Below are 230,686 nucleotides of genomic sequence, written 5' to 3'. Positions count from 1 at the left end.
GGTTTCGATGTCACCGTCAGCTTCGGTCAGAGCTTTCTTGCACTCCATCATGCCGAGGCCGGTGCGCTCGCGCAGTTCCTTGACCAGAGATGCGCTGATAGCTGCCATGGTAAATACCTCTGAATGTGGTTCGACGTCTGGTGGAAACGCTGCCTCGTCGCCGGCACGGCTTGAGCGTGACTTGGCGTGACATGCACGCGCGACGTGCGACCAGCATCTCCTTTGAATGAAGAATTCCTTCAGGGTTCACCGCCCTTGCATCCGGACGGTGAAAAGGGGGCTTGTAGCCCCCTTTTGGTCCGTGCTGCGCCGCCTTCACGGGCTGCTTTATGTCTCGTCGCTCGCGTGCGAGCGTCAGCACGGACCCGCCACCATCACTCGGCGGCGGCTTCGTTCGCTTCGCTTGCCTCGTCGGTCACTTCGACGAACTCGCTAGCGCTGTTGCCTTTGGCCTGCACACAGGCGTCGGCGACGGCCTGAGTGTAGATCTGAAGGGCGCGAATGGAGTCGTCGTTGCCCGGGATCACGTAGTCGACACCGTCCGGATTGGAGTTGGTATCGACGACACCGATGACCGGAATGCCCAACTTATTGGCTTCGTTGATCGCGATACGCTCGTGGTCAACGTCGATCACGAACAGCGCGTCGGGGAGGCCGCCCATGTCCTTGATACCGCCGACGCTGCGCTCGAGCTTGTCTTGCTCGCGGGTCGCCATCAGGACTTCTTTCTTGGTCAGCTTCTCGAACGTGCCGTCTTCGTGCATGGCTTCAAGTTCGCGCAGACGCTTGATCGACACGCGAATGGTCTTGAAGTTCGTCAGCATACCGCCCAACCAACGATGGTTGACGAACGGCTGACCGGCACGACGGGCCTCTTCCTTGACGATCTTGCTGGCAGCACGCTTGGTGCCGACGAACAGGACCTTGTTGTTGGAAGCCACCATCTTCTCGACGACGGCGAGCGCGTCGTTCAGCGCCGGCAGCGTGTGCTCGAGGTTGATGATGTGAATCTTGTTGCGTGCACCGAAGATGTACTTGCTCATCTTCGGGTTCCAGTAACGGGTCTGGTGACCGAAGTGAGCGCCTGCCTTGAGCAGGTCACGCATATTGACTTGTGCCATGGATGACTCCTGAATCGGGTTAGGCCTCCATGCACCCCATGGATCCGACCACGACGACATCGAACGTCGCCCCGGCACCCGGGACCATGTGACGGTGCATGTGTGTTTTCAAGGCGTTATCATTTCTCGCCCGCTTGCCGCGCCACGCCAATGCGTCGATCTAACTGAACGCGCTAGGCGGCGATTGCAGTAAGGCGCGCGGCTTTATACCATAGATCGATTCCAAGATGAAGTCGCCCCTGGTCCGCCACGCCTTACGAGACGCCCGTATGGTGCATCTCGCGCGCCCTCGTCGGGCGCCGAGACTATAGGCCAGGAGCCACCCCGACGCCAGACCCGAACCCTCCGAATTCGAGATCGCATGAACATTCCCATTAAAACCGCCGACGAAATCGAAAAAATGCGCGAAGCCGGTCGCCAGGCCGCTTCGGTACTGGAAATGATCACGCCACATGTAGTGGCCGGCATCAGCACCGGCGAGATCGACCGGCTGTGCCACGAATACATCGTGGACGAGCTGGGCTCCACGCCCGCGCCGCTCAACTATCACGGCTTTCCCTACGCCACCTGCACCTCGATCAACCATGTCGTCTGCCACGGCATGCCCGATTTCGCCAAGAAGCTCAAGAACGGCGACATCATGAACCTCGATATCACCGTAAAAACCACCGATGGCTATCACGGCGATTCCAGCATGATGTTCGTGGTCGGCAACAGCATTCAGGGTGGCCGCCTGGCCCGCATTACCCAAGAATGCCTGTACAAGAGTATCGCCCAGGTGCGCCCCGGCGTACACCTCTCCGAGTTGGCGCGCACGATCCAGCAGCACGCCGAGGGCAACGGCTATTCGGTGGTGCGCGATTTCTGCGGCCACGGCATCGGCGCCGGCTTCCACGAAGACCCGCAATTCCTGCATTACGACGGTTACGAGCCCAATGCCGATATCGCGCTGGCTGAAGGCATGTGCTTTACCATAGAGCCCATGATCAATGTCGGCGACTATCGCACCAAGGTGCTGCGCGACGGCTGGACGGCGGTGACCAAGGACAAGAGCTTGTCGGCCCAGTGGGAACACACGCTGCTGGTCACCGCGACCGGCGTCGAGGTGCTCACCGCGCGCAGTGACGAGGACTTCAGCTTCCTCGAGGCGTAAACGCCGCCGCTCAACCGGTTACCCGACGACGTAACGCGCGAACAGGAGTGCCACGCGAATGCTGCTTCATCACTATCGCTTCGTGCCCGACGAGACGCTGTTCGACGCGTCCGCCTTCCGCGAAGCGCTAGCCACCAGTCGCACGCCAATCGCCGTGTTCAAGGACGCGTTACGCGAGTTGCAAGCGCGCCTGGACGCACGCTTTCAAGCCGGCAGCGACATTCGCGACCTGGTCCATGGCCGAGCCTGGTGCCTGGATCAGCTGCTGGGCATCGCCTGGGAACGCTATGAATGGCCCGATGATGGGATCGCACTGCTCGCCGTCGGCGGCTACGGTCGTGGCGAGCTGCACCCGCATTCCGACATCGACCTGTTACTGCTGCTTGAGCACGATGACGACACCCCCTACCGCGAAGGCCTGACCGGCTTCATCACCTTCCTTTGGGATATCGGTCTGGAAATCGGCCATAGCGTACGCTCGCTGGCCGATTGCGAGCGCGAGGCGCACGCGGACCTCACGGTCATCACCAATCTGCTGGAATCGCGCACCCTCGCCGGCCCCGAGCACCTGCGCGAGACGATGCGCAAGTGCCTCTCCAGTGAGTCGATGTGGCCGAGCGATGCCTTCTTCGAGGCCAAGTGGCAGGAACAAATCGCCCGTCACTACCGCTACAACAACTCCGAGTACCACCTCGAGCCCAACATCAAGAGCTCGCCGGGTGGACTACGCGACATCCAGATGATCGGCTGGGTGGCCAAGCGCCACTTCGGTGAGCTGCGCTACGAGGATGTCGTCGCTCAAGGCTTCATGAACGACGCCGAGTTGCGCATTCTCAGCCAGGGCCAATCCTTCTTGTGGCAGGTGCGCTATGCGCTGCACATGCTCAATGGCCGCGCCGAGGACCGACTGCTGTTCGACCATCAGCGCGCCATCGCCGAGCTGTTCGGTTATCGCGACACGCCGGAGCGCCTCGCCATCGAACAATTCATGAAGCGCTACTATCGCCATGTCACCGCACTGGCCGGGCTCAACGACATGCTGCTTCAGCACTTCGACGAGGTCATCCTGCGCGCCCACGAGGCACCGGACATCACGCCTCTCAACGCGCGCTTCGAGATTCTCGGCGGCTATATCCAGGTGCGTCACGCCAACGTGTTTCGCCACCGCCCCGGCGCCCTGCTCGAGCTGTTCCTGTTGATGGCCCAGCACCCCGAGATCGAGGGCGTGCGTGCCGAAACCATTCGTCTGATACGTGACCATCGCCACCTGATCGACGAGAGCTTTCGCGACGACCTGCGCCATCAGAGCCTGTTCATGGAACTGCTGCGCAGCGGAGGCAACATTCCGCGCCAACTGCGGCGCATGAACCGTTACGGGATCCTCGGCAAGTACCTGCCCGAGTTCGGTCAGGCCGTGGGACTGATGCAGCACGACCTGTTCCATCTATATACCGTCGACGCCCACACATTGCGCCTGCTGAAATTCGTGCAACGCTTCCGCGAACCCGAAGGCCACGAGGACTTCCCCGTCGCTGCGACCCTGGTTCACCAGTTGCCCAAGCTCGAACTGCTGTGGATCGCCGGGCTCTATCACGATATCGGCAAGGGGCGCGGCGGCGACCATTCCGAACTCGGTGCCGTCGACGCCACCGCCTTCTGCGAGCGTCATGGCCTCTCGGCGCGCGATACGCGCCTCGTGGCCTGGCTAGTCGAACATCACCTGCTTATGTCCAAGACCGCCCAGAAGCGCGATATCTCCGATCCCGACGTCATCCATGAGTTCGCGCTGGCGATGCGTGACGAGGTCCATCTCAACTACCTATACGTACTCACCGTGGCCGATATTACCGCCACCAACCCCTCGCTGTGGAACGGCTGGCGCGCCGCCTTGTTGCGTCAATTGCATACCGAAACCAAGCGCGCCTTGCGGCGCGGCCTCGACCACGTCATCGACCGCGACGAATGGGCCCGCGAGTCGCGCGAAGAAGCCCGGGGCCTGCTCGGCACGGTGGGCATCGATGCCGCCAGCGCAGACGCCTTGTGGGCGTCATTTGGCGACGATTATTTCCTGCAGTACGCGCCCAGCGAGATCATCTGGCAGACGCAGGGCATTCTCGATCACCAACCCTCGGAGTTGCCGCTGATCCTCGCCAACGCCCCCACCGAGGACATGGCCGAGGGCGGCACCAAGGTGTTCATCCATACCCGCTCGGTCAACGACCTGTTCGCCGCCACCGCAGCCGCCATGGAACAACTGGGACTGTCGATCCACGACGCGCGCATCGCCACCTCCAGCAACGACTGGACGCTCAACACCTTCATCGTACTCGACGACGAGGGCGAGCCGATTCGCGATCCGCAGCGTCTCGAGGAAATCCGCTATCACCTGGTGGAGGAACTCGACGACCCGGCCGACTACCCGCGCATCGTCACTCGCCATACCTCGCGCCAGCTCAAGCACTTCAAGGTGCCGACTCAGGTAATGATCGAGCAGGACGAAGCCAACGCTCGGACCATCGTCGAGCTCATCGCACCCGACCGCCCCGGCCTGCTCGCCCGCGTCGGACGCATTTTCATGGAGCAGGACATCGCCCTCTCGGCGGCCAAGATCGCCACCCTGGGCGAGCGCGTCGAGGACGTCTTCTTCATCACCGACAAGGCCGGGGAACCGCTCACCGACCCCGCCCGCCAGGCGCAACTGCGCGAGCGCTTACGCGAGACACTTGACGTGTGAAACAGCCTCATTTGAGGCCCTTGGCCGGCTTGCCTATAATCGGGCCCTCCCGATGGCGCCGCGCGCCTTCATAACAACGCCATGTCCGCGCCGCCGGACTCGCTGCTGGATTGCCGATGAATCCCGATCTCGACGCCCTCAAGCCCTATCCCTTCGAGAAGCTTGCCGCTCTCAAGGCCGAGGTGGCGCCGCCCGCGCTATCGCCCATCGCGCTGTCCATCGGCGAGCCGCGCCATGCGCCGCCCGCCGCGGTGCTCGACGCGATGCGTCGCTTTGAGGGCGAGGTCGCACGCTACCCAGCCACGGCGGGACTTCCCGAACTACGCGACGCTATCGCCCGGTGGGCGACGCAACGTTACGCGCTGACACCCGGCTCGCTCGACCCCGAGCGCCACGTGTTGCCGGTCAATGGCACCCGCGAGGCGATCTTCGCCTTCGTCCAGGCCGCGCTGGACCGCACGCGACCTGCCAAGGTGGCGATGCCCAATCCGTTCTACCAGATCTACGAAGGTGCGACCCTGCTAGCCGGCGGCGAGCCGTTATATCTCGATTGCTCACCCGCCAACGGCTGCCTGCCCGACCTCGACGCCGTGCCTGCCGCCACCTGGCGCGGCGTGCAACTGGTCTTCGTCTGTTCACCGGGCAATCCCACAGGCGCCGTCACGCCGCTAGCCGAGTATCAAAAACTGATCGCCCTGGCCGACGAGCACGACTTTCTGATCGCCTCGGACGAATGCTATTCAGAACTCTACCTCAACGAGGCCGCACCGCCCCCGGGGTTGCTCGAGGCCTGCCGCTCGTTGGGGCGCGACGACTACCGCCGCTGCCTGGTCTTTCACTCGCTGTCCAAGCGCTCCAATCTGCCGGGGTTGCGCTCGGGCTTCGTGGCTGGCGATGCCGAGCTGATCGCCCCGTTCAAGCGCTACCGCACCTATCACGGCTGCGCCATGCCGCTGACGACCCAGCATGCTTCGATCGTCGCCTGGGACGACGAAGCGCACGTGCGCGCCAACCGCGATGCCTATCGCGAGAAATTCAGCGCGGTGGGAGAGATTCTGGCGCCGGTCATGGACTTCCCCACGCCGCGCGCCAGCTTCTATCTGTGGCCGGCAGTGCCCGGCGGCGATGATGAATCCTTCGCCCGAGATTTGTTTGCCGAGCAGCACATCACCGTGCTGCCCGGGCGCTATATGTCACGCGACGGCGCCCGGGGCAATCCCGGCGCAGGCCGCGTGCGCCTGGCGCTGGTCGCCGAGCTCGACGCCACAATAGAAGCGGCACAGCGCATCCGACGCTTCATCGAGCACCGCGCCTGATCCATCGCGCCATACCGCAATCCATTTACAAGGGGGCCGTCATGGTCACGCTCTACGGCATCAAGACCTGCGACACATGCCGCAAGGCACGCCGCACACTCGACGACCTGGGCGTCGCGTATCGTTATCATGACCTGCGCGAGGACGGCCTCGACGCCGCGCGCCTCGATGCTTTCCTAGCCCGCAGCGACTGGAGCACGCTGCTCAACACGCGCAGCACTACCTGGCGCGGACTGGACGAAGCCGACAAGCGCGATCTCGACGCCGATCGGGCCCGTGCATTGCTGCTGGCGCACCCGACACTGCTCAAGCGCCCTGTGCTGGAAACGCCGGATCATTTCCTGGTGGGCTTCAAGGCCGACGCCTATCGCGCCCTTCAGTCGACCTAGATGCCCACCGGCATAACACGCATCGCTGACCTTTTATCATCTAACCCTTAAGGACTTTCCCATGCTGAGCTTCGCTCTCGGAATCGGCCATCAGAATACCCAAGGTGAATGGCTGGACGTCTACTACCCGACGCCGCTGCTCAACCCCGATGACGCCATGGTCGCAGCGGCGCGCAAGGCGCTGAACGCGCCGGCGGGCAACGCCGTGGTCAGCTTCTTGCCCGAGCACTGCCAGGCACTCGCCGAGGCACTGCGTCAGGCCGGCGGTACCGAACAAGCCGAATTGGCCGACGCCTTCGCCGCTGGCCAGCGGCCGCTCGTCGCCGTCTTCCTCGACGAAGATAATGCACCGGCCAGCGTGCCCGAGGTCTACCTCAAGCTGCACCTACTCTCGCATCGGCTGGTCAAGCCTCACGGCATCAAGCTCGACGGCATGTTCGGCCTGCTCAAGAACATCGCCTGGACCAACGAGGGTCCCATCGATGTCGACGAGCTTGGCGCACGACGCCTCAAGGCGCGTCTCGAAGGCCGCCCGCTCACGGTCGACTGTGTCGACAAGTTCCCCAAGATGGCCGACTACGTGGTGCCCAAAGGCGTGCGCATCGGCGACACCGCCCGCGTGCGCCTGGGCGCTTACCTCGGCGAGGGCACCACGGTCATGCACGAAGGCTTCTGCAACTTCAATGCCGGCACCGAAGGCCCGGGCATGGTCGAAGGGCGTATTTCCGCCGGCGTGGTGATCGGCAAGGGCTCCGACCTGGGCGGCGGCTGCTCGACCATGGGCACCCTCTCCGGCGGCGGCAACATCATCATCTCCATCGGCGAAGGTTGCCTGATCGGCGCCAATGCCGGCATCGGCATCCCGTTGGGCGACCGCTGCACGGTGGAAGCCGGTCTTTACGTCACCGCCGGTGCCAAGATTGCCGTACTCGACGATCAGGGCGAGCTGGTGCAGACCGTCAGCGGTCGCGATCTGGCCAACCAGAGCGATCTGCTGCTGCGTCGCAACTCGCAAAACGGCCGCATCGAGTGCCTGACCAACAAGAGTGCCGTGGCGCTCAACGAGGCACTGCATGCCCACAACTGATCGCACCACGCCAGCGTCACCGACCCTGGCGCTGGCCTTCGAGTTGCTGCGGCGTCGTTCGGTGACCCCGGACGATGCCGGCTGTCAGGCGCTGATGATCGCGCGCCTGGAGCAGTTGGGATTTCATGTCGAACGCTTGCGTATCGGCGAGGTGGACAACTTCTGGGCCACACGCGGTGATAGCGGCCCCATGCTGGTGTTCGCCGGGCATACCGATGTAGTACCCACCGGCCCCGAAAGCGACTGGGAATATCCGCCCTTCGAGCCGTGCATCGACGCCGCAGGCATGCTTTGCGGACGTGGCGCGGCGGACATGAAAGGTAGCCTGGCGGCGATGATCACCGCCGTGGAAGCCTTCCTTGCCGCGCACCCGGCGCATCCCGGTCGCATCGGCTTTCTAATCACCGCCGACGAGGAAGGCCCCGCCGTTCACGGGACCCGAGCGGTGGTCGAGCACTTGCGTGAACGCGGCATCGCCCCGGATTACTGCATCGTCGGCGAGCCCTCATCCAGTGAGCGCCTGGGTGATACCTTAAAGAATGGGCGCCGCGGCTCGCTGGGTGGCGTCTTGCGCGTCAAGGGCATACAGGGTCATGTCGCCTACCCGCACCTGGCGCGCAACCCCGTGCACGAGGCAACCCCGGCATTGGCTGCGCTGGCCGCCGAGCATTGGGATGCCGGCAACGACTTCTTTCCCGCGACCAGCTTCCAGATATCCAACCTCCAGGCCGGCACCGGGGCTACCAACGTGATTCCCGGTCAACTGGAAGTGGTCTTCAATTTCCGCTTTTCCACGGAGGTCACCGCCGAGGCGCTGAAGGCGCGCACCGCCGAGATTCTGGAGGGTTACTCGCTCGACTACACGCTCGACTGGACACTCAACGGTGAACCCTTCCTCACCGCCGGGGGCGCCCTGGTCGATGCCACCGTGGCCAGCGTGGAAGACATGCTGGGCTATCGACCGCAGCTGTCGACCGGCGGCGGCACCTCGGATGGCCGATTCGTCGCTACGCTGGGCGCGCAAGTCATCGAACTGGGCCCGACCAACGCCACGATACACAAGGTCGACGAGCGCATATGCGCCGCCGATCTGGAGACGCTGAGTCGTCTCTATACGACCATCATGCAACGCTTGCTTACCTGAGGTCCGCCGTGGAGCGCTACCCCGACATCGAGATCTATCTGGCCGACGCCGACATCGAGACCGTGCAACGCTGGCTCGCCAGGCACTTCGACGAACTACCCACGCTGGTCAAGCGCGGCAAGGCCAAATGGCAGGCACGGGCACGTCACGCCGACAGCGAGGTGCCGATCCTGTTGGTGACCCAGGCCGCCGATGGCTTCGCCAGTCTGTGGTTCGACAGTCCGCACACCCCCTGGCCGCGCGATGTGGACTGCGCACGTGATGCCGCGCGGGCACTCGGCTGCGAGGTGCGCTGCTCGTTGGGCGGGTGGCAGCCCGGCGACGAGCCGGACCGCTTCTGGCGCGTCTGCGCGGACGGCGAGGAAGGCGCTATCGACTGGCCGGACTCGGGACAATAGACGCCGCCGATTGGCGAGGCAGAGGCGCACACGTAGTCACCCACGTGAAACGCCCCGTCCGATGCAACCGGACGGGGCGTTATCATGCCTGCGTGGCAGGGTCTGCGGTCAGGAAATCACGGTCACATCATCGGCCTGCAGGCCACGTTCGTTTTCGATGACGTGATAGCGGACCTTCTGACCTTCCGCGAGTGTGCGATGTCCCTTGCCACGGATAGCGCGAAAATGCACGAACACGTCCTCGCCGCTATCGCGGGTGATAAAGCCGTACCCTTTGTTGACGTTGAACCACTTCACTTCGCCGATCTCGCGGTCGTCGTTTTCCAACTCGGCGAGATGTGCCAGCTGCCGCGACTGCGGGGCCAAGGCTTGCGTGCTCAGCGTTCCCAGCAACAGCAGCACGAACACGGCCAAGGCCGTGGCACTGTAGGCGATGGCGATGCCATCGGCTTCCAGCAGCAGGGAAAACTCCAGTACGCTACCGGTCAGCGTCACGAACAGCGCGATCAACAGTGGAGAAGGAATGGCCAACAGGACACTGATGAGACTACAACGTAGGAATATCTTACGATTCATGGACCTCGATATCTCTTGTTGTCCGATGGAAATGCTCCTTGGCGCCTGAGCGCGTGCAGAGCCGACATGGGTTGCGCAGTGACTACGCAACGTGATGAACACAACTTTTGAACGCAATGCTCTTGAACGCATTGCATAAGGTGCCAGAAATGAACGGTGACACACCGTCGAAAGATTCTAGCATGACCGAGGACGCCACGCGCGACCGCCTCGACGCGTTGGAGTCTCGGCTCGCCTATCAGGAAGACTGGCTGGACACACTCGACCACGCCCTGGCCGCGCAGGACCGTCGCGTGGCCCAGCTCGAACGCACCAATGACATGCTGCGCGAACGCCTGCGGAACCTGCGTCAAAGCGTCGATCATATGAGTGATGACGATGCCCCGACGCCTAGCGACGAGATTCCTCCACATTACTGAGCGACTGCCGCTTCGTCCATTGGTATATGAATCAAGCGTGCTGGGGCTTTTTCAGTAACAGAATCAACGGCGCCACTAACAGGTACAGCGCGCCCAGCCACAGGAAGATATCGTTGTAGGCCATGACCATGCTCTGCTCGAGCAGGGTCCGCGCCATCATCTCGACCGAGGCCGTCTGTGGGTCGCCGGTCGACGCCAGCAGCTGCTGATACTGCGCCTGGGTCGCGTTGACCACCTCGCGGCCTTGATCGATGGCGGGGATCAACTGATTCCAGTGGTAGTCCTCCCGCCAGTCGCGAATCGTATCCAGCAGCGCCAGGCCCACCGCCCCGCCAAGATTGCGCATCACGTTGAACAGACCGCTGGCATTGCCGACCTCGCTCGGCGGCAAGGTGCCGAAAGCGATGCGCGAGGTCGGGATCAAGCACATCACCAATCCCACGCCGCGCACCACCTGCGGCCAGAAGAACGTGTCGAAGCCCGATTCGGCGGTCAGGTTGGCATTCATTACCGTGCCGATACCGGTCAACAGCATACCCAGCAACAGCAAGGCACGCAGGTCGACCTTGTCCGAGGCCCGCCCCACTAGCGGCGCGGTCAAAAACATCGCCACCCCGGTCACGATCATGACCTCGCCGATCTGTAAGGCCGAATAGCCGCGCACGTTGCCCAGAAACAGCGGCAGCAAATACACCAGGCCGTACAAGCCGATCCCCACCACGAACCCTAGCCACGCCCCCACGGCGAAGTTGAGATTGACGAAGGCACGCAGATCGACGATGGGGTGACGGTGGCGTAGAGCGCGCCAGAAGAACCCCACCGAGGTGAGCGCGCAGACGATGGCGGCGATGAGGATCGTACGACTGGCGAACCAGTCATCGCCAGGGCCTTCTTCCAGCGAAAACTCCAGCGTGCCTAGAAACAGTGCCAAAAGCGCCAGGCCGATGAGATCGAGATGGCGCAGCGCCCGATGGTCGGGGCGATCAATGTCCAGAAGCCGCCACACCGCCAGCGACACCAGGACACCGGGCACGAGATTGGCGAGAAACAGCCAATGCCAGCTCGCGAACTCGGTGATATAACCGCCCACGGTGGGCCCGATCGACGGGGCCAAGGTCGCCACCAGGCCCATCACACCCTGCACCGTTCCCATCATGCGGCGCGGGAAGACGCTAAAGCTGATGGCATAGGCGATGGGGATCATCGCCCCACCCATGAAGCCCTGGATGGCCCGCAGCACGATCAGAGATTCAATGGAATTGGCCATGGCGCAGCCAAGGCTCGCCAGCGTGAAGCCCAAACACGAGGTCACGAGCGCGACTCGGGTGGAAAGAATCCGCGTCAGCATCCCCGACAGCGGGATCATGATGATCTCGGCGATCAGATAAGAGGTCTGAACCCAGGAGATCTCGTCGGCGCTGGCCGAGACCCCGGCCTGAATCTCATTGAGGGAACTGGCGACGATCTGGATGTCCAGAATCGCCATGAACATCCCGAACACCGCCGCCACGAAGGCCAGTTGGGTGCGTCGTGACGGGGCTTCCTGCGGGCCCGACGAGTCGGTTGCGGTCGCCTCGGCCATTTAATCGTCGTTCCCAGGGTCAAGGTCGCGCGTATCCACCGACGGCACCACCGAGAGGCCATCGCGCAAGCGCTCCAGGGCGTCCTCCGGGCCCGTCACACGAATACGCACCGGCACCCGCTGGACGATCTTGTTGAAGTTACCGGTGGCGTTATCCTGCGGCAACAGACTGAAACGCGAGCCCGTGGCAGGCGCCAGGCTATCGACGACGCCCTCGAACTCGGTATCGGGATAGGCATCGACATGCAACGACACCGACTGCCCCGCCCGCATGCGCGCGGTCTGGGTTTCCTTGTAATTGGCGATGACATAGGCCGAGCGAATCGGCACCAATTGCATCAAGGTCAACGACGGCTGGGCCAGCGTTCCGACCTCGACCGTCTTGTTGCCGACCACGCCATCCACCGGCGCCGTCAGACGCGTCTTGTCGAGTTGATGGCGTGCGTTATCGACATCGGCCCGGGCGGATTCTATGTTGGCCTCGGCACTGTCTCGCTCGGCCTCGAGCACCTTGAGCTGCTTGCGCGACGACGCCAGCGTGGCGCGCCGTGCCGCGAGCGTCGCTTCCGCGACCTGCACGGCTGCCTGATCGTCCTGGTACTCTTGTTGAGAGGCGTAGTTCTTTTCGGCCAGACGCTTCGAGCGTTCGAGATGCAAGCGTGCCTGTTCAAGATCCGCCTGCGCCGAGGTCACCTGGGCCTTGGCTTCGTCGATCGACGCGCGCTGCTGCTCGACCTGGCGATCGGCACTGACGGCATTTGCCTGGGCCACGGCCAGCGCAGCCTGGGTCTGCGCCAATTGGGCCTTGGCATCGCTGGGGTCGAGTTTCACCAGAACATCGCCGGCTTCGACTCGCTGGTTGTCGGACACCGCCACCGCGTCGACACGCCCACTGACCTCGGCTCGCACTGCAACACTATCGGCATGCACGTAAGCATTATCCGTCTCTTCGAAGAAACGGCCGGTCTGCCACCAATGTATCCCCCAAGCGAGGGCCGCCAGCACCAACACGACCAATGCCAGCGCCGTATAAAGTCGCTTCTTGATTTTCATATCTCGCGTTCACCGGACGATCTACAGAGGTCGTGCAGGATACACTAATTTGTCCAGAAGACGCTTGGGGCGCCACCCAGGCACTACTCATGTTCTCTCTTCTGTCCCCGCTTCGTCTCAACAACGAGGCATGGCTGATCGATACTTGCCTGGACACGTTCGCACCCTGCCATCTCCCATGGCAGCCTCAGTGCGCTTCGTCCCAGTTGTCGCCAGCGTTGGCTTCGACGGTCAGCGGTACGTCGAGCTTGGCGGCGCTTTCCATGCGCTGGCGGATGGCATCGGTGAAGGCGTCGACCTGGCTTTCCGCGACTTCGAAGACCAGTTCGTCGTGGACCTGCATCACCATCCAGGCGTCGAAGTCGCCCTCGCGTAGCCAGCGGTCGACGTCGATCATCGCCAGTTTGATGACATCGGCGGCGGTACCCTGCATCGGCGCGTTGATGGCGGTGCGCTCGGTGGCCTGACGCCGGGTCCGGTTCTGGGCGTTGATCTCAGGCAGATAGAGGCGACGGCCGAAGACCGTTTCGACATAACCATCGTCGGCGGCCTGAGCACGAATACGCTCCATGAAGCGTGCCACGCCGGGGTAACGGTCGAAGTAGCGGTCGATGTAGGTCTGCGCCTGATTGCGCTCGATATGCAACTGCCGCCCCAGCCCCCAGGCACTCATGCCGTAGATCAGACCGAAGTTGATAGCCTTGGCGCTGCGCCGTTGCTCGCCACTGACGGCGTCGAGCGCCACGCCGAACACCTCCGCCGCGGTGGCGGTGTGGATGTCGCGCCCCTCGGCGAAGGCCTCGAGCAACCCCTTGTCGCCGGAAAGATGCGCCATGATGCGCAACTCGATCTGCGAATAGTCGGCAGCGACGATGCGGTAGCCGGGGCGCGCGACGAAGGCCTGGCGGATCTTGCGGCCTTCTTCGGTACGGATGGGAATGTTCTGCAGGTTGGGATCGGACGAGGACAAACGCCCGGTGGCCGTCACGGCCTGATGATAGCTAGTGTGCAGGCGCCGCGTGGTGGGATTGACCAGTTGCGGCAGCTTATCGGTGTAGGTCGACTTCAACTTGGCGAAGCCGCGATGCTCGATGATCACCTTGGGCAACGGATAATCCAGCGCCAGTTCCTCGAGCACTGCCTCGGCGGTGCTGGGCGCGCCCTTGGGCGTCTTCTTGAGCACCGGAATCTTGAGTTCATCGAAGAGAATCTCGCCGAGTTGCTTGGGCGAGCCAAGGTTGAACTCACGGCCGGCCAGCTCATAGGCGCGGGTTTCCAGTTCGCGCAAGCGTTTATCCAGTGCGCGGCTCTGGGTATGCAGGCGCTCGGCGTCCAGCGCCACGCCGTTGCGTTCCATATGCGAGAGCACCGGTACCAACGGCAGCTCGATCTCGTCCAGCACCGCCGCCAGCTGGCCTTCACCGTCCACGCGTGGGCGCAATTCACGGTGCAGACGCAGGGTGATGTCGACATCTTCGCAGGCGTAGGGCGCAGCTTCTTCGAGTGCGACCTGATCGAAGGTCAACTGCTTGGCGCCCTTGCCGGCGATCTCCTCGAAGGAAATGGTCTTCTCGCCGAGATACTTGAGTGCCAGCGAGTCCATGTCGTGGCGCGTCGCCGTGGCGTTGAGCACATAGGACGCCAGCATGGTGTCCTCGAGCCGACCCGCGACTTCGATGTCATAACGCGCCAGCACGGAAATATCGTACTTGAGGTTCTGGCCGATCTTGGCCTTGGCGGCGTCTTCCCACAGCGGCTTGAGCGCATCCAGCACCGTGGCGCGATCAAGCTGGTCGGGCGCATCGATATAGCTGTGCGCCACCGGGATATAGGCCGCTTCGCCGGGCTCCAGTGACAGGCCGATGCCCACGATATCGGCCTCCATGTAGTTGAGGCTGGTGGTTTCCAGGTCGAAGCAAAAGATATCCGCCTCGCTCAGACGCGCGAGCCAGGCATCGAAGTCCTCGCGGGTGACGATGACGTGATCCGTCCGCACAGTCGCCTCGGTAGTGCTCGCCACAGGGCCCTGCGTGGCATCCACCGCATCGCCCGAGCGGACATCGTCGACGCCCTCATCACGCCCCTCGAGCAGCTCGTTCAGCCAGTTCTTGAACTCCAGCTCGGTGTATAGCGCCTTGAGCGCCTCGCGGTCGGGGTGCGCGATATCCAGATCGTCGAGCCCCACCGGTAGCTCGCAATCGGTCTTGATCGTCGCCAGTTGATAGGACAGGAAGGCCTGATCGCGATTGGCGTCGAGTTTCTTGCCCAGCGTCTTGGCGCCGCGAAAGTCCAGGGTCTTGATACGCTCGAGATCGGCGTAAAGGGTCTCGAGTCCGCCTTGCATGCCTTGCAGCAAGCCGAGTGCGGTCTTCTCGCCGACACCCGGTACGCCGGGGATGTTGTCGACCTTGTCGCCCATCAACGCCAGGTAGTCGATGATCAGCGACGGGGGAATCCCGAACTTATCCTCGACGCCGCCCGTATCGAGCGTCTCGCCCTTCATGGTGTTGACCAGCGTGATGTGGGCATTGACGAGCTGCGCCATGTCCTTGTCGCCGGTGGAAATCACCGCGTCGCGTCCCGCCTCGGTGGCCTGGCGCGCCAAGGTGCCGATCACGTCGTCGGCCTCGACGCCCTCGATGCACAAAAGGGGCAGGCCCAGCGCACGAATGCACTCGTGCAACGGTTCGACCTGAGGCCTCAGATCGTCAGGCATCGGCGGGCGGTGCGCCTTGTACTCGGCATAGATCTCGTCGCGGAAGGTCTTGCCCTTGGCGTCGAAGACCACCGCCATGGGGCTTTGTGGATACTGCTTGAGCAGGCTCTTGAGCATGTTGAGCACGCCCTTCACCGCGCCGGTGGGATTGCCTTTGGACGTGGTCAGCGGCGGCAAGGCGTGAAAAGCCCGATACAAGTACGACGAGCCGTCGACGAGAACGATGGGGGGCGTGTTGGCCATGGCATCAGCATCCATTGGAAATTCGCGATGCTGCCATGATACGCAAGGCATTGCGCAGCGTCAGGCGAAACCCGCTTCGCATGCGCCGAACCCGCATGATGTGGGATAATGGCCTTTCATTACCTCATGGGCTCAAGGCGCAATACCCCCGTGTTTGCCCCGCCAGCCGAGGAGATCGTCATGCAGCGTCTACCTATTGTTCTCTGCCTGGGGCTCGGCCTCATTATCGGCGCCAGCGCGTCGCTTGCCGTCGCTCAGCCGTCCCCGGATATCACCGTGCGCCAGGACGACAACCGCACACTCAAGGAATACCGCGTCAACGGCGAGCTCTATGCCATCGAGGTCGTGCCCCGGCAAGGCGCCAGCTACTTCCTCTACGACGACGACGGCGACGGCAACTTCGAACGCCGCGATGCCACACGCGTCGAGCTGCCCGACTGGGTCTCCGGCGGCGAATGATGTTGCCTGCCGCACATCATCGACCTCACGCATGGCGGTAGGACTGCCCGCGACAAGCCGCTACAATGCGCGCTTGGCAACCCGGGCGAGAGACACATGGCCGTATTCACTCCTTTGACCGAGACCCAGGTCGAACGCTTTCTCGAGCGTTTCGCTATCGGCACGTTGACCACGCTGGAAGGCGTGCCCAGCGGTACGGAGAACTCCACCTTCTTCGTCACCACCGACCAAGGGCGCTTCGTGCTCACCCTGTTCGAGCAGGGTGAAAGCGACGAGCTGCCCTTCTTCGTGGCGTTGCTCGACTATCTCGACGAACACCGGTTGCCTGTCGCAGGGCCCGTTCACGATCGTGATGGCGTCGCCCTGCAAGAGCTCGCCGAGCGTCCGGCGCTGCTGTTCCCGCGCCTTCCAGGGCGTCATCCCGAATCACCGACGCTCGCCCAGTGCCGCGAACTCGGCGATGCCCTGGGACGCATGCACAAGGTCTCGCAGCGCTTCGAGGGCCAGCGCCCCAACCCCCGCGACCTGCACTGGCTGGCCAGCGCGCAACACAAGGTCATGAGCTACCTATCCGAGGCCGATCAGCGCTTGATGGGCGACGAGATCGACGCCTATCAGGGCATTTTCGGCGATGCCTCGCACCTGCCCCAAGGGGCGATTCATGGCGACCTGTTTCGCGACAACACCCTCTTCGACGGCGACCGGCTGGGCGGCATCATCGACTTCTACAACGGCTGCACCGGCGATCTGCTCTTCGACCTGGCCATCGTCGTCAACGACTGGACCAGCACCGCCGACGGCAACTTCGACGATGCTCGCTACACGGCGCTCCTCGGCGCTTACCAAGCGCGCCGTCCGCTGACCGAAACCGAACAGTCGCTGTGGCCGGTGATGCTGCGCATGACGGCATTGCGCTACTGGCTCTCGCGACTGCTGGTCGTCTATGTCGACCCGCCCGCGCACGACCTCACGCCCAAGGACCCCAGCCAGTACCGCCATATGCTCTTAAAGCGCCTCGAGCACGGCGCCCCGCCCCTGCCTTCCGCCAGCCCAAGCCCGTCACACACGCTGTAAGCTTTTTTTAAGAAACGCGGCATAGGCTGGAAGCGTCATTGATGGCGGAGCACGACGCTCCGCCCTGGACGGGAGCACCTCATGCCCACCTTCACGCACGTCGTCACGACCGTACGGCCCTTTCGCATCGTCTCTGCCACCCAGCATCGCTACCTGCGTTACGGCTGCGCATCGCTGGCCCTGGCACTCACAGCCCTGGCCTGGCAATCCCAAGGCACGGTGCCCGCCCTGATGCTCACCTTCGGCCTGGGCAGCGCGCTACTGGGTGATGCCCTGCAGCGCACCGGCCCGCTTTCCGAGCGCCTGGATGCCGCCTTCGGCGAGGCGCTAACGCATCTCGGCATGGCCAGTGCCGCCACTCTCGGAGTGCTGTTTCTTCTGCGCTAAACGCCCCGGCGCCTCTTTGCAGCCCCGCACGCGAGCGGCATAATGCCAGCCCGTTCGTTCACCGGGCCGCACCGGCCCGTCCAGGAGTGCGCCATGACCTCGCCCGCCGATCAGGCCCGCCGCACCTACAACATCGATCAGTGGGGTAGCGGCTACTTCGACGTCGACGACGCCGGCCATGCCGTCGTGTGCCCGCTGGGCGGCAACGCCGACGGCCCTGCCCTGCCGCTCAGTGCCCTGGTCGACGAGTTGCGCCGCGCGGGTTTGCGTCTGCCGGTGCTGGTGCGTTTCACCGACATCCTCCATGATCGCGTCGAGCAACTTTGCGCCGCCTTCGATACCGCCATGCAGGATGAAACCTACACCGGCGGCTACACCGCCGTGTATCCCATCAAGGTCAATCAGCAGCGTCGCGTGGTGGAAGAAATGCTCGCCACCCAGGCACGCGGCCATGGACGGGTAGGTTTGGAGGCAGGCAGCAAGCCGGAGCTTCTCGCGGTGCTGGCGCTCTCGGGGGATGGGCCCTCGCTGATCGTCTGCAATGGCTACAAGGACCGCGAGTACGTGCGTCTGGCGCTGATGGGCGAGAAGCTCGGCCATCGCGTCTACCTGGTGGTCGAGAAACATTCCGAACTCACGCTGATCCTCGAGGAAGCTGCGCGCCTGCAGGTCGCGCCGCGCATCGGCCTACGCGCACGACTAGCCTCGGTGGGCAAGGGCAAGTGGCAGAACTCAGGCGGCGAGAAGTCCAAGTTCGGGCTCACCGCCAGCCAGATCCTCGACGTGGTCGAGCGCCTGCGCAGCGCCGATGCCCTGGCCAGCCTGCAACTGGTGCATTTCCATCTCGGCTCACAGATCGCCAACATCCGCGACATCCAGCGCGGCCTGCGTGAATGCGCCCGCGTCTATCAAAGCCTGCGCGCCCTGGGCGCCCCGGTGGATACCGTCGACGTCGGCGGTGGCCTGGGCATCGACTACGAAGGCACCCGTTCGCGGAGTTTCTGCTCGATCAACTATTCGATGCATGAATATGCCAGCAACGTGGTGTGGGCCTTCCGTCAGGTCTGCGACGCTGAAGGCTTACCGCATCCGCATCTGATTTCCGAATCGGGGCGCGCCCTGACCGCACATCACGCGGTGCTGATTACCAACGTCATCGGCGAGGAACGCTTGAGCGAGGAAGCGCCCACGCAACGCCTCGGCGGCGATGCCGAGCTCGACGAGTTGTGGCGCGTACACGCCAAGCTGGACACCACGCAGGAACCGCGCGGCCTCGCCGAGGCCTACCATGACCTGGCGCAGGCCATTGGCGAACTGCAGGATCGCTTCGTGCTGGGCCTGGCGAGCCTCGACGCGCGCGCCGAGGGCGAGACGGTCTACTTCGCCGCCTGCCGACGCCTGAGCGCACAGCTCGATCCGCGCAACCGCGCCCATCGCGAAATCGCCGATGAGCTCGCCGAGAAGCTCGCCGACAAGTTGTTCGTCAACTTCTCGCTGTTCCAGTCGGTGCCCGACGTCTGGGGCATCAACCAGGTCTTCCCGGTGCTGCCGCTCACTGGCCTGGACCGACCGCCCACACGGCGCGGCGTGATCCAGGACATCACCTGTGACAGCGACGGGCGCATCGACTGCTACGTCGACGGCCAGGGTCTGGAAGCGACGCTACCGCTGCCCGAATGGCAGGATGGCGAGGACAAGCTGCTGGGGCTGTTTCTGGTGGGCGCCTATCAGGAGATCCTCGGCGACCTGCACAACTTGTTCGGCGACACCGACGCCGTGGACGCCACGCTGGACGCTAACGGCCAATGGCAGCTCAGCAATCACCAGCAGGGCGATACCGTCGCCGACGTGCTGCGTTACGTGAACTTCGATGCCGACGAACTCAGCCAGCGTCTATCGCGCCAGCTCAAAAACAGCGCGCTGAGCGATGCCCAGCGCGACGACTTCATGCGCGATCTCGCCGCCGGCCTGGAAGGCTACACCTATCTGGAGTGAGCGTGACGCCGCCCGCAGATCACCGCGTCTGCGTGGACGCCTCCAGCCCGAACGAGCCCCACAGCGACAGCTGAGCATTGCGGGGTAAGGGCCCGACCCCCGCGGGCGTGCCGGTGAGCACCACATCGCCGGGCTGCAGCGTGAAGTGCCGCGACATCTCGGCCAGCAGCTCGGGGATGGCGAACAGCATGTCGCGCGTCTCGCCGGTCTGGCGGCGCTCGCCGTCGATCTCCAGCGTGAAGCGCAACGCCGCCCAGTCGGGCACCTCATCCAACGCCACGAACGGCGACAGCGGGCAGGCACCGTCGAAAGCCTTGGCGACTTCCCAGGGGTGGCCTTTTTCCTTCAATTGCGACTGCACGTCGCGCAGCGTCAAATCCAGCGCCAGCCCGAGGCCCGCGACCGCTTGCTGCGCGACCTCTGCACTCGCCCCGCACAGACGCTTGCCGATCAATAGCGCCAATTCCGTCTCGAAATGCACCTCGCCACGCGTGAATTGCTCGGAGATGTCACGTGCCATGGGCACCGCGCTGGTGGCAGGCTTGATAAACAACAGCGGCGCGCTGGGCACCGGATTGTCGAGTTCGCGGGCATGCTCAGCGTAGTTGCGCCCCACGCAGACGATCTTGCCCAGCATATGGGGGAAAACGCCGCCATCGGCCAGGCGGGTCACGAAGGGTTGGGCGGACATGCAGACTCCTCAAAAACGATAAAGCGCCGCGGCGCGAAGACTCGAGTCTAACGCGACCGCCGACGCGTCACACGGTGCCTCGCTCGGCCGTCGCGCTGGGCCGCTCACCGAAACGTGCCTGGTAGACGCGCGAGAAGTGTGCCAAATGCATGAAGCCGCTGGTCAAGGCGGCCTCGGTCACCCGGCAGCGACTATCGGCGAGCAAGCGCCGCGCATAGTCGAGACGCATGCCTAAATAGCACTGCTTGGGCGTCTCACCGAAATGTGCCATGAACAGGCGCGTCAACTGGCGCTGGGACTGGCCGATCAGGCGACATATCTCGGGAATCGACAAGACCTGATCGAGGTGGGTTTCCATCACCGCCAGCGCGCGCACCACGCTGCGCGGCAAATCTTCCAGGGTACGCGCCGCGCCGGCTTTCCAGGCCTCCTCCTCGGAAACGCGCTGGTGCACGAGCTGACGTCCGACGGCATTGGCCAGCGCCGGTCCGTAATCGTGTTCGATCCATTGCAGCATCATGTCGATGCCCGCCGCGCCGCCGGAGCCGGTCAAGCGCTGCCCGGCGAATTCGAAGCGCGCTTCGCTGACGCGGATATGCGGAAACTCCGCACGGAAGGCCGGCACGCTCTCCCAATGCAGCGCCACGCGATGCTGGTCGAGCAATCCTGCCCGGGCGAGGATGAACGGCCCGGTATCGAGCCCACCGACACGCCCGCCATGTGCCGCGACGTGGCGCAGCACCGCACGCTCGGCGCCGGTCACGCTGACTTCTGCCTCGTACGAGGAAATCACCATCAGCAAATCGCCGAGGGCGTGCTCTGCCAGAGCACCCTCGACTTCGATGCGCACACCGTTGCTAGCCACGACCGCTTCGCCATCCGCCGAGAGCAACCGCCAAGCGAACAGCTCGCGACCAAAGCGGTTGGCCACGCGTAACGGCTCGAGCAGGCAAAAAAGCGTCAACATCGAGAAGTTGGGCACCAGCCAGACGTTCACGGTATGCGCCGCGTCGCCGGGCTTGGGAACCGGGGGTTGCTCGGGACGGGGATAGGGCCAATCGGTTTGGGTATGCTCACTCATGGCTAAAATCGTCTATTAAATGGCGAATTAGTGCAAATCCCGTTCGATCAATCCGCCTAGGGTAGGGAAACGCCTTGGCACATACGCCGGGGCAGTCGACCCCATGCCAGCAGTGGAGAGCATCGTTCATGTCCATTTCCGCCGACGTCGAACTCCAGGACGAAGGGCGCCGTCTCATTCTGCACGCCGCCGGCCAGCGGCATGAATTCGCCGCCCTCTGGTTGCGTGAGCGAGCGCCGGACGCGACCACGCTCGATACCCGCACCGGGCAGCGCTTGATCGAAGCCTCCCAACTGTCGCTGACATTGCACGTCGAATCGGCGAGTTTCGACGCGCAGACCCTGCACGTGTGCTTCAGCGATGGTCACGTTACCGCCTACGCGCTAGATGAGTTGCTCGCCGCCGCAGCGCCCGACAGTGCGGGCGTCGCGCCCGGACTCAGCTTATGGGACGCCGAGCTCGAGACGCTGCCCCAAGCCACCTTCGACGCGGCGCTCGAGGACGACGGCGCCCTACTGGCGATGCTCGAAGACTTGCACCGCTACGGCTTCGTCAAGGTCAGCGGCGTACCCTGCGAGGAGGACGGCATGCAGCCGTTGATCGACCGCATCGGCCCGCTACGCCGCACCAACTGGGGTGGCATCGCCGACGTCAAATCGGTGGCCAACGCATACGATCTGACCATGACGCAACGCGGGCTCGAGCCGCACACCGACAATCCCTATCGTGATCCGATTCCCGGCTACATCTGGCTGCATTGTCTGAGCAACGCCGCCGCCGGGGGCGACAGCACGCTCACCGACGGCTTCATGGCGGCGCAGCGTCTCAAGGCCGAAGCGCCCGAAGATTTCGACTGCCTGGCGCGTCTCTCGACGCAGTTTCGCTATACCGACGCCACCACCGACCTGGAAAGCGAAGGTCCGCTGATCGAACTCGATAGCCAAGGGCGACTGGCGCGCGTGCGCTACTCCAACCGCACCGAACGCATCGCGGCCCACGACGCGGCGCTGCTTGAGCGTTACTACGCCGCGCGTCAACGCTTCTATCGCTTGATCACCGACGAGGCGCTGACCGTGCATCTCAAGCTCGGTCCAGGCGACATGCTGATCATGGACAATTATCGGCTGCTGCATGGCCGCACCGCGTACCAGCTCGAGGGGGGCGTACGTCACCTGCGCCAGGGCTATGTCGACCGCGACAGCACCGCCAGCCGGCGACGCGTTCTCGGCGCCCAGCTCGCCGGCAGTGCCAATGACGCCGCACCGCGATCCGCCCAAGGAGTCACCTCATGAACCAGGCGACCTTCACCCGTTTCGATGAAAGCACCCGCGGCGACTGGGCATTGATCGACGCGCATTTCCAGCACTACCAGAACGATGCCAGCCGACGCGTGCTCGCGCACCTGTTGCGCCTCAAGGGCGATACCCACGGCTACCCGGTCGACCGCTACGAACATTGCCTGCAAACCGCCACCCGCGCACTGGAGGCCGGTGCCGACGAGGAAACCGTGGTCTGCGCCCTGCTCCATGACATCGGCGATGACCTGGCCCCCGCCAATCATGCGGAAATTGCCGCAGCGATTCTCGAACCCTTCATCGATCCGCTCAATGTGTGGATGATTCGTCATCACGAGCTGTTTCAGGGCTATCACTACCGCGCCTTCTACGGCTTGGATCCTCACGCTCGCGAGGCCTATCGCGATCATCCCGCCTACGCGCGCACCGTGCGCTTCTGCGATGAGTGGGACCAGTGCGCCTTCGACCCCAACTACCCCACTCGCCCCCTCGAGGATTTCATGCCCATGGTCGAGCGTGTCATGTCACGTCCGCCGTTTGGCGAAACCACCAGCGTCGAGGACCCGGCATGACCCAGTGCGCCCATCGCCTTCTCGAGCTGCTCGTCGCTCACGGCATCGAGACCGTCTTCGGCATCCCCGGCGTGCATACCGTCGAGCTGTATCGCGGTCTGCCCGACAGCGGTCTGCGCCACGTGACGCCGCGCCACGAGCAAGGGGCCGGCTTCATGGCCGACGGTTACGCCCGCGCGACCGGCAAGCCGGCCGCCTGCTTCATCATCAGCGGCCCGGGCATGACCAACATCGCCACCGCCATGGGCCAGGCACTCGCCGACTCGGTGCCCATGCTGGTGATCTCCAGCGTCAATCGGCGCGACACCCTGGGTCGTGGCCAGGGCCGCCTGCACGAACTGCCCGATCAGCAACACACCCTGTCGGGGGTCAGCGTGTTCAGCCATACCCTGCAGACGCCCGAGGCCCTGCCCGAGGTGCTGGGACGCGCCTTTGCCGTCTTCAAGAGCGCCCGCCCCGGCCCCGTGCACATCGAAATCCCGCTCGACGTGATGGCCTTGCCCGCGCCCGAGACCCGGCCGCGCATCGCCGAGGTCTTTCCGCCGACGGCTCCCGATGCCGCACTGGCCTGGGCCGCCGACTGGCTCGCCGACGCCGAACGTCCTCTGGTGCTGCTGGGGGGCGGCTGCGTCGCTGCCGGCGACGCGGTACGCACCCTGGTCGAACGCCTCGACGCTCCCGCCATGACCACCATCAACGCCAAGGGCGTGCTGGGATGCGATCACCCGCTCGACCTCGGCGCCTGCGCGAGCCTCCCCGCCGGCCGCGAACTCGCCCGCCACGCCGATGTGGTGCTGGCGCTGGGCACCGAACTCGGTGAGACTGACTACGACCTGACCTTCGATGGCGGCTTCCACCTCGACGGCCGGCTGATCCGCGTGGATATCGACGCGCAGCAGCTGGCGCGCAACCAGGCCGCCGATCTCGCCCTGCTGGCCGACGTCGGAGAAGTGGCCCTGGGATTGCTCGAACGCCTGCCCCATCAGGCCACGCGCGAGGGCGCCGCCCGCGTCGCCGACACCCGGGCGGCACTGGCACTGCGTGACGCCGAGGATGTCGCGCCCTACGCCGATTTCCTCGACACCCTGCGCGAGGCGTTGCCCAACGCCACCATCGTCGGCGATTCCACCGGCCCGGTGTATGCCGGTAATTTCATCACCGAGATGCCCGCACCACGCCGTTGGTTCAATTCCGCCACCGGCTACGGCACGCTCGGCTACGGCCTGCCCGCTGCGCTGGGCGCGGCCCTGGGCGTGCCCGAGCGACCGGTGATCGCGCTGGTCGGAGACGGCGGGCTGATGTTCACCCTCGGCGAACTTGCCACCGCGCGCGATAGCGGCGTTCCCCTGGCGATCGTGATCTGGAATAACGCCGGCTATGGCGAGATTCGTCGTTACATGGACGCCCAGGACGTTCCGCGTCTCGGCGTCGACCTGCCCGCACCGGACTTCGTGACACTGGCCAAGTCGCTCGACTGTTACGGCGTGCGGGTCTCGACGCCCGCCGCGCTGCACCAGGCGCTGCAGGCCTCGCGCCAGGCACCGGGCCCCACTCTGATCGACGTCGAGGCCCACCAATGGTCCGCTTGAATTCATCGTATTCACCAGGAGAGATCATGCGACGCACCACCACGCGGCTGATGGCCGCCCTTGCCCTGCTGCCTTTGGTAGCTCACGCCAATGCCGCCACCGACGAGGCCACTCAGGTCTCCTTCGTCGCTCCGCCGTGGCCCGGCGTCACGGTCAAGACCGAAATCATGGCGCAGATCCTGGCCCCGCTAGGCTATACCAACGAGCGCCAGGAGCTCAGCAGCACGGTGGGCTACAAGACCTTGCAAACCGGCGACAGCGACGTTTTTCTCGCCGGCTGGCTCCCCGCCCAGCAGGACAGCTTCGACGCCGCGATGGACGACGGCACTATCGTCGACCTGGGCAACAACGTCACCGGCGCGCGCATGGGCTTCGCGGTCCCCGGCTACGTGTATGATGCCGGCGTGACCAGCGCCGAGCAGCTCGACGACCCCGAGAACCGCGAACGTTTCGACGGGCGCTACTATTCCATCGAATCCGGCTCGACGGTCAGCGACTTCATCAACGACGCCAAACGCAACGACACCTACGGCCTGGGCGACTGGGAAATGCTGGAGTCCTCGACACCAGGAATGCTCAGCGCCGTGCGCAGCGCCTACGACGAAAAGCGCTGGGTCGCCTTCTACGGCTGGACGCCGCACTGGATGGTGCCGGAATTCGACATGCATATCCTCGACGATCCTGAAGGCATCTATGGCGAGAACCAGGGCCGCAGCGACGTGCGCACCATCGTCGCCAAGTCCTTCAGCGAGGCCAACCCCAACCTCATGCGCCTGCTCGACCAATTCGTGCTGACCGCCGAGCAACAAAGCGACTTCATTCGCGAATACGGCCTGGAAGAGCGCGAGCTCGAGACGGTGGCTCACGAGTGGTTGCAAAACCATCCTGACGAGTTGGCCGAGTTCCTCGAAGGCGTCACCACGCGTGACGGCGAACCGGGCCTGGAAGCGGTCAAGGCTAGCCTATAACCGCACCGACGACGCTAACGAGGAAGCTGCATGCACTATTCCCGACTGACCCAGCGCATCGCCGGTGAAGGCGCCGCCGCTTGGGACATCCACTACCGCGCCCTGGCGCGTCAGGCCGCGGGCGAGGACGTGATCATCCTCTCGGTGGGCGATCCGGATTTCACCACGCCGACGCCGATCGTCGACAGCGCGGTCGATAGCCTGCGCGCTGGCGCCACGCACTATGCCGATGTACAGGGCAAGGTGCGGCTTCGCGAGCTGATCGCTCGCCAGCACCGCCAAACCGGCGGCGCGCCGGAGACCCAGGCCGATAATATCGCGGTCATGGCCGGTGCGCAGTGCGGCCTGTATGCGGTGGCGCAATGCGTGCTCGACCCCGGCGACGAAGTGATCGTGCCCGAGCCGATGTACGTGACCTACGAGGCGGCGCTGCAAGCCGCGGGGGCGACCCTGGTGCGCGTGCCGTTGCGTGCGGCGAACGACTTTCAGCCCGACCCCGCGGAGTTTGCCGCCGCGGTCACGCCGCGCACCCGAGCGCTGCTGCTCAACAGCCCGCACAACCCCACCGGCCAGGTGCTGAGTCGCGACCACTGGGCGGCGCTGGCCGCGTTATGCCGCGAGCACGACCTGTGGCTGCTCTCCGACGAGGTCTATGCCGAGTTGATCCACGATGGCGAACATCTCTCGCCGGATAGCCTCCCCGGCATGCGTGAGCGCACCGCCATCGTCAGCAGCCTGTCCAAATCGCATGCCATGACCGGCTGGCGTCTGGGCTGGGTGATCGGGCCAGCGCCCTTGATCCAGCACCTGACTCACCTGGCGCTGTGCATGCTCTATGGCAGCCCCGATTTCATCCAGGATGCCGCCTGCGAGGCCCTGGCCCATCCGCCCGCCGCACTCGACGAGATGCGCCAGGCCTACCGAACGCGCCGTGACACCGTGCTCGAGGTGCTCGCCGACGACGATACCGTCGAGGCGCTGCGCCCCGCGGCCGGCATGTTCATGATGGTCGACATTCGCCGCACCGGGCTGTCGGCACAGGCCTTCGCCGACCGCTTGCTCGACACCCAGGGCGTCTCGGTGCTCGCCGGGGACGCCTTCGGCCCGTCGGCGTCCGGCTTCGTGCGCTTGAGCTTGACGGTGGACGCCGAACGCCTGCGCGAGGCCTGTCGGCGCCTTTCGCGTTGCGCCGCCGAATGCCGCGCGACAGCCGAAGCATGACCGTACGCGCGGTCCGGTGACAGTACCCGGGCCGCCATCTTTCCACTCATTGCAGGAGGGGTATGGCTAATCACAATAACCTGGCCATCGAGGCCCGCCACCTGGTCAAGCGCTACGCCGAGCTAGAGGTCATCAAGGACGTCTCGCTCGACGTGCGCGAAGGCCACGTGGCCTCGATCATCGGCTCCAGTGGCTCCGGCAAGAGCACCTTGCTGCGCTGCATGAACCTTCTCGAAACGCCCGACAGCGGCGACCTGACCATCGCTGGCGAGTCGCTGGCGTTTTCACACGCTCACCACCACCGATCCGACCGGCGCCAACTACAACGCCTGCGCATGCGGGTCAGCATGGTCTTTCAGCAATTCAATCTATGGCCACATTTGAGCGTGCTCGGCAACGTCATCGAGGCCCCCATGCGCGTGCGCGGCTTGAACAAGCGCGACGCCACGTCACTCGGTGAGCATTACCTGGCGCGGGTCGGCATGAGCGACAAGCGCGATCAGTATCCCGCCTACCTCTCCGGCGGACAGCAACAGCGTGTGGCCATCGCCCGGGCCCTGGCCATGGAGCCACGCGTGCTGCTGTTCGACGAGCCCACCTCGGCGCTCGACCCGGAGCTCGTCGGCGATGTGCTCGCGGTCATTCAAAGCCTCGCCGAGGAAGGCCGCACCATGCTGCTGGTCACGCACGAGATGGGCTTCGCGCGCGACGTCTCGCACCAGGTGGCGTTCTTGCACCAAGGCTGCGTCGAGGAAATCGGCACGCCGCATCATGTCTTCGAGAACGCGACCAGCGAGCGCTGCCGTCAGTTCGTCTCGAGCGTGGCCTGAGCCTTTCACGTGGCGCCACCCAAGGCGCCATATCATCCCGGGCCACACCGGCCCGATACAACAACGATGGGGAACCATGATGATCAAGCAACTGAAAGCGACCTTGATGCAGACAGCGGGCATTGTCCTGCTGGCCCTGGGCGCGACCTCGGCGATGGCGGACGAACCGCTCAAGATCGGCATCTCCGCGGAGCCCTACCCGCCGTTCACCTACAAGGATGCCGATGGCAGTTGGACCGGCTTCGAGGTCGAGCTGGGCCAGGCGATCTGCGCGCAGATGGACGCCGCCTGCGAAATAACCCCGACGGGCTGGAGCGGGATCTTCCCGGCCCTCAACAGCGGCAAGATCGACATGATCATGAATTCGCTGTCGATCACCGAGAAGCGCAAGCGGGTCATCGCCTTCAGCGACCCGTACTACTTCACACCCTCGGCGTATGTCACCGCCAAGGCCAACGACATGCAAATTCCCGACGACCTGAACGGCAAGATCCTCGGCGTTCAGGGCTCGACCACCAATGCCACCTTCGCGCGTCGCTCGCTGGCCGACACCGGGGTCGAGCTCAAGGTCTACGATCAGCAGGAACAGGCCAACCGCGACCTGCTCGCCGGACGCGTCGGTGTCATTCTGGCCGACGAGATCGCCATGACGGAATTCGTCGAGCGCGATGCTGCGCAAGACTTCGAGGTCCGCGCCACCGCACCGCGTGACGATGCCTTCGGCGACGGCGTGGGCATCGGCCTGCGACAGGAAGACGACGCCCTACGCGACAATCTCAACGCCGCGATCGCCAGCGTGCTCGACAGCGGTCGCTGCGCCGAGCTCTCCCAGCAGTACTTCGGTACCGACATCTGCGGCGGTTAATCCGCCTCGCGATCCTCCGGCCGGGCATGCCCGGCCGGTCCCGTTCCGATACTGCGAGATTCGACCATGCCAAGCGATCATAGCGATGGCCTGCTGGAATGGCTCGGCCCGATCCTGCAAGGCGCTCTGGTAACCCTGGAAATCGCCTTGCTGGCTTATGCCATCGGGCTCGGCCTCGGGCTCATTGGCGCCACCGCGCGACTCAGCCCCTGGCGCCCTCTGCGCGCCCTGGGCACGGCGTATTCCACGCTGGTCCGCGCCATTCCCGAATTACTGTTGATCATCCTGCTGTATTACGCCGGCAGCCAGGCGCTCAACGCCTTGCTCGCCGAATTCGGCGGCGATACGCACATCGAGATTAGCGGCTTCGTCACCGCCGTGGGTGTGCTCGCCTTCGTGCAGGGCGCCTACATGACCGAAGTATTCCGTGGTGCCATCCAGGCAATCCCCAAAGGGCAGCTGGAAGCCGCCGATGCCTATGGCTTTTCGCGCCTAACACGTTTTTACCGCATCGTGCTCCCTGGCATGCTGCCCAACGCCCTGCCCGGGATGTCCAACCTGTGGCTGATCCTGGTCAAGGACACCGCGTTGATCAGCGTGATCGGCTTCGAAGAATTGTTCTTCACCGCTCAGCAGGCGGCCGCCAGCACACGCGACTATGCCCTGTTCTACGCGCTCGCCGGGGCGCTGTACCTGGTCATGACGCTGGGTTCCAACGCCTTGTTCGCCCGCGCGGAGCGTTACGTCCGCCGCGGCCAACCCAGCACCTAGGAGCACCCAGACATGGACTTTTCCTGGCTGAGCGATCCGTTCTATCAAAAGGCCCTGTGGACCGGCTTCGTCAACACCCTGTGGCTGGTCGCCGTGTCGGCCGTCTGCGGTTTCGCGCTGGCGGTGGTGTTCGCTGTGACCCGCCTGCGCGGCCCCCGCCCGCTGGCGATGCTGGTCACCGGCCTGACCACGGTGGTACGCGGCACGCCCTTGCTCGTGCAATTGTTCTTTTTCTACGACGGGGTCGGGCGCCTGCTGCCGGAAATTCCCGGCGTGCAGGAAAGCCTGATCTGGCCGTTGCTGCGGGACCCGTTCTTCTATGGCGCGCTGACATTTACGCTGAGCGTCGGCGCCTACACGGGCGAAGTTCTGCGCGGCGCGCTATTGAGCGTACCCGAGGGTGAACTGGCCGCAGGGCGCGCCTTCGGCCTGAACCGTTGGCAGATTCTCTACCGGCTGTGGCTGCCGCGCGCCATCCAGATGTGCTTGCCCACGCTGACCGGTGAGCTGGTCCTGCTGCTCAAGTCGGTGCCGCTGGTCTCGACCATCGCGCTGATGGACCTGCTCAAGGCCGCTAACATGGTGCGCGACGAAACCTTTCTGGTCTACGAACCGCTTTTACTCATCGCCGGCATCTACCTGGCCCTGACCCTGGTACTCACCAGCGTGATGCGCCTCATAGAGCATCGCTTCCCCGGCGCTCGCCCCGCCGCTCCCAAACGCCGACGCCTGCTGCCCGGCTAGCCGCCGCGCGGAACAGCGCTCAGTGCGAGCTCGATCGCATCATGGCGCCAGTATTCGTCGTCGCAGTCGACCACGCGCCCGTTCTGGTCGCGGTTGATTCGCGTGATCCGCTGGGCCGCCGTGCCCGGCGTCGCATGCAGCGCCTCTCCCGCCGGACCTCCGAAGATCGTGGAGCCCAGTTCGTAATCGACTCGCGCAATGCGAATCGCGTATTCGTGACGATAGAGTGCGGTCAGTGAGTGCTGCGCCAGATCGAAATCCAGAATGCCGGGAAAGCAGTCAGGGCGCAGATGATGCTCGACGTAAAGCACCCGGCGACCATCGATGGCCCTCACCCGCACGATGCGCTGCACCGCACTGCCTTCACTCAGCCACAACCGACGTGCGATGTGCAGTGGGGCAGGCACCGTACTCGCCGAGAGCAGCAGCGTGCTGGCCTGGCGCTGCTGCGATTCGACCATGTCGTGAAAGGCCAACCCCGCCAGCAGATCGTAGTGAAGCCGCGATGGTGCGATAAACCAGCCGCGCCGATTTTCGCGATAGATTCGTCCTTCGCCTTCCAATTGAGTCAACGCGTCGCGCAGCGTGATTCGGGTCGTCGAGAACCGCGCAATCATTTCTCGTTCGGCGGGTAACCTGCACGGCCGTTTGCGGTTATTACCCAGTGAGTCGATCAGGGCGAGCAGGGCGTCGCGCAGACGATGCCAGGTCGGCGTCGAGACGCTGCCGGGAGTGCTGTGGTGACATTCGAGGGCGATTGGCTGGGTACGGGGTGCAGACATCGACTATCCATGGCCAGTTGGTCTAGATCAAAAACTGCCTGCAATCTAAGCGCTTCGCGTGTCCATCGTATGACACGCCCCCGCCGGCATCGTCACCGTACTGTTATGACACTGACACGCCTTAGTCACATGCCGCTCTTAATCTGACTTTCCAGCGCTGTTGGACTAGACCAACACGTTGCCCCTGACCTGCTTCCATGCCCCGATCCGTTTTCAATATGAGGAGTGCTGCCTTGAAATCGCCCCGTTTCCCACTCGCTAGCCTGCCGCTGGCCGTGCTTGCCAGTCTTGCGCTGTTTACCGGTACCGCCAACGCAGCACAGCCCAACATGGATGACTTGATCGCGGCCGCCCAGCAGGAAGGTCGCGTCGACAGCCTCGGCATGCCCGATAGCTGGGCCAATTGGAAAGATACCTGGGCCGACCTGAAAGAAGAGTATGGCCTGGAACATTCCGACACCGACATGAGTTCCGCCGAGGAAATCGCCAAGTTCCGTGCTGAAGGCGAGAACGCCAGCGCCGACATCGGCGATGTGGGCATTGCCTTCGGGCCGATTGCCGTCGAGCAGGGTGTGACCCAGCCGTACAAGCCGTCCCACTGGGACCAGATTCCCGACTGGGCGAAAGACGAAGACGGCCACTGGGCGCTCGCCTACACCGGTACCATCGCCATGATCATCAACAAGGATCTAGTGCCCGAAGACGAGCGCCCCCACGCGTTCGCCGACCTGCTCGAGGGTGACTACAGCGTTGCTGTCGGCCCGGTGGGCTCCGGTGCGCAGAACAACGCCGCCGTACTGGCCGCCGCTTACGCACGCGGTGGCGACGAGAGCGATTTGCAACCCGGTCTGGAGCTCTTCGGCGACCTAGCCGAACAGGGCCGACTGTCGCTGACTGATCTGACCATCGCCGCACTGGAGAAAGGCGAGATCGAAGTCGGCCTGCTATGGGACTTCAACGCCCTGAACTATCGCGACCAGATCGACCGCGACCGGTTCGAGGTGTCGATCCCGTCGGATGCCTCGGTCGTCTCCGGCTATACCACGATCATCAACAAGTACGCACCGCATCCGGACGCCGCCAAGCTGGCCCGCGAATACATCTTCTCCGATGCCGGTCAGGCCAATCTGGCCAAGGGCTATGCGCGACCGATCCGGGCCGAACACCTCGACTTTGATGACGCCACCGCCGCCAAGCTGCTGCCCGACAGTGAGTACGCCAATGCGCGCCCCATCGAAGATTTCGAGGCCTGGGAGCAGACGTCGCGCCAACTGCCGCAGCTCTGGCAGTCCGAAGTCCTCACGCGTCAGCACTGATCTCAAGCCCTCGCCTCGGGCGATGCTCCTTCAGCGCTGATTAGGCCGAAACCCGTGCTGCCTCCCTCCCGGAGGCGGCCTGGAGTCGTCACATGTCCCAACGCATCATCTTGGTCGTTCTCGACGGCCTTAACCATGCCGTCGGCCACCACGCCATGGGGTATCTCAATGCGCTGTGCGAAGCCGGCCGCGCCACCTATCACTCGCTAGACTGCGAGCTGCCCGCCATGTCGCGGCCACTCTACGAATGTTTGCTGACCGGACGTCGTCCGGTAGATTCCGGCGTGGTCCATAACGAGGTCGTGCGCCGCTCTCACGAAGTCAGCCTATTCGATCTTGCCGTCGGACAGGGCCGAAGAACCGCAGCGGCAGCCTATCACTGGGTCAGTGAGCTGTATCTCGAGGCGCCGTTCGATCGCACACGTCACCGCTTTCACCAAAACGAGAAGAGTGCCATTCAGGCCGGGCTTTTCTACTGGCGCGATCATTATCCCGACGATCACCTGTTCAGCGATGCCGAGATGATGCGTCAACTGCAGGGCCCGGACTTCCTGCTGGTCCACAGCATGAACATCGACGATTCCGGCCATCGCCACGGTGCGGATTCAGCGCAATATCGCAACGCGGCCCGTCACGCCGACGTGGCACTTGCCGATTACCTGCCACGCTGGCGGGAGGCCGGCTACCAGATCGTGGTCACCGCCGACCACGGCATGAATGCCGACCGCTCGCACTCGGGCACACTGCCCGAAGAGCGCCATGTTCCGCTGTGGACGCTGGGTGAGGGATTTACCAATCAGCGCCTCGACGGCCTGCGCCAGACCGAACTCTGCGGCACGCTCGCCACGCTGATGGGGCTCAAGCATACCAAGGCGTACCATGAGGCATTGCTTGCCCCTGAGATACTCGAACGCCCTGACGTACAGACAGCGCATATCGCACCGCACGATCATGAGGGCATCGAGCAATGACCGCGCGACGGTTCATCTCGCCGGCCATCCTGTGCATGGTGCCGTTTTTCGTCGTGTTCGCCGCGTTTCAGCTGGCGCCGCTGGTGTTCGTGGCGATCAACGCCTTTCGCGTCGGCGACGGCTGGGGCCTGGCGCATTTTCAGGAAATCATCGCCTCGGCGTTCTACCGCCAGGCAATGTGGCGCACGCTTGAAATCGCCATCGTTTCGAGCCTCGCGGGCATCGTGATCGCCGTGCTCACCTGCTACAGCCTGACCCGCCTCGGGGGACGCTGGCGCCGCCTGCTGATCGCGTTTACCAACATGGCCAGCAACTTCGCCGGTGTGCCACTGGCGTTCGCCTTCATCATCCTGCTGGGTGCCAACGGCGCGCTGACGCTGGCATTACAACGTGTCGGGCTGTTCGAGGATTTCTCCCTCTACTCCCGCTCCGGCCTGATGATCATCTACACCTGGTTTCAGGTGCCGCTGGGGGTGTTGCTGTTATTGCCCGCCTTCGGCACGTTGCGTGCGGAGTGGCGCGAGTCGGCCAGCCTTCTAGGTGCCAGGCGCCACGACTACTGGCGTTACATCGGCCTCCCAGTGCTCTGGCCAAGCATCGCGGGCACGCTGACCATTCTGCTGGCCAACGCCGTGGGCACCTACGCTACGGTTTTTGCACTGGTCGGCAACAACTACAACCTGATGACCATTCGCATCGCCAACCTTGTCGCGGGCGACCTCTTCCTGCAGCCGGAGCTTGCCAGTGCTCTTTCGCTGCTGCTGGTCGGGCTGCTAGCAACGATCACACTGATTCAACAGCGCCTGCTACGCCGGAGCCATCATGTCACTGATCACTGAGTCCCTGGCCATGCCAGCCTGGGCCAGACCTACAGCATCGCCAGCACACCGTTTGCGCCTACACACTTGGATCGCCATTCCCGTCTTCACGCTGCTGGCCCTGCCACTACTGGCCACGCTGCTCTACGCCGTTTCCACCCGCTGGGGCGCCACGCTGCTACCGGATGGACTGACGCTGGAGTGACTGGCCCGACTGTGGTCGACGCCGCGCTTTATCGCCGCATTCGGGCGTTCGCTGTTCGTGGTGGCCGGCGCGCTGGTGCTATCGCTGGTGCTGATCTTGCCCGTGGCGTTTCTGGCACATACCCGCTATCCGCGGCTGGATCGCTGGATGAACGTGCTGATACTCGCACCATTCGCCGTACCGCCAGTGGTCTCCTCGGTGGGTCTGCTGCAGCTCTATGCCGGCGGACCACTGCCGCTGGTGGGCACGCCGTGGATCCTGATGCTGACCTATGTCTCGATTGCGCTACCGTTCATGTACCGCTCGTTGATCAACAGTCTGAGAAGCTTCGAGGCAAACGAGTTGATGGAAGCCGCACAGTTGCTGGGGGCCAGCCCACTGACGGCGTTCTTCAACGTCATCCTGCCCAATATGCGTCTAGGCATTCGCATCGCGATCTTCCTGTCGTTCTCATTTCTGATCGGCGAGTTCGTGTTCGCCAACATGCTGGTCGGTACACGCTTCGAAACGCTGCAGATCTATCTGTTCAACGTGCGTCGTGAAAGCGGGCACTTCACCAGCGCGCTGGTCATCACTTTGTTCGTGTTCATCCTGATTCTCACCTGGCTGGGCAACGGCCGGGGAGAAATCACCGCTCCGGAGGCTGGCGACACATGAGTTCCGCTCCTGCTCCCCTTTCCACGCCCGAGGCAACGCCCGCTTCACCTGAAACGGCCGTGGCCGAGCGTTCCGCCGTTGCCGACAGCCTCGTGGCCGAGCCCCCTTCCGCCGATTCGCGCTACCTGCGCCTGCAGGGACTCTCCAAGCGCTTCGGTGCGACATCGGTCTTCGAAGGGATCGAGGCCGACATCGCGCGTGGCGAGTTCGTCACGCTGCTCGGCCCCTCGGGCTGCGGTAAGTCCACATTGCTGCGCGCGATCGCCGGACTGACGGCGGTCGATGCCGGTCACGTCGAAGTAGATGGCGAAACCATCACCCATCTACCGCCGCAGAAACGCGGCATCGGCATGGTATTTCAGCACTATGCCTTGTTCCCCAACATGACGGTCTTCGACAACGTCGCCTTCGGCCTGCGCATGCACAAGGTGCCGAGCGCCGAGCGCCAACAGCGGGTCGATGAAACGCTGTCGCTGGTGGAACTCGAGACGCACGCACACAAGCATCCGCATCAACTGTCGGGTGGACAGCGGCAGCGCGTGGCGCTGGCACGTTCGCTGGTCCTCGAGCCCCGCATTCTGCTGATGGATGAGCCGCTGTCGGCACTGGATGCGCGCATCCGCCAGCACCTGCGCGAGCAGCTTCGCAATATTCAGCAACAGCTGGGACTCACCACGCTGTTCGTGACCCACGATCAGGAAGAGGCGCTGATGATGTCGGACCGCATCTTCCTGATGGGCAAGGGAAACATCCTGCAACAAGGCGACGGAGAAGCACTCTACACACGCCCTGCGAGCCAAGAAGTGGCCGGTTTCATGGGCGCCTACAACTGCCTCGATGCACAGCAAGCGTCGTCACTGCTGGGCTATGAAGCGGACGCCGCCCAGGTCGTCTTTCGACCGGAGGCGCTCTACTTGAAAAGTACGATGGACGAGATCAACGACCCGACGACGCCTTCTCATCTCGGCCCCGGCTGTGGCGGTGTCATCGTTCAGCGTCGATTGCTTGGCAACGTGATTCGCTACCGTGTGGAATGCCAAGGGTTCTCATTGCATGTCGATGCGCTCAATCGCGGCGCACGTTATCTGTTACCGGAAGGCGCCAATGTCATGGTGCATGCCGATCTCGAGGAAGCCCGAATCCTGTAAGAGTGCCATGGCATCAGGTGAACCACGCATCGCATGCGGCATTTTCATGCAATGGCATGACGACTGCTACCTGGCTAGCCGGCAGGTCCATCCCCACATGACACGTCATGCACGATATAGTGGCCCCATGACACGAATGCCTCGAAGCACCGGTCAGTCGTCGTCGACACTCCGGCGCGAGGCAACACGATAATGGGTGAGCGTACTGAGCATGCAACACTTGGATTTGCAGGTCATCGAGCGAGCGCTTGATTGGGCCCGCGACGGTGAAACGGTCTGGCTGTGCACGGTGTTGGCGACGTTCGGCTCGTCGCCCCGTGAGCCGGGCTCGCTATTCGTCGCGCGCGGGGACGGCCGCCATGCAGGTTCCTTGTCGGGCGGCTGCATCGAGGAGGATTTCCTCGAACGCCTGACGCGGGGCGCCTTCGAGATGCCGGTCACCACGCTACGCTACGGCGATGGGCATGCCGACGGGCCGGCAGTGACGCTGCCCTGCGATGGCATTCTCGATGTCCTGATCGAGCGCCTGCCGGCGACACCAGCATCGCTGGCCCATCTAGAGGCCGTGCATGACGTGCTGCGCGGCCAGCATCAGGCCGTCCGCGAGGTCGATCTCGCCACGGGCGCGGCGATGCTCGTCGAGGACGACGACAATGGACCCAGGGTAACGTGCGATGCGCATCATGCCCGGGTGCGTCTCGGTCCGGTGGCGCGCTTGATCGTGGCCGGCATGTCGCCGGTAGCGCTCGCCTGCGCCGAATTCGCACGCTCGATGGGGTTCGAGGTCATCGTCTGCGATCCGCGCGAAGAGGCATGGGAAGACGTGGCGCTTCCCGGGATACGCACGCGACGCGAGCTGCCCAGCGCCTTCATTGCCTCGGGCGCGAGCCACGCAGCCACGGCCATCGTCGCCTTGACCCATGACCCACGCCTGGATGATCTGACAATGATCGAGGCCGTGCGAACGCCGGCGTTCTACATCGGGGTCATGGGCTCGCGACGCACCTCGACGGCCCGTGCCGAACGGCTGGCACGCACCGGCGGACTCAGCGAGGAAGATATCGAACGTCTGCACATGCCCATCGGCCTGGCACTCGGGAGCAAGACACCCGCCGAAATCGCGCTGGCGGTCATGGCCGATATCGTGCGCGTGCGACGCGGCAAGGCACGCGATGCCCTGTAAGCGCGTGGTCGCCGTGATCATGGCCGCCGGAAGCTCGCGGCGTTTCGGAGAGCAGGACAAGCGCCGCGCCCTGCTCGCAGGGGGCGAGACGCTGCTGAACGCTTCCTTCGCGCATGCGGCCGAGGCCTTCACTCACTGTCGCGTGGTGCTGCGCGACACCGAGACGCCAGCGCATTTCGGCCTGGACGAGCACGCGCCCGTGATAGGTGTCGCACACGCCGAGCGCGGGCTGGGCACCAGCCTGGCCGAGGCCTTCGCGACGCTCGCAGGGGATCCGTCACTCGCCGACGTTCAGGCAGCCGCAATACTGCTCGGCGACATGCCCGCCATTCGCGCCGACACGCTGCGCCGCTTGCAGCACGCCGCCGATGTCGCACACATAATTCGCCCCCGGCATGCCGGCCGTCCCGGCCACCCGGTACTGTTCGGACGCGATTTCTGGCCGGCTCTCACGCGCCTGGAAGGGGATAGCGGGGCGCGGCGGCTTATCCACCAGCACCCCGCATGCTACCGGGAAGTAGAGGTCGATGATCCCGGCATCCTGCTGGACATCGATACACCCTCGGACCTGCAACACCTCGCAGCGCCAGCTGACGGCGGCGCGAGGCGCTGAGGCCAGTCGATGCTCCTTAGGCGCTTTGCGCCTGGGGCACGTCGTCCATCAGCTTGTCGAGGGTGATCGGCAGTTCGCGAATGCGCTTGCCGGTGGCATGGTGCACCGCATTGCCGATGGCGGCGGCAAGCCCGGTGATGCCGATTTCGCCGATACCCCGCGCGCCGTACTCATTGAACGCCAGATCAGGATAATCGAGCAGTATGACATCGATCTCCGGCTGGTCGGCGTGCACCGGTACCACGTACTCTGCGTAGTCGTTGTTCACGGGGCGGCCGTTGCGCTCGTCGTACTCGGTGGCTTCGAAGAGGCCCATGCCCACGCCCATGACGACGGCGCCCTCGACCTGGTTACGCGCGGTGGTTTCGTTGATCACCTTGCCTACATCGATGGCACTGACCACGCGCGACACACGCAGGTGCGAGATGCCCGGATCCCAGCGTACCTCGACGAAATGGGCACCGAAGGAGCGGTAGGAGTATTTCGAGTCGGCGGCCTCGGTATGCGCTTCACCATCGGCACTGCCATAACGCGCGGCGTCGAGTACCTCGGCGAAACTCGCCTGCTTGCCGTCATAACGCAAGGCACCATCGGCCACGCTTAGATCGTCCGCGCTGGCCTCGGCGAAAATGCCGTTGCCACCCGTGGCGTAACGCTTGAGCTCGTCAAGCGCATTACGTGCCGCGCCGGCGATGGCCGGGAGCGTCGTCGCCGTGGCCCAGGAGCCGCCGGAGATCGGCCCGTCCGGGTAGGAGGAATCCCCCAGCTTGACGGTAATCCGATCCAGCGGCACTCCGGTCACGTCGCTCACCGCCTGGGCGACGATGGTGTAGGTGCCGGTGCCGATATCCTGGGTCGCGCAGGAAGCGAAGACGGTGCCATCGGCACGCAGCGACACGCGTGCATCGCAGGGCCGCTTCAGGGCTTCCCAGTTGCAGGCCGCCATGCCGTAGCCGACGATCTCACGGCCCTCGCGCATGCTGCCGATCTCGGGGTTGCGATCGTGCCACCCGAAACGCTCGGCGGCCTGCTGCGTCGCTTCGATGATGTGATTGCTGGAGAAGTCGAGATCCTTGCTCTCGTCGCGCTCGGCGTAGTTATCGAGGCGAAACTGCACCGGATCGACACCTGCCGCCAGCGCCATCTCGTCGATGGCGGATTCCAGCGCGAACAGCCCCGGCGCCGCACCCGGCGCACGCATCGAGGTCGGCGTGCCGCGATTCACCTGTGTCGTGGCATGGCTCACCGTCAGATCGGGGCAGCTGTAGAGGCTCTTGGTCACGCTGCCGCAGGTTTCCACGTACTGGTCGGTGAACGAGGTCGTGTTGATCGCCTCGTGACGCAGCGACACCAGCTTGCCGTTGCCGTCGGTCGCCAAACGCATGCGCTGGCGGGTTTCAGGACGGTGCCCGGTGGTGGTGAACATCTGCTGACGCGGCACGACGAGCTGCACCGGACGATCCAGCTCACGCGACACCGCTGCCGTGGCTATCGCATGCGGCCAGGTCCACAACTTGCTACCGAAACCCGAGCCGATGTAGGGCGCATGCACGGTGATACGCTCGGGGGCGATGGCGAAGATCTTGGACAGCGCATTGCGCTCGACCACGACGCCTTGCGAGGCGTCATAGATGGTCAGATCGCCCGGCGCATCCCAGTACGCCACCGAGGCGTGCATTTCCATCGGGTTATGGGTTTCCACCGGCGTATGGTAAGTGACGTCGATGGTCGTTTCGGCGCTGTCGAAGGTCGAGGCGGCATCGCCACGCGAATGACCGCCACCCGACTGGGTGCCGTTGTCATCAAGGCCCTGGGCGAGGTTGGCGATGGCCGATTCGGCGGCGTATTCCACTTTGACGTGTCGCGCGGCGGCACGTGCGTTCTCGAAACTGTCAGCGACCACCAGCGCCACGAACTGGCCCTCGTAGTACACGCGCTCATCCTCAAACGGCAGCCGTGTTTCCTCCACCTTGTTGCCCTGCACGAAGCTCGACGGCGTGCGATACAGCGACGGGAAGTGACCGTGGTGGAAAATATCGATGACGCCCGGCATTTGCTTCGCCGCATCGATATCCAGCCGCGTCACCTTGCCCTTGGCGATGGTGCTGAAGACGCCGTAGCCGTATGCCATGTTGGCCGGCAAGTTGTCAGCGGCGTAGTTGGCACGCCCCGCGAGTTTATCGGGACCGTCGATGCGCGGCACGCCCGCGCCGATAATGGGCTCTTTCGTATCCTTGTCGCTCATGTTCCATTCTCCTCGCGGGCGATTCAGGCGGCGGTCAGATCGGTGAGATTACGCACGATGGCCTGCTGGCCGAGCGGAATCTTGTAGCCGTTGTGGGCGTAGGCGACGGCGTTCTCGAAGGCGCGTTTGGCCGCGTCCGCGAACACCGCCTCACTGGCGGTCTTGCCCTTGAGCGCCGCTTCCACTTCCGGCGCGCGCCACGGCTTGGTGCCGACACCGCCCATGGCCACCCGCGCTTCGCGAATGGTGTTGCCGTCCATGCGCACGATCACCGCGCTAGAGGCGAGCGCGAACTGATACGACTGGCGGTCGCGCAGCTTGAGATAGGCAGAGCGGCTGCCCTCGAGCGGCGCGTCCAGCGTCACATGGGTGATCAACTCGCCCGCTTCCAGCGCATGCTCGCGTGCCGGCGTGTCGCCGGGCAGCAGGTGAAAGTCGGCGAAATCGATTTCGCGCCGGCCTTCCGGCCCCTGTACCTCGACGGTGGCCCCGATGGCGGCCATCGCCACGCACATGTCCGAAGGGTGCGTCGCAATGCAGTTGTCGCTGGTGCCGAGCACCGCGTGAACGCTGCGGTTGACGCCGCCGATGGCCGCGCAGCCGCTGCCGGGCTCGCGCTTGTTGCAGGCGGACACGCCATCGCGGAAATACGGGCAGCGCACGCGCTGCATGACATTGCCACCGGTGGTCGCCTTGTTGCGCAGTTGGGTCGAGGCGCCGGCCAACAATGCCTGGGAAAGTACGGCATAGTCCTCGACTACCCGCTCATCACGCGCCAGCGCGGTGTTGGTCACCATCGCGCCGATACGCAGCCGGCCATCATCGAGGCGTGCGATGGTATCGAGATCGACACCGTTGATATCGACCACTGTCTGCGGCTGCATGACATCGAGCTTGACCAGATCGAGCAGCGTGGTACCACCCGCCAAAAAGGCGGCGTCGCGTTCACTGCCGTGCGCCGCCACCGCCTGCTGCGCGCTCTCAGCGCGGGCGTAATCAAAATGTCTCATGCATTACCCCCTTGCATTGCTCCGCGAGCGGACTGAACCGCCGCGACAATGTTCTTGTAGGCGCCGCAACGACAGATATTGCCGCTCATCGCCTCGCGCACGTCGGCATCACTGGTGCCGATGTCGTCATCCTGCAGGATCGCCAGCGCGCTCATCATCTGCCCCGCCGTGCAGTAACCGCACTGATAGGCATCGTGCTCGAGAAACGCCTGCTGCAACGGATGTTGCTGGCCGTTCTTCTCGAGCCCTTCGACGGTGGTGATCTCGTCGCCGTCGTGGGTCACGGCGAGACTCAAACAGGAGTTGATGGACGTGCCATTGACCAGAATCGTGCAGGCACCGCACTGGCCGTGGTCGCAGCCCTTCTTGGTACCGGTCAATTGCAGGGCATGGCGCAGCGCATCGAGCAGGATCACGTTGGGCGTGACATCGAGCTGTTCGCGCCGGCCATTGACGGTCAGCGTGATGCGACGCTGGCCTTCCGCGGGGGGTGCCTCGGCTTGCGTGTCCGGGTCATCCGGCGAACCGGCATAGCTCACCGACGACAACGCCGGCGCAGCCGCCACCGCGAGCCCGGAGACACCGGCGGATTTTAGAAAGCGTCGCCGCGACGGCGATGCGGGGTGTCGCTGGGGATCAAAATACGAAACCTCAGTCTTGAGGCGCTCACGGTCATCCATGTCTTATCCTCGCCATTCACCAGTCAGGGTTGGCATCGTTCTTGGGCGACGCCCGAGACGCGCAATTCGTCGCTGGCGGGCGCGCGCCATCAGAAAGCACTGTGCGGGGCCGGGCCGTGTCAGGTAGCTCGGCCAACCTTAACGTTAGGAGAGGACAGGCGGTGCCGCAAAGCCTGCGGCGAAAACTCCAGAGGAATCCGGCAGGATGCCAGAGGATCAGGCATGAACATCGATGCATCGGGCAGCCACACCTGAAAAAACGGCGCCGCAGAGAAACGCTTCGCAGGAGGAACATGCAAGGGCCGCAAACGCAAAACCGCCGCCCGGAAGCTCCGTGGCGGCGGTTTTGCGGATGTCTGGCTGGTGCCGGTGAGTGGACTCGAACCACCGACCTACGCATTACGAGTGCGTTGCTCTTCCAACTGAGCTACACCGGCAACGGCGCACGATGATAGTCAGGTTCGCGTGGCCAAACAAGCCTCATGGGCAGAAGGCACTTTCGCGGCATTCAGAGCCCTGACACGATAAGGGCGAGACCCTGAGGCCCCGCCCTTACAACTTGTACAGAATTTGATCTGTACAGAATGCTCAAATTCCTTATGAGCGTTTTTGTCGGCATCCATGCCTGTGAATTAGCGCTTAAAGCGCAGATACTCACGTTGTCTTTCCTGACGCGGTGAGTACCGTCATCCGGCTTCCTGCCGGTTGAGAACAACTTTAATCCCTGACGCCACGTCCTGGTGGCCGTTGCCCTCGACGACCCCTAAAACTTAGACAAGACCTAACGACATGTCAAATCGCTAGCGCGCTTGTGAAACAACAGAGCCTGAATAGGCCTGTCCTGTCGCCCTATTCAGGCAACACCGGCATGGTCAGCAGCAGCCATAGATACACCGCGATCAATGCCGCGACGACCGCCGCGATGGCCCAGGCCATGCGCTCTCGCGTCGCTTGATCCCGGGCGACAAGATGCTTGAGCGCTATTCGTGCGCCCCACCAGACGCCTACCAGCACCAGCAATGGAATGCCTACGCCGATCAGAAATGTCATCTCGCCTCCTCTCTCAGGCAATCCACGACTATCATGACGCCACGCTCGTGAGTCTCGCAACGGCCACCGGGAACGACAAGCGCATGCCTTCTGATGACAAGATTGTCGACAGTGTATATGCGCAACAAACACTGCACTGGTATAATCTGGCACGACCGCTGGGTCGCCGGCACCATGACGGGCCAACCGAATTCACCATCTGCATGATGATCCAAGCGCTTTCGCGGGGACGGCATCATCGCCGCACGAGCGGGGCTGCCCAAGATCGCCGGCAAGCACTTGTATCGCCCCCAGCCAACCCGCACCGCTGAAGATTCGTGCAACCGCTGTGACAAGAGAGGTCAATATCCAAATGTCCAACACGCCGAAGATCATCTACACGCTCACCGATGAAGCCCCCGCGCTGGCGACCCATTCCCTGCTTCCGATCATCGCCGCTTACACGAGCACGGCCGGCGTCAGCGTCGAGACCCGCGATATCTCGCTGGCCGGCCGCATCCTCGCTCAGTTCCCGGATCTTTTGAGCGACGAGCAGCGCATCAGCGACGATCTGGCCGAGCTCGGCGAGCTGGCCAAGACGCCGGAAGCCAACATCATCAAGCTGCCCAACATCAGCGCTTCCGGCCCGCAGCTCAAGGCCGCGATCAAGGAACTGCAGAGCCAGGGCTATCCGCTGCCGGATTATCCGGACGAGCCGAAAAACGACGAAGAGCAGGCGATCAAGGCCGCTTTCGACAAGGCCAAGGGCAGCGCGGTCAACCCGGTGCTACGCGAAGGCAACTCCGACCGCCGCGCACCGCAGTCGGTCAAGAACTACGTACGCCAGTACCCGCACCGCATGGGCGAGTGGAGCGCCGACTCTCAGTCGCATGTCGCGCACATGAGCGAAGGCGACTTCTACGGCAGCGAGCAGTCCGCCACCATCGAAAAAGCCGGCAAGCTCAAGATCGAACTCAAGCAGAAAGACGGCACCACAAGCGTTCTCAAGGAAGGCCTGGCGGTTCAGGAAGGCGAAGTCATCGACGCCTCACGCATGAGCAGCCGTAAACTGCGCAACTTCATCGACAGCGAGATCAAGGATGCCAAGAAGCGCGGCGTGCTATTCTCTCTGCACCTGAAAGCCACCATGATGAAGGTTTCCGACCCGATCATGTTCGGCATGGTGGTCGAGGAGTTCTACAAGGACGTGCTCGAGAAGCACGCCGACGCCCTCGACCTGGCCGGCTTCAATCCCAACAGCGGCATCGGCGACCTCTACAGCGCGATCGGGTCCCTGCCCAGCGAGCAGCAGGACGCGATCAAGAACGACATCGACGCACTCTACAAAGAGCGTCCGCCGATGGCGATGGTCAACTCGCACAAAGGCATCACCAACCTGCACGTGCCGTCTGATGTGATCATCGACGCTTCCATGCCGGCGATGATTCGCGATTCCGGCAAGATGTGGGGCGCCGACGACGCGCTGCACGATGCCAAGGCCGTGATCCCGGATCGCTGCTACGCCGGCATCTATCAGGTCACCATCGACGACTGCAAAAAGAACGGCGCCTTCGATCCGACCACCATGGGCAGCGTGCCCAACGTCGGCCTGATGGCACAGAAGGCTGAGGAATACGGTTCTCACGACAAGACCTTCCAGGCCGCGGCGGACGGCACCATCGTCGTCACCGACGAGAACGGTCATCAGCTGTTCAGCCACGACGTGGAAGCCGGCGACATCTGGCGCATGTGCCAGACCAAGGACGCGCCGATTCAGGACTGGGTCAAGCTCGCCGTGACCCGTGCCCGCGACAGCGCCACTCCCGCCATCTTCTGGCTGGACGCCAACCGCGCGCATGATGCGAAGCTGATCGAGAAGGTCGAAACCTACCTCAAGGATCACGACACCAGCGGCCTGGATATCCGTATCATGTCGCCGGAAGACGCCATGCGCTTCTCGCTGGAACGCACTCGCAAGGGCGAAGACACCATCTCCGTCACCGGCAACGTGCTGCGCGATTACCTGACCGACCTGTTCCCGATCATGGAGCTCGGCACCAGCGCCAAGATGCTCTCCATCGTCCCGCTGATGCAGGGCGGCGGCCTGTTCGAGACCGGCGCCGGCGGCAGCGCACCCAAGCACGTCGAACAGCTTCTCGAGCAGAACCACCTGCGTTGGGACTCGCTGGGTGAATTCCTCGCCCTGGCCGCGTCGCTCGAGCATCTCGCCAAGGCGTACGACAACCCCAAGGCCAAGGTGCTCGCCAAGACGCTGGATCAAGCCACCGGCGAATTCCTCAACAGCAACAAGTCGCCGTCACGCAAGATCGGCGAAATCGACAACCGCGGCAGCCACTTCTACCTCTCGCTCTACTGGGCCCAGGCACTCGCCTCTCAGGACGAAGACGCCGAGTTGAAGGAGCAGTTCAGCGAGCTGGCCAAATCGCTGCAAGCCGACGAAGACAAGGTCGTCAAAGAGCTCACCGAGGTGCAAGGCAAGCCGGTTGAAATCAAAGGCTACTACCACCCCGATTATGACCTGACCAGCAAGGTCATGCGTCCCAGCGCTACGCTGAACGCCGCGCTGGATGCCCTCATGAAGCGTTAAACGCTTTGCGCCGCGCACCTATGGCTCGGCACACATGAAAGGCGTCAGATCAGGCCCATGCCCCGTGCATGGGCCTGTTTCGTTCAGAGGCAGGAAACGCGCTGAAAGCTCGGCTCTCCCAGACGTAAAAAAGCCCTCCACAATGGGAGGGCCAAAACGTCGTACGCAGTGTGAGCCACTACGCGATGGAATCGCGACATCCTTGAAGCATCCTCGCCATCCATGGCTCACGATTACAAAACATAACACATTAGAGACGTTTTGTTTACCTACATTCGATGTCTTTTTAGTAAGCGAATGACGACGTAACGGGTGAGCATGGACGCCATCCCGAGTGAAATTTCAGAGTGGGTGATAACCGAGTAAAATCGTCGGGTATTTAACCCAGATCAATCCAGCCGCCTGCTCACTATGACATTGTGGGCGCCGTCGAGCAGGGATACGACCTTGATGCCCAGGCATCGCGCACAAGGAAGTGTGGAGAGGTCGCAAGGAGCTCGACAGGACAATGCAGTGACGCAACGTCCATGCCCGGCTTCGGCCGGGCTTATTTGTGTCTGGACCCCGCCAACACCTTCCTCTTCCGCAATGGTCTATTTTAGTCGGAGTGCCATCGTGCAAGGAGAAGGTATGACACCACGCAAGACCGACTTCCCCCTCGATCAATGCCGCTGTCATCTGGAAACCGGCCCCATCTTACTGGTGGGTTCGCAGTGGCAGACCGAACGCAACCTGATGGTAATGGGCTGGCACATGATGCTCGGCTTCACGCCGGCACATTTCGAGCGCTATGGACAAAATGTGGACACATACAAAAAAACCGCCCTGAGAGGCGGTTTCTTTCAAGGCTTAAAAAGCCTTTAGAATCAGTCGCTAAGCTATGGTGCCGACACCAGGAGTCGAACCCGGGACCTACTGATTACAAGTCAGTTGCTCTACCAACTGAGCTATGTCGGCATAACACAAAGCCGTTAGCGATGGCTGGGGTAGCAGGACTCGAACCTGCGAATGCCGATACCAAAAACCGGTGCCTTACCACTTGGCTATACCCCAGCAAATTGGTGGCCAGAGACGGAATCGAACCGCCGACACGAGGATTTTCAATCCACTGCTCTACCGACTGAGCTATCTGGCCCTTCCAACGGGGACGCATTAAACCGAATTCTTCGGTTTGGGTCAAGCCTTTTAATTCAAAAAGATGCTGACCACCGGGCCTGCTCTACTGGCTCGGGGGTACGTAGCCTTCGGCCTGGTCGGTATCCCGGTTGTCGAGAAAGCGCTCCATCTGTTCCATCAGATAGGTACGCGCTTCGGGGTCCAGCAGACTGAGATGCTTTTCGTTGATCAGACGGGTCTGTAGCGCCTGCCATTCGTCCCAGGCTTGCTTGGAAACCGTCTGTTGGATCTCCTGCCCCTTGGCACCGGGTAGCGGCGGAAACGGCAGGGCCTCGAGCTCCTGTTGGTATTTACGGCAAAAGACGGTCTGGCTCATGGCGCTTACTCCTAACGTATTGCGGTTCGTCATGACACAAAATCACGAAACATCTCGATTGAGTAGTGTCTTGACCGGCGCCGCCAATCCTACACTAGCGGGCGCCTTGGCGTCGTACCATAGCGCCCCGGTCTCGCCGATCTCTGAAGGCATCTCGTCCAGACGCGCCGGTGAGGGCGTGATCTGCAAACGAAAATGACTGAAGGTATGCGTGAACGCCTCGCCATCCGTCTCACGCTTTGCGTGGGGGAAGCGCTGATCGAGCCAGGCGCGTAACGCTTGCTCGTCATCGAACTGGGGCAGGCTCCACAGGCCGCCCCACAGGCCGCTGGCCGGGCGCTGCTGGAGGAAGATGCGTCCCAGTGGGTCACGCAATACCAGCATCAGTGTGGCGCGCTCAGGCAGGGCCTTGCGCGGCTTGGATTCTGGGAAGCGCGTTTCTTCGCTACGCGCATGCGCCACGCAGACATCCTCGAAGGGGCATAGCAGGCACGCCGGCTTGCTGCGCGTACAAAGCGTCGCCCCCAGATCCATCATCGCCTGGGTATAGTCGGCCAGGCGTTCCTCGGGCGTATAACGCTCCGCCAACGCCCATAGCTCACGCTCCACGGCAGGACGTCCGGGCCAGCCTTCCACGGCGTGCAGGCGGGTCAACACACGCTTGACGTTGCCATCGAGGATCGGTGCGCGCCGGCCGGTGCTGATGCTGATGATCGCGCCGGCCGTGGAACGCCCGATACCAGGCAGCGTGGACAGCGCCTCGACGCTGTCCATCGGAAACTCGCCGCCATGTTCCTCGACCACCACCTGGGCCGCCTTGTGCAGATTACGGGCACGCGCGTAATACCCCAGCCCCGTCCAGAGGTGCAGCACCTCGTCCTGCGGCGCTCGCGCCAGGGCGGCGACATCGGGAAAGCGCTCCATGAAGCGCTGATAGTAGGGAATCACCGTGGCGACCTGCGTCTGCTGCAGCATGATTTCCGAGACCCAGACACGATAGGGCGTCTTGTCGAACTGCCAGGGCAGCGTCTTGCGACCGTGCACGTCGAACCATTCGAAGACCCGCCGACGAAAAGTGTCGGCGGTGAGCGAAATTTCTTGCATGAGCATTATCGTCCAGCCGGCGGCGACGCCGTTAGATCATGGGGATGCGAGATTATGGACAGGCCAAAAAAAGCGCCGACAGGTGTCGGCGCAGGGACTGGCTTTGGGCTTTGCTCACTTGAGTAGACCACGCAACTTGTCCCCGAGTTCCTTGGCGGAGCCTTCTCCCAATGTTTCGTCGATCTTGCGCGCGGTGTCGCTATCGAGCTGATCTTCCAGTTCCTCGTCGAGCTTCTCGCCAGCTTCGCGCTTGGCCTTGTCCTCGGCCAGCTCTCCCAGCGTGTCCTGGAAGGCCTCGCGATCGAAGCGGCACCATTCACCCGGCTCTCCGCCGAGTTGCCCTTCACAACGCACTGGCAGGCGTACCTGCTGCAGACGCGAGGTCACCCGACAGGCATTCTCGTCGGCGGTATCGATGAAGCGCGCCTTGAGATCGTAATCGAAACGTTCGGTGGGAATGTTGAACGACCCCGCGCCAGTCATTTCGATGCCCGGAATACGCACCTCAAGATCGTCGTTGCGTGCCACGCCATCGGTGATATCAAGGCTCGCCGACAGCGTATCGAAGGGCGTGTCGTCGCTCCATTCGCGATCCGACTGGTTGCCGTCCAACACGGCAGCGGCGGTACATAGCTGACGCGAGACATTGACGTCGAGCATCGCGCCATCATCGATGCGTAGCGAGGCCGTGCCGTTGAGATGGCGCTTGAGCGACTCTAGCTGATTGGTCTGCGAGGTGACATCGCTTTCCAGGTTGAGCCGGCCGCGCAAGGGCGATTCCGCATCGTTGATGTCTTTGTAAAGCGGTGCGATCTGCACGTCGGAAAGCGACTGAGTCATGGCCAGGCGCAAAGGTGATTGGCGGAGATCCAAGCTACCTTGGGCATCGAGCGTGCCCTCGTAGAGTTTGGCCGCCAGAGACTCCAGACGTTGACGCCCGTCGTCGCCCGTGAGGCGCAGCGCCACGTCCTGGAGCGTCATGCCCTTGAGGATCACAGTATTCACGTCCAGCTTGCCATCCAACGTCAAGTTGGACAGCCACTCGGCGGGTAGCAAGCCAGCACTTTCGGCGGCGGCATACGCCGAAGACACGCCCAGCGTTTCGACGACGCTCGCCGTACTTTCGTTCTCGCCATTGTCCGCTTCTTCGCCATTCTTCTCGGCGGGCGGCAGATAGGCGTCCAGATCGAGACGTTCGCCCTGGAGATCGAAGCTCAACCACTGGCCATCGAAACCGGCGCCCAGCTCCCCGGTCAGCGTTTCACCATCGAGCAACAGGCTGAGGTTCGAGAAATTGATGCGCTGGAGATCGCCATGCACGGGGCTGGTCATGGCCAGTTCGCTTAGCGCCTTGTCGTCGCCAGTCTCGGGCAAGGCGTCAAAACGCTTGAGCCAGTCTCGCAGTGGCAGCGGCGCCAGTTTGAGCTGCCCAGTATACTTCGGCGCCTCAAGCAGTTCGGTAAAGCTCAGTGTCCCCGTCAGGTCCAGGTTGTCGTCACCGCTCAAGGCGATATCACGCAACTGGGCGGTTTGAGCATCGAGATCGGCTTCGCCATCGAAGCCCAGGCTCAACCCAAGCGGCTTGCTCTTCACGGCGGGATGGTGAAGACGTGTGTCGAGCTTGGCATCATCAAGACGGTAATGCTGCGCTTGCGTCTCGGCCAGTAGGTGGCCGACTTGCAAATTGACGCCCTGCGCCTGTTCGGAAAGCGCCGGCCACTGGGTGCTGGTTTCCAGCGTCACGTTGCTGAGTTCATAGCGCCCGTCGCGCAGTCCCAGGCTTACGCGGCTCTTGAACTTCACCTCACTGGTCAGTTCAGGCGCCTTGCTGTCGAGATCGAACGCCATCTGCAGTGGAAAGGCCGCGTCGGGATTGACGTTGCTGCCATCCAGGCTGAGATTGGAGAGCGTCAGATCCAGATCGCGCTGAGCATCCTGATAATGCACGTGACTGTCGCGCACTTGGACACTCGCGATATCCAGCGCCACGGGCAAGCTATCGGGGTTCTGATTCAGCCCCGGCCCTGCCGATGCCGGCGCCAAGGCTTCCTCGGCCTGGTCACCACCGCGCTCCATGCGATCGAGCAGAACTTCCCAATTGCCGCGACCTTCGGCGTTGCGCTCGAGATTGAGGCGCATGCCATCCAACGTCAGCCCTTCCACGGCCACCTCGCCGGAGAGCAGCGGCGCGAACGCCACACTGACCTCAGCACGGTCGAACGCCGCGAAGGCCGAGTCATCGTGTGACTGCTCGGGCAGCCAAGCCTCGGCCTGCTCGACGCTGAAGCCCAGACGTGGATAGAAGGACCAGGACAAGGGGCCGTCCAAGTTAAGCTCCAGCCCACTTTGATCGCGCACCGCCTCGACAAGCCGGGGCTTGAGGTCGTTGGGATCGAAGAACGTGGTGATGTAAACCACGGCGCCGACCACGATCAAGGCCAACACCCCGACCACCGCCAGCAATGCTCTCAGCAGCGCTCTCATTGGCGCCCTCCCTGTGACGCTAATGGATGAAATTCATAGTACGTTCCGTCGGCGGCGGGATGATAGCCAAGCCGGGCCAACAACAGTTGATCCCCCATCATCAGCACTGTGGTGGGAACGCGCGGCGTACAGCCCTCGCCTTGCGCGCGTTCGGCAATCAGCATCAATAACCGTGAGCCGACTCCGCGGTGCCGGGTTTCGGCACGTACGCAGAAATGTGACAACCACCATACGCGAGTTTCACGACGCACGGCGACCGCTCCCAGTCGACGTGCGTTAAATAACGCGCAGCAGAACACACCGCCCTGAGTGAAGTGATCGTCGATGAAGCGCTCGACGGGCGCGGGAAGACGCTCGGCGGGAGCATCACGGTAGATGCGCGCGAGGTCCTGCGCCACTTGGGCATCCTTTTCCCATTCGGCGCGATCGATTTCCTGCAAGATCACCGGCATGCCTGCTCTCCTTGGACGATCTCCCTGGCCCTCGAGCGTTGGCGGAGGGATGCGGGAATCGCCCCTGAACTCCCGGCATTGTAGCGGATGGCCGGGGCGATTCTCTATAATGACCGTTCCATGGTGCCGCGAGCCTGCGTATTTACGCCTTCATCGCGCGCGCCGCTCACGTCCGAAGTGCTGGAGACCCCCATGGCCGAGCGCGTCGCCACCGTGTCCCGCGACACCCACGAGACCCAGATCCAGGTGCGTATCAACCTCGACGGCGAGGGCCATTTCCAATCCGAGACGGGCGTCGCGTTTCTCGACCACATGCTCGATCAGGTGGCGCGCCACGGCCTGATCGACCTGGACATTCACGCCCAGGGTGACTTGCACATCGACGATCATCATACCGTCGAGGATATGGGCATCACCCTGGGTCAGGCCTTCGCAGAGGCCATCGGCGACAAGCGCGGCATCCGGCGTTACGGTCATGCCTACGTGCCGCTGGACGAAGCGCTCTCCCGCGTCGTGGTAGACTTCTCGGGTCGCCCAGGGCTGAGCATGAATGTCGAATTCACGCGCGCGAACATCGGCCGATTCGACACGCAGCTGTTCTGGGAGTTCTTCCAGGGCTTCGTCAATCACGCCCAGGTAACACTGCATATCGACAACCTCAAAGGCTTCAACGCCCACCATCAGGCGGAAACAATCTTCAAGGCCTTTGGCCGCGCACTGCGCATGGCGGTGGAACCCGACCCCCGCATGACCGGGCGGATGCCCTCCACCAAAGGCAGCCTGTGAGGCTCTCACGACGCGCTAAGGAGCGAGCATGACGATTGCGGTCATCGATTACGGCATGGGTAACCTTCACTCCGTCGCCAAGGCGCTGGAGCACGTCACGCATGAAAACGTGGTCATCACTGACGATTCGCGCAGCATCCGCGGCGCCAGCCGCCTGGTGCTGCCCGGCCAAGGCGCGATTCGTGACTGCATGGGGGAGTTGCAGCGCAACGATCTGCAGGGCCTGGTGCAAGAAATACTACGTGCCCAGGCCAAGCCGTTACTGGGCATCTGTGTGGGCCAACAGATGTTGATGGAAGAAAGCGAGGAAAACGGCGGCGTGGCTTGTCTTGGCCACCTGCCAGGGCGCGTGCGTCACTTCGGGCGTGATCTGCACGACGCCCAGAACCAGCGCTTGAAAGTGCCTCACATGGGCTGGAACCGAGTTACGCAGCACCACACGCATCCGCTCTGGGCGGGCATCGACGACGATGCACGCTTTTATTTCGTGCACAGCTACTACGTCGAGGCACAAGAAGACAGCGACATCTTCGGCACCACCGAATACGGCGGGCATACCGCGCATGTTGCCACCGGCCGCGGCCCGGTCTTCGCAGTGCAGTTTCACCCCGAGAAAAGCGCGCGCGACGGGTTACGCTTGCTCGAGAATTTCGTCACCTGGACGCCCTAAGCATCCAGGTCGGACATGCCGCCCTTCGACGGCGGCGCCACACGTATACCGAGAGGACACGTCATGCTGGTGATTCCCGCCATCGATCTCAAGGACGGCCAGTGCGTCCGCCTCAAGCAGGGGCGTATGGACGACTCGACCACCTACGGTGACGATCCGGTGGCCATGGCTGCGCGCTGGGTTGAGACCGGAGCCCGGCGTTTGCATCTGGTGGATCTCAACGGTGCCTTCGAAGGCCAGCCAGTGAACGCCGACGCGGTGACCGCCATCGCCCGCGCCTACCCCGAGCTGCCAATCCAGATCGGCGGTGGCATTCGTACCGCCGCAACCATCGAGGCCTATCTCGAGGCCGGCGTGTCCTACGTCATCATCGGCACCCAGGCCGTCAAGGAACCCGCCTTTGTTGGCGAGATGTGCCGGCGCTTTCCAGGCAATGTGATTGTCGGACTAGACGCCCGCGACGGCTATGTTGCCACCGATGGCTGGGCCGAAGTCTCGGCGCTCAAGGCCGTGGATCTGGCCAAGCGCTTCGCCGATGATGGCGTCACCTCGATCGTGTATACGGATATCGCCCGCGACGGCATGATGCAGGGCGTCAACATCGCGGCCACCGCCGAACTGGCCCGCGAAGGCGGTCTCCCGGTGATCGCTTCCGGTGGTGTCACCCATCTAGGCGATATCGAAGCCCTGCTCGAGGTAGAACACGAAGGCATCCTCGGCGCCATCACCGGGCGCGCCATTTACGAAGGCAAACTCGACGTCGCCGAGGCCCAGCGCCTGTGCGACGCCGCGCCAGCCACCCGGAGGAGCTGATCATGGCACTCGCCAAGCGCATCATTCCCTGTCTCGACGTCGATGCCGGCCGCGTGGTCAAAGGCGTCAATTTCGTCGGCATCCGCGACGCCGGCGACCCGGTCGAGGTCGCCAAGCGCTACAACCAGCAAGGCGCCGACGAGATCACCTTCCTCGATATCACCGCCAGCCACGAAGATCGCGGCACCACGGTGGAAATGGTCGAACGCATCGCCGGGGAGGTCTTCATTCCGTTGACGGTGGGCGGTGGCATTCGCACCTGTGACGACATTCGCACCATGCTCAACGCCGGCGCCGACAAGGTGTCGATCAACACCGCCGCGGTGACCAACCCCAACTTCGTTCACGAAGCGGCCGAGCGTTTCGGAAGCCAGTGCATCGTCGTCGCCATCGACGCCAAGCGGGTCTCCAACGAGGGCGAGCCGCCGCGTTGGGAGATATTCACTCATGGCGGACGCAAGCCCACCGGGCTCGATGCCGTGGAATGGGCGTGCAAGATGGTCGAGCTCGGTGCGGGAGAATTGCTGCTGACCAGCATGGACCGTGACGGCACCAAGGCCGGTTTCGACCTGGGCGTGACCCGCGCCATCGCCGATGCCGTCAGCGTCCCGATCATCGCCTCCGGCGGCGTCGGCCATCTCGACCATCTGGTCGCGGGCGTCAAGGAAGGCGGCGCAGATGCCGTGCTCGCCGCCAGCATCTTCCACTTCGGCGAGTACACCATCCCCGACGCCAAGCGTTATATGGCTGAGCAGGGAATCGAGATGCGCTTATAGCGTACGCTGCTTATGCCTCGGCACTGAGCCCCAGGTTGCTGACCCCCTCGTTACGCCCCAGGCGTCGCAGCGACTTGAGTGCGTCACGCGTCAGCGGTGCCTCAACATATTCGAGCACCGCTTCCTGGAAGTCGTGCTCGTCGTCCATCAATGGATGCTCACTCACGCGGGCCGCCAGCCGCTCGGCATCATCATCCGCGCCGCCGGTCATCTCGATGTAGGCATGCACGCCGTCACGTGACAGGCGGCTCACGTCACGTGGCGAGTCAGGCGCTTCACTACGCACGGCGTCGAGCAATGCCGCCAAGGCCATGACCACTTCAACCGCTCGCCGCGCGCCGAAGCTGTCGTCGGTTTCCGGCGGCTCCTGCTCGGCAAGTTTCTCGGCCTGCTTGTCGAAGTCGATCGTCGCGTCCTTCACGGCCAGCGCTTCCCACGCCAGGTCGAGCACGTTGCGTAGCACCTTCGCATCGCCGACGCCGCTCATCTCGGCATACAGCGCATAGTTGGGCCACATGCGCTCTATCAAGGCCGCCATGAAGGCCAGCCGGGCACGCGCGGGCAGTTGATCCAAACGGGCATGGAAGCCGTCGGCGGACGCTGTCATATCATTACTCCTCAGAGGATGCGTCAAGGCCAGAGCATATCTTGGGGAACACGGCCGCGGGCATCGAACACGACGCCCTCGGCGCGCAGTTTTTCATGCTGGCGCACGGCGCCGGTATGCTCGGTCACGCGCCGGCTGGCATTGATGACGCGATGCCAGGGCAACCCGTGGCCGCTAGGCAGGTGGCGCATGGCACTCCCCACCATGCGCGCCGTGGCGCCATCGGTCATATTCGCGATGCGCCCGTACGTGGTCACTCTCCCCTCAGGGATCTGGGCCACTATGGTATAAATCTGTTCAAGCACCTCGGCTCGCGGCATGCTAGCTCTCCTCGGCTGCCCCACTTGCGGCGGGGGGACGGCTTTACCATCATAGGCGCATCATGCATATCTACTTTCTTCAGCACGCGGATTACCTCGGCCCGGCGCGCTTCGCCGATTGGCTGACGGGCATGGGCCACAGCCATAATACCTGCCATTTATACGCGGACGAGACACCGCCGCGTTTCGACAACTTCGATGCCTTGATCGTGCTCGACGCGCCGTTCGCCCTCCACGAGGAAGCATCGCCGACATGGCTCAAGCGCGAGCGCAAGTTGATCGCGCGCATGCTCAAGAGCGGCAAGCCGCTGCTGGGCGTCGGTGTCGGTGCGCAATTGATCGCCGAGGCGCTGGGCGCCATCGTCTCTCGGGGTACCTACGCCGAGCGCGGCTGGCAGCCTATCACCCTGGCCGATGAGAGTCCCTTCGACCTGCCCGAGCGCTTCGAGGCATTCACTTGGCATCACGATGTCTTCGGCTTACCGGACGACGCCTTGCCTCTGGGCGGCAGCACGGCCAGTCCGTTGCAAGGCTTCGCTTGGGACGGCGGCCGCGTGGTGGCACTGCAATGTCACCTGGAGGCCACCGCCGCCTCGGTCAGCACCTTGTACGATCACCTTTCAGCATTCGATCAGCGGCTCGCGGCCGCCGACGGCGCTTACCTGCAATCCCGCGAGACGGTCATGGAGGTGCCGCGGCGTTTCGACCGCCTCGCCGCTTTGCTCGACCGTGTCATGCTCGACTGGTTGCGTCACGCCCGCCGTCCTTAGTCCACAAGAGACAAGGGCACAAGACAGGTGAACGATCAGCGCCCCAGCGACGCCGACCAGTCGCGCGCGAACGCCAAGCAACTCTCCCAATCGCCGACATGCAACGCCTCGTGGGGAGACTGCTCGAGCTGATAACGATACATGGGATCGTAGTATTCGAGCATCAGCGGCGCGAGCCAGGCTTCGTGCGCCTGGGTATTGCCCCGCTGGTGTTCGCGAAAGGCCAGCGCCTGCAAGCGTTGCAGGCGCTGGAAACGCGCACTGCCTAAGCGTTTACGTACGCGCTTGAGCGCGCTGGAAAGCTGCTTGCGCATCAATGCCCAGCCCAGCCACTCACCATAGTGGCCACGGTAGGTCTGCCACAGGGTCTCGATATAGTCCTTGCGGATCTGCTCGAGGCGCCAGTCCAGGGGCATTTCCACGCGAATGCGCGGCGCCGCTTCCATGGTCCGCCAGAAGGACAAGGGGATATCCAACCGCCCGATCATGCGTGACTCATCCTCCACCACGCAGCCATGCGGCATACGCGACAGTGCCACGCCCAGCGCATGCTCGAAATCGATCTGCGACGGCCCCTGCAAGGGATGTCGCCCAAACGCCGAGCCCTTGTGTCGGGCATGGCCCTCGAGATCGACTCCAGTATCGAGACGTTGAATCAACTCGGTCTTGGCGCTGCCGGTGAGGCCGGCCACGACTAGCGTCGGCCGCGTTGCCGCCGAGGTAATCTCGGCGCTCAGGCACTGCCGCATGGCTTTCCAACCGCCTTGGATACGCGGCAGGGTGATGCCCGCCTCCTGCAGCCACTGCTGCGCGATTTTCGAACGCAGGCCTCCGCGGAAACAATAAATCAACGCCTGGGGATGACGCTCGGCAAATGCCTGCCACGCCGCCACACGACGCCGTTTGAGGGCGCCATCCACCAATTGCGTGCCCAACTCGATAGCGGCGGCCTGACCGGCTTCTTTATAGCGAATCCCCACCGCCTGGCGCTCGTCATCGTCCATCAACGGCAGGTTGACGGCACCCGGCAAGGCGCCCTGAGCGAATTCCACCGGGGCACGAACATCGATCAGCGGGCGCTCGAGCAACGCCAGACCGGGCGCGATTTGCGGTAGGCTCACCCACGCACCTCGATCACACTGGTGCCACTCGCGGGGCGCATCTCACCGAAGGCTTCCAGCGTGAGGCCGTGTTGACGGCCGATACGCTCGACGTCGTCCGCCCAGGCGGGGTCGACGCTCAGCAGCAGGCCGCCCGAGGTCTGGGGATCGCACAACCACTGCCAATGCGCCGCATCCATGTCGGGCAACGCCTCACCCAAAGCCTGGCGGTTGCGTTGCGTGCCGCCGGGCACCGCCCCGCGCCGCCGGTATGCTTCAGCCTCGGCGAGCCTGGGCAGCTTGGCGAAGTCGATCCGCGCCTTGAGGCCGCTCGCCTGGCAGACCTCGCTGAGGTGCCCCGCCAAGCCAAAACCCGTGACATCGGTCATGGCATGCACGCCCTGAACCTTGGCCATCTCGATCCCGATCCGGTTGGCCTTCAACATCGTTCGGCGCGCCAGCCCCTGGTGTCCGGATTCCAGCCAACCATGCTTTTCGGCCGTGGTCAGAAGCCCCACCCCCAGCGGCTTGGTGAGATACAACAAGTCGCCTGCCTTGGCGTTGCTGTTGAGCTTGAGATGCTCAAGATCCACCAGGCCATTCACCGCCAGGCCGAAGATCGGTTCAGGGGCGTCGATGGAGTGCCCACCGGCCAACGCCAGACCCAACTCACGGCAGATCGACTGTGCGCCGCCTACCACGTCGCCAGCGATTTCGGCAGCCAGCTTGTCGAGCGGCCAGCCGAGAATGCCCAGCGCCATGATCGGCGTACCCCCCATGGCGTAGACATCGCTGATGGCGTTGATGGCGGCGATGCGTCCGAAGTCGAAGGGATCGTCGACGATGGGCATGAAGAAGTCGGTCGTCGAGATAAGACCGCGACCGTCGCCGAGATCATAGACGGCGGCGTCCTCGCGGCCCTGGTTGCCCACGATCAAGCGCTTGTCTGTGGCGCCGGGGCCCGCCTTGGAGAGGATGCTATCCAGCACGTCGGGGGCGATCTTGCAGCCACAGCCAGCGCCGTGGCTGTATTGCGTCAGGCGAATGGCACTCATTGGACACTCCTTGGCAATCGTTCACTCCATTCTACATCACCGGCGCGCCAGCGTTTACAGGGCTTCCAGGGCATCGCCGAGTTTATCGACGGCGATCACTTCCATCCCCTCGGGCGCCTGCCGCGGGGCGTTGGCACGCGGCACGATGGCGCGTGTAAAGCCGTGTTTGGCAGCCTCGACGATACGCTCTTGGCCACTGGGCACGGGGCGAATCTCGCCCGACAGCCCCACTTCGCCGAAGGCCACCAGCTCACGTGGCAAGTTGCGGTTCTGCAGACTGGAGACGACGGCCAGCAATACGGCCAGGTCAGCGCTAGTTTCGAGTACCTTGACGCCGCCGACCACATTGAGGAAAACGTCCTGATCGCCGGTGAACAAGCCGCCATGCTTATGCAGCACGGCCAGCAGCATTGCCAGGCGATTCTGATCGAGACCCACGGCGACACGCCGTGGGTTGCCCAAGGCCGAATCGTCGAGCAATGCCTGGACCTCGACGAGAATCGGGCGCGTGCCTTCCCAGACCACCATTACCAGGCTGCCGGGCGCTTGTTCCTCGGCGCGCGACAGGAAGATGGCGCTGGGGTTCTTGACCTCCTTGAGGCCGTGCTCGAGCATCGCGAACACGCCCAGCTCGTTGACCGCGCCGAAGCGGTTCTTCTGCCCACGCAGGGTGCGGAATCGCGAGTCCGCCCCACCTTCGAGCAGCAACGACGCATCGATCATGTGCTCCAGCACCTTGGGACCGGCCAGCGTGCCGTCCTTGGTGACGTGCCCGACCAGCATCAGCACGGTGTTCGACTGCTTGGCGAAACGCGTCAACGCTGCCGATGATTCGCGCACCTGCGCCACGCCGCCGGGCGCCGAGCTGATATCCTCCAGGTGCATGGTCTGGATCGAGTCGATGATCAGCACGGCAGGCTTTTCACGCTCGGCGACCGCAAGCACCGTTTCGATGCTGGTCTCGGCGAGCATGTTGAGCCCCTTGACCGGCAGCTGCAGCCGATGCGCGCGCATCGCTACCTGGGAGAGCGACTCCTCGCCGGTGACGTATACCACCTTGTGCGACTGGGCCAGCTTGCAGGCAGTCTGCAGTAGCAACGTCGACTTGCCGGCGCCGGGATTGCCCCCTAACAGCACCGCCGAGCCCGGTACGAGACCGCCGCCCAGTACGCGATCGAACTCGCCGAAGGAGGAAGAGAAGCGCGGCACTTCGGTGAGGTCGACCTCGCCCAGGTCGACCACGTCACGCGAGACCAATCCCGCATAGCCGCTCCGCCCCGTCGTCGACGGTGATTGCGCATGTGGCCGAGCGCTGCCCAGGCGCACTTCGCTGAGCGTATTCCACTCGCGGCAGCTCGAACACTGCCCTTGCCATTTATTGTATTCAGCACCGCATTCGGTGCACACGAAGGCGCTTTTCGCCTTGGCCATGTCATCGCTCCTTGCTGATCACCGGCATTCTATCATCGCGCCCGGCATCGCCTCGCTCGGGTATATACCCCACGAAAGGGCCGGACATGCAAAAGGCGGCCCGCGGGCCGCCTTTTCGGTGATACGAGAACGCGATTACTGCTGGCGTTGCAGACGCAGCGTCTCACCGTTCTCGAAGCGACGCAGTTGCGGGTCAATCAGCTCCAGCGTATTGGCGTCGAGCTTTTGGAAGTAATAGATCTGCCCCTCGCCATCGGGCGTCAACTCGTAGACGGTCGCTTCGGGGTCTTCCGCAGCGCCATCGATGACTTCCCACTGGCCGTCGTATTCTTCGGCCGGCGGATTCTCCGGATGGTTGCGATATTCGGCTTGCAACTCGAAGGTGCGCTCATCCGCAGTCGCGTCCTCATCATCACCCATCAGTTGCACTTCAAGATCGATACCGTCGCAGCTGCGGCATGGCAAGGTGCCGGTGTAGACGGTCGGCTGTTCGGCTTGCTCCGACGCACCAGGCTGGCCTTGCTGTGAGGTGCCCGTGGCACAACCGGCAAGTACGGCGAGCATGGCGGAACCGGCGAGCAACGTCCTGATCTGCATGATAGTCCTCCTAACCAATGGGTCCTGGGCCGCTCCCGCGGCCCCGTGGGTGACAGCATAGCGTCATGTGGCGCTATCGGACACCCTTTGGCCTCATGATAATGTCGGATAGTCCGTGTAGCCCTCGGCGCCACCGCCGTAGAACGTCGTCGGATCAGGCTCATTGAGCGTGCTCTCGCGACGGAAGCGTTCGACGAGGTCAGGGTTGGCAATATACGGACGCCCGAAGGCAGCGCCATCACCCAGGCCATCGCGAATCAACGCTTCGGTGCGCTCGGCGGTGTAGTGCCCGCAGTAGATCAGTGTTCCCGGGAAGCGCTTGCGCAACTCGCGGCGGAAGGTGTCGGTCAGCTGCGGCCCTTCGCCGGTCCAATCGGGCTCGTTGACATGCAAGTAGGCAATGCCGCGACGCGTCAATTGCTCGGCCAGATAGAAGGCCATTGCCTCCGATTCGTCGTCGCTCAGGCCGAAGATCTCGATGAACGGCGAGATACGAATCCCGACGCGATCGGCGCCCATGACCTCACTGACGGCATCGACGACTTCCAAGACCAGGCGCGCCCGGTTGACCAGGTTTCCGCCATAGCGGTCAGTACGCTTATTCGAGCCCGTCGCCATGAACTGTTGCAGCAGATACGCATTGGCGGCGTGCACCTCGACCATATCGAAACCCGCGCGCTTGGCACGCTTGGCGGCCTGGCGATAGTCGTCGATCAGCGCAGGAATCTCGTCGGTTTCCAGGGCTCTTGGGGTGCTGGTCGGGTGCTGGCCCGAGCTGCCGTCATCGAACTCGAGGAAGCAGTTGGCGCCTTCTGCTCGTAGTGCACTCGGCGCCACCGGCGGCTGGCCACCCGGCTGGATCTTGTGATGCGAGATCCGGCCCACATGCCACAGCTGCAAGGCGATTCGACCGCCGGCACGATGCACGCTGTCCACGACGCCACGCCAACCGGCTTCCTGCTCATCGGTATAAATACCCGGCGTATAGACATAACCACGCGCGGTGGGAGAAATATTCGTTGCCTCGCTGAATATCAAGCCGGCATCAGCGCGCTGCGCATAATAGGTTTGCTGCAGCGCCTTGGGCACCATATCCGGCGTGCGAGCGCGAGTCAGCGGTGCCATCAGCACTCGATTGGGGAGCGTCAGCTTGCCCATGGTGAGCGGTGAAAGCAGCGAATCGTAAGCCATGTCGCCTCCTGTAGAACTTTTGGTAATCATTACGATGGGCAAGAGATGAGGTCGTTAGTAAACTAATCAAGGGCATGCCGGCATTTTCTGGCGTCGACATACGATACGAGACGCGGCGCAACTTGCGCGCGTCCGGGCGTCGCGTCACCATGGACACCTACCTCATCACTGCCTGTGCGAGCTTTCATGAGCAAGTTCTGGAGCCCCGCCGTGCGTGAGCTCACTCCTTATGTGCCGGGAGAGCAACCGCGCGAGCGTCTTATCAAACTCAATACCAACGAGAACCCCTATCCGCCCGCGCCCGGTGTCGAGCAGACACTACGCGATTTTCCGGCCGATCATCTACGCCTTTACCCGGACCCTAGCGCCACCGCGCTTCGCGAGGCACTGGCCGGGGAATACGGCGTTGCGACCGAGCAGGTATTCGTCGGCAATGGCTCCGACGAGGTGCTAGCGCTAGCTTTCCAGGCGTTCTTTCGCCAGACACAGCCGCTGCTGATGCCGGCGATTTCCTATAGCTTCTATCCGGTCTACTGCAAGCTCTACGATGTGGCCTACCGAAGCGTGGCACTGGACGACCAGTGGCGCGTGCCACTGACGGCCTTCGATACCGACAATGGCGGCATCGTCTTCGCCAATCCCAACGCACCGACCGGCCACGGGCACCCACGCGAGGCGATAGCTGCCTTGCTCGAACGTAATACCGAGAGCGTGGTACTGGTCGATGAAGCCTATGTGGACTTCGGCGGTGAAAGCACGATCCCTCTGGTGTCGCGCTTCCCCAACTTGCTGGTGACGGGAACGTTCTCCAAATCACGAAGCCTGGCAGGATTGCGTCTGGGCTTTGCGATCGGCTCGCGAGAATTGATCGAGGGGCTGGAGCGCGTCAAGGACTCGTTCAATTCTTTCCCTGTCGACAGCATCACCATCGAAGTGGGCATCGCCGCGCTGCAGGATCAGGCATACTTCGATGCCTGCCGCGAACGCGTCATCACAACGCGCGAGTGGACACGGCACCAACTCGAAACGCTTGGCTTCGAAGTATTGCCCTCGCAGACCAATTTCCTGTTCGTACGGCACGATGCCTATCAGGGGCGCATGCTCTTCGACGGCTTGCGTGAGCGGGGCATTCTGGTGCGCCATTTCAACAAGGAAGCGCTGAGCGACTTTTTGCGCATCAGCATCGGCACGGATGATGAAATGACGAGCCTCGTGGAAGCACTCGAGGCCATATGCCGCTAACGAGGCGGGCCACACAGCAAGACGCCCGCACGAGGCGGGCGTCGATCATGACAAGTGCCACAGCGGCGGATCATTACATCGCCGACAGCTGCTGTGTGAGATAGCTGCTCGTCTGATTCATCTCGGACACCATGCTGTCGAGTTCCTGGAACTGGGTCCGATAGCGATCCACTGTGGTTGCAATGCTGTCTTCCATCGAAGAATAGCGTTCCTCGAGACGGTCCATCTGGTTCTCGGCACCGGTCACGGCTCCCTCTACCATGCCGTTCTCACCTAGCATGGTATCCAGCTCTTCCTCGACTCTTCCCGCAATACCCGCCGATTCATCGGTCCCCGAGAACAGTGTTTGAACCGCGCCGGGCTGGGTCGAGAGCGCCTCGTCGAGTTGCTCATCGTCGATTTCCAACTCGCCATCGACGTTCATCGAGATGCCCGCATCTTCCAATGTTTGCAGGCCATCTCCATCGACGCTTTCAGTCATCGTACTCCGCAGGCGGGACTCCGCCATGCGCGTCGTGCTGTCACCGAGCAAGTCGCCGGCTTGCGTTTCACCATCTTCGGAGCTGAAACTGGTGAGATCGGCAGTGGTCGATTTCATATTGTTGTAACTGTCGACGAACCCTGTGATGGCACCACGGATCGACTCCTCGTCACGCGCCACTGTCACCGTGGATTCACCGGTATCGGTCAGGCTCAGCGTCGTGCCCTGAATGGCCTCTTCGACCTGATTGCTGTCACTCGTGATAGCGATCCCGTTGACGTCCAGCTTGGCATCTTGGCCCTGGATTTCCGTCGCGGTATCCAGCGCCAACCCATCGAGACCATTGAAGGCGACGCTATCGATACCGGCTTCCGCTCCCGTGGATTCGGAAGCGATTGCCAGCCGACTCTGCGACCCATCGAACACGACCGAGGCCGAAACCCCTGCATCGCTTGCGTTGATGGCGTCACGCACATCGCTCAGAGTGCTATCCGCCTCGACCTTAATGTTCTGTGCCGTACCATCGTTCAGCGTGACATCGAGGCTCGCCTCGGTATCGGCATTGAGCACCGTTTCTTCATCGACGCCTTGGGTGGCAATGCTCGACGCCGTGGCCAATTGCTGGACGTTCACATCGTAACGCCCCGGCGGCGCATCGGGCGTAGCAGCCGCTTCCGCGCTTTCACCTTCAACGTTGCTGGTCACACTATTGAAGAGCTCGGGATCATTGAGATCACTTGCTGAAGACTGCACTTCCGACAAGGAACTCTGCAACTGGCCATAAGCCGATATTTGCGTTTTTTGCTCGGCCTGCTGTTGCTGAATAGGCACGAGCTTTTCTTGCTCGGCCTCTTGAAGTTGATCAAGCAGCCCGTTGAGATCAAGGCCGGAGCCAACGCCCAATGACGAGATGGAAGCCATACCGCCTCTTCCCCTTTTAGATGCGTTTCATCGCAAGCTTACGTCTGCCGATGTCTGTGACCCACCCTAGCAAACCTTTAGCATATTAGGGAGGGAGAATAGCGGCAAAAACGCTCGCGACTCCCGGCATTCAAAAGGCTAAAGTTTTGGCTCCAGTGGCCGATATTGCAGCGCTTTGTCGGGCTGTATAAACGACAAAACCCCAGCTTCTTTCGAAGCTGGGGTTTTAGAATAAATGCCTGACGATGACCTACTCTCGCATGGGGAAGCCCCACACTACCATCGGCGCTAAGCGGTTTCACTGCTGAGTTCGGCATGGGATCAGGTGGGACACGCTCGCTATGGTCGTCAGGCGAAACAGGTGTCATGGCCCCTCGGGCCACAACGCAATCGGGAATAAGCTGACGCGATCGTCTCTCACGCATCCGGGATCGGCTCGTCACCAGACCCTTTGGGTGTTATATGGTCAAGCCTCACGGGCCATTAGTACACGTTAGCTCAACGCCTTGCAGCGCTTCCACACCGTGCCTATCAACCAGCTGGTCTCGCTGGGCCCTTCAGGAGGCTCGAGGCCTCGGGGAGATCTCATCTTGAAGGGGGCTTCCCGCTTAGATGCTTTCAGCGGTTATCCCGTCCGCACATAGCTACCCGGCAATGCCACTGGCGTGACAACCGGAACACCAGAGGTGCGTCCACTCCGGTCCTCTCGTACTAGGAGCAGCCCTTCTCAAATCTCCAACGCCCACGGCAGATAGGGACCGAACTGTCTCACGACGTTCTAAACCCAGCTCGCGTACCACTTTAAATGGCGAACAGCCATACCCTTGGGACCGACTTCAGCCCCAGGATGTGATGAGCCGACATCGAGGTGCCAAACACCGCCGTCGATGTGAACTCTTGGGCGGTATCAGCCTGTTATCCCCGGAGTACCTTTTATCCGTTGAGCGATGGCCCTTCCATACAGAACCACCGGATCACTAGAACCTGCTTTCGCACCTGCTCGACGTGTCTGTCTCGCAGTCAAGCACCCTTATGCTCTTGCACTCGATGCACGATTTCCAACCGTGCTGAGGGTACCTTCGTGCTCCTCCGTTACGCTTTGGGAGGAGACCGCCCCAGTCAAACTACCCACCACACACTGTCCTCGACCCGGATAACGGGCCCAAGTTAGAACGCCAATGATGCCAGGCTGGTATTTCAAGGGTGGCTCCCCTGGGACTGGCGTCCCAGGTTCCAAGCCTCCCAGCTATCCTACACAAGCAACATCAGCATCCAGTGTGAAGCTATAGTAAAGGTTCACGGGGTCTTTCCGTCTAGCCGCGGGGACACCGCATCTTCACGGCGATTTCAATTTCACTGAGTCTCGGGTGGAGACAGCGTGGCCATCATTACGCCATTCGTGCAGGTCGGAACTTACCCGACAAGGAATTTCGCTACCTTAGGACCGTTATAGTTACGGCCGCCGTTTACCGGGGCTTCGATCAAGCGCTTCGCCGGAGCTAACGCCATCAATTAACCTTCCGGCACCGGGCAGGCGTCACACCCTATACGTCCGCTTACGCGTTAGCAGAGTGCTGTGTTTTTAATAAACAGTTGCAGCCACCTGGTATCTTCGACCGGCTCGAGCTCAGGACGCGAAGTCCGTCACCCTATGCCGGCGCACCTTCTCCCGAAGTTACGGTGCCATTTTGCCTAGTTCCTTCACCCGAGTTCTCTCAAGCGCCTTGGGATTCTCACCCTGACCACCTGTGTCGGTTTGGGGTACGGTCGCATGTGATCTGAAGCTTAGAGGCTTTTCCTGGAAGCGTGGCATCGATGACTTCCAGACCGTAGTCTGTTCGTCTCGCCTCTCGGCCTTGAGGATCCGGATTTCCCTGAACCCTCGGCCTACCGGCTTTCACCAGGACAACCAACGCCTGGCTCACCTAGCCTTCTTCGTCCCCCCATCGCAATCACATCCGGTACGGGAATATTAACCCGTTTCCCATCGACTACGCCTTTCGGCCTCGCCTTAGGGGCCGACTCACTCTGCTCCGATTGACGTCGAACAGAAACCCTTGGTCTTCCGGCGTGCGGGGTTTTCACCCGCATTATCGTTACTCATGTCAGCATTCGCACTCGTGATATCTCCAGCGCGCTTCTCAACGCCCCTTCACAGACTTACACGACGCTCCTCTACCACTCATCCAGAGGATGAGTCCGTAGCTTCGGCACCTGGTTTGAGCCCCGTTACATCTTCCGCGCAGGCCGACTCGACTAGTGAGCTATTACGCTTTCTTTAAAGGATGGCTGCTTCTAAGCCAACCTCCTAGCTGTCTAAGCCTTCCCACATCGTTTCCCACTTAACCAGAATTTGGGGGCCTTAGCTGACGGTCTGGGTTGTTTCCCTTTTCACAACGGACGTTAGCACCCGCTGTGTGTCTCCCACGCTGCACTCATCGGTATTCGGAGTTTGCCTCGGGTTGGTAAGCCGGGATGGCCCCCTAGCCGAAACAGTGCTCTACCCCCGACGGTGATACGTGAGGCGCTACCTAAATAGCTTTCGAGGAGAACCAGCTATCTCCGGGCTTGATTAGCCTTTCACTCCGATCCACAGCTCATCCCAGCATTTTTCAACATACTTGGGTTCGAGCCTCCAGTCAGTGTTACCTGACCTTCACTCTGGCCATGGATAGATCGCCCGGTTTCGGGTCTATATCCAGCGACTCTTCGCCCTGTTAAGACTCGGTTTCCCTACGCCTCCCCTAGTCGGTTAAGCTCGCCACTGAATATAAGTCGCTGACCCATTATACAAAAGGTACGCGGTCACAGAACGCATCTGCTCCCACTGCTTGTACGCATACGGTTTCAGGATCTATTTCACTCCCCTCGCCGGGGTTCTTTTCGCCTTTCCCTCACGGTACTGGTTCACTATCGGTCAGCCAGGAGTATTTAGCCTTGGAGGATGGTCCCCCCGTCTTCAGTCAAGGTTTCACGTGCCCCGACCTACTCGATTTCACCAATGCGGGTTTTCGGTTACGGGGCTATCACCCACTATGGCCGGCCTTTCCAGGCCGTTCACCTAACCGTGCATTGACTTAAGGGCTAGTCCCCGTTCGCTCGCCGCTACTGAGGGAATCTCGGTTGATTTCTTTTCCTCGGGGTACTTAGATGTTTCAGTTCCCCCGGTTCGCCTCCCAACCCCTATGAATTCAGGGTGGGATACCCAGCTGATGCTGGGTGGGTTTCCCCATTCAGAAATGCCCGGGTCGTAGGTTGTTTGCCACCTCACCGAGCCTTATCGCAGGCTACAACGTCTTTCATCGCCTCTGGCTGCCTAGGCATCCACCGTATGCGCTTCATCGCTTGACCATATAACCCCAAAGGGTCTGGCCTGGCGACGAACACGATTTTGCCGGATACGCTTGAGACGTATCGTCTTGCTTTGTCAGCTTATTCCACATTGTTAAAGAGCATTAGAGCAAAAGCTCTAAGCGGTAGGCTTTACGAGAAAGCATACGGCTTAGGGCTTGATTGATATCGACTGTCGGGAGGGTGGAGTGTTGGCACCCATCCTGTAAATGGTGGAGCCTACCGGGATCGAACCGGTGACCTCCTGCGTGCAAGGCAGGCGCTCTCCCAGCTGAGCTAAGGCCCCTCTTCTTGCGTCGACCTTTCCTCTCATTCGGCGTTGTGCGCCTCGTTCACTCAGTCATTTACTCGCGTAAACTCCCTCGCTCACTCGTTGCACGCCTTGGCTGAGAGAAAATCTCTCGCAATAAGACGATAAAGGAATTCATGTGAGACTAGGCGAAAGACAGCGTCGTATAGCCTGCTATACAAGGTGTCTTTCAACGACGTATCACGCAAATTTGGTGGGTCTGGGCAGACTTGAACTGCCGACCTCACCCTTATCAGGGGTGCGCTCTAACCAACTGAGCTACAGACCCGGCTTACCACTGGGTCCAGGACCCAAACAGTCGTTGCTCTGCGCGATCAGGTAATTCATTGTGAGCGCTTACCCAGGGGGGATGCGCGGTCGTTTAAGGAGGTGATCCAGCCGCAGGTTCCCCTACGGCTACCTTGTTACGACTTCACCCCAGTCATGAACCACACCGTGGTGATCGCTCTCCCGAAGGTTAAGCTAACCACTTCTGGTGCAGTCCACTTCCATGGTGTGACGGGCGGTGTGTACAAGGCCCGGGAACGTATTCACCGTGCCATTCTGATGCACGATTACTAGCGATTCCGACTTCGCGGAGTCGAGTTGCAGACTCCGATCCGGACTGAGACCGGCTTTTCGGGATTAGCTTCAGCTCGCGCTTTCGCAACCCTTTGTACCGGCCATTGTAGCACGTGTGTAGCCCTACCCGTAAGGGCCATGATGACTTGACGTCGTCCCCACCTTCCTCCGGTTTGTCACCGGCAGTCTCCCTAGAGTTCCCGACCGAATCGCTGGCAAATAGGGACAAGGGTTGCGCTCGTTACGGGACTTAACCCAACATTTCACAACACGAGCTGACGACAGCCATGCAGCACCTGTCTCTGCGCTCCCGAAGGCACCCCGGAATCTCTTCCGGGTTCGCAGGATGTCAAGGGTAGGTAAGGTTCTTCGCGTTGCATCGAATTAAACCACATGCTCCACCGCTTGTGCGGGCCCCCGTCAATTCATTTGAGTTTTAACCTTGCGGCCGTACTCCCCAGGCGGTCGACTTATCGCGTTAACTGCGCCACTAAGTCCTCAAGGGACCCAACGGCTAGTCGACATCGTTTACGGCGTGGACTACCAGGGTATCTAATCCTGTTTGCTACCCACGCTTTCGCACCTCAGCGTCAGTGTCAGTCCAGAAGGCCGCCTTCGCCACTGGTATTCCTCCCGATCTCTACGCATTTCACCGCTACACCGGGAATTCTACCTTCCTCTCCTGCACTCTAGCCTGCCCGTTCCGGATGCCGTTCCCAGGTTGAGCCCGGGGCTTTCACACCCGGCGTGACACGCCGCCTACGCGCGCTTTACGCCCAGTAATTCCGATTAACGCTTGCACCCTCCGTATTACCGCGGCTGCTGGCACGGAGTTAGCCGGTGCTTCTTCTGCGAGTGATGTCGTCCGTACCGGGTATTGGCCGGCACGCTTTCTTCCTCGCTGAAAGTGCTTTACAACCCGAAAGCCTTCTTCACACACGCGGCATGGCTGGATCAGGCTTTCGCCCATTGTCCAATATTCCCCACTGCTGCCTCCCGTAGGAGTCCGGGCCGTGTCTCAGTCCCGGTGTGGCTGATCATCCTCTCAGACCAGCTACGGATCGTCGCCTTGGTAAGCCGTTACCTTACCAACAAGCTAATCCGACATAGGCTCATCCAATCGCGCGAGGTCCGAAGAGCCCCCGCTTTCTCCCGTAGGACGTATGCGGTATTAGCCTGAGTTTCCTCAGGTTATCCCCCACGACTGGGTAGATTCCTATGCATTACTCACCCGTCCGCCGCTCGACGCCTCCTAGCAAGCTAGGATCGTTTCCGCTCGACTTGCATGTGTTAGGCCTGCCGCCAGCGTTCAATCTGAGCCATGATCAAACTCTTCAGTTGAAAGTCTGATAGTCCGTTGAGCGGACCAAACTTGGTTCAAGACTAAAACGTTCTCAAAAAGATCCGAAGATCCTTGACGAGTCGTTTGCCTTGATAGGTCGTGACTGGCACCCCTACCTGAGCAAACGCCCACATGAATTACCTGATCGTTTGTTAAAGAGCGGCTCCGGGCTCGATATGACAAGAGCGGAGCGGCTTGCGTGTGCCCGATGGGCGCCTCGCAAGGAAGGCGTATTCTACCGAAAGCGCCGTGATTGTCAAGGCGTTAGCCGAGGTGACAATCGCTGACATCGCTTTGAACCGCAGCGTTGTCAGGGGCCTTTCGAGGTGCGGCACATTTTACCGAACCCGGCGTCACTGTCAAGCGAGAAAAACCAACCAGTGATTCGAATTTCTCAAGCAAGTCAGCCACTTGCGCTACCCTTCCACCGCTGGCCACGAGGTCCGTCGCCGGCAGCGGATGCGTACTTTACGATCCACAGAGGAGGAACGCAAGGGGATGATTTAAAAATAGTTGCCGTTCGATTGGCGGCAGCTAAATGTTGACACTTTCACCTTATCCACACCCCCGAGCGGGACAGCACATTAAAGAGGGTGTGGATAATCCAGCGCCACACCGTGGCGGGCACCAAGCATGAAAGACACGAACTCAGCGCATTTTGCGCATGAGTGCGAGCAGAGGCCCTGACACTACATAGCAGCCGAACAGGATCAAGAGCATGAGCGAGGGCTCGAGTGAAATCACCACGAATGCGAGCACAATCGCCAACAGCACGACGAAGGGAACAGGGCCCTTGAAATCGACTTCCTTGAAGCTGTGGTAGCGGATGTTGCTGACCATCAACACCCCTGCTGCCGCCACGACGAACGCGATGAACAATTTAAAGCCCAGGGCATCGGCGTCGAACTTATGCAGCGTCCATACGCAGCCAGCGACGAGTGCGGCTGCGGAAGGACTCGGCAAACCCACGAACCACTTCTTGTCAGTACTGCCGATTTGCACATTGAAGCGAGCCAGACGCAATGCCGCACCGGAGGCAAAGATAAAAGCAGCGATCCAGCCAATCTTGCCGACGTCTTGCAGAATCCAGGAAAACGCCACCAGCGCAGGAGCTACGCCGAACGAAACCATGTCGGCCAGGCTGTCAAACTCGGCGCCGAAGGCACTTTGCGTGTTGGTCATCCGTGCCACGCGTCCATCGAGCCCATCGAGAACCATCGCCACGAAGATCGCGATGGCGGCCCCCGAGAAGTTGCCGTTCATCGCCGCGATAATGGAGAAGAAACCAGAAAACAGCGCCGATAGCGTAAACAGGTTGGGCAACAAATAAATGCCTCGTCGACGCACGCGCTTCCCGTTCTCGATGGTTTCCTCGATGATTTCGTCTTCGTCCTGAAAGGCCGAATTGTCCTCCGAGACATCCTCGGTGTCGGCTTTCTTGGGCGATTCTGGCGTGCCCGATTCTTGCGTCATAAAAGTCATCCGTTGCCATGGAACGGCCCTTGATGGGCCATTCCGACATTCTACACACTGCAATCCTAGTCGACAGTCGGCCTCCTTGACGACCCAAAACGTAAACGGGCGCGGCCAATTGGCCGCGCCCGTTCGCTACCGACTCACAAAAGCGCTTAGTTCTTGCTCTTGTCGACCAGCTGGTTAGCCGCGATCCAGGGCATCATGCCACGCAGCTTCGCCCCCACCTGCTCGACCGGATGCTCGGCATTCAGGCGGCGACGCGCATGCATCGACGGATAATTGCTGTTGCCTTCGTTGATGAACATCTTGGCGTATTCGCCGGTCTGAATGTCCTTCAGGGCATGGCGCATTGCTTCTCGCGACTGCTCGTTGATGATCTTGGGACCAGTGACGTACTCGCCATACTCCGCGTTGTTGGAGATGGAGTAGTTCATGTTGGCGATCCCACCTTCGTACATCAGGTCAACGATCAACTTGAGCTCGTGCAGGCACTCGAAGTAAGCCATCTCGGGAGCGTAACCAGCCTCAGTCAGCGTTTCGAAGCCAGCCTTGACCAGTTCGACCGCGCCGCCGCACAGCACCGCCTGCTCACCGAAGAGGTCGGTCTCGGTTTCATCCTTGAAGGACGTTTCGATGATGCCGCTGCGGCCACCGCCGATACCGGCTGCGTAGGAAAGCGCCAACTCCTTGGCCTGACCGGTGGCATCCTGCTGGATGGCAATCAGGTCGGGAACGCCGGCACCGCGCACGAACTCGGAGCGCACCGTATGGCCCGGCGCCTTGGGCGCGATCATGATCACGTCCAGATCCGCGCGTGGCGTCACCTGGTTGTAGTGGATGTTGAAGCCATGCGCGAAAGCCAGCGTCGCGCCTTCTTTCAAGTTGGGCTCGATATCCTGCTCGTAGATCGCCTTCTGGTTCTCATCGGGCGCCAGCAGCATCACCACATCGGCCGTCTTGCAGGCCTCAGGCACGGAGGCCACCTTGAAGCCCGCCTCTTCGGCCTTGGCCACTGACGAAGAGCCCGGACGCAGCGCCACGGTGACCTCGACGCCGGACTCCTTGAGGTTATGGGCATGGGCATGGCCCTGGGAACCATACCCCACGATGGTGACGTTCTTCGCCTGGATCAGCGAGAGGTCGCAATCTTTGTCGTAGTAAACGCGCATGTCGTACTCCAGATATCGAAGAAGGAACGTATTAAGTGTCAGCGTTGATGGCCTTCCGCCATGAGCGTCGTCTGTCGCGACGCTTTGATATCACTTTACGTCAGCCCCAAGCGTTGCGTAAAACGCTATATTTGCAATACCGTATGCCGAAAACTGAAATGATATTGCCATGGATACGCGTCCCTACCAACAGTTCCTCAGCCTGGCCGACACCCTGCACTTTGGCCGCTCCAGCGAGCTGTGTCACGTCAGTCCCTCGACACTGAGCCGCACGATCCGCCAGCTCGAGACACAACTCGGCGTAACCTTGTTCGAGCGCGACAACCGCAGTGTCCGACTGACTCATGAAGGCCGCCTCTTCCAGCGTTATGCACGCGATGCCCTGGAGCAATGGGATGTATTTCGTCACTCGCTGATGGCGGAAAGCCGCGAACTGTCCGGCGAAATCAGCATCTACTGCTCGGTGACCGCCAGCTACAGCTTTCTCTACGAGCTGCTCAGCGAGTTTCGACAGCGCCACCCGCGCATCGAATTGAAGCTGCATACCGGCGACCCGGCCAGCGCGGTTTCACGCGTCCTCAGCGGCGAAGAAGACATGTCGATCACCGCGCGTCCCGAGACCCTGCCCGCACAGCTAGCATTCAAGCCAATCGCCACGTCGCCGCTGCTGTTCATCGCGCCGCGCACCATGCCGGAATGGCTGGCCGGCCTCACCGCTACGACGGACGCCGCCAGTTGGGGCAGCATTCCCATGATCCTCTCGGAGTCGGGCCTTGCCCGCGAGCGAACGGATGCCTGGTTCCGCCAGTTGGGGGTCAAGCCGCGCATCTATGCCCAGGTAGCGGGCAACGAAGCCATCGTCAGCATGGTTGGGCTGGGCTTCGGCGTCGGCGTAGTGCCGCAGATCGTGGTCGACAACAGCCCATTGGCCGAGCGCATTCAGGCCCTCGAAGTCGAGCCTGCGTTAACGCCTTACGAGGTCGGGCTCTGCGTCACCGAGAAGAAGCTGCGCAACCCGCTGGTCAAGGCCCTATGGTCGCAGATCCGCTAACCTTGCCCCCTTAAAGCAAAAAGGCCGCTCGTGAGAGCGGCCTGTAATGGCATGGCATAAGAGCACAGGCTCAGAGGCTGAGTATCTTGTCACCTCGCGAGATGCCTGATACCCCGGTACGCGCGACCTCGAGAATACCGATCGGCGCCATGGCCTGGATGAAGGCGTCCAGCTTGCCGGCATCACCGGTGATCTGCACCGTATAGACACTCGGCGTAACGTCGACGATCTGCGCGCGGAAGATATCCACCGTGCGCTTGACCTCGTCGCGGCTCGCGCCCAGCGCCTTCACCTTGACCAGCATCAGCTCGCGCTCGATGTGATTGCCCTCGGTCAGGTCGACCAGCTTGACCACATCGATGAGCTTGTTGAGATGCTTGGTGATCTGCTCGATGACACGGTCATCGCCTTCCGTGGTCACGGTCAGGCGCGACAGGCTCGGCTCCTCGGTCGGCGCCACGTTGAGCGTTTCGATATTGAAGTTACGCTGGGAGAACAATCCCACCACGCGGGACAGGGCGCCGGGTTCGTTTTCCAGCAGAATCGAGATGATGTGGCGCATCAGGTCCGCTCCGTCTTCGAAAGCAGCATGTCACGCATGGCGCCCAAGGGCACCTGCATCGGATAGACGTGTTCCCGGGGGTCGACGTCGATATCGAGGAACACCAATTCGTCGTTGTCGGCGAACGTGCGCTCCAGCGCCGCATCGAGCTCGTCGTGATGTTCTACCTTGAGCGCCGTGAAGCCGTAGGCATCGATCAACTTCTGAAAGTCCGGCAGCGACTCCACGTACGAGTGCGCATGGCGCGACTTGTAGTTGAGATCCTGCCACTGGCGCACCATACCCAGCGTCCCGTTGTTGAGGTTGATGATCTTGACCCCGGTGCCGAACTGCTTACAGGTCGACAATTCCTGCATCATCATCTGAAAGCTGCCCTCCCCGGTGAAGCACACCACGATGTCATCGGGGAAGTTCTGCTTGATGCCCATCGCCGCCGGGAAACCGAAGCCCATGGTGCCCAGCCCCCCGGATGTGATCCAGCGATTGGGCTTGTCGAACTTGTAGTACTGCGCCGCGAACATCTGGTGCTGGCCGACATCGGTGGTCACGAAGGCCTCGCCGCGCGTGATGTGATACACCGCCTCGATGACTTCCTGCGGCTTGAGTCGCTCGCCCGGCTGAGAAGCCTCGTAGAGCTTGCCTTCGCGCTCGGCGCGCCAACCATCGATGGTCGTCCACCATTCCGGCAGCGCCTCGGCGTTAGCCATTTCCCGGCCTTGCAACAGGCTGATCATTTCATTGATGACGCTATCCGCCGGCCCCACGATCGGCACATCGGCGCGCACCGTCTTGGAGATCGAACTGGGATCGATATCCACATGCACGATCTTGGCAGTGGGACAAAACTTCGAGGTGTTATTGGTGACTCGGTCGTCGAAGCGCGCCCCGATGGCGATGATCAGATCGGCATGGTGCATGGCCATGTTGGACTCATAGCTGCCGTGCATACCCAGCCAACCCAGCGACTGCGCATCGGTCTGCGGATAGGAGCCGATGCCCATCAACGTGGTGGTAATGGGGAAGCCCAGGCGTTTAACCAACGCCGTCAAGTTTTCGCTCGCGCCGCTGGTGACGATGCCGCCGCCGGTATAGAACACCGGCCGCCGCGCCTTGAGCATCATGTCCACGGCTTTCTTTATCTGGCCACTATGACCCCGCGTGACCGGGTTATAGGAGCGGATCTTGACCTTCTTCGGATAGACGTACTCATAACGCTCGGTGGGCGCCGTCATATCCTTGGGGATATCCACCACCACCGGCCCGGGGCGACCGGTCGCGGCGAGATAATACGCCTTCTTGAGCACCTCGGGGATCTCCGAAGGGTGCTTGATGGCGAAGCTGTGTTTCACGATAGGGCGCGTCACGCCGACGATGTCAGTTTCCTGAAAGGCATCTTCACCGATCAGATGACTGGCCACCTGGCCGCACAGCACCACCATCGGGATCGAATCCATGTAGGCGGTGGCGATGCCGGTCACGGCATTGGTCGCGCCGGGGCCGGAGGTGACCAGCACCGTGCCTGGCTTGCCCGAGGCGCGGGCATAGCCATCGGCGGCGTGAGTAGCAGCTTGTTCATGACGAACGAGGATGTGTTTGACCTTGTCCTGGCGGAACAGCGCATCATAGATATGCAACGCTGCACCGCCGGGGTAGCCGTAGATACGCTCGACGCCCTCATCCTGCAGGAAGCGGGCGATCATATCGGCGCCGGAAAGCAATTCCACTGATAGTTCTCCCCTGGAGATAACGAGTGCCATTCACTGCCACGTTACGGGCAGCGAAGTGTCGATGCGGCAGTACGCCGCTGCCGGCTGCGCCGGCACCTGATGCCATAATCCTGGCTCTGGGCCCGGGGTGGGGACCCGCACTCATAGAAACCGCCGAGACCGGCTGGTCAAAGCGATTCCTGGCACGGCAGATCGCCGTGTCGGGGTTGGCGGGAACAGGCGTTTGGCCCATACCCTTGATCTCCTTCGACAGGCGGGTAGAGGCATTTTTCAACCTACCCTTCACGCAGCGGCCGGGGATCACCCGTCAATGGCTGCGCCCGCAATCAGGAACCACCTAGATTCCATCAGCGCCCCCGAGCTGTCAACCTCCACCGCGCACGCGCGGAGAGCAGTGCTGCATCACTCCGCCATTGATACGCCGATCATCCACTAAAGTTGGATGCCGGGTGGCAGCATAATTAAGGCATCGCTGCTGTAATCTTGGTTAAGATTCGAGGGTCAGTGAATGGATTCACCCACACTGCAAAGGAGTCGCTTATGTCCCCCATTCTGAAATGGTCCATATTCGTCGCCATGGCGGGCTTCCTCTTCGGCTTCGACACCGCTGTAATTTCCGGAGCGGACAGGCCCGTGCAAGAACTCTGGGGACTCAGCGATCTCCAGCACGGCCTCTTCATCATGTCGATGGCGCTATGGGGGACGGTGCTCGGCGCGATCTTCGGCAATTGGCCCACCGACCGCCTGGGGCGGCGCAAGACACTGTTCGCGATCGGCGTCCTCTATTTCGTGTCGGCCGTGGGCTCTGCACTCGCCACCGACCCGTTCTGGTTTTCCTTTTTCCGCCTGATCGGTGGGTTCGGCGTGGGCATGTCATCGGTCGCCGCGCCGGCCTATATCTCCGAGATCGCGCCCGCCGAACGGCGTGGCAACCTGGTAGCGCTCTATCAATTCAATGTGGTGTTCGGCATTTTCATGGCCTACGTCTCGAACGCGATCCTCGGCAGCTTGCTCGGCGATGATGCCTGGCGCTGGATGGTCGGCATCGAAGCCGTACCGGCACTTGTCTATACACTGGCACTATTCAAGGTACCCGAGAGCCCACGCTGGCTGATTCTCAATCGCCACGACACCCGTGGCGCTGCGGCGGTACTACGCCAGATCGATGCCAAGCGTGATGTCGATGCTCAGATCGAGGAGATTCAAGCCGCCGACCGCGAGGACAACAAGGTCCAGTCACGCTTCTTCTCGCGCCGATACCGGTTGCCGATCACGCTGGCATTCTTGATCGCCTTCTTCAATCAATTCACCGGCATCAACTTCGTGCTCTACTACGCGCCGCGTATTCTCGAGTCGGCACAGCTCGGCGCCAGCGCATCTTTGCTCTCCACCGCAGGCATCGGCTTGGTCATGGTGATCTTCACCATGATCGGTATGGCGTTGATCGATCGTTTCGGCCGCCGCAAGCTGATGTATATCGGCTCGGTGGGCTACATCATCTCGCTGTCGAGCATCTCGCATGCGTTCTTTACCGATAACCTGGGGGGCGCGCTGATTCCTCTTCAGCTATGCCTCTTCGTCGCCGCCCACGGCATCAGTCAGGGCACGGTCATCTGGGTCTTCATTTCCGAGATATTCCCCAATCGCGAGCGCGCCCGCGGTCAGTCGCTGGGCAGCTTCACGCACTGGTTCTTCGCCGCCGCGATCACACTGGTCACGCCCTGGGTGCTGGGCGTGTTCAACGGCGGGCCGGTATTCGCCTTCTTTGGCGTCATGATGGTGCTCCAGGTGCTCTTCGTCGCTTTCTTGATGCCGGAGACAAAAGGTGTGCCGCTGGAAAAGCTGCAGCGCAAGCTCTTCCCACAGGAGTAATCGGGCCGGGCCCAGAGGGCAGGCACAAAAAACCCGCGACGCAGCACGTCGCGGGCGGGAAGACGGTCAGGACGCGACCGTGTGTCGAGAGTACCGATCGGCCCGGCCCCGCCGGGCCGATCACGTTACTTGGTGAAGACGAGGTGCCCGTCTTCTGTAGTGACGCGGATAGTATCGCCCGCCGCGAAATGCCCGGCGAGCAACTCCTGCGCCAGCGGGTTCTCGATCCGGCTCTGGATGGCACGCTTGAGCGGTCGCGCGCCAAACACCGGATCGAAGCCGACCACCGCCAATTGCGCCAGGGCGTCGTCGCTGACCTCGAGACGAATCTCGCGCTCGACCAGACGCGCCCGGAGATGCTCGAGCTGGATGGCCGCGATGGACTGAATCTGCTCCTGCCCCAAGGCGTGGAACACTACCACTTCGTCGATGCGGTTGATCAGTTCAGGACGGAAATGATCGCCCACCACCCCCATCACGGCATCGCGCATCACGGCGTAATCGGCGTCATCGCCGCCCATGCGCTGAATGATGTCTGAGCCCATGTTGGAGGTCATCACGATCACCGTATTACGGAAGTCCACCGTGCGCCCCTGGCCATCGGTCAGCCGGCCATCCTCGAGCACCTGCAGCAGGATGTTGAAGACATCCGGATGCGCTTTTTCGACCTCGTCGAGCAGTAGCACGGAATAGGGCTTACGGCGCACCGCCTCGGTCAGGTAACCGCCTTCCTCATAGCCGACATAGCCCGGCGGCGCGCCGATCAGCCGCGCCACGGAATGCTTCTCCATGAACTCGGACATGTCGATGCGCACCATGGCCTCCTCGGTATCGAAGAGGAAGTTGGCCAGCGACTTGCACAGCTCGGTCTTGCCGACCCCGGTGGGCCCCAGGAACAGGAACGACCCGTTGGGGCGATGCGGGTCGGCCAATCCTGCGCGTGAGCGGCGCACGGCGTTGGCCACCGCGGTCACCGCCTCGTCTTGACCGATGACGCGTTCGTGCAGCGCCTCTTCCATGCGCAGCAGCTTGTCACGCTCGCCCTCGAGCATCTTGGACACCGGGATGCCCGTCCAGCGCGAGACCACCTCGGCGATCTCCTCCTCGGTGACGTTGGAGCGCAACAGCTGGTGCTTGGCGGTATCCGCCTCGTGCTCGCTGGCCTCGGCGATCTGCTGCTCGAGCTTGGGAATCACCCCGTACTGCAACTCGGACATACGCCCCAGATCGCTCTGCCGCCGTGCCGCCTCGAGATCGATGCGCGCCTGCTCGAGCTCCGCCTTGAACTGCGCAGCGCCCTGGATGCTGGCTTTCTCGGCCTTCCAGACCTCCTCGAGATCGGCATATTCACGGCTCAGTTCATCGATCTGAGCTTCGAGTGAATCGAGGCGCTTCTTGGTCGCCTCGTCGGTTTCCTTCTTGAGTGCCTCGCGCTCCATCTTGAGCTGGATCAGTCGACGGTCGAGGCGGTCCATCTCCTCGGGCATCGAATCCAATTCCATGCGAATCCGCGAGGCCGCCTCATCGATCAGGTCGATGGCCTTGTCGGGCAGTTTCCGGTCGGTGATATAGCGCGTCGACAGCTTGGCCGCGGCGATGATCGCGCCGTCGGTGATATCGACGCCGTGATGCACCTCATAGCGCTCCTTGAGGCCACGCAGGATCGCCACGGTGTCTTCCTCGTTGGGTTCATCCACCAACACCTTCTGGAAACGCCGCTCAAGCGCCGCGTCCTTCTCGATGTGCTGACGATACTCGTCCAACGTAGTCGCCCCGACGCAATGCAACTCACCGCGCGCCAACGCCGGCTTGAGCATATTGCCAGCATCCATCGCGCCCTCGGCCTTGCCGGCGCCGACCATGGTGTGCAACTCATCGACGAACAGGATGACGCGGCCTTCTTCCTTGGCCAGCTCCCCGAGCACGGCCTTGAGGCGCTCCTCGAACTCGCCGCGGTACTTAGCGCCGGCCAACAACGACCCCATGTCCAAGGACAGCACGCGCTTATCTTTCAACCCCTCGGGCACCTCACCGTTGACGATACGCTGGGCCAAGCCCTCGACGATGGCGGTCTTGCCCACACCGGGATCACCGATCAACACGGGATTATTCTTGGTACGCCGCTGCAACACCTGGATGGTACGGCGAATCTCGTCGTCGCGGCCGATCACCGGATCGAGCTTGCCATCGACGGCACGCTGGGTCAGATCCATGGTGTACTTATCCAGCGCTTCACGGCTTTCCTCAGCCGAGGCGTCATCCACCTTGTTACCGCCGCGCAAGCTATCGATGGCGCTACGCACGGACTGCACGTCCAGACCGGCCTGCTGGAGCACCTTGCTAATGGTGGTTTTCATTTCCAGCGCCGCCAGCACCACTAGCTCGCTGGCGATATATTGATCGCCGCGCTGCTGGGCTTCGCGGTCGGCGAGGTTGAACAGCTGCGACAACGCCGAGGAAAGCTGCACATTGCCATCGAACTGGCCGACGCGCGGCAAATCGTCGAGATACTGTGAAAGCCCGTTACGCAGGCGCGACACATCGCCGCCCGCCTTCTGCACCAGGCCCTTGATGCCGTTTTCCTGCGCCTCGACGAGCGCCATCAGCACATGGCCGGGATCGAGTTGGTTATGACTGCGCCCTACCGCCAGGGACTGCGCTTCGCCCAAGGCGTTTTGCAATTTACTGGTCATGCGATCGATACGCATCGAACCCCTCCTTCATCCATCGCGACACGCCACCGGCATGCCGCACGGTTATCTTATGTTGACATCATTAATGGAGGTATGCTGGGGGCGTTTCAAGGCAGGATGTGCAAAAAACGTTCCGGCGCTCGATAACGCCGGGCTCGGACACGAAGGGCCGTTCAGCGCAGCCAGATCACACTGGCCATGCGTCCGGTGTGGCCGTCGTCGCGACGGTGGGAATAAAAACGCGGCTCGCAGGCGGTGCAGAAGTGACCGCCACCGATATGACCGACGCCCAGCCGCTCGAGACGCAACCGCGCCAAGCGATAGATATCTGCCATATAGTGTCCGAGGCGATAGGGGCTGGGCTCGAAGGCGCTTTCCGCCTCGGGCTGCACGGCTACGAAAGTTTCGAACACTTCAGAGCCGACCTCGAACTGCGCCTTGGAAATTGCCGGCCCCAGCCACGCCATGAGCTCATCCGGCGACTGTCCCAGAGCCGCTACGCTGGCCTCCAGAACGCCACCCGCCAAGCTCCGCCAGCCGGCATGCGCCACGCCCACACGCGTGCCCTGGCGATCGCAAAAAAACACCGGCAGACAATCGGCAGTCAGGACGGCACAGGCATACCCCTTGTCGAAGGCCACCGAGGCGTCCGCGCGCGGCGGCTGCTCGGCAAATGCCGCGCGGTAGTCCTGCTGGACGGTGGCACCATGCACCTGGTTCAGCCATAACAAGGGACGGGCATCGTCAAGCTCGGCACTCAACAGTCGGCGGCAGCGGTCGACCGACGCGGGGTCGTCGCCTACGTGATGCGCCGTATTGAAGGACGCGAAGGCGCCCTCGCTGGGGCCGCTCTCGCGTGTGGTGACGAAGGCGCCGACCGTGCTCGGCGCCGGCCAATCGGGCAGAATCAAGGTGGGGCGTTCCTTCATGTGGGTCTCACTCAGCGTGCGTGTCGGCTGCGTCGCGCAAAAAATCCAGCAACATCAGCATATCGTCCGGCAACGCCGCGCGAAACTCCACCGCCTCGCCCGTACCGGGGTGCACGAAGGCCAGCTTGCGTGCATGCAACGCCTGACGCGGAAAATGGCGCAGCACGTCCTTCAGTGCGTCGGTGGCCCCGGCAGGCATCTTGAGGCGACCGGCATAGACCGGGTCACCAATCAATGGAAACCGGCGATGCGCCATATGCACGCGGATCTGATGAGTACGCCCGGTTTCGAGGCGACAGCGGACATGCGTATGGGAAGGAAAACGCTCCACCACGCGGTAGTGTGTCACCGCCGGCTTGCCCGAGGGCGTGACGGCCTGGCGCTTGCGATCCTTGGGATGCCGCCCGATCGGTTCATCGACACTGCCCCCTGCGGTCATCCTGCCGGTCACCACGGCATCGTATTCACGCGACACCGTGCGCGCCTGCAATTGCTCGACCAGCGAGGCATGCGCCGATAACGTCTTGGCCACCACCATCAAACCGGTCGTGTCCTTGTCGAGCCGGTGCACGATGCCCGCCCGGGGCAGCTGCATCTGCCCCGGTGCATGATGCAGCAACGCGTTGAGCAGCGTCCCGTCGGGATTGCCGGCGGCGGGATGCACGACCAGTCCGGCCGGCTTGTCGATCACGATGACGTCGTCGTCTTCATGGACGATCTCCAGCGCCATGGCCTGCGGCGCGAAGCGCTTATCTTCCTCGAGCGTGGCCTCGAGCGTCAGTTGCTCGCCGCCGCGCAACTTGTCCTTGGGGCGCGCGGACGCGCCGTCGCAGGTCAGCGCCCCCGACTTGATCCACGCCTTGAGGCGCTCGCGGGAAAAATCCGCGAAGAGCGCCGAGGCGGTTTGGTCCAGGCGCTGGCCCGCCATCGTTTCGGGGACGCGTTCTTCTCGCTGCACGGTATCTGCCATGGCAATGCTCGGTTCCATTTCGCCACCGGGGGCGTTTGCTTTATAGTGACTCCGAACTGGCGGATTCTAGCACGGCCGCCCCGTATTGGTTGAACGAGGATGACGATGCGATTCCCTTCACTTGGCACGTTCGGTGCGTTGCTGCTTAGTGGCGCGCTGCTCGCCGGTTGCGCCAGCAACGAGCCGGCCCCGGATATACAAGAGCAGGATCTTTACCAGCAAGCTCAAGAGTCACTGGATGCCGGGCGTTACAGCACCGCCGTGACACGTCTCGAGGCGCTGGATACCCGCTTCCCCTTCGGTCGTTACGCCGAGCAGGCCCAGTTGGAGCTGATTTACGCGTACTATCAGACCGAGGACTGGGAGCAGGCGCGCGCCGCCGCCAGCCGCTTCATTCGTTTGCACCCCGATCATGAGCAGGTCGACTACGCGTATTACATGCGCGGCCTCGCGGCGTATCAAGCCGGGCGTTTCAGCCTCGAAGGGCTCGAGCTGATCGATATCTCCAAGCGTGACCTGGGCGCCACGCGCGATGCCAATGTCGACTTCGGCGAGCTAGTCCGGCGCTTTCCGGAAAGCCCCTACGCGGCCGACGCACGTCAACGCATCGTCTATCTGCGCAACGTGCTCTCGCGTCACGAGCTGCAAGTCGCCGACTTCTATCTTCGCAAGGGCGCCTACTTGGCGGCGATTAATCGCGGCAAGTGGGTGCTTGAACATTACCCACAAACACCTGCCACACGCGACGCCCTGGCAGTCATGGTCGAGGGCTACATGGGGCTGAACATGCCTGAGCGGGCACGCGACGCCTTGCAGACGCTCATCGACAACGACCCCGACAATGCACGCCTCGATGGCAATACTTTCGAGCCCGAGCATGTCGACGCCAAGCCGCTGACGCTGAACGACTGACGATCGGCTTCGAGCTTCGAGCTTCGAGCTTCGAGCTTCGAGCTTCGAGCTTCGAGCTTCGAGCAACAAGATTAGCCCTTCATGAAAGCAACATCTCCACAGGATATTTCCAGCGGAGATGTTGCTTTTCGATGCTCGCGGCCCGTAACCCGGAACCGGGTTTATTCCCCCGGCTGCCAGCCGTTGACGATGGGATAACGACGATCGCGCCCGAAACCACGCGCGGTCACGCGAACCCCCACTGGCGCCTGACGCCGCTTGTATTCGCTACGGTCGACCAGCTTCACGACCTTGTAGACATCTTCACTGGCGAAGCCGGCATCGATGATGGCCTCGGCACTCATGTCGCCTTCGATGTAGCGCTCGAGGATCGCGTCCAGCTCGTCGTAGCCTGGCAGCGAGTCGCTGTCCGCTTGATCCGGCGCCAACTCGGCGGAAGGTGGGCGCGTAATGACACGCTCAGGAATGGCCGACTCCTGCGCATTGCGCCACTTGGCAAGGCGATACACCCACGTCTTGTAGACGTCCTTGAGCGCGTTGTAACCGCCCACCATATCGCCATATAGCGTGGCATAGCCCACCGCCATCTCGCTCTTGTTGCCGGTACTCAGCACCATCAGCCCTTTCTTGTTGGAAAGCGCCATCAACAACACGCCCCGGCAACGCGACTGCAGGTTCTCCTCGGTGGTATCACGCTGGGTACCGGCGAAACTCTCTTCCAGCGTGGCGGTGAATGCTTCCACCATCGGCGCGATGGGCATAACTTCGTAATGCACACCGAGCAAGTCGGCCTGCGCGGCCGCATCCGCCTTGGAGATATCCGCCGTATAGTGATAGGGCATCATCACCGCTTGCACGCGCTCGGGACCCAACGCATCGACTGCGATGGCCAGCGACAGGGCGGAGTCGATACCGCCGGAAAGCCCCAACACTACGCCCTGGAAGCCACTCTTGTTGACGTAGTCGCGAAGCCCGGTCACCAGTGCGCAATAGAGGCTTTCTTCCGACGCCAGCAGCGGTTCGCATTCGCCAGCCTCGGGCGCCCATGCGCCTTGTGCGTCGGTAAAACGCACCGGCATCAGACCGACTTCCCAGAACGGCGCACGTACCGCAACCTCGCCTTGAGCGTCGAGCACCAGCGAGCCACCATCGAAGACCAGCTCGTCCTGGCCACCGATCTGGTTGAGATAGACCAGCGGCCGCGCAGCCGCCTGAGCACGCCGGGCGAATAACCGCTCTCGCTCGAGCGGCTTGTCACGGTGATAGGGCGAGGCGTTGAGCGTGATGAGGATATCGGCGCCGGCCTCGACACTCTGCGTCACCGGCGCACCGTCCCACAGATCCTCACAGATCAGGATGCCCAGTTTGGCACCGCCATGCTCGATGACCAGCGGCGAGTGCCCCGGAGTGAAATAGCGCTGCTCGTCGAATACCTGATAGTTAGGCAGCGCCTGCTTGGCGTATTCGCCGAGCCATTCGCCGTTGTACAGCACGCCCGCGAGGTTATGCAGCCGGCCTTCGCGCCGGCCTGGATAGCCGATGACGACCATCACATCGCGCGCCACCTTACGCGCCATCGTCGCGCGTGCCTCTTCCAGGCGTGCTTCCATCGATTCGCGCAGCAACAAGTCTTCCGGCGGGTAACCGGTCAGGAACAGTTCGGGGAAGACCACCACATCGGCACGATGTTCGATGCGCGCTTCGCGCACGGCCTCGATGGCTTGCGCGGTATTGCCGGGGATATCGCCCACCAGCGGGTCGAGCTGGGCCATCACCAGAGTCAGGTCTTGCATGAGCGGAATACGCCTCTCTCATCGTGATTGGCTGAGTAAACTGCCGTCGAGACGGCCTCATGGCTGTATTGTCACGCAACGCCGGCTCGCTGGCAAAACGCCTTGTCGTCAGACGCCACCTAGCCGGTAGGGGGCAGGGTCGACCACCGGGGTGCGTTGCAGTAGTTGATCGACCAACAGGCGCGTCGACGCCGGCGCCAACACCAGGCCATTGCGATAATGGCCAGCGTTGACCCATAACCCTTCGATGCCGGGTACCGCGCCGATGGACGGAACGCCATCCGGCGACCCGGGACGCAAGCCGGCCCAGTGATGCTCCACCGGGCATTCAGCCAATGCCGGCACGATCGACAGTGCGCTATCGTAAAGCGAGTCCTTGGCCACCTCGGTGGTACGCTGATCGAAGCCCACCTCTTCCAAGGTGGAGCCGGCAACGATGCGCCCATCGCCACGCGGGATCACGTAACGGCCATCCTTCAGCACCACGCGTTCGACCAGCCCCGGCGACGCCTTGAACAGGATCATCTGCCCACGCACCGGGCGCACCGGCAGGGTCACGCCGATACCCGCCAGCAACTGACCAGCCCAGGCGCCGCCGCATACCACTACGCGCTCGGCTGCCTCGCGCCCCGCCGATGTTCGCACGCCGCGAAGGCGCCCATCCGATACATCCAGCGCCTCGACCTCGACATGCTCGCGCAGAGTGACATTCGGCATCGCCAGCAGGCGGGCCCGCAACGCCTTGCACAAGCGCGGATTTCGAATGCTGCCCAGAGTCGGCATCCACAGCGCCGAGTCGACCCCGGGAGCGACATTGGGCTCCTTGGTGTAAATCGTCTCCGCACCGACCCGTTCCAGAGGTTTGCCAACCTCGCGCGCCCACGCGAGCGCCTGGGGTTCATCATCGACACGCAGATACAGGAGCCCCCGCTGGCGATACTCGGGATCGATGCCGGTTTCTTCGAGCAGGCGCAGCGACAATTCGGGATAGGCGCCTTCGGAATAGCGCGACAACGCGGAAATTGGCGCGCTATAGCGCCATGGGTACAACGGGGAGACGATGCCGCCGCCGGCCCAGGAAGCCTCGCGGCCACATTCGCCGCGTTCGAGCAGGGTGACGTGGCGGCCGGCATCGGCGAGTTGCAGGGCCGTCATCATGCCGATGACGCCGCCCCCAACGATCAGAAAATCACTCACGCGGGCACTCATTTCATCGCTGAGAAACCCGCAATCTATCATGCGACGCGCAGCAAGGCAGCGGCGGGGACACCGAGTTACCAGCAGTCCTCACCCTTCGGTTCCCCCCGCTGGCCGGCTTGATCCAGGGTCATCCAATCACAATCCTCCTCATCCTGGCTGTTCTTGAGCGTCGCCTTGAGCATAAATTCGTTGGCCGAAAGCGCAGCGTAGCTGAACTTGTAAGCCTCACTCTCCGGCACCAGTTCGTCGGTTTCGCCGGCTTTATAGCTGTTATATTGCGTGTACTGACGCTCCATCCGGTATGCCCACTGCGTCAGCGTGGCCTGAGCATCGGTCCGTTGCGCCTTGCGTACATAATCGGTATACGAGGGAATGGCGATCGCTGCCAGGATGCCGATGATGACCATGACGATCATCAGCTCGATCAGGGTAAAACCGCGGGTTCGATGCATGGCATGGGCTCCTGGAGACGGAAAGCGAGACGTTCAACGCTAGGTACTCAGCGCAAGACCTCGCGCCACGCCGGACGAGTGGGCCCCTCGGAAGAACGGGTAACGCGCGTGTCGTGATTATCGGCCTGCGCCCGGCGGGCTTGAATCAACGCCTCGCCTGACTCGCGAGGCAACATCAGCGTAACGCGACGCTCAAGCACCGCATGCGTTAGCTGGCGTGTACCCCAGCCGAACGCGGTCATCTCGATACGTGCTTGGCAGGGCGCACCGGCCTCGGGACACGAGCTCGTCAGGACAGTCAGCGTCACCCGGGGCGGCTCGTGGGTATCGAGAGGCATGGGTGCCCCGCTATCGCCATAGGCCACGCCGTCACGTCGCCAACGAGCGGCCGACCATTGGCTGGCATGCGACGCCTGTGGCATCAGGCAATCAGGCGCCGTGCAGTCGCCTTGGGCGTCGGGCAGTGTGTAATCCGCATGACGCAATCGCCATTCGCCTTCTTTGAGTGCTGCCTGTGCTGCTTGAAACGCAACTTGTCGATCCATGACGTTGCGCGCCATGCGCTCCTGCAGGACCGCGCCCTGCAAGCCGGCGAGTCCCAACGCCGTCATCGCCATCAGCAGAATCAGCGCGACGATCAGCGTCATGCCCCGTTCCCGAGAGGGGCCGCTGACGCTCACGATGACGTGTCACCCTGCGAGGTGACAAGCGGCGGGGACGCCACATTACGCAGAGCCACGCTCGTGGCATACACCCGATACAGGCGACGATCTGGTGCCGTGACGGTTTCGCCATCGAAGACATAGGATGATGCCGTGTCGACGAGTCCATCCTGTCGCGAGGCCACCAGCAATTCGATGCTCACACCCTTGACGCTGGCCCAATCGCCGACGCCCGAGGCGCGGCGCCAACGACCCTCGACGAAATAGCGCAGCGCCATGGCCTCGACATTCGCGTCGAGCGGCTGGGGAGACGTGCCATCCACCGCGCAGTCCAGCCCCTGCGAGGCGTTCAGCGACAGCGTAGCCCGCGTGATGTCAGCACTCTCGAGACCCCCGCCCAGGCAATCCTGCAGAGGCTCATCCGTGCTGCCGTAATAGCGGACCCGCAAGGTGCTGTCGTCCCCCGCCACGATAGCGCCCTGGGCAAACCGCGATGTCGCCGGAAAGGTCTGCGCCTTTTCCCATTCGGCATACCCCGCCTTGCGTAGCTCCCGCGTCAGCACGTCAGTCACGAAGCGACCACTTTCCTGCACCTGAGCCAGTTGCGTTTGCAAGCGGTACTGATGCTGATAGGCAATGAACAGGTCAATGACGCCAAGCAGCACGATCATGCTCAGCGCCAGGCTCACCATCAACTCGATCAGCGACACCCCGCGTTGACGCCGTCGCCCCGGGATGGGTCGCTCAAAGTCGGGTCTGTAATCGATATTGCCGCTGCCCATCGTCATCACTCCAGCTCACACGCGGCGATCGCCAGATCACCTTCACCATCGCCGACGCCACATCGTCATCGCCCGCCACCTCGATGCAGCCTTGCGCCTGGGGAAGTGCGTTCACAAGCCCCGTCAGCCAGGCACGTACTTGGGCCGATGCGGCACTGCTGGGGTCGTCACTGCACGGCTGATCGTAGGCGCCGGCCAGCGCGCCGTGGCGGTCGATGCGCAAGCGTTCGAGCATGACTCCCACCCGCTGCACCGCCTGAGACTCGGCATCGGCATGACGCTGGGCACGCAGCGCCTGGGTCTGAGTGGCCGCCAACCCCAGCATCCCGAAAGACAAAATGAACAGCGTGATCAGCACTTCGATCAAGCTGAACCCCGGCGTACCTCCATGCCGTGACCGCGCACCCCTATGTGTCGCCCTCATCGTATTTGCTCGACTGCCAAGACTACTTTATAAATAAATAAAGTAAATACTAATATAAAATAAGGCAATCGATGCATCCAATATCGCGGCACATGCGAGGAATGACACTGCTCGAATTGCTTGTGATCATCGTCATTGTCGGCCTGCTCACCACCCAGGGCGTTCCCGCCATGGGCCATGTGCTACGCGATCAACGCTTGCAAACCGCCAGTCATACGCTCTATCAGGCGCTTTACTACGCGCGCAGCGAGGCTATTCGCCAAGGTGTGCCGGTGATGATGGTGAGTGAACCAGATGGCTGGGAACAGGGCTGGCGCATATTCGCCGATCGCGACGACGATGGCGAGCAATCGCCCTCGGAGCCGACGCTACGCGCGGGTGGCGCCCCACCCGGCGGACTCCGGTTATATGCCAATCAGCCCTTGCGTCGCTACGTGCGTTACGCGTCGAATGGCTACTCGATCCGCGCCTCCGGCAGCTTTCAGATCGGCAGCTTCTATTTGTGCACGACCAAGGCGACGACACCGGCACGGCGCATCGTGCTGAGTCGCGGCGGCCGGGTACGCATCGAACGTCTGCCTGACGGGAGCGACGACTGCGCGCGATGACTCAGTCCGCATTGCCGTATGACAAGCCTTCTAGAGACCAACCGGAGGCGCTGGAGTTATCATCGCCGTTGTTACCACTTCCGTCACCGCCGTCTCCACCACCGCCCGTACCGATGGTCGACTCCATCAGTGCTTCGTCATAGTGAATGCCGGCACCGCCGGAAACCTCGACACGCCGTCCTTTCACGGCGCCATACAATCCCCCGCTACCGGCGACATTGACGGTGCTCTTCGGCGCGAAGATGGTGCCCTTGAATGCGGAGGCCCCGGTGATATTGACGCCCGCGTTCCAGCCGCTGGCACCCTCATCGTTATAGGTCGAGTAGAGAGATAGGATTGGATTGCCGTCCTCGTCAGTCGGGCTGTCAGACGCCACATTGAGATTGCTGCTCAGGTTGAAACGCCCCTTGGTGACGACTTTGAGCGAACTGCCCTCGGCAACATTGAATGTGGCACCGCCACCAATATCGACATCGCCTTTGACGTAGAGTGTCATGTCGCCGCCGTCGACGACGAAGTTGGCACTGCCACCCAGCGAAAAACTGTCCAGCACAAGGACGTTGGTGGGCTCGGGGAAGATGCCATCGACGGTGACATCTTTTTTGGGATCGGACACGGTATTATTGTTACTCAGGCCATTCGGCGTCAGCGTATAAGTCTGGCTGCCACCACCAATCGATAGGCTCCCCGACGAGGCATCTGGCAGCGCATCGATCAAGTCACTAATCGTCGCGCCCTTGTTTGTCGTGGATGTGAAAGCATCACAGCTTTGCTGCTCAACTTCCACTTTTGAAGCCTCAGGGACTTCAGGTGCCTCAGCAACATCAGGTGAGACGAGATTGATGGTGCCGCCCACTTGGTTTGCCACATCCCGGTTATTCACGGTTGTATGCACTTTCGGTGCCGTAGCATTGCCCCCAATGCGCGAACTCCAGCTACCGGTAACGATTTCCGTATTCGCCACGACATTGCCACTGATGGTGCCACTGTCAGGTAAGCGAACGGACATTTGCGAGCTGACATCTCCCGCCGCTTGTGCCCCACCTCCGTTGATCGTGACATCTAGCTTAGAGAGGATGCTGCCCAAAACCGTGCTGCCCTCTAACGTAACCGCGCCTTGACTATTGATCCCTCCGCCGACTTCTGCGCCGCCACCTTCTATTGCCACATCCCGGTTCGCGAGGATATTGCCCACAACCGCTCCACCTTTTAACGTAACCGCCCCCCGGCTACTAATACCCCCGCCGACTTTCGCGCCACCGCCATTGATCGTGACATCTCGATTGGCGAGGATACTGCCTGAAATACTACCTCCATTTAGCATCTCGACCGAACCACGACTGCTAATATCGCCTTGGATGTCAGCCCCGCCATTACGAATCACGATATCTCCGTCCGCTTTCAGGTCGCCATGAATGGTGCCAGAGTTATCGACGATAATTCGTCCCGCAGACTCTACATCTCCATAAACTGGCTGCCCACTACTCAGAACAATATCGTCCCCCTGAGAGGTGGAGCTTATTTTCGCGCCACTTCGTTTACTATTTTCTCCACCATAGCTCCCATCACGCGAATCGTAACTATCGATAACCCCGCCGCCTGATGCATTAACACCTTCGCAGCCGAGCAACACGTTTTGGTAGGCGCCATTGGGTTGTTCATCACCGGGTTGCTCATCATGATTTATAGAGTAAACGGCCTGCAAAGTAGCCTGTCCATGGCGACCACCTTCCCCCTCACCACTGCCCAAAGGCAGAAATTGCCCACCAAAGACCACGCGAACCCGATCATCTTCCAACTTCACAATTTCTTTTATATACGCCTTAGTCTTACCACCATTATTATGCGAGAAAGTCAGTAGCTCTTCATCACTATTTTGAGATAAGATCGGTTCATTTACTTCATTACCGGGATACGCTTCATTCACTTTTTCTCGTATTGATGTCGTCCACTCAGAAAACTTCCACAGTGCTTCATCTACACCTGCTTCGGCTTTGATCGTGCGAAGATAATTACCCGCTTGACGCTCCTGGTAACGTCCCAGTGACATGCCTGTCACTACCATGCCCGTAGCGATGGTCAGAAGCGCGAGCCCGATGACGAGCACGAAGCCGGATTGCTTATGAGGACGCATCACGGATCACCTTGACTATCAGACGTTGCGCGAGAGGCAAGATGAAAGTTAAGGGTTTGCCCATCACACTCGTCTTCTTCCCGGCATGGGGTATACTTCAGTTCGACACCCACGCATGGGTGCGTGGCGCTGGCACACACAGAAAACTTTATGTTGGTAATGCCCGGGGCAGACAATGCCAGCACGCCTTGGTCATTGCATTCGAGCATTTTCACCCCATCGCTGTTGGCAGCGACACGCCATTTCCAAGGGGGGTCGCTGTCCTCTTGAGGACATCCCGCATAACGCCCGCTTTTAATCTGGCCAAAAGGCGTAATCGTTAGCTCACTCTTGTTAGCGACCTCTACCTTGCCAGCCAGCGCTACGGCCTGCGCCAGCGCACGATGCACATAGACCAATTCATCCTGCACCGCATAGATACCATCGCGCTGCTCGCGAAGGCCGCTTATAGCCTGGTATGCCGACACAGTGCCACCGAGGATAATCAAGCCGAGAAACATGCTGATCATCATTTCGATCAGCGTGAAACCTCGTTGACGATGTTGGTTAGTCATCTGCCGGCTCCTTGCATGGCAGGAAGGCCACCAACTTCACGGGTGGAGGAGGACCCTCTTCACCATCAGAGTCTTCGATACCCTGCCAAGTAATCTTGAGGTCATAAAAGCCGTTGTCGGAATCATCAGACCAACTACCATGGGGCGAGGGAAGGCCGTCGATTTTAGCGACATCGCCCTGCCACTCACTCAAAAGCCCTTCAGGGCCCTCAAGCTTCTCACAAGCCTCCCCCCGCTGCGCCCAGGCACGTTCGTTCATGTCTCGGACCATGATCGTGGCGATTGTCGTATTGAGACTCTCGCGTGCGTTCTGCAACGAGTTGAGCTGCATCGCGGCGAGCCCGAGCATGCCGATGGAGAGAATGGTCAGCGCCACCAGCACCTCGATCAGACCGAAGCCACTTTGGGCATGGGGCGAAGACTGCAGCGGCGATTCCATCACGAGCCACACCCCTTATTTGACTCGGCGACATAAGTTCGCCCGGTCACCTCCAGGCACACTTGGCGTGAGGCGCCGTCCGACAGTCCCGCATGGCTGAGACGCCACTCGGTGCCACCGCCGGGATATCCAAGTTCATCGAAGCTTACGCTGGCAGGTGGCGAGGGGTTATCAGCGATATCGAGTCGCTGGGATAACGCTTGATGAACGACGATCGTATCCTTTTTGCCTTCATCAGACGCGGCCTGTAATAGCCAGCCCTGGGCCCAACCCTTGCCCCCACATGAATCCCCATCGGCACTCGCACACAGCGTGATCTTGTTCTCGCGCATGATGGCTTCACCACGCGCCAGGCGCAGCGCGGCGACCAGTTCGTTGCTGGCGTCGGTGAGCTGTTGGTGCTGGCGCAAGGACTGAAAGCTGGGCACGGCGATGCTTGCCATGATCGCGAAGATCACCAGCACGATCAGCAATTCAAGGAGAGAAAAACCACGGCTATGCGACACGTGGCGAAGGCGATAAGCACGATGCGGCACGTACGACTTCCTGATCGGTGAGGCGACGCGTTACGTACGCGGCATGGGGCGGCACCCCATGCGCTTTGTCAATGTAGCGTACTTTGCAACGAATTGTAACGCTCACATCACATCGAAGGAATGATGCCTCTCACGTGCTGGCGATCACCTGCTCGCGCAGTTCTTTGGGCATGGAGAAGACGATGTCTTCCGCCTGCCCGGCGAGTTCATTGGGGTCCTCGGCGCCCAGCGACTTGAGCCGGTCGATGACCGCCTGGACGAGGACTTCCGGTGCGCTGGCACCGGCCGTGATGCCGATGGTTTCCACGCCATCTACCCATTCGGGGCGGATCTGCTCGGCGGTATCGATCAGATACGCCGGCGTGCCGGTGCGCTCTGCCAATTCCCGCAGGCGGTTGGAATTGGAACTGTTGGGGCTGCCCACCACAAGCACCAGGCCGCTTTCGCTAGCCAGTTCACGCACCGCGTCCTGACGATTCTGCGTGGCATAGCAAATGTCGTCCTTGCGCGGCCCGTCGATACGCGGGAACTTCTCGCGCAGGGCATCGATGACCCTTGAGGTGTCATCCATGGACAGCGTGGTCTGGGTGACGAATGCCAGCCGGTCAGGGTCATTGACCTCGAGGCTCGCCACGTCCTGCTCGTCCTCGACGAGGTGGATCTGGCCGCCGAAGGAGGTGTCGTAGCGCCCCATGGTGCCCTCGACCTCGGGATGGCCGGCATGCCCGATGAGCACGCACTCCTGGCCACGCTTGGCGTAGCGCAGGACTTCCATATGCACCTTGGTGACCAGCGGGCAGGTGGCGTCGAAGATGCGCAGCCCGCGCCGCTCGGCCTCTTCCTGGACCGCGCGCGACACGCCGTGGGCGGAGAAGATGACGATCACGTCGTCGGGGATTTCATGCAATTCCTCGACGAATACCGCCCCGCGCTCGCGCAGGCTATCCACCACGAAGCGGTTATGGACGACTTCGTGACGCACGTAGATGGGCGGCCCGAACACATCGAGCGCGCGATTGACGATCTCGATGGCACGGTCGACGCCGGCACAGAAACCGCGCGGATTGGCCAGCTTGATTTGCATGCTTACCTCGCCTCGATGCGTCATGGCATCGTATCGATGGGCGGCGTGCGCCCGTCAAAGCTTAATGGGTCGTGGCCGGGCGAACCTCGATCACTTCCACCTCGAAGGTCAGGGTACGCCCCGCCAGCGGGTGATTGAAGTCCACATCGACATTGCGCTCGTCGATCTCGGCGATGACGCCGGGCAGCTCGCCGCCGCCCGGGTCGGTGAACGACATCATCGTGCCGACCTCGAGCTCGTCGTCGAACTGATCGCGCGGCAGGCGCTGCACGTTCTGCGGATTGTGCTGGCCGAAGCCGTGCTCGGGGGTAATGGTAAAACGACCGGTTTCGCCATCAGTCATGCCCTTGAGCGGGGTCTCGAACCCCGGCGGCAGGTTACCATCGCCGACCTGGAACGTCGCCGGTGCCTTGTCGCGGGTGGAATCGATCACCGTCTCGTCTTCCAGTTTGACGGTGAAATGCAACGTCACTTCCATCCCATCGCCGATACGGTACTCACTCATGGGGGTCTCTCTTATCGGATGTTGCCGTGTGTCGTCGGCCGTCACGCAGGGAGGCCAGAATCAAGCCAATGGCCCCCAAGGTGATGGCGGTATCGGCCAAGTTAAAGGCGGGAAAGTAATTTCCCTGCCAATGAAACGACAGAAAGTCGACCACATAGCCATGCACCAGGCGATCATAGAGATTGCCCAACGCGCCACCGATCACCAACGCAATCGCTGCGGCCGAGAGACGCTCATCGGCTTTGAGACGCGTCAACCACACGGTCAGGCCGATGCTCACAGCGAGGGCGATGGCCGCGAACAGCCAGCGTTGCCACCCCGAATGATCGGCCAGGAAACTGAACGCCGCGCCGGTATTGTGCAGCAGCGTGAAGTTGAACACCGGCAATAATTCGACCGGTTGTGCATAGATCAAGTAAGTGCTGGCGAGCAGCTTGCTGCCCAGATCCAGCACGATCACCAGCAGCGCCAGCCATAGCCAGCGCAGGGGCCGCTTCATGGGCGGCGATACCGATCGATCAGGCGTTGCAGCATCGTTCATTCGAGCCTCTCATATCATGATCAAGCGGCGCCATGGCCCGTGATGCGTCATCAGGCATAACGGCGCGTTTCCCCCGGCCCATCGGGCAGGTTGCTCAGGCAACGACCGCACAAGTTCGGGTCGGCGGCATGCGTCCCCACATCTGCGCGGTGATGCCAGCAGCGCTCGCACTTGGTGTGCGGACTTTCCATCACGCCCACCTTGAGCCCGTCGAGCTCGCTGGTCTCAGCCTGCTCGCTGCCCGCCGCGTTCAGCGACGCCAGATGCACCTCGCTGGTCAATAGCACGAAACGCAACTCATCGCCGAGCTGCGACAAGGTCTCGCGCAAGTCATCGTTAGCGTAGAGCGTGACCTCGGCGGCGAGGCTATTGCGTATCACCTTGGCGTTACGCGCGTCTTCCAGGCACTTGTTGACTGCCTGCTTGACCTCGAGCACCCGCGACCAGAACTCACGGCCCATGGCGGCATCCGCCTTCAAGGTCGTCAGATGCGGATAGTATTCCTCCAGCAGCACGCTATCGCCACGCATGCCGGGGATGGCCTCGTAGATTTCCTCGGCGGTGAAGGACAGAATCGGCGCCACCCAGCGCACCAACGCCTCGACCACATGATAGAGCGCCGTCTGGCAGCTGCGGCGCGCGAGCGAGTCAACCTGGGTGGTGTACTGGCGATCCTTGATCACATCCAGATAGAAGCCGCCCAGCTCGTGCGCGCAGAAGTCGTGCACCTGCTGGTAGACGTCACGGAAGCGGTAGTCGTCATAGGCCGTCTGCATGCGCTGCTGAAGTTGCGCCGCGCGATCCACCGCCCACTGATCAAGCGCCAGCATGTCCTCGAAAGCCACGGCGTCACGCGCGGGATCGAAGCCATTCAAGTTGGCCAGCAAGAAGCGCGCGGTGTTGCGGATACGCCGGTAGACGTCGGCGGTGCGCTTCAGGATCTCGTCGGAGACCGCCATCTCGCCGGAATAGTCGGTGGAAGCCACCCACAAGCGCAGGATATCGGCGCCCAGCTTATCCATCACCTGCTGCGGTGCGATGACGTTGCCCATCGACTTGGACATCTTGCGGCCCTTCTCGTCGACGGTGAAGCCGTGTGTCAGCAGCGCCTTGTAGGGCGCATGGCCGTCGATGGCGCACCCGGTCAGCAACGACGAATGGAACCAGCCACGATGTTGGTCGGAACCTTCGAGATACAGATCGGCGCGCGGTCCTTGTGCATGCCCCAGCGAATGCGAGCCACGCAGCACGTGCCAATGTGTGGTGCCGGAGTCGAACCACACATCCAGGGTATCGGTAACTTTCTCGTAGTCGCCGGCCTCGTCGCCCAGAAGCTCGCGGGCGTCGAGACGGAACCAGGCATCGATGCCCTCGGCTTCGACGCGCTTGGCGACATCTTCCATCAGCTCGACGGTGCGCGGATGCCATTCCCCGGTCTGTTTGTGCAGGAAGAACGGAATCGGCACCCCCCAGTTGCGCTGGCGCGAAATGCACCAGTCGGGACGGTTGGCGATCATCGAGTGCAGGCGCGCCTTGCCCCAGGCGGGAACGAACTGCGTCGCCTCGACGCCGTCCAGCGCGCGCTGACGCAGGGTGCGCCCCGTATCGTCCTCGCGGTCCATGCCTACGAACCACTGGGCGGTCGCGCGGTAGATGACCGGCGTCTTGTGACGCCAGCAGTGCATGTAGCTATGTGTGATCGGCGTGTGCACCATCAGCGCGTTCACTTCACGCAGCTTGTCGACGATCTGAGGATTGGCCTTCCAGATCATCTGCCCGCCGAAGAACGGCAGATCATCCCGATACACGCCATTGCCCTGTACGGGGTTGAGCATGTCATCGAAGCTCATGCCGTGCGCGCGGCAGGTCATGAAATCGTCCAGGCCGTATGACGGCGCCGAGTGGACGATCCCCGTGCTGCCCTCTTCCACGGTCACGTAATCGGCGAGATACACCGGCGCCACACGCTCGTAGAAAGGATGCTGGAAATTGATGAACTCCAGCGCCGCGCCCGTGGTGGTGGCCACGACATCGCCCTCGAGGCCGTAGCGCGCTAGACAGCTTTCGACCAGTTCCTCGGCGAGCACCAGCAGCCGCTCGCCGGTATCGACCAGCGCGTAGGTGAAGTCAGGATGCACGTTCAGCGCCTGGTTGGCGGGAATGGTCCACGGCGTGGTGGTCCAGATGACGATCGCCGCCGGCTTATCGAGCGACGTGAGCCCGAACGCCGTCGCCAGCTTGGCGGGGGCGGCGGCCGTAAAGGCGACGTCGATGGCATCGGACTTCTTGTCGGCGTACTCGACTTCCGCCTCGGCCAGGGCCGAGCCACAATCGAAGCACCAGTTGACCGGCTTTAGCCCCTTGAAGACGTAACCGCCCTCGACCATCTTCGCCAGCGCGCGAATCTCACCCGCTTCGTTGGCGAAATCCATGGTCCGGTAGGGGTGCTCCCAGTCGCCGATCACGCCCAAGCGCACGAAGTCGGTCTTCTGCGCTTCGATCTGCGCGCCCGCGTACTCGCGGCATAGATCACGCGCCTCGCCGGCGGCGAGATGCTTGCCGTGAGTAGTCTCGACCTTGTGCTCGATGGGCAACCCGTGACAGTCCCACCCTGGCACATAAGGCGCATCGTACCCCGCCAGCGCCTTCGACTTGACGACGATGTCTTTGAGAATCTTGTTGACGGCGTGACCGATGTGAATGCTGCCGTTGGCGTAGGGAGGGCCATCGTGCAGCACGAAGCTCTCGCGGCCGGCGCGCGCGTCGCGCAAGCGTTCGTAGAGGTTCATGTCCTGCCACTGCGATACCCGCCCCGGCTCACGCTTGGGCAACATGCCACGCATGGGGAAGTCGGTCTCGGGGAGGTTCAGGGTATGTTTGTAATCGCTCATAGCGGAAGGTCAGCCATCGTCTTGGTCGGCCGGGCGAGAGCCGGCCGAGGAGTCGGAAGTCGAAGGCTCGGGCGCCAAGGGCGCCGAGGCCAGCGGATAAGTCCAGCCAGTCGAAGCGCACGGCAGCTCGAGTGCGGTGGCATCGAGCGGTGTGGCCGCACGAAAATAGCGACGTGCCTGCGCCAGATCGGCATGAATCTGACGCGTCAGGGCCTCCAGCCCCGCAAAATTGACCTCGCCTCGCAGCCGTGCACAGGGCACGACCGTAAGACGCTGGCCATAGAGGTCACCTTCGAAATCGAACAGATGCACCTCCAACACCGGCCGCGTACTGCCTACCGTGGGACGCCAGCCGATGTTGGCCGCCCCCGGCAGCTCGCGGCCATCAGGCAGCCGCGTGACGCAGGCATAGATACCGCGTAGTGCAAGGGAGCGCGACGCCAACGGCAGATTAGCGGTAGGCACGCCGATGGTACGCCCCAACTGCCGGTCGGCAACCACACGCCCTGAGAGCTGGTAGGGACGCCCCAGCAACCGCGCGGCCTGGGCGAAGTTGCCGCTGGCTAGCATGGTGCGTACCCGGGTACTTGAGACGCGCTCATCATCGAGGGCAAAAGTGCGCGTATGCTCGACCTCAAAACCACGGCGCTCGCCCACGCGTTGCAGCAATGCGAAATCGCCCGCTCGGTCACAGCCAAAACGAAAGTCGTCACCCACGACGAGATGCTTGACCCCCAGGCCGCGGATCAGCACGCGCTCGATGAACTCATCGGCCGTCAGACTTCGCAGAGCAGCATTGAAGGGTAGGCAGACGATGCGCTCGGCGCCGTATTCGGCCAGCAGCTCGACCTTGTCGCGCAGCCTGCTCAAACGAGGCGGCGCCTGCTCGCCGGCAAAATACTCGCGTGGCTGGGGCTCGAAGACGACCACCGTCATCGGCAATCCCAACGCCGTGGCGCGGCTCTTGAGCTGATCGAGGATCGCTTGATGGCCGCGATGCACGCCATCAAAATTGCCGATCGTCGCCACGCACGGGCCCGCCTCACGCAGATTGTGCAGTCCTCTGATCAGTTCCATATGCCGTTCATATGCCGGTGAAACGTTCGATTATAACCAAGGGGGCCACGACTGACAGCCATGCCTGCCCTACCATCAGCCACCCAGACGGAAATGCCTGAGGCGCACACCGCACAGCGCCAGCCATCCAAAGTAGACCAGGGCACCGCCTAGGGTCAGTCCAAGTAGTGTCGCCGCGCGCTGCCATACACCCCAGGCCAGCCACTGATGCCATTCGGGGCATAACCACCAAAGCCCGGCACCCATGACGACGCAGCCGCCGCCCAGTGTCAACGCGTAGCGTCCCCAACCCGGCTGAAACATCAGTACGCCGCGCCGCTGTAGCCCCCAACCCAACAAGCCGGCGTTGAGAAACGCCGACAGCGCCGTGGCCAGTGCCAGTCCTGCATGCGCTAGCGGCCAGATCAACAACAGGTTCAAGACCATGTTGGCGACCATCGCCACGACCCCGATTTTAACCGGCGTCTTGGTGTCCTGGCGCGCGAAGTACCCCGGCGCCAGCACCTTGATGAGCATGAAGGGCAACAGACCTAACGCATAAGCCCGCATGCTGCGCGCCGCCATCACGATATCGTGATCCGTCATCGCCCCATAGTGGAACAAGCTCACCAGCAATGGCTCGGCCAGCAGCACCAAAGCCAAGGCTGCGGGCAGCCCGATCAATAGCACTGCGCGCAGCGCCCAGTCGAGCATCTTCGCGAAGTGCGCTGGCGACTGTTCGGCATGGCGCTTGGAGAGGGCCGGTAAGATCACCGTGCCCAGTGCCACACCGAATACACCCAGCGGCAACTCCACCAGGCGATCCGAGTAGTAGAGCCAAGACACGCTACCCGACGCCAGCAGAGACGCCAGCACGGTATCCAGCAACAGATTGATCTGCGACACCGACACCCCGAACAACGCCGGCGCCATCAGCGCCAGGATGCGACGCACGCCCGGGTGCCGGAAGTTGGGCCAGGGGCGCGGCGTCAGCCCCAAACGTGCCAAGAACGGCACCTGAAACCCAAGTTGCACGACCCCTGCGATCAGTACCCCCCAGGCCAGCGCCATGGCCGGGTCCTGCATCCAGGGCGTCAGGCCCAACGCCGCGCCGATCAATGACAGGTTGAGCAGCACCGGGGTGAACGCCGGCACGGCGAAACGGTTCCAGGTGTTGAGCACGCTACCCGCGAAGGCGGTGAGCGAAATCAGCCACAGGTAGGGAAACGTCAAACGTAGCATGTCGGCGGTCAGCGCCAGCTTGCCCGGGTCAGCACTAAAGCCTGGCGCGAATAGCCACACCAGCCAGGGCGCGAGGAGCACCGCCACGGCGCTGAGCAGGGCAAGTATCACACCAAGACTGCCCGATACCGCATCGAGCAGTTCGCGTACCTCTTCACGGGTCCGCTGGGTGGCATACTCGGACAGCACCGGAATGAATGCCTGATTGAAGGCGCCCTCGGCGAACAGGCGGCGCATGAAGTTGGGAATCTTGAAGGCGACGAAGAAGGCATCCGCACCGCTGCCGGCCCCGAACAAGGCCGCGATCACGACATCGCGCGCCAGCCCCAGCACGCGCGAGAGCATGGTCATCGTGCTGACCACCATCCCCGAGCGCAACAGACCGCCACGCGCCGGTCGCTTCGCTGCCGACTCGCCGTCTTCCGGCGCTGCCTGCGATTGCTTACCCGTCACCGACTACCTCCACACCTCCGACGCCCAAGCGCCACTTACAAAAAAACCGGCCGAAGCCGGTTTTTTCACGCGTTAACGCCAACTCCCGGCTTCAGGCAGCCAGGGCCTTAATTCGCTTGTTCAAGCGACTCTTGATGCGTGCAGCCTTACGCTTGGAGATCGCGTCCTTGTCGGCGATGCGGTCGATGACCGGCTGTGCCGCCTTGAGCTCGGCCATGGCCTGACCGTGATCGCCGCTTTGGATCGCCTTGACGACGCGCTTGATATACGTGCGCACCATGCTGCGTTGGCTGGCATTGTGCTGACGACGCTGCTCCGCCTGGCGGGCGCGTTTACGGGCCTGTTTGGTGTTCGCCACCGTCTACTCCTTGGAGATGTTGACAGTCATATTCTGTAAGAAATTGATTCGTATGACTTTTTACTACGTCACGCGAATCGGCCAAAACGGGATCGCCACTCGCGAGGCGCCCCATCAACGGGCCGTGTCTGAGAGGATGCGGCATTCTAGCATGGTCCGCGTGGAAACGGCTATAGGTTCACCGATCGACTCCTCGACATCACGCCCTCAGATGATGACCAAGTTATCGCGATGAATGAGCTCCGGCGATTCCATGTAGCCAAGCAACGTCTCGATACGATGACTGGGCTGACCCACGATACGACGTGCTTCGTCGCTGCCGTAGTTGACCAGCCCCTTGGCGACTCGGGCACCTTGCTCGTTGACACAGACCACCATGTCGCCGCGCTTGAAGACGCCCTCGGCACGCCGCACGCCCACTGGCAGCAAGCTCGATCCATGGCGATGCAGTACCTCGACCGCGCCATCATCGAGCACCAGCGTGCCGCGCACCTGAAGCTGCCCAGCCAGCCACCGCTTGCGCGCTGCCAACGGCGCGTGATCCGGCATCAACAACGTACCCAACGTTTCACCTTCCGCCAGCCGCGTTAGCACCGACGCCTGACGCCCACTGGCGATCACCGTCAACGCACCGGAGCGTGCCGCCAGGCGCGCAGCACGCACTTTGGTCGTCATTCCGCCGCGCCCTAAGGCACCGCCATCGCCGGCCACCAACGCCAGGGCAGGATCGTCGGCACGCCCTTCGCTGATCAACCGCGCCTCGGGATCGTGGCGTGGATCGGCATCGAACAAACCTTCCTGATCGGTGAGCAGAATCAGCGCGTCCGCTTCCAGAAGGTTGGCCACCAGCGCGCCCAGCGTATCGTTATCGCCGAAGCGGATCTCGTCCGTGACCACGGTGTCGTTTTCGTTGATCACCGGCACCACACGCAACGCGACCAGCGTGCGCAACGCCGAGCGCGCATTGAGGTAACGCTTGCGGTCGGACAGATCATCATGCGTTAAAAGCACTTGCGCGCTACGCAGACCGTGACGCGCGAAGTGACCCTCGTAGCATTGCGATAGCCCCGACTGCCCTACCGCGGCAGCCGCTTGCAGTTCATACACTGCCGAGGGCCGGGATGCCCAGCCCAGACGCGCCATGCCCTCGGCCACCGCCCCGGACGAGACCAGCACGACCTCGACACCACGCGCATGTAGGGAGGCAATCTGATCGACCCAACCGCCGATGGCCTCGGCATCGAGACCACGGCCGTCGTTGGTCAACAATGCGCTGCCGATCTTGACCACGACACGCCGCGCACCACGCAAGGCATCACGGCTTGCCGACTGCGACTCACTCACCGGCTTCTCTCCCTTCTTGCCTCGGCTCAGGGGGCGTATTCCACTTCGACATCGTAATCATCATCGTCGAAGTCATCGTCATCTTCCTGGACCGGCTTGCGCTTGCGCGACATGCGCGCTTCGGTACGCGCCACGGCCTCGTCTTCCATGCGCTGACGCATCTCGCGCTCATGCTCGAAGGCCACCTCGTCTTCCGCCTCGAGCTGACGCTGCTCGGTCAGCCAGCGATGCGCCGCCTGTACCAGCGGCTGGGTGCCCTCGCTGCTAATCGCCGAAATCCGATACACCGGCCCCGCCCATTCCAGGCGCGCGACGATATCGTCGACCGTCGCCTGGCGCTCCTCCTCGGGGAGCAAGTCGAGCTTGTTGAGCACCAACCAGCGCGGCCGTTCGGCCAGCGTGGTGGAAAATTGCTCAAGCTCGTACGCGATAGCCCGCGCACTCTCCACGGGATCGCTTTCATCGAACGGCGCCACATCAACGACATGCAGCAACAACCGCGTACGGGTCAGGTGCTTGAGGAACCGAAGCCCCAGGCCCGCGCCGTCGGACGCGCCTTCGATCAACCCGGGCACGTCGGCCATCACGAAATGCTCATGCGTACCCAACTTGACCACCCCGAGATTGGGTACCAGCGTGGTGAAGGGGTAGTTGGCCACCTTGGGCTTGGCGGCCGAGACGGCACGAATCAGCGTCGACTTGCCAGCATTGGGAACGCCCAGCAAGCCGACATCGGCCATCACCTTCATCTCGAAGCGCAGGTTGCGGCGCTCGCCCTCGGTACCTGGCGTCGTCTTGCGCGGCGCCCGGTTAGTGGAAGACTTGAAATGAATGTTGCCCAGCCCTCGGCGGCCCGCCTGCGCCACCAGCTCGACTTGGCCGATCTCGGTCACATCGGCGATTACCTCGAGGGTATCCTCATCGATCACCGTAGTCCCCACCGGTACCTTGACGTACAGGTCCTCGCCATTGCGACCGCTCATCTGACGGCCTTGGCCAGGCTGCCCATTGGGCGCCTTGTAGAAACGCTGATACTTGAAATCGATCAGCGTATTGAGGGCGTCGTCACCGATCAGGTAGACATTGCCGCCGTGCCCACCGTCGCCGCCGTCCGGCCCGCCCTTGGGAACGTACTTCTCGCGCCGGAAACTCAGGCAGCCATTGCCGCCCTTGCCGGCCTCCACAATGATCGAGGCTTCGTCGACGAATTGCATGGACACTTCTCCCGACGGCTACGGCCGCCCTATACGAAAAGACCCCGCCTGAGCGGGGCCTTTTCTTTCACCGTTCGCGGCGGTCTCAGGCAGAGACGACGCTCACGAACTTGCGGTTTTTCGGACCCTTGGTCTCGAACTTGATCACGCCTTCGTTCAGAGCGAACAAGGTGTGATCCTTGCCAATACCAACGCCGCTGCCCGCGTGGAACTTGGTACCACGCTGACGCACGATGATGTTGCCGGCGGTCGCCGCCTGGCCACCGAACAGCTTGACACCAAGACGTTTGGATTCGCTATCGCGACCGTTACGAGAACTACCGGCAGCCTTTTTATGAGCCATTGCAAATACCTCGCGTTATCTAGGGAATATCGCTTAAGCGGAAATTCCAGTGATCTTGACTTCGGTGAACCACTGACGATGGCCTTGACGACGCATCTGGTGCTTACGGCGACGGAACTTGATGATCTGCACCTTTTCGCCGCGACCATGGGACACGACTTCCGCCGTTACCTTGGCACCTTCGACCAACGGCGCGCCAACCTTGACGTCATCGTCATCGGCGACCAGCAGAACTTGGTCGAGTTCGAGGGTTTCACCCGTGGCCACTTCCAGCTTCTCGAGCTTCAGGGTCTGGCCTTCCTGAACGCGGTACTGCTTGCCACCGCTTTTGATAACTGCGTACATGTCACTCTCCAGCACTCATCGGGATTGCGCTCTTCATCGGCCTGCGGCGAGTGGCGCCCCTTCCGGCAGCCATCTGACAGGGAGCATGATGAGTCGAGCCGCGTATTATAGCGACACTCTCGCATACCGGGCAAGTGTCTTTCGCTCCACGAGTGGCGCGCTCCAACGCCAGCCACTGCGTGCGCCTTGACGCCCTTCAGGGGGCCCCCTAGCATAGCCTGAGCCCAAGGCCGCAATGAGCCGGCCCAACCCCTTTTTGCGACAAGCCGACCCATGCAGCCTAACGCATCGCCCCTCCATGCGGCGGTCGCGGATGATTTCGCCGCCGTCGATCGCACCATCCTCGCCCAACTGGCTTCCCGGGTTCCCCTCGTCGAAACCATTGGTCACTACATTATCGAAAGCGGCGGCAAGCGACTGCGTCCTTTGCTCGTGCTACTCGCGGCGCGCTCGCTGAATTATCCGGGCGATCGCCACGTGACCCTAGCCACGCTGATCGAGTTCATGCATACCTCGACACTGCTGCATGACGACGTGGTCGACGAATCGCACTTGCGCCGTGGCAAGGCCACCGCCAACGACGCCTGGGGCAACGCGCCCTCGGTGCTGGTCGGCGACTTCCTTTATTCGCGCTCGTTCCAGATGATGGTCGAAGTCGGCTCGATGCGCGTGATGGAGATACTCTCCGGCGCCACCTGCGTGATCGCTGAAGGCGAGGTGCTGCAGCTGACCAATATCGGCAACCCCGATATCGATGAGGCCGCCTACTTCGACACCATCCAGGGCAAGACCGCCATGCTTTTCGAGGCCGCCAGCCATAGCGGCGCGGTGCTCGCCGAGGCCAGCCCTGCGCAGGAAGAGGCACTCAAGCTCTACGGACGCTATCTAGGCCTGGCCTTCCAGCTCGTCGACGACCTGCTCGACTATCAGGGCGATGCCAACGCCATGGGCAAGAACGTCGGCGACGACCTTGCCGAGGGCAAACCCACACTGCCGCTCATCCATGCCATGGCCGCTGGCGATGCCGAACAGACCAAGATGATTCGCCGCGCCATCCGCCAGGGCGGGCTTGATCATCTCGACGAGGTGCTGGCCATCGTCCACGACACCGGTGCGCTGGAATATACCCGCCGCCGCGCCGTGGAAATGGCCGACCGCGCCCTGGCTCAGCTCGAGCTGCTACCCGAGAGCCGCTACCGCGACAGCATGGCCGAACTCGCCCATCTCGCCGTCGAGCGTCAGACCTGACCCGCCGCCTCGCAAAAGGGTTGCGCGCGCATCGCGGATGCGTATAATGCAGCCCCGTCGAGTCGGCACCCCCGGCACGAACGGAGTATAGCTCAGCTTGGTAGAGCGCTGCCTTCGGGAGGCAGAGGTCGTAGGTTCGAATCCTGCTACTCCGACCAGAGAATCCAGTAAAAACGGCCACTTAGCTCATCGGAGCGGTGGCCGTTTTTCGTTGCATCATTTCTAGGTAGCAAATAGGTAGCAGTCAGCGAAAGGAGGAACATGACCATCAAGCCGCCTTTCGCCGGCGCGAGGTAGTCAGGCGCTCTCGCCCCGATCTCCCAAACCTGCTTGAGACGCTCGATGATATGAGACCACTTGGGCGTGGTGGGTTTGCAGACGGTGTTCTGGTTGCCGAACAGCCCCACCTCACTGAACGCAGCCTGGGGTTCAGCTTCCGGCCAAAAGCAGACATTATTGCCGTGTCATACCTGCATTTGGGCAAGAAAATTTGATTTCCCTGCCCCAAGGCATGGTGGAAAACAAACCTTCGTTTTCTTTACATGGTGATCCAAGCCGTAGGCTCTGCCAAGGACTGGACCCTCCCACACAGCCCCATAGTGGTAGCATGTCAGCAACGTGAACTGGCAGGGGCTAGAAGATGAACGCCAAGGACGAAGAGCTGAGCCGACTGGAAGCATTGGTTTCTCAGTACGACCAACACCAAGCGCTACGCGGCGAGCTAGTTTTCGGTGCCATCAATGACGATGGACGCCTCGATGTCGCCACGCCGTTCTTCGAAGACGCCGACTATGAAGCGCTCAAGGCTAGCGGCCTGCGTGACGCGCTGATCGGCCTGTTGGATGACATGATGGTTGAGCGCTCGGCCCACGGCGCCGAGCAGGCCCATGACGGCATCCTGCGTCTAGGGAGCGGTAAGGTAGTGCTGGAGTGGCTGCCTGAAGGCGCTTCTCGCGATGCGGCCGATGCGCGCCGGGATGACTGGGACTTGATCCCATGGCTGATCGAGCGGTTGGGCCTTGTGCAGTACGAGGCTATCGAGCGGAAGAAGGCCCAAGCCGCTGAGAAGCACGAAGGTGATACGTCGCAATGGAAGCGCGAGATTTGGCTGAGCCCCGACAAGAACAGGGCCATCAAGACGGCTCTGGCTGAAGAAGGTCAGCGCCTCGGGTTTCAGGTGCTACCGGCTGGTAGCCGAGGAGAATGGCTCTATGACCTAGTGTGGCGTCGCCTGGATGCCAACCGAAACCTGGTCGGCATACCGTTGGCGGTGGAGATCGAGATGTCCGACAACCGTCTCTGGGGCATCCGTTACGACTTCAACAAGCTCCTCCAGGCCCAGGCTGACCACAAGCTGATGGTCTTCCAGGTACAGACCCAGGAAGAGGTCGAGGCTGTCTTCGATCGTCTGAAAGAGTCCATCGATGTCTACCCGCATGGGTCGCCCTGCCGATACCTCCTGTGCGGATGGAGCACTCAGCAGAATGCCTTCCATTTCGAGGAGCGCAGTGCTCAGTCAACTCCAATGTAAAAGCAAAACGTGCGTTTTCTTTACGTAGAAAAATTTACGGAATTTCTTCACGCAAAATCGCCCCTCCAAGAGGTCCTGGAGGGGCAACCTTCATGCGTAAAGAAAACGACCATATTTTTCACAGCAGCTAACGGCCAAAAGCGGACATCATGCCCGGGCGAGTCATCACCCGGGCAGTCGCTATCACCTTGCGACGTTACAGCGTCATGTATGGCTGGGCTTCTCCGGCGCGAAACTGGTAGACATTCCAGTCATCCTGCTTCGGTCCCGGCATACCCGGTGTGCCGATGGGCATGCCCGCAAGGCCGATGCCATCGGTATCGGGCTGCTCTTCGAAGAGCCTTTCCACCGCCGCGAAGGGCACGTGTCCCTCGATGACATACTCACCCATCTCGATGGTATGGCAGGAGCCCAGTCCGTAGGGCAGTCCGACTCGCTCCTTGACCTGACCGATCGGGACGTCGTCGACGATGGCGACCTCGACGCCGAGCGCCTCAAGCTGGCGGGCATACTCATCGCAGCAGCCACACTGGGGGTTCTTGTAGAGCGTCGCCGCATTGGGCAAGGCCGCCTGGGCGGTGCCGGCACCGATCAGCAGTGCAGAGGAGGCAAGCAGAGTGGGGACAAGGCGTTTCATGAGCGATCCTCCCGGGAACGACGAGACGTGAAGAGATACTTGACGAGAGTAGCGATGCCGAGGCCGAGCAGAAGCATGACACTCAGAGGCATCAGCCAGCCCATCCAGCCCATTGAACCCATCAGGGCAAAGCAATCGTTGGCGTACATGATGTGACTCCTGACGAAAGTTAGGGAGCACCGATAACGAGCCAATATGTCGTTACCGGGAAGTCGAGCGACGTCAGGATCTGGGAGGTTCTCGGGGTGGTGCAGCGATGAACTCAACCACGGCCGGGTCGGCCAGGTCGGCAAGAGCGTCTGGAGGGACGCGGGGGACAGTCGGCGTGGCGGTCAATGCCGCACAGGCGCCGCAATCGGCGTTGGCGTGATCGAGCATCTCGACCTGGGAGGTACCGCAGTCGACGGCGCAGTCATCCATAGACGCATGACCGGGCAGGCTGGCGACCAGCAGCAGAGCCGCGAGCAGCAGCGCCAACAGGCGTACTCCTCGGAGGTGCAGCAGGCAGCGAACATTGCAGGTCATTCGGTCATCCTCATGGTCGAGTCCCCATTCTGCCTCGGTGGCCGTGTCGTCCAACATGATCCAGGACAAGGGATTCGGCATGGTCTTTATCAGAGCCTTGGATGCTACAACCTACGTGTAACACAAGGGTCAAGGGGTTTCGAGTTCAGTCTCATTTCAGGTATAACCAAGGCTCCACTGATACGATCAAAGAGGTTACATGATGCGTAAGTCTCTGCTGGCCATCACCCTTGGCCTGGCCGCCACTTCCGCCCTTGCTGCCGGTGAACATGGTGGCTCCCATTCCTCCACGCCTGATGCCGAGATCGACCGCACCATCCAGGTCGAGGCCGGTGACATGTGGTTTGATCCCGAGACACTCGGCATCACCGCTGGAGAGACTGTGCGCTTCAAGGTAGTCAACACCGGCAACCTGAAGCACGAATTCGTGATCGGCGATGCCGCAGCCCAGGAAGCGCACCGCGAGATGATGCAGGCTATGGGAGACAGTGGTCATGGTGACGGCCACGACGGCCATGGCGGCCATGACATGGCGGAAGGTGCCCATGGCGGCGCGATGCCGGCGGTGACCATCGCCCCCGGCGACACCGCAGAGCTGGTGTGGACCGCCCCCGCTGACGTGGAGTCGCTCGTCTATGCCTGTAATATCCCTGGGCACTACGAATCCGGCATGGCCGGGGAGATCCAGCTAGGCAAGTGAGCCGACGCATGAAGCTCTTGCTACTCGAAGATGACGACTTGCTGGCCGAGAGCCTCGCCGAATCCCTCAAGGACAACGGTTACCGGGTCGATTTGGCCGCGTCCCTGAGAGACGCCGAGGCGCTCTCGACCACCGAGACGTACGCGCTGGCGATCATGGACCTGGGCCTTCCCGATGGCTCGGGTCTCGACCTGCTCAGGCGGTGGCGCCAGTCGGGCCGGGACCTGCCGGTGCTGATCCTGACGGCTCGGGACACCTGGGAAGACAAGGTCGTCGGGCTCGAAGGCGGCGCGGATGACTACTTGACCAAACCCTTCCACGAAGCCGAGCTTGTCGCCCGGGTCAAGGCGCTGTTACGCCGCCAGTCGGGGCGACTCTCCCATCAGTTGACGCTGGGTGGCGTTGCCCTGGACGAGGCCAACCAGTGCGTCCGAGTGGCCGATGGTACCTGGCACCCCCTGACAGGCACCGAGTTCGTGCTGCTGCGCTACTTCATGCACCATCCGGGACGGGTGCTCTCCAAGGAGCACCTGCTCAACCAGCTCTACGCCCTGGAGCAGGACGCCGCGGCCCCCAACCTCATCGAGGTCTATATCGCGCGGCTACGCCGCTACCTGGGCAAATCAAGCATCCAGACCCGTCGCGGCCAGGGCTATGTCTTCGTTGCGGATTGACCGACGCAGCCTGCGTATCCGCTTGCTGGCCTGGCTGTCGGGTATCGCCCTGCTGGTCACCGGGCTGACCTGGCTGCTGCACGGGATCCTGCTCAACGACCTGGCGCGGGACTTCCTGGGGGAACGGCTCGAACGCGAGGCCGATCACGCCATCGAGCAGCTGCGCCGCGATCATCTGGCCACCGCGCGGGTCCTGGACTCCGCCAGTCGCGGCTTCGCGATTTTCCACCACCTCTATGTGTTGCGCCTGGGCGATGAGGTCTCGGCCTCCCATCCGCGTTGGCAGGAGGCACTGCGACCACTGCTGGACAGTGGCGAGTCGCTGGCCGAGGTGCGTGAGGCGGGTCAGCACCTGCTGGTCTTTCGCCAGCCCTTCACCCTCGACAATCAACCCGGGGTGCTGCTGATAGGGGAGGATTTCTCCCGAGTGGAGGCGGGACTGCACCGCCTGCACTGGTGGGTCGGCGGCATCGCCGCCAGCCTGCTGCTCCTGCTGGGGGTGCTCAACCTGCTAGCCGTCAGCCGAGGAATGGTGCCGCTGTCGCGGCTGCGCGACCAGCTCGGCGAGCTGCAGGCCGGCAGGCGCGATCGTCTCTCTCTGGACGTCCCCTCCGAACTCGACAGTCTGGTCGGGCAGCTTAACCGCTTCATGGACGAGATCGATGCTCGCCTGCAGCGCTCCCGTGAGTCGGTCGCCAACCTCTCCCACGCGCTGAAGACACCCCTGGCCGCGGTCATTCAGGTGCTGCGGGGCTCGCGCCCCATCGATGCCACGCGTCGCCAACGCCTGGTGGAACGCCTGGAGGAGATTCACGCCCAGCTCGATGTTGAACTTCGACGCTCGCGCATCGCGGGGCCCAATGTCGGGCGCCTTGCCGATCCATACCGCGACGCCAGCAGACTGATCGAGATGTTCCGGACCCTTTACCCGGCCAAGCGCTTCACCCTGGAGGTAGCCGAAGGCACCGGACAGCGCATTCCCATCGAGTCTCAGGACCTGTCAGAGATGATCGGTATCGTGCTGGACAACGCCGGCAAATGGGCCAACCAAGAGGTTCACTGCGCGATAGTGATGGAGGAGGGTCTCGTCCTGCGTGTCGAGGATGATGGGCCCGGCGTGCCGGACGACGACGTGGCCTGCCTGGGGGAACGCGGGTGGCGCCTGGACGAGTCACACCCCGGCTATGGGCTGGGCCTGTCGATCCTGAACCAGCTCTTGAAACGCTATGGCGGGAATGTCCAGTTCGGACACAGTCCCCTGGGCGGTCTGAGCGTGGAAATTCACGTGCCCTTTGCAAAGGATGCGCCGTAACCTGGCATTTTCAGGCGTGATTCAGCTTGCCCCGTCATGATGTCGCCTTCTGACATCGACGGGAGTCACAGATGGCACGTTCCAGCGTAATCACGCACCCGCTGTCGCGCCGACGGCTGCTCAAGGGGGGGTGCCGCCCTAGGCATCGGCTCGGCAGCCGCCCTTGGCCTACGCCCTGCCTGGGCCGATCCATGGGGGCAGACCAATACCTACGCCAAGGGGATCGAGGAAGGCCCGGAGGTGGCGCTGGCCATCCGTCGCGAGTCGCTTGAGATCGATGGTCAGGCGGCGCGGCCCTACACCATCAACGGCGAGAGCCCCGGGCCGATGATCCGCCTCAAGGAGGGCCAAGATGCCGTACTCAGGGTGACCAACCTGCTCGATGAGCCGACGTCCATCCACTGGCATGGCCTGATCCTGCCGCCCGACCAGGATGGCGTTCCCGGCGTCAGCTTCGCCGGCATCGCCCCCGGTGAGACCTTCACCTACCGCTTCCCGGTACGCCAGAACGGTACCTACTGGTACCACAGTCACTCCGGCCTTCAGGAGCAGCTCGGCCATGCCGGGCCACTGATCATCGACGCCGCCGAGCGCGAACCCTTCCGCTATGATCGCGAGCACGTGCTGCTGCTCACCGACTGGACCTTCGAGGATCCCATGGCGGTGTTCCGCAACCTCAAGACCGCCGAGGGGTACTACAACTTCCAGGAACGCACTATCGGCGACTTCTTCGCCGACGTGCGCGAGAAGGGCTTTGCGGCGACGGCGGAGATGCGCGGCATGTGGGCCAAGATGCGCATGAGCTCACGCGACATCGCCGACGTCACCGGCAGCACCTACACCTACCTGCTCAATGGCCACTCTCCCGAGGAGAACTGGACGGCGCTGTTCAAGGCCGGCGAACGGATCCGCCTTCGGGTCATCAATGGCTCGGCAATGTCCTACTTCGACGTACGCATCCCAGGGCTCAAGATGACCGTGGTGGCCGCCGACGGTCAGCCGGTGCAGCCGGTCCCGGTGGACGAGTTCCGCATCGGGGTGGCCGAGACCTACGACGTGCTGGTCGCCCCCGAGGACGACACCGCCTATACGATCTTCGCCGAATCGATGGATCGCAGCGGCTATGCCCGCGCGACCCTGGCACCGCGGGAGGGCATGGCCGCGGAGATCCCCGAGCGTCGCAGGATCGCCGACCGCGGCATGGAGGCCATGGGTGCCCATGGCATGGACCACTCCAGCATGTCCGACAGTGACATGGAGGGCATGGATCATTCCAACATGTCCGGCGATGACAGGGAGGGCATGGATCATTCCGAGATGGACCATGGCGGCAGCATGGCGAGGGAATCCGCCAAGACCCGCGGGAACGGCATGCTGGCGGCGGGAGAGGCCCAGCCGGGCTCGCGCTATGACCAGGCCGGCATCGGCATCGATCCCAACGCACGCCGCACCCTGGTCTACCGCGACCTCAAGGCCTTCACCCCCTGGCCCGACCGCCGTGAACCCGGCCGCGAGCTGGAGCTACACCTCACCGGCAACATGGAACGTTACATGTGGTCCTTCGACGGCAAGACGTTCAGCGAGGTAACGGGCCCCATTCACTTCGAGAAGGACGAGCGGCTGCGCCTGATCCTGGTCAACGACACCATGATGGAACACCCCATCCACCTTCACGGCATGTGGATGGAGCTGGAGAACGGCCAGGGCGAGCTGATCCCGCGCAAGCACACCCTGAACATCAAGCCCGGCGAGCGCGTCTCGGCGTTGATCACCGCTGATGCCGAGGGCAGCTGGGCCTTCCACTGCCACCTGCTCTATCACATGGACGCCGGCATGTTCCGGGTCGTCAAGGTCGCGTAAGGAGACGCCATGAATACCAGAATCCCGATGATCGCGGCCGGTGCCCTGCTGGCCACGCTCCCGCTCTCCGTCGCCCTGGCAGAGGATGGCTATGATGCGCCGGCGGACTGGCCCGCCCCCATGGCCAAGCACAACATGGCCATGGCGTTGTTCGACCGTCTTGAATATGCCGTGCCCGACAAGGGTCATGAGGAATTGGTCTGGGACTTCCAGGCCTGGTACGGCGGGGACATCAACCGGGTCTATGTGAAGTCCGAGGGCGAGAACGTCCAGGGCGATGGCGAGGATGCCGAGTTCGAATCCCTGGAGCTGCTCTACAGCCGGCTGATCGCCGATTTCTGGGAGCTGCAGGGCGGTATCGGTTACCAGGGTGGGGTCTTCTCCGATGATCACGCCGAACGTGGCTATGGGGTGATCGGCCTGCAGGGCGTGATGCCCTACGGCATCGAGACCGACCTGGCGTTTCAGGTCAGCGACGAAGGCGACGTCTCGGCCAGTTTCGAGGGCGAGTACGACCTGCGCCTGACCCAGCGGCTTTACCTGCAGCCGCGTACCGAGATCGCCGTGGCCGCCAGCGAGGCCGAGGCATTCGGCGTCGGCGAGGGGCTCAACTCGGTACGCGTCGGCATGCGCCTGGGCTACGAGGTGACGCGCCGCCTTGCGCCCTATGTCGGTGCCTACTGGCAGAAGCAGTACGGCGATACCGCCGACATCGCCCGCCACCATGGCGATCCCACCGAAGATACCGGCATCGTCGCCGGGGCCAGGCTGATGTTCTGAGCCACGAATCGGTCTCGCGACCGACGCCACCGCCTGGTGGCGTCGTCGTCTTTGGCGATCCGAGCCTGGGTTGATCCGTGTCAATCGTCTCGGCCATGGCGTTCAGCCTGGATTCAGACAGCGTCGCCACACTGGCGGTAACAGGAACCGTTGCCGGGCCACCGGCGATGGTCAGACACATCACAGGAGCGACGCATGATCCCCTACCCCCAGATCGATCCGGTGGCACTGTCGATGGGCCCACTGAGCATCCACTGGTATGGGCTGATGTACGTGGTGGGGCTGGCCGCAGCCTGGTGGCTGGGCAGACGACGTGCCCACCGGCTCGGCCTCACCCATGACGATATCGGCGACCTGATCTTCTATGGCGCGGTGGGGATCATCCTCGGCGGTCGACTGGGGTATGTGCTCTTCTACGGCCTCGATCAGCTGGCGGCCGATCCGCTCTGGCTGTTCAGGCTCTGGGAAGGCGGGATGAGCTTTCACGGTGGCCTTGCCGGCGTGCTGGTCGCCGCCTGGTGGTTCGCTCGCCGCCATCGCCTGGCCTTCCTCCAGCTGACCGACTTCATCGCACCGCTGGTGCCGATTGGCCTGGGCGCCGGGCGGCTGGGCAACTTCATCAACCATGAGTTGCCAGGACGCGTGAGCGACGTTCCCTGGGCGATGGTCTTCCCCTCCATGATGGGGCTCGGTTCGCAGCCACGCCACCCATCGGCCCTCTACGAGTTTGCCCTGGAGGGCGTGGTGCTGTTCGTCGTGCTGTGGTGGGTCTCCGCCCGACCACGCCGGCGCGGCACCGTCTCGGGACTCTTCCTGGTGCTCTACGGCGTCTTTCGCTTCGCGGTCGAGTTCGCACGCCTGCCCGACCCCCAACTGGGCTTCATCGCCTTCGACTGGCTCACCATGGGGCAGCTGCTCTCCCTGCCCATGATGGTGGCGGGACTGCTCCTGTTGATCGCGCCCCAGCGTCGAGGCCCGATCGATGCCGTCGCCAGCACCGGCCGGCCATCGACGTAGCGTCGCTTCGATTCCTTTCACAACCCAAGCCACCGTGAGAACGCCATGGAGAAGAGAGCACAACGCCGCCTGATGATGGTCTGGCTGCCGCTGGGGGGCATCCTCGCCGTGGGCGGCTACCTGCTGGTGACCGGCCAGCGATTACATCCTTACCAGGCGTTGCCGCTGCTGCTGCTCGCCTGCCCGCTGATGCATCTCTTCCTCCATCGCCACCACGGTGGCCAGCAGGATCATGGCGACGATGACTGACTATTCGCTAGCAGAGAAGGGAGGTTGACCATGTCACATCACGACCATCGCCCTGGCGTTTCACAAGCGTCCCTGGTCACTCGCTCGCTGAAGGTAATGTCCGAGGCGTCAAGGTATATCGCGGCGGCAGTGACCGAGATCGACGCGCTGTCCGGCCTCGACGGCGTGACCTACGATCCGCAGCACCACAAGCTCCACCTGGCCTACGATGCCAAGCGGCTGTGTATCGACGATATCGAGGCGGTATTGGCACGGCATGGCGTGGACATCGGCGCCGGACGTTGGAACCGGATCAAGGAGGACTACTACCGCTTCATCGACCAGAACGTGAAGGACAATGCCAAGCAGAAACCCTGGAGCTGTCATTGAGCTCGGGGCTGGCGAGTCATTGCCACAGAGCGCGGCATGAAGGCTGACCGACCGCCTGGACGATGGCTCCTGTGGCCAGAATGGCATGTGGCACTGTTCACGTTCCTGCTCAACGTGCCCTGGGAGTTCCTGCAGGTGCCCCTATACCAGGACATGCCCTCGATGCCTCACTGGACTGCGGTGAAAGCCTGCATGCAGGCAGCGGCCGGTGATGCGCTGATAGGTCTGGTCGCCTACTGGGTAGTGGCTCTATGGCGACGTCGCCGTGGCTGGCTGTGGCGCTATGGGCTCAAGGAGTGCGCCGCCTTCGTACTGGCAGGACTGGTCATCACGGTAGGCTTGGAGTGGTACGCCACCGCCATCGCCCAGCGCTGGAGCTACGCGCCGGTGATGCCCACCCTGCCATGGCTGGGTACCGGCCTCACCCCACTGCTGCAGTGGCTGCTGCTCCCGCCGCTCTTCCTGTGGATCGCTTCACGCCACCTCGCCGGTACTGCGGCCCTACAGACACGTGGAAATTGACCTTTGGGTAACACAAGGGTTCTAGGATGGAAGACAGAGCCTGCTGCCCCTGGCACAGCACGCCTGGCAGTTCGATGCCTCACTCGCCCATATCGACACGCAAGGAGATGCATGGACAGATCGCCCCAGTACCAGAAGAACAGCCTTAGCCTTGTCGGAGCCATCGCCCTGGGAACCGGGGTAATGATCGGTGCCGGAATCTTCGCGCTGACCGGACAGATGGCCGAGATGACCGGCGAGCTGTTTCCCCTGGCCTTCCTCTCGGCGGCCATGATCGTCGGCTTCAGCGCCTACTCCTACGTCAAGATGTCCAATGCCTATCCTTCGGCTGGTGGCATCGGCATGTACCTTCACAAGGCCTACGGGCCCACGCTGCCCACTGCCTTCCATGCGCTGCTGATGTATTTTTCCATGGTGATCGCCCAGAGCTTCCTGGCGAGAACCTTCGGCTCCTATACCCTGGAGCTGTTCGATGGTGGTAACCGGTCGCTGCTGGTGCCGGCGCTGGGTGTCGGCCTGCTGATCGCCGCCTTCCTCATCAATCTCTCCGCCAACAAGCTGATCCAGGGCGTGGCGTCGGTGCTGGGGGTCATCAAGATCGGAGGCATCATCCTGTTCGGCGTGGTGGGCGTGCTGGTGGCCGACACCATCGGTATCCGGGCAACGGCCGAGGCGCCGGCACCCGAGGTCTCCGGGTTCCTGGGGGCTACCGCGCTTGGGATCCTGGCCTTCAAGGGGTTCACCACCATCACCAACAGCGGGGCCGAAATTCGCGATCCCCACCGTAACGTCGGTCGGGCCATCATCGTCTCGATCGCCCTGTGCGTGGTGATCTATGCGCTGGTGGGCCTCGCCGTCGCCAGCAATCTGTCGCTGACGGAGATCATCGCGACGCAGGACTACTCGCTGGCCGCGGCCGCACGCCCCGCCCTGGGCGAGGCCGCCGTCTGGTTCACCGTCTTGCTCGCCATGCTGGCCACGGCAGGCGGCATCATCGCCAGCGTGTTCGCGGTGTCGCGGATGCTGGCGATGCTGACCGAGATGAAGCTGGTGCCCCATCGCCATTTCCATATGCCCGGCAGCATCCAGAAGCACACCCTGGTCTATACCATCGTGCTCGGCCTGCTGCTGACAGCGTTCTTCGACCTGAGCCGCATCGCCGCCCTGGGCATCATCTTCTACCTGGTGATGGATATCGCCATTCACTGGGGGGTGTTGCGGCATCTACGCGATGCGGTGGCGGCCCGCCCGGCCATCCTGCTGACCGCGATCGCCCTCGACCTGGTGGTGCTGGCAGGCTTCCTCTGGGTCAAGGCCACCACCGACCCGCTGGTGCTCTACGTTGCCGCCGCCGCGATGGCCGTCATCCTGGTGGCGGAATACGTCTTTCTTTCCCGGCGGCCCGCCCAGGACGCCGACCACCATGCTCATTCGCATGACGCGAGTGGCAGCCACAGCAGGGAGGATGGAGCATGACACAGGACCACACCCATGAGGTCACGGACCCCGTCTGCGGGATGACGGTCGATCCTCACCATACCGACCACCGCGCCTCACACGCTGGAAAGACCTGGTACTTCTGCTCAGCCAGGTGCCAGCAGAAGTTCAAGCGGGACCCTGACGCCTACCTGCAGTGCGACGACACACCGGCCGAGCCAGCGCCGCCCGGCACGATCTACACCTGCCCGATGCACCCCGAGATCCGCCAGGAGGGGCCGGGGGACTGCCCGATCTGCGGCATGGCCCTGGAGCCCGAGACGGTCACCGCCGATAGTGGGCCTTCCGAGGAACTCAAGGACATGACCCGGCGCTTCTGGATCGGGCTGGTCCTGGCGCTGCCGGTGCTGGTACTGGAGATGGGTGGCCATGTGTTCGGCCTCGACCACCTGATCGCCCCCCAGGTCTCGAACTGGATCCAGCTGCTGCTGGCCACCCCCGTGGTGATCTGGGCAGGCGCGCCCTTCTTCGTGCGCGGCTGGCGTTCCATCGTGCGGCGCAGCCTCAACATGTTCACCCTGATCGCCATCGGCACCGGGGCGGCGCTGATCTACAGCCTGCTGGCGACGATCGTGCCGGGCATCTTCCCCGCGACCTTCCGCCAGGCCGATGGCTCGGTGGCGGTCTACTTCGAGGCGGCGGCGGTGATCGTGGTGCTGGTGCTGCTCGGACAGGTGCTGGAGCTGCGTGCCCGGGAGAAGACCTCCGGGGCGATCCGCGCCCTGCTCGACCTGGCGCCGGCCACCGCACGCCGCATCGACGACGACGGCCAGGAGGAGGAGATCTCGCTGGACAAGGTCCAGGTGGGTGATCGCCTGCGCGTGCGCCCCGGCGACAAGGTGCCGCTGGACGGCGAGGTCTTGGAGGGGCGCTCCAACATCGACGAGTCGATGGTCACCGGCGAGCCACTGGCGGTGCGCAAGGAGGCCGGCGACGGCGTGATCGGTGGCAGCATCAACGGCCAGGGCTCGTTCATCATGCGCGCCGACAAGGTGGGCCGCGACACCATGCTGTCGCAGATCGTGCAGATGGTGGCCAGCGCCCAGCGCAGCCGGGCGCCCATCCAGGGGCTGGCCGACAGGGTCGCCGGCGTCTTCGTGCCGGCGGTGATCCTGGTCGCGGTGGTGGCCTTCATCGCCTGGTCGCTGTGGGGGCCGGCACCGCCCATGGCCTTCGGGCTGATCGCCGCGGTCAGCGTGCTGATCATCGCCTGCCCCTGTGCCCTGGGGCTGGCCACTCCCATGTCGATCATGGTCGGCGTGGGTCGAGGGGCCCAGGCGGGGGTACTGATCCGCGACGCCGAGGCGCTGGAGCGCCTGGAGAAGGTCGACACCGTGGTGGTCGACAAGACCGGCACCCTCACCGAAGGCAAGCCGCGGGTCACCGAACTGCGCCCGGCCGAGGGCTTCGATAAGCAGGAGCTGCTGCGGCTGGCCGCGGGGGTGGAGCGCGGCAGCGAACACCCCCTGGCCCAGGCAATCGTCGAGCGGGCCAAGGAGGATGGCGTCGAGCCGACGGAGGCCACGGAGTTCGATTCGCCCAATGGCAAGGGCGTGGTGGGCAACGTCGACGGCCGTCGCGTCGCCCTGGGCAACCGCCTGCTGATGGAGAGCGAGAGCGTGGCCCTGGCCGAGCAGGAAGACGAGGCCGAACGGCTGCGTGGCGACGGCGCCACGGTGATCTTCGCCGCGGTGGACGGCCGCCTGGCGGGCCTGCTGGCCATCGCCGACCCGGTCAAGGAGACCACCGAGGCGGCCATCCGGGCCCTGCAGGCCGACGGCATTCGGGTGGTCATGCTCACCGGCGACAACCGCACCTCCGCCGAGGCGGTGGCGCGCCGCCTGGGCATCGACGAGGTGGAAGCCGAGGTGCTCCCCGAAGACAAGGGGCGCGTGGTGCAGCACCTGCGTGACGAGGGTCGCGTGGTGGTGATGGCCGGCGACGGCGTCAACGACGCCCCTGCCCTGGCCACCGCCGACGTGGGCATCGCCATGGGCACCGGCACCGACGTGGCCATCGAGAGCGCCGGCGTGACCCTGCTGCGCGGGGATTTGACCGGGATCGTCGAGGCGCACCGGTTGTCGCGAGCCACCATGCGCAACATCCGCCAGAACCTCTTCTTCGCCTTCGTCTACAACGCCGCGGGGGTACCGATCGCCGCCGGCATCCTCTACCCCTTCACCGGCCTGCTGCTGTCACCGATCATCGCCGCCGCGGCGATGTCGCTCTCCTCGGTGAGCGTGATCGCCAATGCGCTGCGGCTGAGGCTTGTGAAGCTGAAGTCCGCTGACTGACTAAGCGAGAGAGGTGCAGAGTCATCTACTGGCAACGCCCAAGAGGATATAGCGTGCCCGTTTGCGACATCGCCACGGTGGCGCGCTATATCCGATTTCGGCCAGAAGCTGCCTTTCAGCTCATGCTTATACAACGCCTCAAGTATCAGCGCAGATTACTGTGCCTGAGCGCTTAGATTAATCACATTACTTAAATACCTTGCTATTTAAAAAATCAACAATCTTTTCTTCTGCTCCCATTTCTCGCATCTTCTCCACCGCCGAAGCAACAGCTTTTTTCATTTCCTCTTCATTGAATGTAACGTCAGATCCCTCTTTAAGATTGAAATTTGTCTTTCCTGCAATGCCCCCCATTTCCATAGCTTTATCATCGGAATGCAAATCAATCTCTGACCTTACAATCTCACGTGCATTTTCTAGCCATGCGATTGATCGCTTCACGATCCCCGAAAGAAATGCGAAAAACAGATCAGCATTTGGTGGGTAGAGAAAGTCTATCCTGAATCCGTGAGACCGGCCCCCAGGAATGCTTCTAACCTACTGAACTGCATGGCAATATAGCGAATATCGCCATTCACCCAGACAGTGCCATGCCCAACGTCAAGTTCCGCGCCAGTCGCCGCACCCTCACCAGCCACGCCGGGCTGTCCATCATCGGGCAATGCTTCGAGATCGCTGGCGTCGACAGCATCGACAGCCGCTTCCCCACCACGCTGGGCATGCGCACCAGTGACGTGATCAAGAGCTACCTGGGCCTGCTGTGTCTGGGCATGAGCGACTATGACGCCATCGAGAACTTCCGCCGCGACAAGCCCTTCCAACAACTGCTGACCCTGCAGAAGGTGCCGAGCGCGGCGACGCTGCGACAGCGGCTGGAGAAACTTGCCGCCAACGACCTGCAGGCGCGCACCGCCACCTGGTCCACGACCCTGCTGTCACTGGTCGAGGCACCGATCACCGCCGAGACGACGCACGTCTGCCTGGACATCGACACCTTCGTCATGGACAACAGCAACTCGAAGAAGGAAGGCGTCTCGCGGACTTACCAGAAGGTCGATGGCTACACCCCGATCGCCGCCTATCTGGGCAACGAAGGGTGGTGCCTGGGTCTGGAACTGCGTCCTGGCAAGCAGCACACCATGAAGGAGAGCAACGCCTTCCTGGAGCGGGTACTGCCTCGCGCCCAAGGCCTGACCGAGCAACCGATCCTGTTACGCGAGGACAGCGGCTTCGACAGCCAGGCGCACCTGGCGCTTCTCGAACAGCAGCGCCAGGTCTTTGCCGACGAGGGGCGCCGGCTCGACTATGTCGTCAAATGGAACCCGCGCGGCTCGGCCACGGCCGATCAGGATACCTGGTTGGCTGTGGCGGCGGACTACTGGGAAGAGCTGCGTCCTGGCAAGCGCCAGGCGCTGTGGACGCAGACCGTCTCGATCCACGACGACAACAAGACCGAATACGTCGTCCAACGCGTGATGCGCCTGGTCGAGCGCACCGCCGATCGCGATGGCCAGTTGCTGCTCGAACCGGACTATGAGTTGGAAGGCTGGTGGACCAGCCTGGACGAGGCGCCGGAGGCGGTGATCAAACGCTACCAGGCGCATGCCACCCACGAGCAATTCCACAGTGAGATCAAGACCGATCTCGACCTGGAGCGGCTGCCGTCGGGCAAGTTCGCCACCAACGATCTGATCCTGCACCTCGCCCAGCTGGCCTACAACATCCTGCGGCTGATGGGGCAGCTGGGCATGACCGGCGAGCTGAGCCCGGTGCGCCATCCCGCCAAGCGGCGCCGGATCCGCACCGTGCTACAAGAGCTGGTGCATCGTGCGGCGCTCGTGGTTCAAAAGGCGCGGCAGATCATCCTCGACTTCGGGCAGGACATCGGACGCATGACGGTGTTGAACACCCTGCGAAGCCGCCTGCGCTATCCGCGAGGCACGCCATGCTGATCGTCTGTCGGACAAAGGCACCACGCAGAGGGCTGACGGTCACCGGCAGCCAGCATCACCGTACCCGGCGGGTAGCAATGCATGAGCAAACGGGTCATCGTCGCCGGCCGATGCCGCTATGGTTGGCCATGGCAGAGATGCATTCGGCGGTTGAGACGGAATCGGAGGTCAAAAAATGCTCGCTGACGGCGATAGGGAAAGTGTCGACGCCGGCATCACGGATTCAGGAAAATGTCCGCTTTGGGTCGAAAGCAGACAAAGCTCCTCCCCTACGCCCATCAGCATCTTGTTGTCCTTCCTATCGGCCTCAACTCCAAAATCTGAATTGAAATTAGCTTTCCCATCATAACGTTGTGCAACAAAAAAGCCTGCTCGTAAAGACAGGCCTTCGTAGGAGGCAGCTAAGGCAATCGTTTTACAGCATTCCCGGGCAGCCGCTGGGTCAGCGCGGGAAACACCGTCAGCAGCAGCACGAGCCGCACCATACGGGCGATCGTCTATCACATCGTGGCGACGCTGGAGGCGAACGCTCTCGCCTACCTGTCGGCCGTACAAGGCGACGAGTGCGTACCCTTGATGGTGACCGAACCCGAAGATCGTTACTTCGGTAGACTACCAAGTGGAAATTTGGCATTACCTGACCATAGGGGCCGCCGACATTACGATCCTCTCGGCACGTCCCGAGTCCGAAGCGGACAGCGACGCGGTGCGTGACGCTCGCCACCTGGCTACAGCACCACCCTAGGGCAGCTGCAGCGCGGCGCCGTGGGCGTGGCCTGCCCGCTGTTCGATCCGGCCGCTCGGGCTTCGAGGGAAGTGTAGGGGTCGTTTCGCTGGACGATCTGGATGCCGACGCGGCGGCCAGCGCCGTTCAGGCGCGTGTGGAACGATTCAATGCCCTGTTGTCATGACACAATAGAGCGAAAGGCGGCAGGATAGGGGCTGGTAAAGACTGGAGACTGGGAACCGAGACGCACCGTCAGGGCGGCGCGAAAAGGTGTATCCCAGCCGGGCTAGGATACTGAACGTCGCCTATAGTGGCGTATATACACCTTGTCAGACGATGTCATGACTATCGAAAGCCGCAACATGGACCACGAGGGATATATCGTCCCGAACGCCCTCCTGAATGAGCTCCATATCACCCAGCAGGAGTTTGCCCGGGCGATTGGACTGAGTCTCAGCGCCCTCAGCCATAGCGACCGCCTCCGCGCGGCCTCTACACAGCAGCGGCTGCGCCATATCGTGCAGATCCTCCAGCGTATCGAGCCCTGGACGGGATCGGCTAGTTGTGCCTGGTCCTGGTATCGGGCCTATCCGCTCGCGCCGTTGGGCGGCCTCACGGCGGAGCAACTGGTCAGCCGTGGGCGGGCCGATGATGTCCGAACCTATCTTTCCCACATTGCCGAGGGAGGCTATGCGTGAGCCGGCGGGAGCCGGGGTTTCTTACAGCATGTCTGGCGGCAAGGTCTGATGCGAGGGAATGGCAACCAGAAAGCCTGTCTTGCTGAAAAGTTTCATCGTGAAACCGTTAAAAAACCAATCACTTAACAAGGAATCAGGTGAACTCGCCCTGTTCAATTTTTGCGAGTATGTCGCGCACGATGGCACGCCCTTCGGACGTGTCTAGCCGCTCGGCAGGCGCTTTACCCGAGAGGGCAGGAATCGGCGTTTTCAGCCACTCGCAGGCAACTGTATGGTCTCCGAAGACTTTCACGGCCTGACAGTACACCCGCAGCGTGTCCCGAACCTCCGAATCCTCCTTGCCAAGCCTCACCCAATCTTCCTCATCGGCGGCTGGCTCCAGCGGGGCCTCATACCGGATAACGCTCCCCCGTAACCGTTCCAGCGGCGTATCACGACGACTCGCCATCGTAGCCTCCACGGGTAACCGAAAAACGGACTCATCTATATAGCGATCTGTTGGCGCGATTTTACGAAAATCCACTCTATAGGACGCCCTAAAGGGATAGTCGACTACTGTAAAAAACGACCCGTTCCCGGGCGCCTTAACGCTTGGCGCCACCCGTGCAGGCTATACCGAGACTGGGCGCCCTCGCCCTTCATCAGGCAAATGCTGATCAGCCAGTGCAAGGCCGTGGCCGGTCTCAGGGTGACGACGGCCTACCCCGATGAGTGCAAATCCAGAGGTCACCAGGGACACGGTACCTAACGCGCCATCGCTACCGGAAAAACGTGTAGGCCGTGATTTTTTGAAAGTTTCACGATGAAACTGTGTCAAATAGCGAGTCACCGCTGGTCAGACCGAGCCCGACTCTTCTTGAGGTTGGCTCGCGTGGTCAATTATCTGGTTCCGTACCTGGCGAATAAGGCTCTGGGTGTTCGGCCTGCCAGTCATCATAATCACCTTGTACCGCTAGCCAGGTCCGTGCCCGACCGATACCCGCTCGCTCCAGACGCACAGCCAGATCGGAACTGATCGGCGCTCGCTCACGCAGAACCCGTAGCAGCATTTTCTGGGACAGCCCCAGGCGATGGGCCATCTCCGTCACGTTGATACCCAGCGCAGGCAATACATCCTCACGCAGTGTCTCACCCGGGTGCGGGGGTTGTGCATAGGTGCCATCAGCGACCTCCAGATGCTCCGGCTGGTCCCACTCCCAAGTCTGTCGACCACAGCCGTGGGCATGAGACCAGCCATCAAGGGGCTTGGTGATTGCCAGTGACGAGTTCCCTGTAGGCTGACGCATATCGTTCAGCATCCTCGCGCGCCTGGTGCGCGGCCGGTTTGCGCCTGACCCTGGCCTGCAGCCGCCCGGCCATCGTGGTGCCCAACGCAGCGTATAGCTGGTAGACATCGGCCAGTCGAAAGGCGGGCTCCCTGCCTGCCGCCCGGAATAGCTGTCCGAGCCAGAATCCATCGTAGTCCAGCGCATCGCAATAGACGATTTCCACGCCCAGCATCGCGTCCAGCCGCCAGGCGGCCTCGTCGACGGGAATTCCCTCCTCCCACAGCTGCTCACGCGTAATGCTGTGCAGCTCTTCGGCGGCCTCGTCCCAATACGTCCAGTGAGGGAGGGGACGGATCAGGAAAGACTCGCTGTTGCCCAGGCTATCGGCCCAGCCAACCTCGATCGGGTAGCTCTCCGGTTGCTTCAAACCGGATGCCTCGACGTCGATGAAGGTCACGAGTTCGCTGGAGATCATCACATAGCTTCAATACGCAAACTGTCCTATGACATACCGGATATCTTCGGGTCGGGTTAACAGCCGGTCGATGGGGCGATCGCCATTGATGGCCCAGCATCGCTGGTACAGCCAGTCCAACGCCGACGCCTCCTTGCCACCAAAGAAGGTGAGCAGTTCCTGCCATATCTCACCGATCTCACGCTCTTGCGCATCCCGTTCGTCACGACCGTCGTCGCGCTCAGTGCGCAGCAAGGCTGATAGCCGTTTCGCGACCGTATTTCTACTCTCCGAGAATTCCTGGAAAAACTGATGGAGCGCTCCGTCCCGACGCTTGATTTCCTCTGCCAGCCAGCGCCCGACCGCCGCGACAATGAGATCGTTGCAAGCCCGTGATAAGAGGGGCCGGCTGGTCGAATCTTCCCCGGGCTGGTCGAGACTCGACGCGGGGCTACCATCCTGGTGGGTTGTTGCCGCGTTCGTCATGACAGCCCTTGGGTCTACCCGCCAGAGAGCTTGCGGGATGCTGAGGGTACGGCCGCCCCGGAGATACGCGAGGATCTCGCCGTCGGCAACGGACCCTGTCGCGGCTTTGTCCTGCAGCACCTCCAGGGCCTCGCGAAAACTCTCATAGGGCCGTGACAGATCCCCCGCGATGCGGATCTGGAAGGCGTGGATCTTTTCAAGCTTGTCGTTCGTGTGGCACAGGTCGTAGGCACCCCGCGCCGGGTTTTCCCAGTGAATCGAGGAACTGAACAGCGGCCCGGCGACGGCGATCCACGAGGGATTTTCCTCCATCCAGCCGGCCCGCAGCACCTGGTAATCGAACGGGTAGTGGCGCAACAGCCGAAACGACTCGTCGCGAACGGCCGGGGGCAATGCCGTATCTCGACGGAGCTCCTCCAGAAACTCGCGGGCCTGGATCACTGACCGCGTTCGCTCGTGGGCTAGGGTCACTGCGTCCTCCTGATCAGCCACTCATTGCCATCGCAGTACTGCTCAGTTTATCTCTCCAGGGTATTCAGCCCAATATTGCCGATTAGCGCCGGTCTATCTGTCGAGTAGATCGCGTAATGCTCGGACACCGGCGTCTCCAGAGAATAGGGGGCGTCGAGCAGCGGCCTGCGACGCTCTTGCAGCTCATAGAGAATGCCTTTTTGGCGTTTCCTGTCGAACGTTTCGACGCAGGAGATATCGCGGACCGGATCCATGCGCCAGTACGCCGAGCGATTCAACCAGGGCGGGCTCACCAGCATCAGGACGACGATCTCCATCTCGGAACATTGGCTCGGGAACCAGGTTTCGAATTCCGGCAACGGCGGGGCCAGCACGATGTGCTCTGTTGCGCCCTCTTCCTTCCCTTTCACATGTACCTGGAACCAGGGTCGGTTCTCGGTCATCCACGCGCTCTGCCAGCGATACACCTCCTGCTGTCCCGGCCCTTGCCTCCAGAGCGCTCCCTCAGCGTTCGTTGCCTGTCCCTCACCGACTGTGACGAGCATCTCACCTCCTGACCGAATGAACACTATAGATTGTAGCCCTATAGTGTTCGCCTTGGCCAGATAGTCTCTTTTATGGGGACTAGCCATGGATGTTAGACAGGCGTTTGGCACGGCTCTGCAGCGCTGCCGCAAGCGACGTGGGCTATCGCAGGAGCAATTTTCGGAAGTCAGCAGCCGGACCTATCTCTCCAGCCTGGAGCGTGGACTGAAGTCTCCCACTTTGGCCAAGGTCGATGAGCTGGCCAGCGTGCTCGGCGTTCATCCGCTCACGCTGCTGGCGGAGTGCTATCGGCTGCGTGACGATCAGGACGATGTCGAGGCGCTGCTGGAGCGCGTACGCTCAGAGCTCCTGAACCAGCCAGTGCAATGAGCGGCGCGGCTACCAGTATTTTTTCGAACGCACCACGCGCGTCGTCGGCGGCCGTCCGCCGGGCCCTACCGGGCCCAGATCGAGCTGCGACAGCCACGCATCGGAGCGGCCCAGCGCCTGAATCAACAACCGCAGCGAGTGGCGGTAATCGGCCTGGGTCGGCGGTTTGTAGTTCTGTTGTCCGAACCAGACCTGGAGCAGCCAGCGGCAATGCTTCTGGCGGATCTGCTCCGGGCGCGACACGTCCGGAAAACGCGTCTGGATCGCTTCGCACATACGCGCGATTCTCCGCTTGTGGCGCTCCGGGGCCGGGGGTGCCAACCCGTTGAATCGCAAACGTCGATAGATCGGGGTCAGGTTCATCGGCGTCCCCCGATATACGCGCTTGCGATCACCACCCGGCCGTGGCCCAGTTGACGTGCCACCGCCCAACGCGCCCGCTCGTCGGCCTCAGCGTCCAGAGGCGGGCCCTCGAATGGCGCGGGCTGCCCCGACTCTCGTTCATAGAGCTCGACGGCGAACGCGGCTCGCAGTTCGCGAAAACTGACGATACCGCAGCCAGACAACAGCCCTCGCGCCGGGGCGACGATGGTGTGCAGAAACACTCGCCAGGTCTCCGTAGGCCTCAGCAGATTTCGGCTGCCGGACGGCCGGTGTTGCAAAGCGGTGCGTAACGCCGCCCACTGTCTCTCCCCCACCTCGATGACGCGATCGTCCGAGTGCCTTCCCCCTTTGGTGCCCTCAAGAATCCGTACCTTCCCTGTACGCTCCGCCTCGCCGACGAGCCGATCAAGGTCCGCCAGCGCGGCTTCGCGTAACCGCATCCCGAACGCACGGCACAGCAGCACCAGGCAAGCGGCCCGGGCATGACCCGCGCGTTTCAGCCGCTCGACCGCCGCCTCAACCTGCGCCGGATCCGCTGCAGGCCGCACTGTCCGAACCTGACAGCGGCGCCCCACGCAGGCGGCGGGAGAGATATGGAGCTTTCTATCGCCTCGCAAGCATCCCAGTACGCGGTTCACTGTCGATAACCGATTCTGGGCGTAGGCAACCGCCATCTGTCCTGCCTCGACAAGCCTGCTCAGATAAACGCCGTAGGCCTCGACGTGCCGTCGCTCGATACGCCGGGCATCGCGGATTCCGTACTCGGCCCGCAACCAGGCGGCAAACAATCGAAATCGTGCGCCGTGAGCGCGTCGTGTCGCGTACTGATCGTGCGCGCCATAGTGCTCCACCAGGGCCCGCGCTCCGGCATAGCCGAGGCGCCGCCCCTGTCCATAATTTCGTCTCGTCATCGTCACATCACTCCCTCCGTCCAAAAACCAAAACCTCGTCAGATACAGCTGTGCGCGCCCGGAGCTGCGATGTCGGGCAGAGCCTCTCCTTGCGCGCCGATGGCCCTGCCCGTCATCGCAGTCAGCGTGCTACCCCTCTAGATCTGGGGCTCTGGCCATCGTGGTGCCGCTGTAAGCAAGTTTCTCTCTCCAACAGCCGGGAACGACCAGGGTCGCGGGCGGGCCTCCTGTGTGTCAGTGCAGGGATTGCAGAGGGGGATGCCTCTCGGGCAGTAGGGGTGGGCCGGGAACAACGTGGAGCATGGCGAGGATGACGCCTCGCTGGGCCAATTGGCCTACTCACAAAACACGGTTTTGGTTCGTGTTTTAGTTCCGACGGGATCGGGCGGGAATGCGTAACCCACTGGAAATCCAGCGGATTTTCAAACCCAGTCAATTCATCTCTATTTTTTGGGTGATAGCACCCGGACAATAACAGAGCTCAGTGGGGGCGTTCAGGGAACAATTTTGGGGGGTAATTTGCGAGTGCACAGGCGTGCAGTAGGTAAGAATTTTTTGAGAGAGGCCGTATTAGCACGGCGATTTTGGCTTGCTGGTTGTTTCTCATCGTCAGCTGCGATGAGGGCGCATAGGCCCCGTAACAGTGCCGATCGTAGCGGCAAAGATGCCAAACGACAACCCGCATTATCCGAACCACTTGTTATCGTTAATACCAAGAAACTACAGATGGCTTCTGGGCGAGGGAACGAGATAGCACAAAGTGCACTTTTTGATCCTACAGGTTCAGTTTGTCGACCCATAGGCATGCGGTTGGGCTAGTTATTTGGGAGAGTTTTGCAGAAAGTCGACCAACCTAACTTCTAGGTTAAAAAAGTGATCTTTGTGATCAGTTTTTTCTAACACGCTGATCAAAGTGCCGAGCGACGAAGCCTGCTGCCTGCATCCCCTTGATACAAGGTTCGACAAAACTGCTTGGCATACCGCTTGGGCCGCGCCATTAGGTGCCCCCCAGAGATGCACAGACTATAGTGCAGGCATCAGGAAGATAGATTGAAACGACGCCCCCCATCAAGCGATGGACCGCGAAGCGCAAAGCGTCCCTGGTCATGGACAACCTCAAGGACAAGGTCACGGTCGCGGAGGTCGTGCGACAGCATGACCTCACCGTTTTCGAGGTCGAAGACTGGATCGATGAAGCCCAGCGCAACATGGAGAACGGGGGCAAGGCCCGCCCCAAGGATATCCGCGAGCAATACGAGTCCGACCTGCCGGAAACCAAGGAGGCGCTGAGCGAGGCCCAGAGATCATGGTTCTTGTAAGGGCTTTTCCATACTTCACGCTGCCACTGGAACGAATCACCACCGTTCTTCTCGGCGGCTAACGCCTTTTCCGCTCGATGGCCATGTGCTGGATGAGCTCCAACTGCTCCACTGGCCGCGGGATCAGATTCCAATCACTGCGGCGTGCATCGGAGACATCACAGGCGGCGCCATCAGGCCGTCACGCAAGGACGACCTTGCCACTACCCAGCTTCAAGACGCCGTCCCACGCGAACTCCGTGTCCTGTGACGAGCGCTCGACCATCAGGTCGTCCAGTAGGCTGATAAGAGCATCGCGCAGCCCACAGGCCTTGAGTTGCTCGTAGCCCTCATCCTCAAAGAACGGCGTCGCCACGTCGAGACGCCCTTCATCGTCCAGAGCACCAAAGATCAGTTCCCCACGAATCTTTTGCGCTAGTGGGTATCTTGATACCAGCTCTCTCATCCGGCTCAGCTCATAATCGGTCGCTTTCATGCAGACCTCCCTGTCATTGATTGCTGCCAGCGTTTCACGCCAGGCTCTCGGCACAACCAATTCCGCGGCAGCTATTGAGCCTAAGCCTCCAGAGCCTTGGCCAGTTTGTCTCCATCTTTCAGTAACGTCAGCGTATGCACAAAGCGTATCTTTCGGCCTAGCGCCTGCTGGATGTCCTTGGCAGACACAGAAGCGCCCAGGCGCTTGAAGTCATGAAGACGCTGGTAGTAGGTCTCATCCTTTCGTCCTTCATGAGGAGCCTTTTCTACATCGCCGCTGGCGACTCCGTATGCGACAACACCCTTTCCCGACTCATATAGGAAGACCACGTCACCAGAGCGGATACGCTCGATCTTCTGCTTCCAGCCATTTTCGAATGCCGCAGCGACCTGCTCCTCCAGCATCATCTGGTGGTCTTCCACAGAATTTGCCTTGTTAGTGTTCAGGAGGTAGTAGTTCTTTCCTTGAGTTGCGATGGCACTGGAGCCGGAAAGCCCCGCCTCCTGATTAGAGGTCCCGGCATCCTCCTGCCGGATTCGCTGCCAGGCCGGTATCAGGTACTCCTCTACCAGGTCATGAAGGATCTCTTGGCGTGTACAATCCATGTGGTTAGCGAGGTCCTGTATCGCGGCCTCTTCCTCTTCCGACACCCGAATGGTCATGCTGACCATGTTCCTGCTGCGCTTACGCTTTTCTTCTAGCCTATTGATGAAATCCTGGACTGACATTTTATGAACCTCATTTAGAATCTAATTTGAATCTAAAAATAACATAATCTGCCATCTCCCTGGAGGTCAAGCCTCAGGTGTCGAAACGACACTTTCACAGACGGGTCTCGCCCAGCTCACATACTGGTAGAGGGTCTGCCGACTTGCGCAGTGTCTTTTTCCTAGTGAAGGAAAGGCCTCCATCACGCCGTTCCTACTGTAGGAACGGCATTTATGCCATCAGCTCCTCTTGGTTATCGCTGGCAGTCAATTCGAAGCCAAGATAGGACATAGGCATGTGAGAATTAAAAGGTGGATGGTATAAGTAAGGGCAGTGATATTTATGTAAGTGTATTACTATTGACGTAAGGGTAGGTGTTCCCCATACTGAATCCCATCATGACAGAGGACTCTCTTATGGCACGTACACGACACATGCATCAGCGTATGGGGCAGCGCGGCGTCACCAGCCGCCTGGCGGACCTGACCAGCCAGTACGGCATTGATAATGGCGACCGCACCGTGCTGGATCGCAAGAACGTCGAAGAACTCGTGGCGGGTATGGATGCCCTACGGAAGGACTTGCTCGCGATCCATCAGAAAGGCGGACTGGTCGTCATCGAGAGTGGCGAGGCGCAGATTACCGTGTATCGCCACGATAGCTATAACCAGAAAAAGAAGGCGACCTATGTCCAGCACTGAGCGTAATCGCATGCTCTCGCCGTTAATGGACGCGCTAATCGGCCAGGGCCTGAAAAACGATGTCATCGTCCAGCATGTGTCTCTGCTGGTGGCCTGGGCCTGGTGCTTTCGCCACCGGCCAGAACTCGGTCTACCTGACCCCAAAGATCGCCCCGGCATCACCGTGGCCATGCAAACGATGCGTAAAGCGCTAGAAGCTGCCGGCGGCTCGTCAAACGTGGCTTCGGACTTCCTGGAAATGAACTGCACGGGCCGGACCGTTCAGGATCTTCAGGACATAGTGGCCACCCTGGAGTGGCCTGATGTCGAGAGTCTGGTAACAGCGATCGCCAGCCTGGCCGAGCACGCGCTGGGGCAACACGCTGGGCAGCCCCCTCTTCCCCTGGAACTGGCCAAACTGATGGTGAGACTGGGCCAGACGACCGGGCAACGGGTGCTCGCAGCTTACCCCATGAGTGATCTGCCAATGGCGTTGGCGGATGAGGCTGCCGAACGCACCTATGCCAGCACATTGCAACCTGCACTGTCCGAGGCCCTGGTGCTGATTTGTGACGCTGTGGTGGCAGCACAAGACCATGGGACTCAAGGGCCTCATGCCGATGTGGTGCTGTCCGTTCCTCCGATGGGAGCCAAGGTCTCTTCCGCAACGAGTGCTGGCAAGCCGCGGTCTCGCCGCTCCGATGCCGTAGGCCTCCAGGAAGCCTGGGAGCGCTCGACCAGCCGGTCTGTTGTCCTGGTGCTGGGGAGTACGCTTTTCGAAACTACTGAGTATGGCTTGAGAGAAGGGCTGGTCCGTGACAATGCCATCGATATGATCATTCAGCTTCCCGGGCAGGCTCTCTTGAACACCAATGTTCCGCCAGTCCTGGTCGTGTTGGATCATCAGCGAGAGCCAAAGGCACCTATCTCTTTTGTGGATGCTTCTCGGTTGGTGCCCGAAAACGCTAGGCAGCGTAGCAAGCCACCCCATCGGAGTACCGAGTTCTGGACGGATCTAACGAAACTGCTGGATCAGGAAGTCGATGGACAAGCCTCTCGATTGGTCACAGTCGCTGAGATCGAGAGCAACGACTTCGACCTGTCCGTCAATCGTTATATCCGTGGAGATGCGACCCAGAAGATTACAGATCTCGGAAAAAGCCACGAAATGCATCGTTTGGCGGATATCACTACGAGCATCCGTGCCCAGACCCTGAAAGGCGAAGAAGGGGAGGATGGTAAGCGCTTCATCGAGATCGGCGGCCGCGACATCGATGCCAGCGGGCAGATCCACATCGAGGAACCTCGTAAGCAGCTACAGGTAGCTGGGCGCGCGCGCAAGCGTGCAGAGCAACAGCTGCTCCGGCCAGGCGACGTGCTGCTCATCAGCAAGGGCAGCATCGGACGGGTCGCACTGGTAGGAGATGACTGTGGCGATGATTGGATGGCCGGCCAGGTCTTCCTGATCATCCGCACCCAAGAGCGCGGTGTGGTGAAGCCTGAATACCTTTACCGCTACCTGGCTTCTCCCATGGTGCAGCAGTATCTGAGTGAAATCGCGAGCGGGACGGGCATTCCCATCCTCAAGTCCAATGACATCAAGAATCTACCGGTGCCGATACCTAGTCTGGAAGAGCAGGAGCGCGTGATCAGCGTGCACCGCCAGATCATGGAAGAGTACGAAGCCATCAGGACGCACCAGGCCCAGATCGAAGAGTTGTCGCAGCGGCACTGGGCCATCTGACAGAGCATGGCGCTGTCAGGCACACTACGGATATAGCAAAAAGGACTGACATGATCACAGGCGAATTGAAATCCAAGGTAGACCGCATATGGGACACGATGTGGTCCGGTGGGGTCTCGAACCCACTCACCGTCATTGAGCAACTGACCTACCTGCTGTTCATCAAGCGACTGGATGAACTGCATACGCTCAAGGAGCGTAAGGCGGCACGTACCGGGGCGAGCATTGAGGAGCCCATTTTCGAGGCGGGACAAGACCATTTGCGCTGGTCTCGCTTCAGTGAGACTGCGCCCGAGCAGATGTTCAACACTGTCCGCGATGAGGTGTTCCCCTTCATCAAGACCCTCGGCCAGAAAGGCGACGCTGACGGCGAAGAGGGCTCTACCTACACCCATCACATGAAGGACGCCCTGTTCCTGATGCCCAACCCGCGGGTGCTGGCCAACGTGGTGGACCAGCTCGACAGCATCGACATGAGCGATGCGGATACCAAAGGCGATCTCTACGAGTACATGCTCGGCAAGATCGCCAGCGCCGGGCAGAACGGTCAGTTTCGTACCCCTCGGCACATCATCAAGCTGATGGTGGAGATGACCGCGCCGACTCCTAAAGACGTGATCTGTGATCCAGCCTGTGGCACCGCAGGCTTCCTGATCGCCGCCTCCGAGTACCTGCGTGAGCACCACAGCGGCGAAATCTACCGGGACGCGACCTCTCGCCGACGCTTCAACGAAGGGACCTTCCACGGCTACGACTTCGACTCCACCATGCTCCGCATCGGCAGCATGAACATGCTGCTGCACGGTGTGGAGAACCCCGACATCAGCCACAAGGACTCGCTGGCTCAGGCGGACGAGAACGATGCCGAGAAGTATTCTCTGATCCTCGCCAACCCGCCCTTTGCTGGCAGTCTAGATTTTGAGTCGACGGCGAAAGATCTGCTGCAGACCGTCAAGACCAAGAAGACAGAGCTGCTGTTCCTGTCACTGTTCTTGCGCCTGCTGAAGACCGGCGGCCGTGCTGCAGTCATCGTGCCGGATGGCGTGCTGTTCGGCTCCAGCAAGGCGCACAAGTCACTGCGCAAGATTTTGGTCGAGGATCAGAAGCTGGATGCCATCATTTCCATGCCGTCCGGTGTGTTCAGGCCGTACGCCGGTGTTTCCACGGCCATCCTTCTCTTCACCAAGACCAACTCCGGCGGTACCGACCGAGTCTGGTTCTACGACATGAAGGCCGATGGCTTGTCGCTGGACGACAAACGCACTCCACAGCCGGACAAAAGCGACTTGCCCGACATCATCGCCCGATGGAGAAACCCCGCGCAGGAGATGGGCCGCAAGCGCACCGAGCAGAGCTTCCTCGTGCCCAAGGAGGAGATCGCCAGCCACGACTACGACCTCTCCATCAATCGCTACAAGGAAGTCGAATACGAAGCGGTTGAGCATGACTCACCGCGGGAGATTTTACAGCGCTTGGCGGAGCTAGAAGAGGAGATCGCTGAAGGGCAGAGGGAACTTGAGGAGATGCTGTGATGGCCTTTCAGAGAGTGCCTTTTCTAGATATTTTCAAGGATGCATCCGGTGGCAACATCAAGACACCGAACAATGAGTTTCTGGATGAGGGAGATATCCCGGTTGTAGATCAAGGTCAGAATCTCGTTGCTGGGTATGTCAATGACAAGTCTAAAGCCTGTAAATCCTCACCGCCAGTGATCGTCTTTGGCGATCATACGCGAGCTATAAAATATGTGGACTTTGAGTTTGCCATGGGGGCGGATGGCACAAAAGTGCTGGTCCCGAAGATCGAGGCAGATCTAAAGTACCTATTCCATGCGCTTAAAAACATCGACCTCCCTAGCGCGGGTTATAGCCGTCATTACAAGTTCCTAAAAGAGACAGAAATTCCGCTCCCGCTCTTAGCCGAACAAAGGCGCATCGCGGCCATTCTCGATGCAGCAGATGCTCTGCGCGCCAAACGCCGCGAAGCCATTGCTCAGCTCGACGCTTTTCTCCAGTCTACTTTTATCGAGATGTTTGGTGACCCGGCCACCAATCCAAAGGGGTGGGAGACTCGATCACTGGGTGAAATTCTTAAGGTAAGAAGTGGTGATGGACTAACTGCTAAAGAGATGGCTCCAGGTGGGCTATTTTCGGTCTACGGTGGCAACGGAATTAATGGCTATCACGACAGATACATGTTTGAAGAGCCTAAAATAATACTTGGGCGCGTTGGTGTTTATTGTGGTGCCATACATCTTACCAAGCCAAGATCCTGGGTAACTGATAACGCTCTTTACGTGCGCGAGCTTCTTCTACCTATCGACACTTTGTATTTAGTCGAGGCGCTGAAGGCTGCTAATCTCAATCAATATGCTAGCCAAGCCGCACAGCCCCTGATCTCGGGGGGGCGCATTTATCCGGTAAGGATTAGCCTGCCTCCCCTTGACCTTCAACGCCGATTCGCCGCCATCGTCGAATCAGTTGAAAAGCAAAAAGCCAGAATGCAGGCCCATCTTGCCGAGCTGGATGCTCTGTTTGCCTCACTCCAACACCGTGCTTTTAACGGAGAGCTGTAACCGATGACCAATTTTGCCTTCCTGCCACGCGAATTCAGTACCGTCGCCGAGTCCGCTACCCGGGCGGAAGGCTATATCGTCGGTGATCCGCGGGCGTCCTGCTTTCACGCCCGCTTCGCACTGGAGGCGGCCGTGCATTGGCTCTACCGGCACGACGCTGTGCTGCACATGCCCTACGACCGCAACCTTGGCGCACTTCTCCACGAGCCGAGCTTCCAGAATCTGCTGCCGCAGGCGGTGTTTCAGAAGGCGCGGGTGGTCCAGAAGATGGGCAACCAGGCGGTTCACGAAACGCGACCGGTGAAGGAAAGTGATGCTCGTCAGGTGGTGAAGGAGCTGCATCACCTCTGCTACTGGCTGACGCGCACTTACACGCCCGAGGCTTCTCGCGACGGTGCCGCCTGGAAGGATGAGAGAGTTCCTCAGCCTATCAGCCATGAGGACGTTGTCCCGCGTCAGGAGTTGGAGGCGCTGGAGAAGCAACTGGCCGAGCAGAACAAGACGGCACTCAAGCAGCAGCAGGAGCGCGACGCGCTGGATGCCGAAGTTCAGCAACTGCGCGAGCAGATCGCCGAAGCGAGAAAGGCGGCCGAGCAACAGCCGGACACGCACGATTATTCCGAAGCCGAGACGCGGGACTACCTGATCGATGTCGAGCTCCGCCGCGCCGGCTGGCCGCTGGAGAACCCCGAGGACCGGGAGTATAAGGTCAGCGGGATGCCCAACAACCAGGGTGTGGGCTACATCGACTATGTGCTTTGGGGTAGCGACGGCAAGCCACTGGCAGTGGTGGAGGCGAAGAAAACCACGGCAGACCCGAAAAACGGTCGTCAGCAGGCCAAGCTCTATGCCGACTGTCTGGAGAACCTGCACGGCCAGCGTCCGCTGATCTTCTATACCAACGGCTACCAGACTTGGCTCTGGGATGACGATTTCTATACCCCGCGCAGCGTTGCCGGTTTTTACAAGCAGAGTGAATTGGCGAGCCTGATTCGACGGCGTGAAAAGCGCAGAACTCCAGGTGCTCTCGCGGTCAAGGATGAAATCGCTGGCCGCTACTATCAGAAGCGTGCTATCGCCAGTATCTTCGAGCAGTTCGCCAAGGCGCGGCGCAAGGCCCTGCTGGTGATGGCCACAGGCACCGGCAAGACCCGCACTGCTGTCGCGCTGGTGGATGTACTACAGCGGGCTGGTTGGGTGAAGCGCGTACTGTTTCTGGCCGATCGCGTCTCGCTGGTCAACCAGGCAGCCAATGCCTTCAAGGCGCACCTGCCGGAATCCAGCCCCGTCAACCTGGTGACCGAGAAAAACACCGAAGGCCGGGTTTACGTCTGCACTTACCCGACCATGATGGGGCTGATCGATGACACTCAGGGCGATGAGGCTCGCTTTGGGGTGGGGCACTTCGATCTGGTGATCATCGACGAGGCACACCGCTCGGTGTATCAGAAGTACGGCGCGATCTTTCGCTACTTCGATTCCCTGCTGGTCGGTCTAACCGCCACACCGCGGGAGCAGGTGGATAAGAATACCTACGACTTGTTCGAGCTGGAGCCCGGCGTTCCGACCGATGCCTATGAGCTGGACCGTGCGGTAAAGGACGGCTTTCTGGTCCCGCCCAAGGTTCAGCAGGTGGATCTCAAATTCCCGCGGGAAGGGATCGACTACGAGGATCTTAGCGAGGAGGAAAAGGTCGAATGGGAGGGCCTCGACTGGGGAGATGAGGCGGAAGAGGCCGGCATGCCAACCGAGGTGAACGCCTCCGCCATCAATAACTGGCTGTTCAACACAGACACCGTAGACAAGGTGCTGAAGCACCTGATGGAGAACGGTTATCGCGTTGAAGGCGGCGACCGTCTGGCCAAGACCATTGTTTTCGCCCGCAACCACAAGCATGCCGACTTCATCGAGGAGCGCTTCAATCACCACTACCCGCACTACGCCGGCCACTTCGCCAGGGTCATCGACAATCAAGCCAAGTATCCGCAGAGCCTGATCGACGACTTCTCCCAGCCGAACAAAACGCCGCACATCGCTCTTTCGGTGGACATGCTGGATACCGGCATCGACGTGCCGGAAGTCGCCAATCTGGTGTTCTTCAAGCCAGTGTTCTCAAAGATCAAGTTCTGGCAGATGATCGGGCGCGGCACACGGCTCTGCCCCGGTCTCTTCGGCCCCGGTGGGGAAGAGGATGACAAGCAGGATTTCCGTGTATTCGATTTCTGCTTCAACTTCGACTTTTTCCGCGAGAACCCGGAAGGCATCGAGGCCACTGGCGGTGTCCCGCTGAGCACGCGGCTGTTCCGCTCCCGCGTGCAACTGCTCAGCCACCTGCAGTCGGTCCCGGACCTGGATCCCGATAGCGCCCTGGCCTCCAGCCTCGCCAAAGGTCTGCATGGCGAGGTGGCTACCATGAACCCGGACAACTTCATCGTGCGGATGCACCTGGAGTCGGTGGAGCGGTTCCAGGATCGCCAGGTGTGGGACAACTTGGGGCCAGAAGAAAATGAGATCCTGCTGAACGAGGTGGCTGGGCTACCCAGCGAGCAGGAGACCGATGATATCGAGTCCCGGATGTTCGATCTTACCGCCTTGCGCATGCAGCTGGCGCTGATCGAGGCGGACGCCGGTAGCTTCGACAGGCTGCGTCGGCGAGTCATCGATATTGCGGCACTGCTGGAGGAGAAGACCAGTATTCCCGTGGTCAAGGAGCAGCTTGGCTACCTGCAGGCACTGCAGGAGCAGGAGTTCTGGGAAGGCATCAACGTCGCGATGTTGGAGGAGATGCGTCTGCGGCTGCGGCAATTGGTGCCGTTTATCGACAAGAAGAGCCGTGAGATCGTCTATACCGACTTCAAGGATGAGGTGCTGGGCGTGCGAGATGAGCCGGTCTTCGAGATGCCCAAGATGACTAGTGTACAGTACGCCAAGAAGGTCGAGGCTTACCTTAATAATCATCTCAACAACATCGTGATTCACCGACTTCGCACCAATCAGCCGCTGACAGCGACCGACTTGGAGAGCTTGGAGGCCACGTTGAAGCAGATCGGCGAGGATGATGGCGAAACGCTGTTGGCAAATCTCCTGGAACAACACCAAGCCCCTTCGCTAGCGCATTTCATTCGCGGGTTGGTCGGCCTGGATCGCGAGGCCGCTCAGGCGGAGTTCTCTGAGTTTCTCTCAGACCGCAGCCTTACATCGTCACAGGTGCGATTCATTGAAACAATTATTGATCAGTTGACATCACGTGGGGTGATGGAAGCCAAAGCGCTGTATGAGCCACCGTTCAGCCACCTGCATACCGGCGGACCTGATGCGCTGTTTGCGGGGAAGGAAAATGTCGTCGATGGCATCTTTGGCGCGCTGGAGGCCACCAAGCCGAAAATCATTACCCAAACTGGGTAATGATATTTTCTGCGCTTGCGCCGTCTACGATCGAAAACCTGCTGGGCTTGGTGATGCAAGTTGTGAGCTATTTGCTAACCCTGGCTCTCTTGGAAGAGAGCCAGCGGGAGGAGCCGCCTCAGTGAGTGAATGAAAGGTGTGCCTTGAAGAACAAAAACTCAGGCCTGTGGCGAAAAGCTCTCCCTTTCTTCTAGTAGTCCTGGCCAATGCTCCCGAATAAGCGCTTTTGTCAACTGCTCGCCCCGCAGGCTCAGTTTCTCGATCCACTCATCAGGCATAGCTGAAAAGTTAGTGGGATAATCATGCGTATCTTCACGCGTAACTAGGTCTTTCGGCGGAAATTCAAGACGGCAGTCACTCTGGCCAAGATAAGGCACAAGAACATTTTGAAGATGCCCTGAACTGCAAAGATCATAAAGACGCTTCGTCGCTGCGTTCTGTGCCCGATTATGAACACATGTAAAAGCACTTGAAAACCTGGAAAAGAATGACTGACTGGGCGGATCAAAGCGTAACCCATAACCGGCGCGGCAACAGATAATCGAATCTATATCCGTGACATTGAGGCTGACTTCCGGGTGGCGATCAGGCCATAAAGGCGCAAGGCCAAGATTATCGTAGACGCCGCCATCTGTCAGCGTCACTCTTTCAACACGGCGGGAGCCATCTTTTTTATCAAAGGCCAGGTTTTCATCTAATGCCGGCAGAGCTATAGGATAAGCAGCGGAAGCTGTCACAGCCTGCGCTAATGTCACATCGTTTTTTGCAAGCTTCCCAAACCGCCAGCTTCCTGAACTTTTCGGTGAGTAGTAAAAAGCAGACCCTGTACGAAGATCGGCAGCATTAACAATCAAAAGCGGCCCCTTCGGACACAGATCAGAAAGACGTTTTCCTTTAAAAACCTCTTCATCAAAAACACGGCGAAGAATGGTTGTCCTACTAGCAAACCGCCTCATGGGCGCTCCCATTGTCGTCACACGCCACTCATGGCGCCGTGCTGGCGGGATAAGAAACGAAAACAGCCATGTCACCCGTGACACCAAAAAGATAAAACTATTCACGATAAAGAGCAAAGCCCAGCAATAGACAGCGCGGAGCCCTTCTGTGGTCGTCAGAATTTTTTTGATAGAAGGTTTGACAAGTCCACGTGACAGGATACCGCGCACTCTGGTTTCAAAGTCGGAAAAAGATCCTTGATGCTCTGCATATAACGTGCCGATCACGCTCCCGCCAGAGACGGTAGACAGGACTTTGACCTTATCCATGACCCCTAGCTCATGTAGAGCCCGCAGGCAACCGAGATGAAATGCTATCGCCCGTGATCCGCCACCTGACAGAGACAGCCCTATCTTCGGTGTACTCATAGCCTCACTTCTCCCCTATATGTCGGGTCCCGTGTGATTGACTACCCGCTTGGTAAATAACTCAGGACGCTTGGTCTGCCATTCCTTCATCATCGCAATCGGTGATTGATGGTGCAGCGCCTTCTGCGGGATGTGGTGATTGTACAGCCAGGTGTAGCGTTTGAGCGTCTGCTCCAGGTCCTCGCCTGAGGTATAGCGCCGAGTCGCCAGCACATCGCTGATACGGCCGTTGAAGCGCTCCACCATGCCGTTTGTCTGCGGTCTTCCCGGCTTGATCAGACGGTGCTCGATACCAAGGGCCTGGCACTCTTGGTCAAACGGGTGATTCCCGCTGGGCTTGCGCTCCCCCGCCCGCGTGAAGCGATCGGTGAATGACTTGCCGTTGTCGGTCAGTACCGTCTGGACCTGGAAGGGAGCCTTCTCCTCCACCCGCTTCATGAACGCCCGCGCATCCTTCGCGGACTGGCTGCGTCTCACCTCCAGATGGACCCAGCGCGTGGCGCGATCGATGGCGACGTACAGGTAGCGTTTTTGCTCCTCATCGGGCATCCGGGGCAGGTGCTTGATGTCGATGTGCACGTAGCCCGGCTCATAATCTTTGAAGGGCTTGTGCCGGGGTTTCTCATCGTCGCCCGCGTCCCGTCTAGACAGCTCTGCCAGTGTCGGCACCTCGCGCCGCTTGAGCATGCGATGCAGACCAGAACGCGACAAGCCAGGATTGAGGAACTCACGCGCCACGACGAGCAGATCATCCAGGCCGAGGCGCAGGAATTCGCGCGCCGCGATCAGCACCTCTTCCTGTTCGGAAGTGAGCGTGGCCAGCAGGTTGTGACGCGTGTGCGGTCGGTCCTGGACATCGTCACGGTACCGCCAGCGCCGGATGGTCGAGACGGCGACGCCGTACTGGCGTGCTAGCTCGCTGTCGCTGATGCTGGAAGGCGCTGCCTGGATCTCGGCCCGGATCTTCGGAGTGGTGGTCGCCTGTTTATGTAGCTTGATGTCCATATCCTTGCTCCCGGATGAACTGGTGAAGAAGCTCCTTGGCGGCCAGCAAAGGATAACTTCTATAGCTCATCTGATCATCCGGGACCCTACACCTATACGTACCCTGCTGTTTTGCCGCTCATCAACCTGCTCTGCATCGGTATTGGCCAGAATAATGCTGATGTCGTGCTCCCCAGCGATAAGCATCAGTGCCGGCAACGTATCCATGTCAAATACTGTGGCCAGCCAGTCCATTTGCACTAGATCCGTAGGACTTGGTGCTGACTCTGATCCCGGAGGGTGAGAATGCCATTCACCAATATAACGGACCTGCCCCCGCGTCCGCTCTGATACATAGTCAAGATAACCCTCTACACCGGACATGCCACGCACAAATCCGGTAGCGCTGCCCTTACTGTCCGCAGGCGCAGGAGCTGCGTTGACCAGATGAATGCATTTCGCCGGTATATCCACCACGCCGGAAAGCACGCCGCCGGTTTCTGCGGGAAGCTGGTCGTCCCGCATCACCTGTATGCGCTCGATGAGCCCATGATCGATAGCGATGGTCCAGTCTCCGGCTTTAAAGCGCTTGACCGGTTCAGCTGCGCTTTCTACAAGTGTGACGGCACCGGCCTCTGACATCGACCATATCCGGACCGCCCCTGCATCCTGATCGACTGCCCGTCCGAAGCCGCTGGAGACAAGCCCACTCAAGGCCACCACACGCGACTCCGGGATCAGGTTCGTGATCGCCCGACATGCTCCGGTGTAGGCATATGTACCGTCTCCAGCACTGAGATGCCCATTCAGCCGGTCATCACGGGCGACAAGGCCAAGATACTGTGCTTCCAAATCGCGTAGGGTTACCGAGCGGTCTGCCGGCTCGGCGATCAGCACCGCAGACTCGCCGGAGGGATTGAAAAAAACGCTTGCACGCCGGGCTGACGTTGAATGGTCCGAGAGGTAACGCGCCGCCAAGACGGATGCTGTGGCATCGATGATGATGTCAGCGCTTCCGAGCGTGCGGTCAATCTCTTCACGGCAATCGCCTGCTGTCATCACATCGGCGGCAAGGCCGCGCGCGACCTGCCCGCTTTCATGGATGGTGTTTTCAAGCTGTGCGGCAACCAGCTCGGCTTTGCTTTTGGTAACGTCACAATCACGGCCCGTGTGCCGCGCAATGTTGTGGGGCAACAGCCGGTCATCGTCGATCACCGTCCAGGAAAACCGTCCTTCCCGACCAAGGCACTCTGCAACATGCGAGCCGATAGCCCCTGCCCCCACCATGACTGCCTTGCGCTCATCAGTGTTGTGCCTGCCGCTTAGCTGGGTTGCAAGCCGGCGGTCAAACTCGTAGTGGATTTCTGCCGACTGCGCCGTGATGGCGCGCAGTGTGTCCGTCTCCTGTGGGCCCGGGACTACCGCACTGGTGTAGCCTACCCTGCTGCCTTCATCACTGCGCTCGGCCTTGAGCGCAATGCCAAGCGCCACGGCAATGTCGCCAACCGACTGATCGGTTACGAAAGCGCGCAAGTCAGTGCCGTCCTGCGGCGAGCCGTCAGGAGCGATCACAGGCATTTCCACGATAACGGCAAAGCGCGACAGAACGCGCCACGGCACCTCTTCAGCCTGAAGGACCCACTCTGAAAATCGGGTTCGCAAATCCTTGAACAGGTCTATACCCCGGACCTCAAGCATGTCCGCAAGGCTCCCCAGCGTTTCGGGCGCAAACTGGAGACGCCGCATATTTTCTGGCGGGATACTGTATGCAATGAAGCAGATCGGCTCTATCTGTTCGTTTGGACGCTCGCCGGGCTGCGCCGGACGCACACGCAGAATCTGCCCTTGGTCGGCATCGTGCAGCGCGACCAGATCAAGCTCATCTGCACGGTGCAGGACATCGCGCGAGATGATAAAGCTCAGCAGACTGCCGAAAAGCAGAGGGTCAAGGGGCTGACGCGCATCATGCAGCTCCCCGTGCCCTGCACGCTTTAACCAGGAGAGGATACGCTCGACCAGTTCCGCAGTCGTCCAGGTAAGACGCGCTTCAGCCCAGGGACGGTCATCGATACAGATAGCTCGTGGAATACCTTCAGGCGTGAGTTGTTGGTGCTCCGTATCAGGGAAGTCCGCACGCAGCATGAAAACGAGCGGCATGCCCTCATCATGGGTAAAAAAAACGCCGACACGCTCCACGCGCTTGATCGGATGGGCACTTTTCTGCGGCCTGCCTGTCTGAAAATCAAGAACGACAATTTCGCGCTCCTCGCCCCGGCGCCCTTCAACTATGGTGGCGAGATGGCCGGCGTATTGCTCAACGAAAGCGACAAGGGCCTGGGCTGCCGGATAGGTGAGATCCGTGGCAGCCACTGCTTCTCCGCATCCATTCAGCCAAGCATCAATATCCATCAACCGGCCCTCGGCGTTTCAGCAGCCGCAGTACTGCCAACCATCGGTGCCGCGAGTTTCAGCGCGATGCCCTGGGCGGTAATCATATAGGTAAACGGCTTGGGACTTGCCTTCGAGGGCTTTTCCATTGTCACCTCAAACTCACCTTCGCAGCCCTTGGAGATACGCCGGTGATAGTTCGCGGCCTGCCGGTGGGGCGGTTGATCGTTATTATCATCCGCTGCCCCCTTTGCCGGGATGGGACAAGAAGGTGACACGATGCAGCTACCCTCCTCCCGCTGATCCTCGAACAGCCAACGGACATCAGGATCAGGAACAGTCTCATCAGTGCCCTTATCCGGTCCGAGCGACAGGTAGGAGCAGTGATGCGGGAGCTTCATCATATCCCAGCGCAGCCGATCCGCATTGCCGTGCCTTCGGGTCGTTCGCACGATCTGGGAGAGTATTTCGTAGGTCGCATCCGATCCAAGGAACAGGCGCGATTCGGTGCCGGCTTCCTGAAACGTCGCATGCATCACGATCGAATCCTCGTTCCGGGACACCACGGTATTCTCATCCTGACGCCAGCCAAAAGGACTGTGAACGAAAAACTCAACTTGTTCGGGGCCATCCTTCTCATAACCGGGAACAAGCTCGCCGGCGTCGACGATCAAGTGCTTCCGCTTTTCGAAGTTGAGGCCTTCGTCCTCAAGCCATTTCTTCAGTCGTCCTGGCCGGGAGAACACTCTCACACCCTTGCCCTCGCGCAGGCGGTGCCGCGCTTCGGCGCGGACAAGCCGGGCATCGTCCTTCAGGTTCTCCTCCAAGATCGCTGCCGCCGGCACCCAGAGCTCGTTGATCTTGATGCGACCTTCGCCTTGGTAAGCCTTGGCATGCTCAAGCCAGAAGAAATCGCCGAACCCCTTACAATGATCCGTGTCCGTGTGGGTGATGCAGACGGCGTCGAAATTGTCGCGTCCTGCCCTATTCAGATCTCGGCGGAGCTCTGCGGGTAGGTCACAGCGCTTGTCCTGGGGATCGTCACCGCTACGCATCGCTGCGTAATCAAAGAGGATCTTGCGTCCGTCCGCAAGGTCGAGACGCAGCGTGTCTGCGTTGCCGAGAGGAAAGAACTCAATACGTGTTGTCATGTGGTGCCACTCCTAGTCTGTAGATATCTTGCTGAGCCGGTTTAATGCTTCTTGTCCCGTGGCGGAAACGGATCGTTGCCCGGCGCCACCGTGTCCGAGTCCCGCCATTTGCCATCACGACCCTGGATGCGAACCTCTCCGCCACCGGCGAAGCGCACAGACCGCTTGGCGCTCTGTTCAGCCGTACCCTGTGTCCTGTGCACGCTATCCGGCGTGGCAACACCAGCCCTTTTCACTGCCCACGCCTTGCCATGCTTGGCGACGTACCGATCCTTCCCCGCCATAGCGACCTCCGATTTCCGTTGACTGCATCTCACCGATAGTATAGAAACTATACGCATCGCTTTTCGATGTCAATATAGTTTCTATACCCATCAAGGAGTCACCAGTGAGCGAAGGTTCATCAGGCTTACGCTGGGGGGTCGAAAGACGCCTCAGATTCATAGAGTTCCGGCTGTACTGGGAGGGCGGGATCAACCGCGGCGACATTATTGGATTCTTTGGCGTGTCCGTGCCGCAAGCGTCCAAGGACCTGAACCAGTACCAAGAGCTGGCCCCCGGCAACATGGCGTATGACAAGAGCGAGAAGCGCTATTTTGCAGCCGATACCTTCCAGCCCCGCTTTCTGACGCCAGAACCGGACCAGTACCTCTCTCAGCTGCGCCAAATCGCCGAGAAAGACAAAACAGTAGATGAAACATGGCTGTCGAATCTGCCGAACGTTGACTGCCTGCCCATACCCCACCGCAGGATCGACCCTGAGGTGCTGCGCACGATACTATCGGCGGTTCGCAACAGGGGCGCTATTGAGATTCATTACCAATCCATGAATCCGAACCGCCCCGATCCCGTGTGGCGTGAGATCTCACCACATGCACTGGCAAGTGACGGCTTCCGCTGGCATGTCCGCGCCTACTGCCATATAGATCGTAAGTTTAAAGACTTCTTGCTTTCTCGTTGCCTTGATTGTCGTAAAGCCGGCGAGGCTAAAGCGGCTGCTAGAGATGACCAGATGTGGCATACTATTTTTATAGTTAAACTAATGCCAAACCCTGCGCTTTCAAAGTCGCAGCAAGCCATTATCGCTTCTGACTACGCCATGGATAATCTTGTGATTGACATCCCAATAAGAAAGTCATTCTTATATTATTTCAAGAAACGTTTGCGTCTGGATATAGCTGATAAGGGTGACTGTCCGGAGGAGGCTCCAGTAGTAATTGCAAATCGATATGAATTCGAAAAAACTTTGCAGGAAGCTTACTTATAACCCCTAACCCTCACAGTTTTTTATTTCTCAGAATCTCATAATCGACATTATAATTACAGTGCAATAGTAACGGGTTAGCATCTCTTCGGGCCTTCCCTTCATCCTGGCGACGAGGCGCCAGGATGTCTATGTGCGGGCGAACGATGGCTCTCGGCACGGAACTAGAATTTAGGGGTATACGGATTTAATGGTTGATGGGGCACCTTCACCCCATCAATCTGATACCACCCTCAGATGGTTGATAGATCGACTCCGTAGTTGAGTTCCTCTGCGAAGTCCGGCAGTCCGTAACCGATGGTTTTCTTGTAGAAAGGAGAGACCTTCGCAGTCGGTGCCTTCTTCTTGTGCTTCGTGGTGTAGAGCATTCGTGCCCGCATCACCTCGAAGGAGTAACCGCGCCCTTCACGGTTCTTGTCCTTGGCCAGTCGGTTGATGGACTCCGTGTAAGCGTTGGTGACGGGCATGTCCGTCTCGAAGTAGGTCATGGTCTCTTCGCGCCAGTTTCCCACTGCCCTGACCAGATCGCTCCAGACTTCCTTTTGGCCCTTCGGGATGGTGGCTATCCACTCGTCCAGGGCGGCTTCTGCCTGGAGCCGTGTGGTGGCGTCCCAGATGCCGTAGAAGCGCTCCTTGTGCTCGTAGGCGGCCAGCAGTTGCGGGAACGCGCCTGTCCAGGTCTCCATGATGAGGCGCTCCCGGTCTGAGACTTCGTGAGCGCGTTTCAGCAGGATTTTCCGGTCTCCCTTGAGAGTCCGGCTCTGGGACGGTTTCAGCTCCTTTCTGAGGCCCTTGCGCACTCTCTCTAGGGCATCGTTGGCCATGCGCACCACATGGAACTTATCGACCACGATACGGGCCTGGGGCAGCACAGCCTTGACCGCTGCCCGGTAGGGGTTCCACATGTCCATGCTGACGATCTCGACCTTCTGCCGGTCTTTCAGCTTCATCAGGTAGTTGGTCACCACGTCCTGGCGGCGGGTGGCCAGCAGGTCGAGCAGGGTTCGCTCCTCAATGTTGGTCAGAATGCAGCGGTAGCGCTTGTTCAGGTATAGCTCGTCAATGCCCAGGATGCGGGGCGTCTCGAAGCGGTGCCAGCGCCCCAGGAACTCGGCGCGGGCGTTGAAGATGTCGCGCACCGTCTTCTCGTCCAGGCCGGTCTGTGCCGCCACAAAGGTGTAGGGGTGGTTGAAGGATTCCTTCTCCACGTACTCATGCAGCCGCAGTGTCATACGGAATCCGTCCACCATCTCCGGTAGCTGGGGCCTGAATGTTGTCTTGCAGGCCCGGCAGGTGTATCGGCGGCGGACCACCCAGAGAGTGACCCGCTTGCCGTGGATGGGCAGATCACGATAGGGAACGTCACGCTTGCCGAACCGTACGAACTCACCCTGCACGCCGCATTCCTCGCAGGCGATGGGATCGGGCACGTCCACCTGGAAGTGCATTTCGTCGTCGGTTGATTTGCAGCCCAGTACTTGGTATTGCGGCAGGTGAAGGATGTTGTCGGGAAGTTCGGTCATGGTGTTGTATAGGCGTAGGTGTCAGTCAGATCCATCCGGCTCGGCATTGGTGTTTGCTTTTTTACCCAACAAGCTGCTGGAAACGAAAAGTAAGGCACCGAGGACAATTGCAATATCAGCCAGGTTGAAGGCCGGCCAATGCCAGTCTCGCCAATAGAAATCAAAGGAATCCACAACATAGCCGCGAAAGACCCGGTCAATCAGGTTGCCCATGGCGCCACCGAGGATAAGACTGTAAGCGATGGCTTCTCCTTTATGACGATTTTCAAGGATCAGCTTGATCAGAAAAATCGAGACCACTACCGCGATTCCGATAAAAAAGTAGCGCTGCCAGCCTCCACCATTCGCAAAAAGACTGAATGCGGCACCGGTGTTCCATAGGTGCACCCAGTTAAAGAACGGGGTCACCGAAACATACTCGCCATAGGCCATTGATTGCTGCACCAGCCACTTTACAGCCTGATCAGACGCTGCCAGCAGGCCCGATATGGACAATAGGGCATACGGCGAGAGCTTTTTGCCAATAATGAGCATTATTTAACCCTTCAACGCCAAAATGCGTCTGGCACCGTTAAGTACAATGCCCCCCGCGATGGTGCCGATAATCAGATCCGGATAATTGGAACCGGTCCACGCGACCAGGGCGCCGGCGGTGATGACCCCCAGGTTGATCACCACGTCGTTGGCCGAGAATATCCAGCTTGCCTTCATGTGCGCCCCGCCTTCCCGATGTTTGGATATGAGCAGCAGACAACTGGTATTGGCAATCAATGCGACGAATGCGATAGCCATCATCACCAGCGATTCAGGCTCACTACCGAATACAAAGCGTCTCACCACCTCTACGAGCACGCCCACAGCCAAGATCAGTTGCAGTACACCAGCAAGATGCGCGGCACGTACCTGCATTTTCACGCTATGTCCAACCGCATAAAGGGCAAGCCCGTACACCGCCGCATCGGCAAAATTGTCCAGGGATTCTCCAATCAGGCCGGTGGACTGGGCGATCAGACCGGCAGTCATTTCCACCACGAACAGAAGTGCATTGATGCCGAGCAACCAGCGCAGGGTCCCGGATTCTTGCTTAGCAGAAGCTGCCGAAAACTCGGCGGCCTTGATGGTCTCCGGATTTGCAGCGACGGTTTCCTGAAGCGAGGCGCCTAGCCCCAAGGTCTTCAGTTTCGAGGTGACGGGCTCGACCTCGCCGTCATGCACGACCTTCAGCCGGCGGTTCGACAAGTCGAAGGACAGCGCCCGAATCTCCTCAAAGCCGTTCAGGGCTAGGCGAATCATTCGTTCTTCTGATGGACAGTCCATCTTCGGCACGGCATAAACACTGACCCATCTCCCTGGCGCCTCGGAGGAGGCCTGTATATCGGTATCCGCTGCGGACGTTGCATCACCGCCACAGGCGCCACCACAGGATTTGCTCATGATACGACTCCACTTGAACAATGTTGTGGTACCATTTAAAACTATAAAGCTACTATAAGGTCAATAGAGTAAAGAATCCGTTGGGGAGGAGGCTGATGCGCATTGGTCAGTTGGCGCAGTTGGTAGGGGTCGAAACACAGACGATCCGCTTCTATGAACAGCAGGGCTTGTTGCCGCCGCCTGATCGGCAGGACAACGGTTACCGTGTCTATACCGAGAAGCATGGTGAGGGGCTGGCCTTCATCCGTCGCTGCAGAATCCTGGGCCTGTCACTGGCTGAGATTCACGAACTACAGAGCTATCAGGACGACCCTCATCAGCCTTGTACCGCCGTCAACGCCTTGCTCGATGATCACATCTCTCATGTGCGGTCGCAGATAACCGCTCTGCAAGCGCTTGAGAAACAACTCGTTTCACTGAGAGCGAGTTGCAACGATGACCGGGAAGTTGAGGCGTGTGGGGTTCTTGCTGGAATTAGCGAAGGAAACATGCACCAGCAGTAGGTGAAGCATCAACCAGATAATCCGATGAGATGCCGGTCTGTCTCACTCTCATGCAAAGGTAAGATCAACCATTTAATCCGCTTACCCGAATTTAGATGCTTGTTTATACTACTTGATGGCTATAGCCGATTTCCAGATAAGCTTCTGCACAAATCTCTTGCCACCTTTAGAAAATAAGGGTATCCGGAACCTAGTGTGTAATTCCACTTCAGCCTACAGGTGTCACGTAGTCCGTAAACCGGAATTGCGTGTGTGATACCTCTGTCGTATCATCGAGTTTCTAAACCGGAACTAAGTGTGTATTCTGTCGTCAGAATTCGCACGTAGTCGAAGGCTCGACGAACGACTGGCCAGGAGTGGAAAACATGGCGATTAGTCAGGCACGCATTATCGAATCCATGGAGCAGGCCTGCTCCAACCCTAATCCGGATGAGTTCATTTTCTCCTTCCTTGATGCTTACGGATTTCCGAAGAGCACCATAACCCGCCTACGCAAAGGTGACGATAGCCGGAACGTTGCCAGCGGTGATGACATTGGACTGAAGAAGAAACTCTACTTCCGATCTGTTCCAGAGGGGACTGATTTAAATGCTGAAGCCGACTCGCTCAAGGCAAGCGAAGTAGTATCACGGAACGATATCCGTTTTGTCATCGTCACTGACTTCAAGAGCCTGGTTGCCGTCGACCTCAAGGCAGAAGAACGCCTTGAAACCACGATGGATGATCTCGACAAGCAGTATGCCTTCTTTCTCCCGCTGGCCGGGTACGAGAAAGCGGTCATGTACTCAGAGCATCCAGCTGACGTTAAAGCCTCTGAAAAGATGGGGCGGCTGTTTGATTTGATCCGTGAGCGCAATGACCTCTCGAAGCCTGAGGACATTCACGCGCTCAACGTTTTCCTTACCCGCCTCTTGTTCTGCTTTTACGCCGAAGACACCGGCATCTTCGCTCAGGGTCAGATGACATCTGCCATTCAGTCAACGACACAGGAAGATGGCTCTGATGTCGACCAATTCTTCTCAGAACTCTTCACTGTATTAAACCTTGAAGATGACGCGCCTGAACGAAAAGCCATGGCAGCTCACTTCCAGGAGTTCCCTTACGTCAATGGTGGCCTCTTTGAGGCGGATGAGCCCATTCCAGAATTTGGAAGAAAAGCTCGACGGCTTTTGATTGATTGCGGGAACATGGACTGGTCTGAGATCAACCCGGACATTTTTGGCTCGATGTTCCAGGCAGTCATTGATGAAGAGCAGCGGGGCGACCTGGGACAGCATTACACCTCTGTATCCAACATCATGAAGGTGATCCAGCCTCTCTTCCTCGACAAACTTTATACCGAGCTTGAGAAGAGTCGGAAGAACGAACGAAAATTGAAGGAGCTACTTCTGCGCCTCCAGAATCTGCGCATCTTTGATCCGGCTTGCGGATCAGGAAATTTCCTGATCATTGCTTACAAAGAGTTGCGAAAGCTGGAAATGGAAATCATCGACGCTCTGAACACTGTGTCGGACCAAACTGAAATGTACTACTCCGGGATTAAGCTGTCCCAGTTCCATGGTATCGAAATTGATGACTTTGCGCATGAAGTCGCCGTTTTGTCTCTCTGGCTAGCAGAGCACCAGATGAATATGGCTTTTAAGGAAAAATTTGGCTATGCAGAAGCTTCACTTCCTCTTAAAGATTCTGGCCATATTGTTTGCGGGAACGCGCTCAGTCTAAACTGGGATAACGTCTGTTCACCATCGGATGGGAAAGGCAACCCTTTCGAGGTTTATATTTGTGGAAACCCACCATTTTTAGGGCATGGCACCAGATCAAAAGAACAGATTTCTGACATGCAAACTGTTCTTTCGCATGTAAAAACATACAAGCTTTTAGATTTCGTTGCCTGTTGGTTCTGGAAAGGCAGTTTATATGTTGAAAAATATAATGCGGAACTATCTCTAGTTGGTACCAGCTCTATATGCCAAGGTCAGCAAGTGGATTTATTGTGGACTCCTATACTTAAAAAGGGAATAAGATTGCATTTTGCCCACAAGAGTTTCTCGTGGAGTAACAATGCAAAGGATAAGGCTGCCGTCCATGTTGTCGTAGTAGGTCTAAGCGCAAAAGCAAAGGAAGTAAATCTGTACGAAAAATATAAGTCCGACACCATAAAAAAGGAGGTCGAAAACATATCTCCATATCTCCTAGATGGGGGCAATACGGTTGTATCAATCCGTGAGAGCCAAATATCAGGCTCCCCCAAAATGATATTTGGAAATATGCCAAACGAAGGGGGGAACCTTATTCTTACCGGAGAAGAAAGGGCTCAGCTTATTGGCGAGAACCCGGAATCAGCCGCATGGATGAAGAAACTGGTTGGCGCTAAAGAATTTTTACAGGGCGGCGAGAGATGGTGCTTGTGGCTGACCGGAGCAACCAAAAATGACATCGATCGTTTTCCGAGCATCCGTTCCCGAGTAGATAGGGTTAGGGAAAAAAGGCTTGCAAGTAAGGACGCAGGGACCAGAAAGTTGGCAGAGAGACCGCACGAATTTAGAGACTTAAATAACCCGGACTCCTTCATGATTATCCCTTCGGTATCATCAGAGCGAAGAAAATATGTACCTATAGGACTATTTGGTTCGGATGTAATATCCACCAATCTTAACCTGATTATCCCCGGCGCGGGACTTTATGAATTCGGAATCCTAACATCCGAAATGCACAACGACTGGATGCGCACCGTGGCAGGACGTTTGGAGAGTCGCTACCGCTATTCTGCCACCCTCGTCTACAACACATTCCCGTGGCCAGAAATTAACGACCAACAACGAAAGACAATCGAAGAACTCGCCGAGGAAGTTCTTCTTGTTCGTGAGGATTACCCTGACAAATCCTTATCCAAACTTTATGACCCGAAAGAAATGCCGGAGCCACTTCGGGAAGCTCATAAGGCCTTGGATCGCGCTGTCGAAAAACTTTACCGTGACAAACCATTTCGAGACGCAACCGAACGTTTGGAGCATTTGTTTGCCCGGTACGAAAAATTGATTGCCGAGGAAAAAGAAAAAGCACCAGCCAAGAAAACAGCCAAAGGGAGTAATTGATCATGGCAGATCTGATGACGGTCCAGTACAAGCAAACCGGCAAGAGTTCAAACCTGAACGAATTGGGTATGCGGGAAATGCAGGCTCGGGCGTATGAAGCGCGTGACGCCCAGTACCTACTTTTGAAAGCGCCTCCAGCCTCCGGGAAATCGCGAGCCCTGATGTTTCTTGGATTGGACAAATTGCACCATCAGGGGCTCAAAAAAGTCATCGTGGCCGTGCCTGAAATGTCCATCGGGGGTTCCTTCAAGGATACAGATCTCACGAGTGCTGGTTTCTTTGCCGACTGGAAGGTGCAGCCCAGCTACAACCTTTGCGTACCTGGCGGGGAGGACCGCAAGGTCAAGGCGTTTATCCGCTTCATGTCTGATACGGACGCAGACGTTTTGATCTGCACCCATGCAACCCTGCGGTACGCCTATAAGGAATTGGCTCCCTCTAACTTCAACGACATCCTGCTGGCGATCGATGAATTCCATCATACCTCTGCGGACGGTGAAAACCGGCTTGGCGCACTTATTGATGGCGTCATGGCGGGCTCCAACGCCCACATCGTAGCAATGACGGGTTCGTACTTCCGAGGCGACGCCGTTCCGATTCTCCTACCAGAGGACGAAGAGAAGTTTACGCAGGTCACCTACTCCTACTATGAACAGCTCAATGGCTACAGGTATCTGAAGTCACTTGGCATCGGCTATCACTTCTACACAGGTCGGTACCTGGATGCTGTGCATGAGGTGCTGGACACCTCGAAGAAGACGATTGTTCATATTCCAAACGTCAACGCGGTCGAGTCCACGAAGGACAAGTATTCTGAGGTCGATTACATTCTCGACGCTATCGGCGATGTCGTCGAGAAGGATATGAAGACCGGTATTATTACCGTGAAGGACCAGTCCGGCCGGCTTTTGAAGGTTGCCGATCTGGTTGATGACAACCCTCTCCGGATAGAGGTTCAGAACTACCTCAGGAACGTGTCCAAAGCAGACGACATGGATATCATCATTGCACTGGGGATGGCGAAGGAAGGCTTTGACTGGCCTTGGTGCGAGCATGTTCTGACTATTGGTTATCGCTCCTCGCTCACGGAAATCATCCAGATCATCGGTCGCGCTACTCGCGACTCAGAAGGCAAATCACACGCCCAATTCACCAACTTGATTGCCCAACCAGATGCAGAGGATGACGACGTCAAAACGTCGGTCAACAACATGCTCAAGGCCATCACCGTTTCGCTGTTGATGGAGCAGGTCTTGGCACCCGCAGTGAACTTCAAGCCGAGGTCTCGGATACGGCCGGGCGAAGAAGTCGACCCTGGCACTGTGGTCATCGAAGACACCACATCGCCTGTCTCCGACAAGGTCATGAAGGCCCTGGAGAACATGGACAACATCAAAGCCGCCATCCTTCAAAAGCCTGAAGTCATTGCACCAGCTGTGACAGGCGATGATGACCCAGAAGTTATGGAGCAAGTAGAGATTCCAAAGGTCGTGGAAACGCTTTACCCAGATATGGATGACAGTGAGATAAGCACTGTCTCAGAAGCCGTACACGCTTCCATGGCCATCCAGTCTACCGGAGGGCTGTTCGATGAATCTGACCTGCCTGAAGGCGCTCAGATCATGACTCCTGAAGGGGTTCAAGAAGAATCGCCGGATTATCAGACAGGCACAGATAAGCCATCGAAAACCAACGCTGGTGCTGGGAACGATGAGTCCAAAACCAATCGCAAGTTTGTTCTTATTGGGAATAAATTCGTCAATATCGAGAACCTGAATGTCGATCTGATTCGTCAGGTGAACCCCTTCCAGGGTGCCTACGAGATTCTCTCAAAATCCGTGACGCCCTCGGTGCTGAAGACCATTCAGGACACCGTGGTTGGTATGAGGTCACAGATGTCTGAAGAAGAGGCCGTTATCCTCTGGCCGCGAATCAATGAGTTCCGCAAGGAGAAAGGCCGAGAGCCTTCTGTGACGGCTAGTGAGCCGTATGAGCGCCGTTTGGCGGATGCACTGGCTTACATTAAGAGAAAGGCTCAGGAGCGTAAGACGCAGGCACAGACGTCGTAAGGAGGATATGGCATGCCACCGATCAATCACAACAGACGAAAAGCCTCGGCTCGGCCTTCACTGGACGACATATTTGCTGGCCCGGATGAGTTCGGTCTTCTTGACGTCGAGGCCAAGAAATCAAGCTCGGGTGCGCCTCTTGAGGTGTCTCGATTTGAAGAGATCAGCGCGTTCGTCGATCAGCAGGGGAAAGCTCCGCAGGCTGATAGTGCTGACCTACAGGAAAAGCTTTTCGCCCGGAGATTAAAGAGCTACACGGAGAAGGAAGATCTGTTGTCAGCTCTAAAACCATACGACCGTCATAACCTGCTACCCGAGCCCGTACTGGCTTCGAATCAGGAGGTCACCGCACATGATGAGAGGCCCTCTCGCGCCTCTACCGAACCGGGTGAGCCATCGTCGAAGACAGACGTGAGCCAGGCTGAAAACGTCACATCGCTTGATGACATTTTTGCGAGCGAGGCATTCTCAGAGTTTGATCAAGGAGAAGATTCCCTCTTTGACCCGGTTCATGTCTCATTCGAGAAAAGCCGAGAGGAGCCAGATGAGATAGCTCAGCGGCGTGTTTGCCAGGACTTCTATGCATTTGAGCCAATATTTAGGGATCTGCACGAGAAGCTGAAAACTGGCGATGTAAAAGCGGCTCGCTTCCAGCAGGCCTCACAAGTTCAGCCGGGTGATGCCTTCATACTTGAAGGCGTCATGTGTCTAGTGGATGAGGTTGGCGAGTACCGAGAAGATAACCAGGGACGATACGACCCACGCTTGCGTATCATTTTCGAGAATGGAACGGAGTCCAATCATCTCTTGCAGTCCCTGGCAAAACGCCTCTACCAGGAGCCCACTGGCCGGAGAATTATCCGTGATGCTGAGTCGGTCGTCGACGCCTTCAACAATGTGAACCACAAGGATAAGCGGGCGGGACAAATCTATTTCGTTACGACGTTGAGCGATAAGCCCGCACTTCGTGAAATCCCGAATCTACTGAAAATTGGTTATACCGAGCTGACCGTGGACGAGCGGACAAAAAATGCGGAACGGGACACCGCTTTCCTTGAGGCACCCGTCAAGAAGCTCGCCTCAATAGAGTGCTACAACTTGAACCCGAACAAGTTTGAGACCCTCATCCACGGGTTCCTGCACGCCCAGCGAATCAAGATGACGCTCACCGGGAGAGACGGGAAAGAATATCACCCGCGGGAGTGGTTCTCTGTTCCGCTGGATACTGCCCGCGAAGTCGTGAAGCGAATTATTGATGGAAGTATCGTTCAGTACCGTATGGATAACACCACCGGGCGATTGGTGAAGAAAAAGGTATGAGCGATGCGCCAATTTGACCTGCTAAACATGGATACCCTCCAATCCAGCAACTTGATTGATGAGGGTGATCACTACGTCATCGAGGTTGATGGTCAGGGTATCCCTGGGCGATGCCCACATTGCCAGGCTGAGGGTCCGTATAGACACGGTACTCAGCAACAGCACTACATCGATACCCCGATGCATGGAAAGCCCGTACTGCTCCGCGTGGACCGAGCTCGCTTCCGATGCAAAAGTTGTGGGAAGACCTTTTTCTCAAACCTGCCAGACATCGACCCGAAACGGAAAGCCTCCACCCGGTTCATAAAATACGTCGAGCAGGAGTCGATGAAGAAAACCTTCGCAATGATTTCACGCGAGGCTGGCATTGATGAAAAGACGATCAAGAATATCTTCGAAGACTACGTCCACCGGCTTGGAAAAGAGATCAAGTTTGAAACGCCGGAGTTTCTGGGGATTGATGAGCTGAAGATCATTGGCGAATACCGGTGCATGATCACCAACGTGAACGAGCTTGCTGTCTACGACTTGCTGCCCAACCGTCGGAAAACCGACCTTATGACTTACTTCAAGGCTATGCCTGATAAGCACAAGGTAAAGGTCGTGACGATGGATATGTGGCGCACCTACAAGGATGTCGTGAACGCGCAGTTACCAGGTCGCGATATTGTGGTGGATCGCTGGCATGTCATCCGCATGGCCAATGAGGCTCTGGAGGCCGTGCGAAAACAAATTCGTAAAGGCCTCAACACTCGACAGAGGCTGAAGCTGAAAGACGACCGCTTTATCCTTTTGGAGAGGGAGCACAATCTGTCGCTTGATCAGCGCGAAAAAATGCAGTCCTGGTTCGATCTTCATCCAGAACTGGCTATGGCTTATGAGGCGAAGGAGAACTTCCATAACATCTACTCGTGCCGCAACAAGGCTGAGGCGCAGGAGTTTGCGAGGGTATGGATGAGATCGCTGCCGCCTGCAATCGAGCCAGCCTTTGAGGCATCCCGCACAGCGTTATTGAACTGGTGGGGGGAGGTTTTCAACTTCTATGATCATCAGGTCACAAACGCCTATACTGAATCTGTGAATCGGCTGGCAAAGGACATTAACCGGATGGGACGCGGATACAGCTTTGAGGTCATGCGTGCTCGACTGATCTACGAGAAGCAAGCGCGTAAACCAACAACCAAGTTGAGAGGACGAAAGCCGAAAGGCAAACCTCAACAGGGGCCCCTATCGAGATCTGTTGGTCTGGAGAAAGTGCCCAGGACGGTTGAGTACGGTCCACATATCCCTACGCTTTGCGACCTGCTGGAAAGCGGCCACTTTTCCTGAGGTTTCTACATTGATACCGGAATTGAGGGAGAGAGAAAATCATCTGTTCCCACACTCAATTCCGGATACCCGAAAATAACTCCCGGATCATACTTGACCACCCGCAATTCTACATCCAATTTTAAGAAAACTGGCTCTAAGCACAATACATACAGGGCAAGTCCTCAACTATTATTCAAGGATAAAAGATAAGTGTTAGCCGCAGCAGTACTTGCAACAGGTTCTGCATTCGACAGCCACCCCAACACATCGGCCAACCGATACCGAACCGCTCGGCCACGCTTGACATATCGAGGCGCAGGTATGCCAAGCAGCATTCCGGTTACCCTCGCTTTTCGCGCCGTAGCCGGTTGGGCAGGTATCAGGTACGGAAATACTGAACGCTCTGGTAACTCTATTAACTCAGGGTCAAGCCCTGCTCTGTAGCGCTCCAGCGCGCTGGCTAAAACTTGATCATAGTCAGGGGCGGTACGAGCCATCCAAGCGTCTCCATGATAGTAAAGATGAGATTTTCCATCGTGGAAACTGGGGCGTGTGCTGCCTAATTGACTTAAAACTGAATTTTAAGCCTTTGACGATCATTTTTTACAAACTGCAACCCTGGCAATTCGATAACTATGGGCGAACACAGCAACTTACAGGGTCGTGGCCCTTTTACTTCACGCAAAAGAGGGCTCAGCGGCCCCTATTTCTTCAGGCAAGGGTCCGGCAGTCTGTCGAGCGAAGGTCTCAACGGCATCCCGAGAGTGATCAGGCCGTAGGTGGGCATAAAACTGAATGGTGGTTTGTATGTCCGAATGCGCCATCAGCTTCGAGACGGTCAGCAGGTCTATGCCCGCCATGACAAGCTGAGAGGCAAAGTTGTGTCTTAGGCTGTAGAGCTGAAGATCTTCAGGCAGCCCGGACAACTTGCGTACCGTCGCCCATGGCTTTTGCATCGCCGTCCTATCCATGCGCTTGCCATTACGCGATGAAGGGAATACAAAGCCGGTGGTCGGCTCACCTTGCTGCCGATTCCAGGTGGTGAGCACTTCCACAACAGCTGACGACAGTGGGAAGGTCATCGGGTCGGGATGATGATGCGCTGTCTTCTCGATAACCTTGCGAATGGTGCCGAACGTCAGATTGACGTGCTCCCAGCGCAGGCCGGTGATGTCACCGGGCCGAAAGCCGGTGTAGTACATGGTCAGAATCCATGGTTTGACGTGATCCACGAAGTCCACGCTGCCGAGATCGGGCAAGTACACCTTGCCATGGGCACGGCTGAGGCGACGCTGCTCGCGCTTTTTGTCCTGATACGCATTCAGTCCAGCGAACAGCGCCTCGACCTCCTCTTGCTCCAGATAGCGACGCTGGGCCGCCTGCTCAGCCATGTCGTCATCCGTCATGGCCGGCTTTTGCAGACTGATGCGTGTCAGCGGGTTGGCTGGTATCACCTTGCGCTCTGCAGCATGAGCCAACAGCGTTTTGAGCGCCCCAAGGCTACGCACGCTGGTACCGAATGCCTCGCCCTTGGCCTCACGCTTCCCCTGCCAGCGCTCTACATCAGAGCGGGTGAACGCGCTCATCGGAGTGTCGAGCCAGCCCTCGAACGCATGGCGGATGCGACGCAACGTAGCCTCACCGTCCTTTTTCCTGCGTTGCACGACGGTATAGGGCCCATCCAGATAGGCGCGAAGCGTCTGTTGCTGCTGACGTTCCTCCTCAGCCTTAGCTTCCTCCATGACACCGCGTGGGTCGCCCCCTTGGGCCACGATGGCCAATGCCTCGGTGGCATCCTTACGAGCTTGGGCAGCTGTCAGAGTGCCGTATCGTCCAATCGTGAGGATTCGCTGCCGTCCGGTCTTAGTGCGATAGTAGAGACGGAAGGTCAGGCCGCGCTTACTGGGCCGAATGTGGAAACCAGGTAGCTCAGTATCAAAGACGTTGTCGGGTGGAGGCGTCTTCGATAGTTGCTCCAGCGCCTTGGTTGTGAGCTTCTGCTTGCTGCTGCCGACCATGACAGGCTCCGCTTTCCAGGTAGCAAATAGGTAGCAGAAGCAGGATATATAGGGCATGCAAGAGCAACAAGCAGCAATCATTAAAAATATTACAAGTCATTGTTTTTATGTGATTAAAAGGGGATTCATGTTTCTATCGGTTTCTCGTGGTTTACCGCTAATACGCCTTCGGGAGGCAGAGGTCGTAGGTTCGAATCCTGCTACTCCGACCAAGATTCAGAAAAAGCCCATGCGATCGAATCGACATGGGCTTTTTTCATCCAGACACAGCACCCTCCGGTTCCAGTTACTCTCTCGCCTTCCGCATTACAGCAATGTCCCACAACTATTTAACTCAGGTTATCGATAACCTGGGCGAATAAGCACACCGTGACCAAGCTAGGAAGCTCAATGGCACATGGATGTGCCAACCTTTCTTACTCTTCATCAGAACGCTCACCAAAAACGCCGATAGGCGTTATGCATCCGCATCATAGCCATGCAGTGCTTTCCAGCGGCGCGTCAGCATCCATACTGATGGATACGCCACCGGCGTCTTGGGAGTCCATCATGCAACGTTTATCGCTGGAACCCGCCGCGCTTCATGTCGCGCGACTCACCCCGTTGCTGGAATGGCTGCAAACGCATCTGGCATTGCCGATCTTGTTGCGTACTCCGTACAGCGCTTATCTTGAACTGCACTGCGAAGGCCATAACAGTCATGTGCTACTGCTTGAAGAGCGCCCCGAGGCACCCGCCAGCACGCTACGCCTGGAAGCCGACAATGCGGAGTTCGAGCATCTTGCGCCCCGACTGACCAGCCAAGGCGCACGCTGTTTGGAAGCCTCGCGCGAACATCCCAGTGCATCGCGTAGCTGTGCTTGGCGGGTACTGACCATGCCGCTACCCGGTGACTGGCAACTGATGCTACTGGCCCTTGATCCATGCCGCTGCCAACACTCGGGCCCGCACAGGCTGGCGCCTTGATGTGCCCCATCACTCATCGTCTTCTTTCGCTCGCCTGTCCCGTCCGGCCATGGACCGGCGCTGTTTATTGCGACGATAGCGGCGCATCAGCGCCACCCAGCATGCGGCAAGGAGCATCAACGCCAGGGTCATGCCCTGCCAGGGGCGCGCCGCATCGCCCAGACACGTCTCTAGCGTCATGATCAGAATGAATCCCAGGGCCTGACTGGCGATGGCTGCCGCGCGCAACCCATCGATTCCATAGCGCGAACTCACCATGCATGCTCCTCCTTCCGCCTCGCCCTGACCCCGCGCGAGGACTTCAACCCAGCCACCACTCTTTAAAGAGGCGGCCCCAAGGGCGTTAGTGTAACGTGTCAGGCATCGCGATTCGTCATCGCCACCATGAGGGTCCCATGCCGCCGATCATGCTCGGACACGTGCCGCTGCCACCTGCGCCTTTATATGCCGCCGTCGCGGCGCTCGCCCTATTGGCGCTAGGCGCGTTGTTGTGCCTCCCCCGCACACGGCGACGCCAGTGGTTGAGCGGTACGTTGGGGGCGGCGTTGATCGGGGCTCGTCTGGTATACATCGCCCTTCATCCCGAGGCTTACCGAGAGGCGCCGTTCGAGGCCATCACGTTGTGGCAGTCCGGATATCACCCGCTGGGCGCCTTGCTCGGCGCCGTCGCATGGACGCTGTGGCGCCTGCGCGACCTGTCCGCGCGCCAGATACGACGGGCCACTGGCGCGCTCGTGACATGTAGCGCTTTATGGTGGGGATTGAATACCTGGCAGCCGCTGGCGGTCGAGCCCCTGCCCGCGAATTTGCCGAGCCTGACATTGAAGGCACTCGACGGCACGCCGACGTCCATCGACACGCTGGCGTCGGCGTCTCCGCTCATCGTGGTGCTGTGGCGCAGCGACTGCCGGGCATGTCGCCGCACGTTGGCGCGGCTCACCGAGCTGAATCGCGATGCCGCCACCGTAGCGACGGTCAACGAAGGCCAGACCCTGCTGCAAGCCGCGCGTTATCTCGATGCCCGAGGTGTCTCCTTCACCCATGATCTGCGCGATCCCCAACAACGCCTGCAGGCCTATTTCGGGATGCCCGAACTGCCGCTGACACTGCGCCTCGACGCCCATGGCAGGCTGCGCGATTACCAGATGGGCGAGATATCCACGGCGCACCTCATGCGCTGGCTGTCGCCCACGACCTGAAAACGCAATCGCCTGTTAAGCACTTAGCCGCTTTCCGGTAGAATACCGCGCCCCGCCGTCTTGCATGCTCCCGGCAAGATGGCGCGCCACGTACCGTTACATCATCATCCCGAGGCATCATGAGCGAATTCATTCCGGGCCAGCGCTGGGTCAGCGACGGCGAAGCCGAGCTGGGGCTGGGCACGATCCTGAGCTGTGACGTACGAAGCGTGACCGTTCTCTTTGCCGCCAGCCAGGAAACGCGCACCTATAGCGTTCGCCAGGCGCCGCTGACCCGCGTGGTCTTCGGCGCCGGCGACCGGATCGAAGCCGCCGACGGCCGCACCCTGACCGTCGACGACACCAAGGAAACCGACGGGTTGCTGGTCTATATCGTCGAGACGGCAGACGGCGAATACGACGAGCTTCCCGAAAGCCGCCTCGCCGATAGCATGCGCTTTCAGCAAGCGCGCGACCGACTGCTCACCGGCCAAGTCGATCGCAACGACTGGTTCGAACTGCGCTATCGCACCCTGCACCATTATCACCGCATCGCCCAGAACCCGGCGAACGGCCTGGCCGGACCACGTGTGGACCTCATCCCCCACCAGCTGTACATCGCCGACGAGGTCTCGCGCCGCCATGCCCCGCGCGTACTGCTTGCCGACGAAGTGGGCCTGGGAAAGACCATCGAGGCCGGCCTGATACTGCATCGCCTACTGCTCACCGGACGTGTCGAGCGTGCCCTGATCCTGGTACCCGACAGCCTGAGCCATCAATGGCTGGTGGAAATGCTGCGCCGCTTCTCGCTGCATTTCACGCTACTCGACGAACAGCAAAGCCAGCACAGCACCGGCAATCCCTTCGAAAGTGCCCAACTGGTGCTGGCCAGTCAACAATGGCTGTTCGCCAATCCGCACCGTCAAACTCAGGCCCAGGCCTGCGACTGGGACTTACTGATCGTCGACGAGGCCCATCACCTCGACTGGAGTCCCGAGGCCAGCGGCCCCGGTTATGCCTGCGTCGAGCAGTTGGCACGCGTCATCGACGGCGTGCTGCTGCTCACCGCCACACCCGAGCAGATGGGCCAAGCCGGCCACTTCGCGCGCCTGCGCCTGCTCGATCCCGAGCGCTACACCAGCCTGGAGGCCTTCGCCGCCGAGGAAGCGGGGTACGCCAAGGTCGCCGAGGCAGTGGATGCCCTCGAACGCCTGCCCGGCGATGCCGCGGATCGCGACGCCGTGGGCGCCGTCATCGACGATGCGGACAGCCAGGCGCTGCTCGAGACGCTGCTCGACCCCGAAAGCGATGAGGCACAGCACCAGAGCGCCCGCCGTCAACTCCGTGAGCAGTTGCTCGACCGCCACGGCACCGGCCGCGTGATGTTCCGCAACAGCCGCCGCCATGTCGCCGGCTTCCCCGAGCGCCATTTGCACGTCACGCGCCTGACTCCACCGTCCAGCTACCGCCGCGAACTACGCAAGCTGGATCGCGACATGGACTACCTCGACGACCTGCTGATCACCACCGGACTCGACCATCCCGAGGTGCTGCTTTATCCGGATGCCATGTATCGCGCGCAATGCGATGCCTCGCCGGGCGACACCGCACTCAACGCCGAGCCCTGGTGGCAAATAGATCCGCGCGTGACCTGGCTGCTGGAACGACTGACCGAAGTGGGCCGCGACAAGATGCTGGTCATCGCCCACGATCGCAAAACCGCCAGCGACCTCAGCGAGGCGTTACGCGTGCTGGGCGGTCTCCAGGCGCCGGTGTTCCACGAGGGCATGACGCTCATCGAGCGTGACCGGGCCGCGGCGGCATTCACCGACGACGAAGACGGCTGCCAGGTGCTGGTGTGCTCAGAAATCGGCTCCGAGGGGCGCAACTTCCAGTTCTGCCGGCATCTGGTGATGTTCGATCTACCGGCGCATCCCGATCAGCTCGAGCAGCGTATCGGCCGCCTCGACCGCATCGGCCAGCAACACGCCATCGAAATCTACGTGCCGGTATTCGAAGATAGCCCCGGCGAGCGGCTGCTGCGCTGGTACGACGAAGGCATGCGTGCCTTCAACGCCCCGCATGGCATCGGCAGCGAGCTTTACAATGCTTTCGGCGATACCGTGGCCGACTCCCTGCTCGATAACGACTCCCTCGCTGAAGTCATCGAGGAAACACGTGCCTATTTCGAAAGTCGCCTCGCTGAGCATGAGGCCGGCCGCGACCGGCTGCTGGAATGGAATGCTTGCCGCCCGGAACGCGCCCAGGCCGTCACCGAGGCCATTCGCGAGTTGGACGAAGACACCACACTGCCACGTTACGTCGACAAGGCTCTGGACGTGTTCGGCGTCGAGAGTCGCGATCTGGGTAACGATATCCAGCACCTGCTGGCGGGACCGCACATGCTCGACGGCCTGCCGGGACTGGTCAAAGGCGAGGAAGGCTTCTCGGCGACGTTTGATCGGCAGCGCGCCCTGGCCCGCGACGACGTGCAGCGCCTCTCCTGGGAACACCCTCTGGTGCGCGAAATGATGGAGCGCATCCTCGACGGCACCCTGGGCAATACCGCACTGGCGCTGCTTCAGCACCCCTCGATTCCCGGTGGCCGACTGATGGCCGAGCTGGTGTTCCGGACCCATTGTCCGGCGCCTCGGCACCTGAATGTCGGGCGCTTCTTGCCACCCACGGCGGTTCGGTTGCTGCTCGACGAGTCGGGTGCCAACTTGACCCAGAAGGTCTCGTTCGGGGGCCTTGCGAAGAACCTCAAGAAGGTCAAGAAGGCCGTGGCACGAGATCTGATCAAGTCGCGCCATGCGCAATTGCGCGAGCTGTTGACCAACGCCGAAGGCGAAGCCGAGAACGAGTTGCCGAGCATCATCGAGGCTGCACAGACGCGCATGCGCGAGACGCTGGACACCGAACTGGCCCGCCTCAAGGCCTTGGCACGCCACAACCCGGCAGTGCGCGATGCGGAAATCGATGCCCTCGCCCACGAGCGTCAGGCGTTGGATACGGCCATCGATGCCACGCGGCTGCGCCTCGATGCGGTGCGCGTGATCGTCACCGTCGACCCACCCGAGTAAATCTAAGTTGAGAGGCCGCGCGTTAGCGGCCGAGAATCGCCTTCAGGGCGCTGTCCAGCGTCGGATAGTGAAACGTGAACCCCGCCGCCTCGAGGCGCGCGGGGCGCATACGGGCGCCGGTCAGCAACAAGCGTGACATCTCGCCCAGGGCTAACCGCAGCAACCCGGCGGGCACTTTCATCAGCGCGGGGCGATGTAGATGATGCGCCAAAGTACGCGTGAAGTCGGCATTGGTGACGGGGTGCGGCGCGGAAGCGTTGAAAGGCCCTTCGAGGTCATCCCGCTCGAGCAACAACAGCACGATGCGCACTAGATCCTCGCGATGAATCCACGGCATGTACTGACGCCCACTCCCCAGACGACCACCGAGACCCAGCCGGAAAGGCGGGAGCAGCTTGCTCAGCGTGCCACCACCGGCATCGAGCACCAGCCCGGTACGCAACAGCGCGACCCGCACACCCAGCGGTTCGGCCGCCCGCGCCGCCGATTCCCATTGCGCGCACAGGCGATGGGCGAACTCATCGGTGGGCGGCGTCTGCTCGGTGACGTCGCGCTCTCCTTGATCACCGTAAAAGCCCATGGCCGACCCGGAGACCATGACCCGCGGCGGCGTCTCCAGACGCTCGCACAACGCCACCAGCTCGCGCGTGATGTTCAGCCGCGATTCGAGTAAACGCTTTTTCTGCGCCTCGCTCCAGCGCTTGTCGGCAATGGGCTCGCCAGCGAGATTGACGATCGCCTCGGGGGCGTCGTCTGCAAATGCCATGATCGACTCGCGGATCTCGATGTCCTCGGGCAGATGCGTTTGCGCCCGGGTGGGTGAGCGCGATACCACTAGCAACCGATGGCCAGCCTCATGTAGACGATGGCAGAGCAGCCGTCCGACGAAACCGCTACCGCCGGTGATCAGTATGCGCATGATGACTCTCCGAATACGTATTATACGACCGTTGTACAGTTTGCTAGAGTTGTCCAGGTAAATATGCATTGGCCTGAGCGAACAGCATAGCTCATGGCCACCCGCCACGCGGCTGTCGTCGCCACGCAAGGCGCCACGTCAATACCATAGGAGATCGCTCAATGAGCCACGCCTTGATATTACTTGCCCATGGCTCCAGCGATGCGCGCTGGCGCGCGCCTTTCGAGACGCTCGAACACGATCTTCGCGCACGCCTCGAAACCCCCGCTGTCATCGCCTACATGGAACTAAGCGAACCCTCGCTGGAAACCCGAGTCGCCGAACTTTATGACCAAGGCCATCGACGCCTCGATATCTTGCCATTGTTTTTCGCCGCCGGACGTCACCTGCGTCAGGACGTTCCAGCCCAGCTTGAGGCATTGCGCGAGCAATATCCGCAGGCGGCACTGACGCTGCTCGACCCCGTGGGCCAGCACCCCGCCTTCGTCGAAGCATTGGCGGGCATCGTGACATCCCGCGTAGAGGCGTCGCTGGAAAGATAGGACGTGATGGAGATTGTACAGAACTATTGCGACGTACAACTTCATCCCCCATGCTAAGTGGCAAGATTCACAGGAGGCACCTAAGCGCATGAGTGAACAGGCGATGGATCCGGCCAGTTCGCCGCTGTACCCGATCCGCGAGGTTTCACGGCTGACCGGCGTCAATTCCGTGACCTTGCGCGCCTGGGAGCGCCGCTACGGCCTGATCCGCCCGCAGCGTACCCCAAAGGGACACCGTCTCTACGCACGCGAGGACATACGCCGCGTCGAACGCATTCTGCAATGGCTAAACCGGGGTGTTCCCGTCAGCCAAGTACGCGATCTGCTCGAGCAGGCCGAGCCCACAGCCAATGATGCCCCACCGCCAGACATCAGCGACTGGGAAAGCCAACGCCAGCAACTGCTGCAGGCCGTCGACGCGCTGGATAACGATACGCTGGAGGCCCTGTTCAGTCGCAGCATGGCGCTTTATCCCGCGGGTTTGTGCGTGACCGAGTTATGGCAGCCGGTGATCGATCAACTCGAGGAACGCTGGAGCGATCAGTTCGGTGCCGAGTTGCAGCGCCGCTTGCTGGAAAGCTTCTTGCGCACGCGGGTCGGCATTCGCCTTTACCACGCCAACCAAGCCTCACGGGGGGCGCGTCTACTGCTATTGCGCCTGCCCGAGGAGCGCGACCTTTTGCGCCTGTTGCTTTTGGCGCTGGTCGCGTCTGCCTCGGGATTTCGGGTCGAATGGCTGGATACCGACCTGCCGCTCAACGAGTTGCCGCTGGCCGCGGAACGCTTCAAGGCAGACGCCGTGCTCATGACTAGCGGATATGCCGAGCGCAGCGATCTCATTCGGCGTCAGTTGCCGCGCTTGGCGGAGCAACTCGAGATGCCGCTGTGCTTAGTTGGCCCCGTGGCACGCATCCGCGGTGCGGAACTGGAAAACACCCAGGTCGCCACGCTCGGCAACGAATTACCCGCCGCGCTCAGCCGCCTGCATGGGCTGCTGGGACGCTAACCCTTACACCTGCGCCAGGGATGGGCCATGTCCGATGTGCAATTGATGTGGTTCCGCAGCGACCTGCGAACCTTCGATAACCGCGCCTTGCATGCCGCCGCCGAACGCGGACCGGTAATCGCCATTTTCTTGACCAGCCTTCCGCAGTGGCAACATCACGACCACGGCGCCAACAAGGTGGACTTCTGGCTGCGTGGCGCAGCAGCGCTTCGTGAGCACCTGGCCGGTCTCAATATCCCCTTGCTGCAACGACGCATCGCGACCTACGACGAGGCGCCCGCAGCACTGCTCGAACTGGCGCGCACTCACGGCGCCAGCGCGCTGCACTTCAATCGCGAATATCCTCTCAACGAACGCCGCCGCGATGCGGCAGTGGAATCTGCCTTCCAGGCGAACGGGCTGGCAGTATGGGGCCATACCGATGCCGTCGCCTACGCCCCCGGCGAGCTGCTCACCGGCAAGGGCGAGCCATATAGCGTGTTCACGCCGTTCGCCAAGGCTTGGCATCGCCAGTTGGCGTCACGCCGCATCGCCTTGGTGGAAGAACCTGAGCCCCAAGCCCAACTGGCTATCGACGCCGACCCGCCGCCTTCTCGCGATCTCGAGGCGATGGCCGACGCGCCACTCGACCCGAGTCTGTGGCCCGCGGGACAGGACGAAGCCGGCGACCGCCTCGAACGCTTCCTGCGTTTTCGCGGCCATCATTACAAGCGCCAGCGAGATTTCCCCGCACTCCCCGGCACCAGCGAACTGTCGCCCTACCTGGCGCTGGGCATGATCTCGCATCGCCAGTGCCTGCACGCGGTGATGAGCAACAACGAGGGCCACCTGGCCGACGGCGATGCCGGCCTCACCGCCTGGGCCAATGAATTGGTCTGGCGCGAGTTCTATCTGCATATCGCCGCCAGCTTTCCCGACATCAATCGCCACTGCCCCTTTCAGTCGCATACAAAGGCCTTGGCCTGGCGCGACGATGACGCGGGGTTTCAGGCTTGGTGCGAAGGGCGTACAGGCTACCCCCTGGTCGACGCCGCAATGCGCCAGCTCGTCCATTGTGGATGGATGCACAATCGCCTGCGCATGGTAGTGGCGATGTTCTTGTCCAAGCACTTGCTGATCGACTGGCGTCGCGGCGAGGCCTTCTTCATGCGGCATCTCATCGATGGCGACTTCGCCTCCAACAATGGCGGCTGGCAGTGGGCCGCCTCCACTGGCACCGACGCCGCGCCCTATTTCCGTATCTTCAATCCCACCACGCAGGCGGAACGTTTCGACCCCGAGGGGCGATTCATCGCGCAATGGCTCCCCGAACTGGCCGAGCTCCCCGTCAAGTCACGCTTTTTCCCCGACGAGTCGCAACGCCGCCGGACCGGCTATGCCACACCCATCGTCGACCACAAGGCAGCACGTCAACGCGCGCTGGACGCCTTCAAGTCACTGACGACGTAACCCACCCCCAAGCGCAAGCCACAGCCCCACGCCCTTTTCGGAGGACAGCATGAGCCAAGACACTGCATTGGCGACCTTTTGTCATGTCTTCGATAAATTGGACAAAAGGTGTACAGAGTCTCTCAAAAACCTCTACACTGACGATGTAGCATTCACCGATCCGTTACATCACATCGAGGGCCGCGAAGTCCTGATGCGTTATTACGCGGACATGCTGGCCAATGTTCAGGCATGCCGGTTCGAGGTGACTCACCGTCAGCGTGAGGGCGACGACGCCTTCGTGGCGTGGACGCTTCACCTGACGCATCCCCGTCTCGCTCGAGGACGGCCTCTGCGTATCGCGGGATGCTCGCAGTTGACGTTTCGTGGTGACCGGGTCTGTCGGCATCGTGATTATTTCGATGCCGGTGCAATGCTTTACGAACACCTGCCCCTGCTCGGGGCGGTGATTCGCTGGCTCAAGCGGCGCGTGGATCCGGCGAGCCACTTGCGCTAGGTATCCCGCACCACGTGCGCTCGGCATCTAGAGGAGAGCCCATGGCGACCCCAACGGCACCCCGACGTATCTGGCTGACCGGCGCCACCTCCGGCATCGGTGAAGCCCTTGCCAAGCGGTTGTTGCAAGACGGGCACCGCGTGGCCCTGACCGCACGTCGACGCGACGCACTGGAGGCACTCGCAGCACCTTTCGAGAATGCCCTGGTGGTCCCCGCCGATCTCACTTACCGCGCGTCGGTCAGTGAGGCCGGGGCAAGGATCGAAGCCGTCTTCGGTGGGCTCGATCTGGCGCTGCTCAATGCCGGCACCTGCGAGTATCTGGATGCTTGCCACTTCGACGTCGACCTGATCGAGCGCGTGCTCGCCACCAACCTGCACGGCACCCTGTATGCCATCGATGCGGCACTGCCGCTACTGCGCCGCGCTCGCCATGGCACGCAGCGTCCGCAGCTGGCCGCCGTTTCCAGCGCTTCGGCGTATTTTCCACTGCCACGCGCCGAAGCTTACGGCGCTTCCAAGGCCGCGATCAGCTACTTCCTCGCCTCCCTGCGACTCGACCTGGCGGCGGAAGGCATCGATGTCAGCGTCATCCATCCCGGATTCGTGCGCACGCCGCTAACCAAGCGCAACGACTTCCCCATGCCCATGCGCGTTGAGGTCGATACCGCCGTCGAGGCCATCCTGCGCGGCCTGGAAAAACGCGTACTGGACATTCATTTTCCGCGCCGCTTCACCTTGCTGGTCAAGCTGGCGGGCATCCTGCCGCCTGCGCTACGTCATCGGCTCGGACGTCTCTTGACCCGTAACACCGCCGAAGAGGGGCGCCCGTGAACGTGCCCACCTCACGCATCGCGGTGGTCGGTGGCGGCATTGCCGGCATGGCCTGCGCCCATTACCTCTCGCAACGCCACGAAGTGACGCTGTTCGAGGCCAACGAGCACCTCGGCGGCCACACGGCGACCGTGGATGTCGAACTGGATGGGTACCGGTATGCCATCGACACCGGTTTCATCGTCTTCAACGACCGTACGTATCCGCACTTTCAGCGCTTGCTGGCACAGCTGGGCGTGACCGCACAAGCGACCGAAATGAGCTTTTCGGTGCATGCCACGCACGAGGACTTCGAATATAACGGCCATACCCTCGACACCCTGTTCGCCCAGCGTCGCAACCTACTGCGCCCCGGTTTTCACAAAATGCTGCGCGATATCCTGCGCTTCAATCGCCACGCGGTACGCGACCTCTCACACGGCAACTTGCCGGAAGGCATGACGCTGGGCGAGTACCTGGCGCGGGGTGGCTACGGCGAGTCTTTCCGGCGCCGTTACCTGCTGCCCATGGGCGCCGCCATCTGGTCCGCCAGCGAGCGCGACATGGCGAATTTCCCGCTGACATCCTTCGTGCGTTTCTTTCATCATCATGGATTGCTGTCGGTGAATAATCGCCCCCAGTGGTACACGCTAGTGGGCGGCGCACGACGCTACATAGCCCCGCTGACGGCCGCCTACGCTCAGCGCGTCCGCTTGGCCTGCCCGGTGCGGAGTATCGATCGCGATGCAACGGGCGTGACACTGACCACGCCCCAAGGGCGGGAGCGTTTCGATCAGGTGGTGCTCGCCTGCCACAGCGACCAGGCACTGGCGATGCTCAGCGCCCCTAGTCAAGCAGAACGACAGATCCTCGATGCCCTGCCCTATCAAGAGAATGACGTTGTCCTGCATACCGATACTTCGCTGCTGCCACGCCGGCGTCGTGCCTGGGCCAGCTGGAACTATCGCATCGACGGACGCGAGGACGACGCACGCGTCTCGGTGACCTACGACATGAATCGCCTCCAGCATCTGCCAGGCGCGACACGTTTCTGCGTGACGCTCAATGACAGCGACGCCATCGCCCCCGAATGCATGCTGCGACGCTTCGTCTATCGTCATCCCTGCTTCACGCTGACGGGGGCCGCCGCCCAGCAGCGTCATGCGGAAATCTCCGGCCCGCACCAGCGCACGCATTTCTGCGGCGCATACTGGCGCCACGGTTTCCACGAGGATGGCGTCTGGAGCGCGCTGCGCGTGGCCCGCGCACTGGGCTGCGGTGAATCCGGTGCTCTGCAAGCGTCTCTCTCGCCGGCAACCGCAGTGCCTGAAGGAGCCCTGGCATGAGCACGCCCTTGCATAGCCGAGTGGCCCTGGGTGAACTCCGCCATCGGCGATTCACGCCGCGCGGGCATCGCTTCACCTACCGCGTATGGATGGTGTGGCTTGACCTTGACGAGTTGCCCGAACTCTTCGATGCGCTGCCGGGATTCAGTGCACGGCGTGCTGCGCTGGCGCGCTTTCGCCGCGAGGATTACCTGGGACCCGTGCACTTGCCACTCAAGACGGCGGTGCGCCAGCGACTCCGCCACGAGCTGGGCGAAGCACCCGACGGCCCGATTCGCATGCTGACCCAACTGCGCCTCTGCGGGGTGCTATCCAATCCCATCACGCTGTATTACGCCTATGATCGAGACGAGCGTCTGTGCGCCATCCTCGGCGAAGTCACCAACACCCCGTGGCGAGAGCGCCACGTCTACGCCTACCGGGTAACGCCAACGCGCCATGTCCACGCCGCCCATTTCGACAAAGCCCTGCATGTCTCACCGTTCAACCCCATGGACATGCAGTATCGGTGGCGCTTCAACACACCGGGCGAACACCTGCTGATGCATATGGAGGCGTGGCGCGAGGATACGCGCCATTTCGACGCCACGCTGAGTCTGCGTTTTGCGCCAGCGGGGCGGCGTGCATGGCTCACTGCACTGGCGCGCGCCCCCTGGATGAGCCTCAAGACGCTGGTCGGCATTCATTTCGAGGCAATGCGCTTATGGCTGAAGCGCGTGCCACTCTTTTCTCATCCCCGTGGCGAGGAGACACGCCCGTGACGACGACCCGTTCCTCCACCAAGGCGCCTGCCAGCACGCTCGACGCGCGCATAGCACGTTGGCTCAAACCACGCCTGCTGGGCCAGCTGTCGACCATAGAGGGCGGCGTGCTAATCGTCGAGGAAGCCGGACGCACGCACCGTCTCGGCCAAGGTGGACCACTCACGGTACGCCTGCAGATACATCATGACCGCGTCTGGCGGCGCATCGCGCTGGGGGGCAGCGTCGCGGCCGGGGAAACCTATATGGATGGTGACTGGCACTGCGACGACCTGGTCGCGCTGATTCGCCTGCTCGCGCGCAACCTGGAGCACGTCAACGAACGCCTGGAGAAAGGCCCCGCACGCCTGGCGCACGGTGTTCTCAGCGCGCTCCAATCGCTGCAACGCAATACCACTGGTCGCGCCCGACGCCATGTCGCCGCGCATTACGACCTCGGCAATGCCCTCTTCGAGACATTCCTCGATCGTGAGCACTGGCTTTACTCCAGCGCCATCTTTCCACGCCCCGACGCCAGCCTGGAAGCCGCGTCGACATACAAGCTGGAGCTCATTCTCGACAAGCTTGATGTCGGCCCCGAGCATCACCTGCTGGAGATCGGCACCGGCTGGGGCGGACTGGCACTTTACGCGGCGCGTACCCGCGGTTGCCGCGTCACCACCACGACCATCTCCGAGGAGCAGTACGCGCATACCTCGCAGCGCATTCGCGAAGCCGGCCTCGAGGATCGCATCACCCTACTCAAGCGCGATTATCGCGACCTCGAGGGACGTTACGACCGCCTGGTATCGGTGGAAATGATCGAGGCAGTGGGGCATCAATACCTGGACACTTACCTGGCCACCGTCGACCGCCTACTCGATGACGACGGCCTGGCGCTGATTCAGGCCATCACCATTCGCGATCAGCGCTATGAAGCGGCCAAGCGCGAGGTCGACTTCATCAAACGCTACATCTTTCCTGGCGGTTTCCTGCCTTCCCATCAGGCGATGCTGGAAAGTATCGCGCGGCGCACGCAACTCAACGTACTCGTCCTCGACGAGATCGGGGCACATTATGCGCGCACGCTTTGCGAGTGGCGCCAGCGGTTCGAGGCAAGCCTCGAGCACATTCGCGCGCTCGGCTATGACGAACGCTTCATCCGCATGTGGCGTTATTATCTGTGCTACTGCGAGGGCGGCTTCCGCGAGCGCACCATCGGCGCCTCGCAGTGGCTGCTAGCCAAGCCCGGCAATCGGCGCGCGCCGCTCACCGGCGCACCTTGACCCCATGCTGGGCAAGGTTTTAAACGCGCTCGCGTTTCAGGTCGGCTGGCTAGCCTGCGTGCTCGGTGGCACGCCTTGGGGGTTACCCACGGTCACGATGATCGTGACATGCCACCTGCTATGGCTGGGCATACCGGGAGAGTGGCGTTGGCTGGTGGGATTCGCACTACTCGGCGCCCTCGTGGACGGCACGCTGACGTTGCTCGGCGGTTTACGCTTTACCGATGCCTCGGAACTCACTCCGGTACTGCCGCTATGGCTGTGGCTGCTCTGGCCGCTATTCGCGACCACCCTTCACCATTCACTCGCTTGGCTATGGTCGCACCCTTGGCTGGCGATGCTGGGCGGGGCGCTCGGCGGGCCGAGCTCCTACCTAGGTGGCGCACGCTTGGCAGATGTCGAACTGGCCCCTTGGGCATTGGCAGTGCAGGCCGTCGTGTGGGGCAGTCTATGCGGATGGCTGGCGCTCAGGAAAGAGACATCTCGAGATCGCCCTTGAGCCGCCTCTCGACATCGGTGACCCGTTCGGGGCGGGCATAGAGGAAGCCTTGCACCATGGCACAGCCCTCTGCACGCAGATAATCCCGCTGCGCCTCGGTTTCCACCCCTTCGGCGACTACATCCAGCCCCAGACCGCGAGCCATGGCGAGCACTGCCGATGTGATAGCAGCATCGGCGTTATCGTCGGGCAAGGCGCGCACGAAGGCACGGTCGAGCTTGAGCTTATCCACTGGCAACTGCTTGAGATAAGCCATCGATGAATAGCCGGTGCCGAAGTCGTCGATGGCAATCGGGTGCCCCTTGTCACGCAACGCAACGAGACGCCTCGATATGTCCCCGGCACGCTCGTCGAGCAAGACCGACTCGGTCAGTTCCAGCCCCAGCATGGCCGCAGGCACGTTGTGCTTGGACAGACTCGCGGACAACCGCGACTCAAGATCGCCCTGGATTAGCTGCACCGCAGAGATATTGATCCACATCGGCACGAACGATAGCCCTTGCTCGCGCCAGGTCGACAACTGCGCACAGGCGTGATCGATCACCCAATCGCCCAGCGACGCCATCAAACCGTGGCGTTCGGCCAGGGGGATGAACGTCCCCGGCGAAATCATGCCATGCGTGGGATGATACCAGCGCAACAGAGCTTCCATGCCGGCCAGGCGGCCGTCGTCGAGATAATGCTGAGTCTGGTAGAAGAGCTCAAGTTGCGAACCGTGCGCCAGGGCTTGGCGAAGCTCGTTGAGCAGCTCGAGCTGAGGATCCCCCTCGACTTCCAGCGAGGGACGGAAGCGTTGACTGTGATTACGCCCGTGGCGCTTGGCGGCGTAGAGTGCCGACTCGAGACGCTGGAACAACACGCCGGAATCACGCCCGTCTTCGGGCGCCCGGCAAGTGCCGATAGTCAGCCCCAGGCGAAGGGGTTTGTCACCGATCTCGAACGGTTCGCTAAGATGCCCACGTAGCCCTTCCACCCACTGTTCGTGATCGTCGTAGGTTGTGGTGCGAATGACCATGAACTCGTCACCTCCCAGGCGCCCTACTACTCCCCCGGCGACGAAGGCGGCGAGCCGCTGCCCGAAGCGCGATAGCAGGCGATCGCCCTTGTCGACGCCCATGGCGTCGTTGACTGCCTTGAAGCCATCGATGTCGATCAACGCGATATCCAGCCCCTCGCCGGCCCGCAGGCGCTGCAAGCGCGAGGCCAGCAAATCATGCAGACGCCGGCGATTGGGTAAGCCGGTCAGCGGATCCTCGAAGCCGATACGCTGCAGATCCTGCTCACGTGCCTTGTGACGAGTGATATCGGTGAACAACCCCACGTAATGCGTGACACGTCCCTTGTCATCTGTGACCGCCCGCACCCGCAACCATTCAGGGAATTGATCGCCATGCTTGCGCTGATTCCAGACTTCCCCTTCCCACTGCCCGGTAGCATTGAGAGTTTGCCAATAATGCTCGTAGAACGACTTGTCGTGGCGACCGGAGGAGAGCACCGACGGGTCGAGGCCGCGTATCTCGTCTTCGCTGTAGCCGGTGATTTGCGTAAAGGCCGGATTGACCGCCTGGATACGATTCTGAGCATTGGCGATCAACACGCCATCGGGCGACAGCGTGAGGGCGGTCTCAGTCAGGTGACGGCGGGTCGCCTCCAGACGAATCTGCCGCCAGGCATCCAGGGCACCAATAATAACGACCACCAAAGCCGCCAAGCGCAGCATTAGCGTCGGTAAAAGGCTCATGGAAGCCATGGCAGCAATGCCCGTCCATACCAAGGGACGGTTGAGCGTAAAGACGGACCACATGGCGATTTAGCGGCTCAATCAATAGAGGTTCGTGAAAGTGCAGGCATCATGCCCCTTCTCTTGCGACCGGCGCAACCCGCGCCCATCCGCGGATTGCACCCATAACGCGCGCCCGGTAGGCTAGCCCAGCGTGCATTCATTCGGCACTGCCAGTAGACTAAGGTGTTCGTGCTCTGCGACGCACCACAATTTCGACTCTCGGAAAGACTCAGTGACCAAGCAACATTCTTTCAGCTACGAAGAACTGCTGGCATGCAGCCAGGGCGAGCTTTTCGGCCCGGGCAACGCCCAGCTGCCGGCCCCCAACATGCTGATGCTCGACCGCATCACGCAGATCCAGGAGGGCGGAGGCGAGTACGACAAGGGCGAGCTCATCGCCGAACTGGATATCCACCCCGACCTGTGGTTCTTCGACTGCCACTTCCCCGGCGACCCGGTCATGCCCGGCTGTCTGGGCCTGGATGCCATGTGGCAACTGGTCGGCTTCTACCTCGGTTGGCTAGGCCATCCTGGTCGCGGGCGCGCCTTGGGCTGTGGCGAGGTCAAGTTCTCAGGCCAGATCATGCCCGACGCCACCAAGGTTACCTACCGGATCAATCTCAAGCGGATCATTACCCGACGGTTGATACTGGGCATTGCCGACGGCACCGTTTCGGTCGACGGTCGCGATATCTATCAGGCCAACGATTTACGCGTTGGCTTGTTTACCTCCACCGCGAATTTCTGATCAGGAGGCTTCCATGCGACGAGTGGTAGTCACCGGCCAAGGCATCGTGTCTTGCCTCGGCAATGACCAGCACCAGGTACTGGACGCACTGCGCAGCGGGCGCTCGGGTATTCGTTTCAAAGATGAATACGCCGAACGTGGTTTCCGTAGCCATGTGGCCGGTGTCATCGATATCGATCTCGATACCCTAATCGACCGTAAGCTGCGTCGCTTCATGGGCGATGCTGCGGCATTCGCCTATGTCTCGATGGAACAGGCGATCCGCGATGCCGGCCTCGACGAAAGCGATATCTCCAACGAGCGTACCGGCTTGATCGCTGGCTCCGGCGGCGCGTCCAGCGCCAACCAGGTCGAAGCCGCCGACGTCCTGCGCGAGAAAGGCTTGCGTCGTGTCGGCCCCTACCGGGTCACGCGGACCATGGGCAGCACGGTCTCCGCCTGTCTCGCCACGCCGTTCAAGATCAAGGGCGTCAACTACTCCATCTCCTCGGCCTGCGCGACCTCGGCCCACTGCATCGGCAGTGCCGTCGAGCAGATCCAGCTCGGCAAGCAGGACGTGGTCTTTGCCGGTGGCGGCGAAGAGGAGCATTGGACGCTGTCCTGTCTGTTCGACGCCATGGGCGCGCTCTCGACTAGCTATAACGATGCACCTGAATCCGCCTCGCGTCCCTATGACGCCTCGCGCGATGGCTTCATCATCGCCGGTGGCGGCGGCATGCTGGTGCTCGAAGAGCTGGAACACGCCAAGGCGCGTGGCGCCAAGATTTATGCCGAAATCGTCGGCTATGGCGCCACCTCTGATGGCTACGACATGGTCGCTCCCTCCGGCGAGGGCGCCGCGCGCTGCATGCGGCAAGCCATGGCGAACGTCGACGGCCCGATCGACTATATCAATACCCACGGCACCTCCACCCCGGTGGGCGACATCGCCGAGCTCAAGGCGGTTCGCGAGGTGTTCGGCGATACCACGCCGGCGATGAGCTCCACCAAATCGCTGACCGGGCATTCGCTGGGCGCCACCGGCGTGCAGGAAACCATCTACTCGCTGTTGATGATGGAGCACGCCTTCATCGCCGCCTCGGCCAACATCAGCGAACTAGACGATGCTGCCCAGGGCTTCGATATCGTCGAGCAACGTCGCGACAATGTTGCCATCGAGCGCGTGCTGTCCAATAGCTTCGGGTTCGGCGGCACCAATGCCTGCCTGGTGCTGCAGCGCTACCGGGACTGATCCACGACCTCAGCGCCGTGCGGTTGCCGGTAACACGAAAAGGGGGCGTCTATCACGAGACGCCCCCTTTTTTGCATGATGGTCCCTGCGTCGCCAGAGGCTCAGGCCGGCACCTTGGTGGGCTCGCCCTCGACCTCGGGACGCGGTACCGCGGAGATCTCGCGAAGCTGCGCCTCGATCCAATGCTCGACCTCGGCCAACACCTCGCTGGCCAAGCGCCCCTGGGTCTCGATCGGCTCGCCGACCACCACGTGCAAATGTCCAGGCTTCTTGACCCAATGTCGTCCCGGCCAGTGTTCGCCGGCATTGTGGGCCACTGGCAATACCGGGACACCAGCGCGACACGCAATCACCACCCCACTCTTGTTGTAGCGACGCCGCTGCCCTGGCGCCACCCGAGTGCCTTCGGGAAAGATCAGCACCGAGAGCCCCTCAGCCAAACGCTGTGTGCCCTGTTCGAGCACCATGCGCATGGCCCGCGACGGTCGCGAGCGATCCAGCGGAATGGGCTTGATCAAGCGCAGCCCCCAGCCGAAGACCGGCATATTGAGCAACTCACGCTTGAGCACCGTGCACACCGGCACCTTGAGCAGCTGCAGGAACAAGGTTTCCCACTCGCTCTGATGATTGGCGAGCACCACGCAAGGGCCCTCAGGCACGTTATCGCGCCCGCTGACGTGATAACGCACTCCACAGGACACGGCGAACCAGCCCACGATGAAACGGTTATACAGATTCAGCAGCCGAAAACGCGAAAACAACTGCAAAAAGGGTGCGACCGGTAGTAATACGAGGCCGCTGATTAGTAGTGCCAGAAAGTAGCCGGCATAAAATACGAGACTGCGTAACACCTTCACGTCGCCGACTCCTTGTCATGCAACACACACCAGTCATCCAGCATGCGACTCAGCTCGAGCCGCCAGGGCTTCTGGTGGATACCGAAAACGTCCAATACGCGGCGACAGTTCAGGACCCGCCGCAAGGGACGGTCGTGATGGTGATGCAAGGCATGCAACGCCCCCAGTGTCGCGTCACGCTCCTGCCGCTCGAGATGCGTGGTGAGGTAGGTACGCACGACGGAGGCGAACGTATATGGGCTGATCGGCTCGGTACCCGCCAGGTGGTAGGCGCCCCAAGCATCGGCGCCACAACCTTGCTGCTGCATCATGCCGATCAACGCCATGGCCACCGCATCGACTGAGGTCGGGCACAGAATGACGTCTTCCGCAGCGCGTACTTCGTCACCCGCCAGCAGCGTGTCGAGTAACTCGGGCAGCCAGGCATGCGCCCCGCCGAGCGCGAACAGCGGCCCCAAGCGTACGATGAGATGCCGAGGCATACACTCACGCACCCGGTCGCCGGTGGCGATCAAGCGCTTCAGACTGTCATCGCGTGGCGCCGGGATGACATGCTCGTCGAGCGGCCCGTCGCCTCCTTCCTCATAGAGTTCATCGGACACGCACCAGATCAACGGCACATCGTATTCCCGGCACAGCGCGAGATTGGCATCAACCGCCTCGACATGAGCCATGACCTCAGCGGGCGCCAGACGTGACGGCGCCGATAACGGTGGCACCACCAGCGCATCGGGCCGGGCCTCGGCCAAGGCCTCCGCCGAGACTTGCGTCTCCTCGACGATGGTCAGTTGGGTATCGCGACGTCGATTGGCCTCACGCGCCAGCGCCAGACTCAAGCAATGTCCCGCATCCGCCAGCAGCAGCTTCACGGCCTCTCCTTTCGCATGCTCGTCTCCTCGATTCGTCGTCCACCTCGTCGACAGGGGCACATGTTCGCCCATCGCCGTATTGTCTGTCATCTTCACTGCCACCGACAGGCTGCGCACAAAGGTGCGCAGTGGTCATGCACAAGGCTGGCATTCTACGCCAAGCAGGCGACGGACTCAGCCCGAAACCCCGGGATGCCCCGTTACCAGGCCACCCAGTACACGCTCCATTTCCAGAGCGGGCATGGGGCGGAAAAAGTAGAACCCCTGAACCAAGTCACAGCGCATCTCCCGAATCAACGCGAGCTGCTCACGATTCTCGACACCCTCGGCCACGACCTCTAGGCCCAGGCGGTGGCCGATGAAGATCGCGGCCTCCATGATCGCGCGATCCTTGGGCTGTTCCGGGGCATCCCGCACGAAGGTACGATCGATCTTGAGTGCCGTTACCGGAAAGTGCTTGAGGTAACTCAGCGACGAGTAGCCGGTCCCGAAATCATCGATGGCGATGCGAAAGCCCAGGTCATGCAGCCGGCGCAAGCCTTCCAGGATATGCTCGTCGGCCTCGATGAGCACATTCTCGGTAAGTTCCAACCCTATATCCTGAGGACCCAGGCCATGGCGCGTCAGGCAATCTTCGAAGCGCTGGAAGATATCGGGCCGGCTCATCTGTCGACCGGAGAAGTTGATATCGATGCGTCCGATGTCCAGCCCGGCATTCCGCCACAGCACACGCTGCTGACAGGCGGTTTCCATGACCCAGTCACCGAGACGATGGATCAGGCCAGAACGCTCAGCGAGAGGAATGAACTCGGCCGGCGAGATCGGCGGCCCCTCTACCGGCTGCCAGCGGAGCAGCGCTTCGAGATTCTCGATACGCCCGCTCGCGGCAGACACCTGAGGCTGGTAATGCAGCGAGAGTTCTCCGCTGTCCAGGGCCTTCGTCAACCGATCGACAAGGCGGTGCTGGTAGAGCAGTTGGTCATGGAGCTTCTGGTCGAAGAAGCACACGCTGCCGTGGCCATCCAGCTTGGCCCGATTCTTGGCCACATCGGCGTTGCGGATCAGCTCGTGGGCCGTTTCGCCGTTGTCCGGATAGAGGCTGATCCCCAGGCAGGCCGTCACCTGATGCCGCGAACCATCCATCAGGAAAGGAGAGCGAAAAACCTCTTGAATCTTGTGAACCAGCTGCAGGAGCACCTCATTGCGCTGGAACATCGGGAAGGCGATCACGAATTCGTCGCCGGATAGCCGCGACATGATGTCTGACGCTCCCATCACCTGATGCAGCCGCCGGGACAATTCAACCAGCAGCCGATCGCCCTGTTCGTAGCTTAGAGCGTCGTTGATCGCGACGAAATCATCGATATCCAGATAAATCAGAATCATCCCGACACTCTGTCGGCGACAATAAACGATGACCTCGTCCAACTGCACTTCGAAAGTTTGGCGATTGGGTAGACGCGTCAGCGCATCGAAGCGTGTAGCAAAATCCAGCTCGCGATACGCCCGCTTCTGAGCCGAAAGATCCACATCGACACAGAACATCAGGGGATTCTCGGTGTGTTCGCCGAGCATCACGTGATGCGAGAAGACCGAGACCGGCTCTCCACTTTTGTGCTGAAGCTCGAGCTCTTCCGCCGGGATCTCTATCCCCTCCCTCATCCAGGCCCGATGCGCCTGAATCACCGGTTCGCGCATGGACTCAGGAATGATCAGTTCTTCCAGCGGCTGGCCCTGCGCCTCCGCGGCGCCATAGCCGTAGAGCTTAGTGCTGGCCTCGTTCCAGTAGATCACGCGGCGCTCACGATCATAGCCCTGAACCGCCACTCTGGGCAGGCTCTCCAGTAGTGATCGGAAGCGCTGTTCGCTCTCCAGATACTGACGGCGCACGAGCTCGATATCATCCCGAGCGCTATCGCTTTGCGCCTCTGACCATCTCGCCCTGAACCGTTGCCACCGACGCGCTAGTTTATGACACCGCAAGACTAGCCAGCGTCGGAAAGCGACATCGTGACCGCTCATCCATTTTCCCATCATCGAAAGATGCTGTTGCCTGCATCGTGATCGCAGTCAACACAATACGACATCCTTTATACATTTTTTGATGTTTCGCAGCAGATATTCTCCTCTCCGCAAGTTGCTCGAACGATCTCGGGCAATCTCGCCCCATATATCAATGGAGAAGATCTCATGAAACTCGACACCCTCAAGCATGGCTTCAATTCCAGCACCATACCTTCCGATCCGGTCGCCGACTACTGGTCGCTGGCAATTCACCAAGCCCTGCACCAGCAGGACTGGAGCACAACCGAGGTGCGCTCCCGGATAGATCTCGAGGCCTGGCAGGCATTCACCGCCGACTTGCCCCGAGACCCCTATGTCAATCGTCGCTGGAAACGCATGTCTTGGCTGACGCTGGATGAACGTGACGACGTCGTCGATATGGGTCATTGCCCCATGGCCCAGGGCGGCGCCTTCAATGACGCCGAGAGCATGGCAGACCGCCTGCGCTACTATGAGCCACTGACGCCAGCATTCATGGCCCGACCGGATGTAAAGGCCTTCGTGCGTGCCTGGGCGCGGCTCTGGGACCTGAAACCCAATGAGCCCATCCTGATGCAGATAACCGGCGTGCGTGGCGAAGGCATGATCGACCCCCTGCAGGGTCAGGGGATTCATGCCGACGGCTGCAAGGCGCTGAGCATCCTGGTGTTAAGTCGCCACAATGTCGCCGGAGGCGATAACCATCTCTATGCCGACAAGGCGGGCTCTTCCCCCGTGGCCGACACGACCCTCGCTCCGGGCGATATCCTCCACCTGCGTGATGACCGTCTCTTTCATAGCGTGGACGCCATCCACCAGGAAGATGCCGGCGCGCCCTTCGAGCGCTTCATCATCATCATCAACAGCCGCTTCGTGGATCCGTTTCAGAACCAAATCCTGCGTCGGCACTTTCCCGAGGCGGCGCTCAACGAGACCCGCTAAGATTCACCGCAAATCCCAAATGGGTCGGCGCCGGAGTTCGTCTCCGGCGCCTCTTCCCTAGATAAAAGCGCCAGTCAGGCGCTACATGCCATGCCTGGCGCACAACGCAAAACGCCACGCCGAATGGCGTGGCGTTTCGGTCATCGACACGGCGTCTCAGGCGACGCGTGCCAACGACTCGGCAGGCCCGAAGAATTCATGATGGCGTCGTTCAGCCTCGATGCCGAGCGTTTCCAGAGCCGCATCGACGCAGCGCATGAAGTTTGCCGGCCCCACCGTGTAGCAATGGGCGTCATCCAGCCTATACTTCGATAACAGGTCGACATCCACGCGGCCGACGTGATCGGGCGCATCCTCTGCGCGCGGTTGCGAATAAATGGTGATCACCCGCAACGACGTCGGGTGCGCCTTGCGCAACTCATCCAGTTCGTCGGCAAACGCACGCACTTCACCATCGCGTGCCGCATGCAGGTAAACGACCCGGCGTCCTTCCTCGAGCGCCTGCCGCGCCAGCGGCAACATCGGTGTCTGCCCCACGCCTGCACTGATCAACATCACCGGCGAATCGCCCGCAGCCAAGGTCAGATGCCCCGCCGGCGGTAGCAGCTCAAGGGTATCGCCCACCGCCAGGCGGTCATGAAAATGGCGACTGACCTGGCCGCCCTCCTCGCGTTTGATGGACACCCGATAGGTCCGACCATTGGGCGCCGCCGAGAGGCTGTAGTGGCGATGCACGGTGTCGCCATCGACCGCCAGCTTGAGGCCGATATACTGCCCCGGGAGATGCTCGGCGACCGCACCGCCATCTACCGGCGCCAGCTCGAAGGAAGTGATGACGGTGCTCTCGGGATGCTTGGCGACGATGCGGAACTCACGGGTGCCGTCCCAACCACCAGGCTGGGCGGCGAAGTCGTGATAGCGACGCGCCTCTTTCTCGATCAAAAGCCCCGCCAGTTCCTCGTAAAGCGCGCCCCAGGCATCGGCGACTTCCTCTGTCACTGCCTCGCCCAGCACCTCGCCGATCGCCGCCATCAGGCATTCACCGACGATGGGATAATGCTCGGGACGGATGCCCAGCGAGACGTGCTTGTCGACGATGATGCCCAGCACCTCGTCGAGACGCGCCGGCTCGTGGCGCAGTTGCACATAAGCGACGACGGCGCCCGCCAGCGCGCGCGGTTGCCCACCGCTTTGCTGGTGAGCGGCGTTGAACAACGTCTTCACCTCGGGATAACGCGCGAACATCAGCGGGTAGAAGCGCTTGGCGATGGCTTCGATGTGTTCGGCGACCACCGGTGTGGTGGCAGCGATAACGGATTCCTGAGCGGTTGTCAGCATGATGTCTCCTCGCGATGGGGCGTTCACAGTGTGTGCCCTTGCTATCGCAATCGGAGTGCCAACTCGGGGCGTTTCGTCACGCCCGCGACATTGTGCCACGTCAGTGCCGTCGAAGCCGCGTGGTTGCCGCTTTACAGATACCCCAGAGTACAACCCCGCAGACGACGAGCACTTGCCCTCACCTTCAGGACTGTCAAAATCACACTCACATTGCGTGTCACTATGACAATTTCTGCAAAAAAGAAGGTATAAATGACAGTCTTCTTGCATACCTTGCGCGACCTGCTCGCCGACCTCAGCGTCGGGCGTGGCAGCGACGCCCTGCCCGAGCGCTGGGCAAAGCTGCTCGCCGCACTGGTCGGCGATTATCCCGCCGATGCCAGCACGTTGATGGTCGCCCACGACGACGGCCTGCAGCCAGTGGCCGTGCTAGGCCTCGACGACGAAGTCCGCGGGCGCCGCTTTAGCCTGGCCGCGCACCCGCGTCTGGCCGCGATCGCCGCGCATCCCGGCGTGTGCCGCTTCCCGCTAGACTCGCCGTTGCCCGACCCCTTCGATGGCCTGCTCGACGAGGCATTGAATCATGTCCACGACTGCATGGGCGTGGCCCTGCGCGATGGCGACCGACTCCTCGGCATGCTGACGCTGGATGCACTGACGCCCGGCTGCCTGGCCGCCATCGACGATGACGATCTGTTGGCCGCGGCGGGCCTGCTGGCAACCTGCCTGCGCCTCGCGCAGCAACTCAGCGATACCCGCTCGCGCCTCAATCAGGCGCTCGACCAGCATTTCCCCGAGCCGGACGCACCGCGTAACAGCACGCCCGATTGGCAGAGCCCCGCCATGCGTCGACTGGAAGAAAGTCTCGCCCTGGTGGCGCCCACCGACATGAGCGTGCTGCTGCATGGCGAGACCGGGGTCGGCAAGGAGCGTATCGCCCGCCGAGTGCACGCGCTCTCCTCTCGCCGCGAAGGGCCGTTGGTACGCGTCAATTGCGCAGCCTTGCCCGAGGCACTGATCGAAAGCGAACTATTCGGCCATCGGCGCGGCGCGTTTTCCGGGGCCGTCCGCGATCATCGCGGCCATTTCGCCATGGCCCACGAAGGCACGCTGATGCTCGACGAAATCGGTGAACTACCGTTGGCCATGCAGCCCAAGCTACTGCGCGTGCTGCAGGAAGGCGAGATTCAGCCACTGGGCAGCGAAACCCCGCAGCGCGTCAACGTGCGCCTGGTCGCGGTCACCAATCGCGACCTGAGCCAGGAGGTCGCCGCCGGGCGCTTCCGCGAAGACCTCTACCACCGTCTGAGCGTCTTCCCCTTGCAGGTCCCACCCCTGCGGGAACGTCGCGAGGACGTGCCACTGCTGGCCGGTGGCTTCCTTGAGGACAACCGCATTCGCCTGGGGCTCGCCAATCTGCGCCTCGACCTCGCGGCCGAACACACTCTGCTAGCCTGGCCGTGGCCAGGGAACATCCGCGAACTGGAACACACCCTGGGACGTGCCGCGCTACGTGCCTTCGGCGAACAGTCACCTCCCGGACAGAGCGCACGTCGCGATGCCGTGGTCCGTATCGCCGCGCATCACTTGGAACTGCCGACAGCGCCCGTCGACGACACGACGCCTCCCGAATCGATAGCGCCGGTGGCACGCCCCACGCCCCCGGTGCCGCTACGCGAAGCCGTCGAGGACTTCCAGCGCCGACATATCGCCCACGCACTGGAAGCGCATGACGGCAACTGGGCCGCCACCGCGCGAGCGCTGCAAACGGACAGCGGCAATCTGCACCGTCTGGGCAAACGCCTGGGGCTCAAGCCTTAAGCGTTGCCGACTGGATTGGCTCCCCCTCGCCATAGAAAAAAGCCCCGTTATACGGGGCTTTACAAGCTTCTATCGATTCATCACTTCACTTCGCCGATGCTAGAACGGGATCTCATCGTCGAAGTCGTCGAAATTGCCAGGGTTAGGGGCACCATAATTACCTTGCTGCCCACCCTGCTGGGGCGGCTGTTGCTGAGGTGCCTGCTGCTGTGGAGGCGGGCCACCCTGTGGCTGGCCGTAGCTGCCCTGCTGCGCCGCACCACCTTGCTGAGGCGCATTTTGCGAGGGCTGGGCGTAATCACCGCCACCCTGGCCGCTACGCGAGTCGAGCATCTGCATGTCGTTGGCGACGATCTCGGTAGAGTACCGATCCTGACCGTCCTGGCCCTGCCACTTGCGCGTCTGCAGGCGGCCCTCGACATAGATACGAGAGCCTTTCTTCACATACTGCTGGGCGATTTCCGCCAGCTTGTTGAACATCACCACCGTGTGCCATTCGGTACGCTCCTGGCGCTGACCACTCTGACGGTCGGTCCAGGTATCGGTAGTGGCGATGCGTAGATTGCACACCGGATTGCCGGAAGGCAGAAAGCGGACTTCTGGATCCTGACCGAGATTGCCGATCAGGATGACCTTGTTCACGCCGCGCGCCATGTGAGTCTCCTTGAAATAGTCTCGCGCCCGTTATCAGGCGCTCTTGTGATCTCGCTGGGAGCCGAGGACGCGTTCCAGCGCCTCGGTGTCCAGCCGCTGGCGGTCGACCTTGAGGTAGGCGACACGCTCGTCGGGCACCACCATGACATCCTCGACACCGGCCACGGCGGCAAAGCGATCCATCAGTGTATCTATCGTGCCCATCGAGCGCTCGTCCAGGGCGACGATCTCGCTCGAGAGATGGCGAGGGGCCGGCATCTTCCAGACAATTGCCAACCATACCGCACCCAGCAACGCAGCGCCCAGAAACACCGCGTCCAGACCGAAATGCTGGGAGAGAAAGCCTCCAGCCGTTCCGCCCAGAAAGGCCCCCAGGAACTGGCTGGTGGAGTACACGCCCATCGCCGTGCCCTTGGCGCCTGCCGGGGCTAACTTGCTGATCATCGACGGCAGCGTTGCTTCCAGCAAGTTAAAGGCTACGAAGAACCCCCAGAGCAGCGAGAACAACGCCCAGCGTCCATCGGAAAACTCCACCAGCCCCGCCAGACAGAGCGTCAGCCACGCCACGGCACCGATGAAGATCGGTTTCATCTTGCGGTACTTCTCGGCCACGATCACCAGCGGAACCATGGCCACGAAGGCCAGCGCCATGATCGGCAGGTACACCCAGCCGTGATGCGCCGGCGCAATGCCCAAGGCTTCCAGACGAAAGGGCACAGCCACGAAGCAGGCGGTCAGGATGGCGTGCAGGGCGAAGATCGAGAAATCCAGTCGCAACAGATCACGCCGCGCCAGCATCGCGCGCAGTTGGGTGCGGTCGAGCCCTACATCGCGATGCGACACCAAGCGTGGTGCACGCGGCACCAGTCGCCACAGCACCAGCAGCCCCACCGCCGCGAGTACGGCAGTGAACCAGAACACGCCGGCCAGCCCGAAAGGGTCGGCAACCAGGGGGCCCACGACCATCGCCACGCCAAACGCGACGCCGATCGACAGCCCGATGGTGGCCATCGCCGCCGTACGCACTTCTTCGCGAGTCTGATCGGCCAGCAGCGCCATGATCGCACCAGCGACCGCGCCGCTGCCTTGCAGGCAGCGCCCGGCGATTACCCAGCCGATCGAAGTCGCCTCGGCGGCGACAACGCTACCTAGCAAAAACAACAAGAGCCCGATGCTAATGATGAGCTTGCGGCCGAACCGATCCGACAGCAGTCCGAAGGGAATTTGTAGAATCGCCTGAGTCAGGCCGTAACCGCCCAGCGCCATCCCCACCAGCAAGGGGGTCGCGCCATCCAGGTCCCCGGCATACAGCGCCAGGACCGGCAATACCATGAAAAGCCCGAGCATGCGCGTCGCATATAAGCTGGCGAGGCCGAAAATGGCACGCCGCTCGGTGTTAAGCAATGATGAAGACATGATTGAGTCGCGTCGTTGAAGAGAAGAAACGTTCGATACCGAAACCGGCCCACGAGGCCTTGCCGCAGGGGCCGTGACGAACCAACACCTCGGCGTCTCGCACGCGCGCAGACGCCGACCAAGCGCATTTTACCGACTGCCTGCCTGCCAAGGAAAGGACGCGCTTTGCTCGGACTCCACTGCACCCTCTATAATCGATCCTTTGACCGCGCCACCGCCACGGCGCAAACGGCACGAGGTGGGCATGGACAGAATTCTGGTCAGGGGTGCACGCACCCACAATTTGCAGAACATCGACGTCGAACTACCGCGTAACAAGCTGATCGTCATTACCGGTTTGTCCGGTTCCGGCAAGTCATCGTTGGCCTTCGACACCCTCTACGCCGAGGGGCAGCGTCGCTATGTGGAGTCTCTCTCCACCTATGCCCGCCAATTCCTGTCGATGATGGAAAAGCCCGATGTCGACCACATCGAAGGGCTCTCGCCAGCGATTTCCATCGAGCAGAAATCGACGTCCCACAACCCGCGCTCGACGGTCGGCACGATCACCGAGATCCACGATTACCTGCGCCTGCTCTATGCCCGCGCGGGAACGCCACGCTGCCCCGATCACGATATCGATCTCGAAGCACAAACCGTCTCGCAAATGGTCGACCAAGCCTTGGCATTGCCCGAAGGCAGCAAGCTGATGCTGCTGGCGCCGGTCATTAGTGGCCGCAAGGGCGAGCACCAGCAACTACTGGCCGAGCTGCGCTCCCAGGGCTACGTCCGCGCCATGGTCGACGGTCAGGCCGTGGAACTCGACGAGCTTGGTCCGCTCGACAAGAACAAGAAACACGACATCAGCGTGGTGGTGGATCGTATCAAGGTTCGCGATGGGCTGGCCCTGCGCCTGGCCGAATCGTTCGAAACCGCGCTCGGCCTGTCCGACGGCATTGCCATCCTTCACGATATGGATGGCGAGCGCGACGACATCGTCTTTTCGGCACGCTTCGCTTGTCCGGTGTGCGGCTACTCGATCGCCGAGCTCGAGCCGCGACTGTTCTCCTTCAACAACCCCGCCGGCGCTTGCCCGACCTGCGACGGCCTCGGTGTACGGCAGTATTTCGATCCCGATAAACTGATCAGCCATCCCGAGTTGTCGCTGGCCGAAGGCGCCATCAAGGGCTGGGATCGGCGTAGCGTGTATTACTTCAACCAGCTTCAGTCGGTCGCCGAGCACTATCGTTTCGCGCTGGAAACGCCCTGGCAGGACCTTGCCCGGCACGAGCGCGACGTGGTGTTGCATGGTAGCGGGCAGGATCAGATCGCCTTCAGCTATGTCAACGATCGAGGCCGCAAGGTCACACGCGAACATGCCTTCGAGGGCGTCCTTCCCAACATGGAGCGGCGTTACCGTGAAACCGAATCGAGCATGGTACGCGAAGACCTGGCCAAGCACCTCGCGGTGCGGTCCTGCCCCTCCTGCCAAGGGACCCGGCTGCGCAAGGAAGCCCGCCATGTATACATTGACGGGCGCCCACTCCCCGAGGTCTCGCAACTGCCCATCGGCGAGGCCTGGCATTACTTCGTGGCGCTAGAAATGCCTGGCCGCAAGGGCGAAATCGCCGCCAAGATTCTCCACGAGATCCACTCGCGCCTAGAATTCCTGGTCAACGTGGGGCTCGACTACCTGACACTGGAACGCAGCGCCGACACCCTTTCCGGCGGTGAGGCACAGCGCATTCGCCTGGCCAGCCAGATCGGCGCGGGCCTGGTCGGCGTCATGTACATTCTCGATGAACCCTCGATCGGCCTGCATCAGCGCGACAACGACCGGCTGCTTCAGACGCTCGAGCATCTTCGCGACCTCGGTAATACGGTCATCGTCGTCGAGCACGACGAGGAAGCGATCCGCGCGGCGGATCATGTGCTCGACATCGGCCCCGGTGCCGGTGTGCACGGCGGTCGTATCGTCGCCCAGGGTACCCCCGAGCAGATAACCCAATGTGAAGCCTCGCTGACCGGCCAGTACCTGTCGGACCGGCGGCGTATCGAGATGCCGCCGTACCGTATCCCCGGCAATCCAGAGAAGATGCTGCGCCTCACCGGCGCTAACGGCAACAACCTGCAGGACGTCACGCTCGAGTTACCCTTGGGCCTTTTCGTGTGCGTGACGGGGGTGTCCGGCTCGGGTAAGTCGACACTGATCAATTCGACGCTGATGCCCGTCGCCACGCGCGAGCTCAATCGCGCCACGAGTCTCACGCCTGCCCCCTACAAGCACATCGAAGGGCTGGATCTGCTCGACAAGGTCATCGACATCGATCAGAGCCCAATCGGGCGAACACCGCGGTCCAATCCGGCCACCTATACCGGCATTTTCACCCCGATTCGAGAGCTCTTTGCGGGCACCCAGGAGGCACGCTCGCGTGGCTACAAACCTGGGCGATTCAGTTTCAACGTCAAGGGCGGACGCTGCGAAGCCTGCCAGGGCGAGGGGCTGATCAAGGTCGAGATGCACTTCCTGCCCGACATCTACGTACCTTGCGATGTCTGCAAGGGTAAACGCTATAACCGCGAAACCCTGGAGATTCAGTACAAGGGCAAGAATATCCATGAGGTGCTGGAAATGACCATCGAGGAGGCATTGGAGTTCTTCTCGCCGGTCCCCGCCCTTGCCCGGCGTTTGCAGACATTGATGGACGTCGGCCTGTCATACGTGCGCCTGGGGCAAAGCGCGACCACCCTCTCCGGCGGCGAGGCGCAGCGCGTCAAGCTCGCCCGCGAGTTGGCCAAACGCGATACCGGCAAGACGCTCTACATTCTCGACGAACCCACCACCGGCCTGCATTTCGAGGATATCCGGCAATTATTGGGGGTGCTGCATCGCTTGCGCGATCACGGCAACACCATCGTGGTCATCGAGCACAACCTCGACGTGATCAAGACCGCCGACTGGCTCATCGATCTTGGCCCCGAGGGTGGTTCCGGCGGGGGACGCATCATCGCCGAGGGTACGCCGGAACAAGTCGCCAAGATGGACGTCTCGCACACCGGACGCTTCCTTGAGCCGATCCTGGCCAAGCGCACAACCGGCAAGGCAACCCGCGAAAAGAGTACTGCCGAGACCTGACCCGGATGGCGGCTAGCAACGACGCATAAAAAAGCCGGCCCCGAGGGGCCGGCTTTATTGTGCCGAGATGGCGAAGCCTGGCGAAGATTACTCTTCGGCGGCTTCCTCTACGACCGGACGGTCGACCAGCTCGACATAAGCCATCGGCGCATTATCACCAGTACGGAAACCGCACTTGAGAATACGCACATAGCCGCCCGGGCGCTCGACATAACGTGGGCCCAGCTCATTGAAGAGCTTGCCGACCGCTTCCTTGGAACGGGTGCGGTTGAAGGCCAGACGGCGGTTGGCGACGCTGTCCTGCTTGGCCAAAGTAATCAGCGGCTCGACGTGACGACGCAGCTCCTTGGCCTTGGGCAGGGTAGTCTTGATGACTTCGTGCTCGACTAGCGACACGCACATGTTCTTGAACATGGCATGACGATGCGAGCTCGTACGATTGAGGTGACGACCACTCTTACGATGACGCATGGTTGAAATTCCTTACCAAACTGGGACTCGAGTCGGCGCTCACGCAGAGGCCTTATCGTCCTTCAGGCTCGCCGGCGGCCAGTTTTCCAGCCGCATGCCAAGGGAAAGACCGCGCGCTGCCAGAACATCCTTGATTTCGTTCAAGGACTTCTTGCCGAGGTTCGGGGTCTTCAACAGCTCCACTTCGGTACGCTGAATCAGATCACCGATATAATAGATATTCTCGGCTTTCAAGCAGTTGGCGCTGCGAACGGTCAACTCGAGATCGTCTACGGGGCGCAGTAGAATCGGATCGATTTGATCCTCTTCCTCTTCGACTTCCTGTTCCTTGTCGGCTTCGAGGTCGACGAACGCGCCCAGCTGCTCTTGCAGGATGGTCGCGCTGCGGCGAATCGCCTCTTCCGGATCCAAGGTGCCGTCAGTTTCCAAGTCGATAATCAGCTTATCGAGGTCAGTACGCTGCTCGACACGCGCGGCTTCAACGGAGTAAGACACACGACGCACCGGGCTGAAAGTCGCATCCAGCTGGAGGCGACCGATCGCACGCGATTCGTCTTCCTCGGAAGCACGGGTATCCGCTGGCTCATAGCCACGACCGCGAACTACCTTGAGCTCCATTTTCAGCTCGCCGCTGTCGTTGAGGTGCGCGATAACGTGATCCGGGTTGATGACGTCGACATCATGATCGACGGCGATATCGCCCGCGGTCACCACACTCGGGCCCTGCTTGCTCAGCGTCAGAACCACTTCGTCACGGCCATGCATCTTGATGGCGACGTCCTTGAGGTTCAGGAGAATTTCGATGACGTCTTCTTGGACGCCCTCGATGGCGCTGTACTCGTGTAGAACGCCTTCAATCTCCGCTTCCACAATGGCGCAACCGGGCATGGAAGACAGCAGGATGCGACGCAGAGCATTCCCCAGGGTATGGCCGAAACCACGCTCGAACGGCTCGAGCACGATCTTCGCATGATTCGCGTTGATCTCTTCGACCTTGATGTCGCGAGGACGGAGAAACTCTGTCACTGAACGCTGCATAAGAACACCTTTCAGGCTGCCAAACGGATACTCGGTACTCGAAACCAGGCCCTGGCATGGGGCCTGGCGGCATCACGCAGTGGCTGCATGATTACTTCGAGTACAGCTCGACGATCAGGTTTTCGTTGATGTCGGCAGACAGGTCGCCGCGTTCCGGGACAGCCTTGAAAGTGCCTTCCATCTTCTTGGAGTCGACGTCGATCCAAGTCACATCGCCACGGTTCGCGGCGATCCCCAGAGCGTTTTGAATACGCGCCTGGTTCTTGGACTTTTCACGAACGGACACCACGTCACCCGGCTTGACCTGATAGGAAGCCACGTTGACGCTACGGCCATTCACGGCGATTGCCTTGTGGCTGACCAACTGACGCGCTTCTGAGCGCGTGGAGCCGAAGCCCATACGGTAGACGACATTGTCCAGTCGGGATTCGAGAAGCTGCAACAACAACTCACCGGTCGCACCCTTGAGGCGGGCCGCTTCCTTGTAGTAGTTGCGGAACTGCTTCTCGAGTACGCCATACATACGGCGTACTTTCTGCTTCTCACGAAGCTGCAAGCCATAGTCGGAAAGACGCTGACGGCGCTGGCCGTGGACACCCGGGATCTGCTCGGATTTGCACTTTTTCTCGAAGGGAGTAACACCGCTCTTCAGAAAGAGGTCGGTGCCTTCACGACGAGACAGTTTGCACTTCGGTCCAATATAACGTGCCATGAATCTGTCTCCTTAAACGCGGCGTTTCTTCGGCGGACGGCAGCCGTTATGGGGAACGGGCGTCGCGTCGGTAATGCTCTGCACGCGGAAACCCGCAGCATTGAGCGCACGCACGGCGGATTCACGGCCGGGACCGGGTCCCTTGACCAGCACGTCGACGTTTTTCACACCATACTCGGCTGCAGCGGTCGCTGCACGTTCGCTTGCCACTTGAGCAGCGAACGGGGTGCTCTTACGAGAACCACGAAAACCCGAACCACCGGCAGTCGCCCAAGAAAGGGCGTTGCCCTGGCGGTCTGTGATCGTCACGATCGTGTTGTTAAAAGAGGCATGGATGTGGGCAACCGCATCCACTACCTGCTTTTTCACCTTTTTACGGTTACTACGCGGGTTAGCCATGTTGATGTCTATTCCTGTCTTAACGCCAGAACGTGCGTTTTATTTGCGAATCGGCTTACGCGGTCCCTTACGGGTACGCGCATTGGTCTTGGTACGCTGACCACGCAGCGGAAGACCACGACGATGACGCAGACCACGATAGCAACCCAAGTCCATGAGACGCTTGATGTTAAGCGTCGTATCACGGCGAAGATCGCCTTCAACGGTATACTTGCCGACTTCGTTACGCAGGACATCCACCTGTTCGGCGGACAGCTCCTGAACTTTCGTCGTCGGCGCGATGCCGGTCGCGACGCAGATTTCCTGCGCACGTGTACGGCCAATCCCGAAGATGTAGGTCAGCGAGATCGCCGCATGCTTATTGTCCGGGATATTGACGCCTGCAATACGGGCCATCAGCTTACTCCGAATGTTGAGCGGCTTGCTCGTTTAGTCGTCTATAAGGGCGCAATAGCATACCCCTTTGTCTCCTAGGAGACAAGGGGTATGCCTACACCCGCTTTTAAGTCAGCGCAGGATCAACCCTGGCGCTGCTTATGCCGCGGTTCGCTACAGATGACACGAATCGCGCCATTGCGCCGAATGATCTTGCAGTTACGGCACATTTTCTTGACGGAAGCTCGAACTTTCATCGTTCTCTCCAAAAAACCTAGCGGGGCTCGTTTAACGCAGGATACCGCCGCTGCCATAGCCTTTCAGGTTGGACTTCTTCATCACCGATTCATATTGATTCGACATCAGATGCGACTGCACCTGGGCCATGAAGTCCATGACCACCACGACCACGATGAGCAAGGAAGTGCCGCCAAAGTAAAAAGGCACTTGCCACGCCACCACGAGGAACTGGGGCATCAGGGAAACTGCGGTGATGTACAAGGCGCCGAAAAGCGTCAGACGTGTCATGACCTTATCGACATAGCGGGACGTTTGCTCCCCCGGACGAATCCCCGGTAGAAACGCTCCCGATTTCTTCAGGTTGTCGGCGACATCCTTGGGATTGAAGACCAACGCCGTGTAAAAGAAGCAGAAGAATAGCACCGCCGCCGCGAAAAGCAAGATGTACAGCGGCTGCCCTGGTCCAAGCGCCTGCGACACCGTCTGCAGCCAGGCCATGTTCTGCCCGTCACCGATCCACTGGCCAATCGAGGCCGGGAACAGCAAGATACTGGAGGCAAAGATCGGCGGAATGACACCGGCCATGTTGACCTTCAGCGGCAGATAGCTGCTCTGCCCGGCATACATCTTGTTGCCTACCTGACGACGCGGATAATTCACTTTGATCCGCCGCTGGCCACGCTCGATGAAGACCACGAATGCAACGGTCGCGATCCCCAGGACTGCCAACGACAGCAACGGCAATATATTCCAGGCCCCATCGTTTCGCGCCAGCTCGAAAGACTGGCCGATAGCGCTCGGAAGACCCGCCACGATACCCGCGAAGATGATAAGGGAAATGCCGTTACCAATACCTTTTTCAGTGATCTGCTCTCCCAACCACATCAGGAACACGGCACCCGCGACAAACGTCACGATCGCTGTGAAGTAGAAGCTGAGATCGCCGCTATAGGCGACGCCCTGTCCGACCAGACCGACTGCCATGCCGGTCGCTTGGATCAATGCCAGCAGCACCGTACCGTAGCGCGTGTACTGGTTGATCTTGCGCCGGCCAGCCTCACCTTCCTTCTTCAGCTGTTCCAGCTGAGGCGAGACCGCCGTCAGGAGCTGCATGATGATCGACGCGGAGATATACGGCATGATCCCCAGCGCAAAAATACTCATGCGCGACAGCGCACCACCCGAAAACATGTTGAACATGCCCAGGATGGTACCCTGATTTTCCCTGAACAAGGCAGCAAGCTGGTCAGGATTGATGCCAGGCACCGGGATATGGGCACCGATACGGTACACCACTATGGCGATGAACACGAAACGCAAACGCGCCCAAAGTTCACTCAGACCACTTCCACTGGCCGGCATGTTTCCTGACTTAGCCATTAGTCCTCTACCTTGCCACCGGCAGCTTCGATCGCGCCACGGGCACCCTTGGTGACCTTGAGACCACGAACTGTGACTGCTTTGTTCAGTTCACCGGAGAGAATCACCTTCGCGTACTTGGTGTTATCCTTGAGTACGTTGGCTTTCTTAAGGCTATCCAGATCGACAATATCACCGTCGATCTTGGCCAACTCCGCCACGCGCACCTCTTCAGATGCCAGCGACTTGATGGACGTGAAACCGTATTTCGGCAGACGACGCTGCAATGGCATCTGACCGCCTTCGAAACCGGGCTTCACGGACCCACCGGAGCGTGACTTCTGGCCTTTGTGGCCGCGGCCACCGGTCTTGCCCAGACCGGAGCCGATGCCACGCCCGACGCGCTTCTCGGCGTGCTTCGAGCCCAGTGCTGGGCTCAGACTATTGAGTTTCATGGATTACTCTCCCTCAACACGCACAAGGTAATTAACCTTGTTGACCATACCGCGTACGGCGGGGGTATCTTCCAGCTCAACCGTGTGACCGATGCGGCGCAGCCCTAAGCCACGAATAGTGGCCTTGTGCTTTTCCAGAATGCCGATGGTACTACGAGTCTGGGTAACCTTGATCGTTGCTGCTGCCATGATGCCTTACCCCGCGAGCTCTTCGACGGACATACCACGCTTAGCGGCAATATCCTCCGGAGACTGCATGGCGGCGAGACCTTTGATAGTCGCGCGCACCACGTTCACCGGGTTGGTGGAACCGTAGCACTTGGCGAGAACGTCATGGACGCCTGCCAGTTCGAGTACGGAGCGCATGGCACCGCCAGCAATGATGCCGGTACCTTCAGACGCCGGCTGCATGAACACCTTGGAGGCGCCGTGACGGGCCTTCGTAGGGTACTGCAGCGTCGAGCCACTGAGACTTACCTTCACCATGTTGCGACGAGCCTGATCCATCGCCTTCTGGATCGCGACTGGCACTTCACGTGCTTTGCCGCGGCCGAAGCCGACGCGACCGTTGCCATCGCCAACGACGGTCAGTGCGGTGAAGCCGAAAATACGACCACCTTTCACAACCTTGGCGACGCGGTTTACCTGCACGAGTTTCTCTTGCAGATCGCCGCCCTTCTGTTCGTTATTCGCCATCGTAAAACCCTTTAGAATTCCAGGCCGCCTTCACGAGCGGCATCTGCCAGGGCCTTGATACGACCGTGGTATTTAAACCCGGCACGATCAAAGGCCACCTCGGTGATGCCCGCTTCCTTTGCGCGTTCGGCAATCAGGGCGCCCACCTTGGAGGCGGCGTCCGCATTGCCCGTAGATCCTTCACGCAGGCTCTTATCGAGCGTGGATGCGCTGGCCAGTACTTGGCCGCCATCCGGCGAAATGATCTGCGCGTAGATGTGGCGCGGCGTGCGATTGACGCACAAGCGAGACACGCCAAGCTCGCGGATCTTGGCGCGAGCGCGGCGGGCACGACGGAGACGAGATTCTTTCTTCGCGTTCATAACCCTGCCTTACTTCTTCTTGGCTTCTTTGCGGCGGATTTCTTCGTCGCCATACCGAATCCCCTTGCCCTTGTAGGGTTCGGGCGGACGGAAGGCACGAATTTCCGCTGCGACCTGGCCGAGCTTCTGCTTGTCCGCGCTCTTCAGCACGATCGTGGTGTTCTTCGGCGTTTCAGCCGTCACACCTTCAGGCAGCGTATACTCGACGGGGTGCGAGAAGCCTAATGTCAGGTTGAGTGTGTTGCCGCTTGCTTGCGCGCGGTAACCAACGCCGTTGATCTCGAGAGACTTGCTAAAGCCTTCCGAAACGCCAGTAACGATATTCTGTACCAGCGCACGGGTGGTTCCGACCATCGCCCAGCTTTTGGCGGACTCGCTCGGATTAAATGTCAGTTGGCCTTCTTCCTGGCCCACGGTGACATCGGAATGCACGGTCATGGAGAGCGTGCCCTGACCGCCCTTGACGGTCAGCTTGTTGGCTTCGAGATTGACCTCGACGCCACTCGGTAGTTTCACCGGATATTTGGCTACGCGGGACATTCCAAACTCCTAGAATACGGTGCAGATGACTTCACCACCGACACCGGCCTGACGCGCCGCACGATCGGTCATCACGCCCTGAGAAGTGGTGACGATCGCGATACCCAGACCATCCGCGACTTTCGGCAGCGTGTCCTTGCCCTTGTAAGAGCGCAGGGACGGCTTGGAAAAGCGCTGGATGTGCTCGATGACCGGCTTACCCTCGAAGTACTTGAGAGTGACGGTCAGCTGGGGCTTGGCGCCTTCCGTGACAGTGAAGTCGTGGATATAGCCCTCTTGCTTCAATACGCGAGCCACCTCGACCTTGAGGTTGGAAGACGGCATGGAAACCGTCTCCTTGGTGGCCATCTGCGCATTGCGGATACGGGTAAACATATCCGCCAGAGTATCTTGCATGCTCATTACGTTGCGCTCCTGATTCTCGCGTAGCTTACCAGCTGGACTTCTTGAGCCCAGGGACGTCGCCACGCATGGCGGCTTCACGCAGTTTGTTGCGGCCCAAGCCGAACTTGTTGTAGAAGCCGTGCGGACGACCGGTCACGCGGCAGCGATTACGCTTGCGTACCGGACTGGAGTCACGCGGCAACTCCTGAAGTTTCAGCTGGGCGTCGAAGCGCTCTTCATCAGAAGCGTTGACGTCATAGATGACGGCCTTGAGCTCGGCACGCTTGGCCGCGTACTTGTCTACCAGCTTCGCGCGCTTGAGCTCACGCTCAATCATGCTTTTCTTTGCCATGATCCCACCCTTATTTCTTGAACGGGAAGTTCAGCGCGCTCAGCAGCGCACGGCCTTCTTCATCGGTGTTGGCAGTAGTGGTGATTGTGACATCCAACCCGCGAATACGATCAATCTTATCATATTCGAGCTCGGGAAAGATGATCTGTTCACGCACACCCATTGAGTAGTTGCCACGACCATCGAAGGACTTGGGGTTCAGACCGCGAAAGTCACGAACGCGCGGAATCGCGACGTTCACGAGACGATCGAGGAAATCCCACATCCGTTCGCGACGTAAAGTCACCTTGATGCCGATCGGCCAGCCCTCGCGGACCTTGAAGCCTGCGATTGACTTGCGCGCCTTGGTCACTACCGGCTTCTGACCGGAGAGTTTCTCCAGGTCGCCGACGGCGTTGTCGATCAGCTTTTTATCACTGGTCGCATCGCCGATGCCCATATTAAGGGTCACCTTGGTGATCCGCGGTATCTGCATCACGTTGGCGTAGCTGAACTGCTCTTGGAGCTGAGCTGCCACCTCGTTCTGATAACGTTCTTTCAAGTTCGCCATTTTGCTACCCGACTCGCGTTAGGCGTCGATCTGCTTTTGCGTCGACTTGTAGATACGTACCTTGGTACCGTCTTCCTGAATCTGGAAGCCGACGCGATCCGCCTTACCGGTCTCCTGATTGAAGATGGCCACGTTGGATCCGTGAATCGGGGCCTCACGCTCGACGATACCCCCCTGCTTGCCTTGCATGGGGTTAGGCTTGGTGTGACGTTTAATCATGTTCACACCGGACACGACATAGGACCCATCCAGGACCCGTTTGATCGTGCCGCGCTTGCCCTTGTCCTTGCCGGCAATGACGATTACTTCGTCGTCACGTTTAATCTTTCGCATATCCGCCTCGCTCCTCACAGCACTTCAGGCGCTAGGGAAATGATCTTCATGAACTTCTCATTGCGAAGCTCACGCGTAACCGGCCCGAAGATACGGGTACCGATCGGCTGCTCGTTGGCGTTTTGCAACAGAACGGCCGCATTTCCATCGAAGCGGATCAGTGAACCGTCTGTACGACGGACACCACTCTTGGTACGTACAACGACGGCCTTGAGGACCTGGCCTTTTTTGACCTTGCCTCGCGGAATCGCTTCCTTGACCGTCACTTTGATGACGTCACCAACACGGGCGTAACGACGGTGCGAACCGCCCAGCACCTTGATGCATTGCACCCGGCGCGCGCCGCTGTTGTCGGCGACATCCAGCATTGTCTGCGTCTGAATCATCGGTTTTCTCCAAACCTAAACTGACTGCACTGGTGAAAGGCTCTGGCCTGCTCAGCCCTTGGCCTGCTCGACCACCTCGACCAGCGTCCAGGCTTTCAACTTGGAGATCGGACGGCACTCTTCGATAGAGACCGTATCCCCGACCTTCGCCTGATTCGCCTCGTCATGGGCGTGCAGTTTGGTGGAGCGCTTCACGTACTTGTCGTAAATCGGATGCCGGACACGGCGCTCGACCTGAACGACGATGGACTTGTCCATCTTGTCGCTCACGACCTTGCCATTCAGTGTGCGGGCATTATTTTCTTCAGCCATCTCAGTCACCTGCCTTCTCATTGAGCACAGTCTTAACGCGAGCGATATCGCGACGCACCTGCTTGAGCAGATGGGTCTGGCTCAGCTGGCCGGTGGCCTTCTGCATGCGCAGGTTGAACTGCTCCCGGAGGAGCTCGAGCAGCTGCTGCTGAAGCGCTTCGACTGATTTTTCACGAATTTCCTGGGCTTTCATCACATCACCGTCCGTTTCACAAAGGTGGTGGAGACCGGGAACTTCTGGGCGGCCAGGTCAAAAGCCTCGCGCGCCAGCTCCTCGGAAACGCCTTCGATCTCGTAGAGCACCTTCCCGGGCTGGATTTGGGCGACCCAATATTCTACGGAACCCTTACCCTTACCCATACGGACTTCCAGCGGCTTCTCGGTAATCGGCTTATCCGGGAAGACGCGGATCCAGATCTTACCGCCACGCTTGACGTGACGTGTAATGGCACGGCGGCCGGCTTCGATCTGGCGAGCGGTGATACGTCCACGACCGGTGGCTTTCAGGCCATACTCGCCGAAGCTCACCTTGCTTCCGCGATGCGCGAGACCGCGGTTACGGCCTTTTTGCACCTTGCGAAATTTCGTACGCTTGGGTTGTAACATCGATCACTCTCCCCTTACTTGGAACCTTTCTTCTTGGGCCCCGGTGCCTGAGCTTGTTTCTGCTTGGCACGCACTTCCTCGATGCCGCCGAGGATCTCACCCTTGAAGACCCACACTTTGACGCCGATAACGCCGTAAGTGGTGTGCGCTTCGTAAGTGGCGTAATCGATGTCGGCGCGCAGCGTGTGCAGCGGCACGCGACCTTCGCGGTACCATTCGGTACGCGCGATTTCCGCACCACCAAGACGCCCTGACAGCTGGATCTTGATGCCGCCAGCGCCCAGGCGCATGGCGTTCTGTACGGCGCGTTTCATGGCACGACGGAACATCACGCGACGTTCGAGCTGGCCGCAGACGTTCTGCGCGACGAGCTGTGCATCAAGCTCAGGCTTGCGCACCTCTTCAATGTTGACGTGAACTGGCACGCCCATCATCTCGGAGACGTCGCGACGCAGGCGATCAACATCCTCGCCCTTCTTGCCAATCACGATACCCGGACGGGCAGTGTGAATGGTGATGCGTGCGTTATTTGCTGGACGCTCGATGGTGATGTCGCTCACAGAGGCGTTTTTCAAACGCTGCTCCAGGAAACGGCGCACTTCGAGGTCATTATTCAGCTTATCGGCATAAGCACCACGCTCGGCGTACCAGACGGAGCGGTGATCCTTAACGATGCCTAGCCGAATACCTGTCGGATTTACTTTCTGACCCATCTGGTCGACTCCTACTTCTCGGCTACCTTGACGGTGATGTGGCAAGTGCGCTTCAAAATGCGATCCGCACGGCCCTTGGCGCGAGGCTGGATGCGCTTAAGCGTCATGCCCTCATCGACGCAGATGGTCGAGACACGCAGCTCGTCGATGTCCATGCCATTGTTTTCTTCCGCATTCGCGATGGCGGACTGAAGCACTTTCTTGACAATCTTCGCCGCTTTCTTCGGCGAGTACGTCAATGTATCCAGTGCTTCGGCGACCGGCTTACCGCGCACCAGGTCAGCCACCAAACGGGCCTTCTGGGCGGATAAACGAGCGCCACGCAGCTTTGCTGTGACTTCCATCTCTCTAACCTCTCTGGCTTACCGTTTGGCTTTCTTGTCCGCCGCATGGCCGCGATAGGTGCGGGTGGCAGCGAATTCGCCCAGCTTGTGGCCAACCATTTCCTCGGAGACATGCACCGGGACGTGTTGGCGACCGTTATGGACTGCAATGGTGAGCCCGACCATATTGGGCAGGATCATGGAACGACGCGACCAAGTCTTGATCGGTTTGCGATCGCTCTTTTCCACTGCAGTCTCAACCTTCTTCAACAGATGAAGGTCAATAAAGGGACCTTTCTTCAGTGAACGTGGCACAGCCGTTACCTCTTAATGTCTTGGCGTTGGATCTTATTTCCGTGCCTTGCGGCGACGGACGATCAGCTTGTCGGTGCGCTTGTTCTTGCGGGTCTTGTGGCCCTTGGTGGGAATACCCCACGGGCTGACCGGGTGACGACCACCACTGGAGCGGCCTTCACCACCACCATGCGGATGGTCCACCGGGTTCATCGCGACACCGCGAACCGTCGGGCGCACACCTCTCCAGCGCTTCGCACCGGCCTTGCCAAGTTGACGGAGGCTGTGCTCGGAATTGCCCACTTCGCCCAAGGTCGCACGGCATTCCGCCAGAATCTTGCGCATCTCGCCGGAACGTAGACGCACAGTAGCGTAGTTGCCTTCACGTGCTACCAATTGGGCACTGGCACCGGCACTCCGTGCGATCTGAGCACCCTTGCCGGGCTTCATCTCGATGCAGTGCACGGTAGACCCTACCGGGATGTTACGCAGCGGAAGCGCGTTACCACGCTTGATAGCTGCATTGACGCCGGACTCCAAACGGTCGCCCGCTTTCACACCGCGCGGAGCGATGATGTAGCGACGCTCGCCATCCAGGTACTTGAGCAGCGCAATGTTGGCGCTACGATTGGGATCGTATTCGAGGCGCTCAACGACGGCGGCAACGCCATCCTTGGCACGTTTGAAATCGATCACACGATAGTGCTGACGGTGACCACCCCCGACATGACGGGTAGTGATACGACCGTTATTGTTACGACCGCCGCTCTTGGATTTCTTCTCCAAAAGGCCGGCATAAGGGCGACCCTTATAGAGCTCGTCGTTGACGACTTTGATGACGTGACGACGACCGGCGGACGTGGGTTTGGTCTTAACAACTGCCATGATCCGTACTCCTGCCTTACTCGGCGCCAGAGAAGTCTTCGAGAGTCTCGCCGGCCGCCAGTGTGACGTATGCCTTGCGATACCCCTTGCGCAGACCAACACCGTGCTGCGTGCGCTTGGTCTTACCCTTTACGTTCAAGACCTGCACGCCAGCGACCTTCTTCTCGAAGAGCACTTCGACGGCTTTCTTGATCTCGGGCTTGGTCGCGTCCTGGGCCACCTTGAACACGTACTGGTTGTTTTCGGCGGCGAATGCGGCCTTCTCGGTCATGTGAGGCCCGAGCAGAACCTTGAATACGCGTTCTTGGTTCATCCCAGCTTCTCCTCGAATTTACGCAGAGCGGAAACGGTGACCAGCACCTTGTCAAAGGCAACCAGGCTCACCGGATCGGCAGCCGCGACATCCACCACATCGACGTAGGGAATGTTACGCGCGGCGAGAAACAGCTTTTCGTCGATATCTTCAGTGACGATCAGCGCTTTCTCGAGATCCAGGTCCTTCAGCTTGGCAATCAGCTGCTTGGTCTTGGGGGCATCCACCGCAATGCTGTCAACGACAACCAGACGCTCCTGACGCACCAGCTCGGAAAGAATCGAGCGCATGGCCGCGCGGTACATCTTGCGGTTGACTTTCTGGGTGTAGTCCTGCGGGCGTGCTGCAAAGGTCACACCACCACTACGCCACAACGGCGAGCGAATAGTACCGGCACGAGCACGGCCGGTTCCTTTTTGACGCCACGGCTTCTTGCCGCCGCCACGCACTTCGGCACGAGTCTTCTGTGCGCGAGTCCCCTGGCGACCGGCTGCGAAGTACGCAGTCACGACCTGGTGGACCAGCGACTCGTTAAACTCTTTACCGAAGGTAGCGTCGGACACTTCGACGGTGCCGGCTTCGGCACCTGCGAGATTCAAATTCATCGGTCTCATACCCCTCAGCGAGCTTTAACGGCACTGCGTACGATGATTTCGCAGTCGGTCGCACCCGGTACGGCGCCTTTGACCAGCAGCAAATTACGCTCGGCATCGACGCGCACGATTTCCAGGCTCTGGACTGTGACGCGCTCATTGCCCAACTGACCGGCCATCTTCTTGCCCTTGAAGACGCGACCCGGCGTCTGGCACATACCGATGGAGCCCGGTGCGCGGTGCGCGAGCGAGTTACCGTGACCATTGTCTTGGGTGCGGAAATTCCAGCGCTTGACGGCGCCCTGGAAGCCCTTGCCTTTAGAGGTGCCAGTCACATCAACTTTCTGACCAGCTTCAAAGAGGGATACGGTGATGTTGCCGCCCACTTCAGGAGCGTCTTCGCCTTCTGCCAGGCGGAACTCCATCAATGCACGACCGGCCTCTACACCTGACTTGGCGTACTGCCCTGCGGCAGCCTTGGTCAGATGCTTGGCCTTGCGGGAACCCGAAGTCACCTGAATCGCGCTATAGCCGTCGGTTTCGACGGTCTTGACGCGAGTCACGCGATTCGGCTCGACCTCGATAACGGTTACGGGCACGGAGGCGCCATTTTCGGTAAAGATGCGGGTCATGCCGCTCTTCTTACCGACCAAACCGATAGTCATGTTCAGTCTCCTTTAGTGTACGGGGCTATCACCCGCTATGGCTGCCCTTTCCAGAGCATTCCACTAGCACATTGTGTGACGCCGTCCCGGCGTGGCGACCTTGTAGAAAAGCCGCTAGTGACTAGTGTGGTCAGTCGAGCTTGATTTGCACATCCACGCCAGCGGCGAGGTCGAGCTTCATCAGCGCGTCTACGGTTTTTTCCGTGGGTTCGACAATGTCGAGCACACGCTTGTGAGTGCGAATCTCGTACTGATCGCGCGCGTCTTTGTTGACGTGCGGCGAGATCAATACGGTATAGCGCTCGCGATTAGTCGGTAGTGGGATCGGACCACGGACCTGAGCACCCGTACGCTTCGCGGTATCCACGATTTCTTGCGCGGACTGGTCAATCAGGCGATGGTCAAAGGCCTTCAACCGAATGCGAATCTTTTGGTTCTGCATTAGCCTTAAACTCCAATGGATGTCGACGGCGCGAGCCGTCTACCCACGCATTCAAAGGATGCGCATTATAGGCAGCCTGACAGTGACTGTCAAACATGCACAGAAAGGGGGCTCCCAAAGGAGCCCCCTTCGATCATCGAAGGGCGAAACCCTTACTTGACGATCTTGGCGACAACACCGGCACCCACGGTACGCCCACCCTCGCGAACCGCGAAGCGCAGGCCGTCTTCCATGGCGATCGGCCCGATCAGCGTCACAGTCATCTGGACGTTGTCGCCCGGCATGACCATTTCAACGCCTTCCGGCAGCTCACAGGTACCGGTCACGTCAGTGGTCCGGAAGTAGAACTGCGGACGATAGCCCTTGAAGAACGGCGTATGACGACCGCCTTCTTCTTTGGACAGCACATAGACTTCGGCTTCGAAGATAGTGTGCGGCGTGATGGTGCCCGGCTTGGCCAGCACCTGGCCACGCTCGACATCGTCACGCTTGGTGCCACGCAGCAGTGCGCCGATGTTCTCGCCAGCACGACCTTCGTCGAGCAGCTTACGGAACATCTCGACACCCGTGACGGTGGTCTTGGCGGTGTCCTTGAGACCCACGATCTCGACTTCTTCGCCAGACTTGACGACGCCGCGCTCGACACGACCAGTCACAACAGTGCCGCGACCGGAGATGGAGAACACGTCTTCGATCGGCATCAGGAACGGCTGATCGATGGCACGCTCCGGCTCCGGGATGTAGGCATCCAGGGCCTTGATCAGGTTGGCAACGGCAGTCGTACCCATGCCGTTATCATCCTTGCCTTCCAGCGCCATCAGAGCGGAGCCGGTGATGATCGGGCAGTCGTCACCCGGGAAGTCGTACTCGTTGAGGAGCTCACGAACTTCCATCTCGACCAGCTCGAGGAGCTCTTCGTCATCGACCATGTCGGCTTTGTTCAGGAACACGACGATGTTCGGAACGCCAACCTGGCGAGACAGCAGGATGTGCTCGCGCGTCTGCGGCATGGGGCCGTCCGCGGCAGAACAGACCAAGATAGCGCCGTCCATCTGAGCGGCACCAGTGATCATATTCTTGACGTAGTCGGCGTGCCCGGGGCAGTCGACGTGAGCGTAGTGGCGCTCTTCGGACTGGTATTCGACGTGAGCAGTCGCGATGGTGATACCGCGCTCACGCTCTTCCGGCGCGTTGTCGATCGTATCGAATTCGCGCCAGTCGCCGCCGAAAACCTCCGCGGAAACGCGAGTCAGTGCCGCAGTCAGCGTGGTCTTGCCATGGTCGACGTGACCGATGGTGCCAACGTTGATATGCGATTTGGTACGTTCAAATTTTTCCTTAGCCACTGCTATAACCTCTTTACGTTAGCTAACGGTTAACCATTCTGGTTGATGACGGCTTCAACGACGCTGGAGGGCGCCTCTTCGTAATCCGCAAACTCCATAGTGTAGCTTGCGCGGCCCTGGGTCTGAGAACGCAAATCGGTCGCGTAACCGAACATCTCAGCCAGCGGCACCGTGGCGCGGATAATCTTGCCTGACGGCGAGTCATCCATGCCCTGAACGAGGCCACGGCGGCGGTTAATGTCGCCCATAACATCCCCCATGAACTCTTCGGGAGTCACGACCTCAACCTTCATCACCGGCTCCAGCAGCACGGCCTTGGCCTTCGGCGCGCCTTCCTTGATCGCCATGGAAGAGGCAACCTTGAACGCAGTCTCGTTCGAGTCCACGTCATGGTAGGAACCATCGAACAGCGTGACCTTGACGTCAATCATCGGGTAACCCGCGATGACCCCGTTCTGTAGCTGCTCATAGGCCCCTTTCTCGACGGCCGGTACGTATTCCTTGGGAACCACACCACCGACGATTTCGGAGGCGAACTTGAAGTTCATGTCTTCGTCTTCGCCTTTGTCTTCGGCCGTCAGCGGCTCGATGCGCAGCAGCACGTGACCGTACTGACCACGACCGCCCGACTGACGAACGAACTTGCCTTCCTGCTCGACACTGGCGCGAATCGTTTCGCGGTAGGCGACCTGCGGCTTACCGATATTGGCGTCGACTTTGAATTCGCGACGCAGACGATCGACGATGATGTCGAGGTGAAGCTCGCCCATGCCAGAAATGATCGTCTGACCGGTTTCCTCGTCGGTCTTGACGCGGAAAGAAGGATCTTCCTGAGCCAACTTGCCCAGCGCGGTCCCCATCTTCTCCTGGTCGGGCTTGGATTTCGGCTCCACGGCGACCGAGATCACCGGATCCGGAAATTCCATACGCTCAAGAATGATCTTGTCCTGCAGATCACAGAGAGTGTCACCGGTGGTGACATCCTTGAGCCCGATGCACGCGGCGATATCGCCCGCGTAGACTTCCTTGATCTCCTCGCGCGAATTGGAGTGCATCTGGACGATACGGCCCACGCGCTCCTTCTTGCTCTTCACGGAGTTGAAGATGCTATCACCGGACTTGAGCACACCCGAATAAACACGGATGAAGGTCAGCGTCCCGACGAACGGGTCAGTGGCGATCTTGAAAGCCAGCGCGGCGAAAGGAGCTTTATCGTCAGCTTCACGCGTGGCGATGGTGCCATCCTTATCGTCAAGCTCACCTTCAATAGCCTTGACTTCGGTCGGCGACGGCATGTATTCAATCACGCCATCGAGAACCGCCTGAACACCCTTGTTCTTGAACGCGCTACCGCACGTCACCAGAACGATTTCGTTATCCAGGGTACGGCGACGCAAGCCAGCCTTGATGTCAGCCTCGGAGAGGGAACCCTCTTCGAGGTATTTGTCCATCAACTCTTCGGACGCCTCGGCGGCGGCTTCTACCATCGCCTCGCGATACTCATCGGCGGTTTCCTTGAGCTCATCAGGGATGTCGACCAGCTCATAGTTCATGCCGTGATTGGCTTCGTCCCAGAGAATACCCTTCATCTGGATCAGGTCGATAACCCCTTTGAAGTTATCTTCCGCGCCCCAGTTGAGCTGGATCGGAACGGTATTGGCCCCCAGCTTCTGCTTGAGCTGGTCGAGTACCATGAAGTAATCGGCGCCGGCACGGTCCATCTTGTTGACGAACACCATGCGCGGAACTTCATACTTGTTGGCCTGGCGCCAAACCGTTTCGGTTTGAGGCTGTACACCTGAGGAGCCACAAAGCACAACGACGGCACCATCGAGGACACGCAAGGAACGCTCGACTTCGATCGTGAAGTCAACGTGTCCCGGTGTATCGATGATATTGATGCGATGCTCATCGAACTGCTTGCTCATCCCCTGCCAGAAACAGGTAGTCGCAGCGGAGGTGATAGTGATACCACGCTCCTGTTCCTGCTCCATCCAGTCCATGGTGGCAGCACCATCATGAACCTCACCGACCTTGTGGGACAGGCCGGTATAGAACAGGACACGCTCGGTAGTGGTAGTCTTCCCGGCGTCGACGTGAGCCACGATACCGATATTACGGTAGCGATTAAGCGGAGTCTTGCGTGCCACGATGGAATACCCCGTTGGTTAGAAGCGGTAGTGAGAGAAGGCCTTGTTGGCATCTGCCATGCGATGCACGTCTTCACGCTTCTTCACAGCAGCACCCTTGCCTTCGGCGGCGTCCAGCATTTCGCCAGCGAGGCGCTGCACCATGGTCTTCTCACCACGACTGCGCGCCGCATCCACCAGCCAACGCATGGCCAGGGCCTGACGGCGAGAAGGACGAACTTCCACGGGCACCTGATAGGTCGCACCGCCAACGCGGCGAGACTTGACCTCAACCATCGGCTGGATCGTTTCCAGCGCCTTGTCGAAGATTTCCAGCGGCTCATCCTTGCTACGTTCGGCAACCCTGTCCAGCGCACCGTAAACGATACGCTCAGCTACAGATTTCTTGCCGCTGATCATCAGGTGGTTCATGAACTTGGCCAGACGCTCACTTCCGAATTTCGGATCCGGGAGGATTTCGCGTTTGGCGACAACTCTTCTTCTAGGCATGATAAGCCCTCGTTTCGAAGGGTCCTTCAGGTAAACTCGAGACGACGCATCGCGCGCTCGACCTTACTCTTATCTGACCGACAACAGTTGAAATCCTGATCGCAAAGCGATCAGGACTTGGGACGTTTGGTACCGTACTTGGAACGGCCCTGACGGCGATTTTGAACACCGGAAGTGTCCAGCGCGCCGCGAACGGTGTGATAACGCACACCCGGCAAGTCTTTTACACGACCGCCGCGAATCAGGACCACGGAGTGTTCCTGCAGGTTGTGACCTTCACCGCCGATATAGGAAGCGACTTCGTAGCCATTCGTCAGGCGCACACGGCAAACCTTACGCAGCGCCGAGTTCGGCTTCTTCGGGGTGGTGGTGTAGACACGGGTGCAAACCCCGCGCTTTTGCGGGCAAGACTGCAGCGCCGGCACGTCGCTCTTGGCGGCCGGGCGCTTGCGCGGCTTGCGCACGAGCTGATTGATCGTTGCCATATCTGTAGCTGACTCCAATGGTTGCCAAACCTTTCAACATTGGGACAGGACGTACCCGCCCCACTGTTAAAGGCTGCGCATTCTAATGTCTGGCGACGAGCCACGTCAAGTCCGCCACCACTTGGGCGCCGGACTTGACGGCATACGCCTAGAGGTCTTCGTCGTCGGCGTCCAGCGCGGTGAGCTGCGCGCCCAACTCCTGTTCGACATCGGAGGCCGACGGATTGACTGTCTGTCCATCATCCTCACGCTTGCGGCGCCGCTCGGCATGGTGTGCCAACCCGGTGCCGGCCGGTACCAGACGACCCACCACGACGTTTTCCTTGAGGCCACGCAGGTAGTCGCGCTTGCCGGACACCGCCGCCTCGGTCAATACGCGGGTGGTCTCCTGGAACGACGCGGCCGAGATGAACGACTCGGTTGCCAGGCTCGCCTTGGTGATACCCAGCAGCAGACGCTCGCATTTGGCCGGGAACTTGCCTTCCTGGGCCAGGCGTGCGTTTTCCTCGAGGACGCGGACGTACTCCGCCTGATCGCCGGTAATGAAGGAAGAATCCCCAGCATCGGTGATTTCCACCTTGCGCAGCATCTGGCGCACGATCACCTCGATGTGCTTGTCATCGATGACCACGCCCTGCAGACGATAGACGTCCTGGATCTCGACCGTGATGTACTTGGCCAATTCCGCGATCCCGAGCAGGCGCAGGATATCATGGGGATTGCTGGGGCCATCGGAAATGACCTCGCCTTTCTCCACCGTCTCACCTTCGAACACACCGATCTGACGCCATTTGGGAATCAGCATCTCGACCGGATCACCTTCTTCAGGCGTGACCGTCAGGCGCCGTTTGCCCTTGGTTTCCTTGCCGAAGCTGATGGTCCCGGTGACCTCGGCCAGAATTGCCGGCTCCTTGGGCTTGCGTGCCTCGAACAAGTCGGCGACACGCGGCAGCCCCCCGGTGATGTCCTTGTTGCCGGACGCTTCAACCGGGATGCGCGCAATGACCTCACCGACTCCGACCTGGTCGCCGTTTTCGCCTGAGATAATGGCCTTGCCGGGCAGCATGTACTGCACAGGGGTATTGGAGCCCGGCAGTGTGACATGCTCACCATTGTCGTCGAGCAGCATGATCATCGGACGCTTTTCACGGCCGGAAGTTGGCCGCGCAGCCGTCTCGATCACCTCGATGTTCGACAGGCCGGTCATTTCATCCACGCTGCGGTGGATAGTGGTGCCTTCTTCCATGTCGCTGAACTGGACTCTGCCCTCGACCTCAGCCACGACCGGGTGGGTGTGCGGGTCCCACTTGGCGACCGGTGTCCCACCTTCGACCATGTCACCGTCGCGCACCGACAGCTCGGCACCATACGGCAACTTGTAGTACTCGCGTTCGCGACCATGCTCGTCGGCGACGGCTAGGGCGCTCGAGCGAGAAACGACGATGAGCTTGCCGTCATTGCGCTCGACGTGCTTGATGTTATGCAGGCGCACCGTGCCACCGTGCTTGACCTGAACGCTATCGACGGCCGAAGCACGCGATGCGGCCCCCCCGATGTGGAAGGTACGCATGGTGAGCTGGGTACCCGGCTCACCGATCGACTGCGCCGCGATAACACCAACGGCCTCGCCGATGTTGACCTGATGGCCACGTGCCAAGTCACGGCCATAGCATGATGAGCACACACCATGCCGCGTTTCGCAGGTGATAGCGCTGCGCACGATGATCTCGTCCACGCCCATGGTATCGAGCTCGGCGCACCAGGCCTCATCCAGCAAGGTACCGCGCGGAATCAATACATCATCGTTGGTGGGGTCGATGACATCCTGCGCCACGACGCGGCCCAGCACACGCTGTGCCAGCGATACGATGACGTCACCGCCCTCGATCACCGGATGCAGCGTCAGCCCTTCATACGTGCCGCAATCCTCTTCGGTCACCACCAGGTCCTGAGACACGTCTACCAAACGCCGCGTCAGGTAACCGGAGTTGGCGGTCTTGAGTGCGGTATCCGCCAGACCCTTACGAGCGCCGTGCGTCGAGATGAAGTACTGCAGGACGTTCAGGCCTTCACGGAAGTTGGCGGTGATCGGCGTCTCGATGATCGAGCCATCCGGCTTGGCCATCAGCCCGCGCATGCCCGCCAATTGGCGGATCTGTGCGGCACTACCACGCGCCCCAGAGTCGGCCATGATGAAGACGCTATTGAACGAATCCTGCTCGACCTGCTCGCCATGACGGTCGGTGACAGTCTCCTTCGAGATCCCCGCCATCATCGCCTTGGCGACCTTATCGTTGGCCTTGGACCAGATATCGATGACCTTGTTGTACTTCTCGCCCGCAGTCACTAGACCGGAGGAGAACTGATCCTCGATTTCCTTGACCTCTTCCTCGGCCCCGTCGACGATTTCTTTCTTCGAGTCGGGAATGACGAAGTCGTTGACCCCGATCGACGCGCCCGACCAAGTCGCCATACGGAAGCCGGTGTACATCAGCTGGTCGGCGAAGATGACCGTGTCCTTGAGACCCGCACGACGATAGACGGCGTTGATCAAGCCGGAAATCGCCTTCTTCTTCATCGGCTGATCGACCAACTCGTAGGGCATCCCGTTGGGCAGGATGCGGAACAACAAGGCACGCCCCACAGTCGTATCGCGCAGCGAGGTCTTGCCGTTCAGTTCACCGCTGGTCTCGTCCCGCTCGTATTCGGTGAGGCGCACCTTGACGCGCGCATGCATCGACACGCTTTCAGTCCCGAATGCACGCTCGACCTCATCGAGGTTGGAGAAAACCATGCCTTCGCCCTTGGCATTGATCTTCTCGCGAGTCATGTAATACAGCCCCAACACGACGTCCTGAGACGGCACGATGATGGGCTCGCCGTTGGCGGGCGACAGCACATTGTTAGTGGCCATCATCAGCGTCCGCGCCTCGAGCTGTGCTTCCAGCGTCAGCGGAACGTGTACGGCCATCTGGTCGCCATCGAAGTCGGCGTTATACGCCGCACACACCAACGGATGGAGCTGGATCGCCTTGCCTTCGATCAACAATGGTTCGAAGGCCTGAATACCCAAACGGTGCAGCGTCGGTGCACGGTTGAGCATTACCGGGTGCTCGCGGATGACATCCGCGAGGATGTCCCACACTTCCGGCAGCTCGCGCTCGACCATCTTCTTGGCGGCCTTGATGGTGGACGCCTGGCCGCTCGCTTGTAGCTTGGAGTAGATGAACGGCTTGAACAATTCAAGTGCCATCTTCTTGGGCAGACCGCACTGGTGCAGACGCAGCGTCGGACCCACGGTGATCACCGAGCGGCCGGAATAGTCGACACGCTTACCCAGCAGGTTCTGACGGAAACGCCCCTGCTTGCCCTTGATCATGTCGGCCAGCGACTTCAACGGACGCTTGTTGGAGCCGGTGATGGCACGGCCGCGGCGGCCGTTGTCGAGCAGCGCATCGACCGATTCCTGCAGCATGCGCTTCTCGTTACGCACGATGATATCCGGCGCGTTGAGGTCGAGCAGCCGCTTCAGGCGGTTGTTGCGGTTGATCACGCGACGGTACAGATCGTTGAGATCCGAGGTCGCGAAACGGCCGCCGTCCAGCGGCACCAACGGACGCAGATCCGGCGGAAGTACCGGCAGCACTTCCATGATCATCCACGCCGGGTCGTTGCCGGACTTGTAGAAGGCTTCCAACAGTTTCAGGCGCTTGGAAAGCTTCTTGATCTTGGTTTCGGAGTTGGTCTGCGGCACTTCTTCGCGCAGGCGCTCGATCTCTTCTTCGAGATCGACATCATTGAGCAACGCCTGCACGGCTTCGGCGCCCATGCGGGCATCGAAGTCGTCGCCGAACTCTTCCAGCGCCTCGAAGTATTGCTCATCGTTGAGCAACTGTCCGCGCTCAAGCGTGGTCATGCCTGGATCGATGACCATGAAGCTCTCGAAATAGAGCACACGCTCGATATCGCGCAAGGTCATGTCCAGGAACAAGCCGATGCGTGACGGCAGCGACTTGAGGAACCAGATATGCGCCACCGGCGCAGCCAGCTCGATATGCCCCATACGCTCGCGGCGTACGGCAGCCTTAGTAACCTCGACGCCGCACTTTTCGCAAATGATGCCACGATGCTTCATGCGCTTGTACTTACCGCACAAGCACTCGTAATCCTTCACCGGACCGAAAATCTTGGCGCAGAACAGGCCATCACGCTCAGGCTTGAACGTACGGTAGTTGATGGTCTCAGGCTTTTTGACTTCGCCGTAGGACCAGGAGCGAATCAAGTCCGGCGACGCGAGCGTGATTTTGATCGCGTCGAATTCTTCGGACTGTGCCTGCGATTTGAGGACTTTCACCAAATCTTTCATGGGGTCGGCTCCGTAGCGGAGTTGTCATGAGCGGGGCCTCTAAAGGCCCCGCGGACCGTCATTCGTCAGCGTGAAACGCTCAGCCTTCCAGCTCGATATCAATACCCAGCGAGCGGATTTCCTTCACCAATACGTTGAAGGATTCCGGCATGCCTGCCTGCATCGAGTGGTCGCCGTCGACGATGTTCTTGTACATCTTGGTGCGGCCTTCCACGTCGTCGGACTTGACGGTCAGCATTTCCTGCAAGGTATAGGCCGCGCCATAGGCTTCCAGCGCCCAGACCTCCATCTCACCGAAGCGTTGTCCGCCGAACTGCGCCTTGCCGCCCAGCGGTTGCTGGGTCACCAGCGAGTACGAGCCGGTGGAACGGGCGTGCATCTTGTCGTCGACCAGATGGTTGAGCTTGAGCATGTACATGTAGCCCACCGTCACGGAGCGATCGAAGGTTTCGCCCGTACGCCCATCGTAGAGCGTCATCTGTCCGGAATCCGGCAGGTTGCCCAAGCTCAGGAGATGCTTGATCTCATGCTCCTTGGCACCGTCGAAGACCGGCGTCGCCACCGGCACGCCATTGCGCAGATTCTTCGCCAGGGTGATGATCTCGTCATCGCTGAGCGAGTCGATATCCTCCTGGCGCGTCTCGGCGGTGTTGTACACCTGCCCCAAGAAGTCGCGAATCTCCGCCACCTGCTGCTGACGCGCCTCGCGCAACATCTCGTCGATCCTCACCCCGAGTCCCCAGGCAGCCATGCCCAGGTGGGTCTCGAGGATCTGCCCAACGTTCATGCGCGAGGGCACACCCAGTGGGTTGAGCACCACATCGACCGGTTCGCCATTGTCGTCGAACGGCATGTCCTCGACAGGCATGATCGACGAAATGACGCCCTTGTTACCGTGGCGACCAGCCATCTTGTCACCCGACTGGATGCGACGCTTCACGGCCAGGTAGACCTTGACGATCTTGAGCACGCCCGGCGCCAGATCATCGCCTTGAGTCAACTTACGCTTCTTGTCTTCGAAACGTTCGTCCATCTCTTTGCGACGTGTTTCTAGCTGCTCATCGGCCTGGGCCAAGAGCTCGTTGAGTGCCTCGTCCTGCATGCGCAGTTTGAACCACTGGCTGCGCGGCAGCTCGTCTAGATAGGCTTCATCGAGGACGTCGCCCTTCTTGAGCTTGGGACCGCCATTGACCGGCTGACCGAGCAATGTGCGCTTGAGGCGCTCAAAAGTGGCCTCTTCGGCGATGCGATAGGTTTCCTGAAGGTCCTTGCGCACCTCATCGAGCTGGCTTTGCTCGATGGACAGGGCGCGCGAATCTTTCTCGACGCCATCGCGGGTGAAGACCTGCACGTCGATGATCGTGCCCTTCATACCCGTCGGCGCGCGAAGCGAAGTATCCTTCACGTCGGACGCCTTCTCGCCGAAGATCGCGCGTAGCAGTTTCTCTTCCGGCGTCAGCTGGGTTTCGCCCTTGGGCGTGACCTTGCCGACCAGGATATCGCCGGGGCCGACCTCGGCACCGATGTAGACGATACCTGCTTCGTCGAGCTTACCAAGCGCTGCTTCACCGACGTTGGGAATGTCCGAGGAGATTTCCTCGGCGCCCAACTTGGTGTCGCGAGACACGCAGGTCAGCTCCTGAATGTGGATACTGGTGAAGCGGTCTTCCTCGACTACGCGCTCCGAGATAAGGATGGAATCCTCGAAGTTGTAGCCGTTCCACGGCATGAACGCCATGCGCATGTTCTGGCCCAGGGCCAGATCACCCATGTCGACGGAAGGTCCGTCGGCCAGGATATCGCCGCTTGCCACGGTGTCACCCGGGCGCACGATCGGACGCTGGTTCATGCAGGTGTTCTGGTTGGAACGCAGGTACTTGGTGAGATTGTAGATATCGACACCCGCTTCACCGCCGATGATCTCATCTTCGTTGATGCGTACCACGATACGCTTGGCATCGACCGAGTCGATCACCCCGCCGCGCCGTGCGACCGCGCAGACACCAGAGTCACGAGCCACGAAACGTTCCATGCCCGTACCGACCAGTGGCTTCTCGGCACGCAGGGTCGGAACGGCCTGACGCTGCATGTTCGAGCCCATCAAGGCACGGTTGGCGTCATCGTGCTCGAGGAACGGAATCAACGCTGCGGCCACGGACACCACCTGACGCGGCGACACGTCCATCAACGTGACCTTATCCGGCGCCATGAAGGTCGTCTCGCCTCTGTGACGTACCTGAACCAAGTCGTCTACCAGCTTGCCGTCCTCGTCCACCGTCGCCGACGCCTGGGCAATGATGAAGTCACCTTCCTCGATAGCCGAGAGATGCACGACCTCGTCGGTAACCTGACGATCACTCACCTTGCGATACGGCGTTTCCAGGAAGCCGTAGCTGTTGGTGTGACTGTAGGTGGCCAGCGAGTTGATCAGGCCAATGTTGGGCCCTTCCGGCGTTTCGATCGGGCACAGGCGCCCGTAGTGCGTGGCGTGGACGTCGCGCACTTCGAAGCCGGCACGTTCACGGGTCAGACCACCCGGCCCAAGCGCGGACACACGACGCTTGTGCGTGACCTCGGAAAGCGGGTTGTTCTGGTCCATGAACTGGGACAGCTGCGAGGAGCCGAAGAACTCCTTCACTGCGGCCGCTACCGGCTTGGCATTGATCAGGTCCTGCGGCATCAAGCCTTCGCTCTCCGCCATGGAGAGACGTTCCTTGACCGCACGCTCGACGCGCACCAGACCGACGCGGAACTGGTTTTCCGCCATCTCGCCGACGCAACGAATGCGGCGGTTACCCAGGTGGTCGATATCATCGACATCACCAAAGCCGTTGCGGATGTTGATCAGCTCGCTGAGAACATCGAGGATGTCCTGATTGTCGAGAATCCCGGAGCCGGTATCCCCTTCGCGACGCAGACGACGGTTGAACTTCATGCGACCGACGCCCGACAGGTCGTAGCGATCCTCGGTGAAGAACAAGTTGTGGAACAGCGTCTCGGCCGCTTCCTTGGTCGGCGGCTCCCCGGGGCGCATCATGCGATAGATCTCGACCAGCGCCTCGAGCTGAGAGCGCGTGGTGTCGATCTTCAGCGTATCGGAGACGAACGAGCCCGCGTCGAGATCGTTGGTGTACAACGTCTCAAGCGTAGTGATGCCCGCCTGGCCGAGCGTTTCAAGCAGCTCGGGAGTGATTTCCGTGTTGCATTCGCATACCAGCTCACCGGTATTCGGATCGACCTGATCCTTGGCCAGCGTCTTGCCGAACAGGTATTCCATCGGCACATCGAGGCGCTCGAGACCGGCCTTTTCCATCTGGCGAATATGCTTCTGGGTAATGCGACGACCTTCCTCGACGATGAGGTTGCCCTCGCCGTCCTGGATATCGAAGGTCGCCGTCTCACCACGCAGCCGTGACGGCACCAGCTCGACGCTGAAGCCCTTCTTCTCGACATGGAAGGTGCTGGTGTCGAAGAACGTCTCGAGGATCTCCTCGGCACTCATGCCCAACGCGCGCAGCAATACCGTGGCCGGCAGCTTGCGGCGACGGTCAATGCGGACGTAGACGTTGTCCTTGGGATCGAACTCGAAATCCAGCCATGAACCGCGATACGGGATGATTCGCGCAGAGTACAGCAGCTTGCCGGACGTGTGGCTCTTGCCTTTATCGTGGTCGAAGAACACACCCGGCGAGCGATGGAGCTGGGAGACGATGACACGTTCGGTACCATTGACAACGAAGGTACCGTTTTCAGTCATCAGGGGGATTTCCCCCATGTAGACTTCCTGCTCTTTAATGTCCTTGATCGCCTTGTTGGACGAGTCCTTATCGTAGATGATCAAGCGCACCTTGACCCGCAGCGGCGCCGAATAGGTCACGCCACGCAGCTGGCATTCCTTGACGTCGAAAGCCGAGGTGCCAAAACGGTAGCTGACATACTCGAGAGCGGCATTGCCGGAAAAGCTCTCGATAGGGAACACGGACTTGAAAGCAGCATGCAAGCCGACGTCGAGGCGTTCTTCGATCGCCCGGTCCTGCTGGAGGAAGTCGTAGTAGGAATCAAGCTGAATGGCCAGCAGGTAAGGCACATCCATCACTTGTGGCAGTTTGCCGAAATCCTTGCGGATGCGTTTTTTCTCAGTGTATGAGTAAGCCATCTGTATTCCCCAGCTTGTTCACCTTGGGTGACCGGTGCGTGGTCGGCGCCGCCTGAAGGGACTTCCCGTCAGGCGCTGACGGCAAGCCCTTGCGAGAGCTCGCCGTCGGAATTCGTCTAGTCAGACACGTGACATTCTGGCTAGCAGCAACAGAAAAAGGCCGGCAGCGGGAAAGCCCGCCGCCAGCCATGAAGCTTACGCAGCGCGTAAAGCCATGGTCACCGGAGTTACTTGAGTTCCACGGATGCGCCAGCTTCTTCCAACTTGGTCTTGGCTTCGTCGCCATCTTCCTTGGACATGCCTTCCTTGAGGGTTGCCGGGGCGCCATCGACGGCTGCCTTGGCTTCCTTGAGGCCCAGACCAGTGATCTCACGAACCACCTTGATGACGTTGACCTTCTTCTCACCAGCACTGGTCAGCACCAGGTCGAACTCGGTCTGTTCTTCAGCTTCTTCAGCTTCGCCACCACCCGGGCCAGCCACAACAGCGGCGGCCGCAGAAACACCGAACTTCTCTTCCATCGCAGAAACCAACTCTGCCACTTCCATGACAGACATTTCGGCGACGGCGTTGATGATATCTTCTTGAGTCAGTGCCATTGTCAAATTCCTAACTTTGCGGGAGCCTCATACCATGAGGGCTCATTGATACAGGGTTCATGCCAGTGCGGTTCAGCCTGCCCTTAGGCGGCTTCTTCCTGCTTCTGGTCACGCAACGCAGCGAGTGTACGAGCCAGCTTGCCAGCCGATGCTTCTTTCATGACGGACATCAGCTTGGCGATGGCTTCATCATGTGTCGGCAGCGTCGCCAGGCGGTCAAGACCGGAAGCCGGGATGAACTCGCCTTCGTATGCCAGCGCCTTAATCTCGAAATCTTTCTCATTCTTGGCAAACTCCTTGAACAAGCGAGCGGCAGCGCCCGGATGCTCATAGGAAAAGGCCAACATGGTCGGACCCGAGAACGTCTCGTTCAGGCACTCCCAAGGAGTACCTTCGAGGGCGCGGCGTGCCAACGTGTTGCGCACAACACGAACTTGCACGCCATTCTCGCGGGCCTGCTTGCGCAGTTCGGTCATGGCGCTTACCGCCACACCGCGAGAATCGGCAACGACGACGGAGAGCGCATCTTGTGCGGCTTCACTGACCTCGGCAACGATCGCTTTCTTGCCTTCGAGTGCTAATGGCACAGTGATCACTCCTTCGTACCGGACGCCTTTGGGGGCGTTCCAGTGGTTACCATCTCCCCCATCTTCGCTTGCCACGAGAGGGGGCCGGGGTGATGGTGCTCACCAGAATACTGGCGGCCACACCATCTGCGCAGGCGGCTTTTAAGCTCCATTAAGCCGTGCTTCCACTGAAGAAACACGACACCTGCGGTCTTTGACGGTGCCCCGCCGCCACGCCTAAGCGCTGTGTACGGGGACCGCAAAGTTACTGCCTTTTCCCGCGACTCACACGAACGGCGTGTGATCCACGGTCAACCCTGGCCCCATGGTAGTGGACAGGGTAATTTTCTTGAAGTAGATGCCCTTCGACGTACTCGGCTTGAGACGCTTGAGGTCACCGATCAATGCATCGAGGTTGCCCTTGATAGCATTGGCGTCGAAATCCACCTTACCGATAGCGGCATGGATGATGCCGTTCTTATCGGTACGGAAGCGCACCTGACCTGCCTTCGCGTTCTTCACGGCAGTGGCGACGTCCGGCGTTACGGTGCCGACCTTGGGGTTGGGCATAAGCCCACGCGGGCCGAGGATCTGACCCAACTGCCCAACGACACGCATGGCGTCCGGTGCGGCGACCACCACATCGAAATCCATATTGCCTTTCTTGACGTCTGCCGCTAACTCGTCCATTCCCACGATATCGGCACCGGCCTCTTTCGCGGCATCGGCAGCAGCGCCTTGCGCAAAGACAGCAACACGTGCGGTTTTGCCCGTACCGTTAGGCATGACGGTAGCGCCACGCACAACCTGGTCGGATTTACGCGGGTCAACGCCGAGATTGATCGATACTTCGACGGACTCTTTGAACTTGACCGCGGACACTTCTGACAACAAGGCAACAGCTTCTTCCAGGTTATACACCTTGGACTTGTCGACCTTTTCGTTGAGCATCTGCGCGCGCTTGGTAAGCTTGGCCATGATCAGAGACCCTCCACGTTGAGGCCCATGCTACGGGCACTGCCTGCGATAGTGCGGACAGCCGCATCAAGGTCGGAAGCCGTCAAATCGGGCTCCTTGGTCTTGGCAATCTCTTCCAGCTGCTCGCGCGTCACGGTACCGACCTTGGTCTTGTTCGGCACGCCAGAGCCAGACTTGATGCCCGCCGCTTTCTTCAACAGCACTGCTGCGGGCGGCGTCTTGGTGATGAACGTGAAGCTGCGGTCCGAATAGACCGTAATCACGACCGGCGTCGGGAGGCCCGGCTCGATATCCTGAGTTTCGGCGTTAAACGTCTTGCAAAACTCCATGATATTGACGCCGTGCTGACCCAGTGCGGGACCCACGGGGGGACTCGGATTGGCCTTACCCGCTGCGACCTGCAGCTTGATATAGGCCTGTACTTTTTTCGCCATGTTGGACTCCAGTTGGGTGGTAACGCCTTGCGGCTCCCCGTTTCAACGAGACCCTAAGGCCTCTACGGCATGCACCGGCTTCTACCGAGCCGGCGTCTTGAATTCAGTCTTTTTCGACCTGAGCGAACTCGAGCTCGACAGGGGTCGAGCGCCCGAAGATCAGCACGCTGACATGCAACCGGCTCTTCTCGTAGTTGACCTCTTCCACTACGCCGTTGAAGTCAGCAAAAGGCCCATCAACGACACGCACGGTTTCGCCTGGATCGAAGAGTGTCTTGGGACGCGGCTTGTCCGTACCGTCCTGCACACGACGCAAGATGCCATCGGCTTCTTTTTGCGTGATTGGCGCCGGCTTTTCCGGCGTACCGCCGATGAAGCCCATGACACGCGGCGTCTCATTCACCAGGTGCCAAGTGGCGTCGGTCATTTCCATCTCGACCAGCACATAGCCGGGATAGAACTTGCGCTCGCTCTTACGACGCTTGCCGTCACGCATCTCGACGACTTCTTCGGTCGGCACCAGAATTTCGCCAAACTGGTCTTCCATGCCATACATCTTGACGCGCTCATGGAGAGAACGCATCACATGCTTTTCAAAACCGGAGTAGGCGTGGACGACGTACCAACGCTTGGACATGAAAACTCCTAACCTATGATGCCGGACATGGCCCAGCCGAGAAGCGTATCGATCAGCCATAAAAGGATGCCGACCAATACTACGGCCACCAAGACAATCGCGGTAGTCTGGATTGTCTCAGGGCGCGTCGGCCACACTACACGCTGAATTTCCTTACGCGATCCGCGCGCCAACTCAGTCAGTGCACGCCCTTTGGTCGTAGTCAAGGCCACTGCCGCAGCGCCTACGCCAAGCACAACGACGCCCAGAACGCGATACAACAGCGCTTGATCGGCAAAATAAGCATTGCCTGCCACCGCTAGAGCGACAAGAACAATGGCAACCGCCCATCTGGCGGCATCGAAACGCGACCCTTGCACCTCGGCGCTTTGTTTCATGGAAAAGGAACTCCTAAAGGCGCGGCAAGCGTGACAAGAAATAATAAAGGAAGAACCAGCACTGAGGAAGGCTGGCAGGCCAGGAGGGAATCGAACCCCCAACCTGCGGTTTTGGAGACCGCTGCTCTGCCAATTGAGCTACTGGCCTATACTCTGCAACCTGACGCTTTACTGGTAGGCTTTTGCTACAGCGCGCGCCATGTTAGCTAACTACAACCAGGAAGGCAACCCAATTGTATCGCACCAAGACGAGAAGCGAGCCTCGCCCAATAATGGAGCTCATGGACGGATTTGAACCGTCGACCTCACCCTTACCAAGGGTGTGCTCTACCCCTGAGCTACATGAGCTTAACTTGGAGCGGGCAGCGGGGATCGAACCCGCATCATCAGCTTGGAAGGCTGAGGTTCTACCATTGAACTATGCCCGCCTGCCCACTCGTCGCTTGCGCCCTACGGGCTGGCGGTCAAGCATTTAATCTGGTGGAGGGGGAAGGATTCGAACCTTCGAAGCTTTCGCGGCAGATTTACAGTCTGCTCCCTTTGGCCACTCGGGAACCCCTCCAACGTGGCGACGAATTCTACGGAATTTGAGAATTGTGTCAAGCACTTAATTTACAATGCTTTTCTCTTTCCGTGATTCCGTCGACCCGAAACGCGCAGCATTGTGTCAAAGCAGCATTGAGAATGCAAGGCTGGCCCGGATTTTTTCCAGAGGGGGAACGGGCGGGGGTAGCGGCGCCCCAGCCAGCCGCCCAGCACGTTCCGCCGCTGTCAGCGGGTAGCATGCTTCAAGTCCGGCATAGACCATGTCTGGCCATACTGCATGTGGGATACGCAGCCCGCGTGACACCACCCGGGCATCCCCCCCGGTCAAGAGCAGTGGTAGTGCAACGCCCTCCCGATCACACACTTCGCTATAAATACGATTGACAGCGCTCACCGCCGACATATAAATCCCGTGATTGACCGCTTCGACCGTGTTGCACCCTGGTGCCAGTAACTCATCCGCTTCACTGTCAGGATCAATGGCCACATTACGCGTCCCCAGCTTGAGACTTTCTTTCATCAAGCGCAGCCCGGGGATGATATACCCGCCGAGATGGCGACCGCCGGGCAGTACAAAGTCCATCGTGATCGCGCTGCCGCAATCGACACTACAGCAGCCCCCAGTCAGCTGATAGCCGGCCAGCACCCCCATCCAGCGGTCAACACCAAGACGCCCGGGCTCATCATAGCCACAGCTTACCCCAAGCGCTTCTGGAGCCGAGCGCGCCACGTGCACCACACCGACCTGGCGTTGCAGTAATGTCACGGTATCGCGCAATACAGATTCTCGAGCGACGCTCGAGATACGCACAGCCTCTACGACATCGAGATCTGGTATGTCGGCACCAGGCCGCCACTCCTCCCGTGTCCAGACAGCCCCGCGCGAGCGAATTTCACTGCTTGCGACATCCTTCAGGCGCCACTTCGACAAGGTATTGCCGATATCGAGATCCAAAATCATGAGCGCGCGCGCAAGCTGATTTCACCACCGGCCAGTAGCCGGGCTTCGCCATTCACATTGACCTGCAAGTTCCCAGTGGCGTCCACACTCTCGGCCACAGCCGTATAGGCGTGCCCACCCTGAACGACATCCACCTCGAGCCCTGCATAGGCATTGCGACGATTCCAGGCATCACGCCACGGTTCGAAGCCATGCTGCTCGAAAAGAGGCAACATTCCCAGCAAGGCTTCCACCAACGATGCAGACAATTCATTACGCGTAATATCGGACCTCACGTCATTCAAGGCGGCAACGGGTTGGTCCACGCTATCTCGCACGGCGTCGGGCAGGGCGACATTGAGTCCAATGCCGATGACGACCTCGCAGGGACCGGCGACATCGCCACTCACTTCCAGAAGGATCCCGGCCAACTTCGCCGTGCTGCCATCACTCCGTTGCAACAACAGGTCATTGGGCCACTTAAGCGCTACAGGCACGGAGAGTCGCTCCAGCACTTCGGCCAGCACCACCCCCACAGCTAGGCTCAAGCCTTCCAGCGCCGACGCACCCTCATCGAAGCGCCACCCTAGCGAGAATAGCAAACCACTTCCCCAGGGACAGACCCAATGACGGCCACGCCGGCCACGCCCAGCGTCCTGGCTCTCCGCCAAGCACACCTCGGCATGCCCCGCTCCCTGCTGAAAGCGTTCACGCAAAAAAGTGTTGGTCGAAGGCAGCGCATCTTCAACGAACAGGCGAGTCAAATGATGACGAGGCTCCGCCGGCAGACGCTCGATGATAGCCGGCCCGGACAGCAGGTCCAACGGTGCGGCCAAACGATATCCTTGGCCTTTCACCGCCTCCCACTGCAGCCCTATTTTCTCCAGCTTCTTGAGCTGCTTCCAGACCGCCGTGCGTGAAACGCCCAGTTGCTCGCCCAATTTTTCGCCGGAGTGATACTCACCGTCGCTCAGCAGACGAATCAGATCACCAATCGTCATTCCGGTCATCCCCGTCGGGAAAAAACGACATTCTATCGAAATGCGGTTCAACAGGGGAGCGTGCCCGACCAAAGCGCAACAATTCGTTAGCGATGAGCAAGCATAAAAAAACCCCAGCTTCGCATGAAGCTGGGGTTTTAGAAGAAATGCCTGACGATGACCCGGCCGGCGCGCCGGGACCCGCCGTGGGGAAGCCCCTAAACGAGTGAACCCCGACCAATGGCCGGGGTCCGGAATAAATGCCTGACGATGACCTACTCTCGCATGGGGAAGCCCCACACTACCATCGGCGCTAAGCGGTTTCACTGCTGAGTTCGGCATGGGATCAGGTGGGACACGCTCGCTATGGTCGTCAGGCGAAACGGGTGTCATGGCCCGTCGGGCCACAACGCAATCGGGAATAAGCTGACGCGATCGTCTCTCACGCATCCGGGATCGGCTCGTCACCAGACCCTTTGGGTGTTATATGGTCAAGCCTCACGGGCCATTAGTACACGTTAGCTCAACGCCTTGCAGCGCTTCCACACCGTGCCTATCAACCAGCTGGTCTCGCTGGGCCCTTCAGGAGGCTCGAGGCCTCGGGGAGATCTCATCTTGAAGGGGGCTTCCCGCTTAGATGCTTTCAGCGGTTATCCCGTCCGCACATAGCTACCCGGCAATGCCACTGGCGTGACAACCGGAACACCAGAGGTGCGTCCACTCCGGTCCTCTCGTACTAGGAGCAGCCCTTCTCAAATCTCCAACGCCCACGGCAGATAGGGACCGAACTGTCTCACGACGTTCTAAACCCAGCTCGCGTACCACTTTAAATGGCGAACAGCCATACCCTTGGGACCGACTTCAGCCCCAGGATGTGATGAGCCGACATCGAGGTGCCAAACACCGCCGTCGATGTGAACTCTTGGGCGGTATCAGCCTGTTATCCCCGGAGTACCTTTTATCCGTTGAGCGATGGCCCTTCCATACAGAACCACCGGATCACTAGAACCTGCTTTCGCACCTGCTCGACGTGTCTGTCTCGCAGTCAAGCACCCTTATGCTCTTGCACTCGATGCACGATTTCCAACCGTGCTGAGGGTACCTTCGTGCTCCTCCGTTACGCTTTGGGAGGAGACCGCCCCAGTCAAACTACCCACCACACACTGTCCTCGACCCGGATAACGGGCCCAAGTTAGAACGCCAATGATGCCAGGCTGGTATTTCAAGGGTGGCTCCCCTGGGACTGGCGTCCCAGGTTCCAAGCCTCCCAGCTATCCTACACAAGCAACATCAGCATCCAGTGTGAAGCTATAGTAAAGGTTCACGGGGTCTTTCCGTCTAGCCGCGGGGACACCGCATCTTCACGGCGATTTCAATTTCACTGAGTCTCGGGTGGAGACAGCGTGGCCATCATTACGCCATTCGTGCAGGTCGGAACTTACCCGACAAGGAATTTCGCTACCTTAGGACCGTTATAGTTACGGCCGCCGTTTACCGGGGCTTCGATCAAGCGCTTCGCCGGAGCTAACGCCATCAATTAACCTTCCGGCACCGGGCAGGCGTCACACCCTATACGTCCGCTTACGCGTTAGCAGAGTGCTGTGTTTTTAATAAACAGTTGCAGCCACCTGGTATCTTCGACCGGCTCGAGCTCAGGACGCGAAGTCCGTCACCCTATGCCGGCGCACCTTCTCCCGAAGTTACGGTGCCATTTTGCCTAGTTCCTTCACCCGAGTTCTCTCAAGCGCCTTGGGATTCTCACCCTGACCACCTGTGTCGGTTTGGGGTACGGTCGCATGTGATCTGAAGCTTAGAGGCTTTTCCTGGAAGCGTGGCATCGATGACTTCCAGACCGTAGTCTGTTCGTCTCGCCTCTCGGCCTTGAGGATCCGGATTTCCCTGAACCCTCGGCCTACCGGCTTTCACCAGGACAACCAACGCCTGGCTCACCTAGCCTTCTTCGTCCCCCCATCGCAATCACATCCGGTACGGGAATATTAACCCGTTTCCCATCGACTACGCCTTTCGGCCTCGCCTTAGGGGCCGACTCACTCTGCTCCGATTGACGTCGAACAGAAACCCTTGGTCTTCCGGCGTGCGGGGTTTTCACCCGCATTATCGTTACTCATGTCAGCATTCGCACTCGTGATATCTCCAGCGCGCTTCTCAACGCCCCTTCACAGACTTACACGACGCTCCTCTACCACTCATCCAGAGGATGAGTCCGTAGCTTCGGCACCTGGTTTGAGCCCCGTTACATCTTCCGCGCAGGCCGACTCGACTAGTGAGCTATTACGCTTTCTTTAAAGGATGGCTGCTTCTAAGCCAACCTCCTAGCTGTCTAAGCCTTCCCACATCGTTTCCCACTTAACCAGAATTTGGGGGCCTTAGCTGACGGTCTGGGTTGTTTCCCTTTTCACAACGGACGTTAGCACCCGCTGTGTGTCTCCCACGCTGCACTCATCGGTATTCGGAGTTTGCCTCGGGTTGGTAAGCCGGGATGGCCCCCTAGCCGAAACAGTGCTCTACCCCCGACGGTGATACGTGAGGCGCTACCTAAATAGCTTTCGAGGAGAACCAGCTATCTCCGGGCTTGATTAGCCTTTCACTCCGATCCACAGCTCATCCCAGCATTTTTCAACATACTTGGGTTCGAGCCTCCAGTCAGTGTTACCTGACCTTCACTCTGGCCATGGATAGATCGCCCGGTTTCGGGTCTATATCCAGCGACTCTTCGCCCTGTTAAGACTCGGTTTCCCTACGCCTCCCCTAGTCGGTTAAGCTCGCCACTGAATATAAGTCGCTGACCCATTATACAAAAGGTACGCGGTCACAGAACGCATCTGCTCCCACTGCTTGTACGCATACGGTTTCAGGATCTATTTCACTCCCCTCGCCGGGGTTCTTTTCGCCTTTCCCTCACGGTACTGGTTCACTATCGGTCAGCCAGGAGTATTTAGCCTTGGAGGATGGTCCCCCCGTCTTCAGTCAAGGTTTCACGTGCCCCGACCTACTCGATTTCACCAATGCGGGTTTTCGGTTACGGGGCTATCACCCACTATGGCCGGCCTTTCCAGGCCGTTCACCTAACCGTGCATTGACTTAAGGGCTAGTCCCCGTTCGCTCGCCGCTACTGAGGGAATCTCGGTTGATTTCTTTTCCTCGGGGTACTTAGATGTTTCAGTTCCCCCGGTTCGCCTCCCAACCCCTATGAATTCAGGGTGGGATACCCAGCTGATGCTGGGTGGGTTTCCCCATTCAGAAATGCCCGGGTCGTAGGTTGTTTGCCACCTCACCGAGCCTTATCGCAGGCTACAACGTCTTTCATCGCCTCTGGCTGCCTAGGCATCCACCGTATGCGCTTCATCGCTTGACCATATAACCCCAAAGGGTCTGGCCTGGCGACGATCACGATTTTGCCGGATACGCTTGAGACGTATCGTCTTGCTTTGTCAGCTTATTCCACATTGTTAAAGAGCATTAGAGCAAAAGCTCTAAGCGATAGGCTTTGCGAGAAAGCATACGGCTTAGGGCTTGATTGATATCGACTGTCGGGATGGTGGAGCCTACCGGGCGGTGCGACGATTCGCTCGAACCGGTGACTTCCTGTTGGCATCCATCCTGTAAATGGTGGAGCCTACCGGGATCGAACCGGTGACCTCCTGCGTGCAAGGCAGGCGCTCTCCCAGCTGAGCTAAGGCCCCAACAAGATCATTTCAGTCAAGACAAGGCATGTTGAGGCGACGCCTAGCCTGCTAGGCGAGTCTCGACATAACGCTGTCGTGGCTGAAATTTGGTGGGTCTGGGCAGACTTGAACTGCCGACCTCACCCTTATCAGGGGTGCGCTCTAACCAACTGAGCTACAGACCCGGCTTACCACTGGGTCCAGGACCCAAACAGTCGTTGCTCTGCGCGATCAGGTAATTCATTGTGAGCGCTTACCCAGGGGGGATGCGCGGTCGTTTAAGGAGGTGATCCAGCCGCAGGTTCCCCTACGGCTACCTTGTTACGACTTCACCCCAGTCATGAACCACACCGTGGTGATCGCTCTCCCGAGGGTTAAGCTAACCACTTCTGGTGCAGTCCACTTCCATGGTGTGACGGGCGGTGTGTACAAGGCCCGGGAACGTATTCACCGTGCCATTCTGATGCACGATTACTAGCGATTCCGACTTCGCGGAGTCGAGTTGCAGACTCCGATCCGGACTGAGACCGGCTTTTCGGGATTAGCTTCAGCTCGCGCTTTCGCAACCCTTTGTACCGGCCATTGTAGCACGTGTGTAGCCCTACCCGTAAGGGCCATGATGACTTGACGTCGTCCCCACCTTCCTCCGGTTTGTCACCGGCAGTCTCCCTAGAGTTCCCGACCGAATCGCTGGCAAATAGGGACAAGGGTTGCGCTCGTTACGGGACTTAACCCAACATTTCACAACACGAGCTGACGACAGCCATGCAGCACCTGTCTCTGCGCTCCCGAAGGCACCCCGGAATCTCTTCCGGGTTCGCAGGATGTCAAGGGTAGGTAAGGTTCTTCGCGTTGCATCGAATTAAACCACATGCTCCACCGCTTGTGCGGGCCCCCGTCAATTCATTTGAGTTTTAACCTTGCGGCCGTACTCCCCAGGCGGTCGACTTATCGCGTTAACTGCGCCACTAAGTCCTCAAGGGACCCAACGGCTAGTCGACATCGTTTACGGCGTGGACTACCAGGGTATCTAATCCTGTTTGCTACCCACGCTTTCGCACCTCAGCGTCAGTGTCAGTCCAGAAGGCCGCCTTCGCCACTGGTATTCCTCCCGATCTCTACGCATTTCACCGCTACACCGGGAATTCTACCTTCCTCTCCTGCACTCTAGCCTGCCCGTTCCGGATGCCGTCCCCAGGTTGAGCCCGGGGCTTTCACACCCGGCGTGACACGCCGCCTACGCGCGCTTTACGCCCAGTAATTCCGATTAACGCTTGCACCCTCCGTATTACCGCGGCTGCTGGCACGGAGTTAGCCGGTGCTTCTTCTGCGAGTGATGTCGTCCGTACCGGGTATTGGCCGGCACGCTTTCTTCCTCGCTGAAAGTGCTTTACAACCCGAAAGCCTTCTTCACACACGCGGCATGGCTGGATCAGGCTTTCGCCCATTGTCCAATATTCCCCACTGCTGCCTCCCGTAGGAGTCCGGGCCGTGTCTCAGTCCCGGTGTGGCTGATCATCCTCTCAGACCAGCTACGGATCGTCGCCTTGGTAAGCCGTTACCTTACCAACAAGCTAATCCGACATAGGCTCATCCAATCGCGCGAGGTCCGAAGAGCCCCCGCTTTCTCCCGTAGGACGTATGCGGTATTAGCCTGAGTTTCCTCAGGTTATCCCCCACGACTGGGTAGATTCCTATGCATTACTCACCCGTCCGCCGCTCGACGCCTCCTAGCAAGCTAGGATCGTTTCCGCTCGACTTGCATGTGTTAGGCCTGCCGCCAGCGTTCAATCTGAGCCATGATCAAACTCTTCAGTTGAAAGTCTGATAGTCCGTTGAGCGGACCAAACTTGGTTCAAGACTAAAACGTTCTCAAAAAGATCCGAAGATCCTTGACGAGTCGTTTGCCTTGATAGGTCGTGACTGGCACCCCTATCCTGAGCAAACGCCCACATGAATTACCTGATCGATTGTTAAAGAGCTGCTTGCGTGTGCCCGTTGGGCGCCTCGCAAGGAAGGCGTATTCTACCGAAAGCGCCGTGATTGTCAAGGCGCTAGCCGAGGTGACAATCGCTGACATCGCCTTGAACCGCGGCGTTGTCAGGGGCCTTTCGAGGTGCGGCGCATTTTACCGAATCCGGCGTCACTGTCAAGCGAGAAAACCAACCAACGATTCGAATTTCTCAAGCAAGTCAGCCACTTGCGCTACCCTTCCACCGCTGGCCACGAGGTCCGTCGCCGGCAGCGGATGCGTACTTTACGGACCTGCCGGCGCGAACGCAAGGGATTTTTACACGGATAAAACGTGGCGCTTGGCCCTACCCCAAAATCACCCGCGCATAACGCTTTTTACCCGCCTGGATGACATAACTTCGACCAGTGGCAAGCATATGATCGCGTGCCACGACATCGCCATCGACCTTGACGCGGCCATTGCCCAGCATGTCCTTGGCCTGGGCGCTATTGTTGGCCAGCCCCGAGCGGTTGAGCACCGCAGCAATCGGCGCTTGCTCGCCTTCGAACATTACCTCGACCTCTGGCAGGTCTTCCGGCAGCTCACCTTCCGCCAACTGGTTGCCCGCCGACTTGTGCGCATTAGCGGCAGCCTCATCACCGTGATAGCGCCCGATCAACTCACGCGCCAGTTCCATCTTGATATCACGCGGATTGGCACCTGACTCGATGGACCGACGGATTTTTTCTATCTCGTCGTTGGACTTCAGTGACAGCAGTTCGAAGTAACGCCACATCAGGCTATCAGGCATCGATACCAGCTTGTTGAACATCACTCCTGGCGTATCGTCGACCCCGACATAGTTGCCCAGAGACTTGGACATTTTCTGTACGCCGTCTAGCCCTTCCAGCAGCGGCATGGTCATGACCACCTGCGGCGCCTGACCGAAATGCTTCTGGATCTCGCGCCCCATCAGCAGGTTGAACTTCTGATCGGTGCCGCCTAGCTCGATATCGGCCTCAAGCGCCACCGAGTCGTAGCCCTGTACCAAGGGATACAGGAACTCGTGAATCGAGATCGACTGATTGGCCGTATAACGCTTCTCGAAATCGTCGCGCTCCAGCATCCGTGCCACGGTGGACTGCGCCGCCAGCTCGATCATGTCGGCCGCGGAAAGCTGGCTCATCCACTCGGCGTTGAAGCGCACTTCCGTCAGTGCCGGGTCGAGGACCTTGAACACCTGCTCTTTATAGGTCTCCGCATTAGCCTTGACCTCTTCTTCGGTCAGCGGCTTGCGCGTCACGTTCTTCCCTGTGGGGTCGCCGATACGTCCCGTGAAGTCGCCGATCAGGAACACTACCTGATGACCCAGATCCTGAAACTGGCGCATCTTGGTCAGCAACACGCTATGCCCTAGGTGAAGATCCGGCGCAGTAGGATCGAAGCCCGCCTTGATACGCAGCTTACGGCCGGACTCGAGTTTTTTAACCAACTCGTCTTCCAGCAGGATTTCATGGGTACCACGCTTGAGCAGCGCCAGCGCATCAGCGACGTCGGTCATCGTATCCTCTCTCCGCAAATAGAGTGTCTTGGGCAATAACGGGGAATGTTAGCATGACTCTTCGACGGCGGTTGAGCGCCCCGGCACATGGAGATGAACATGCCCCTTTATATCGGCCTGATGTCCGGCACCAGCTTGGATGGCATCGACGCCGCCCTGGTGCGTTGTGGTGATGGCCGCCCCGAATGGCTGGATGCCACTGGGGTGGCCTTTCCCGCCGCGCTGCGCGAGGACCTGCTTGCCTTATGTCTCGCCCGCGACACCACCTTCGCGGAGTTGGCCCGGCTTGAGACTGCCTTCTGCGAACAGCAGGCCGAGGCAGTCAATCGCCTGCTCAAGAAGACCGGCACCTCACCTGGCGACATCGCCGCCATCGGCAGCCACGGGCAGACCATCGAACACGCCCCCGAGGGCACACCGCCGCATACTTATCAGCTCGACAACCCCAGCCTGCTCGCCGAGCTGACCGGCTGCGCGGTGGTCGGCGATTTTCGGCGCCGCGATATGGCCGCTGGTGGACAAGCCGCGCCGCTCGCGCCGGCCTTTCATGCCGCGCTTTTTACCTCCCCCGCACATACGCGCTTGATCCTCAACCTCGGTGGCATCGCCAACCTCACGCGTCTTCCTCCGAGTGGCGACCCGGCCCCCGTGCTCGGTTTCGACACCGGCCCCGCCAACATGCTGATGGATGCTTGGTGCCAGCACCACCTGGGCCACACCTACGACGCCGATGGCGCCTGGGCCGCCGGCGGCCGCGTCGACGAGGCTTTGCT

The 230,686-nt window shown here is 60.6% G+C and carries 214 protein-coding genes, 13 tRNA genes and 6 rRNA genes (2 of these 233 cut by a window edge); 88 read left to right on the top strand and 145 right to left on the bottom strand.

What is annotated here, in order from left to right; translation table 11 throughout:
* Positions 1-108, bottom strand: the beginning of a protein-coding gene (gene tsf / locus SR908_RS10345; protein WP_246922501.1) for a translation elongation factor Ts. The gene continues 762 nt to the left of window position 1, outside the view; the window shows 108 of its 870 coding nt (coding positions 1-108); its start codon is at positions 106-108; its stop codon lies beyond the left edge, outside the window.
* A gap of 266 nt (positions 109-374) precedes the next feature.
* The gene (gene rpsB / locus SR908_RS10340; protein ID WP_040239550.1) at positions 375-1,121 is read right to left on the bottom strand and encodes a 30S ribosomal protein S2; all 747 of its coding nucleotides are present in this window, start codon (positions 1,119-1,121) and stop codon (positions 375-377) included.
* Between the two features lie 361 nt (positions 1,122-1,482).
* Here rpsB and map point away from each other — a divergent pair, with 361 nt between their 5' ends.
* The 7 genes from map (at position 1,483) to SR908_RS10305 (ending at position 9,342) form a co-directional block, all read left to right on the top strand.
* A complete protein-coding gene (gene map, locus SR908_RS10335) occupies positions 1,483-2,274 on the top strand; it encodes a type I methionyl aminopeptidase (RefSeq protein WP_246922503.1) in 792 nt (263 codons plus the stop codon).
* Positions 2,275-2,332: 58 nt separating this feature from the next.
* A complete protein-coding gene (locus tag SR908_RS10330; RefSeq protein ID WP_246922506.1) occupies positions 2,333-5,008 on the top strand; it encodes a [protein-PII] uridylyltransferase in 2,676 nt (891 codons plus the stop codon).
* Between the two features lie 116 nt (positions 5,009-5,124).
* Positions 5,125-6,324 (top strand): succinyldiaminopimelate transaminase, encoded by a 1,200-nt coding sequence (dapC, locus tag SR908_RS10325; RefSeq protein WP_246922509.1) that lies wholly within the window; start codon positions 5,125-5,127, stop codon positions 6,322-6,324.
* Between the two features lie 41 nt (positions 6,325-6,365).
* Positions 6,366-6,713 carry an ArsC family reductase gene (locus tag SR908_RS10320; protein WP_246922512.1) on the top strand — a complete coding sequence of 116 codons (348 nt, stop codon included), beginning with the start codon at positions 6,366-6,368 and terminating at the stop codon, positions 6,711-6,713.
* 61 nt (positions 6,714-6,774) lie between these two features.
* On the top strand, positions 6,775-7,800 hold the full coding sequence (gene dapD, locus SR908_RS10315; RefSeq protein ID WP_246922516.1) for a 2,3,4,5-tetrahydropyridine-2,6-dicarboxylate N-succinyltransferase: 1,026 nt from the start codon (positions 6,775-6,777) through the stop codon (positions 7,798-7,800).
* Positions 7,787-8,944 (top strand): succinyl-diaminopimelate desuccinylase, encoded by a 1,158-nt coding sequence (gene dapE / locus SR908_RS10310; RefSeq protein WP_246922518.1) that lies wholly within the window; start codon positions 7,787-7,789, stop codon positions 8,942-8,944. Before dapD ends, dapE begins: the two co-directional genes overlap by 14 nt.
* Positions 8,945-8,952: 8 nt before the next feature.
* Positions 8,953-9,342, top strand: a complete 390-nt coding sequence (locus tag SR908_RS10305; RefSeq protein WP_246922519.1) for a hypothetical protein — start codon at positions 8,953-8,955, stop codon at positions 9,340-9,342.
* Positions 9,343-9,450: 108 nt separating this feature from the next.
* Here the strand turns inward: SR908_RS10305 and SR908_RS10300 are convergent, their stop codons facing one another.
* Entirely contained in the window at positions 9,451-9,918 is a 468-nt protein-coding gene (locus SR908_RS10300) for a cold-shock protein (protein WP_040239538.1), read from the bottom strand.
* A gap of 182 nt (positions 9,919-10,100) precedes the next feature.
* Between SR908_RS10300 and SR908_RS10295 the strand changes: the two genes are divergently transcribed.
* Entirely contained in the window at positions 10,101-10,337 is a 237-nt protein-coding gene (locus SR908_RS10295; protein ID WP_246922521.1) for a SlyX family protein, read from the top strand.
* Between the two features lie 31 nt (positions 10,338-10,368).
* On the opposite strand, the gene SR908_RS10290 is transcribed toward SR908_RS10295, so the two are convergent.
* The 3 genes from SR908_RS10290 to polA all read right to left on the bottom strand — a co-directional run bounded on the left by SR908_RS10290 (position 10,369) and on the right by polA (position 15,931).
* Positions 10,369-11,919 carry a DHA2 family efflux MFS transporter permease subunit gene (locus SR908_RS10290; RefSeq protein WP_075367969.1) on the bottom strand — a complete coding sequence of 517 codons (1,551 nt, stop codon included), beginning with the start codon at positions 11,917-11,919 and terminating at the stop codon, positions 10,369-10,371.
* The gene (locus tag SR908_RS10285; protein ID WP_246922523.1) at positions 11,920-12,972 is read right to left on the bottom strand and encodes an HlyD family secretion protein; all 1,053 of its coding nucleotides are present in this window, start codon (positions 12,970-12,972) and stop codon (positions 11,920-11,922) included.
* Positions 12,973-13,159: 187 nt separating this feature from the next.
* On the bottom strand, positions 13,160-15,931 hold the full coding sequence (gene polA, locus SR908_RS10280; protein WP_246922525.1) for a DNA polymerase I: 2,772 nt from the start codon (positions 15,929-15,931) through the stop codon (positions 13,160-13,162).
* 180 nt (positions 15,932-16,111) lie between these two features.
* Between polA and SR908_RS10275 the strand changes: the two genes are divergently transcribed.
* The 4 genes from SR908_RS10275 (at position 16,112) to speA (ending at position 19,846) form a co-directional block, all read left to right on the top strand.
* The gene (locus tag SR908_RS10275) at positions 16,112-16,390 is read left to right on the top strand and encodes a DUF2782 domain-containing protein (protein WP_246922527.1); all 279 of its coding nucleotides are present in this window, start codon (positions 16,112-16,114) and stop codon (positions 16,388-16,390) included.
* A 96-nt stretch (positions 16,391-16,486) separates the two neighbouring features.
* On the top strand, positions 16,487-17,464 hold the full coding sequence (locus tag SR908_RS10270) for a homoserine kinase (protein WP_097023440.1): 978 nt from the start codon (positions 16,487-16,489) through the stop codon (positions 17,462-17,464).
* 81 nt (positions 17,465-17,545) lie between these two features.
* A complete protein-coding gene (locus SR908_RS10265) occupies positions 17,546-17,851 on the top strand; it encodes a hypothetical protein (RefSeq protein WP_246922529.1) in 306 nt (101 codons plus the stop codon).
* A 93-nt stretch (positions 17,852-17,944) separates the two neighbouring features.
* Positions 17,945-19,846: a biosynthetic arginine decarboxylase gene (speA, locus tag SR908_RS10260; protein ID WP_246922531.1), complete on the top strand. Its 1,902-nt coding sequence runs from the start codon at positions 17,945-17,947 to the stop codon at positions 19,844-19,846.
* A gap of 19 nt (positions 19,847-19,865) precedes the next feature.
* Here the strand turns inward: speA and SR908_RS10255 are convergent, their stop codons facing one another.
* Positions 19,866-20,537 carry a fumarylacetoacetate hydrolase family protein gene (locus tag SR908_RS10255; RefSeq protein ID WP_246922533.1) on the bottom strand — a complete coding sequence of 224 codons (672 nt, stop codon included), beginning with the start codon at positions 20,535-20,537 and terminating at the stop codon, positions 19,866-19,868.
* A gap of 67 nt (positions 20,538-20,604) precedes the next feature.
* The gene (locus tag SR908_RS10250; RefSeq protein WP_246922535.1) at positions 20,605-21,618 is read right to left on the bottom strand and encodes a GlxA family transcriptional regulator; all 1,014 of its coding nucleotides are present in this window, start codon (positions 21,616-21,618) and stop codon (positions 20,605-20,607) included.
* Between the two features lie 128 nt (positions 21,619-21,746).
* On the opposite strand from SR908_RS10250, the gene tmpA reads away from it, so the two are divergent.
* The 9 genes from tmpA (at position 21,747) to SR908_RS10205 (ending at position 30,473) form a co-directional block, all read left to right on the top strand.
* On the top strand, positions 21,747-22,910 hold the full coding sequence (gene tmpA, locus SR908_RS10245; RefSeq protein ID WP_246922537.1) for a 2-trimethylaminoethylphosphonate dioxygenase: 1,164 nt from the start codon (positions 21,747-21,749) through the stop codon (positions 22,908-22,910).
* Entirely contained in the window at positions 22,907-23,485 is a 579-nt protein-coding gene (locus tag SR908_RS10240; protein ID WP_246922540.1) for an HD domain-containing protein, read from the top strand. Before tmpA ends, SR908_RS10240 begins: the two co-directional genes overlap by 4 nt.
* Entirely contained in the window at positions 23,482-25,074 is a 1,593-nt protein-coding gene (locus SR908_RS10235) for a 5-guanidino-2-oxopentanoate decarboxylase (protein ID WP_246922542.1), read from the top strand. The genes SR908_RS10240 and SR908_RS10235 overlap by 4 nt, the downstream gene beginning before the upstream one ends.
* Positions 25,075-25,100: 26 nt before the next feature.
* Entirely contained in the window at positions 25,101-26,042 is a 942-nt protein-coding gene (locus tag SR908_RS10230) for an ABC transporter substrate-binding protein (RefSeq protein WP_246922544.1), read from the top strand.
* Between the two features lie 30 nt (positions 26,043-26,072).
* Positions 26,073-27,263: a pyridoxal phosphate-dependent aminotransferase gene (locus SR908_RS10225; protein ID WP_246922546.1), complete on the top strand. Its 1,191-nt coding sequence runs from the start codon at positions 26,073-26,075 to the stop codon at positions 27,261-27,263.
* A 62-nt stretch (positions 27,264-27,325) separates the two neighbouring features.
* Entirely contained in the window at positions 27,326-28,093 is a 768-nt protein-coding gene (locus tag SR908_RS10220) for an ATP-binding cassette domain-containing protein (protein ID WP_246922549.1), read from the top strand.
* 76 nt (positions 28,094-28,169) lie between these two features.
* Positions 28,170-28,958 carry a transporter substrate-binding domain-containing protein gene (locus SR908_RS10215; RefSeq protein ID WP_246922551.1) on the top strand — a complete coding sequence of 263 codons (789 nt, stop codon included), beginning with the start codon at positions 28,170-28,172 and terminating at the stop codon, positions 28,956-28,958.
* Between the two features lie 66 nt (positions 28,959-29,024).
* Positions 29,025-29,729, top strand: coding sequence for an ABC transporter permease (locus tag SR908_RS10210; protein WP_246922554.1), 705 nt, complete (start codon positions 29,025-29,027; stop codon positions 29,727-29,729).
* A 12-nt stretch (positions 29,730-29,741) separates the two neighbouring features.
* Positions 29,742-30,473 carry an ABC transporter permease gene (locus SR908_RS10205; protein ID WP_246922557.1) on the top strand — a complete coding sequence of 244 codons (732 nt, stop codon included), beginning with the start codon at positions 29,742-29,744 and terminating at the stop codon, positions 30,471-30,473.
* On the opposite strand, the gene SR908_RS10200 is transcribed toward SR908_RS10205, so the two are convergent.
* Complete coding sequence (locus tag SR908_RS10200; RefSeq protein WP_246922560.1) at positions 30,470-31,255, bottom strand: UTRA domain-containing protein; 786 nt, start codon at positions 31,253-31,255, stop codon at positions 30,470-30,472. The genes SR908_RS10205 and SR908_RS10200 overlap by 4 nt on opposite strands.
* 233 nt (positions 31,256-31,488) lie before the next feature.
* On the opposite strand from SR908_RS10200, the gene SR908_RS10195 reads away from it, so the two are divergent.
* The 8 genes from SR908_RS10195 (at position 31,489) to SR908_RS10160 (ending at position 38,166) form a co-directional block, all read left to right on the top strand.
* Positions 31,489-32,571: an ABC transporter substrate-binding protein gene (locus tag SR908_RS10195; protein ID WP_246922562.1), complete on the top strand. Its 1,083-nt coding sequence runs from the start codon at positions 31,489-31,491 to the stop codon at positions 32,569-32,571.
* Between the two features lie 92 nt (positions 32,572-32,663).
* The gene (locus SR908_RS10190; RefSeq protein ID WP_246922566.1) at positions 32,664-33,542 is read left to right on the top strand and encodes an alkaline phosphatase family protein; all 879 of its coding nucleotides are present in this window, start codon (positions 32,664-32,666) and stop codon (positions 33,540-33,542) included.
* Positions 33,539-34,381 carry an ABC transporter permease gene (locus SR908_RS10185; RefSeq protein ID WP_246922570.1) on the top strand — a complete coding sequence of 281 codons (843 nt, stop codon included), beginning with the start codon at positions 33,539-33,541 and terminating at the stop codon, positions 34,379-34,381. The genes SR908_RS10190 and SR908_RS10185 overlap by 4 nt, the downstream gene beginning before the upstream one ends.
* Entirely contained in the window at positions 34,365-34,565 is a 201-nt protein-coding gene (locus tag SR908_RS10180; protein WP_246922573.1) for a hypothetical protein, read from the top strand. The genes SR908_RS10185 and SR908_RS10180 overlap by 17 nt, the downstream gene beginning before the upstream one ends.
* A gap of 57 nt (positions 34,566-34,622) precedes the next feature.
* Entirely contained in the window at positions 34,623-35,222 is a 600-nt protein-coding gene (locus SR908_RS10175) for an ABC transporter permease (protein ID WP_246922576.1), read from the top strand.
* Positions 35,219-36,370, top strand: coding sequence for an ABC transporter ATP-binding protein (locus SR908_RS10170; protein WP_246922579.1), 1,152 nt, complete (start codon positions 35,219-35,221; stop codon positions 36,368-36,370). The genes SR908_RS10175 and SR908_RS10170 overlap by 4 nt, the downstream gene beginning before the upstream one ends.
* A 211-nt stretch (positions 36,371-36,581) precedes the next feature.
* Positions 36,582-37,553 (top strand): XdhC family protein, encoded by a 972-nt coding sequence (locus tag SR908_RS10165; RefSeq protein ID WP_246922582.1) that lies wholly within the window; start codon positions 36,582-36,584, stop codon positions 37,551-37,553.
* The gene (locus tag SR908_RS10160; RefSeq protein ID WP_246922584.1) at positions 37,543-38,166 is read left to right on the top strand and encodes a nucleotidyltransferase family protein; all 624 of its coding nucleotides are present in this window, start codon (positions 37,543-37,545) and stop codon (positions 38,164-38,166) included. The genes SR908_RS10165 and SR908_RS10160 overlap by 11 nt, the downstream gene beginning before the upstream one ends.
* A gap of 16 nt (positions 38,167-38,182) precedes the next feature.
* On the opposite strand, the gene SR908_RS10155 is transcribed toward SR908_RS10160, so the two are convergent.
* From SR908_RS10155 to SR908_RS10135, 5 genes are all read right to left on the bottom strand, one after another.
* On the bottom strand, positions 38,183-40,411 hold the full coding sequence (locus SR908_RS10155; protein WP_246922588.1) for a xanthine dehydrogenase family protein molybdopterin-binding subunit: 2,229 nt from the start codon (positions 40,409-40,411) through the stop codon (positions 38,183-38,185).
* 23 nt (positions 40,412-40,434) lie between these two features.
* Positions 40,435-41,421 (bottom strand): FAD binding domain-containing protein, encoded by a 987-nt coding sequence (locus tag SR908_RS10150; RefSeq protein ID WP_246922591.1) that lies wholly within the window; start codon positions 41,419-41,421, stop codon positions 40,435-40,437.
* Positions 41,418-42,101: a (2Fe-2S)-binding protein gene (locus SR908_RS10145; RefSeq protein WP_246922594.1), complete on the bottom strand. Its 684-nt coding sequence runs from the start codon at positions 42,099-42,101 to the stop codon at positions 41,418-41,420. The genes SR908_RS10150 and SR908_RS10145 overlap by 4 nt, the downstream gene beginning before the upstream one ends.
* A gap of 361 nt (positions 42,102-42,462) precedes the next feature.
* Positions 42,463-42,538: transfer RNA gene (locus SR908_RS10140), tRNA-Thr, on the bottom strand.
* A 412-nt stretch (positions 42,539-42,950) separates the two neighbouring features.
* Positions 42,951-43,151 (bottom strand): hypothetical protein, encoded by a 201-nt coding sequence (locus SR908_RS10135; RefSeq protein WP_246922597.1) that lies wholly within the window; start codon positions 43,149-43,151, stop codon positions 42,951-42,953.
* Between the two features lie 352 nt (positions 43,152-43,503).
* Between SR908_RS10135 and SR908_RS10130 the strand changes: the two genes are divergently transcribed.
* On the top strand, positions 43,504-45,738 hold the full coding sequence (locus SR908_RS10130; protein ID WP_246922600.1) for an NADP-dependent isocitrate dehydrogenase: 2,235 nt from the start codon (positions 43,504-43,506) through the stop codon (positions 45,736-45,738).
* A 630-nt stretch (positions 45,739-46,368) separates the two neighbouring features.
* Positions 46,369-46,602, top strand: coding sequence for a hypothetical protein (locus tag SR908_RS10125; RefSeq protein ID WP_246922603.1), 234 nt, complete (start codon positions 46,369-46,371; stop codon positions 46,600-46,602).
* A gap of 17 nt (positions 46,603-46,619) precedes the next feature.
* Here the strand turns inward: SR908_RS10125 and SR908_RS10120 are convergent.
* From SR908_RS10120 to SR908_RS10090, 7 genes are all read right to left on the bottom strand, one after another.
* Positions 46,620-46,695, bottom strand: a tRNA-Thr gene (locus SR908_RS10120).
* Positions 46,696-46,716: 21 nt separating this feature from the next.
* A tRNA-Gln gene (locus tag SR908_RS10115) sits at positions 46,717-46,791 on the bottom strand.
* 6 nt (positions 46,792-46,797) lie between these two features.
* Positions 46,798-46,873: transfer RNA gene (locus SR908_RS10110), tRNA-Phe, on the bottom strand.
* Positions 46,874-46,957: 84 nt separating this feature from the next.
* A complete protein-coding gene (locus SR908_RS10105; RefSeq protein ID WP_040239500.1) occupies positions 46,958-47,230 on the bottom strand; it encodes an oxidative damage protection protein in 273 nt (90 codons plus the stop codon).
* Positions 47,231-47,272: 42 nt separating this feature from the next.
* Entirely contained in the window at positions 47,273-48,334 is a 1,062-nt protein-coding gene (gene mutY / locus SR908_RS10100; protein ID WP_246922606.1) for an A/G-specific adenine glycosylase, read from the bottom strand.
* 114 nt (positions 48,335-48,448) lie between these two features.
* On the bottom strand, positions 48,449-50,818 hold the full coding sequence (locus tag SR908_RS10095; RefSeq protein ID WP_246922609.1) for an AsmA family protein: 2,370 nt from the start codon (positions 50,816-50,818) through the stop codon (positions 48,449-48,451).
* Positions 50,815-51,270, bottom strand: coding sequence for an acetyl-CoA sensor PanZ family protein (locus tag SR908_RS10090; protein ID WP_246922612.1), 456 nt, complete (start codon positions 51,268-51,270; stop codon positions 50,815-50,817). The genes SR908_RS10095 and SR908_RS10090 overlap by 4 nt, the downstream gene beginning before the upstream one ends.
* A gap of 192 nt (positions 51,271-51,462) precedes the next feature.
* On the opposite strand from SR908_RS10090, the gene hisB reads away from it, so the two are divergent.
* From hisB to hisF, 4 genes are all read left to right on the top strand, one after another.
* Positions 51,463-52,056: an imidazoleglycerol-phosphate dehydratase HisB gene (hisB, locus tag SR908_RS10085; RefSeq protein WP_097023571.1), complete on the top strand. Its 594-nt coding sequence runs from the start codon at positions 51,463-51,465 to the stop codon at positions 52,054-52,056.
* 28 nt (positions 52,057-52,084) lie between these two features.
* On the top strand, positions 52,085-52,726 hold the full coding sequence (hisH, locus tag SR908_RS10080; RefSeq protein WP_246922614.1) for an imidazole glycerol phosphate synthase subunit HisH: 642 nt from the start codon (positions 52,085-52,087) through the stop codon (positions 52,724-52,726).
* A 63-nt stretch (positions 52,727-52,789) separates the two neighbouring features.
* Entirely contained in the window at positions 52,790-53,539 is a 750-nt protein-coding gene (gene hisA / locus SR908_RS10075) for a 1-(5-phosphoribosyl)-5-[(5-phosphoribosylamino)methylideneamino]imidazole-4-carboxamide isomerase (protein ID WP_097023359.1), read from the top strand.
* Positions 53,540-53,541: 2 nt separating this feature from the next.
* Complete coding sequence (gene hisF / locus SR908_RS10070) at positions 53,542-54,315, top strand: imidazole glycerol phosphate synthase subunit HisF (protein ID WP_246922617.1); 774 nt, start codon at positions 53,542-53,544, stop codon at positions 54,313-54,315.
* Between the two features lie 10 nt (positions 54,316-54,325).
* Here the strand turns inward: hisF and SR908_RS10065 are convergent, their stop codons facing one another.
* Positions 54,326-54,922: a YjaG family protein gene (locus SR908_RS10065; RefSeq protein ID WP_246922620.1), complete on the bottom strand. Its 597-nt coding sequence runs from the start codon at positions 54,920-54,922 to the stop codon at positions 54,326-54,328.
* Between the two features lie 23 nt (positions 54,923-54,945).
* Positions 54,946-55,242 carry an MGMT family protein gene (locus SR908_RS10060; protein WP_246922623.1) on the bottom strand — a complete coding sequence of 99 codons (297 nt, stop codon included), beginning with the start codon at positions 55,240-55,242 and terminating at the stop codon, positions 54,946-54,948.
* Positions 55,243-55,304: 62 nt separating this feature from the next.
* On the opposite strand from SR908_RS10060, the gene SR908_RS10055 reads away from it, so the two are divergent.
* Positions 55,305-56,012: a type 1 glutamine amidotransferase gene (locus SR908_RS10055; protein WP_246922626.1), complete on the top strand. Its 708-nt coding sequence runs from the start codon at positions 55,305-55,307 to the stop codon at positions 56,010-56,012.
* Between the two features lie 35 nt (positions 56,013-56,047).
* Here SR908_RS10055 and mnmH read toward each other — a convergent pair whose 3' ends face one another.
* From mnmH to SR908_RS10030, 5 genes are all read right to left on the bottom strand, one after another.
* Positions 56,048-57,133 (bottom strand): tRNA 2-selenouridine(34) synthase MnmH, encoded by a 1,086-nt coding sequence (mnmH, locus tag SR908_RS10050; RefSeq protein ID WP_246922629.1) that lies wholly within the window; start codon positions 57,131-57,133, stop codon positions 56,048-56,050.
* Positions 57,130-58,167, bottom strand: a complete 1,038-nt coding sequence (gene selD / locus SR908_RS10045; protein WP_097023353.1) for a selenide, water dikinase SelD — start codon at positions 58,165-58,167, stop codon at positions 57,130-57,132. Before selD ends, mnmH begins: the two co-directional genes overlap by 4 nt.
* 54 nt (positions 58,168-58,221) lie before the next feature.
* Positions 58,222-59,598, bottom strand: a complete 1,377-nt coding sequence (gene radA / locus SR908_RS10040) for a DNA repair protein RadA (RefSeq protein ID WP_040239481.1) — start codon at positions 59,596-59,598, stop codon at positions 58,222-58,224.
* Positions 59,599-59,733: 135 nt separating this feature from the next.
* Positions 59,734-60,195 (bottom strand): copper resistance protein NlpE N-terminal domain-containing protein, encoded by a 462-nt coding sequence (locus SR908_RS10035; RefSeq protein ID WP_097023352.1) that lies wholly within the window; start codon positions 60,193-60,195, stop codon positions 59,734-59,736.
* Between the two features lie 93 nt (positions 60,196-60,288).
* Entirely contained in the window at positions 60,289-61,386 is a 1,098-nt protein-coding gene (locus tag SR908_RS10030) for an alkene reductase (RefSeq protein ID WP_097023351.1), read from the bottom strand.
* A gap of 186 nt (positions 61,387-61,572) precedes the next feature.
* Between SR908_RS10030 and hisC the strand changes: the two genes are divergently transcribed.
* A complete protein-coding gene (gene hisC / locus SR908_RS10025) occupies positions 61,573-62,628 on the top strand; it encodes a histidinol-phosphate transaminase (RefSeq protein WP_097023350.1) in 1,056 nt (351 codons plus the stop codon).
* 73 nt (positions 62,629-62,701) lie between these two features.
* On the opposite strand, the gene fliD is transcribed toward hisC, so the two are convergent.
* From fliD to ilvC, 8 genes are all read right to left on the bottom strand, one after another.
* Positions 62,702-64,030, bottom strand: coding sequence for a flagellar filament capping protein FliD (gene fliD / locus SR908_RS10020; RefSeq protein WP_246922632.1), 1,329 nt, complete (start codon positions 64,028-64,030; stop codon positions 62,702-62,704).
* A gap of 237 nt (positions 64,031-64,267) precedes the next feature.
* Positions 64,268-64,383: ribosomal RNA gene (gene rrf, locus SR908_RS10015) — 5S ribosomal RNA — on the bottom strand.
* A 109-nt stretch (positions 64,384-64,492) separates the two neighbouring features.
* A 23S ribosomal RNA gene (locus SR908_RS10010) occupies positions 64,493-67,381 on the bottom strand.
* Positions 67,382-67,591: 210 nt separating this feature from the next.
* Positions 67,592-67,667, bottom strand: a tRNA-Ala gene (locus SR908_RS10005).
* Positions 67,668-67,882: 215 nt separating this feature from the next.
* Positions 67,883-67,959: transfer RNA gene (locus SR908_RS10000), tRNA-Ile, on the bottom strand.
* A 94-nt stretch (positions 67,960-68,053) separates the two neighbouring features.
* Positions 68,054-69,593: ribosomal RNA gene (locus tag SR908_RS09995) — 16S ribosomal RNA — on the bottom strand.
* Together the 16S, 23S and 5S rRNA genes with 2 tRNA genes alongside form the textbook arrangement of a ribosomal RNA operon.
* A 649-nt stretch (positions 69,594-70,242) precedes the next feature.
* Entirely contained in the window at positions 70,243-71,067 is an 825-nt protein-coding gene (gene pssA / locus SR908_RS09990) for a CDP-diacylglycerol--serine O-phosphatidyltransferase (RefSeq protein ID WP_246925240.1), read from the bottom strand.
* A 155-nt stretch (positions 71,068-71,222) separates the two neighbouring features.
* Positions 71,223-72,239, bottom strand: a complete 1,017-nt coding sequence (gene ilvC, locus SR908_RS09985) for a ketol-acid reductoisomerase (protein WP_246925223.1) — start codon at positions 72,237-72,239, stop codon at positions 71,223-71,225.
* Between the two features lie 169 nt (positions 72,240-72,408).
* Between ilvC and ilvY the strand changes: the two genes are divergently transcribed.
* A complete protein-coding gene (gene ilvY, locus SR908_RS09980; protein WP_246925220.1) occupies positions 72,409-73,290 on the top strand; it encodes an HTH-type transcriptional activator IlvY in 882 nt (293 codons plus the stop codon).
* Positions 73,291-73,360: 70 nt separating this feature from the next.
* Here ilvY and ilvN read toward each other — a convergent pair whose 3' ends face one another.
* Together ilvN and SR908_RS09970 are read right to left on the bottom strand one after the other, a co-directional pair.
* The gene (ilvN, locus tag SR908_RS09975; RefSeq protein WP_097024198.1) at positions 73,361-73,852 is read right to left on the bottom strand and encodes an acetolactate synthase small subunit; all 492 of its coding nucleotides are present in this window, start codon (positions 73,850-73,852) and stop codon (positions 73,361-73,363) included.
* On the bottom strand, positions 73,852-75,576 hold the full coding sequence (locus tag SR908_RS09970; RefSeq protein ID WP_097024199.1) for an acetolactate synthase 3 large subunit: 1,725 nt from the start codon (positions 75,574-75,576) through the stop codon (positions 73,852-73,854). Before SR908_RS09970 ends, ilvN begins: the two co-directional genes overlap by 1 nt.
* A gap of 507 nt (positions 75,577-76,083) precedes the next feature.
* Here SR908_RS09970 and SR908_RS09965 point away from each other — a divergent pair.
* Positions 76,084-77,451 (top strand): sugar porter family MFS transporter, encoded by a 1,368-nt coding sequence (locus tag SR908_RS09965; protein ID WP_322527346.1) that lies wholly within the window; start codon positions 76,084-76,086, stop codon positions 77,449-77,451.
* 125 nt (positions 77,452-77,576) lie between these two features.
* On the opposite strand, the gene clpB is transcribed toward SR908_RS09965, so the two are convergent.
* The 3 genes from clpB to rluD all read right to left on the bottom strand — a co-directional run bounded on the left by clpB (position 77,577) and on the right by rluD (position 82,043).
* Positions 77,577-80,159, bottom strand: a complete 2,583-nt coding sequence (gene clpB, locus SR908_RS09960) for an ATP-dependent chaperone ClpB (protein WP_097023978.1) — start codon at positions 80,157-80,159, stop codon at positions 77,577-77,579.
* A 158-nt stretch (positions 80,160-80,317) separates the two neighbouring features.
* On the bottom strand, positions 80,318-81,073 hold the full coding sequence (pgeF, locus tag SR908_RS09955; protein WP_378075705.1) for a peptidoglycan editing factor PgeF: 756 nt from the start codon (positions 81,071-81,073) through the stop codon (positions 80,318-80,320).
* 7 nt (positions 81,074-81,080) lie between these two features.
* Positions 81,081-82,043, bottom strand: a complete 963-nt coding sequence (gene rluD, locus SR908_RS09950) for a 23S rRNA pseudouridine(1911/1915/1917) synthase RluD (protein WP_246925200.1) — start codon at positions 82,041-82,043, stop codon at positions 81,081-81,083.
* 105 nt (positions 82,044-82,148) lie between these two features.
* On the opposite strand from rluD, the gene SR908_RS09945 reads away from it, so the two are divergent.
* Positions 82,149-82,955: an outer membrane protein assembly factor BamD gene (locus tag SR908_RS09945; RefSeq protein ID WP_246925197.1), complete on the top strand. Its 807-nt coding sequence runs from the start codon at positions 82,149-82,151 to the stop codon at positions 82,953-82,955.
* A gap of 161 nt (positions 82,956-83,116) precedes the next feature.
* Here the strand turns inward: SR908_RS09945 and SR908_RS09940 are convergent, their stop codons facing one another.
* The 6 genes from SR908_RS09940 to SR908_RS09915 form a co-directional block, all read right to left on the bottom strand.
* Positions 83,117-84,748, bottom strand: a complete 1,632-nt coding sequence (locus tag SR908_RS09940; RefSeq protein WP_246925194.1) for an NAD+ synthase — start codon at positions 84,746-84,748, stop codon at positions 83,117-83,119.
* A gap of 108 nt (positions 84,749-84,856) precedes the next feature.
* Positions 84,857-85,945: a glycine oxidase ThiO gene (thiO, locus tag SR908_RS09935; RefSeq protein ID WP_246925191.1), complete on the bottom strand. Its 1,089-nt coding sequence runs from the start codon at positions 85,943-85,945 to the stop codon at positions 84,857-84,859.
* Between the two features lie 77 nt (positions 85,946-86,022).
* Positions 86,023-86,400 carry a type IV pilin protein gene (locus SR908_RS09930; protein WP_246925188.1) on the bottom strand — a complete coding sequence of 126 codons (378 nt, stop codon included), beginning with the start codon at positions 86,398-86,400 and terminating at the stop codon, positions 86,023-86,025.
* Between the two features lie 47 nt (positions 86,401-86,447).
* Complete coding sequence (locus tag SR908_RS09925) at positions 86,448-87,047, bottom strand: pilus assembly PilX family protein (protein WP_246925185.1); 600 nt, start codon at positions 87,045-87,047, stop codon at positions 86,448-86,450.
* 29 nt (positions 87,048-87,076) lie between these two features.
* Complete coding sequence (locus SR908_RS09920; RefSeq protein ID WP_246925182.1) at positions 87,077-87,844, bottom strand: PilW family protein; 768 nt, start codon at positions 87,842-87,844, stop codon at positions 87,077-87,079.
* Positions 87,807-88,268 carry a prepilin-type N-terminal cleavage/methylation domain-containing protein gene (locus tag SR908_RS09915; RefSeq protein WP_281505454.1) on the bottom strand — a complete coding sequence of 154 codons (462 nt, stop codon included), beginning with the start codon at positions 88,266-88,268 and terminating at the stop codon, positions 87,807-87,809. The genes SR908_RS09920 and SR908_RS09915 overlap by 38 nt, the downstream gene beginning before the upstream one ends.
* A gap of 101 nt (positions 88,269-88,369) precedes the next feature.
* Between SR908_RS09915 and SR908_RS09910 the strand changes: the two genes are divergently transcribed.
* Entirely contained in the window at positions 88,370-88,876 is a 507-nt protein-coding gene (locus tag SR908_RS09910; protein WP_246925178.1) for a GspH/FimT family pseudopilin, read from the top strand.
* A 1-nt stretch (position 88,877) separates the two neighbouring features.
* On the opposite strand, the gene SR908_RS09905 is transcribed toward SR908_RS09910, so the two are convergent.
* From SR908_RS09905 to rplU, 15 genes are all read right to left on the bottom strand, one after another.
* On the bottom strand, positions 88,878-91,010 hold the full coding sequence (locus SR908_RS09905; RefSeq protein WP_246925175.1) for a DUF7305 domain-containing protein: 2,133 nt from the start codon (positions 91,008-91,010) through the stop codon (positions 88,878-88,880).
* Positions 91,010-91,564, bottom strand: a complete 555-nt coding sequence (locus SR908_RS09900) for a PilW family protein (protein ID WP_246925172.1) — start codon at positions 91,562-91,564, stop codon at positions 91,010-91,012. Before SR908_RS09900 ends, SR908_RS09905 begins: the two co-directional genes overlap by 1 nt.
* Entirely contained in the window at positions 91,557-92,003 is a 447-nt protein-coding gene (gene pilV / locus SR908_RS09895) for a type IV pilus modification protein PilV (protein ID WP_246925277.1), read from the bottom strand. The genes SR908_RS09900 and pilV overlap by 8 nt, the downstream gene beginning before the upstream one ends.
* Positions 92,003-92,539, bottom strand: coding sequence for a GspH/FimT family pseudopilin (locus SR908_RS09890; protein ID WP_246925170.1), 537 nt, complete (start codon positions 92,537-92,539; stop codon positions 92,003-92,005). The genes pilV and SR908_RS09890 overlap by 1 nt, the downstream gene beginning before the upstream one ends.
* A gap of 130 nt (positions 92,540-92,669) precedes the next feature.
* Entirely contained in the window at positions 92,670-93,623 is a 954-nt protein-coding gene (gene ispH / locus SR908_RS09885) for a 4-hydroxy-3-methylbut-2-enyl diphosphate reductase (RefSeq protein WP_035415324.1), read from the bottom strand.
* 61 nt (positions 93,624-93,684) lie between these two features.
* Positions 93,685-94,128 (bottom strand): FKBP-type peptidyl-prolyl cis-trans isomerase, encoded by a 444-nt coding sequence (fkpB, locus tag SR908_RS09880; RefSeq protein WP_035415327.1) that lies wholly within the window; start codon positions 94,126-94,128, stop codon positions 93,685-93,687.
* Entirely contained in the window at positions 94,121-94,669 is a 549-nt protein-coding gene (lspA, locus tag SR908_RS09875; RefSeq protein ID WP_246925169.1) for a signal peptidase II, read from the bottom strand. The genes fkpB and lspA (SR908_RS09875) overlap by 8 nt, the downstream gene beginning before the upstream one ends.
* Positions 94,670-94,719: 50 nt before the next feature.
* Positions 94,720-97,560, bottom strand: a complete 2,841-nt coding sequence (gene ileS, locus SR908_RS09870; RefSeq protein WP_246925153.1) for an isoleucine--tRNA ligase — start codon at positions 97,558-97,560, stop codon at positions 94,720-94,722.
* A 9-nt stretch (positions 97,561-97,569) separates the two neighbouring features.
* Positions 97,570-98,637, bottom strand: coding sequence for a bifunctional riboflavin kinase/FAD synthetase (ribF, locus tag SR908_RS09865; protein ID WP_246925151.1), 1,068 nt, complete (start codon positions 98,635-98,637; stop codon positions 97,570-97,572).
* A gap of 75 nt (positions 98,638-98,712) precedes the next feature.
* On the bottom strand, positions 98,713-100,224 hold the full coding sequence (murJ, locus tag SR908_RS09860) for a murein biosynthesis integral membrane protein MurJ (protein ID WP_246925274.1): 1,512 nt from the start codon (positions 100,222-100,224) through the stop codon (positions 98,713-98,715).
* Positions 100,225-100,402: 178 nt separating this feature from the next.
* Entirely contained in the window at positions 100,403-100,669 is a 267-nt protein-coding gene (gene rpsT / locus SR908_RS09855) for a 30S ribosomal protein S20 (RefSeq protein ID WP_040239257.1), read from the bottom strand.
* Between the two features lie 207 nt (positions 100,670-100,876).
* Complete coding sequence (proB, locus tag SR908_RS09850) at positions 100,877-102,013, bottom strand: glutamate 5-kinase (protein WP_246925137.1); 1,137 nt, start codon at positions 102,011-102,013, stop codon at positions 100,877-100,879.
* 26 nt (positions 102,014-102,039) lie between these two features.
* Entirely contained in the window at positions 102,040-103,227 is a 1,188-nt protein-coding gene (gene cgtA / locus SR908_RS09845) for an Obg family GTPase CgtA (RefSeq protein WP_246925121.1), read from the bottom strand.
* 85 nt (positions 103,228-103,312) lie between these two features.
* Positions 103,313-103,570 (bottom strand): 50S ribosomal protein L27, encoded by a 258-nt coding sequence (gene rpmA / locus SR908_RS09840; protein ID WP_040239264.1) that lies wholly within the window; start codon positions 103,568-103,570, stop codon positions 103,313-103,315.
* Between the two features lie 33 nt (positions 103,571-103,603).
* On the bottom strand, positions 103,604-103,915 hold the full coding sequence (gene rplU, locus SR908_RS09835; protein ID WP_097023999.1) for a 50S ribosomal protein L21: 312 nt from the start codon (positions 103,913-103,915) through the stop codon (positions 103,604-103,606).
* Positions 103,916-104,188: 273 nt separating this feature from the next.
* Between rplU and ispB the strand changes: the two genes are divergently transcribed.
* The 3 genes from ispB (at position 104,189) to SR908_RS09820 (ending at position 106,694) form a co-directional block, all read left to right on the top strand.
* Positions 104,189-105,163 carry an octaprenyl diphosphate synthase gene (ispB, locus tag SR908_RS09830; RefSeq protein WP_246925107.1) on the top strand — a complete coding sequence of 325 codons (975 nt, stop codon included), beginning with the start codon at positions 104,189-104,191 and terminating at the stop codon, positions 105,161-105,163.
* A gap of 81 nt (positions 105,164-105,244) precedes the next feature.
* Positions 105,245-105,321 (top strand) — tRNA-Pro (locus SR908_RS09825).
* Positions 105,322-105,803: 482 nt separating this feature from the next.
* Positions 105,804-106,694, top strand: coding sequence for a hypothetical protein (locus SR908_RS09820; RefSeq protein WP_246925104.1), 891 nt, complete (start codon positions 105,804-105,806; stop codon positions 106,692-106,694).
* A gap of 196 nt (positions 106,695-106,890) precedes the next feature.
* Here the strand turns inward: SR908_RS09820 and SR908_RS09815 are convergent, their stop codons facing one another.
* The 3 genes from SR908_RS09815 to SR908_RS09805 form a co-directional block, all read right to left on the bottom strand.
* Positions 106,891-107,331 carry a DUF411 domain-containing protein gene (locus tag SR908_RS09815; RefSeq protein ID WP_152478299.1) on the bottom strand — a complete coding sequence of 147 codons (441 nt, stop codon included), beginning with the start codon at positions 107,329-107,331 and terminating at the stop codon, positions 106,891-106,893.
* A complete protein-coding gene (locus SR908_RS09810) occupies positions 107,328-107,480 on the bottom strand; it encodes a hypothetical protein (protein ID WP_172977657.1) in 153 nt (50 codons plus the stop codon). The genes SR908_RS09815 and SR908_RS09810 overlap by 4 nt, the downstream gene beginning before the upstream one ends.
* 73 nt (positions 107,481-107,553) lie before the next feature.
* Positions 107,554-107,937 carry a hypothetical protein gene (locus SR908_RS09805; RefSeq protein ID WP_246925101.1) on the bottom strand — a complete coding sequence of 128 codons (384 nt, stop codon included), beginning with the start codon at positions 107,935-107,937 and terminating at the stop codon, positions 107,554-107,556.
* Positions 107,938-108,055: 118 nt separating this feature from the next.
* Here SR908_RS09805 and SR908_RS09800 point away from each other — a divergent pair, with 118 nt between their 5' ends.
* From SR908_RS09800 to SR908_RS09750, 11 genes are all read left to right on the top strand, one after another.
* Positions 108,056-108,556 carry a cupredoxin domain-containing protein gene (locus SR908_RS09800; RefSeq protein WP_152478297.1) on the top strand — a complete coding sequence of 167 codons (501 nt, stop codon included), beginning with the start codon at positions 108,056-108,058 and terminating at the stop codon, positions 108,554-108,556.
* A gap of 8 nt (positions 108,557-108,564) precedes the next feature.
* Positions 108,565-109,230: a response regulator transcription factor gene (locus tag SR908_RS09795; RefSeq protein ID WP_152478296.1), complete on the top strand. Its 666-nt coding sequence runs from the start codon at positions 108,565-108,567 to the stop codon at positions 109,228-109,230.
* Positions 109,211-110,542, top strand: coding sequence for a sensor histidine kinase (locus tag SR908_RS09790; protein WP_246925094.1), 1,332 nt, complete (start codon positions 109,211-109,213; stop codon positions 110,540-110,542). Before SR908_RS09795 ends, SR908_RS09790 begins: the two co-directional genes overlap by 20 nt.
* Before the next feature lie 144 nt (positions 110,543-110,686).
* A complete protein-coding gene (locus tag SR908_RS09785; protein WP_246925258.1) occupies positions 110,687-112,402 on the top strand; it encodes a copper resistance system multicopper oxidase in 1,716 nt (571 codons plus the stop codon).
* 27 nt (positions 112,403-112,429) lie between these two features.
* The gene (locus tag SR908_RS09780) at positions 112,430-113,182 is read left to right on the top strand and encodes a copper resistance protein B (protein WP_152480120.1); all 753 of its coding nucleotides are present in this window, start codon (positions 112,430-112,432) and stop codon (positions 113,180-113,182) included.
* 195 nt (positions 113,183-113,377) lie between these two features.
* Positions 113,378-114,199: a prolipoprotein diacylglyceryl transferase gene (gene lgt, locus SR908_RS09775; RefSeq protein ID WP_152478293.1), complete on the top strand. Its 822-nt coding sequence runs from the start codon at positions 113,378-113,380 to the stop codon at positions 114,197-114,199.
* Positions 114,200-114,244: 45 nt separating this feature from the next.
* Complete coding sequence (locus tag SR908_RS09770; RefSeq protein WP_152478292.1) at positions 114,245-114,448, top strand: DUF2933 domain-containing protein; 204 nt, start codon at positions 114,245-114,247, stop codon at positions 114,446-114,448.
* 30 nt (positions 114,449-114,478) lie between these two features.
* Positions 114,479-114,817 carry a cation transporter gene (locus SR908_RS09765; protein ID WP_246925091.1) on the top strand — a complete coding sequence of 113 codons (339 nt, stop codon included), beginning with the start codon at positions 114,479-114,481 and terminating at the stop codon, positions 114,815-114,817.
* 87 nt (positions 114,818-114,904) lie between these two features.
* Complete coding sequence (locus tag SR908_RS09760) at positions 114,905-115,339, top strand: hypothetical protein (protein ID WP_216647299.1); 435 nt, start codon at positions 114,905-114,907, stop codon at positions 115,337-115,339.
* A gap of 111 nt (positions 115,340-115,450) precedes the next feature.
* Positions 115,451-116,815: an APC family permease gene (locus SR908_RS09755; RefSeq protein WP_052046770.1), complete on the top strand. Its 1,365-nt coding sequence runs from the start codon at positions 115,451-115,453 to the stop codon at positions 116,813-116,815.
* Positions 116,812-119,130: a heavy metal translocating P-type ATPase gene (locus tag SR908_RS09750; RefSeq protein ID WP_176676591.1), complete on the top strand. Its 2,319-nt coding sequence runs from the start codon at positions 116,812-116,814 to the stop codon at positions 119,128-119,130. The genes SR908_RS09755 and SR908_RS09750 overlap by 4 nt, the downstream gene beginning before the upstream one ends.
* A 186-nt stretch (positions 119,131-119,316) precedes the next feature.
* Here SR908_RS09750 and SR908_RS09745 read toward each other — a convergent pair whose 3' ends face one another.
* Positions 119,317-119,511, bottom strand: a complete 195-nt coding sequence (locus tag SR908_RS09745) for a hypothetical protein (RefSeq protein WP_322527345.1) — start codon at positions 119,509-119,511, stop codon at positions 119,317-119,319.
* 209 nt (positions 119,512-119,720) lie between these two features.
* Between SR908_RS09745 and SR908_RS09740 the strand changes: the two genes are divergently transcribed.
* Both SR908_RS09740 and SR908_RS09735 read left to right on the top strand, forming a co-directional pair.
* Positions 119,721-121,082 carry an IS1380 family transposase gene (locus tag SR908_RS09740; RefSeq protein ID WP_322527344.1) on the top strand — a complete coding sequence of 454 codons (1,362 nt, stop codon included), beginning with the start codon at positions 119,721-119,723 and terminating at the stop codon, positions 121,080-121,082.
* Positions 121,083-122,150: 1,068 nt separating this feature from the next.
* Positions 122,151-122,507: an XRE family transcriptional regulator gene (locus tag SR908_RS09735; protein ID WP_075369369.1), complete on the top strand. Its 357-nt coding sequence runs from the start codon at positions 122,151-122,153 to the stop codon at positions 122,505-122,507.
* A 133-nt stretch (positions 122,508-122,640) separates the two neighbouring features.
* On the opposite strand, the gene SR908_RS09730 is transcribed toward SR908_RS09735, so the two are convergent.
* From SR908_RS09730 to SR908_RS09710, 5 genes are all read right to left on the bottom strand, one after another.
* The gene (locus SR908_RS09730; RefSeq protein WP_246925991.1) at positions 122,641-122,955 is read right to left on the bottom strand and encodes an MbcA/ParS/Xre antitoxin family protein; all 315 of its coding nucleotides are present in this window, start codon (positions 122,953-122,955) and stop codon (positions 122,641-122,643) included.
* Between the two features lie 427 nt (positions 122,956-123,382).
* Positions 123,383-123,793, bottom strand: coding sequence for a HigA family addiction module antitoxin (locus tag SR908_RS09725; RefSeq protein ID WP_246925988.1), 411 nt, complete (start codon positions 123,791-123,793; stop codon positions 123,383-123,385).
* Positions 123,744-124,250: a 3'-5' exonuclease gene (locus SR908_RS09720; protein ID WP_246925982.1), complete on the bottom strand. Its 507-nt coding sequence runs from the start codon at positions 124,248-124,250 to the stop codon at positions 123,744-123,746. The genes SR908_RS09725 and SR908_RS09720 overlap by 50 nt, the downstream gene beginning before the upstream one ends.
* Before the next feature lie 9 nt (positions 124,251-124,259).
* On the bottom strand, positions 124,260-125,186 hold the full coding sequence (locus SR908_RS09715) for a BPSL0761 family protein (RefSeq protein ID WP_246925980.1): 927 nt from the start codon (positions 125,184-125,186) through the stop codon (positions 124,260-124,262).
* A gap of 47 nt (positions 125,187-125,233) precedes the next feature.
* Positions 125,234-125,731 carry a hypothetical protein gene (locus SR908_RS09710; protein WP_246925978.1) on the bottom strand — a complete coding sequence of 166 codons (498 nt, stop codon included), beginning with the start codon at positions 125,729-125,731 and terminating at the stop codon, positions 125,234-125,236.
* 85 nt (positions 125,732-125,816) lie between these two features.
* Here SR908_RS09710 and SR908_RS09705 point away from each other — a divergent pair, with 85 nt between their 5' ends.
* The gene (locus tag SR908_RS09705) at positions 125,817-126,101 is read left to right on the top strand and encodes a helix-turn-helix domain-containing protein (RefSeq protein ID WP_246925975.1); all 285 of its coding nucleotides are present in this window, start codon (positions 125,817-125,819) and stop codon (positions 126,099-126,101) included.
* Positions 126,102-126,110: 9 nt separating this feature from the next.
* Here SR908_RS09705 and SR908_RS09700 read toward each other — a convergent pair whose 3' ends face one another.
* Both SR908_RS09700 and SR908_RS09695 read right to left on the bottom strand, forming a co-directional pair.
* Positions 126,111-126,464: a hypothetical protein gene (locus SR908_RS09700; RefSeq protein WP_139312383.1), complete on the bottom strand. Its 354-nt coding sequence runs from the start codon at positions 126,462-126,464 to the stop codon at positions 126,111-126,113.
* Entirely contained in the window at positions 126,461-127,396 is a 936-nt protein-coding gene (locus SR908_RS09695; RefSeq protein WP_246925972.1) for an integrase domain-containing protein, read from the bottom strand. Before SR908_RS09695 ends, SR908_RS09700 begins: the two co-directional genes overlap by 4 nt.
* Before the next feature lie 1,049 nt (positions 127,397-128,445).
* Between SR908_RS09695 and SR908_RS09690 the strand changes: the two genes are divergently transcribed.
* Positions 128,446-128,715: a transposase gene (locus SR908_RS09690; RefSeq protein ID WP_322527397.1), complete on the top strand. Its 270-nt coding sequence runs from the start codon at positions 128,446-128,448 to the stop codon at positions 128,713-128,715.
* Between the two features lie 181 nt (positions 128,716-128,896).
* Here the strand turns inward: SR908_RS09690 and SR908_RS09685 are convergent, their stop codons facing one another.
* Together SR908_RS09685 and SR908_RS09680 are read right to left on the bottom strand one after the other, a co-directional pair.
* On the bottom strand, positions 128,897-129,190 hold the full coding sequence (locus SR908_RS09685; protein WP_246925961.1) for a hypothetical protein: 294 nt from the start codon (positions 129,188-129,190) through the stop codon (positions 128,897-128,899).
* A gap of 80 nt (positions 129,191-129,270) precedes the next feature.
* Entirely contained in the window at positions 129,271-129,918 is a 648-nt protein-coding gene (locus tag SR908_RS09680; RefSeq protein ID WP_246925958.1) for a hypothetical protein, read from the bottom strand.
* 396 nt (positions 129,919-130,314) lie between these two features.
* Between SR908_RS09680 and SR908_RS09675 the strand changes: the two genes are divergently transcribed.
* The 5 genes from SR908_RS09675 to SR908_RS09655 are packed head-to-tail and all read left to right on the top strand — an operon-like array spanning position 130,315 to position 138,302.
* On the top strand, positions 130,315-130,599 hold the full coding sequence (locus SR908_RS09675; protein ID WP_246925954.1) for a hypothetical protein: 285 nt from the start codon (positions 130,315-130,317) through the stop codon (positions 130,597-130,599).
* Positions 130,586-132,322 carry an N-6 DNA methylase gene (locus SR908_RS09670; protein WP_246925948.1) on the top strand — a complete coding sequence of 579 codons (1,737 nt, stop codon included), beginning with the start codon at positions 130,586-130,588 and terminating at the stop codon, positions 132,320-132,322. Before SR908_RS09675 ends, SR908_RS09670 begins: the two co-directional genes overlap by 14 nt.
* Before the next feature lie 50 nt (positions 132,323-132,372).
* Positions 132,373-133,854, top strand: a complete 1,482-nt coding sequence (locus SR908_RS09665) for a type I restriction-modification system subunit M (RefSeq protein WP_246925942.1) — start codon at positions 132,373-132,375, stop codon at positions 133,852-133,854.
* The gene (locus SR908_RS09660) at positions 133,854-134,897 is read left to right on the top strand and encodes a restriction endonuclease subunit S (RefSeq protein WP_246925938.1); all 1,044 of its coding nucleotides are present in this window, start codon (positions 133,854-133,856) and stop codon (positions 134,895-134,897) included. Before SR908_RS09665 ends, SR908_RS09660 begins: the two co-directional genes overlap by 1 nt.
* A gap of 3 nt (positions 134,898-134,900) precedes the next feature.
* Positions 134,901-138,302 carry a DEAD/DEAH box helicase family protein gene (locus SR908_RS09655; protein WP_246925933.1) on the top strand — a complete coding sequence of 1,134 codons (3,402 nt, stop codon included), beginning with the start codon at positions 134,901-134,903 and terminating at the stop codon, positions 138,300-138,302.
* A 158-nt stretch (positions 138,303-138,460) separates the two neighbouring features.
* Here SR908_RS09655 and SR908_RS09650 read toward each other — a convergent pair whose 3' ends face one another.
* The 5 genes from SR908_RS09650 to SR908_RS16760 all read right to left on the bottom strand — a co-directional run bounded on the left by SR908_RS09650 (position 138,461) and on the right by SR908_RS16760 (position 144,473).
* Entirely contained in the window at positions 138,461-139,666 is a 1,206-nt protein-coding gene (locus tag SR908_RS09650) for a patatin-like phospholipase family protein (protein WP_246925931.1), read from the bottom strand.
* A 15-nt stretch (positions 139,667-139,681) separates the two neighbouring features.
* Positions 139,682-140,671, bottom strand: a complete 990-nt coding sequence (locus SR908_RS09645; RefSeq protein WP_040245075.1) for an IS481 family transposase — start codon at positions 140,669-140,671, stop codon at positions 139,682-139,684.
* Positions 140,672-140,737: 66 nt separating this feature from the next.
* The gene (locus SR908_RS09640) at positions 140,738-143,059 is read right to left on the bottom strand and encodes a ThiF family adenylyltransferase (RefSeq protein ID WP_322527343.1); all 2,322 of its coding nucleotides are present in this window, start codon (positions 143,057-143,059) and stop codon (positions 140,738-140,740) included.
* Positions 143,059-144,189, bottom strand: coding sequence for a ComEC/Rec2 family competence protein (locus SR908_RS09635; RefSeq protein ID WP_246924529.1), 1,131 nt, complete (start codon positions 144,187-144,189; stop codon positions 143,059-143,061). The genes SR908_RS09640 and SR908_RS09635 overlap by 1 nt, the downstream gene beginning before the upstream one ends.
* Before the next feature lie 41 nt (positions 144,190-144,230).
* Positions 144,231-144,473 (bottom strand): DUF2188 domain-containing protein, encoded by a 243-nt coding sequence (locus SR908_RS16760; protein ID WP_378075794.1) that lies wholly within the window; start codon positions 144,471-144,473, stop codon positions 144,231-144,233.
* A 104-nt stretch (positions 144,474-144,577) separates the two neighbouring features.
* Between SR908_RS16760 and SR908_RS09630 the strand changes: the two genes are divergently transcribed.
* Complete coding sequence (locus SR908_RS09630; protein ID WP_246924526.1) at positions 144,578-145,456, top strand: helix-turn-helix transcriptional regulator; 879 nt, start codon at positions 144,578-144,580, stop codon at positions 145,454-145,456.
* A gap of 230 nt (positions 145,457-145,686) precedes the next feature.
* Here SR908_RS09630 and SR908_RS09625 read toward each other — a convergent pair whose 3' ends face one another.
* From SR908_RS09625 to SR908_RS09615, 3 genes are read right to left on the bottom strand one after another with little or no spacing between them, the layout of a single operon-like run.
* A complete protein-coding gene (locus tag SR908_RS09625) occupies positions 145,687-146,976 on the bottom strand; it encodes an ISL3-like element ISPpu12 family transposase (RefSeq protein ID WP_004574636.1) in 1,290 nt (429 codons plus the stop codon).
* A 21-nt stretch (positions 146,977-146,997) separates the two neighbouring features.
* Positions 146,998-147,510 carry a signal peptidase II gene (lspA, locus tag SR908_RS09620; protein WP_004863699.1) on the bottom strand — a complete coding sequence of 171 codons (513 nt, stop codon included), beginning with the start codon at positions 147,508-147,510 and terminating at the stop codon, positions 146,998-147,000.
* A gap of 3 nt (positions 147,511-147,513) precedes the next feature.
* On the bottom strand, positions 147,514-148,410 hold the full coding sequence (locus SR908_RS09615) for a cation transporter (RefSeq protein WP_004574643.1): 897 nt from the start codon (positions 148,408-148,410) through the stop codon (positions 147,514-147,516).
* Positions 148,411-148,505: 95 nt separating this feature from the next.
* Here SR908_RS09615 and cadR point away from each other — a divergent pair, with 95 nt between their 5' ends.
* The 5 genes from cadR (at position 148,506) to SR908_RS09590 (ending at position 156,726) form a co-directional block, all read left to right on the top strand.
* Positions 148,506-148,913 (top strand): Cd(II)/Pb(II)-responsive transcriptional regulator, encoded by a 408-nt coding sequence (gene cadR / locus SR908_RS09610; RefSeq protein WP_004364961.1) that lies wholly within the window; start codon positions 148,506-148,508, stop codon positions 148,911-148,913.
* A 365-nt stretch (positions 148,914-149,278) separates the two neighbouring features.
* Positions 149,279-152,008, top strand: coding sequence for a DNA methyltransferase (locus SR908_RS09605; RefSeq protein ID WP_246924523.1), 2,730 nt, complete (start codon positions 149,279-149,281; stop codon positions 152,006-152,008).
* Positions 152,009-152,010: 2 nt separating this feature from the next.
* Positions 152,011-154,077 (top strand): DEAD/DEAH box helicase, encoded by a 2,067-nt coding sequence (locus tag SR908_RS09600; protein ID WP_246924505.1) that lies wholly within the window; start codon positions 152,011-152,013, stop codon positions 154,075-154,077.
* Between the two features lie 12 nt (positions 154,078-154,089).
* Positions 154,090-155,397, top strand: coding sequence for a GIY-YIG nuclease family protein (locus SR908_RS09595; protein ID WP_246924500.1), 1,308 nt, complete (start codon positions 154,090-154,092; stop codon positions 155,395-155,397).
* Positions 155,398-155,400: 3 nt separating this feature from the next.
* Positions 155,401-156,726: an ISL3 family transposase gene (locus tag SR908_RS09590; protein ID WP_246924497.1), complete on the top strand. Its 1,326-nt coding sequence runs from the start codon at positions 155,401-155,403 to the stop codon at positions 156,724-156,726.
* 659 nt (positions 156,727-157,385) lie between these two features.
* Here SR908_RS09590 and SR908_RS09585 read toward each other — a convergent pair.
* Entirely contained in the window at positions 157,386-158,726 is a 1,341-nt protein-coding gene (locus SR908_RS09585; protein ID WP_246924494.1) for a site-specific integrase, read from the bottom strand.
* A 549-nt stretch (positions 158,727-159,275) separates the two neighbouring features.
* Here SR908_RS09585 and SR908_RS09580 point away from each other — a divergent pair.
* Entirely contained in the window at positions 159,276-159,692 is a 417-nt protein-coding gene (locus SR908_RS09580; RefSeq protein WP_246924491.1) for a hypothetical protein, read from the top strand.
* 9 nt (positions 159,693-159,701) lie between these two features.
* Here SR908_RS09580 and SR908_RS09575 read toward each other — a convergent pair whose 3' ends face one another.
* The gene (locus SR908_RS09575; protein WP_246924488.1) at positions 159,702-159,950 is read right to left on the bottom strand and encodes a hypothetical protein; all 249 of its coding nucleotides are present in this window, start codon (positions 159,948-159,950) and stop codon (positions 159,702-159,704) included.
* Between the two features lie 137 nt (positions 159,951-160,087).
* On the opposite strand from SR908_RS09575, the gene SR908_RS09570 reads away from it, so the two are divergent.
* Both SR908_RS09570 and rapA read left to right on the top strand, forming a co-directional pair.
* Positions 160,088-160,891, top strand: a complete 804-nt coding sequence (locus SR908_RS09570) for a TlpA family protein disulfide reductase (protein ID WP_246924485.1) — start codon at positions 160,088-160,090, stop codon at positions 160,889-160,891.
* 119 nt (positions 160,892-161,010) lie between these two features.
* Positions 161,011-163,953 carry an RNA polymerase-associated protein RapA gene (gene rapA, locus SR908_RS09565; protein ID WP_246924482.1) on the top strand — a complete coding sequence of 981 codons (2,943 nt, stop codon included), beginning with the start codon at positions 161,011-161,013 and terminating at the stop codon, positions 163,951-163,953.
* A gap of 22 nt (positions 163,954-163,975) precedes the next feature.
* Here rapA and SR908_RS09560 read toward each other — a convergent pair whose 3' ends face one another.
* A complete protein-coding gene (locus SR908_RS09560) occupies positions 163,976-164,872 on the bottom strand; it encodes a TIGR01777 family oxidoreductase (protein ID WP_246924479.1) in 897 nt (298 codons plus the stop codon).
* A gap of 161 nt (positions 164,873-165,033) precedes the next feature.
* Here SR908_RS09560 and SR908_RS09555 point away from each other — a divergent pair, with 161 nt between their 5' ends.
* The 9 genes from SR908_RS09555 (at position 165,034) to SR908_RS09515 (ending at position 173,048) form a co-directional block, all read left to right on the top strand.
* On the top strand, positions 165,034-165,414 hold the full coding sequence (locus SR908_RS09555; RefSeq protein WP_246924476.1) for a sirohydrochlorin chelatase: 381 nt from the start codon (positions 165,034-165,036) through the stop codon (positions 165,412-165,414).
* An 88-nt stretch (positions 165,415-165,502) separates the two neighbouring features.
* Entirely contained in the window at positions 165,503-166,420 is a 918-nt protein-coding gene (locus SR908_RS09550; RefSeq protein ID WP_075369389.1) for a MerR family transcriptional regulator, read from the top strand.
* Between the two features lie 27 nt (positions 166,421-166,447).
* Complete coding sequence (gene phrB, locus SR908_RS09545) at positions 166,448-167,869, top strand: deoxyribodipyrimidine photo-lyase (protein ID WP_246924473.1); 1,422 nt, start codon at positions 166,448-166,450, stop codon at positions 167,867-167,869.
* A gap of 49 nt (positions 167,870-167,918) precedes the next feature.
* A complete protein-coding gene (locus SR908_RS09540; RefSeq protein WP_246924470.1) occupies positions 167,919-168,365 on the top strand; it encodes a nuclear transport factor 2 family protein in 447 nt (148 codons plus the stop codon).
* 41 nt (positions 168,366-168,406) lie between these two features.
* Positions 168,407-169,198, top strand: coding sequence for an SDR family NAD(P)-dependent oxidoreductase (locus SR908_RS09535; RefSeq protein WP_246924467.1), 792 nt, complete (start codon positions 168,407-168,409; stop codon positions 169,196-169,198).
* The gene (locus tag SR908_RS09530; RefSeq protein WP_322527342.1) at positions 169,195-170,523 is read left to right on the top strand and encodes an NAD(P)/FAD-dependent oxidoreductase; all 1,329 of its coding nucleotides are present in this window, start codon (positions 169,195-169,197) and stop codon (positions 170,521-170,523) included. Before SR908_RS09535 ends, SR908_RS09530 begins: the two co-directional genes overlap by 4 nt.
* Positions 170,520-171,284, top strand: coding sequence for a DUF1365 domain-containing protein (locus SR908_RS09525; RefSeq protein WP_246924464.1), 765 nt, complete (start codon positions 170,520-170,522; stop codon positions 171,282-171,284). The genes SR908_RS09530 and SR908_RS09525 overlap by 4 nt, the downstream gene beginning before the upstream one ends.
* Positions 171,281-172,549 carry a class I SAM-dependent methyltransferase gene (locus SR908_RS09520; protein WP_246924461.1) on the top strand — a complete coding sequence of 423 codons (1,269 nt, stop codon included), beginning with the start codon at positions 171,281-171,283 and terminating at the stop codon, positions 172,547-172,549. The genes SR908_RS09525 and SR908_RS09520 overlap by 4 nt, the downstream gene beginning before the upstream one ends.
* 4 nt (positions 172,550-172,553) lie before the next feature.
* Positions 172,554-173,048, top strand: a complete 495-nt coding sequence (locus tag SR908_RS09515) for a DUF2878 domain-containing protein (protein WP_246924458.1) — start codon at positions 172,554-172,556, stop codon at positions 173,046-173,048.
* On the opposite strand, the gene SR908_RS09510 is transcribed toward SR908_RS09515, so the two are convergent.
* Complete coding sequence (locus SR908_RS09510) at positions 173,017-174,852, bottom strand: putative bifunctional diguanylate cyclase/phosphodiesterase (protein WP_097024015.1); 1,836 nt, start codon at positions 174,850-174,852, stop codon at positions 173,017-173,019. The genes SR908_RS09515 and SR908_RS09510 overlap by 32 nt on opposite strands.
* Before the next feature lie 211 nt (positions 174,853-175,063).
* Between SR908_RS09510 and fabA the strand changes: the two genes are divergently transcribed.
* Both fabA and fabB read left to right on the top strand, forming a co-directional pair.
* Entirely contained in the window at positions 175,064-175,579 is a 516-nt protein-coding gene (gene fabA / locus SR908_RS09505; protein ID WP_097024016.1) for a 3-hydroxyacyl-[acyl-carrier-protein] dehydratase FabA, read from the top strand.
* A gap of 13 nt (positions 175,580-175,592) precedes the next feature.
* Entirely contained in the window at positions 175,593-176,810 is a 1,218-nt protein-coding gene (gene fabB / locus SR908_RS09500; protein WP_097024017.1) for a beta-ketoacyl-ACP synthase I, read from the top strand.
* 101 nt (positions 176,811-176,911) lie between these two features.
* Here the strand turns inward: fabB and SR908_RS09495 are convergent, their stop codons facing one another.
* The 3 genes from SR908_RS09495 to SR908_RS09485 form a co-directional block, all read right to left on the bottom strand.
* Positions 176,912-177,667: a lysophospholipid acyltransferase family protein gene (locus tag SR908_RS09495; protein WP_097024018.1), complete on the bottom strand. Its 756-nt coding sequence runs from the start codon at positions 177,665-177,667 to the stop codon at positions 176,912-176,914.
* Complete coding sequence (locus tag SR908_RS09490) at positions 177,664-178,536, bottom strand: sugar nucleotide-binding protein (protein WP_246924455.1); 873 nt, start codon at positions 178,534-178,536, stop codon at positions 177,664-177,666. Before SR908_RS09490 ends, SR908_RS09495 begins: the two co-directional genes overlap by 4 nt.
* Positions 178,537-178,710: 174 nt before the next feature.
* Positions 178,711-180,426: a putative bifunctional diguanylate cyclase/phosphodiesterase gene (locus SR908_RS09485; RefSeq protein WP_378075783.1), complete on the bottom strand. Its 1,716-nt coding sequence runs from the start codon at positions 180,424-180,426 to the stop codon at positions 178,711-178,713.
* A 300-nt stretch (positions 180,427-180,726) separates the two neighbouring features.
* On the opposite strand from SR908_RS09485, the gene SR908_RS09480 reads away from it, so the two are divergent.
* Complete coding sequence (locus SR908_RS09480) at positions 180,727-181,521, top strand: 2OG-Fe dioxygenase family protein (protein ID WP_246924450.1); 795 nt, start codon at positions 180,727-180,729, stop codon at positions 181,519-181,521.
* Positions 181,522-181,677: 156 nt separating this feature from the next.
* Here the strand turns inward: SR908_RS09480 and hmpA are convergent, their stop codons facing one another.
* Positions 181,678-182,859 (bottom strand): NO-inducible flavohemoprotein, encoded by a 1,182-nt coding sequence (gene hmpA / locus SR908_RS09475; RefSeq protein WP_246924447.1) that lies wholly within the window; start codon positions 182,857-182,859, stop codon positions 181,678-181,680.
* Between the two features lie 252 nt (positions 182,860-183,111).
* On the opposite strand from hmpA, the gene norR reads away from it, so the two are divergent.
* Positions 183,112-184,680, top strand: coding sequence for a nitric oxide reductase transcriptional regulator NorR (gene norR / locus SR908_RS09470; RefSeq protein WP_246924444.1), 1,569 nt, complete (start codon positions 183,112-183,114; stop codon positions 184,678-184,680).
* A gap of 99 nt (positions 184,681-184,779) precedes the next feature.
* Here norR and ssb read toward each other — a convergent pair whose 3' ends face one another.
* Positions 184,780-185,334, bottom strand: coding sequence for a single-stranded DNA-binding protein (gene ssb, locus SR908_RS09465; RefSeq protein ID WP_075369404.1), 555 nt, complete (start codon positions 185,332-185,334; stop codon positions 184,780-184,782).
* A 33-nt stretch (positions 185,335-185,367) separates the two neighbouring features.
* The gene (locus tag SR908_RS09460) at positions 185,368-186,750 is read right to left on the bottom strand and encodes an MFS transporter (RefSeq protein WP_246924441.1); all 1,383 of its coding nucleotides are present in this window, start codon (positions 186,748-186,750) and stop codon (positions 185,368-185,370) included.
* 244 nt (positions 186,751-186,994) lie between these two features.
* On the opposite strand from SR908_RS09460, the gene uvrA reads away from it, so the two are divergent.
* Positions 186,995-189,865 carry an excinuclease ABC subunit UvrA gene (gene uvrA, locus SR908_RS09455; RefSeq protein WP_246924438.1) on the top strand — a complete coding sequence of 957 codons (2,871 nt, stop codon included), beginning with the start codon at positions 186,995-186,997 and terminating at the stop codon, positions 189,863-189,865.
* Positions 189,866-189,952: 87 nt separating this feature from the next.
* Here the strand turns inward: uvrA and rplQ are convergent, their stop codons facing one another.
* The 52 genes from rplQ to tyrS all read right to left on the bottom strand — a co-directional run bounded on the left by rplQ (position 189,953) and on the right by tyrS (position 229,913).
* A complete protein-coding gene (gene rplQ / locus SR908_RS09450) occupies positions 189,953-190,336 on the bottom strand; it encodes a 50S ribosomal protein L17 (RefSeq protein ID WP_075369407.1) in 384 nt (127 codons plus the stop codon).
* A 39-nt stretch (positions 190,337-190,375) separates the two neighbouring features.
* On the bottom strand, positions 190,376-191,374 hold the full coding sequence (locus SR908_RS09445) for a DNA-directed RNA polymerase subunit alpha (protein WP_040239374.1): 999 nt from the start codon (positions 191,372-191,374) through the stop codon (positions 190,376-190,378).
* Between the two features lie 91 nt (positions 191,375-191,465).
* A complete protein-coding gene (gene rpsD / locus SR908_RS09440; RefSeq protein ID WP_040239375.1) occupies positions 191,466-192,086 on the bottom strand; it encodes a 30S ribosomal protein S4 in 621 nt (206 codons plus the stop codon).
* A gap of 12 nt (positions 192,087-192,098) precedes the next feature.
* Positions 192,099-192,485: a 30S ribosomal protein S11 gene (gene rpsK / locus SR908_RS09435; protein WP_011505752.1), complete on the bottom strand. Its 387-nt coding sequence runs from the start codon at positions 192,483-192,485 to the stop codon at positions 192,099-192,101.
* A gap of 39 nt (positions 192,486-192,524) precedes the next feature.
* Complete coding sequence (gene rpsM, locus SR908_RS09430) at positions 192,525-192,881, bottom strand: 30S ribosomal protein S13 (RefSeq protein WP_097024026.1); 357 nt, start codon at positions 192,879-192,881, stop codon at positions 192,525-192,527.
* A 122-nt stretch (positions 192,882-193,003) separates the two neighbouring features.
* Positions 193,004-193,117: a 50S ribosomal protein L36 gene (rpmJ, locus tag SR908_RS09425; protein WP_075369409.1), complete on the bottom strand. Its 114-nt coding sequence runs from the start codon at positions 193,115-193,117 to the stop codon at positions 193,004-193,006.
* A 31-nt stretch (positions 193,118-193,148) separates the two neighbouring features.
* The gene (gene secY / locus SR908_RS09420) at positions 193,149-194,480 is read right to left on the bottom strand and encodes a preprotein translocase subunit SecY (protein ID WP_040239383.1); all 1,332 of its coding nucleotides are present in this window, start codon (positions 194,478-194,480) and stop codon (positions 193,149-193,151) included.
* Positions 194,480-194,914 (bottom strand): 50S ribosomal protein L15, encoded by a 435-nt coding sequence (rplO, locus tag SR908_RS09415; RefSeq protein WP_075369411.1) that lies wholly within the window; start codon positions 194,912-194,914, stop codon positions 194,480-194,482. Before rplO ends, secY begins: the two co-directional genes overlap by 1 nt.
* Positions 194,915-194,917: 3 nt before the next feature.
* A complete protein-coding gene (gene rpmD / locus SR908_RS09410) occupies positions 194,918-195,103 on the bottom strand; it encodes a 50S ribosomal protein L30 (protein WP_040239387.1) in 186 nt (61 codons plus the stop codon).
* Between the two features lie 6 nt (positions 195,104-195,109).
* A complete protein-coding gene (gene rpsE / locus SR908_RS09405) occupies positions 195,110-195,610 on the bottom strand; it encodes a 30S ribosomal protein S5 (protein ID WP_040239388.1) in 501 nt (166 codons plus the stop codon).
* Between the two features lie 11 nt (positions 195,611-195,621).
* On the bottom strand, positions 195,622-195,972 hold the full coding sequence (rplR, locus tag SR908_RS09400) for a 50S ribosomal protein L18 (RefSeq protein WP_040239390.1): 351 nt from the start codon (positions 195,970-195,972) through the stop codon (positions 195,622-195,624).
* A gap of 9 nt (positions 195,973-195,981) precedes the next feature.
* Positions 195,982-196,512 (bottom strand): 50S ribosomal protein L6, encoded by a 531-nt coding sequence (gene rplF, locus SR908_RS09395; protein ID WP_097024028.1) that lies wholly within the window; start codon positions 196,510-196,512, stop codon positions 195,982-195,984.
* Between the two features lie 9 nt (positions 196,513-196,521).
* Positions 196,522-196,914: a 30S ribosomal protein S8 gene (gene rpsH, locus SR908_RS09390; RefSeq protein ID WP_040239394.1), complete on the bottom strand. Its 393-nt coding sequence runs from the start codon at positions 196,912-196,914 to the stop codon at positions 196,522-196,524.
* 28 nt (positions 196,915-196,942) lie between these two features.
* Positions 196,943-197,248 carry a 30S ribosomal protein S14 gene (gene rpsN / locus SR908_RS09385; RefSeq protein WP_246924429.1) on the bottom strand — a complete coding sequence of 102 codons (306 nt, stop codon included), beginning with the start codon at positions 197,246-197,248 and terminating at the stop codon, positions 196,943-196,945.
* A 10-nt stretch (positions 197,249-197,258) separates the two neighbouring features.
* The gene (gene rplE / locus SR908_RS09380; RefSeq protein WP_040239400.1) at positions 197,259-197,798 is read right to left on the bottom strand and encodes a 50S ribosomal protein L5; all 540 of its coding nucleotides are present in this window, start codon (positions 197,796-197,798) and stop codon (positions 197,259-197,261) included.
* An 18-nt stretch (positions 197,799-197,816) separates the two neighbouring features.
* Positions 197,817-198,131 carry a 50S ribosomal protein L24 gene (gene rplX / locus SR908_RS09375; protein WP_040239402.1) on the bottom strand — a complete coding sequence of 105 codons (315 nt, stop codon included), beginning with the start codon at positions 198,129-198,131 and terminating at the stop codon, positions 197,817-197,819.
* A 14-nt stretch (positions 198,132-198,145) separates the two neighbouring features.
* Positions 198,146-198,517, bottom strand: a complete 372-nt coding sequence (rplN, locus tag SR908_RS09370) for a 50S ribosomal protein L14 (RefSeq protein WP_040239405.1) — start codon at positions 198,515-198,517, stop codon at positions 198,146-198,148.
* Positions 198,518-198,568: 51 nt separating this feature from the next.
* Positions 198,569-198,829, bottom strand: coding sequence for a 30S ribosomal protein S17 (gene rpsQ / locus SR908_RS09365; RefSeq protein WP_075369413.1), 261 nt, complete (start codon positions 198,827-198,829; stop codon positions 198,569-198,571).
* 1 nt (position 198,830) lies between these two features.
* The gene (gene rpmC / locus SR908_RS09360) at positions 198,831-199,022 is read right to left on the bottom strand and encodes a 50S ribosomal protein L29 (protein ID WP_011505737.1); all 192 of its coding nucleotides are present in this window, start codon (positions 199,020-199,022) and stop codon (positions 198,831-198,833) included.
* A complete protein-coding gene (gene rplP, locus SR908_RS09355; RefSeq protein ID WP_011505736.1) occupies positions 199,022-199,435 on the bottom strand; it encodes a 50S ribosomal protein L16 in 414 nt (137 codons plus the stop codon). The genes rpmC and rplP overlap by 1 nt, the downstream gene beginning before the upstream one ends.
* Before the next feature lie 14 nt (positions 199,436-199,449).
* Positions 199,450-200,148, bottom strand: a complete 699-nt coding sequence (rpsC, locus tag SR908_RS09350) for a 30S ribosomal protein S3 (RefSeq protein ID WP_097024030.1) — start codon at positions 200,146-200,148, stop codon at positions 199,450-199,452.
* Between the two features lie 11 nt (positions 200,149-200,159).
* Positions 200,160-200,492, bottom strand: a complete 333-nt coding sequence (gene rplV, locus SR908_RS09345) for a 50S ribosomal protein L22 (protein ID WP_040239413.1) — start codon at positions 200,490-200,492, stop codon at positions 200,160-200,162.
* Positions 200,493-200,510: 18 nt separating this feature from the next.
* A complete protein-coding gene (gene rpsS / locus SR908_RS09340; protein ID WP_011505733.1) occupies positions 200,511-200,786 on the bottom strand; it encodes a 30S ribosomal protein S19 in 276 nt (91 codons plus the stop codon).
* 33 nt (positions 200,787-200,819) lie between these two features.
* Positions 200,820-201,650 (bottom strand): 50S ribosomal protein L2, encoded by an 831-nt coding sequence (rplB, locus tag SR908_RS09335; RefSeq protein ID WP_075369414.1) that lies wholly within the window; start codon positions 201,648-201,650, stop codon positions 200,820-200,822.
* Positions 201,651-201,666: 16 nt separating this feature from the next.
* Positions 201,667-201,963 carry a 50S ribosomal protein L23 gene (gene rplW, locus SR908_RS09330; RefSeq protein WP_097024031.1) on the bottom strand — a complete coding sequence of 99 codons (297 nt, stop codon included), beginning with the start codon at positions 201,961-201,963 and terminating at the stop codon, positions 201,667-201,669.
* Entirely contained in the window at positions 201,960-202,568 is a 609-nt protein-coding gene (rplD, locus tag SR908_RS09325; protein WP_040239419.1) for a 50S ribosomal protein L4, read from the bottom strand. The genes rplW and rplD overlap by 4 nt, the downstream gene beginning before the upstream one ends.
* Positions 202,569-202,582: 14 nt before the next feature.
* Complete coding sequence (gene rplC / locus SR908_RS09320) at positions 202,583-203,221, bottom strand: 50S ribosomal protein L3 (RefSeq protein ID WP_097024032.1); 639 nt, start codon at positions 203,219-203,221, stop codon at positions 202,583-202,585.
* Positions 203,222-203,351: 130 nt separating this feature from the next.
* The gene (gene rpsJ, locus SR908_RS09315) at positions 203,352-203,663 is read right to left on the bottom strand and encodes a 30S ribosomal protein S10 (protein ID WP_011505728.1); all 312 of its coding nucleotides are present in this window, start codon (positions 203,661-203,663) and stop codon (positions 203,352-203,354) included.
* Positions 203,664-203,815: 152 nt separating this feature from the next.
* Positions 203,816-205,009, bottom strand: coding sequence for an elongation factor Tu (tuf, locus tag SR908_RS09310; protein WP_097024033.1), 1,194 nt, complete (start codon positions 205,007-205,009; stop codon positions 203,816-203,818).
* 29 nt (positions 205,010-205,038) lie between these two features.
* Positions 205,039-207,159 carry an elongation factor G gene (gene fusA, locus SR908_RS09305; RefSeq protein ID WP_097024034.1) on the bottom strand — a complete coding sequence of 707 codons (2,121 nt, stop codon included), beginning with the start codon at positions 207,157-207,159 and terminating at the stop codon, positions 205,039-205,041.
* A gap of 18 nt (positions 207,160-207,177) precedes the next feature.
* Positions 207,178-207,648: a 30S ribosomal protein S7 gene (gene rpsG / locus SR908_RS09300; RefSeq protein WP_075369418.1), complete on the bottom strand. Its 471-nt coding sequence runs from the start codon at positions 207,646-207,648 to the stop codon at positions 207,178-207,180.
* 110 nt (positions 207,649-207,758) lie between these two features.
* Entirely contained in the window at positions 207,759-208,133 is a 375-nt protein-coding gene (gene rpsL / locus SR908_RS09295; protein WP_040239433.1) for a 30S ribosomal protein S12, read from the bottom strand.
* A 148-nt stretch (positions 208,134-208,281) separates the two neighbouring features.
* The gene (gene rpoC / locus SR908_RS09290; protein ID WP_097024035.1) at positions 208,282-212,499 is read right to left on the bottom strand and encodes a DNA-directed RNA polymerase subunit beta'; all 4,218 of its coding nucleotides are present in this window, start codon (positions 212,497-212,499) and stop codon (positions 208,282-208,284) included.
* A 79-nt stretch (positions 212,500-212,578) separates the two neighbouring features.
* Positions 212,579-216,655 (bottom strand): DNA-directed RNA polymerase subunit beta, encoded by a 4,077-nt coding sequence (gene rpoB, locus SR908_RS09285; protein WP_246924415.1) that lies wholly within the window; start codon positions 216,653-216,655, stop codon positions 212,579-212,581.
* Positions 216,656-216,882: 227 nt separating this feature from the next.
* Positions 216,883-217,254 (bottom strand): 50S ribosomal protein L7/L12, encoded by a 372-nt coding sequence (gene rplL / locus SR908_RS09280; protein WP_040239438.1) that lies wholly within the window; start codon positions 217,252-217,254, stop codon positions 216,883-216,885.
* An 83-nt stretch (positions 217,255-217,337) separates the two neighbouring features.
* Positions 217,338-217,841, bottom strand: a complete 504-nt coding sequence (gene rplJ / locus SR908_RS09275; RefSeq protein ID WP_097024037.1) for a 50S ribosomal protein L10 — start codon at positions 217,839-217,841, stop codon at positions 217,338-217,340.
* A 264-nt stretch (positions 217,842-218,105) separates the two neighbouring features.
* The gene (rplA, locus tag SR908_RS09270) at positions 218,106-218,798 is read right to left on the bottom strand and encodes a 50S ribosomal protein L1 (RefSeq protein ID WP_097024038.1); all 693 of its coding nucleotides are present in this window, start codon (positions 218,796-218,798) and stop codon (positions 218,106-218,108) included.
* A gap of 2 nt (positions 218,799-218,800) precedes the next feature.
* Complete coding sequence (gene rplK / locus SR908_RS09265; RefSeq protein ID WP_040239445.1) at positions 218,801-219,232, bottom strand: 50S ribosomal protein L11; 432 nt, start codon at positions 219,230-219,232, stop codon at positions 218,801-218,803.
* A 103-nt stretch (positions 219,233-219,335) separates the two neighbouring features.
* A complete protein-coding gene (gene nusG, locus SR908_RS09260) occupies positions 219,336-219,869 on the bottom strand; it encodes a transcription termination/antitermination protein NusG (RefSeq protein WP_040239448.1) in 534 nt (177 codons plus the stop codon).
* Between the two features lie 8 nt (positions 219,870-219,877).
* The gene (gene secE / locus SR908_RS09255; RefSeq protein ID WP_246924412.1) at positions 219,878-220,246 is read right to left on the bottom strand and encodes a preprotein translocase subunit SecE; all 369 of its coding nucleotides are present in this window, start codon (positions 220,244-220,246) and stop codon (positions 219,878-219,880) included.
* Between the two features lie 72 nt (positions 220,247-220,318).
* A tRNA-Trp gene (locus SR908_RS09250) sits at positions 220,319-220,394 on the bottom strand.
* Between the two features lie 125 nt (positions 220,395-220,519).
* Positions 220,520-220,594: transfer RNA gene (locus SR908_RS09245), tRNA-Thr, on the bottom strand.
* A 6-nt stretch (positions 220,595-220,600) separates the two neighbouring features.
* Positions 220,601-220,674, bottom strand: a tRNA-Gly gene (locus SR908_RS09240).
* 50 nt (positions 220,675-220,724) lie between these two features.
* Positions 220,725-220,808: transfer RNA gene (locus tag SR908_RS09235), tRNA-Tyr, on the bottom strand.
* Between the two features lie 105 nt (positions 220,809-220,913).
* Complete coding sequence (locus tag SR908_RS09230) at positions 220,914-221,753, bottom strand: type III pantothenate kinase (RefSeq protein WP_097024040.1); 840 nt, start codon at positions 221,751-221,753, stop codon at positions 220,914-220,916.
* Positions 221,750-222,733 carry a biotin--[acetyl-CoA-carboxylase] ligase gene (locus SR908_RS09225; RefSeq protein WP_097024041.1) on the bottom strand — a complete coding sequence of 328 codons (984 nt, stop codon included), beginning with the start codon at positions 222,731-222,733 and terminating at the stop codon, positions 221,750-221,752. Before SR908_RS09225 ends, SR908_RS09230 begins: the two co-directional genes overlap by 4 nt.
* Positions 222,734-222,974: 241 nt before the next feature.
* Positions 222,975-223,090, bottom strand: a 5S ribosomal RNA gene (gene rrf, locus SR908_RS09220).
* A 109-nt stretch (positions 223,091-223,199) separates the two neighbouring features.
* Positions 223,200-226,088: ribosomal RNA gene (locus tag SR908_RS09215) — 23S ribosomal RNA — on the bottom strand.
* Between the two features lie 252 nt (positions 226,089-226,340).
* A tRNA-Ala gene (locus SR908_RS09210) sits at positions 226,341-226,416 on the bottom strand.
* 90 nt (positions 226,417-226,506) lie between these two features.
* A tRNA-Ile gene (locus tag SR908_RS09205) sits at positions 226,507-226,583 on the bottom strand.
* Positions 226,584-226,677: 94 nt separating this feature from the next.
* Positions 226,678-228,217: ribosomal RNA gene (locus SR908_RS09200) — 16S ribosomal RNA — on the bottom strand.
* A gap of 499 nt (positions 228,218-228,716) precedes the next feature.
* A complete protein-coding gene (tyrS, locus tag SR908_RS09195) occupies positions 228,717-229,913 on the bottom strand; it encodes a tyrosine--tRNA ligase (RefSeq protein ID WP_246924019.1) in 1,197 nt (398 codons plus the stop codon).
* A 99-nt stretch (positions 229,914-230,012) separates the two neighbouring features.
* Here tyrS and SR908_RS09190 point away from each other — a divergent pair, with 99 nt between their 5' ends.
* Positions 230,013-230,686, top strand: the 5' portion of a protein-coding gene (locus SR908_RS09190) for an anhydro-N-acetylmuramic acid kinase (protein ID WP_246924023.1). The gene runs 442 nt beyond the window's last position; the window shows 674 of its 1,116 coding nt (coding positions 1-674); its start codon is at positions 230,013-230,015; its stop codon lies beyond the right edge, outside the window.

The sequence above is a fragment of the Chromohalobacter canadensis genome (genome assembly GCF_034479555.1).
Lineage (GTDB): Bacteria > Pseudomonadota > Gammaproteobacteria > Pseudomonadales > Halomonadaceae > Chromohalobacter > Chromohalobacter canadensis.
This window is presented reverse-complemented; position numbering and strand designations above follow the sequence as displayed.

What these genes read in the sequence shown, in the direction of transcription:
- SR908_RS09700 (WP_139312383.1), bottom strand. Translation starts at nt 126,464, where the DNA reads ATGAACCTGACCCCGATCTATCGACGTTTGCGATTCAACGGGTTGGCA.
- fabB (WP_097024017.1), top strand. Translation starts at nt 175,593, where the DNA reads ATGCGACGAGTGGTAGTCACCGGCCAAGGCATCGTGTCTTGCCTCGGC.
- SR908_RS09625 (WP_004574636.1), bottom strand. Translation starts at nt 146,976, where the DNA reads ATGACCGAACTTCCCGACAACATCCTTCACCTGCCGCAATACCAAGTA.
- rpmJ (WP_075369409.1), bottom strand. Translation starts at nt 193,117, where the DNA reads ATGAAAGTTCGAGCTTCCGTCAAGAAAATGTGCCGTAACTGCAAGATC.
- rpoC (WP_097024035.1), bottom strand. Translation starts at nt 212,499, where the DNA reads ATGAAAGATTTGGTGAAAGTCCTCAAATCGCAGGCACAGTCCGAAGAA.
- SR908_RS10185 (WP_246922570.1), top strand. Translation starts at nt 33,539, where the DNA reads ATGACCGCGCGACGGTTCATCTCGCCGGCCATCCTGTGCATGGTGCCG.
- rplX (WP_040239402.1), bottom strand. Translation starts at nt 198,131, where the DNA reads ATGCGAAAGATTAAACGTGACGACGAAGTAATCGTCATTGCCGGCAAG.
- SR908_RS09820 (WP_246925104.1), top strand. Translation starts at nt 105,804, where the DNA reads ATGAACGCCAAGGACGAAGAGCTGAGCCGACTGGAAGCATTGGTTTCT.
- rplF (WP_097024028.1), bottom strand. Translation starts at nt 196,512, where the DNA reads ATGTCCCGCGTAGCCAAATATCCGGTGAAACTACCGAGTGGCGTCGAG.
- SR908_RS10035 (WP_097023352.1), bottom strand. Translation starts at nt 60,195, where the DNA reads ATGCAGATCAGGACGTTGCTCGCCGGTTCCGCCATGCTCGCCGTACTT.
- rplN (WP_040239405.1), bottom strand. Translation starts at nt 198,517, where the DNA reads ATGATTCAGACGCAGACAATGCTGGATGTCGCCGACAACAGCGGCGCG.
- tmpA (WP_246922537.1), top strand. Translation starts at nt 21,747, where the DNA reads ATGTCCATTTCCGCCGACGTCGAACTCCAGGACGAAGGGCGCCGTCTC.
- SR908_RS10290 (WP_075367969.1), bottom strand. Translation starts at nt 11,919, where the DNA reads ATGGCCGAGGCGACCGCAACCGACTCGTCGGGCCCGCAGGAAGCCCCG.
- SR908_RS09710 (WP_246925978.1), bottom strand. Translation starts at nt 125,731, where the DNA reads ATGCTCGTCACAGTCGGTGAGGGACAGGCAACGAACGCTGAGGGAGCG.
- rpmC (WP_011505737.1), bottom strand. Translation starts at nt 199,022, where the DNA reads ATGAAAGCCCAGGAAATTCGTGAAAAATCAGTCGAAGCGCTTCAGCAG.
- phrB (WP_246924473.1), top strand. Translation starts at nt 166,448, where the DNA reads ATGTCCGATGTGCAATTGATGTGGTTCCGCAGCGACCTGCGAACCTTC.
- secY (WP_040239383.1), bottom strand. Translation starts at nt 194,480, where the DNA reads ATGGCTAAGTCAGGAAACATGCCGGCCAGTGGAAGTGGTCTGAGTGAA.
- SR908_RS10265 (WP_246922529.1), top strand. Translation starts at nt 17,546, where the DNA reads ATGCCCACCTTCACGCACGTCGTCACGACCGTACGGCCCTTTCGCATC.
- SR908_RS09525 (WP_246924464.1), top strand. Translation starts at nt 170,520, where the DNA reads ATGAGCACGCCCTTGCATAGCCGAGTGGCCCTGGGTGAACTCCGCCAT.
- SR908_RS09605 (WP_246924523.1), top strand. Translation starts at nt 149,279, where the DNA reads ATGGCGATTAGTCAGGCACGCATTATCGAATCCATGGAGCAGGCCTGC.
- rplQ (WP_075369407.1), bottom strand. Translation starts at nt 190,336, where the DNA reads ATGCGTCATCGTAAGAGTGGTCGTCACCTCAATCGTACGAGCTCGCAT.
- rplU (WP_097023999.1), bottom strand. Translation starts at nt 103,915, where the DNA reads ATGTACGCAGTTATCAAAAGCGGTGGCAAGCAGTACCGCGTTCAGGAA.
- SR908_RS09900 (WP_246925172.1), bottom strand. Translation starts at nt 91,564, where the DNA reads ATGACTAACCAACATCGTCAACGAGGTTTCACGCTGATCGAAATGATG.
- rplC (WP_097024032.1), bottom strand. Translation starts at nt 203,221, where the DNA reads ATGACTATCGGTTTGGTCGGTAAGAAGAGCGGCATGACCCGCATCTTT.
- lgt (WP_152478293.1), top strand. Translation starts at nt 113,378, where the DNA reads ATGATCCCCTACCCCCAGATCGATCCGGTGGCACTGTCGATGGGCCCA.
- lspA (WP_246925169.1), bottom strand. Translation starts at nt 94,669, where the DNA reads ATGAACGATGCTGCAACGCCTGATCGATCGGTATCGCCGCCCATGAAG.
- rplE (WP_040239400.1), bottom strand. Translation starts at nt 197,798, where the DNA reads ATGGCGAACTTGAAAGAACGTTATCAGAACGAGGTGGCAGCTCAGCTC.
- ispB (WP_246925107.1), top strand. Translation starts at nt 104,189, where the DNA reads ATGCAGCCTAACGCATCGCCCCTCCATGCGGCGGTCGCGGATGATTTC.
- SR908_RS09445 (WP_040239374.1), bottom strand. Translation starts at nt 191,374, where the DNA reads ATGCAGCGTTCAGTGACAGAGTTTCTCCGTCCTCGCGACATCAAGGTC.
- SR908_RS09755 (WP_052046770.1), top strand. Translation starts at nt 115,451, where the DNA reads ATGGACAGATCGCCCCAGTACCAGAAGAACAGCCTTAGCCTTGTCGGA.
- SR908_RS10300 (WP_040239538.1), bottom strand. Translation starts at nt 9,918, where the DNA reads ATGAATCGTAAGATATTCCTACGTTGTAGTCTCATCAGTGTCCTGTTG.
- SR908_RS09515 (WP_246924458.1), top strand. Translation starts at nt 172,554, where the DNA reads ATGCTGGGCAAGGTTTTAAACGCGCTCGCGTTTCAGGTCGGCTGGCTA.
- SR908_RS09535 (WP_246924467.1), top strand. Translation starts at nt 168,407, where the DNA reads ATGGCGACCCCAACGGCACCCCGACGTATCTGGCTGACCGGCGCCACC.
- SR908_RS09920 (WP_246925182.1), bottom strand. Translation starts at nt 87,844, where the DNA reads ATGGGCAGCGGCAATATCGATTACAGACCCGACTTTGAGCGACCCATC.
- SR908_RS09635 (WP_246924529.1), bottom strand. Translation starts at nt 144,189, where the DNA reads ATGACAACACGTATTGAGTTCTTTCCTCTCGGCAACGCAGACACGCTG.
- lspA (WP_004863699.1), bottom strand. Translation starts at nt 147,510, where the DNA reads ATGCTCATTATTGGCAAAAAGCTCTCGCCGTATGCCCTATTGTCCATA.
- SR908_RS09815 (WP_152478299.1), bottom strand. Translation starts at nt 107,331, where the DNA reads ATGAAACGCCTTGTCCCCACTCTGCTTGCCTCCTCTGCACTGCTGATC.
- SR908_RS09915 (WP_281505454.1), bottom strand. Translation starts at nt 88,268, where the DNA reads ATGAGGGCGACACATAGGGGTGCGCGGTCACGGCATGGAGGTACGCCG.
- cgtA (WP_246925121.1), bottom strand. Translation starts at nt 103,227, where the DNA reads ATGCAATTCGTCGACGAAGCCTCGATCATTGTGGAGGCCGGCAAGGGC.
- rpsL (WP_040239433.1), bottom strand. Translation starts at nt 208,133, where the DNA reads ATGGCAACGATCAATCAGCTCGTGCGCAAGCCGCGCAAGCGCCCGGCC.
- SR908_RS10255 (WP_246922533.1), bottom strand. Translation starts at nt 20,537, where the DNA reads ATGTCCGCCCAACCCTTCGTGACCCGCCTGGCCGATGGCGGCGTTTTC.
- rpmD (WP_040239387.1), bottom strand. Translation starts at nt 195,103, where the DNA reads ATGGCAGCAGCAACGATCAAGGTTACCCAGACTCGTAGTACCATCGGC.
- uvrA (WP_246924438.1), top strand. Translation starts at nt 186,995, where the DNA reads ATGGACAGAATTCTGGTCAGGGGTGCACGCACCCACAATTTGCAGAAC.
- polA (WP_246922525.1), bottom strand. Translation starts at nt 15,931, where the DNA reads ATGGCCAACACGCCCCCCATCGTTCTCGTCGACGGCTCGTCGTACTTG.
- hisC (WP_097023350.1), top strand. Translation starts at nt 61,573, where the DNA reads ATGAGCAAGTTCTGGAGCCCCGCCGTGCGTGAGCTCACTCCTTATGTG.
- rpsM (WP_097024026.1), bottom strand. Translation starts at nt 192,881, where the DNA reads ATGGCCCGTATTGCAGGCGTCAATATCCCGGACAATAAGCATGCGGCG.
- SR908_RS09230 (WP_097024040.1), bottom strand. Translation starts at nt 221,753, where the DNA reads ATGATTTTGGATCTCGATATCGGCAATACCTTGTCGAAGTGGCGCCTG.
- SR908_RS10200 (WP_246922560.1), bottom strand. Translation starts at nt 31,255, where the DNA reads ATGTCTGCACCCCGTACCCAGCCAATCGCCCTCGAATGTCACCACAGC.
- pgeF (WP_378075705.1), bottom strand. Translation starts at nt 81,073, where the DNA reads ATGAAGGAACGCCCCACCTTGATTCTGCCCGATTGGCCGGCGCCGAGC.
- SR908_RS09580 (WP_246924491.1), top strand. Translation starts at nt 159,276, where the DNA reads ATGCAACGTTTATCGCTGGAACCCGCCGCGCTTCATGTCGCGCGACTC.
- fkpB (WP_035415327.1), bottom strand. Translation starts at nt 94,128, where the DNA reads ATGAGTGAGTACCGTATCGGCGATGGGATGGAAGTGACGTTGCATTTC.
- SR908_RS09680 (WP_246925958.1), bottom strand. Translation starts at nt 129,918, where the DNA reads ATGTCAGTCCAGGATTTCATCAATAGGCTAGAAGAAAAGCGTAAGCGC.
- SR908_RS10125 (WP_246922603.1), top strand. Translation starts at nt 46,369, where the DNA reads ATGACACCACGCAAGACCGACTTCCCCCTCGATCAATGCCGCTGTCAT.
- SR908_RS10060 (WP_246922623.1), bottom strand. Translation starts at nt 55,242, where the DNA reads ATGCCGCGAGCCGAGGTGCTTGAACAGATTTATACCATAGTGGCCCAG.
- rpsG (WP_075369418.1), bottom strand. Translation starts at nt 207,648, where the DNA reads ATGCCTAGAAGAAGAGTTGTCGCCAAACGCGAAATCCTCCCGGATCCG.
- cadR (WP_004364961.1), top strand. Translation starts at nt 148,506, where the DNA reads ATGCGCATTGGTCAGTTGGCGCAGTTGGTAGGGGTCGAAACACAGACG.
- rpsB (WP_040239550.1), bottom strand. Translation starts at nt 1,121, where the DNA reads ATGGCACAAGTCAATATGCGTGACCTGCTCAAGGCAGGCGCTCACTTC.
- norR (WP_246924444.1), top strand. Translation starts at nt 183,112, where the DNA reads ATGACAGTCTTCTTGCATACCTTGCGCGACCTGCTCGCCGACCTCAGC.
- rpsC (WP_097024030.1), bottom strand. Translation starts at nt 200,148, where the DNA reads ATGGGTCAGAAAGTAAATCCGACAGGTATTCGGCTAGGCATCGTTAAG.
- rluD (WP_246925200.1), bottom strand. Translation starts at nt 82,043, where the DNA reads ATGGCAGATACCGTGCAGCGAGAAGAACGCGTCCCCGAAACGATGGCG.
- SR908_RS09555 (WP_246924476.1), top strand. Translation starts at nt 165,034, where the DNA reads ATGAGCCACGCCTTGATATTACTTGCCCATGGCTCCAGCGATGCGCGC.
- rpsD (WP_040239375.1), bottom strand. Translation starts at nt 192,086, where the DNA reads ATGGCACGTTATATTGGACCGAAGTGCAAACTGTCTCGTCGTGAAGGC.
- SR908_RS09945 (WP_246925197.1), top strand. Translation starts at nt 82,149, where the DNA reads ATGCGATTCCCTTCACTTGGCACGTTCGGTGCGTTGCTGCTTAGTGGC.
- rpsH (WP_040239394.1), bottom strand. Translation starts at nt 196,914, where the DNA reads ATGAGCATGCAAGATACTCTGGCGGATATGTTTACCCGTATCCGCAAT.
- SR908_RS09645 (WP_040245075.1), bottom strand. Translation starts at nt 140,671, where the DNA reads ATGGACATCAAGCTACATAAACAGGCGACCACCACTCCGAAGATCCGG.
- map (WP_246922503.1), top strand. Translation starts at nt 1,483, where the DNA reads ATGAACATTCCCATTAAAACCGCCGACGAAATCGAAAAAATGCGCGAA.
- ileS (WP_246925153.1), bottom strand. Translation starts at nt 97,560, where the DNA reads ATGAGCGATTACAAACATACCCTGAACCTCCCCGAGACCGACTTCCCC.
- ilvC (WP_246925223.1), bottom strand. Translation starts at nt 72,239, where the DNA reads ATGCGCGTTTACTACGACAAAGATTGCGACCTCTCGCTGATCCAGGCG.
- hisB (WP_097023571.1), top strand. Translation starts at nt 51,463, where the DNA reads ATGGCCGAGCGCGTCGCCACCGTGTCCCGCGACACCCACGAGACCCAG.
- SR908_RS09560 (WP_246924479.1), bottom strand. Translation starts at nt 164,872, where the DNA reads ATGCGCATACTGATCACCGGCGGTAGCGGTTTCGTCGGACGGCTGCTC.
- SR908_RS09695 (WP_246925972.1), bottom strand. Translation starts at nt 127,396, where the DNA reads ATGACGAGACGAAATTATGGACAGGGGCGGCGCCTCGGCTATGCCGGA.
- SR908_RS09665 (WP_246925942.1), top strand. Translation starts at nt 132,373, where the DNA reads ATGATCACAGGCGAATTGAAATCCAAGGTAGACCGCATATGGGACACG.
- SR908_RS10330 (WP_246922506.1), top strand. Translation starts at nt 2,333, where the DNA reads ATGCTGCTTCATCACTATCGCTTCGTGCCCGACGAGACGCTGTTCGAC.
- SR908_RS10190 (WP_246922566.1), top strand. Translation starts at nt 32,664, where the DNA reads ATGTCCCAACGCATCATCTTGGTCGTTCTCGACGGCCTTAACCATGCC.
- SR908_RS09925 (WP_246925185.1), bottom strand. Translation starts at nt 87,047, where the DNA reads ATGACGCTGATCGTCGCGCTGATTCTGCTGATGGCGATGACGGCGTTG.
- SR908_RS10105 (WP_040239500.1), bottom strand. Translation starts at nt 47,230, where the DNA reads ATGAGCCAGACCGTCTTTTGCCGTAAATACCAACAGGAGCTCGAGGCC.
- SR908_RS10210 (WP_246922554.1), top strand. Translation starts at nt 29,025, where the DNA reads ATGCCAAGCGATCATAGCGATGGCCTGCTGGAATGGCTCGGCCCGATC.
- rpsJ (WP_011505728.1), bottom strand. Translation starts at nt 203,663, where the DNA reads ATGCAGAACCAAAAGATTCGCATTCGGTTGAAGGCCTTTGACCATCGC.
- SR908_RS10155 (WP_246922588.1), bottom strand. Translation starts at nt 40,411, where the DNA reads ATGAGCGACAAGGATACGAAAGAGCCCATTATCGGCGCGGGCGTGCCG.
- SR908_RS10095 (WP_246922609.1), bottom strand. Translation starts at nt 50,818, where the DNA reads ATGAGAGCGCTGCTGAGAGCATTGCTGGCGGTGGTCGGGGTGTTGGCC.
- ilvY (WP_246925220.1), top strand. Translation starts at nt 72,409, where the DNA reads ATGGATACGCGTCCCTACCAACAGTTCCTCAGCCTGGCCGACACCCTG.
- SR908_RS10220 (WP_246922549.1), top strand. Translation starts at nt 27,326, where the DNA reads ATGGCTAATCACAATAACCTGGCCATCGAGGCCCGCCACCTGGTCAAG.
- SR908_RS09750 (WP_176676591.1), top strand. Translation starts at nt 116,812, where the DNA reads ATGACACAGGACCACACCCATGAGGTCACGGACCCCGTCTGCGGGATG.
- rpmA (WP_040239264.1), bottom strand. Translation starts at nt 103,570, where the DNA reads ATGGCTCATAAAAAGGCTGCCGGTAGTTCTCGTAACGGTCGCGATAGC.
- SR908_RS10055 (WP_246922626.1), top strand. Translation starts at nt 55,305, where the DNA reads ATGCATATCTACTTTCTTCAGCACGCGGATTACCTCGGCCCGGCGCGC.
- SR908_RS09805 (WP_246925101.1), bottom strand. Translation starts at nt 107,937, where the DNA reads ATGCCGAATCCCTTGTCCTGGATCATGTTGGACGACACGGCCACCGAG.
- dapD (WP_246922516.1), top strand. Translation starts at nt 6,775, where the DNA reads ATGCTGAGCTTCGCTCTCGGAATCGGCCATCAGAATACCCAAGGTGAA.
- hisH (WP_246922614.1), top strand. Translation starts at nt 52,085, where the DNA reads ATGACGATTGCGGTCATCGATTACGGCATGGGTAACCTTCACTCCGTC.
- rplA (WP_097024038.1), bottom strand. Translation starts at nt 218,798, where the DNA reads ATGGCCAAGCTTACCAAGCGCGCGCAGATGCTCAACGAAAAGGTCGAC.
- SR908_RS09800 (WP_152478297.1), top strand. Translation starts at nt 108,056, where the DNA reads ATGATGCGTAAGTCTCTGCTGGCCATCACCCTTGGCCTGGCCGCCACT.
- rplP (WP_011505736.1), bottom strand. Translation starts at nt 199,435, where the DNA reads ATGTTACAACCCAAGCGTACGAAATTTCGCAAGGTGCAAAAAGGCCGT.
- SR908_RS10270 (WP_097023440.1), top strand. Translation starts at nt 16,487, where the DNA reads ATGGCCGTATTCACTCCTTTGACCGAGACCCAGGTCGAACGCTTTCTC.
- rplW (WP_097024031.1), bottom strand. Translation starts at nt 201,963, where the DNA reads ATGAACCAAGAACGCGTATTCAAGGTTCTGCTCGGGCCTCACATGACC.
- rapA (WP_246924482.1), top strand. Translation starts at nt 161,011, where the DNA reads ATGAGCGAATTCATTCCGGGCCAGCGCTGGGTCAGCGACGGCGAAGCC.
- SR908_RS10225 (WP_246922546.1), top strand. Translation starts at nt 26,073, where the DNA reads ATGCACTATTCCCGACTGACCCAGCGCATCGCCGGTGAAGGCGCCGCC.
- rplR (WP_040239390.1), bottom strand. Translation starts at nt 195,972, where the DNA reads ATGAACGCGAAGAAAGAATCTCGTCTCCGTCGTGCCCGCCGCGCTCGC.
- SR908_RS09585 (WP_246924494.1), bottom strand. Translation starts at nt 158,726, where the DNA reads ATGGTCGGCAGCAGCAAGCAGAAGCTCACAACCAAGGCGCTGGAGCAA.
- SR908_RS10215 (WP_246922551.1), top strand. Translation starts at nt 28,170, where the DNA reads ATGATGATCAAGCAACTGAAAGCGACCTTGATGCAGACAGCGGGCATT.
- SR908_RS09570 (WP_246924485.1), top strand. Translation starts at nt 160,088, where the DNA reads ATGCCGCCGATCATGCTCGGACACGTGCCGCTGCCACCTGCGCCTTTA.
- SR908_RS09790 (WP_246925094.1), top strand. Translation starts at nt 109,211, where the DNA reads ATGTCTTCGTTGCGGATTGACCGACGCAGCCTGCGTATCCGCTTGCTG.
- SR908_RS09740 (WP_322527344.1), top strand. Translation starts at nt 119,721, where the DNA reads ATGCCCAACGTCAAGTTCCGCGCCAGTCGCCGCACCCTCACCAGCCAC.
- SR908_RS09910 (WP_246925178.1), top strand. Translation starts at nt 88,370, where the DNA reads ATGACACTGCTCGAATTGCTTGTGATCATCGTCATTGTCGGCCTGCTC.
- SR908_RS10235 (WP_246922542.1), top strand. Translation starts at nt 23,482, where the DNA reads ATGACCCAGTGCGCCCATCGCCTTCTCGAGCTGCTCGTCGCTCACGGC.
- SR908_RS16760 (WP_378075794.1), bottom strand. Translation starts at nt 144,473, where the DNA reads ATGGCGGGGAAGGATCGGTACGTCGCCAAGCATGGCAAGGCGTGGGCA.
- SR908_RS10130 (WP_246922600.1), top strand. Translation starts at nt 43,504, where the DNA reads ATGTCCAACACGCCGAAGATCATCTACACGCTCACCGATGAAGCCCCC.
- SR908_RS09655 (WP_246925933.1), top strand. Translation starts at nt 134,901, where the DNA reads ATGACCAATTTTGCCTTCCTGCCACGCGAATTCAGTACCGTCGCCGAG.
- SR908_RS09510 (WP_097024015.1), bottom strand. Translation starts at nt 174,852, where the DNA reads ATGTGGTCCGTCTTTACGCTCAACCGTCCCTTGGTATGGACGGGCATT.
- SR908_RS09730 (WP_246925991.1), bottom strand. Translation starts at nt 122,955, where the DNA reads ATGGCGAGTCGTCGTGATACGCCGCTGGAACGGTTACGGGGGAGCGTT.
- SR908_RS09810 (WP_172977657.1), bottom strand. Translation starts at nt 107,480, where the DNA reads ATGTACGCCAACGATTGCTTTGCCCTGATGGGTTCAATGGGCTGGATG.
- tyrS (WP_246924019.1), bottom strand. Translation starts at nt 229,913, where the DNA reads ATGACCGACGTCGCTGATGCGCTGGCGCTGCTCAAGCGTGGTACCCAT.
- SR908_RS09765 (WP_246925091.1), top strand. Translation starts at nt 114,479, where the DNA reads ATGTCACATCACGACCATCGCCCTGGCGTTTCACAAGCGTCCCTGGTC.
- SR908_RS10240 (WP_246922540.1), top strand. Translation starts at nt 22,907, where the DNA reads ATGAACCAGGCGACCTTCACCCGTTTCGATGAAAGCACCCGCGGCGAC.
- rplO (WP_075369411.1), bottom strand. Translation starts at nt 194,914, where the DNA reads ATGAAACTCAATAGTCTGAGCCCAGCACTGGGCTCGAAGCACGCCGAG.
- SR908_RS10320 (WP_246922512.1), top strand. Translation starts at nt 6,366, where the DNA reads ATGGTCACGCTCTACGGCATCAAGACCTGCGACACATGCCGCAAGGCA.
- ilvN (WP_097024198.1), bottom strand. Translation starts at nt 73,852, where the DNA reads ATGCGCCACATCATCTCGATTCTGCTGGAAAACGAACCCGGCGCCCTG.
- SR908_RS10135 (WP_246922597.1), bottom strand. Translation starts at nt 43,151, where the DNA reads ATGACATTTCTGATCGGCGTAGGCATTCCATTGCTGGTGCTGGTAGGC.
- fliD (WP_246922632.1), bottom strand. Translation starts at nt 64,030, where the DNA reads ATGGCTTCCATCTCGTCATTGGGCGTTGGCTCCGGCCTTGATCTCAAC.
- SR908_RS09770 (WP_152478292.1), top strand. Translation starts at nt 114,245, where the DNA reads ATGGAGAAGAGAGCACAACGCCGCCTGATGATGGTCTGGCTGCCGCTG.
- rpsE (WP_040239388.1), bottom strand. Translation starts at nt 195,610, where the DNA reads ATGGCGAATAACGAACAGAAGGGCGGCGATCTGCAAGAGAAACTCGTG.
- mutY (WP_246922606.1), bottom strand. Translation starts at nt 48,334, where the DNA reads ATGCAAGAAATTTCGCTCACCGCCGACACTTTTCGTCGGCGGGTCTTC.
- dapC (WP_246922509.1), top strand. Translation starts at nt 5,125, where the DNA reads ATGAATCCCGATCTCGACGCCCTCAAGCCCTATCCCTTCGAGAAGCTT.
- SR908_RS10275 (WP_246922527.1), top strand. Translation starts at nt 16,112, where the DNA reads ATGCAGCGTCTACCTATTGTTCTCTGCCTGGGGCTCGGCCTCATTATC.
- ispH (WP_035415324.1), bottom strand. Translation starts at nt 93,623, where the DNA reads ATGCAAATCAAGCTGGCCAATCCGCGCGGTTTCTGTGCCGGCGTCGAC.
- SR908_RS10205 (WP_246922557.1), top strand. Translation starts at nt 29,742, where the DNA reads ATGGACTTTTCCTGGCTGAGCGATCCGTTCTATCAAAAGGCCCTGTGG.
- ssb (WP_075369404.1), bottom strand. Translation starts at nt 185,334, where the DNA reads ATGGCGCGCGGCGTGAACAAGGTCATCCTGATCGGCAATCTCGGTCAG.
- SR908_RS10090 (WP_246922612.1), bottom strand. Translation starts at nt 51,270, where the DNA reads ATGCCGGTGATCTTGCAGGAAATCGATCGCGCCGAATGGGAAAAGGAT.
- SR908_RS09685 (WP_246925961.1), bottom strand. Translation starts at nt 129,190, where the DNA reads ATGAAAGCGACCGATTATGAGCTGAGCCGGATGAGAGAGCTGGTATCA.
- speA (WP_246922531.1), top strand. Translation starts at nt 17,945, where the DNA reads ATGACCTCGCCCGCCGATCAGGCCCGCCGCACCTACAACATCGATCAG.
- SR908_RS10065 (WP_246922620.1), bottom strand. Translation starts at nt 54,922, where the DNA reads ATGACAGCGTCCGCCGACGGCTTCCATGCCCGTTTGGATCAACTGCCC.
- pssA (WP_246925240.1), bottom strand. Translation starts at nt 71,067, where the DNA reads ATGACGCAAGAATCGGGCACGCCAGAATCGCCCAAGAAAGCCGACACC.
- SR908_RS09595 (WP_246924500.1), top strand. Translation starts at nt 154,090, where the DNA reads ATGCCACCGATCAATCACAACAGACGAAAAGCCTCGGCTCGGCCTTCA.
- SR908_RS10160 (WP_246922584.1), top strand. Translation starts at nt 37,543, where the DNA reads ATGCCCTGTAAGCGCGTGGTCGCCGTGATCATGGCCGCCGGAAGCTCG.
- hmpA (WP_246924447.1), bottom strand. Translation starts at nt 182,859, where the DNA reads ATGCTGACAACCGCTCAGGAATCCGTTATCGCTGCCACCACACCGGTG.
- hisF (WP_246922617.1), top strand. Translation starts at nt 53,542, where the DNA reads ATGGCACTCGCCAAGCGCATCATTCCCTGTCTCGACGTCGATGCCGGC.
- murJ (WP_246925274.1), bottom strand. Translation starts at nt 100,224, where the DNA reads ATGGTGGTCAGCACGATGACCATGCTCTCGCGCGTGCTGGGGCTGGCG.
- SR908_RS10250 (WP_246922535.1), bottom strand. Translation starts at nt 21,618, where the DNA reads ATGAGTGAGCATACCCAAACCGATTGGCCCTATCCCCGTCCCGAGCAA.
- SR908_RS10285 (WP_246922523.1), bottom strand. Translation starts at nt 12,972, where the DNA reads ATGAAAATCAAGAAGCGACTTTATACGGCGCTGGCATTGGTCGTGTTG.
- dapE (WP_246922518.1), top strand. Translation starts at nt 7,787, where the DNA reads ATGCCCACAACTGATCGCACCACGCCAGCGTCACCGACCCTGGCGCTG.
- SR908_RS09550 (WP_075369389.1), top strand. Translation starts at nt 165,503, where the DNA reads ATGAGTGAACAGGCGATGGATCCGGCCAGTTCGCCGCTGTACCCGATC.
- SR908_RS09460 (WP_246924441.1), bottom strand. Translation starts at nt 186,750, where the DNA reads ATGTCTTCATCATTGCTTAACACCGAGCGGCGTGCCATTTTCGGCCTC.
- rplK (WP_040239445.1), bottom strand. Translation starts at nt 219,232, where the DNA reads ATGGCGAAAAAAGTACAGGCCTATATCAAGCTGCAGGTCGCAGCGGGT.
- SR908_RS10145 (WP_246922594.1), bottom strand. Translation starts at nt 42,101, where the DNA reads ATGGATGACCGTGAGCGCCTCAAGACTGAGGTTTCGTATTTTGATCCC.
- rpsK (WP_011505752.1), bottom strand. Translation starts at nt 192,485, where the DNA reads ATGGCTAACCCGCGTAGTAACCGTAAAAAGGTGAAAAAGCAGGTAGTG.
- SR908_RS09540 (WP_246924470.1), top strand. Translation starts at nt 167,919, where the DNA reads ATGAGCCAAGACACTGCATTGGCGACCTTTTGTCATGTCTTCGATAAA.
- SR908_RS09725 (WP_246925988.1), bottom strand. Translation starts at nt 123,793, where the DNA reads ATGCGTCAGCCTACAGGGAACTCGTCACTGGCAATCACCAAGCCCCTT.
- rpsQ (WP_075369413.1), bottom strand. Translation starts at nt 198,829, where the DNA reads ATGGCTGAAGAAAATAATGCCCGCACACTGAATGGCAAGGTCGTGAGC.
- SR908_RS09735 (WP_075369369.1), top strand. Translation starts at nt 122,151, where the DNA reads ATGACTATCGAAAGCCGCAACATGGACCACGAGGGATATATCGTCCCG.
- SR908_RS09590 (WP_246924497.1), top strand. Translation starts at nt 155,401, where the DNA reads ATGCGCCAATTTGACCTGCTAAACATGGATACCCTCCAATCCAGCAAC.
- SR908_RS09600 (WP_246924505.1), top strand. Translation starts at nt 152,011, where the DNA reads ATGGCAGATCTGATGACGGTCCAGTACAAGCAAACCGGCAAGAGTTCA.
- rplB (WP_075369414.1), bottom strand. Translation starts at nt 201,650, where the DNA reads ATGGCAGTTGTTAAGACCAAACCCACGTCCGCCGGTCGTCGTCACGTC.
- rpsN (WP_246924429.1), bottom strand. Translation starts at nt 197,248, where the DNA reads ATGGCAAAGAAAAGCATGATTGAGCGTGAGCTCAAGCGCGCGAAGCTG.
- SR908_RS09650 (WP_246925931.1), bottom strand. Translation starts at nt 139,666, where the DNA reads ATGAGTACACCGAAGATAGGGCTGTCTCTGTCAGGTGGCGGATCACGG.
- SR908_RS10230 (WP_246922544.1), top strand. Translation starts at nt 25,101, where the DNA reads ATGCGACGCACCACCACGCGGCTGATGGCCGCCCTTGCCCTGCTGCCT.
- hisA (WP_097023359.1), top strand. Translation starts at nt 52,790, where the DNA reads ATGCTGGTGATTCCCGCCATCGATCTCAAGGACGGCCAGTGCGTCCGC.
- pilV (WP_246925277.1), bottom strand. Translation starts at nt 92,003, where the DNA reads ATGGAATCGCCGCTGCAGTCTTCGCCCCATGCCCAAAGTGGCTTCGGT.
- SR908_RS09795 (WP_152478296.1), top strand. Translation starts at nt 108,565, where the DNA reads ATGAAGCTCTTGCTACTCGAAGATGACGACTTGCTGGCCGAGAGCCTC.
- rplV (WP_040239413.1), bottom strand. Translation starts at nt 200,492, where the DNA reads ATGGAAGTCACAGCAAAGCTGCGTGGCGCTCGTTTATCCGCCCAGAAG.
- nusG (WP_040239448.1), bottom strand. Translation starts at nt 219,869, where the DNA reads ATGTCCAAGCGTTGGTACGTCGTCCACGCCTACTCCGGTTTTGAAAAG.
- rpoB (WP_246924415.1), bottom strand. Translation starts at nt 216,655, where the DNA reads ATGGCTTACTCATACACTGAGAAAAAACGCATCCGCAAGGATTTCGGC.
- SR908_RS09905 (WP_246925175.1), bottom strand. Translation starts at nt 91,010, where the DNA reads ATGCGTCCTCATAAGCAATCCGGCTTCGTGCTCGTCATCGGGCTCGCG.
- SR908_RS09660 (WP_246925938.1), top strand. Translation starts at nt 133,854, where the DNA reads ATGGCCTTTCAGAGAGTGCCTTTTCTAGATATTTTCAAGGATGCATCC.
- rplD (WP_040239419.1), bottom strand. Translation starts at nt 202,568, where the DNA reads ATGAATTTGAATCTCGCAGGTGCCGAAGCCGGCACCGTCGAAGTGTCC.
- SR908_RS10165 (WP_246922582.1), top strand. Translation starts at nt 36,582, where the DNA reads ATGCAACACTTGGATTTGCAGGTCATCGAGCGAGCGCTTGATTGGGCC.
- SR908_RS10295 (WP_246922521.1), top strand. Translation starts at nt 10,101, where the DNA reads ATGACCGAGGACGCCACGCGCGACCGCCTCGACGCGTTGGAGTCTCGG.
- SR908_RS10180 (WP_246922573.1), top strand. Translation starts at nt 34,365, where the DNA reads ATGTCACTGATCACTGAGTCCCTGGCCATGCCAGCCTGGGCCAGACCT.
- clpB (WP_097023978.1), bottom strand. Translation starts at nt 80,159, where the DNA reads ATGCGTATCGATCGCATGACCAGTAAATTGCAAAACGCCTTGGGCGAA.
- selD (WP_097023353.1), bottom strand. Translation starts at nt 58,167, where the DNA reads ATGAGTGCCATTCGCCTGACGCAATACAGCCACGGCGCTGGCTGTGGC.
- SR908_RS09780 (WP_152480120.1), top strand. Translation starts at nt 112,430, where the DNA reads ATGATCGCGGCCGGTGCCCTGCTGGCCACGCTCCCGCTCTCCGTCGCC.
- radA (WP_040239481.1), bottom strand. Translation starts at nt 59,598, where the DNA reads ATGGCCAAGGCGAAAAGCGCCTTCGTGTGCACCGAATGCGGTGCTGAA.
- SR908_RS09705 (WP_246925975.1), top strand. Translation starts at nt 125,817, where the DNA reads ATGGATGTTAGACAGGCGTTTGGCACGGCTCTGCAGCGCTGCCGCAAG.
- SR908_RS09640 (WP_322527343.1), bottom strand. Translation starts at nt 143,059, where the DNA reads ATGGATATTGATGCTTGGCTGAATGGATGCGGAGAAGCAGTGGCTGCC.
- SR908_RS09720 (WP_246925982.1), bottom strand. Translation starts at nt 124,250, where the DNA reads ATGATCTCCAGCGAACTCGTGACCTTCATCGACGTCGAGGCATCCGGT.
- SR908_RS09940 (WP_246925194.1), bottom strand. Translation starts at nt 84,748, where the DNA reads ATGCAAGACCTGACTCTGGTGATGGCCCAGCTCGACCCGCTGGTGGGC.
- SR908_RS09675 (WP_246925954.1), top strand. Translation starts at nt 130,315, where the DNA reads ATGGCACGTACACGACACATGCATCAGCGTATGGGGCAGCGCGGCGTC.
- SR908_RS09930 (WP_246925188.1), bottom strand. Translation starts at nt 86,400, where the DNA reads ATGCATCGAACCCGCGGTTTTACCCTGATCGAGCTGATGATCGTCATG.
- SR908_RS09615 (WP_004574643.1), bottom strand. Translation starts at nt 148,410, where the DNA reads ATGAGCAAATCCTGTGGTGGCGCCTGTGGCGGTGATGCAACGTCCGCA.
- SR908_RS09480 (WP_246924450.1), top strand. Translation starts at nt 180,727, where the DNA reads ATGAAACTCGACACCCTCAAGCATGGCTTCAATTCCAGCACCATACCT.
- SR908_RS09670 (WP_246925948.1), top strand. Translation starts at nt 130,586, where the DNA reads ATGTCCAGCACTGAGCGTAATCGCATGCTCTCGCCGTTAATGGACGCG.
- secE (WP_246924412.1), bottom strand. Translation starts at nt 220,246, where the DNA reads ATGAAACAAAGCGCCGAGGTGCAAGGGTCGCGTTTCGATGCCGCCAGA.
- SR908_RS10170 (WP_246922579.1), top strand. Translation starts at nt 35,219, where the DNA reads ATGAGTTCCGCTCCTGCTCCCCTTTCCACGCCCGAGGCAACGCCCGCT.
- SR908_RS10150 (WP_246922591.1), bottom strand. Translation starts at nt 41,421, where the DNA reads ATGAGACATTTTGATTACGCCCGCGCTGAGAGCGCGCAGCAGGCGGTG.
- SR908_RS09575 (WP_246924488.1), bottom strand. Translation starts at nt 159,950, where the DNA reads ATGGTGAGTTCGCGCTATGGAATCGATGGGTTGCGCGCGGCAGCCATC.
- ribF (WP_246925151.1), bottom strand. Translation starts at nt 98,637, where the DNA reads ATGGAACTGATCAGAGGACTGCACAATCTGCGTGAGGCGGGCCCGTGC.
- SR908_RS10030 (WP_097023351.1), bottom strand. Translation starts at nt 61,386, where the DNA reads ATGGCTTACGATTCGCTGCTTTCACCGCTCACCATGGGCAAGCTGACG.
- rplL (WP_040239438.1), bottom strand. Translation starts at nt 217,254, where the DNA reads ATGGCACTGACTCAAGAAGATATCATCAACGCCGTCGCCGAAATGTCT.
- SR908_RS09225 (WP_097024041.1), bottom strand. Translation starts at nt 222,733, where the DNA reads ATGACGATTGGTGATCTGATTCGTCTGCTGAGCGACGGTGAGTATCAC.